146 protein-coding genes, 3 tRNA genes, 5 pseudogenes and 1 riboswitch are annotated in these 175920 nt (G+C 74.4%); of the genes and pseudogenes, 85 read left to right on the forward strand and 69 right to left on the reverse strand.

All coding sequences use genetic code 11. From position 1 onward, the window contains the following. Positions 1–677 precede the first annotated feature (677 nt). Positions 678–2451, reverse strand: a pseudogene (locus tag D7I43_RS21080) (beta-N-acetylhexosaminidase); the annotation flags it as partial. 271 nt (positions 2452–2722) lie between these two features. Here D7I43_RS21080 and ppdK point away from each other — a divergent pair. The 10 genes from ppdK to D7I43_RS21130 all read left to right on the forward strand — a co-directional run bounded on the left by ppdK (position 2723) and on the right by D7I43_RS21130 (position 14660). Then, positions 2723–5431, forward strand: coding sequence for a pyruvate, phosphate dikinase (ppdK, locus tag D7I43_RS21085; protein ID WP_120330279.1), 2709 nt, complete (start codon positions 2723–2725; stop codon positions 5429–5431). 223 nt (positions 5432–5654) lie between these two features. Then, complete coding sequence (locus D7I43_RS21090) at positions 5655–6005, forward strand: VOC family protein (protein ID WP_120330280.1); 351 nt, start codon at positions 5655–5657, stop codon at positions 6003–6005. 45 nt (positions 6006–6050) lie between these two features. Further along, positions 6051–7382, forward strand: a complete 1332-nt coding sequence (locus D7I43_RS21095) for a deoxyguanosinetriphosphate triphosphohydrolase (protein ID WP_120330401.1) — start codon at positions 6051–6053, stop codon at positions 7380–7382. 14 nt (positions 7383–7396) lie between these two features. Beyond that, positions 7397–8227: a siderophore-interacting protein gene (locus D7I43_RS21100; protein ID WP_120330281.1), complete on the forward strand. Its 831-nt coding sequence runs from the start codon at positions 7397–7399 to the stop codon at positions 8225–8227. Between the two features lie 89 nt (positions 8228–8316). After that, entirely contained in the window at positions 8317–9957 is a 1641-nt protein-coding gene (locus tag D7I43_RS21105; RefSeq protein WP_120330282.1) for a BCCT family transporter, read from the forward strand. Positions 9958–10049: 92 nt separating this feature from the next. After that, on the forward strand, positions 10050–11021 hold the full coding sequence (locus tag D7I43_RS21110) for an ABC transporter ATP-binding protein (protein WP_120330402.1): 972 nt from the start codon (positions 10050–10052) through the stop codon (positions 11019–11021). After that, positions 11018–11872 carry an ABC transporter permease gene (locus D7I43_RS21115; RefSeq protein WP_120330283.1) on the forward strand — a complete coding sequence of 285 codons (855 nt, stop codon included), beginning with the start codon at positions 11018–11020 and terminating at the stop codon, positions 11870–11872. Before D7I43_RS21110 ends, D7I43_RS21115 begins: the two co-directional genes overlap by 4 nt. A gap of 10 nt (positions 11873–11882) precedes the next feature. Next, positions 11883–12134, forward strand: coding sequence for a helix-turn-helix transcriptional regulator (locus tag D7I43_RS21120; protein WP_120330284.1), 252 nt, complete (start codon positions 11883–11885; stop codon positions 12132–12134). Positions 12135–12233: 99 nt separating this feature from the next. Further along, positions 12234–14126, forward strand: coding sequence for a DNA primase (gene dnaG / locus D7I43_RS21125; protein ID WP_120330285.1), 1893 nt, complete (start codon positions 12234–12236; stop codon positions 14124–14126). After that, complete coding sequence (locus tag D7I43_RS21130) at positions 14127–14660, forward strand: hypothetical protein (RefSeq protein ID WP_120330286.1); 534 nt, start codon at positions 14127–14129, stop codon at positions 14658–14660. It abuts the gene before it with no gap. Positions 14661–14723: 63 nt separating this feature from the next. Here D7I43_RS21130 and D7I43_RS21135 read toward each other — a convergent pair whose 3' ends face one another. Together D7I43_RS21135 and D7I43_RS21140 are read right to left on the reverse strand one after the other, a co-directional pair. Beyond that, positions 14724–15743, reverse strand: coding sequence for a TAXI family TRAP transporter solute-binding subunit (locus tag D7I43_RS21135; protein ID WP_120330287.1), 1020 nt, complete (start codon positions 15741–15743; stop codon positions 14724–14726). Beyond that, positions 15740–18034, reverse strand: a complete 2295-nt coding sequence (locus D7I43_RS21140) for a TRAP transporter permease (RefSeq protein ID WP_240033082.1) — start codon at positions 18032–18034, stop codon at positions 15740–15742. The genes D7I43_RS21135 and D7I43_RS21140 overlap by 4 nt, the downstream gene beginning before the upstream one ends. A 94-nt stretch (positions 18035–18128) precedes the next feature. Here D7I43_RS21140 and D7I43_RS21150 point away from each other — a divergent pair, with 94 nt between their 5' ends. From D7I43_RS21150 to D7I43_RS21245, 20 genes are all read left to right on the forward strand, one after another. Next, positions 18129–19061: an ABC transporter ATP-binding protein gene (locus tag D7I43_RS21150; protein ID WP_120330288.1), complete on the forward strand. Its 933-nt coding sequence runs from the start codon at positions 18129–18131 to the stop codon at positions 19059–19061. Positions 19062–19290: 229 nt separating this feature from the next. Beyond that, positions 19291–20091 (forward strand): ABC transporter permease, encoded by an 801-nt coding sequence (locus tag D7I43_RS21155; protein WP_120330404.1) that lies wholly within the window; start codon positions 19291–19293, stop codon positions 20089–20091. 11 nt (positions 20092–20102) lie between these two features. Continuing rightward, positions 20103–20912 (forward strand): ABC transporter permease, encoded by an 810-nt coding sequence (locus D7I43_RS21160; RefSeq protein WP_120330289.1) that lies wholly within the window; start codon positions 20103–20105, stop codon positions 20910–20912. Positions 20913–20976: 64 nt separating this feature from the next. After that, positions 20977–22023: a YihY/virulence factor BrkB family protein gene (locus D7I43_RS21165; RefSeq protein ID WP_120330290.1), complete on the forward strand. Its 1047-nt coding sequence runs from the start codon at positions 20977–20979 to the stop codon at positions 22021–22023. A gap of 206 nt (positions 22024–22229) precedes the next feature. Next, positions 22230–23408, forward strand: coding sequence for an ROK family protein (locus D7I43_RS21170; protein ID WP_120330291.1), 1179 nt, complete (start codon positions 22230–22232; stop codon positions 23406–23408). Between the two features lie 178 nt (positions 23409–23586). Next, positions 23587–25101, forward strand: a complete 1515-nt coding sequence (locus tag D7I43_RS21175; protein ID WP_192902230.1) for a sugar ABC transporter ATP-binding protein — start codon at positions 23587–23589, stop codon at positions 25099–25101. Between the two features lie 227 nt (positions 25102–25328). Then, the gene (locus D7I43_RS21180; protein ID WP_120330292.1) at positions 25329–26444 is read left to right on the forward strand and encodes an ABC transporter permease; all 1116 of its coding nucleotides are present in this window, start codon (positions 25329–25331) and stop codon (positions 26442–26444) included. A gap of 95 nt (positions 26445–26539) precedes the next feature. After that, complete coding sequence (locus D7I43_RS21185; protein WP_120330293.1) at positions 26540–27601, forward strand: substrate-binding domain-containing protein; 1062 nt, start codon at positions 26540–26542, stop codon at positions 27599–27601. Positions 27602–27638: 37 nt separating this feature from the next. Beyond that, positions 27639–28856, forward strand: coding sequence for a Gfo/Idh/MocA family protein (locus D7I43_RS21190; protein ID WP_192902231.1), 1218 nt, complete (start codon positions 27639–27641; stop codon positions 28854–28856). A 618-nt stretch (positions 28857–29474) separates the two neighbouring features. Then, positions 29475–30641 (forward strand): inositol-3-phosphate synthase, encoded by a 1167-nt coding sequence (locus D7I43_RS21195; RefSeq protein ID WP_120330295.1) that lies wholly within the window; start codon positions 29475–29477, stop codon positions 30639–30641. Further along, positions 30625–31578, forward strand: coding sequence for an SCO3242 family prenyltransferase (locus D7I43_RS21200; RefSeq protein WP_120330296.1), 954 nt, complete (start codon positions 30625–30627; stop codon positions 31576–31578). The genes D7I43_RS21195 and D7I43_RS21200 overlap by 17 nt, the downstream gene beginning before the upstream one ends. Beyond that, positions 31575–32606, forward strand: coding sequence for a sugar phosphate isomerase/epimerase family protein (locus D7I43_RS21205; RefSeq protein ID WP_120330297.1), 1032 nt, complete (start codon positions 31575–31577; stop codon positions 32604–32606). Before D7I43_RS21200 ends, D7I43_RS21205 begins: the two co-directional genes overlap by 4 nt. An 89-nt stretch (positions 32607–32695) precedes the next feature. Further along, positions 32696–33319, forward strand: coding sequence for an EboA domain-containing protein (locus tag D7I43_RS21210; RefSeq protein ID WP_120330298.1), 624 nt, complete (start codon positions 32696–32698; stop codon positions 33317–33319). Then, positions 33319–34185, forward strand: coding sequence for a TatD family hydrolase (locus D7I43_RS21215; protein ID WP_120330299.1), 867 nt, complete (start codon positions 33319–33321; stop codon positions 34183–34185). Before D7I43_RS21210 ends, D7I43_RS21215 begins: the two co-directional genes overlap by 1 nt. Continuing rightward, on the forward strand, positions 34185–35489 hold the full coding sequence (gene eboE / locus D7I43_RS21220; protein ID WP_120330300.1) for a metabolite traffic protein EboE: 1305 nt from the start codon (positions 34185–34187) through the stop codon (positions 35487–35489). Before D7I43_RS21215 ends, eboE begins: the two co-directional genes overlap by 1 nt. Continuing rightward, positions 35486–36895, forward strand: coding sequence for an alkaline phosphatase family protein (locus D7I43_RS21225; RefSeq protein ID WP_192902222.1), 1410 nt, complete (start codon positions 35486–35488; stop codon positions 36893–36895). Before eboE ends, D7I43_RS21225 begins: the two co-directional genes overlap by 4 nt. Continuing rightward, positions 36892–37959: a polyprenyl synthetase family protein gene (locus D7I43_RS21230; protein ID WP_120330301.1), complete on the forward strand. Its 1068-nt coding sequence runs from the start codon at positions 36892–36894 to the stop codon at positions 37957–37959. The genes D7I43_RS21225 and D7I43_RS21230 overlap by 4 nt, the downstream gene beginning before the upstream one ends. Before the next feature lie 367 nt (positions 37960–38326). Continuing rightward, positions 38327–41197: a ricin-type beta-trefoil lectin domain protein gene (locus D7I43_RS21235; protein ID WP_120330302.1), complete on the forward strand. Its 2871-nt coding sequence runs from the start codon at positions 38327–38329 to the stop codon at positions 41195–41197. 72 nt (positions 41198–41269) lie between these two features. Then, a complete protein-coding gene (locus D7I43_RS21240; RefSeq protein ID WP_120330303.1) occupies positions 41270–43387 on the forward strand; it encodes a lectin in 2118 nt (705 codons plus the stop codon). Between the two features lie 330 nt (positions 43388–43717). Continuing rightward, positions 43718–44725 carry a sugar phosphate isomerase/epimerase family protein gene (locus D7I43_RS21245; protein WP_120330304.1) on the forward strand — a complete coding sequence of 336 codons (1008 nt, stop codon included), beginning with the start codon at positions 43718–43720 and terminating at the stop codon, positions 44723–44725. Between the two features lie 114 nt (positions 44726–44839). On the opposite strand, the gene D7I43_RS21250 is transcribed toward D7I43_RS21245, so the two are convergent. The 4 genes from D7I43_RS21250 to D7I43_RS21270 all read right to left on the reverse strand — a co-directional run bounded on the left by D7I43_RS21250 (position 44840) and on the right by D7I43_RS21270 (position 51567). Continuing rightward, positions 44840–46024, reverse strand: a complete 1185-nt coding sequence (locus D7I43_RS21250; protein ID WP_120330407.1) for an ROK family transcriptional regulator — start codon at positions 46022–46024, stop codon at positions 44840–44842. Positions 46025–46128: 104 nt separating this feature from the next. Continuing rightward, the gene (locus tag D7I43_RS21255; protein WP_192902223.1) at positions 46129–47199 is read right to left on the reverse strand and encodes a sugar phosphate isomerase/epimerase family protein; all 1071 of its coding nucleotides are present in this window, start codon (positions 47197–47199) and stop codon (positions 46129–46131) included. Between the two features lie 86 nt (positions 47200–47285). Further along, on the reverse strand, positions 47286–50663 hold the full coding sequence (locus tag D7I43_RS21260; RefSeq protein ID WP_120330305.1) for a ThuA domain-containing protein: 3378 nt from the start codon (positions 50661–50663) through the stop codon (positions 47286–47288). 511 nt (positions 50664–51174) lie between these two features. Continuing rightward, positions 51175–51567, reverse strand: coding sequence for a hypothetical protein (locus D7I43_RS21270; protein ID WP_120330307.1), 393 nt, complete (start codon positions 51565–51567; stop codon positions 51175–51177). Between the two features lie 285 nt (positions 51568–51852). On the opposite strand from D7I43_RS21270, the gene D7I43_RS21275 reads away from it, so the two are divergent. The 4 genes from D7I43_RS21275 (at position 51853) to D7I43_RS21290 (ending at position 56467) form a co-directional block, all read left to right on the forward strand. Then, positions 51853–51925 (forward strand) — tRNA-Asn (locus tag D7I43_RS21275). A gap of 783 nt (positions 51926–52708) precedes the next feature. Then, on the forward strand, positions 52709–54829 hold the full coding sequence (locus D7I43_RS21280; RefSeq protein ID WP_120330308.1) for an MMPL family transporter: 2121 nt from the start codon (positions 52709–52711) through the stop codon (positions 54827–54829). Then, positions 54819–56081 carry an NAD(P)/FAD-dependent oxidoreductase gene (locus tag D7I43_RS21285; RefSeq protein ID WP_120330309.1) on the forward strand — a complete coding sequence of 421 codons (1263 nt, stop codon included), beginning with the start codon at positions 54819–54821 and terminating at the stop codon, positions 56079–56081. The genes D7I43_RS21280 and D7I43_RS21285 overlap by 11 nt, the downstream gene beginning before the upstream one ends. 309 nt (positions 56082–56390) lie before the next feature. Beyond that, positions 56391–56467, forward strand: a tRNA-Ile gene (locus D7I43_RS21290). A 198-nt stretch (positions 56468–56665) separates the two neighbouring features. Here D7I43_RS21290 and D7I43_RS21295 read toward each other — a convergent pair. Then, positions 56666–57601 carry an NAD-dependent epimerase/dehydratase family protein gene (locus D7I43_RS21295; RefSeq protein WP_120330310.1) on the reverse strand — a complete coding sequence of 312 codons (936 nt, stop codon included), beginning with the start codon at positions 57599–57601 and terminating at the stop codon, positions 56666–56668. Positions 57602–57687: 86 nt separating this feature from the next. Then, positions 57688–58629: an RNA polymerase sigma factor SigJ gene (gene sigJ / locus D7I43_RS21300; RefSeq protein ID WP_120330311.1), complete on the reverse strand. Its 942-nt coding sequence runs from the start codon at positions 58627–58629 to the stop codon at positions 57688–57690. 136 nt (positions 58630–58765) lie between these two features. Here sigJ and D7I43_RS21305 point away from each other — a divergent pair, with 136 nt between their 5' ends. The 3 genes from D7I43_RS21305 (at position 58766) to D7I43_RS21315 (ending at position 60969) form a co-directional block, all read left to right on the forward strand. Then, complete coding sequence (locus D7I43_RS21305) at positions 58766–59296, forward strand: VOC family protein (RefSeq protein WP_120330312.1); 531 nt, start codon at positions 58766–58768, stop codon at positions 59294–59296. Then, on the forward strand, positions 59289–60095 hold the full coding sequence (locus D7I43_RS21310) for a MerR family transcriptional regulator (protein ID WP_120330313.1): 807 nt from the start codon (positions 59289–59291) through the stop codon (positions 60093–60095). Before D7I43_RS21305 ends, D7I43_RS21310 begins: the two co-directional genes overlap by 8 nt. 202 nt (positions 60096–60297) lie before the next feature. Continuing rightward, positions 60298–60969 (forward strand): aldehyde dehydrogenase family protein, encoded by a 672-nt coding sequence (locus D7I43_RS21315; protein WP_120330314.1) that lies wholly within the window; start codon positions 60298–60300, stop codon positions 60967–60969. A gap of 64 nt (positions 60970–61033) precedes the next feature. On the opposite strand, the gene D7I43_RS21320 is transcribed toward D7I43_RS21315, so the two are convergent. The 6 genes from D7I43_RS21320 to D7I43_RS21345 all read right to left on the reverse strand — a co-directional run bounded on the left by D7I43_RS21320 (position 61034) and on the right by D7I43_RS21345 (position 67297). Continuing rightward, positions 61034–61531 carry an anthrone oxygenase family protein gene (locus tag D7I43_RS21320; protein ID WP_120330409.1) on the reverse strand — a complete coding sequence of 166 codons (498 nt, stop codon included), beginning with the start codon at positions 61529–61531 and terminating at the stop codon, positions 61034–61036. After that, the gene (locus D7I43_RS21325; RefSeq protein WP_120330315.1) at positions 61524–62543 is read right to left on the reverse strand and encodes a DNA-binding protein; all 1020 of its coding nucleotides are present in this window, start codon (positions 62541–62543) and stop codon (positions 61524–61526) included. The genes D7I43_RS21320 and D7I43_RS21325 overlap by 8 nt, the downstream gene beginning before the upstream one ends. 27 nt (positions 62544–62570) lie before the next feature. Then, a complete protein-coding gene (locus D7I43_RS21330) occupies positions 62571–64757 on the reverse strand; it encodes an MMPL family transporter (protein WP_120330316.1) in 2187 nt (728 codons plus the stop codon). 366 nt (positions 64758–65123) lie between these two features. Then, positions 65124–65663 carry a dihydrofolate reductase family protein gene (locus tag D7I43_RS21335; RefSeq protein WP_120330317.1) on the reverse strand — a complete coding sequence of 180 codons (540 nt, stop codon included), beginning with the start codon at positions 65661–65663 and terminating at the stop codon, positions 65124–65126. After that, positions 65660–66730, reverse strand: coding sequence for a sigma-70 family RNA polymerase sigma factor (locus D7I43_RS21340; RefSeq protein WP_435870854.1), 1071 nt, complete (start codon positions 66728–66730; stop codon positions 65660–65662). Before D7I43_RS21340 ends, D7I43_RS21335 begins: the two co-directional genes overlap by 4 nt. A 60-nt stretch (positions 66731–66790) precedes the next feature. Then, positions 66791–67297, reverse strand: coding sequence for an SRPBCC family protein (locus tag D7I43_RS21345; protein WP_158610130.1), 507 nt, complete (start codon positions 67295–67297; stop codon positions 66791–66793). Between the two features lie 120 nt (positions 67298–67417). On the opposite strand from D7I43_RS21345, the gene D7I43_RS21350 reads away from it, so the two are divergent. The 3 genes from D7I43_RS21350 to D7I43_RS21360 all read left to right on the forward strand — a co-directional run bounded on the left by D7I43_RS21350 (position 67418) and on the right by D7I43_RS21360 (position 69829). Beyond that, positions 67418–68212, forward strand: coding sequence for a class I SAM-dependent methyltransferase (locus D7I43_RS21350; protein WP_120330319.1), 795 nt, complete (start codon positions 67418–67420; stop codon positions 68210–68212). Between the two features lie 310 nt (positions 68213–68522). After that, complete coding sequence (locus D7I43_RS21355; protein ID WP_120330320.1) at positions 68523–68792, forward strand: hypothetical protein; 270 nt, start codon at positions 68523–68525, stop codon at positions 68790–68792. After that, a complete protein-coding gene (locus tag D7I43_RS21360) occupies positions 68792–69829 on the forward strand; it encodes a hypothetical protein (RefSeq protein WP_120330321.1) in 1038 nt (345 codons plus the stop codon). Before D7I43_RS21355 ends, D7I43_RS21360 begins: the two co-directional genes overlap by 1 nt. A 99-nt stretch (positions 69830–69928) precedes the next feature. On the opposite strand, the gene D7I43_RS21365 is transcribed toward D7I43_RS21360, so the two are convergent. Continuing rightward, positions 69929–71158: an acyl-CoA dehydrogenase family protein gene (locus D7I43_RS21365; RefSeq protein ID WP_240033084.1), complete on the reverse strand. Its 1230-nt coding sequence runs from the start codon at positions 71156–71158 to the stop codon at positions 69929–69931. A gap of 211 nt (positions 71159–71369) precedes the next feature. On the opposite strand from D7I43_RS21365, the gene D7I43_RS21370 reads away from it, so the two are divergent. The 6 genes from D7I43_RS21370 to D7I43_RS21400 all read left to right on the forward strand — a co-directional run bounded on the left by D7I43_RS21370 (position 71370) and on the right by D7I43_RS21400 (position 78312). Next, a complete protein-coding gene (locus D7I43_RS21370) occupies positions 71370–72059 on the forward strand; it encodes a hypothetical protein (protein ID WP_120330322.1) in 690 nt (229 codons plus the stop codon). Between the two features lie 25 nt (positions 72060–72084). After that, entirely contained in the window at positions 72085–74196 is a 2112-nt protein-coding gene (locus tag D7I43_RS21375) for a sensor histidine kinase (protein WP_120330323.1), read from the forward strand. Continuing rightward, positions 74193–74855 (forward strand): response regulator, encoded by a 663-nt coding sequence (locus D7I43_RS21380; RefSeq protein ID WP_240033085.1) that lies wholly within the window; start codon positions 74193–74195, stop codon positions 74853–74855. The genes D7I43_RS21375 and D7I43_RS21380 overlap by 4 nt, the downstream gene beginning before the upstream one ends. Positions 74856–74983: 128 nt before the next feature. Further along, complete coding sequence (locus tag D7I43_RS21385) at positions 74984–75913, forward strand: LLM class F420-dependent oxidoreductase (RefSeq protein WP_120330324.1); 930 nt, start codon at positions 74984–74986, stop codon at positions 75911–75913. Positions 75914–76078: 165 nt separating this feature from the next. Then, positions 76079–76933 (forward strand): hypothetical protein, encoded by an 855-nt coding sequence (locus D7I43_RS21395; protein ID WP_120330326.1) that lies wholly within the window; start codon positions 76079–76081, stop codon positions 76931–76933. 140 nt (positions 76934–77073) lie between these two features. After that, positions 77074–78312, forward strand: coding sequence for an FAD-binding protein (locus tag D7I43_RS21400; RefSeq protein ID WP_120330413.1), 1239 nt, complete (start codon positions 77074–77076; stop codon positions 78310–78312). 4 nt (positions 78313–78316) lie between these two features. Here D7I43_RS21400 and D7I43_RS21405 read toward each other — a convergent pair whose 3' ends face one another. The 3 genes from D7I43_RS21405 to D7I43_RS21415 form a co-directional block, all read right to left on the reverse strand. After that, positions 78317–79462, reverse strand: coding sequence for a site-2 protease family protein (locus D7I43_RS21405; protein ID WP_120330327.1), 1146 nt, complete (start codon positions 79460–79462; stop codon positions 78317–78319). A 57-nt stretch (positions 79463–79519) separates the two neighbouring features. Beyond that, on the reverse strand, positions 79520–80374 hold the full coding sequence (locus tag D7I43_RS21410) for an alpha/beta hydrolase (RefSeq protein ID WP_120330328.1): 855 nt from the start codon (positions 80372–80374) through the stop codon (positions 79520–79522). Positions 80375–80550: 176 nt separating this feature from the next. Beyond that, a complete protein-coding gene (locus tag D7I43_RS21415; protein WP_120330414.1) occupies positions 80551–81267 on the reverse strand; it encodes a TetR/AcrR family transcriptional regulator in 717 nt (238 codons plus the stop codon). Positions 81268–81378: 111 nt separating this feature from the next. Between D7I43_RS21415 and D7I43_RS21420 the strand changes: the two genes are divergently transcribed. The 5 genes from D7I43_RS21420 to D7I43_RS21440 all read left to right on the forward strand — a co-directional run bounded on the left by D7I43_RS21420 (position 81379) and on the right by D7I43_RS21440 (position 86436). Continuing rightward, entirely contained in the window at positions 81379–82845 is a 1467-nt protein-coding gene (locus D7I43_RS21420) for an MFS transporter (protein ID WP_192902224.1), read from the forward strand. 108 nt (positions 82846–82953) lie between these two features. Then, entirely contained in the window at positions 82954–83853 is a 900-nt protein-coding gene (locus tag D7I43_RS21425) for an ABC transporter ATP-binding protein (protein ID WP_120330329.1), read from the forward strand. 2 nt (positions 83854–83855) lie between these two features. Beyond that, positions 83856–84662: an ABC transporter permease gene (locus D7I43_RS21430; RefSeq protein WP_120330330.1), complete on the forward strand. Its 807-nt coding sequence runs from the start codon at positions 83856–83858 to the stop codon at positions 84660–84662. Between the two features lie 26 nt (positions 84663–84688). Beyond that, positions 84689–85816, forward strand: coding sequence for a sensor histidine kinase (locus tag D7I43_RS21435; RefSeq protein ID WP_147427277.1), 1128 nt, complete (start codon positions 84689–84691; stop codon positions 85814–85816). Then, the gene (locus D7I43_RS21440; RefSeq protein WP_120330332.1) at positions 85813–86436 is read left to right on the forward strand and encodes a response regulator transcription factor; all 624 of its coding nucleotides are present in this window, start codon (positions 85813–85815) and stop codon (positions 86434–86436) included. The genes D7I43_RS21435 and D7I43_RS21440 overlap by 4 nt, the downstream gene beginning before the upstream one ends. Before the next feature lie 60 nt (positions 86437–86496). Here D7I43_RS21440 and D7I43_RS21445 read toward each other — a convergent pair whose 3' ends face one another. Next, positions 86497–87414 (reverse strand): L,D-transpeptidase, encoded by a 918-nt coding sequence (locus D7I43_RS21445; RefSeq protein WP_120330333.1) that lies wholly within the window; start codon positions 87412–87414, stop codon positions 86497–86499. Positions 87415–87575: 161 nt separating this feature from the next. Further along, positions 87576–89021 (reverse strand): alpha-amylase, encoded by a 1446-nt coding sequence (locus D7I43_RS21450; protein WP_120330334.1) that lies wholly within the window; start codon positions 89019–89021, stop codon positions 87576–87578. A gap of 282 nt (positions 89022–89303) precedes the next feature. On the opposite strand from D7I43_RS21450, the gene D7I43_RS21455 reads away from it, so the two are divergent. Further along, positions 89304–91043 carry a CPBP family intramembrane glutamic endopeptidase gene (locus D7I43_RS21455; RefSeq protein WP_120330416.1) on the forward strand — a complete coding sequence of 580 codons (1740 nt, stop codon included), beginning with the start codon at positions 89304–89306 and terminating at the stop codon, positions 91041–91043. Continuing rightward, positions 91040–92506 carry an NADH-quinone oxidoreductase subunit NuoF family protein gene (locus D7I43_RS21460; protein ID WP_120330335.1) on the forward strand — a complete coding sequence of 489 codons (1467 nt, stop codon included), beginning with the start codon at positions 91040–91042 and terminating at the stop codon, positions 92504–92506. Before D7I43_RS21455 ends, D7I43_RS21460 begins: the two co-directional genes overlap by 4 nt. A gap of 150 nt (positions 92507–92656) precedes the next feature. Here the strand turns inward: D7I43_RS21460 and serS are convergent, their stop codons facing one another. The 3 genes from serS to D7I43_RS21475 form a co-directional block, all read right to left on the reverse strand. After that, positions 92657–93943, reverse strand: coding sequence for a serine--tRNA ligase (serS, locus tag D7I43_RS21465; RefSeq protein WP_120330336.1), 1287 nt, complete (start codon positions 93941–93943; stop codon positions 92657–92659). A gap of 82 nt (positions 93944–94025) precedes the next feature. Then, positions 94026–95102 (reverse strand): DNA polymerase III subunit beta family protein, encoded by a 1077-nt coding sequence (locus D7I43_RS21470; protein WP_120330417.1) that lies wholly within the window; start codon positions 95100–95102, stop codon positions 94026–94028. 70 nt (positions 95103–95172) lie between these two features. Then, entirely contained in the window at positions 95173–96366 is a 1194-nt protein-coding gene (locus tag D7I43_RS21475) for a saccharopine dehydrogenase family protein (RefSeq protein ID WP_120330337.1), read from the reverse strand. A gap of 174 nt (positions 96367–96540) precedes the next feature. Here D7I43_RS21475 and D7I43_RS21480 point away from each other — a divergent pair, with 174 nt between their 5' ends. Further along, positions 96541–99504, forward strand: a complete 2964-nt coding sequence (locus tag D7I43_RS21480) for a winged helix-turn-helix domain-containing protein (protein ID WP_120330418.1) — start codon at positions 96541–96543, stop codon at positions 99502–99504. 63 nt (positions 99505–99567) lie between these two features. Here D7I43_RS21480 and D7I43_RS21485 read toward each other — a convergent pair whose 3' ends face one another. From D7I43_RS21485 to D7I43_RS21495, 3 genes are read right to left on the reverse strand one after another with little or no spacing between them, the layout of a single operon-like run. Further along, the gene (locus D7I43_RS21485) at positions 99568–100116 is read right to left on the reverse strand and encodes a DsbA family protein (protein ID WP_120330338.1); all 549 of its coding nucleotides are present in this window, start codon (positions 100114–100116) and stop codon (positions 99568–99570) included. Then, entirely contained in the window at positions 100113–100610 is a 498-nt protein-coding gene (locus D7I43_RS21490; RefSeq protein WP_120330339.1) for a redoxin domain-containing protein, read from the reverse strand. Before D7I43_RS21490 ends, D7I43_RS21485 begins: the two co-directional genes overlap by 4 nt. Positions 100611–100664: 54 nt before the next feature. Continuing rightward, positions 100665–101351 carry a BON domain-containing protein gene (locus tag D7I43_RS21495; RefSeq protein WP_120330340.1) on the reverse strand — a complete coding sequence of 229 codons (687 nt, stop codon included), beginning with the start codon at positions 101349–101351 and terminating at the stop codon, positions 100665–100667. Between the two features lie 175 nt (positions 101352–101526). On the opposite strand from D7I43_RS21495, the gene D7I43_RS21500 reads away from it, so the two are divergent. Continuing rightward, on the forward strand, positions 101527–102165 hold the full coding sequence (locus tag D7I43_RS21500) for a maleylpyruvate isomerase N-terminal domain-containing protein (protein ID WP_120330341.1): 639 nt from the start codon (positions 101527–101529) through the stop codon (positions 102163–102165). Positions 102166–102354: 189 nt separating this feature from the next. Here D7I43_RS21500 and D7I43_RS21510 read toward each other — a convergent pair whose 3' ends face one another. Further along, positions 102355–102762 (reverse strand): hypothetical protein, encoded by a 408-nt coding sequence (locus tag D7I43_RS21510; RefSeq protein WP_120330342.1) that lies wholly within the window; start codon positions 102760–102762, stop codon positions 102355–102357. Between the two features lie 330 nt (positions 102763–103092). Beyond that, positions 103093–103230, reverse strand: a complete 138-nt coding sequence (locus tag D7I43_RS32785) for a hypothetical protein (RefSeq protein ID WP_158610131.1) — start codon at positions 103228–103230, stop codon at positions 103093–103095. A 351-nt stretch (positions 103231–103581) separates the two neighbouring features. On the opposite strand from D7I43_RS32785, the gene D7I43_RS21515 reads away from it, so the two are divergent. Continuing rightward, positions 103582–103944 carry an STAS domain-containing protein gene (locus D7I43_RS21515; protein ID WP_120330343.1) on the forward strand — a complete coding sequence of 121 codons (363 nt, stop codon included), beginning with the start codon at positions 103582–103584 and terminating at the stop codon, positions 103942–103944. A 197-nt stretch (positions 103945–104141) separates the two neighbouring features. Here D7I43_RS21515 and surE read toward each other — a convergent pair whose 3' ends face one another. Together surE and D7I43_RS21525 are read right to left on the reverse strand one after the other, a co-directional pair. Further along, on the reverse strand, positions 104142–104966 hold the full coding sequence (surE, locus tag D7I43_RS21520) for a 5'/3'-nucleotidase SurE (protein ID WP_120330344.1): 825 nt from the start codon (positions 104964–104966) through the stop codon (positions 104142–104144). Beyond that, positions 104963–105976, reverse strand: coding sequence for a PfkB family carbohydrate kinase (locus D7I43_RS21525; RefSeq protein ID WP_240033086.1), 1014 nt, complete (start codon positions 105974–105976; stop codon positions 104963–104965). The genes surE and D7I43_RS21525 overlap by 4 nt, the downstream gene beginning before the upstream one ends. Before the next feature lie 157 nt (positions 105977–106133). Between D7I43_RS21525 and D7I43_RS21530 the strand changes: the two genes are divergently transcribed. Then, positions 106134–106604, forward strand: coding sequence for an SRPBCC family protein (locus tag D7I43_RS21530; protein ID WP_120330345.1), 471 nt, complete (start codon positions 106134–106136; stop codon positions 106602–106604). Positions 106605–106608: 4 nt separating this feature from the next. On the opposite strand, the gene D7I43_RS21535 is transcribed toward D7I43_RS21530, so the two are convergent. The 6 genes and pseudogenes from D7I43_RS21535 to D7I43_RS21560 form a co-directional block, all read right to left on the reverse strand. Further along, positions 106609–107124 carry a hypothetical protein gene (locus D7I43_RS21535; protein ID WP_120330346.1) on the reverse strand — a complete coding sequence of 172 codons (516 nt, stop codon included), beginning with the start codon at positions 107122–107124 and terminating at the stop codon, positions 106609–106611. Between the two features lie 115 nt (positions 107125–107239). Continuing rightward, on the reverse strand, positions 107240–108292 hold the full coding sequence (locus tag D7I43_RS21540) for a VldE C-terminal domain-containing protein (protein WP_192902232.1): 1053 nt from the start codon (positions 108290–108292) through the stop codon (positions 107240–107242). A 13-nt stretch (positions 108293–108305) separates the two neighbouring features. Next, positions 108306–108438: riboswitch (cyclic di-AMP (ydaO/yuaA leader) on the reverse strand. 170 nt (positions 108439–108608) lie between these two features. Next, positions 108609–108758 (reverse strand): annotated as a pseudogene (locus tag D7I43_RS21545) (cation diffusion facilitator family transporter); the annotation flags it as partial. Between the two features lie 45 nt (positions 108759–108803). Beyond that, positions 108804–110915 carry a HelD family protein gene (locus D7I43_RS21550; RefSeq protein ID WP_120330348.1) on the reverse strand — a complete coding sequence of 704 codons (2112 nt, stop codon included), beginning with the start codon at positions 110913–110915 and terminating at the stop codon, positions 108804–108806. Positions 110916–111031: 116 nt separating this feature from the next. Continuing rightward, positions 111032–111970: an alpha/beta fold hydrolase gene (locus tag D7I43_RS21555; protein ID WP_120330420.1), complete on the reverse strand. Its 939-nt coding sequence runs from the start codon at positions 111968–111970 to the stop codon at positions 111032–111034. Between the two features lie 175 nt (positions 111971–112145). Beyond that, entirely contained in the window at positions 112146–112475 is a 330-nt protein-coding gene (locus tag D7I43_RS21560; protein ID WP_120330349.1) for a hypothetical protein, read from the reverse strand. Between the two features lie 321 nt (positions 112476–112796). Here D7I43_RS21560 and D7I43_RS21565 point away from each other — a divergent pair, with 321 nt between their 5' ends. Next, the gene (locus D7I43_RS21565) at positions 112797–113288 is read left to right on the forward strand and encodes a DUF3145 domain-containing protein (protein ID WP_120330350.1); all 492 of its coding nucleotides are present in this window, start codon (positions 112797–112799) and stop codon (positions 113286–113288) included. 75 nt (positions 113289–113363) lie between these two features. Beyond that, on the forward strand, positions 113364–115091 hold the full coding sequence (locus D7I43_RS21570) for a glycoside hydrolase family 3 protein (RefSeq protein WP_120330351.1): 1728 nt from the start codon (positions 113364–113366) through the stop codon (positions 115089–115091). 48 nt (positions 115092–115139) lie between these two features. On the opposite strand, the gene D7I43_RS21575 is transcribed toward D7I43_RS21570, so the two are convergent. Beyond that, on the reverse strand, positions 115140–116042 hold the full coding sequence (locus D7I43_RS21575; protein ID WP_120330352.1) for a helix-turn-helix domain-containing protein: 903 nt from the start codon (positions 116040–116042) through the stop codon (positions 115140–115142). A gap of 94 nt (positions 116043–116136) precedes the next feature. Here D7I43_RS21575 and D7I43_RS21580 point away from each other — a divergent pair, with 94 nt between their 5' ends. Then, complete coding sequence (locus D7I43_RS21580; protein ID WP_120330353.1) at positions 116137–116355, forward strand: hypothetical protein; 219 nt, start codon at positions 116137–116139, stop codon at positions 116353–116355. A gap of 118 nt (positions 116356–116473) precedes the next feature. On the opposite strand, the gene fabF is transcribed toward D7I43_RS21580, so the two are convergent. From fabF to D7I43_RS21615, 7 genes are all read right to left on the reverse strand, one after another. Then, entirely contained in the window at positions 116474–117700 is a 1227-nt protein-coding gene (gene fabF, locus D7I43_RS21585) for a beta-ketoacyl-ACP synthase II (protein WP_120330354.1), read from the reverse strand. A gap of 2 nt (positions 117701–117702) precedes the next feature. Beyond that, positions 117703–117942 (reverse strand): acyl carrier protein, encoded by a 240-nt coding sequence (locus D7I43_RS21590; RefSeq protein ID WP_007072348.1) that lies wholly within the window; start codon positions 117940–117942, stop codon positions 117703–117705. Between the two features lie 91 nt (positions 117943–118033). After that, positions 118034–118978, reverse strand: coding sequence for a beta-ketoacyl-ACP synthase III (locus D7I43_RS21595; RefSeq protein WP_120330355.1), 945 nt, complete (start codon positions 118976–118978; stop codon positions 118034–118036). Between the two features lie 136 nt (positions 118979–119114). Then, positions 119115–120284 (reverse strand): acyltransferase domain-containing protein, encoded by a 1170-nt coding sequence (locus D7I43_RS21600; RefSeq protein WP_120330356.1) that lies wholly within the window; start codon positions 120282–120284, stop codon positions 119115–119117. A 78-nt stretch (positions 120285–120362) separates the two neighbouring features. Then, positions 120363–121640, reverse strand: coding sequence for a PucR family transcriptional regulator (locus D7I43_RS21605; protein WP_120330357.1), 1278 nt, complete (start codon positions 121638–121640; stop codon positions 120363–120365). A gap of 113 nt (positions 121641–121753) precedes the next feature. Beyond that, positions 121754–122470: a response regulator gene (locus D7I43_RS21610; RefSeq protein ID WP_240033088.1), complete on the reverse strand. Its 717-nt coding sequence runs from the start codon at positions 122468–122470 to the stop codon at positions 121754–121756. Then, complete coding sequence (locus D7I43_RS21615; RefSeq protein ID WP_120330358.1) at positions 122467–123663, reverse strand: sensor histidine kinase; 1197 nt, start codon at positions 123661–123663, stop codon at positions 122467–122469. The genes D7I43_RS21610 and D7I43_RS21615 overlap by 4 nt, the downstream gene beginning before the upstream one ends. 210 nt (positions 123664–123873) lie before the next feature. Between D7I43_RS21615 and D7I43_RS21620 the strand changes: the two genes are divergently transcribed. Continuing rightward, positions 123874–124218, forward strand: a complete 345-nt coding sequence (locus D7I43_RS21620; RefSeq protein ID WP_120330359.1) for a hypothetical protein — start codon at positions 123874–123876, stop codon at positions 124216–124218. Between the two features lie 70 nt (positions 124219–124288). On the opposite strand, the gene D7I43_RS21625 is transcribed toward D7I43_RS21620, so the two are convergent. Beyond that, entirely contained in the window at positions 124289–124942 is a 654-nt protein-coding gene (locus D7I43_RS21625) for a hypothetical protein (protein WP_120330360.1), read from the reverse strand. A 246-nt stretch (positions 124943–125188) separates the two neighbouring features. Between D7I43_RS21625 and D7I43_RS21630 the strand changes: the two genes are divergently transcribed. Next, the gene (locus D7I43_RS21630; RefSeq protein WP_240033089.1) at positions 125189–125806 is read left to right on the forward strand and encodes a copper resistance CopC family protein; all 618 of its coding nucleotides are present in this window, start codon (positions 125189–125191) and stop codon (positions 125804–125806) included. An 85-nt stretch (positions 125807–125891) separates the two neighbouring features. Here the strand turns inward: D7I43_RS21630 and gltX are convergent, their stop codons facing one another. Genes gltX through D7I43_RS21645 form a run of 3 tightly spaced genes read right to left on the reverse strand, consistent with a single transcriptional unit; the run spans position 125892 to position 129972 of the window. Further along, positions 125892–127301, reverse strand: a complete 1410-nt coding sequence (gene gltX / locus D7I43_RS21635) for a glutamate--tRNA ligase (protein ID WP_120330362.1) — start codon at positions 127299–127301, stop codon at positions 125892–125894. A 47-nt stretch (positions 127302–127348) separates the two neighbouring features. Then, positions 127349–128626, reverse strand: coding sequence for an MFS transporter (locus D7I43_RS21640; protein ID WP_120330363.1), 1278 nt, complete (start codon positions 128624–128626; stop codon positions 127349–127351). After that, complete coding sequence (locus D7I43_RS21645) at positions 128623–129972, reverse strand: GH1 family beta-glucosidase (RefSeq protein WP_120330364.1); 1350 nt, start codon at positions 129970–129972, stop codon at positions 128623–128625. Before D7I43_RS21645 ends, D7I43_RS21640 begins: the two co-directional genes overlap by 4 nt. 187 nt (positions 129973–130159) lie before the next feature. On the opposite strand from D7I43_RS21645, the gene D7I43_RS21650 reads away from it, so the two are divergent. Then, positions 130160–130606 (forward strand): SRPBCC family protein, encoded by a 447-nt coding sequence (locus D7I43_RS21650; RefSeq protein WP_120330365.1) that lies wholly within the window; start codon positions 130160–130162, stop codon positions 130604–130606. A 220-nt stretch (positions 130607–130826) separates the two neighbouring features. Here the strand turns inward: D7I43_RS21650 and aceE are convergent, their stop codons facing one another. Then, positions 130827–133571 carry a pyruvate dehydrogenase (acetyl-transferring), homodimeric type gene (gene aceE, locus D7I43_RS21655; RefSeq protein ID WP_120330366.1) on the reverse strand — a complete coding sequence of 915 codons (2745 nt, stop codon included), beginning with the start codon at positions 133569–133571 and terminating at the stop codon, positions 130827–130829. Positions 133572–133760: 189 nt separating this feature from the next. Between aceE and D7I43_RS21660 the strand changes: the two genes are divergently transcribed. Next, a complete protein-coding gene (locus D7I43_RS21660) occupies positions 133761–134165 on the forward strand; it encodes a YjbQ family protein (protein ID WP_192902225.1) in 405 nt (134 codons plus the stop codon). Between the two features lie 68 nt (positions 134166–134233). On the opposite strand, the gene D7I43_RS21665 is transcribed toward D7I43_RS21660, so the two are convergent. Beyond that, complete coding sequence (locus D7I43_RS21665) at positions 134234–135889, reverse strand: alkaline phosphatase D family protein (RefSeq protein ID WP_120330368.1); 1656 nt, start codon at positions 135887–135889, stop codon at positions 134234–134236. Between the two features lie 118 nt (positions 135890–136007). Beyond that, the gene (locus tag D7I43_RS21670; RefSeq protein ID WP_120330422.1) at positions 136008–136787 is read right to left on the reverse strand and encodes an AraC family transcriptional regulator; all 780 of its coding nucleotides are present in this window, start codon (positions 136785–136787) and stop codon (positions 136008–136010) included. 88 nt (positions 136788–136875) lie between these two features. Here D7I43_RS21670 and D7I43_RS21675 point away from each other — a divergent pair, with 88 nt between their 5' ends. The 6 genes and pseudogenes from D7I43_RS21675 to D7I43_RS21700 all read left to right on the forward strand — a co-directional run bounded on the left by D7I43_RS21675 (position 136876) and on the right by D7I43_RS21700 (position 142884). Further along, a complete protein-coding gene (locus D7I43_RS21675; RefSeq protein WP_120330369.1) occupies positions 136876–138330 on the forward strand; it encodes an MFS transporter in 1455 nt (484 codons plus the stop codon). Positions 138331–138363: 33 nt separating this feature from the next. Continuing rightward, positions 138364–138843: a MarR family winged helix-turn-helix transcriptional regulator gene (locus D7I43_RS21680; protein WP_120330370.1), complete on the forward strand. Its 480-nt coding sequence runs from the start codon at positions 138364–138366 to the stop codon at positions 138841–138843. A 306-nt stretch (positions 138844–139149) separates the two neighbouring features. Next, positions 139150–141609, forward strand: a pseudogene (locus D7I43_RS21685) (thiamine pyrophosphate-dependent enzyme); the annotation flags it as partial. Positions 141610–141721: 112 nt separating this feature from the next. Next, entirely contained in the window at positions 141722–142159 is a 438-nt protein-coding gene (locus D7I43_RS21690) for a DUF3052 domain-containing protein (RefSeq protein ID WP_120330372.1), read from the forward strand. Positions 142160–142266: 107 nt separating this feature from the next. Then, the gene (locus D7I43_RS21695; protein ID WP_120330373.1) at positions 142267–142731 is read left to right on the forward strand and encodes a peroxiredoxin; all 465 of its coding nucleotides are present in this window, start codon (positions 142267–142269) and stop codon (positions 142729–142731) included. A gap of 81 nt (positions 142732–142812) precedes the next feature. Further along, positions 142813–142884, forward strand: a tRNA-Val gene (locus tag D7I43_RS21700). A gap of 174 nt (positions 142885–143058) precedes the next feature. Here D7I43_RS21700 and D7I43_RS21705 read toward each other — a convergent pair. The 6 genes from D7I43_RS21705 to D7I43_RS21725 all read right to left on the reverse strand — a co-directional run bounded on the left by D7I43_RS21705 (position 143059) and on the right by D7I43_RS21725 (position 147860). After that, positions 143059–144573, reverse strand: coding sequence for an FAD-dependent oxidoreductase (locus D7I43_RS21705; RefSeq protein ID WP_204985259.1), 1515 nt, complete (start codon positions 144571–144573; stop codon positions 143059–143061). A 45-nt stretch (positions 144574–144618) separates the two neighbouring features. Beyond that, the gene (locus D7I43_RS32790; protein ID WP_158610132.1) at positions 144619–144765 is read right to left on the reverse strand and encodes a hypothetical protein; all 147 of its coding nucleotides are present in this window, start codon (positions 144763–144765) and stop codon (positions 144619–144621) included. 149 nt (positions 144766–144914) lie between these two features. Beyond that, a complete protein-coding gene (locus tag D7I43_RS21710; RefSeq protein ID WP_120330375.1) occupies positions 144915–145331 on the reverse strand; it encodes an arsenate reductase ArsC in 417 nt (138 codons plus the stop codon). Then, complete coding sequence (locus D7I43_RS21715; protein ID WP_120330376.1) at positions 145328–146080, reverse strand: aquaporin; 753 nt, start codon at positions 146078–146080, stop codon at positions 145328–145330. Before D7I43_RS21715 ends, D7I43_RS21710 begins: the two co-directional genes overlap by 4 nt. A gap of 58 nt (positions 146081–146138) precedes the next feature. Next, positions 146139–146822, reverse strand: coding sequence for an arsenate reductase/protein-tyrosine-phosphatase family protein (locus tag D7I43_RS21720; protein ID WP_120330377.1), 684 nt, complete (start codon positions 146820–146822; stop codon positions 146139–146141). 99 nt (positions 146823–146921) lie between these two features. Beyond that, on the reverse strand, positions 146922–147860 hold the full coding sequence (locus tag D7I43_RS21725) for a helix-turn-helix domain-containing protein (RefSeq protein ID WP_120330378.1): 939 nt from the start codon (positions 147858–147860) through the stop codon (positions 146922–146924). 95 nt (positions 147861–147955) lie between these two features. On the opposite strand from D7I43_RS21725, the gene D7I43_RS21730 reads away from it, so the two are divergent. Then, on the forward strand, positions 147956–149011 hold the full coding sequence (locus tag D7I43_RS21730; protein WP_120330379.1) for a saccharopine dehydrogenase family protein: 1056 nt from the start codon (positions 147956–147958) through the stop codon (positions 149009–149011). 95 nt (positions 149012–149106) lie between these two features. Here D7I43_RS21730 and D7I43_RS21735 read toward each other — a convergent pair whose 3' ends face one another. From D7I43_RS21735 to D7I43_RS21750, 4 genes are all read right to left on the reverse strand, one after another. Continuing rightward, positions 149107–149637, reverse strand: a complete 531-nt coding sequence (locus tag D7I43_RS21735) for a DUF4396 domain-containing protein (protein ID WP_120330380.1) — start codon at positions 149635–149637, stop codon at positions 149107–149109. Between the two features lie 44 nt (positions 149638–149681). Further along, on the reverse strand, positions 149682–150908 hold the full coding sequence (locus D7I43_RS21740) for an epoxide hydrolase family protein (RefSeq protein WP_120330381.1): 1227 nt from the start codon (positions 150906–150908) through the stop codon (positions 149682–149684). Between the two features lie 234 nt (positions 150909–151142). Continuing rightward, the gene (locus tag D7I43_RS21745; RefSeq protein WP_120330382.1) at positions 151143–151946 is read right to left on the reverse strand and encodes an endonuclease/exonuclease/phosphatase family protein; all 804 of its coding nucleotides are present in this window, start codon (positions 151944–151946) and stop codon (positions 151143–151145) included. 57 nt (positions 151947–152003) lie between these two features. Beyond that, complete coding sequence (locus tag D7I43_RS21750) at positions 152004–153917, reverse strand: transketolase (RefSeq protein ID WP_120330383.1); 1914 nt, start codon at positions 153915–153917, stop codon at positions 152004–152006. 165 nt (positions 153918–154082) lie between these two features. Here D7I43_RS21750 and D7I43_RS21755 point away from each other — a divergent pair, with 165 nt between their 5' ends. Then, positions 154083–154874, forward strand: coding sequence for an alpha/beta fold hydrolase (locus tag D7I43_RS21755; RefSeq protein ID WP_120330384.1), 792 nt, complete (start codon positions 154083–154085; stop codon positions 154872–154874). A gap of 14 nt (positions 154875–154888) precedes the next feature. Here the strand turns inward: D7I43_RS21755 and D7I43_RS21760 are convergent, their stop codons facing one another. After that, positions 154889–155632: an SDR family oxidoreductase gene (locus D7I43_RS21760; RefSeq protein ID WP_120330385.1), complete on the reverse strand. Its 744-nt coding sequence runs from the start codon at positions 155630–155632 to the stop codon at positions 154889–154891. Positions 155633–155734: 102 nt separating this feature from the next. Then, positions 155735–156670 (reverse strand): phosphotransferase, encoded by a 936-nt coding sequence (locus tag D7I43_RS21765; protein ID WP_192902226.1) that lies wholly within the window; start codon positions 156668–156670, stop codon positions 155735–155737. A gap of 207 nt (positions 156671–156877) precedes the next feature. On the opposite strand from D7I43_RS21765, the gene D7I43_RS21770 reads away from it, so the two are divergent. Beyond that, a complete protein-coding gene (locus D7I43_RS21770) occupies positions 156878–158020 on the forward strand; it encodes a polysaccharide pyruvyl transferase family protein (RefSeq protein WP_120330386.1) in 1143 nt (380 codons plus the stop codon). A gap of 41 nt (positions 158021–158061) precedes the next feature. On the opposite strand, the gene D7I43_RS21775 is transcribed toward D7I43_RS21770, so the two are convergent. After that, the gene (locus D7I43_RS21775) at positions 158062–158268 is read right to left on the reverse strand and encodes a hypothetical protein (RefSeq protein WP_120330387.1); all 207 of its coding nucleotides are present in this window, start codon (positions 158266–158268) and stop codon (positions 158062–158064) included. 81 nt (positions 158269–158349) lie between these two features. Between D7I43_RS21775 and D7I43_RS21780 the strand changes: the two genes are divergently transcribed. After that, complete coding sequence (locus tag D7I43_RS21780; RefSeq protein ID WP_120330388.1) at positions 158350–158871, forward strand: DinB family protein; 522 nt, start codon at positions 158350–158352, stop codon at positions 158869–158871. A gap of 9 nt (positions 158872–158880) precedes the next feature. Here the strand turns inward: D7I43_RS21780 and D7I43_RS21785 are convergent, their stop codons facing one another. Further along, on the reverse strand, positions 158881–159753 hold the full coding sequence (locus D7I43_RS21785) for a carbohydrate kinase family protein (protein WP_120330389.1): 873 nt from the start codon (positions 159751–159753) through the stop codon (positions 158881–158883). Between the two features lie 63 nt (positions 159754–159816). On the opposite strand from D7I43_RS21785, the gene D7I43_RS21790 reads away from it, so the two are divergent. From D7I43_RS21790 to D7I43_RS34420, 3 genes and pseudogenes are all read left to right on the forward strand, one after another. Beyond that, on the forward strand, positions 159817–162954 hold the full coding sequence (locus D7I43_RS21790; RefSeq protein WP_192902227.1) for a DEAD/DEAH box helicase: 3138 nt from the start codon (positions 159817–159819) through the stop codon (positions 162952–162954). Continuing rightward, a pseudogene (locus D7I43_RS21795) lies at positions 162951–163548 on the forward strand (SWIM zinc finger family protein); the annotation flags it as partial. The gene D7I43_RS21790 and the pseudogene D7I43_RS21795, both read left to right, overlap by 4 nt. Positions 163549–163622: 74 nt before the next feature. Beyond that, positions 163623–163844, forward strand: a pseudogene (locus D7I43_RS34420) (SWIM zinc finger family protein); the annotation flags it as partial. 130 nt (positions 163845–163974) lie between these two features. Here the strand turns inward: D7I43_RS34420 and D7I43_RS21800 are convergent. Beyond that, entirely contained in the window at positions 163975–164232 is a 258-nt protein-coding gene (locus D7I43_RS21800) for a DUF3040 domain-containing protein (protein WP_120330391.1), read from the reverse strand. 1902 nt (positions 164233–166134) lie between these two features. Beyond that, complete coding sequence (locus D7I43_RS21810) at positions 166135–166815, reverse strand: bifunctional DNA primase/polymerase (protein WP_192902228.1); 681 nt, start codon at positions 166813–166815, stop codon at positions 166135–166137. 235 nt (positions 166816–167050) lie between these two features. On the opposite strand from D7I43_RS21810, the gene D7I43_RS21815 reads away from it, so the two are divergent. The 7 genes from D7I43_RS21815 (at position 167051) to mctP (ending at position 173859) form a co-directional block, all read left to right on the forward strand. Beyond that, the gene (locus D7I43_RS21815) at positions 167051–168280 is read left to right on the forward strand and encodes a helix-turn-helix domain-containing protein (RefSeq protein WP_120330393.1); all 1230 of its coding nucleotides are present in this window, start codon (positions 167051–167053) and stop codon (positions 168278–168280) included. Between the two features lie 16 nt (positions 168281–168296). After that, positions 168297–168869: a flavoprotein gene (locus D7I43_RS21820; protein WP_120330426.1), complete on the forward strand. Its 573-nt coding sequence runs from the start codon at positions 168297–168299 to the stop codon at positions 168867–168869. Between the two features lie 118 nt (positions 168870–168987). Next, on the forward strand, positions 168988–169824 hold the full coding sequence (locus tag D7I43_RS21825; protein WP_420870229.1) for a Nif3-like dinuclear metal center hexameric protein: 837 nt from the start codon (positions 168988–168990) through the stop codon (positions 169822–169824). Beyond that, positions 169814–170551 (forward strand): zinc ribbon domain-containing protein, encoded by a 738-nt coding sequence (locus tag D7I43_RS21830; protein ID WP_120330395.1) that lies wholly within the window; start codon positions 169814–169816, stop codon positions 170549–170551. The genes D7I43_RS21825 and D7I43_RS21830 overlap by 11 nt, the downstream gene beginning before the upstream one ends. 6 nt (positions 170552–170557) lie before the next feature. Beyond that, complete coding sequence (locus tag D7I43_RS21835; RefSeq protein WP_120330396.1) at positions 170558–171775, forward strand: bifunctional RNase H/acid phosphatase; 1218 nt, start codon at positions 170558–170560, stop codon at positions 171773–171775. Positions 171776–171967: 192 nt separating this feature from the next. Then, positions 171968–172210: a DUF3311 domain-containing protein gene (locus tag D7I43_RS21840; RefSeq protein ID WP_120330397.1), complete on the forward strand. Its 243-nt coding sequence runs from the start codon at positions 171968–171970 to the stop codon at positions 172208–172210. Beyond that, positions 172210–173859 carry a monocarboxylate uptake permease MctP gene (gene mctP / locus D7I43_RS21845; protein WP_120330398.1) on the forward strand — a complete coding sequence of 550 codons (1650 nt, stop codon included), beginning with the start codon at positions 172210–172212 and terminating at the stop codon, positions 173857–173859. Before D7I43_RS21840 ends, mctP begins: the two co-directional genes overlap by 1 nt. Positions 173860–174082: 223 nt before the next feature. Here the strand turns inward: mctP and D7I43_RS21850 are convergent, their stop codons facing one another. Next, entirely contained in the window at positions 174083–174550 is a 468-nt protein-coding gene (locus D7I43_RS21850) for a MarR family winged helix-turn-helix transcriptional regulator (RefSeq protein ID WP_120330399.1), read from the reverse strand. 53 nt (positions 174551–174603) lie between these two features. Between D7I43_RS21850 and D7I43_RS21855 the strand changes: the two genes are divergently transcribed. Then, complete coding sequence (locus D7I43_RS21855) at positions 174604–175836, forward strand: MFS transporter (protein ID WP_120330400.1); 1233 nt, start codon at positions 174604–174606, stop codon at positions 175834–175836. The last annotated feature ends 84 nt before the right edge of the window (positions 175837–175920 follow it).

Consider the following 175920-nt stretch of genomic DNA (forward strand, 5'->3'; position numbering starts at 1 on the left):
GCCCTTGACCTGACACCCCGAACAACCAACGGCGGGGAACTATCTGGCCGCCGTTGGGGAGAACTCCGCGGCCGTCAGCGGGGACAACTGCCGGCCGCCTACGGGGAGATCAAAGAGACCGTTGACACCCCGGCTGGGACGTCCGCACCCTCGTCCGCGTCGATCGGTGGACCTTGACTGCCGTTCGATCCGGGGCCCATAGGCCCGTGTTGCCGCTGAGGCCGTGGTGCCCCAGATATGGGGCAGGTCGACAGCGTCCACCCGACCGGTGTGCGCCCGGCTGGTTGGGCGCGCCTGGTCGACCTCGACGCCGGTGGCATGGCGGTGACCGGGTGACGGGGATACCGCCCGGCGGACAGCGGGTCGAACACGACGGCGCCGGCCAGGGATAGGACGGCGCTGGCCATGGATAGGCCGTGGCCTGCCGCGAGCTGGGTGCCCAGGGGCAGCTAGACCGGTTCGGCGGTGGTGTCCGGTGCCGGCTGGCCGGGAATCGGCTCGGCGGCTGCTGCCGAGGCTGCCATCAGCGGCTCCGTCGCAGCAATCACTGCTGCCGCCGGCTTCGTCACGGGGATCGCTGCCGCCGCCGGCTCCGTCACGGGGACCGCTGCTGCCGTCGGACCGGTCGCGGGGAGGGCTGCCGCGGGCTCCGTCGCAGAAGCTGCTGCTGCTGCTGCCGGTTCCGTCACGGGGGCCGCTGCTGCCGGAGCGGCTGCGGTGGTCTCGGTCGGCGGCCAGGGCACCTCCGGCGACGGGTGGAAGGTGATTCCGGCCGCCGCCCAGCGGGGGCCGTGCCCGGCCAGCCGTTCGCGGAAGCCGGCCCAGTCGTGGGCCGACCGCGGCGACCAGGCCAGCTCGGCCACGGCGGGCAGCCGGGGGAAGAGCATGAACTCGACCTCGGCGAGCGTCGCCACGGACTCGGTCCAGAGCGGCGCCTCCACGCCGAGCACCGCCTCGGCGGGCACGCCGGCGATGTGGGTGCCCGGATCCCAGTCGTACGCGCGGCGGACGTCGATCAGGCCCGCCCAGTCGTGGCCGATCGGGGTGTCCGGGGTGTACTTCATGTCCAGGTAGGCGTGGTTGGCGGGGGGAGAGGATCAGCCGGGCGCCGCGGCGTACGGCGTCGGCCGTCTCGGGGTCCTCGCCGTTGGTGCCCCACCACTGGAGGACCCGCCCGTCGGCGTGCGCGGCCGGGGCGAGCTGGTGCCAGCCGACCACGGTCTTCCCGGTCGCCGCCACCAGTCGCTGGGCCCGTTCGATGAAGCCCCGGTAGACGTCCGCCGGCACCTTGAACGCCTCGTCGCCGCCGATGTGCAGCCACGGCCCCGGCGTGAGCGCGGCCACCTCGCCGAGCACGTCGGCCACGAAGTCGTACGTCCGCTCGTCGGCCGGGTCGACGTAGCTGAAGCCGACCTCGGTGCCGGTGTACGGCGGCGGCGCGACCTTGCCGGGCGCCAGCTCCGGGTACGCGACCAGCGCGGCGTTCGTGTGCCCGGGCAGGTCGATCTCCGGCACCACGGTGACGTGGTGGCGGGCGGCGTACCGGACGATGCGGCGGTAGTCCTCCCCGCTGTACGAGCCGCCGGGCCCGCCGCCCACCTCGGTGACGCCACCGACCTCCGCGAGTCGCGGCCACGAGTCGACGGCGATCCGCCAGCCCTGGTCGTCGGTGAGGTGCAGGTGCAGGTGGTTGAGCTTGTAGCGCGCCAGGTGGTCGACGACGCGCAGCACGTCGGCAACCGGGAAGAAGTGGCGGGCCACGTCGAGCATCGCCCCGCGGTACGCGAAGCGGGGCCGGTCGACGATCGACCCGCCGGGCACCGTCCAGCGCTCGGTCACCGGCGTCCGGCTCTCGACCGCCGGCGGCAGCAGCTGGCGCAGGGTCTGCACGCCGTAGAAGAGCCCGGCCGGGGTGGCGGCGACGATCCGGATCCCGTGCGGCGCCACGTCGAGGCGGTAGCCCTCGTCGCCCAGCTCCCCACCGCCGGTCACCGCCGGCACGTTGACGTCCTGCCCAAGGGAGGCCGCCCCCGCCTCCAGCGGGTCGGTGGCGACGGTGAGGACCAGCGGGCCGTCGCCCTCGGTGCCGGCCGCGTCCGCGACGGGCAGCGGGAAGCCGGTGGCGGGCCGCAGCAGCGCCGCGAGCTCCTCGGCGACGTCCCGGCCCGCGGGGCTGACCCGGACCGCCGCGTCGGCGGTGAGCGTGAAGTCGGCCGCCGGGTCGGGCGCCACGAACTCGGGAGCGGGGACGACGTCACCCAGTCGGACGGGTGCGGGCGGGGCGAGCAGGTCGCCGGCGCGGTGGGCGGCGCTCCGGGCCAGCTCGGCGGCGGCCGGACGCCGGGTGGGCACGCCCAGCTCGTCGAGCGGGTCGGGGCCGGTCTCGGGCGGGGTGGCGGGGGTGGTCGTCACGGCGAGGGCTCCCGGGTGTATTCGGGCGGGATATGGCAAAGGTCAGGTTCAGCGAGAACCAGTGCCCTCAAGCGTACGGCGGCAGGGGCGATTGCGTGATCATGCGCGTGGAAGCGTTCCCAAAAACCGGTACGAACGCGGATAGTGGTGATGGCTGTGCCTATTGTCACCGAACGGTCCCAGGCCACCCGATGTTCGCTTAACCTTCGCCCACCGATCGTTGGACGACGCCGGATTACCGGTGGTCGCCCTCGGGGTATGTCCGAACTGAACCTTCGTTAAGTGTCAATGGCGCGCGTTGGAGGGTCTGGTGGCAGCGCAAGAGACGGTCGACCACAAGTACGTGTACGACTTCGCCGAGGGCAACAAGGATCTCAAGGACCTGCTCGGTGGCAAGGGGGCCAACCTGGCCGAGATGACCAACCTCGGCCTTCCGGTGCCGCCCGGTTTCACCATCACGACCGAGGCCTGCAAGGCGTACCTCGCGACCGGTGAGGAGCCGGCCGGTCTCGCCGACCAGATCGAGGCGCACCTGGAGTCGCTGGAGCGGGAGATGGGCCGCCGCCTCGGCGACCCGGACGACCCGCTGCTGGTCTCCGTACGCTCCGGCGCCAAGTTCTCGATGCCCGGGATGATGGAGACCGTCCTCAACGTCGGCCTCAACGACCGCAGCGTCATCGGGCTCAGCGCCCAGGCCGGCGGCAACGACCGGTTCGCCTGGGACTCGTACCGCCGCCTCATCCAGATGTTCGGCAAGACGGTCTGCGACGTGCCGGGCGAGGAGTTCGAGCAGGCGCTGGACGAGGCCAAGCGCGCCAAGGGCACCACCAGCGACCTCGACCTCGACGCCGACGACCTGCGCGCGCTCGTCGACGCGTACAAGAAGATCTTCGCCAAGCACACCGGGCGGGAGTTCCCGCAGGACCCGCGCGAACAGCTGGACCTCGCCATCCGGGCGGTGTTCGAGTCGTGGAACGCCGAGCGGGCGGTCGTCTACCGCCGGCAGGAGCGGATCCCCGCCGACCTCGGCACCGCCGTCAACGTGGTGACCATGGTCTTCGGCAACCTCGGCCCCGACTCCGGGACCGGTGTCGCCTTCACCCGCGACCCGGCCAGTGGCGCCCAGGGCATCTACGGCGACTACCTCGCCAACGCCCAGGGCGAGGACGTGGTGGCCGGCATCCGCAACACCGTGCCGTTGCAGGAACTGGAGCGGATCGACAAGAAGTCGTACGACGAGCTGCTCGGCTACATGGCCCGGCTCGAGGAGCACTACAAGGACCTCTGCGACATCGAGTTCACCATCGAGCGGGGCAAGCTCTGGATGCTCCAGACCCGGGTCGGCAAGCGGACGGCCGCCGCCGCGTTCGTCATCGCCGGGCAGCTCGTCGACGAGGGCCTCATCGACCTGGACGAGGCGCTGCACCGGGTCAACGGCGCGCAACTGGCCCAGCTGATGTTCCCCCGGTTCCGGCTCGACCACGACTTCGAGCCGGTGGCCAAGGGCGTCGGCGCCTCCCCGGGCGCCGCGTCCGGCAAGGCCGTCTTCAGCTCGGACCGGGCGGTCGAGATGGCCGCGCAGGGCGAGTCGGTGATCCTCGTCCGGCGGGAGACCAACCCCGACGACCTGAACGGCATGATCGCCGCCAAGGGCATCCTCACCTCCCGTGGCGGCAAGACCAGCCACGCGGCCGTCGTGGCCCGGGGCATGGGCAAGACGTGCGTGTCCGGCGCCGACGAACTCGACGTGGACATCCCGCAGCGGAGGTTCACCGTCGGCGGGCGGACGGTGAACGAGGGCGACGTCATCTCCATCGACGGCACCACGGGCAAGGTCTACCTCGGCGAGGTGCCGGTCACGCCGTCCGAGGTCGTGCAGTACTTCGAGGGCACCCTCGACCCGGAGCAGACCGACGACCCGCTCGTCCGCGCCGTACACCGGATCATGACCCACGCCGACCAGCGGCGGCGGCTCGCGGTGCGGACGAACGCCGACACCGCCGACGACGCGGCCCGTGCCCGGCGCTTCGGCGCCGAGGGCATCGGGCTGTGCCGCACCGAGCACATGTTCCTCGGCGACCGGCGGGAGCTGGTCGAGCGGCTCATCCTGGCCCGCACCGACGACGAGCGCGAGGCGGCCCTCGCCGCGCTGCTGCCGCTGCAACGGGCCGACTTCGTGGACATCTTCCGGGCGATGGACGGGATGCCGGTGACCGTCCGGCTGATCGACCCGCCGCTGCACGAGTTCCTGCCCCCGCTCGAACAGCTCGCCGTCAACGTGGCCGTCGCGCAGGAGCGGGGCGAGGACGTGGCCAAGGAGGAGGCGCTGCTCGCCGCCGTCCGGCGGATGCACGAGGAGAACCCGATGCTCGGGCTGCGCGGCGTACGGCTCGGACTGGTCATCCCGGGCCTGTTCGCCATGCAGGTCCGCGCGATCGCGGAGGCCGCCGTGGCCGTGGTGCGAGAGGGCGGCTCGGCCTGCCCGGAGATCATGGTCCCGCTGGTCGGCGCCGTGCAGGAGCTGGAGACGGTCCGCGCCGAGGCCGAGAAGATCATCTCGGAGGTGGTCGGTGACAGCGGGGTCGAGGTGCTGATCGGCACGATGATCGAGGTGCCGCGGGCCGCGCTGACCGCCGGCCAGATCGCCGAGGCCGCCGAGTTCTTCTCCTTCGGCACGAACGACCTCACCCAGATGGGCTGGGGCTTCTCCCGCGACGACGTCGAGGCGGCGTTCTTCTGGCGCTACCTGGAGCTGGGCATCTTCGGCATCTCGCCGTTCGAGTCGATCGACGCCGAGGGCATCGGCCGGCTCGTGCGCATCGCCGCCGAGGAGGGGCGGGCCGCCCGGCCCGGACTGAAGCTCGGCGTCTGCGGCGAGCACGGCGGCGACCCGGACTCGGTGCACTTCTTCCACTCGGTGGGCCTCGACTACGTCTCCTGCTCCCCGTTCCGGGTGCCGGTGGCGCGGCTCGAAGCGGGCCGTGCCGCCGTGGAGACCGCCGGCTCGGACAGCCGCTGATCGCCGACGTCCTGGTGGGGGCCCCTTGTCCACCCGTGGTGGCGCGGGGCCCCTCTCGACGGGCTGGCGTGCGGAGGGCGTCGGGGTCGCGGCTCGGCGTGGCAGGGTGCGATCGCCCGGCGCCCGCTCGGCGTGGCGCGGTGCGGTCGCCCGGCGCGCCGTACGGCTGCCGCGGGCGTAACCTTGGCTCGCTCGTACTCCGTGGATGCGGAAGGGTGGCTGCATGACCAGCGTCTGGGAGAGCCTGACCGTCGACGCCCACGATCCGCCGCGGCTTGCCCGCTGGTGGGCCGAGGCCCTCGGCTACCAGATCGTCACCGAGAAGCCGGACGCCGTGGAGATCCGCCCGTCGGCCGACCGCCTCCCGGGCATCGTCTTCGTGCCGGTCACGGAGGCCAAGGAGACCAAGAACCGCCTGCACATCGACCTGCGCCCGAGCGACCGGGAGGCCGAGGTCGAGCGGCTGGTCGACATGGGCGCCCGGCACGTCGACATCGGCCAGGGCGACGTCGGCTGGACGGTGCTCGCCGACCCGGAGGGCAACGAGTTCTGCGTGCTCCAGCAGCGGGGCTAGGCCGGTGACCGGTTGAGCGGGCAGCCGCCTCCGGGCGCCGGCACCGTGCCGGACGCCGGCCGGGAGCGGGACGGGCGTGCCGTACGGAACGCGGACGTTCCCGGCGCGCCGGACGCGGAACGCCGGGTGCCCGAGCCGCCCAAGGACACCGGCCACGGCCGGTCGCCGTACGAGCGGGACCGGGCCCGGGTGCTCCACTCGGCCGCGTTCCGCCGGCTCGCCGCCAAGACCCAGGTGCACACGGCCGGCACCGACGACTTCCTGCGTACGCGGCTGACCCACTCGCTGGAGGTCGCCCAGATCGCCCGGGAGATGGGTGCCCGGCTGGGCTGCGACCCGGACGTGGTGGACGTGGCCGGGCTGGCCCACGACCTCGGGCACCCGCCGTTCGGGCACAACGGGGAGGCCGCGCTCGACCTGCTGGCCGCCCCGTGCGGCGGCTTCGAGGGCAACGCGCAGACGCTGCGGGTGCTCACCCGGCTGGAGGCCAAGGTGCTCGCCCCGGACGGCTCCTCCGCCGGGCTGAACCTCACCCGCGCCTCGCTCGACGCGGTCGGCAAGTACCCCTGGCCGCGCCGGCCGGGGGAGCGCAAGTTCGGGGTGTACGCCGACGACGCCGACGTGTTCGCCTGGATCCGGGCGGGCGCGCCGCCGGGGGAGCGGCGCTGCCTGGAGGCGCAGGTGATGGACTGGGCCGACGACGTGGCGTACTCGGTGCACGACGTCGAGGACGGCATCCACGGCGGGTACGTGACGCTGCGCCCGCTGCTGGTCGACGCCGACGAGCGGGCCGCGCTCTGCGCCGACGTGGCGGCCACCTACTCCGGCGAGTCCCCGTCCGACCTCGCCGAGGTGCTGGTCGAACTGCTCGCCGACCCGGTCCTCGCGCCGCTGGCCGGCTACGACGGCAGCCACCGTGCCCAGGCCGCGCTCAAGACGACGACCAGTGTGCTGACCGGGCGTTTCGTCACGGCGGCCGTCGCGGCCACGGAGGAGCGGTTCGGCCCGGGCCCGCACCGCCGGTACGCCGCCGACCTCGTGGTGCCCCGACCGGTGCGGGCGCGCTGCGCGCTGCTCAAGGGGATCGCGCTGCGCTACGTGATGCGCCGCCCGGGTGCGCACGCCCGGTACGAGTGGCAGCGGGCGGTCCTGGCCGAGCTGGTGGCCGTCCTGGCCGACCGGGCGCCGGACGCGCTCGACCCGGTCTTCGCCCCGCTCTGGCGGGCCGCGCCGGACGACGCCGCCCGGCTGCGCGTGGTGGTCGACCAGGTGGCCTCGCTCACCGACCCGGCCGCGGTGGCCTGGCACGCCCGCCTGGTCGGCGAGGGCGGTCGAGCCGCCCGGACCGACCCCACGGCGGCCGGCCCGCGAAGTTAGGGTAGCCTAACCACATGTCGGAACGCCGTACGAAGGTCACGTCGGCCCGGGTCCTGCGCACCGAGCGGCCCGCCCCGCGCCTCATCCGCCTCGTCCTCGGCGGGGAGGAGCTGGCCGGGCTGCCCGTGGGAGAGTTCACCGACCACTACATCAAGGTGGTCTTCCCGCAGCCCGGTGTGGCGTACCCCGTGGCGTTCGACCTCGACGCGATCCGCCGCGAGCTGCCCCGCGCGTACTGGCCGCGGCTGCGGACGTACACCGTGCGGGCCTTCGACCCGTGGGCCGGGGAGCTCACCGTGGACGTCGTGTACCACGGCGACGAGGGGCTGGCCGGGCCGTGGGCGGCCCGCCTGCGCCCCGGTGACCCCGTGCGCTTCGTCGGCCCCGGCGGCGGGTACGCCCCGAGCCCGGACGCGGACTGGCACCTGATGGTGGGCGACGAGAGCGCGCTGCCGGCGATCGCCGCGGCGCTGGAGCGGCTGCCGGCCGGCGCGCCGGCGAAGGTGTTCCTGGAGGTCGACGGGCCGGCCGACGAGCTGGCGCTGCACAGCCGGGGCGCCGTCGAGCTGTGCTGGCTGCACCGGGGCGCCCGGCGGGTGGGCGACGCGCTCGTGGCGGCCGTGCGGGACCTCGACTTCCCGCCCGGTGCCGTGCACGCGTTCGTGCACGGCGAGGCGACGTTCGTGAAGGAGCTGCGCCGGCTGCTGCGGATCGAGCGCGGCGTGCCCCGGGAGATGCTCTCCATCTCCGGCTACTGGCGCCTCGGCATGGACGACGAGGGCTGGCGGGCCAGCAAGCCCGAGTGGAAGCGGCAGGTCGAGGCCGAGGAGGCGCTCGCCGCCTGACCCGCCCCGGCGGGTGTCGGTCGCCGACGCTTCGCCCGATATGCACCCTGTGACGCCCTCCCGCTGCCGAGGATGGGCAGGGGGTGCCCATGAGCGAGCAGGTGGAGGAGCCGGGGGCCGGCGCGAACCGACCGGTCGACCGGGTCGTGCTGGCGCTCAGCGCCGGCGGGGTGCTGGCCGTCGTGCTGTGGGGCGTCCTGGCCCGGGGATCCCTCGCCGTTGCCGGCCGGGAGGGGCTGGCCTGGGTCATCAGCACCTTCGGCTGGTTCTTCGTCGTGGCGGCCGACGCCTTCGTGGTGCTCTCGCTGGTGATCGCGGCGAGCCGCTTCGGCCGGATCCGCCTCGGCGCCGACGACGACGAGCCCGAGTTCAGCACGCTCGCGTGGGTGTCGATGATGTTCAGCACCGGGATGGGCATCGGGCTGGTCTTCTACGCGGTGGCCGAGCCGATCGAGCACTTCGCCGTCCCGCCCCCGGCCACCGGGGTCGCGCCGAACACCGGCGCGGCCGGCGCGGCGGCCATGCAGTACACGCTCTTCCACTGGACGCTGCACCCGTGGTCGATCTACGCGGTGGTGGCGCTGGCGCTCGCGTACTCGACCTTCCGGAAGGGCCGGGAGAACCGCCTCTCCGCCGCGTTCCGGCCGGTGCTCGGCGCCCGTGCCGACGGTGTGCTGGGCCGGGTGGTCGACCTGCTGGCGGTCTTCGCCACCGTCTTCGGCTCGGCCACCAGCCTCGGCCTCGGCGCGCTCCAGGTGGCCGCCGGGCTCGGCCTGGTCACCCGGGTGCCGGACACGGTGGCGGTCGAGCTCGTGGTGATCGCCGCGCTCACGCTGGCCTTCGTGGTCTCCGCCGTGTCCGGCCTGCACCGCGGCATCAAGTGGCTCTCCACCACGAACGTCGTCCTGGCCGTCGTACTGATGATCTTCGTGTTCGTGGTCGGGCCGACCGTCTACACGCTGGAGGTGCTCCCGGCCTCGGTCGGCGACTACCTGACCAACCTCGTGTTCATGTCGACCCGTACCGGCGCCTTCTCCGACCCGGCCTGGCTCGGCTCCTGGACCATCTTCTACTGGGCGTGGTGGATCTCGTGGGCGCCGTTCGTCGGGATCTTCATCGCCCGCATCTCCCGTGGCCGCACGGTCCGCCAGTTCGTCACCGGCGTGCTGCTGGTGCCGAGCGGGGCCAGCGTCGTCTGGTTCGCGATCATGGGCGGCAGCGCGCTGCGGACCCAGGCCACGGGCACCCGCGACCTGGTCGCCGACGTCCGCGCGGGCACCGAACGGGCGCTGTTCGGGCTGCTGGAGGCGCTGCCGCTGGCCGGGCTGACGTCGGTCCTGGCGATGGTGCTCGTGGCCCTCTTCTTCGTGACGGGCGCCGACTCGGCCGCGCTGGTGCTCGGCTCGCTGACCTCCCGGGGGACGTTGCGCCCGCGCCGCTGGCTCGTCGTGGTGTGGGGCGTGCTGATCGGCGCGGTGGCCGCCGTGCTGCTGCTCGCCGGCGGGCTGGACGCCCTGCAACAGGCGACGATCCTCGTGGCGCTGCCGTTCGTGCTCGTGATGCTCGTCCTCGCGGCGGCGCTGCTCCGGGACATGGCGCGGGATCCCGCCGTCAACCCGCCACCCCGGGTGCGCCGGTCCGGCCTGGCCGCCGCCGTGCGCGCCGCCCGGTCGTACGAGGAGGAGGATCCGCCGCCGGTGACCCGGTGGTTCCACCGGCGCCCGGGATGAGGTGTCGCTCCCCCGACCGAGAGCGGGTGTACCTCGAGATGTAGTAGGGGTGCTACATTTTGCCGCAGTGATTCGCCAACTGGGGGATGGTCATGACTGCGGTCGAGCTCCCGGGAGTCGCCTCGACTCCGCACCCACCCGACGAGGACGTGGTCCTCCACGTCCGCGACCTGCGCATGCGGTACGGCACCGTCGACGTGCTGCACGGCGTCGACCTCACCGCCCGGAGGGGTGAGGTCATCGCGCTGCTCGGGCCGAACGGCGCCGGCAAGACGACGACGATCGAGATCCTCGAAGGGTTCCGCATGCGATCGGCCGGTGACGTCCGCGTCCTCGGCGTCGATCCGGGGCGGGGCGACGAGCGCTGGCGCGCCCGGCTGGGCGTCGTGCTCCAGTCCTGGCGGGACCACGGCAAGTGGCGGGTCCGGGAGCTGCTGGCGCACCTCGGCGCGTTCTACGCCCCGTACTCCACCGACCGGATCCCCCGGCCCTGGCCGGTCGACGAGCTGCTGGACACCGTCGGCCTCACCGCCCACGCGGGCAAGCGGGTCAACCAGCTCTCCGGCGGGCAGCGCCGCCGGCTCGACGTGGCCGTCGGCATCGTGGGCCGCCCCGAGCTGCTGTTCCTCGACGAGCCGACGGTCGGCTTCGACCCGGCCGCCCGCCGGGAGTTCCACGAGCTGGTGCACCGGCTGGCCGACCTGGACGACACGACGATCCTGCTCACCACGCACGACCTGGACGAGGCGGAGAAGCTCGCCGACCGGATCCTCATCCTGGCCGGTGGCCGCATCATCGCCGAGGGCACGCCGGACGATCTGTCCCGCCGGGTGGCCGGCAACGCCGAGATCCGCTGGACCCGGGACGGCGAGCGGTTCGTGCACTCCGCGGCCGACGCCACCGCCTTCCTGCGGGAGCTGTTCCGGCAGTACGGCGACGGCGTGCAGGAGCTGGAGGTCCGCCGGGCCAGCCTGGAGGACGCGTACATCGCGCTCGTACACGAGCAGGAATCTGGCGGCCGGGCCGGCGCGGCGGCCGTGTGGAAGCAGGGGAGCGAGGCATGAACCCGACCAGAGCGGCCGTCCGGGCCGGTGTCCAGCGCGGCCTCACCGAGCTGCGCAACAGCTTCACGAACGCGCAGGACCTGTGGGGCTACGTCTTCCCGACCCTCATCCTGCTGGTCACCATCTTCTTCATGCGCGGGGCGACGGTGCCCGGCACCGGCTTCTCCCTCGGCACCCGCACGCTGCCCAGCATCCTCGGCATGGGGCTGGCGTTCGGCGGTCTGATCACGCTCGCCCAGCAGCTCGTCGTCGAACGCGAGGACGGGACGCTCCTGCGGGCCAAGGCCACGCCGAACGGGATGCTCGGCTACCTGGTCGGCAAGCTCACGTCGATCTCGACGGTCGCGCTGGTGAGCATGGTCATCCAGCTCGTGCCGGCGCTGTTCCTGGTGGACGGGCTCCGGCTGACCGAGGCGAGCGCCTGGTTCACCCTGCTCTGGGTCGTGGTCATCGGCCTGGTCGCCACGCTGCCCATCGGCGCGGTGATCGGCTCGCTGATCGAGAACCCGCGCAACCTCGGGCTCGTCATGCTGCCGATGATGGGTCTGATCGCGCTGTCGGGCATCTTCTATCCCATCAACGGCTACCCGGGGTGGGTCCAGGCCGTCGCCCAGGTGTTCCCGATCTACTGGCTAGGGTTGGGGATGCGCTCGGCGCTGCTGCCGGACAACCTGGCGGCGGTCGAGCTCGGCGGTTCGTGGCGGCACCTGGAGACGCTCGGTGTGCTCGGCGCGTGGGCGGTGCTCGGGCTGGTGCTCGCCCCCGTCGTGCTGCGGCGGATGGCGCGCCGGGAGTCCGGTTCCCGGGTCGCCGCCCGCCGTGAGCGGGCGATGCAGCAGGCCATCATGTGAGAGGGTGCCGATGAGCGAGACCGTGCACAACCGGATCGCGGTGCTGCGCGCCGAGCGGGGCATCTCCCGGCGCCAGCTCGCCGACGCGCTGGGTGTGCACTACCAGACGGTCGGCTACCTGGAGCGCGGCGAGTTCCGCCCCAGCCTGCACCTGGCGCTGCGGATCGCCGCGTACTTCGAGGTGCCGGTCGAGGTGGTCTTCTCGATCGAACCGTTCCCTCGGATCGGGGACACCGCCGCGGAGGCCGGCCGCACGGCGTGACCGCCACCCTCCGGGCGACCCTGCCCGGAGGGTGCCGCGTCGCGGTCGCCCGTCACACGCCACGCCCCCGGCGGCGGATCGTCGGTCCGGCAGGGCAGGATGTACGCCGAGGAGGTGGCGGACATGGCGGGGCGGATCCGGGACGAGGACATCGCGCTGGTCCGGGAGCGCACCTCGATCGCGGACATCATCTCCGAGACGGTGACCCTCCGGTCGGCCGGCGGCGGCAACCTCAAGGGGCTCTGCCCCTTCCACGACGAGAAGAGCCCGTCGTTCAACGTCTCGCCGGCGCGCAACGTCTGGTACTGCTTCGGCTGCGGCGCCGGCGGCGACGCCATCAAGTTCCTCATGGACGCCGACCACCTCAGCTTCGTCGAGGCCGTCGAGCGGCTCGCCGCCCGCGCCGGCATCCAGCTGCGGTACGTGGAGTCGGACTCGTCCGCGCCGCGGAGCCGCCCGCAGCAGGGGCAGCGTCAGCGCCTGGTGGCCGCGCACGCCGCCGCTGTCGAGTTCTACCGGTCGCAGCTCACCACGGCGCCCGCCCGGCCGGCCCGGGAGTTCCTGGCCGCGCGCGGGTTCGACCGGGCGGCGGCCGAGCGGTACGCGTGCGGGTTCGCCCCCGACGCCTGGGACCAGCTCACGAAGCACCTGCGCCAGCGCGGCTTCACCGCCGACGAGCTGGTCACCGCCGGGCTGTCCCGCCCGTCCCGGTCGGGCACGCTGATCGACCGGTTCCGCCGCCGCCTGATGTGGCCGATCCGCGACATCACCGGCGACGTGATCGGCTTCGGGGCGCGCAAGCTGTTCGACGACGACGACGGCCCGAAGTACCTGAACACCCCCGAGACCCCGATCTACAAGAAGTCGCACGTCCTCTACGGCATCGACCAGGCCAAGCGGGAGATCGCCAAGCAGGGCAAGGTGGTCGTGGTGGAGGGCTACACCGACGTGATGGCCTGCCACCTGGCCGACGTGCCCACGGCCGTGGCGACCTGCGGCACGGCGTTCGGCGCCGACCACATCTCGGTCCTGCGCCGGGTGCTCTTCGACAGCGACGAACGCGCCGGCGAGATCATCTTCACCTTCGACGGCGACGCCGCCGGGCAGAAGGCGGCGCTGCGGGCATTCGACGACGACCAGCGCTTCGTCGGGCGTACGTTCATCGCGGTCAGCCCCGACAACATGGACCCCTGCGAGCTGCGGCTGGCCAAGGGCGACCTCGCGGTGCGCGACCTCGTCGCCCGCCGGGAGCCGCTGGTCGACTTCGCGCTGCGCCACGTCATCAGCCGATTCGACCTCGACACCGTCGACGGCCGGGTGGAGGCGATGCGCCGGGCCGCGCCGCTGGTCGCGAAGATCAAGGACCGGGAGAAGCGCCCGGAGTACGTCCGCAAGCTCGCCGGCGACCTCGGCATGGAGATCGAGCCGGTGCAGCGTGCCGTGCAGGCGGCCCTGTCGACGGGCGCCGGCCGGGAGGCTCCCGCCCCGGCCACCCGCTCCGCGGCCCAGCCGGCGGTGGACAGCCCGCAGTCGATGGTCGAGCGGGAGGCGCTGAAGCTCGCCCTCCAGCAGCCGGTGCTCGCCGGGCCGATGTTCGACGCGGTGGAGGCCGCCGAGTACCGGCACCCCGTCCACGTGGCCGTCCGCGAGGCCATCGCGGCGGCCGGCGGGGTCGCGGCGGCCACCGGCGGCGCGGTGTGGATCGAGTCGGTGCGCGACGCCTGCACGGACCTCGCCGGGCAGGCCCTCGTGGCCGAACTCGCCGTCGAGCCGCTGCGCATCGACGGCGAGCCGGATCCGCGGTACGTCTCGGTGACGATGGCCCGGCTCCAGTGGGGGTCGGTCACCGGCCGGATCAAGGACCTGAAGTCCCGGATCCAGCGGATCAACCCGGTGAGCAACAAGGACGAGTACTTCGCGCTCTTCGGTGAGCTGCTCTCGCTGGAGCAGCACGCCCGGGCGTTGCGGGAGCAGGCCGCGGGAGGGCTGTAGATGGGACTGTTCAACCGCCGACCCAAGCTGCCCGCGGCCGACCGCCCGCCGCTGGGGCCCGACGAGCGGGTGCTGGCGTGGGCGGCGGCCGGAGACGGGACGGGCAACGGCGTCCTGGTGGCCACCAACCGCGGGCTCTGGCTGCCCGGCAACGAGCGGCTGGGCTGGCACGAACTGCTGAAGGCGGTCTGGTCCGGCCGGGAGCTGACGGTCACCCCGGCCGAGAACGTCGCCGAACGGGACGGCTACCTGGTGGTCGCCGACGCCGACCCGAAGACGTACCTGCTGCTCGATCCCGGTGACCTGCCGCACCAGGTGCGGGCCCGGGTCACCCGCTCGGTGGCGTACACCCAGCACCACCGGCTGCCCACGGGCGCCGGCCGGATCGCGGCCCGGCGCGTCCCCGGGGTGGACGGTCTGACGTGGACCGTCCGCTACGACCCGGGCACCCCGACCGACGACGCCGAGGTGGTCGCGGAGACCGACCGGCTGGTCGCCGCGGCCCGCGCCGCGACCGCCCCCGCCGACGTCTGACCGGCGGGACGGCCGCCGGCGTGAAATCGCCTCCCGGGCCGTCGGCGGGCGACGGTGCCGTGCTCAGCGGGCGCCCAGGTCCTGCAACGCCTTCTCCGCGCCGCGGTGCAGCGGCACCGGGTCCGTCCGGCGGGCGTTCTCCAGCGTGATGCCCTTCGCGGCCGGGTTCGCCTGGGCCAGCGCGTCCCGTCGCTCGAACACCGTCCGGGTGATGGCGCACGCGACGTTGGCGTCCAGGTCCTCGCGGACCAGCAGCACGTTCGGCACGACGATGGTGGGGGTGTCGGCCGCCGTGCCGTACGCGTCCCGGCCGATCGTGCCGGCCTGGTACGCGGGGTTCAGCTCGGCCATCTTCGGCAGCAGGGGGCTGATGTCGAGGAACCGGACCCGGTCGCGGGCCGTCGTGAACAGGTCGGTGAGGCCGCCGGTGGGCAGCCCGCCGGACCAGAAGAACCCGTCGATGCTGCCGTCCTTCATCCCCTCGACGGTCTTGGTGAGGTCGAGCCGCTGCGCCTGGACGTCCTTCGCCGGGTCGAGACCGGCCGCCTGGAGCAGCCGGTGGGCGATCACCTCGGTGCCGGACTTCGGCGAGCCCGTGGAGATGCGCTTGCCCCGCATGTCGGCCACCGAGGCGATGCCCGCGTCGCTGCGCACCACGACCTGCGTGTAGTTGTCGTAGATCCGGGTCAGCGCCCGCACCGGCTGGGCCGACGTGAAGCTCTCCCTGCCCTGCACCGCGTTGACGGCCGTGTCGAAGAGCGAGAAGGCCACGTCGTACTGGCCGGCGACGAGCTGCTCGATGTTCTGCACGGAGGCGCCCGTCTCGGCGGCCGTGCCGGTCAGTTTGCCGCCGGTGGCATCGGCGAGCTGCCCGGCGAGGGCGTTGCCGACCACGTAGTAGACGCCCGTCGCGTTGCCGGTCGCGATGCCGACCCGGGTGTCCCGGGTCACCTCGCAGGTGACCTCGCTGGCCGTGTCGTCCCGGGCCGCGCCGCCCTGCCGGCCGCCGCAGCCCACCGTCCCCGCGGCGACGACGGCGAGGACGCCCACGCCCGCGACGAGCCGGACCTTCTTCCCGCTCACTGTGCTACCTCCCTCAGCTCCGGTGTTCCGGTCGGCCCGCCGGACCGGCCGGCGGATCCACGTCGTACGAGCACGCCCGCGACCGCCACGACGGCCAGCCCGACGCCGACCGCCACCGGCACCGCCTCCAGCCGCAGCAGGAACACCCCGGCGAGCGCGGCCACCACCCGTTCCGGCACCCCGGCCGGCCCGACGCCGGGCAGCCAGCCGCCGGCCGCCACGGCGAGCACGGTCACGCTCACGGCGAGGACCACGGCTGCCACCGCGACCCGCCGTACGCCGCCGATGCCGAGCAGCCCGAGCCCGGCGGGCGTGATGACGAACGCGATCGGGATGAGGTACGCCGGCAGCGCGTACCGCAGGGCCTGCCACATGGTCGGCACCAGCCGGCCGCCGGTCACCGCGGACGCGGCGACGGCGGCGAGCGCCGTGGGCGGGGAGACCTCGGAGAGGACCGCGAAGTAGAAGACGAACATCGCGGCGGCCGGCGCCGCCACCCCCAGGTCGAGCAGCGCGGGGCCGATGATCACCCAGCCGATGACGAACGAGGCGGTGACCGGCACGGCGAGCCCCAGCAGGCTGAGCGCGACGGCCGCGAGCACCGCGGTGAGCACGAGGACGGCGGCCGGGTCGCTGGTGAGCATCCGGGCGCCGTCCACCAGCAGCGCCGCCGCCTGCGGGCCGAGCCCGGTCTTCGTCGTGGTCGCCGTGATGATCCCGGCGGCGGCGCAGACGGCGGTCACCGCCAGCACGCCGCGTACGCCGGCGACCAGGGAGCCCACGAGCCGGGCCGGGGTGAGCCGGTGGGACCGGTCCAGGAAGGACAGCACGGCGGCCAGCGCGGTGGCGAGCACCACGGCCCGGGTCGCCGACATGCCGAGCGCGAGCAGCACGACGATGACGACCAGCGAGGCGAAGTGGTAGCCGAACCGGGCGAGCAGCCGCCACGGCGACGCCGCGTCGATCGCCACCGGACGCACACCCGACCGGCGGGCGTCGATCTCCACGGCGAGGAGGATGCCGAGGTAGTACAGGATCGTCGGCACGGTGGCCCAGCCGAGCACCTGGAGGTAGGAGACGCCGAGGTACTCGGCGATGATGAACGCCGCCGCGCCCAGCGTCGGCGGGGACAGGATCGCGCCCACGCCGGCCGCGGCCAGCATGCCGCCGGCCCGCTCCGCCGGGTATCCGGCCCGCCGCAGGATCGGCCAGGTCACCGCCCCGATGCTCACCGTGGTGGCCGCCCCGGACCCGGAGACGGTGCCGAGCAGGAAACCGGAGGCGACGGCGGTGCGCCCGGCGGCCGTACGTGAGCGGCGGAACGCGGCCGTGGACAGCTCGACGAAGAACCGCCCGGCGCCGGAGTGGTCGAGTACGGCGCCGTAGATGGTGAACAGCACGATGTACGACGCGGCGACGTCCAGCGGGGTGCCGTAGAAGCCGCTGTCGGAGTTGTAGAAGGCGTCGACGAGCTGGCTGAAGTCGAGCCCGGCGTGGGCCACCGGCCACGACTGCGGCAGCAGCCCCCCGTAGTAGCCGTAGCCGAGGAACAGCAGGCAGACCGCCGGCAGGATCCAGCCGGTGGTCCGCCGGCACGCCTCCAGCAGCAGGAGGAGGAGCACGGTGCCCATCACGAGGTCCGCCGGGACGAGCAGCCCCTGCCGGTCGAGGAAGGCGTCGTACCCGCCCCCGCCGGACCCGATCGAGAACGGCAGGACCGGGTAGAGGCAGGCGGCCAGCGCCAGCGCGGCGAGGGCCCAGTCCGCCGGCGTGGGACGGGACCGGCCCGCGGCGGACGGTGGCGCGGCGGTGTCTCCGGGTGGCGTGTCGCTGTCATCGGGTGGCGCGGCGCTGTCTCGGGGTGGGGCGTGCTCGGATGGCGCGGCGCTGTCGTGCTCGGGCGGCGCGGCGTCGGCGGCGCGCTGGCGCGGCGGGACGCGCGCCGGGGTGTCGTGGCGGCGGGCGAGCCGACGCAGCCGGGGCCGCAGGCGCAGGTCGGCGGGGTAGGCGAGGAAGACCAGCGGCAGGACGCCCGCGAGGAAGATGATCAGGTAGTACTTGCTCCCCTGGGGCAGTGGCCGGAAGACCTGCCAGAGGGCGAGCGCGCCGACCACGAGCGCCACGGCGGCGACGAGCGCGCCGGTGCGGCCGGCGAGCACCCGGCCGGGCTTCTCGTCCTCGAACTGCGCCGCCAGCTCGGAGACCGCGCCCGGGTCGCGGGTGGACGCCGCCGGGGCTTCGCCGGCCTCGCGCGTCGGCGACGGACCGTCGGAGGAACGGATCGGCGACACAACAGGACGATACACGTCGATACGCGGCGGGCGGGGGCCGCGCGGAGCGGGTAAATCCGGTGGCGCTGTCGGACCCGGCCGTTAGGGTCGGGCGGTGACCACGGTTCAGCCACTCATCCGGGCCCGGGGGCTCGTGAAGCGGTTCGGTGACTTCACCGCGGTCGACGGCATCGACGTCGAGGTGCTTCCCGGTGAGGCGTTCGGCTTCCTCGGTCCCAACGGCGCCGGCAAGTCCTCCACCATGCGGATGATCGGCTGCATCTCCCCGCCGAGCGGCGGCGAGCTGCGCATCCTCGGCATGGATCCGGTGCGTGACGGGCCGGCGATCCGGGCCCGGCTCGGGGTGTGCCCGCAGCTCGACAACCTCGACCCCGAGCTGACCGTCCAGGAGAACCTGACCACCTACGCGCGCTACTTCGGCATCCCGCGCCGCGTCGCCCGGGAGCGGGCGCGCGAGCTGCTCGACTTCGTGCAGCTCACCGAGCGCGCCGACAGCAAGGTCGAGCCGCTCTCCGGCGGCATGAAGCGCCGGCTCACGATCGCCCGGGCGCTCGTCAACGAGCCGGAGATCGTGCTGCTCGACGAGCCGACCACGGGGCTCGACCCGCAGGCCCGGCACCTGGTGTGGGAGCGGCTGTTCCGGCTCAAGCAGCAGGGCGTGACGCTGGTGCTCACCACCCACTACATGGACGAGGCCGAGCAGCTCTGCGACCGGCTCGTCGTCATGGACGGCGGCCGGATCGTCGCCGAGGGCTCACCGCGCGCCCTCATCGAGCGCTACTCCACCCGTGAGGTGGTGGAGCTGCGCTTCGCCGCCGAGTCGCAGGAGGCGTTCGCCGGCAAGCTCGACGGATTGGGGGAGCGGGTCGAGGTGCTGCCCGACCGGGTCCTGCTCTACGTCGCCGACGGCGACGCGGCCGTGGCCGAGGTGCAGGCGCTCGGCCTCACCCCGGCCAACGTGCTGGTCCGGCGCAGCAGCCTGGAGGACGTGTTCCTGCACCTCACCGGCCGCACGCTGGTCGAGTGAGCCCGTCCGACGGGGCCCGCCACGATCGTTGGCGGCCCGGCCGGCATCTGGCGCGCGTGCCGGCCGGCTGACGATCACGGGAGAGTGCGCGTTGTCCAGTGGGAGCCATGGTCGGCGCCGTGCCCGAAACTGCCGCGACAGCACCGGCGGCCGGCCGTAGGGTGGCTCCGGCCTGTCGTACCCCCGGGGTAGGAAGGCCGTGGACGGCGAGTCGGGGGCGGTGATCGTGGTGGACGTGGCGTCATCGGCGCGGGCCCGGCCGACGCGGTCGCGGGTGCCGGCGTTCGCGGTGCTCCACTACTACCTGGTCGGCTACCGGCGCACCTGGCGGGCCGGGGTCTTCTCGTCGTTCCTGCTGCCGGTGCTCACCGTGCTGGGGTTCGGCCTCGGCGTCGGCGCCTACATCGACCAGGGCGTCGACGGGGTGCCCTACCTCGACTGGCTGGTGCCCGGGCTCATCGCGTCGACCGCGTTGCAGGTGGCGCTCGGCGACTCGACGTGGCCGGTGTTCAGCAACTTCCAGTGGGTCAAGACGTACTACGCGCAGAGCGCCGCCCCGCTGCGGGTCGGTGACATCCTCGCCGGGCACCTGCTCTACGTGCTGTTCCGGGTGCTTACCACCATCGCGGCGTTCCTGCTGGTCACCGGGTTGTTCGGGGCGCTGCGCTCGCCGTGGGCGCTGGCCACCCTGCCGGTCGTGGCGCTGCTCGGCCTGGCCGTCGCCGCGCCGACGTTCGCCTACAGCGCGTCCGTCTCCAGCGACAGCTGGCTGGCCATGCTGTTCCGCTTCGGCGTCATCCCGATGACCCTCTTCGCCGGGGTGTTCTTCCCCGTCGAGAGCCTGCCGGAGGGGCTGCGCCAACTGGCGTACGCGACGCCGCTCTGGCACGCGGTCGACCTCTGCCGAGCGGCGACCCTCGGCGTGGCTCCGCAGTGGTCGGTGGCCGGTCACCTGCTCTACCTCGCGGCCTGGGCGCTCGGCGGCGCGCTGCTGGCCCGCCGGGTGTTCCGCCGCACGCTCGTCGTCTAGGGAGGAGTGCCGTGGTCAGCCTGGTCCTGCCCCGGCTGGTCGACGTCTCCGCCGCGTCCCGGCGGTCGGCGTCGGTGGCCGAGCGCAACATCGCGGCGCTGAAGTCGGTCTACTGGCTGCTGCTCGTCTCCGGCTTCGTGGAGCCGCTGCTCTACCTGCTCTCCATCGGCGTGGGAGTCGGCGCGCTGGTCGGCGACCTCACGCTCCCCGGTGGCCAGGTGGTGACGTACGCGGCGTTCGTGGCCCCCGCGATGCTCGCGTCCTCCGCGATGACCGGCGCGCTCGCCGAGACCACCTTCAACTTCTTCGGGAAGATGAAGTACATGAAGCTGTACGACGGGGTGATCGCCACCCCGGTGCAGCCGTTCGAGATCGCGCTGGGTGAGCTGGGCTGGGCGATGCTGCGGGGCGGGGCGTACTCGGCCGCCTTCCTCGTGGTGATGGCCGCCATGGACCTCACCACCGTGGGTCGGGCCGCGGCCGCCTTCCCGGCCGCGGTGCTCGTCGGATTCGCGTTCGGCGCGCTCGGCATGGCGCTGGCCACGTTCATGCGGAGCTGGCAGGACTTCGACCTGATGGGCTCGGCGCAGTTCACCCTCTTCCTCTTCTCCGGCACGTTCGTCCCCGCGGAGGCCTACCCGGCGATCGTGCGGTGGCTCGTGGAGGTCACCCCGCTCTACCGGGCGGTGCACCTGATCCGGGGCGTCGCGCTCGGCACCGGCGGCTGGTCGTCGCTGCTCGACGTGCTCTACCTGGTCGCCGTGATGACCGTGGGTCTGCTGGTGGCGGCGCGCCGGATGGGCCGGTTGCTCTACAGGTAGGTGGTTATCACCGCCGTTGTCGGGGCATGTCCTTCGGGACTTTCGCGACGACGAGGAGGGGTGGATGACCGCCGACGAGTCTGCCGGCCGCGACCGCTACGCGGCGGCCGCGGGAGGGGCCGCCGACCGGCCCGACCCACCTCGGAACACCCGGCCCGTGGGCCCGGACGAGGGCCCGCAGAGCCCCGCCCAGATCCCCGGCCCGGGGTGGATGGCGACGCTGCGCCGGACGGTGCGGGAGTTCCAGGAGGACAAGCTCACCGACTGGGCCGCCGCACTGACCTACTACGGGGTGCTCTCCATCTTCCCCGGGCTGCTCGTGCTCGTCTCCATCCTCGGCCTGCTCGGGCCGGAGACCACCGAGACCGTCAAGAACACGGTCACCCAGGCGATCCCCGAGGGCAACATCCAGGGCATCCTGGAGCGGGCGATCGACCAGGCGAAGCAGTCCGGCGGCCTGGCCAGCCTCGCCGCGGTCCTCGGTCTGCTCGCCGCGTTCTGGTCCGCCTCCGGTTACATCGCGGCCTTCATGCGCGCCTCCAACGCCATCTACGACGTGCCGGAGGGGCGGCCGATCTGGAAGACGCTGCCGATCCGGGTCGGCGTGACCGCCGTGATCGGCGTGATGCTGCTGGTCAGCGCGGTGATCGTGGTCTTCACCGGCCGCCTCGCCGAGGCCGCCGGCAACGCCATCGGGCTCGGCTCCACGGCCGTGACGGTCTGGAACATCGCCAAGTGGCCGGTGCTGCTGATCCTCGTCAGCCTGATGTTCGCGATCCTCTACTGGGCCTCGCCGAACGCCCGGCACGGCGGCTTCCGCTGGGTCAGCCCCGGCGGGGTGCTGGCCGTCGTGATCTGGCTGGTCGTCTCGGGTCTGTTCGCCCTCTACGTGACCAACTTCGGCTCGTACAACAAGACGTACGGCACCCTGGCCGGCGTCATCATCTTCCTGATCTGGCTGTGGCTGACCAACATCGCCATCCTGCTCGGGGCGGAGTTCGACGCGGAGCTGGAACGCGGCCGGGCCATCTCGGCGGGGCACCCCGCGGACAAGGAGCCCTACGTGGAGCTGCGCGACGACCGCAAGCTCCGCAAGAAGCGTCAGCGCTGATCCGCCGTACGCACATCCGGGTGGCCGCTCGCACGGGCGGCCACCCGCTTTACTTGATCCACTATTAGCTTTTGTTCGTTCGGACAAAAGTTGGATCAAGATTGGCTGAAGCTCTGGACATGCGGCACGGAACCCTCCTACTGTGTCGGGCACAACACATTGCCGTTGCGTCGATGTGAACGACGCCGATGCGGAGGTGAGTCCCGGTGCGGACGGAGGACCCGCTGCACGTACGCCTCCTGCGGCTGCTGCGCGACGAGGGGGCGGTCTCCCGGGCCGAGCTCGGCGACCGGCTGCAGATGCCGCGCCCCCGGCTCCTGGCCGAGCTGGAGCGGCTGGTCAGCCTCGGCTACGTGGCCGAGGCCGGGCTCGCCGCGTCCCGGGGCGGACGGCGGTCCACCCTGGTGGAACTGAACCCGCGCCTGCGTTTCGCCGCCGTCGACCTGGGCGCCAGCTCGATCGACGTCGAGGTGGTCAACGGCCGGCTGGAGCCGGTGGCCGCGTACGCGGAGCCGGCCGACATCCGCTCCGGCCCGAAGGTCACCCTCCAGCGGGTCAACGAGCTGCTGCACAAGGCCAAGGTGGACGGCGCGTACGAGCGGCTCGACGCGGTCGGCATCGGCGTGCCGGGGCCGGTGAGCTTCCGCGACGGGGTGCCCGTGTCCCCGCCGATCATGCCCGGATGGGACCGGTTCCCCGTACGCGAGCTGCTCACCCGCGAGCACGGCTGCCCCGCCGTGGTCGACAACGACGTCAACATCATGGCGATCGGCGAGCGGCACGGCGGTGTCGCCCACTCGGTCGACGACTTCCTCTTCGTCAAGATCGGCACCGGGATCGGCTGCGGCATCTACCTCAGCGGCGAGGTCTACCGGGGCACCGACGGCTGCGCCGGCGACATCGGGCACATCCAGGTCGACTCGCACGGTCCCATGTGCTCGTGCGGCAACATCGGCTGCCTGGAGGCCCTCTTCAGCGGCGCCGCGCTCGCGAAGGACGCGACCGCCGCCGCCCGCAACGGGATCTCCCCGGCGCTGGCCGAGCGGCTGGCCGCCAACGGCGCGGTCACCGCGCTCGACGTCGCCGAGGGCGCCGTCGAGGGGGACGTGACCTGCATCCAGCTGATCCGCGACGGGGGACGGCGGGTCGGCGGGGTGCTGGCCGGGCTGGTGAGCTTCGCCAACCCGTCCATGATCGTGATCGGTGGCGGCCTCGCCCAGCTCGGCCACATCCTGCTCGCCGAGATCCGCAGCGTGGTCTACCGGCGGTCGCTGCCGCTGGCCACCGGCAACCTGCCCGTCGTCCTCTCCGAACTCGGCCCGCGGGCCGGTGTCGCGGGGGCGGCGGTGCTCGCCAGCGACGTGGCGTTCGGCGAGGCGTCATGAGCGCGGGGAGCGAGCCGGGTCGGCGAGCCCGGCGTTCGCGAACGGAGCAGGCACGGTGAGCGAACGGGAGGAGGGTGCGGTGACCGGAGGGCACGCGAGCCCGGCGGACGGCGGTGCGGAGGGTCCGGGCGTGGACGCTCCGCTGGTCGAGGCCCCGGCCGACGCCGTGGCCGGCGAGGTGGTGCTGCGCCTCACCGACGTGGTCAAGACGTTCCCGGGCGTACGCGCCCTGGACGGTGTGCAGCTGGAGGTCCGTGCCGGCGAGGTGCACTGCCTGCTCGGGCAGAACGGCGCCGGGAAGTCGACCCTCATCAAGGTGCTGTCCGGCGTGCACCGCCCGGACTCCGGCCAGGTCGAGTGGCGCGGGCAGCCGGTCACCTTCCCGAATCCGCAGGCCGCCATGCGGGCCGGCATCGCCACGATCTACCAGGAGCTCGACCTGGTGGAGGACCTCTCCGTCGCGGAGAACGCGTTCCTCGGCCACGAACCCCGCCGGTTCGGCTTCGTCCGTCGCGGGCACATGGCCCGGCGGACCCGGCAGATCCTCGGACGGCTGGGCCACGCCGAGATCCCGCCGAACCGGATGGTGCGCTCGCTGCCGGCGGCCGGCAAGCAGGTCGTCAGCATGGCCCGTGCGCTGTCGCACGAGGCCCGACTGATCATCATGGACGAGCCGAGCGCCGTGCTGGCCCACGACGAGGTCGGCAACCTGTTCCGCATCATCCGGGAGCTGACCGCCCAGGGCATCGCGGTCATCTACATCTCGCACCGGCTGGAGGAGATCCGCGAGATCGGCGACCGGGTCACCGTACTCAAGGACGGCCGGACCACGGCGGCGAACCTGCCGGCCCGCGACACCCCGACCCGCGACCTGGTCAGCCGGATGACCGGCCGCACCATCGAGTACGTCTTCCCGGAGCGGGCGGCCGCGGCGGAGCCGGCGGGGGCCGACCTGCTCGAGGTGCGGGGCCTGACCCGGTCCGGCGAGTTCGCCGACGTGTCGCTGCGCGTGCGGGCCGGGGAGATCGTGGGCATCGCCGGGCTGGTCGGCTCCGGCCGCTCGGAGCTGCTGGAGACCATCTACGGCGCGCGCCGGGCCGAGGCCGGGACGGTGCGGATGGGCGGCCGGGTGCTGCGCCCCGGCAGCGTCGGCGCGGCGGTCCGGGCCGGGATGGGCATGGCGCCGGAGGAGCGCAAGAGTCAGGCGCTGCTGCTCGGCGAGCCCATCTACCGTAACGTCACGCTGGCGACCTTCGCCCGGTACGCGCGAGCCGGCTTCACCGACGCCGGGCGGGAGCGCGCCGAGGCGGACCGGATCGCCGACAGCCTGGAGCTGCGCCCGCGCGACGTCCGCCGGCCGGTACGCACGCTCTCGGGCGGCAACCAGCAGAAGGTGGTGGTCGGGCGCTGGCTGCTCGGCGACACGAAGCTGCTGCTGCTCGACGAGCCCACCCGGGGCGTCGACGTCGGCGCCCGGGCCGAGCTGTACCAGGTCATCCGGTCCCTCGCCGAGCAGGGCGTGGGGGTGCTGCTGGTCTCCAGCGAGGTGCCGGAGGTGCTCGGTCTCGCCGACCGGGTCCTGGTGATGCGCGAGGGGCGGGTCGTCCGCGAGGCCCCCGCCGGCGAACTTGACGAGAACACCGTCCTCGACCTCGTCATGGCGGGGTCCCTGATGGAAGGCGCGGCGGCATGAGCGAGCGGATCGTCCATACAACGCGGCTGGGCGTCGGGCCGCTGTGGAGCGGAACCGAGGTGGCGGCGTGAGCGAGCGTAGCGAGCGAACCGTCAGGCACTGCGCGGATGAGCGTCACGGCGGCACCGACCGAAGGGAGGTGGCGGCGTGAGCGAGCGTAGCGAGCGAACCGTCAGGCACTGCGCGGATGAGCGTCACGGCGGCACCGACCGAAGGGAGGTGGCGGCGTGAGCGAGGTGACGGAGACCCCCGCCGCGGAGCGGGCGGCAAAGCTGCCGGCGCAGTCGCCGCCGGTGGACCCGGCCGAGACCGCGGCCGCGGGCCACGCGGCCACCGGCCGGCTCTCCTGGTGGCGCGGCGACGGTGGTGAGGGCGCCCGCCGCAACCTCGGGCTGATCGGGGTCCTGGTGGCCCTCATCGTGATCGGCATCGTCACCCGGCCCGACCTCTACGGCGACTCGAGCTGGGTGTGGAGCAACTTCCTGACCATCCTGAAGCTGGCGTCCGTGGTCGGCGTGGTGACCGTCGGCATGACCTTCGTGATCATCGGCGGTGGCATCGACCTCTCGGTCGGCGCGATCGTCGCACTGGCCGGGGTGTGGGCCACCACGGTGGCCACCCAGAGCTACGGCGCCGGCGGCATGATCTTCTGCGCGCTGACCGTGGGCCTCGGTGTCGGCCTCGTCAACGGCCTGCTCATCTCGTACGGCCGGCTGGTGCCGTTCATCGCCACGCTGGCGATGCTCGTGGCGGCGCGGGGTCTGGCGGCGGAGATCTCCAACAAGCAGACCCAGGTGTCGGACAACAACACGATCAACAGCATCGCCAGCACGAACCTGCTCGGCATCCCGCTGCTGGTCTACATCCTCGCGGCGGTCGTCATCGCCGGTTGGGTGCTGCTCAACCGCACCACCTTCGGCCGGCGGACGGTGGCGGTGGGCGGCAACCCGGAGGCGGCGCGGCTGGCCGGCATCAACGTCAAGCGGCACACGCTGCTGCTCTACGCGCTGTCCGGGCTCTGCTGCGGCATCGCCGCGATCATGCTCACGGCCCAGGCCACCTCGGCCCAGGCCGCGATGGCGAACCTGTACGAGCTGGACGCGATCGCCGCCGCGATCATCGGCGGCACGCTGCTCAGCGGCGGGCGGGGGACCATCATCGGCTCCCTCCTCGGGGTGATCATCTTCTCGACGATCACCAACCTCTTCGCGATCAACGGCCTCTCCACCGAGGCCCAGAACATGGTCAAGGGCGGCATCATCGTGGCGGCCGTCCTGGTCCAGCAGGTGCACTTCCGCAGCCTCACCCAGTTCCTCAGCCGCAACCGGCTCACCACCACCTGACCCCACCACCGCACATCCGGGCCACCGCGCAGGCGACGGTGGCCGGGCCTCGCACACCCTTTCCACTCCCACCACCGCGAATACAGGAGGTCGTCATGACCCAGCACAGTCGCGACCTGTCACGCCGCCGCCTGCTCTTCGGCGGGGCCGCCGTCGGCGCCGGCGTGCTGCTGGCCGGTTGCACCAGCAACGAGAGCCAGGAGCCGACCACGGCGCAGACCAAGGGCGCCGACGCCGCGGCCGGCGGCAACGCCGCGCCGGGCGAGCGGGTGACCATCGGCTTCTCCGCCCCGGCCGCCGACCACGGCTGGATCGCCGCGATCACCAACAACGCCAAGGCGCAGGCCGCCGCGTACTCCGACGTGGAGTTCAAGACGGTCGAGGCCGGCGCCGACGCGGCGGCCCAGCGGGCGGCGCTGTCCACGCTCCTGTCCCAGAAGCCGGACGTGATCGTGCTGCTGCCGCACGACGGCAAGGAACTCAACGCGTTCGGCCTGGAGGCCATGCAGGCCGGCGTCCCGGTGGTCAACCTGGACCGCGCCTTCCCCGACGCCAAGGCGTACCGGCTCCAGATCAAGGGCGACAACTACGGCATGGGCGTGGCCGCGGCGACGTACATCGCCGAGCAGCTCAAGGCCAAGGGGGTCAGCAACCCGGTGATCGGCGAGATCGCCGGCATCGACTCGCTGGAGCTGACGCAGGAGCGCTCGAAGGGCTTCGCGGACACCCTGGCCCAGCACGGGCTGAAGGTCGCCAACCGGCGGGCCGCCGAGTTCACCGCGGACTCCGGCCAGCAGGCGGCGACCGGCCTGCTCCAGGCGCTGCCGAAGATCGACGCGATCTGGAACCACGACGACGACCAGGGCATCGGCGTGCTGGCCGCGATCAACCAGGCCAACCGCAAGGAGTTCTTCATGGTCGGCGGCGCCGGCTCGAAGAAGGCGATGGAGGACATCCAGGCCGACAACACGGTGCTGAAGGCCACCGTCACCTACAGCCCGTCGATGGCGTCCTCGGCCATCTCGCTGGCCCGGCTGATCGCCCAGGGCAAGGGGATGTCGGACCTCGTCGAGCTCCAGGTGCCCAAGGAGATCATCCTCGCCTCCGAAACGATCACCAAGGAGAACGTGAGCAACTACCTCAAGCTCGGGTTCTGACACATCTGGGGGGAGACCCACCTTGTCCACTACAGACATGCAACTGCGGGTCGGCATGGTCGGCTACGCGTTCATGGGCGCCGCGCACTCGCAGGCCTGGCGCACCGTGAACCGGGTGTACGACCTGCCGGCGCGGGCCCGGATGGCGCTGATCTGCGGCCGGGACGCCGGGAACGTGGCGGAGGCCGCCGACCGGCTCGGCTGGGACGCGTACACCACGGACTGGCGTGACCTGGTCAGCCGGGACGACATCGACGTGGTCGACGTCTGCACACCGGGCGACAGCCACGCCGAGATCGCGCTCGCCGCGCTGGCCGCCGGCAAGCACGTCCTGTGCGAGAAGCCGCTGGCCAACACCGTGGAGGAGGCGAGGGCGATGGCCGCCGCGGCGGCCACGGCCCGGGCCTCCGGTGTGCGGTCGATGTGCGGCTTCAACTACCGCCGGGTGCCCGCGGTCGCGATGATGCGCAGACTGGTCGCCGACGGACGGCTCGGCGTGATCCGGCACGTCCGGGCGGCCTACCTGCAGGACTGGATCGTGGACCCGCAGTTCCCGCTGGTGTGGCGGCTGCAGAAGGACAGGGCGGGCTCCGGCGCGCTCGGCGACATCGGCGCGCACATCATCGACCTGACCCAGTACGTGACCGGCCAGCGGATCACCGGGGTGAGCGCCGTGACGGAGACGTTCGTCAAGGAGCGGCCGTTGCCGGCGGGGTCGAGCGGGCTGGCGGCCACGGTGGACGGCTCGGTGGACGGGCACGCCGACGGCGCGGGCCCGGCCACCGGTCCGGTCACCGTCGACGACGCCGCGCTGTTCGTGGCGCGGCTCGACGGCGGCGCGCTGGCCACGTACGAGGCGAGCCGCTTCGCCACGGGGCGCAAGAACGCCCTGCGTGTGGAGATCAACGGCTCGCTGGGCAGTGTGGTGTTCGATCTGGAGCGCCTCAACGAGCTGGAGTTCTACGACGCGACGCTGCCCACCGCCGAGCAGGGCTTCAGCCGCATCCTGGTGACCGAGGGCGACCACCCGTACATGTCGGCCTGGTGGCCGCCGGGGCACATCATCGGCTACGAGCACTCGTTCACGCACCAGATGCGTGACTTCATCGAGGCGATCGCCACCGGCACCGATCCGGAGCCGTCCTTCGCCGACGCCCTCCAGGTCCAGCTCGTGCTGGACGCCGTGGTCCGCTCGGCCGAGCTGGGCTCGTCGTGGACCGACGTGGAGCCGACCCTGACCGCGGTGGCGGTCTGACCGTCGGCCCGGCCGGGTCCGCCCGGCCGGGCCGGAGACCCTGTCCGCCCGCGGGGCGGTGACGACACCGCCCCGCCCGAGAACCTTTCCGGACCGACCGGCGAGGGCCGGCCGCGGTTGCGCCCCGCGGCCGGGACGAGGTCGGGTCCGAAAGGGCGTGCACCCGGGCGACGTGCCCGGTGGCACACGCAGGACGGCCGTCCGGTGTGGCCGGACCGGGATTCCCCGGCCGCACCGGAGGGCCGCCACCACCCACGACGATCCGGAGGAGCAGATGGCACCGCCCGCCTCCCGCGCGACCGTCACCGACCTGTCCCGCCCACCCGCCGCGGGCCGCGGCCGCTGAGACGTCCGGCCGGGGCGGCGGGCCACCGCCCCGACGCGGATACGGGGGAGGCAGGGTCGCGACGCCGACCGACCCTGCCTGCCAGCCCCGTCCGTCCGCACCCGCACCGGGTCGCCGGTCCGGCGCCGTCGCCGCCGACGTCGACGCCGGGCCGCTCCGGGGCGGACGGGCGGACGGGGCCCATCCGCTCACACCCATAGTTTTCCGGAGCAACTTCTGATATCAATATAATTCGATGCACAACGGTCCTCCTTGACCGGGGAAGGGGCGCCATGCGTACGGGTGTCTGGCTGGTGGGGGCGCGCGGCTCGGTCGCGACCACGAGCATCGTCGGAGGTCTCGCCCTGCGGGCCCACCTCGCGGGGCCGACCGGATGCGTCACCGAACTCCCCGAGCTGCGCGGCCCCGCGCTCCCGGCCTTCGCCGACCTGGTGTTCGGCGGCCACGACGTGGCCACGACCCCGCTGGCCAAGCGCGCCGAGACGCTGGCCGCCGCCGGTGTCCTGCCCGGCCGCCTGGTCGCCGCGCTCCCTGACGAACTGGCCGCCGTCGAGGAGGAGCTGCGCTGCGCGCCCGGCGGCGACACCCCGGCCGACCGGGTCGCCGCCGTCGTCCGCGACCTCACCGACTTCCGCGACCGGCACCGGCTGGACCGGGTGGTCGTGGTCAACGTGTCGTCCACCGAACCGGCGGCGCACCCGCACCCCGCGCACGCCGACCTGGCCGCGCTGCGCGACGCGCTGGCCGACACCCCCGACGTCCTGCCGGCCAGCTCGCTCTACGCGTACGCGGCGCTTCAGGCCGGCTGCCCCTACGTCGACTTCACCCCGTCCACGGGCGCCCGGCTGCCGGCGCTGCACGCGCTGGCCGTCGAGCGCGGCCTGCCGTACGCCGGCCACGACGGCAAGACCGGGGAGACCCTCGTCAAGTCGGTGCTGGCCCCGATGTTCGCGATGCGCCACCTGCGGGTGCGCTCCTGGTCCGGCCTGAACCTGCTGGGCGGCGGCGACGGCGCCAACCTGGCCGACCCGGCCGCCAACGCCGCCAAGGTGGAGAGCAAACAGCGCGTGCTCGGCGAGACGCTTGGCTACGTGCCGCAGGGCGAGACCCGCATCGACTACGTGGAGGACCTCGGCGACTTCAAGACCGCCTGGGACCTGGTCACGTTCACCGGCTTCCTCGACACCCGGATGCGCATGGAGTTCACCTGGCACGGCTGCGACTCGGCGCTCGCCGCGCCGCTCGTGCTCGACCTGGCCCGGCTCACCGCCGCCGCCCACGCGGCCGGCCGCGTGGGCCCGCTGACCGAGCTGGCGTTCTTCTTCAAGGACCCGCTCGGAGCGCCGACCCACTCGCTCGCCGAGCAGTGGGCGCGGCTCACGGAGTTCACCCGCGACCTGCACGCCGGGAAGGAGAACGCCGATGGCCACGCTGGCTGACCTGGCCGAGCTGGTCCGCGCGCCGGCCGCGCTCTCGGTCCCCGGTGACGTCGTCGCCGGCGCCGCGGCGGCTGGAGCACTCGACCGGCGCACGCCCGCCCTGGCCGGCGCCTCGGTGCTGCTGTACTGGGCCGGCATGGCCGCCAACGACTGGGCGGACCGCGACCTGGACGCCGTCGAGCGGCCCGAACGGCCGATCCCCAGCGGCCGGGTCCGCCCCGGCACGGCGGTCGGGCTGGCCGCCGGCCTCACCGCGGCCGGGCTGGCCCTCGCCACCGCCGCCGGGGGCCGGCGCGCCGCGGCGGTCGCGGTGCCCCTGGCCGCGGCCGTCTGGGGGTACGACCTGCGCGCGAAGAACACCGCCGCCGGCCCGGCCGTGATGGCCGCCTGCCGGGGGCTGGACGTGCTGCTCGGCGCCGCCACCGGCGGCCGGCCGGCCCGCGCCCTGCCGGCGGCGCTCACCGTGGCCGCGCACACCTGGACGGTCACCGCGCTCTCCCGCCGGGAGGTCACCGGCACCGACCCGACCCTGCCGCTCGGCACCCTCGCCGGCACCGCCGTCGTCGCGGCGACCGCGGCCCGGGCAGCACGCCGTACCCCCGCGACCGCCACCCCCGGTCCGGCCGACGCCTCCGCCGCGGCGGGGCGGCGCGGTGCCCGTACGCCGAGGGAGGCGTCGCGTCGCGGCGCGCTCGCCGCGCTCGTGCCGGCCGCGCTGGCCACCTGGTACGCCACGGGTTACGGCGCGGCGCAGGCCCGCGTGGTCGCCGAACCCACGGCCGGGCGGGTCCGGGCGGCGGTCGGCGCGGGCATCACCGGGCTGCCCGCGCTCCAGGGCGCGCTCACCGCCCGTGGCGGGGCCGGCCTGCTGGGGCTCGTGGTCGCCGCCGCGGCGCCGATCGGTCGGCGCCTGGCCCGGAAGGTCTCGCCGACATGAGCGCCCCACCCCCCGACCCGGCGCCCGCCACGTCGCCGGCCGATCCCGCCCCGCCGCGCTTCGGCTACGGCACCAACGGCTTCGCCAACCACCGGCTCGACGACGCGCTGGCCGTCATCGCGGACCTCGGGTACGAGGGGGTGGCGCTCACCCTGGACCACGACCACCTCGACCCGTTCGCGCCCGGTCTGGTGCGCCGGGTGGCCGCGCTGCGGCGCCGGCTGGACTCCCTCGACCTCGCCGTGGTGGTCGAGACGGGCGCCCGCTACCTGCTCGACCCGTGGCACAAGCACGCGCCCACACTGCTGCACGACGACCCGACGCGGCGGGTCGAGTTCCTGCGGCGCGCCGTCCGGGTCGGCGCCGACCTGGGGGCGGAGGCGGTCTCGTTCTGGGCCGGCGTACGCCCCGACCCGGTTCCGCCCCGCGCCGCCTGGGACCGGCTCGTGGCCGGATGCGCCACCGTGGCCGACGCGGCCGACCGGGCCGGGGTGCGGCTCGGCTTCGAACCGGAGCCCGGCATGCTGGTCGAGGACATCGCCGGGTGGTGGCGGCTGCGCGCCGCCCTCGACGACCCGCCCTGCTTCGGCATCACCCTCGACATCGGGCACTGCCGCTGCCTGGAGCCCCAACCGGTGCCCCACTGCGTGCACGAGGTGGGGGCGCACCTGGTCAACGTCCAGATCGACGACATGCGCCGCGGCGTCCACGAACACCTCGAGTTCGGCGAGGGTGAGATCGACTTCCCGCCCGTGCTGCGTGCCCTGGGCGACGCCGGCTACCGCGGCCTGATCGCGGTGGAACTGCCCCGGCACTCGCACGCCGCGCCCACCGTCGCCGCGCGGTCGCTGGAGTTCCTCCGGGCCGCCGCGGCCCGGGCCCGGACCCTGCCGCCCCGCACGGGCACGCGCGCCCACGCGGCGGTACCGGCGCAGGCCGCCGCGCCGGCCCCGGCGCACGCCTCCGCGCCCCTCAGCTCCGCACCCTCGGACGCACCGTCGAGCGGAACGGCCCCGGTGCGTATGTAGGGGCGGAGCAGAGGGGGTCCGGGCGACGCCCGGGCTCCCACGGCGAGACCGCGCAGGCGCCGGTCGGACCGGCGCCGAGGGGAGGCACGATGACACCGGAGCACCTCCGGACGGCCCTGCGGGGCGTACCGGATCCCGACTGGCTGGACACCGCGCTGCGGCAGGTGGCCGACGAGCCCGCGACGATCACCCGGTTCTTCCCGGCCGCCGGCCGGCGCTGCGGCCGGGCCGCCCTGCCCGACGCGCCCGGCTGGACCGCCGACGAGGCGGCCCGCGCGCTCCTGCTCGCCACGCTCCCCGGCGACCACGCCCGGTACGCCGACACCCTCTACCGCCAGGGCGACGCCGCCGAGAAGCGTGCCGTGCTCAAGGCGCTGCCGCTGCTGCCGATCGGCCCGGACGCGGTGCCCCTGCTGCACGACGCGATCCGGACCAACGACACCCGGCTGCTCGCGGCGGCCCTCGGCCCGTACGCCCGGCACCTGGACGCCGCCGCCTGGCGGCAGGCGGTGCTCAAGTGCGTCTTCACCGGCGTGCCGCTGGCCGTCGTGGCCGACCTCGACGCCCGCGCCGACGGGGAACTGGCCGCGATGCTCACCGGCCTGGCCGACGAACGGCACGCCGCCGGCCGCACCATGCCCGCCGACGCCACCGACCTGCTCGACCGACTCACCGCCGGCTCCGGCCGACCCACCGCCGCCCGGGAGGCGTGATGCGAATCTTCGACCCGCACATCCACATGACCTCGCGCACCACCGACGACTACGAGCGGATGGCCGCCGCGGGCGTCCGCGCCCTGGTGGAGCCCGCGTTCTGGCTCGGGCAGCCGCGCACCAGCCCCGCGTCGTTCACCGACTACTTCGACTCGCTCGTCGGCTGGGAGCCGTTCCGGGCGGGACAGTTCGGCATCCGGCACCACGCGACGATCGCGCTGAACCCGAAGGAGGCCAACGACCCGCGCTGCCGGCCCGTCCTCGACCTGCTGCCCCGCTACCTCGACAAGGACGGGGTCGTGGCGGTCGGCGAGATCGGCTACGACTCGATGACCCCGGAGGAGGACGAGGCGTTCGCCGCGCAGCTCGCCCTGGCCGTGGCGCACGACCTGCCGGCGCTGGTGCACACGCCGCACCGGGACAAGGCCCGGGGCGTCGAGCGCAGCCTCGCGGTGGTCCGCGAGTCCGGCATCGACCCGGGCCGGGTGGTGCTCGACCACCTCAACGAGGTGACCGTGAAGCTGGCCCGGGACACCGGCTGCTGGCTCGGCTTCTCCATCTACCCCGACACCAAGATGTCGCCGCCGCGGATGGTGGAGATCCTGCGGGAGCACGGCACCGAGCGGATGCTGGTGAACTCCGCCGCCGACTGGGGTCGCTCCGACCCGCTGCTCACCCGGGCCACCGGCGAGGCGATGCTCATGGCCGGCTTCAGCGACGACGACGTCGACCGGGTGCTCTGGCGCAACCCCGTGGAGTTCTACGGGCAGTCCGGGCGGCTCGACCTCGCCGAGCCGGACCTCGCCGACGCGGACGGGCCGGCCGGCACGTTCGCCGGCAACTCGATCCTGCGCGGGGGCAGCTGATGCGACTGCGACATTCCTCGGGCGAGACCGTCCACCTCGGCTACTGCACCAACGTGCACCCGGCCGAGGACCTCGCCGGCATCCGCGCCCAGCTCGACACGTACGCGGTGCCCGTCCGGGAGGCGCTCGACGCCGAGCTGCTGGGCCTGGGGCTGTGGCTCGCCGCCCCGGTCGCCGCCGAGCTGGCCGCCGACGCGTCCGCCCGACGGCGGCTCCGGGCCGACCTCACGGCACGGGGGCTGGAGGTGGTCACCCTCAACGGCTTCCCGTACGCGGCGTTCCAGGCCCCGGTGGTCAAGGGCGACGTCTACCACCCCGACTGGACCACGCCGCAGCGGCTCGCGTACACCCTCGACCTGGCCCGGGTGCTCGCCGACCTGCTCCCCGACGACGCGGCCCGCGGCTCGATCTCCACGCTGCCGCTGGCCTGGCGGCACCCGTGGGACGCGGCCCGCGCCGACGCGGCCCGGCGGCGGCTGGACGAGCTGGCCGCCGGCCTCGCCGACGTGGAGCGGGACACCGGGCGGCGGATCCGGGTCGCCTTCGAGCCGGAGCCCGGCTGCGTGGTCGAGAGCACGGGACAGGCCGCCGGCCTGCTGTCCGGTGTGGACACCGACCGTCTCGGTGTGTGCGTCGACCTCGCGCACCTCGCCTGCGCCTGGGAGCAGCCGGCCGAGGCGTTCGCCCGGCTGCGCGCCGCCGGCCTGCCCGTGGTGAAGGTGCAGGTCTCGGCGGCGTTGGAGGCGCCCGACCCGGGCGGCGCGGCCGACGCGCTGCGGCGGTGGGTCGAGCCCCGGTTCCTGCACCAGACCCGGGCCGCCGGGTGCGCGGGCGGCGCCGACCCGGCCGATCCCGCGTACGCGGCCGACGACCTGGACGCCGCGCTCGACGCGGAGCTGCCGGGGCCGTGGCGGGTGCACTACCACGTGCCGCTGCACGCCCCGCCCGAGGAGCCGCTCCGGTCCACCCTCCCGGTCCTGCGCGCCGCGCTGGCCGCGCTCTACGAGGGTCCGGGCGCGGGCTGCGACCACCTCGACGTCGAGACGTACACCTGGGGGGTGCTGCCGGAGGCGCGGCGCCCGCGCACCGACGCCGAGCTGGCCCGGGGGATCGCCGCCGAGCTGGCCTTCGCCCGCGCGGAGCTGGTCGCGCTCGGCCTCGCGCCGGGCGACCGGCGGGACGGCGCGGACGCGCAGGCGCGGGGCGGCGTCGGGCGGGACGGTACGGCGGCGCCGGGCGGCGTCGAGCGGGACGAGTCGGGTACGCCGCGCGGCGGCGTGGAGCGGAGCGAGGTGCCGGCATGAGTCGCCGACTGGTGGTGCTGGACGTGGTCGGGCTGACCCCGCGGCTGCTGGCGCACATGCCGCGCCTGCGCGCGGTGGCCGAGCGGGGTTTCCGGGCGGAGCTGGGCACCGTCCTGCCTGCGGTGACGTGCTCGGTGCAGTCGACGTTCCTGACCGGCGAGCCGCCCTCCGGGCACGGGATCGTGGGCAACGGCTGGTACTTCCGCGACCTCGGCGACGTGCTGCTGTGGCGGCAGCACAACGCGCTCGTCGGCGGTGAGAAGCTCTGGCAGGCGGCCCGGCGCGCCGAGCCCGGCTACACGGTGGCCAACGTGTGCTGGTGGTACGCCATGGGCGCGGACGTGGACTGGACCGTCACCCCACGGCCCGTCTACTACGCGGACGGGCGCAAGGAGCCCGACTGCTACACCGACCCGCCGCAGCTGCACGACGCGCTCACCGGCCGCCTCGGCACGTTCCCGCTGTTCAGCTACTGGGGGCCGGGCGCCGGCCTGGCCTCCTCGGCGTGGATCTGCCGGGCGGCCGAGCAGATCCTCGCCGACCACTCGCCGGACCTGACCCTCGTCTACGTGCCGCACCTCGACTACGACCTGCAACGGTACGGCCCGTCGTCGCCCCGGGCCGCCGCCGCGGCGGCCGAGCTGGACGGCGTGCTCGGCCCGCTGCTCGACGCCGCCGAGGCCCGGGACGCGACAGTGGTGGCGCTGTCGGAATACGGCATCACCGACGCCTCCCGACCGGTCGACGTCAACCGCCTGCTGCGCGCCGAGGGGCTGCTGCGGGTGCACACCCAGGCCGGGATGGAGTACCTCGACCCGTGGACGTCGCGGGCGTTCGCCGTGGCCGACCACCAGGTGGCGCACGTCTACGTCCGCGACCCGGCGGACGTGCCGGCGGTGGCGAAGCTCTGCGCCGGGCTGCCCGGCGTGGCCGAGGTGCTCGACGCCGAGGGCAAGGCGGCGCACGGGTTGGACCACCCGCGGGCCGGCGAGCTGGTGCTGGTGGCCGAACCGGACGCCTGGTTCACCTACTACTACTGGCTGGACGACGCGCGCGCGCCGGACTTCGCGCGGCTCGTGGAGATCCACCGCAAGCCCGGCTACGACCCGGCCGAGCTGTTCTTCGACCCGGCGGCCCCGGCCGCGGCCAAGCGCCGCGCCGCGGTGGCGCTGGCCCGCAAGAAGCTCGGCATGCGGTACCTGATGAACGTCGTGGGCCTCGACGCCGGCGCGCGGGCGGTCCGCGGCTCACACGGCCGGCTGCCGGCCCATCCGGCGGACGGCCCGGTGCTGCTCTGCTCGGACCGGTCCGCGGCCCGGGAACGGATCGCGGCCACCGAGGTCAAGGGGCTCCTGCTGGAGCTCGCCGGGCTCACCGCGTCCGGGACGCGGGGGGAGGCGCCGTGACGGTCACCGTGGCGCCGACCGACGCGAGCGGCCTGCGGGCACGGTTCGACGCCGAGCTCGCCGCGTTCCTGGAGCGGCAGGGGCCGGACTGGCCCGACGGGGCGCCGCGCGGGGTGTTCACCGCCCTGCAGCGCTTCGTGCTGGCCGGCGGCAAGCGGCTGCGCCCGCTCTTCTGCTACTGGGGCTGGCGGGGCGCCGGCGGCGAGGACGGCACGCCGATCGTGGTGGCCTCGGCCGCGCTGGAGCTGTTCCACGCGTTCGCGCTGATCCACGACGACATCCTGGACGGCAGCGACCGCCGCCGGGGCGAGCCGTCGGTGCACCGGCTCTTCGCCGACCTGCACGCGCGCTCGTCCTGGCGCGGCGACCCCGAGGCGTACGGCCGGAACACGGCGCTGCTCTGTGGTGACCTGTGCGCCGCCTGGTCGGACCAGATGTTCCACGAGTGCGGGCTGACCACCGAGCAGGTGCACCGGGGGTACGCGATGTTCGCGCTGATGCGTACCGAGGTGATCGCGGGGGAGTACCTGGACCTCGTGTCGGGGGTCGGGGACGGCTCGGTGGCCAGCGCGCTCACGGTGATCCGGATGAAGGCGGCCCGATACACGGTCACCCGGCCGTTGCAGATCGGCGCGACCCTGGCGGGCGGGCCGCCGGAGCTCGTCGACGCGCTCGCGGAGTTCGGCGACCCGCTGGGCGACGCGTTCCAGCTCCGCGACGACGTGCTGGGCGTCTTCGGCGACCCGGCGGTCACCGGGAAGTCGATCCTCGACGACCTGCGCGAGGGCAAGCCCACGGTGATGATGGCGCTGGCGCGCAGCGCCGCCGACCGGGTGCAGACGGCGCGGCTGCGCGAACTCTTCGGCAACCCGGACCTGGACGCCGACGGCGCCGCCGAGCTGCGCGCGATCATCGAGGCGACCGGCGCCCGCGACCGCATCGAGCAGATGATCCGCGTCCGCACCGACGCCGCCCTCGCGGCCCTGGAGCGCGCACCGGTCGGCGACGAGACCCGCGCGGCGCTCGTCGAACTGGCCGGGCTGGCCATCGACCGCCGCTCCTGAGGGACCCGGCCGGGCCGGGCCCCGGCGGGGTCCGCCGGTCGGCCCGCCGTCCGTTCCGGCGCGGCGCACACCCCCGCGACTTTCGACCGATCCAGCGAAAGTCAGGTCCGGATCGGCAGAAGGTATGGACATATTTAAGTACGTAATTTAAGGTCGTGCCCAGCATCCACTGTTTCGTCGAGGTGAACCGGCGGCGCGGTAACCCATCGACTGGTGACCTCCGAGCACGTGGCTCCACCGTGCGGAGTGCTCACGGCCGGCCGGGTCGGCACCCCGGCGGGCCCCCACCGCAACCCCCGCCACGGCACCCCGGCGCGTCGGCGCGCGCCCCGCCCTGGCGGTCAGTCGTCAGGAGGGACAGCTCACCATGTCCAACTCGGACAGATCGCACCACCGACCCCGACGATGGTTCCCCGCCGGTTCGGCGCTGCTGCTGGTCGCCGCGGCCGGCACGGTCGCCCTCGGCGCCGGTCCCGCCGCAATCGGCGGTCCCGCCCCGGCACAGGCCCACCCGATCAACGCCACCGACTTCCAGCAGGTCGAGCTGGCCCGTGGCGTCGCCGAGATGGGCGAGCCCATGTCGCTGGCCGTGCTGCCCGACCGCTCGGTGCTGCACACCGCCCGCAACGGCACGCTGCGCCGCACCGACGCGAACGGCACCACGACGGTGATCGGCACGATCCCCGTCTACACCCACGACGAGGAGGGGCTGCAGGGCGTCGGGGTGGCCCCGAACTTCGCCAGCAACCGCCACATCTTCCTGTACTACGCCCCGCCCTTGTCCACCCCCGCCGGGGACGCGCCGGCCACCGGGAGCGACTTCTCCGCCTGGCAGGGGGTCAACCGGCTGTCCCGGTTCACCCTGAACGCCGACTTCACCCTGAACCAGGCCAGCCGGGTCGACGTGCTCGACGTACCGGCCGACCGGGGCCTCTGCTGCCACGTCGGCGGCGACATCGACTTCGACGCCGCGGGCAACCTCTACCTCTCCACCGGCGACGACACGAACCCGTTCGACTCCGCCGGGTACGCCCCGATCGACGAACGCACGAACCGCAACCCCGGGTACGACGCGCAGCGCAGCGCCGGCAACACCAACGACCTGCGCGGCAAGATCCTGCGGATCAAGGTGAACGCGAACGGGACGTACTCGATCCCGGCCGGCAACCTCTTCCCGGCCGGCACGCCCGGCGCCCGCCCGGAGATCTACGCGATGGGCTTCCGCAACCCGTTCCGGATGAGCGTGGACAAGGCCACCGGCATCGTCTACGTCGGCGACTACGGGCCGGACGCCGGCTCGACCAGCGCCACCCGCGGGCCCGCCGGCCAGGTCGAGTTCAACCGGGTCACGGGGCCGGGCAACTACGGCTGGCCGTACTGCACCGGCACCAACACCAGCACCGAGACCTACAACGAGTGGGACTTCGCCACCAACACCAGCGGCCCGAAGTTCAACTGCGCCGGCGGGCCCACCAACAACTCGTTCCGCAACACCGGCCGGTCCACGCTGCCGCCCGCGCAGCCGGCCTGGATCCGGTACGGCGGCGACGCCGGCAGCCCGCCGGAGTTCGGCGGCGGGTCCGAGTCGCCGATGGGCGGCCCGGTCTACCGGTACGACGCCGCCAACCCCTCGGCCACGAAGTTCCCCCAGTCCTTCGACGGCCAGTTCTTCGCCACCGAGTTCGGCCGCGGCTGGATCAAGCCGATCCACGTCAACGCCGACGGCTCCCGGGGCACCATCGACAGCTTCCCCTGGACGGGCAAGCAGGTCATGGACTCGGCGTTCGGCCCGGACGGCGCGTACTACGTGCTCGACTACGGCACCGGGTACTTCAACGGGGACGCGAACTCCGCGCTCTACCGCTTCGACTACATCGGCGGCGGCAACCGGGCCCCGACCGCGGTGGCGACCGCCGACCGCACCTCCGGCGCGGCCCCGCTGACGGTGGCGTTCTCGTCGGCCGGCTCGTCCGACCCCGAGGGCGGTGCGCTGACGTACGCGTGGGCCTTCGGCGACGGCACCACCTCCACGGCGGCGAATCCGACGAAGACGTACACGGCCAACGGGACGTTCACGGCGACCCTGACCGTACGCGACCCGCAGGGCGCGACCGGCAGCGCGAGTGTGGTGGTCAGCGTGGGCAACACGGCGCCCACGGTGACCGTCAACAGCCCCGGCAACGGCAGCCTCTTCTCCTACGGCGACACCGTGCCGTTCAGCATCACCGTCACCGACCCGGAGGACGGCACGATCGACTGCGCCAAGGTGAAGATGACCTACGTGCTCGGGCACGACCAGCACGGGCACCAGATCACCTCGCAGAACGGGTGCACGGGCGCGATCACCATCCCGGTCGACGGCGAGCACGACGAGGCGGCGAACATCTTCGCGATCTTCGACGCGGAGTACACCGACGCGGGCGGCCTCACCACCCACACCCAGCACACGCTCCAGCCCCGGCACCGCCAGGCCGAGCACTTCAAGACCTCGTCGGGGATCAACACGTTCGACAAGGCCACCGCCGAGGGCGGGAAGACCGTCGGTGACATCCACAACGGCGACTGGATCGCGTTCCAGCCGTACCGGGTCGGCAACGTCACCTCGTTCACGGCCCGGGTCTCGTCGGCTGGCGCCGGCGGCACGCTCCAACTGCGCACCGGCTCGCCCACGGGCACCGTCATCGGCTCGGCCACCGTGCCGGTGACCGGCGCCTGGGACACCTTCACCACCGTCACGGGCACGGTCGGCAGCCCGCCGGCCGGCACCACGACGCTCTACCTGACGTTCGCGGGGTCGGGCACCGGCGCGCTCTACGACGTGGACGCGTTCACGCTCAACACCGGCGCGGGCAGCGGCGGCACCGGCCCGATCCGGGGCCTCGCCGGAAAGTGCCTGGACGTGCGGGGCGCCGGTACGGCCGACGGTACGCAGATCCAGATCTACACCTGCAACGGGAGCGCCGCGCAGACGTGGTCGGTGACGCCGAACTCGACGGTGCGGGCGTTGGGTAAGTGTCTCGACGTGTCCGGTGGTGGGTCGGCGGACGGTACGAAGATCCAGTTGTGGACGTGCAACGGTACGGGTGCGCAGAACTGGTCGGCGCAGGCCGACGGGACGTTGCGTAACCCGCAGTCGGGCAAGTGCCTGGACGTGTCGGGCAACAACTCGGCCGACAGCACACCGGTACACCTGTGGACGTGCACCGGCGCCGCGAACCAGAAGTGGATCCTGCCCTGATGTGCGCGGAGGGGCCCTTTCAACGGATAGCGTTGTCCCGGGGCCCCTCCTGTCAACCTGAGGAGAGCTGAGATGCGCAGACTCCTGCGATCCGTCCTCGGCGGGGCCACCGCCGCCCTCGCCGTCATCGCCTGCACGACCCCGGCCAACCCGGCGAACGCCGCCGACACCCCGTACGACGTGCTCGTCTTCTCCAAGACCGCCGGCTTCCGGCACGACTCGATAGCGGTCGGCACGCAGGCCATCCGCGACCTCGGAGCCGCGAACAACTTCACGGTGACCGCCACCGAGGACGCCGCGGCCTTCACCACCGGCAACCTCGCCCAGTACGAGGCCGTCGTCTTCCTCAACACCACCGGCGACGTGCTCAACGCCAGCCAGCAGAGCGCCTTCGAGTCGTACATCGGCGGCGGAGGCGGCTTCGTGGGGGTGCACGCGGCCGCCGACACCGAGTACGGCTGGTCGTTCTACGGCAACCTCGTCGGCGCGTACTTCGCCTCCCACCCGGCCATCCAGCAGGCGAACGTCAAGGTCGAGAACCGGGCCCACGCGGCGACGGCCCACCTGCCGCAGACGTGGACCCGCACCGACGAGTGGTACAACTACCAGACCAACGCCCGCTCGACCGCCCGGGTGCTCGCCACCCTCGACGAGTCGTCGTACTCCGGCGGCTCGATGGGCGGGGACCACCCGCACTCCTGGTGCAAGACGTACAACGGCGGCCGGGCCTTCTACACCGGCGGCGGCCACACCCAGGCGTCGTACGCCGAGCCGGCGTTCCGCGCGCACCTGCTCGGCGGCATCCGGTACGCGGCCGGCCGGGCCAAGGCCGACTGCCGCCCCGAGACCGGCTACACGACCCTCTACAACGGTTCCACCACCGGCTGGTCGCAGGCCGGGCCGGGCAGCTTCACGAACGCCGACGCCACCCTCACCTCCGTGGGCGGGATGGGTCTGTTCTGGTACAGCGCGAAGCAGTTCACCAACTACTCCCTCAAGCTGGACTGGCGGCTCGCGGGCGACGACAACTCGGGCGTGTTCATCGGCTTCCCGCCGTCGAGCGACCCCTGGTCGGCCGTGAACAACGGCTACGAGGTGCAGATCGACCCCACCGACGCCCCCGACCGGACCACCGGGGCCGTCTACACCTTCAAGTCGGCCGACCTGGCGGCCCGGGACGCGGCGCTCAACCCGGCGGGGGAGTGGAACACCTACGAACTGCTCGTCGAGGGTGAGCGGCTCCAGGTGTTCCTCAACGGAGTGAAGATCAACGACTTCACCAACACCGACCCGGCCCGCTCGCTCGCCGGGCACATCGGCCTGCAGAACCACGGCACCGGCGACGACGTCTCGTTCCGCAACGTCCGGATCAAGGAACTCGGGGGTACGCCGGGCGGCGGGAACACCACCGTCCAGGCCGAGGCGTTCAGCTCGGCGAGCGGGGTCACCCCGTTCGCCAAGGCCGGCGCGAACGGCGGCCAGACGCTCGGCTACATCGACCCGGGCGACTGGGCGGCGTACAACGGGGTCGACCTCACGGGCGTGACGTCGTTCCGGGCGCGGGTCGTCTCCGGTGGGCCGGGCGGCACCATCCAGGTGCGCACCGGCTCGACCAGCGGCCCGGTGCTCGGCTCGGTGGCCGTGCCCAACACGGGCAGCTGGACGACGTTCGCCGACGTCACGACCGCGCTGTCGAGCGTGCCGTCGGGTACGCAGAACCTCTATCTGACCTTCACCGGGTCCGGCGGTGGGCTCTTCGACGTCGACGACTTCACCCTCGTGCGGGGTGACGGCGGCGGGGGTACGCCCGGCACCGGGCCGATCCGGGGTCTCGCGGGCAAGTGTCTGGACGTGCGGGGCGGCGGTACGGCCGACGGTACGCAGATCCAGATCTACACCTGCAACGGGACCGCTGCGCAGACGTGGTCGGTGACGCCGAACTCGACGGTGCGGGCGTTGGGTAAGTGTCTCGACGTGTCCGGTGGTGGGTCGGCGGACGGTACGAAGATCCAGTTGTGGACGTGCAACGGTACGGGTGCGCAGAACTGGTCGGCGCAGGCCGACGGGACGTTGCGTAACCCGCAGTCGGGCAAGTGCCTGGACGTGTCGGGCAACAACTCGGCCGACAGCACGCCCGTGCACCTGTGGACGTGCACCGGCGCGGCAAACCAGAAGTGGACCCTGCCCTAGGCCCCTCCCCGCGACCCTCCCCGCGACCCTCCCCGCGATCTTGCACTTGGTGCCCCGGCATAGCTGGCAAAAGCCGCGAAACAGGGGCCGAAAGTGCAAGATCGCGGGGGTGGGGGCGGGGCTCGGGGGGTTTCCTGGCGCTCGTACGGCACCTAGAGTGGGGGCGGCGACCGTGCAGGGCGCCGGTGGCCCGTCGGGAGGCGCAACCCGGCGGGTTCGGGGTGCCACCCCGCCGGCGATCCGTCACGGCCCGCCGCACCGGTTCGACCGGTCACCCTCGCCCCGGTCCGCCCGCACGGAATCCCCATCACCACAGGGGAGAGAAGGACAATGGCGCGACCCATCACGCTCTTCACCGGCCAGTGGGCCGACCTTCCGTTCGACGAGGTGTGCCGGCTCGCCTCGGAGTGGGGCTACGACGGGCTCGAGATCGCCTGCTGGGGCGACCACTTCGAGGTCGACAAGGCGCTGGCCGACGACTCGTACGTCGAGCGCAAGCTGGAAACGCTCGCCAAGCACAACCTGAAGGTCTACGCGATCTCCAACCACCTCGTCGGCCAGGCGGTCTGCGACCACCCCATCGACGAGCGGCACCAGGACATCCTCCCGTCCCGCATCTGGGGCGACGGCGAGCCGGAGGGCGTACGCCAGCGAGCCGCCGAGGAGATCAAGAACACCGCCCGCGCGGCGGCGAAGCTCGGGGTGCGCACCGTCGTGGGCTTCACCGGCTCGTCGATCTGGCACACCGTGGCGATGTTCCCGCCGGTGCCGCCGTCGATGATCGAGCGCGGCTACCAGGACTTCGCCGACCGGTGGAACCCGATCCTCGACGTCTTCGACGAGGTCGGTGTGCGCTTCGCCCACGAGGTGCACCCCAGTGAGATCGCGTACGACTACTGGACGACGAAGCGGACGCTGGAGGCGATCGGCCACCGGCCCGCGTTCGGGCTGAACTGGGACCCGTCGCACTTCGTGTGGCAGGAGCTGGACCCGGTCAACTTCATCTTCGACTTCGCCGACCGGATCTACCACGTCGACTGCAAGGACGCGAAGGTACGCACCGGCGACGGGCGGCGCGGCCGGCTCTCCTCGCACCTGCCGTGGGCGGACCTGCGCCGCGGCTGGGACTTCGTCTCCACCGGCCACGGTGACGTGCCGTGGGAGGACTGCTTCCGCGCCCTGAACGCGATCGGCTACGACGGGCCGATCTCGATCGAGTGGGAGGACGCCGGCATGGACCGGCTGGTCGGCGCCCCGGAGGCGCTCCAGTTCGTCCGCCGGCTCGCCTTCGACGCCCCGGCGGCCGCGTTCGACGCGGCATTCAGCAGCAAGGGCTGAGCCGACGCTGGCCCGGGGGCCCGCCCGCGCGGCGGTGTCCCCGGGTCACCCGGCGGTCCGCACCGGCGGCGCTGGGGGCCGGTCGATGGTCCGACCGCCTGACGGCGTCCCGGGTCACGCGGCGGCGAACACGTGCTCGCTGGCGAGGCGCGCCGCGCCGACCAGACCGGCACGCTCGCCCAGGTCGGAGAGCACGACCGGCATGGTGCCGGTGGCCAGCGGTGCCGACCGGCGGTAGACCACGGCCCGGATCTCGGCGAGCAGGATGTGCCCGAGGCCGTCGGCCGCCCCGCCGATGACCACGATGCCCGGGTTGAAGAAGCTGACCAGGCCGACCAGTACCCGGCCGATCCGGCGGGCCGCGTCCCGGACCAGCGTCTGCGCCTCCGGGTCGCCGGCCGTGGCGGCCGCCGCCACGTCCCGTACCGTCAGCGAGCCCGCCGCCGCGAGCCGGTCGGCCAGCGCGGCGGACCGTCCCGACCGGGCCGCGTCCAGCGCCGACCGGACGAGCGCGGCGTCGCCGCAGTACGCCTCGAAGCAGCCCGTCTCGCCGCAGGCGCAGACCGGGCCGTCCTCGCCCAGCGGCAGGTGCGCGATGTCCCCCGCGCTGCTGGTCGCGCCCCGGTACAGCGCGCCGCCGAGCACGAGGCCGCTGCCGACCGCCGTGCCGAGCTTCAGGTAGAGGAAGTCGTCGAACGTCCGGCCGATGCCGGCGTGCTGCTCGCCGAGGGCCAGCAGGTTCGCGTCGTTGTCGACCAGCACGGGGCAGCGCAGCTCGGCGGTGAGCGCGTCCCGCACCGGGTACCGCTGCCAGCCGGGCAGCGCCGCGGGCGCCGCCGACGTGCCGGACTCGGTGTCCACGGGGCCGGGCAGGGCGACGCCGACGCCGGTCAGCTCGGCCGCCCCCACCTCGGCCCGTAGCTTCTCGACCAGGTCGACGACCCGGCCGATCACCGGCTCCGGCCCGTCGCCCACGTCGGACGGCTCGGTGGCCTCGGCCAGGACGTTCAGCTCGCCGTCCGTCACCGCCACGCGGATCCGGTCGGGTGCCACGACGACGCCCGCGAAGCGCATCCCGCCGGAGAGGCGCAGCAGCGAGGACCGGCGCCCGCCCCGGGAGGCCGCCGGCCCGGCGACCTCGACGAGGCCGTGCGCGACGAGCCGGTCCAGTTCGCTCGTCAACGTCGACCGGGACAGGCCCAGCGCGTCGCCCAGTTCGACGCGCGATCGCGGGCCGTCGTCGCGCAGCAACCGGACCAACCGCGCCTGGTGTGCGTTCTCCAGCCGGACGAGGGCCATCACCACCACCTCCGGACCCGAGTCTCGCAGGTCGGTGTTTCGGCCCTGTAGCGGCCAGGGGCCGCACCCGGCAGGTGCGGCCCCTGGCGTACGTGCCGGGTCGGTCAGCCCCGCAGACCCGACATGTGCTGGAAACTGACCTCGGCGTAACGCAGGGAGCGGCCCGGGTCGGCGGCGCCGCCCGGCGCGTTGTCCTGCTCCCACATCGGGTTGTGGTAGCCCTTCGCGCCCATGTTGGCGAAGAAGTGCCCGTAGTCGATGTCGCCCTGGCCGAGCGGCACCATGTCGTACCCGGCGCTGTTGGCCGGGTTGAACGCGCCGTCCTTGGCGTGGAACAGCGGGAACCGGATCGGCTGGGCGGCGACCACGGCCAGCGGGTCGAAGATGCTGGTCTGCGTCACCCCGTCCGGGTCGGTGTAGGTGCGGAAGCGGTGCTGCGCCACGTGCGCCCAGTAGATGTCCATCTCGAACCACACCCACTCCGGGTTGGTGCGGGCGATGAAGTACTCCAGCTTGCGGACGCCGGAGGACCGGGTCGGCCGGCCCTGCGCGTCCAGCGGGCCGCTGTCGAGCAGGAAGTTGTACGCGGCGTCGTGGTTGTGCGTGTACAGCTTCAGCCCGCGGGCGGCGGCCATCTCGCCGAAGGTGTTCCACCGGTCGACGGCGGCGTCCCAGTCGGCCTTGTAGTTGCTGCCGGTCGGGTCGCTCCCGGTGCCGATGTGGCTCATGCCGAGGATCTCGGCGGTGTCGAGCGTCTGCTCGAACTGGGCGATGGTGGTCGGGTTGACGGTGCTCGGGATCGAGGCGTGCGAGCCGTTGGCCCGCAGCCCGTTGTCGTCGAGGATCTTGCGGATCTCCTGCGGGGTGATCTGCCGGCCGAGGATCGAGGTGTGCTGGGTGTAGCCGGCGAACTCGACCTCCTTGTAGCCGATCTCGGCGAGGCGGGCGAGCACCCGCTCGAAGCCGTACGGCACTCCGGTGCCGTCCGGGGCGGCGCCGATCCGGTCCCGGACGCTGTAGAGGATGATGCCGCGCTTGCCGGCCGGGACGAGCAGGCCGTTGCCCGCGAACGCGGGGGAGCCCAGGGCGGCGCCGCCGACGGCGGCCGCGCCGGCGAGGCCGGCCAGGGCGCCGAGCATGCTGCGCCGGCTCAGGCCGTGCTGACTGTCGTTCATCTGCTGCTGCCTTTCTCGGGTGGTGCCGGGGGGACGGGGCGGGCGGTGGTCGCGGGTCCGCGCCGGCGGACCCGCGACCACGGACGTCACGGTGTGACGCCGATGCCCGGACCGGTGAACTCGACCCAGTTGAGGTTTCCGAAACCGCTGGTCGGGCCGCCGGGGACGGTGGTGAACACGAGGTACAGCCGGTGCGTGCCGCCCGGGTCGGTGATCGGCGCGGTGGTGCTGGCGTACGCGTTGTTGCCGCTGGTCGCGTTGACGACGGCGGTGGTCAGCAGCGGTCCGGTGGGGGAGTCCAGCCGGAACTGGACGCCGAACCGGGGCTGCCCGGCGGTGGCCGCGCTGCCGCCCGAGGTGCGCAGGGTGACCGACTGGATCTGGTGGAGGTTCACCGTGTTGTTGATGGCGATCCAGTCGCCCGGGTCGAGGCTGCCGCGCTGCTGGCCGCCACCGGTGTCGGCGGTGGTGCCGACCGTGGTGCCGGACTGGTCGGCCGCGAACTCGACCTCCTGCCGCTTGTCCTGGATGATCTGCTGGTCGACGGTGGTGAGGGCCGGTTGGCCGTTGGCGCCCCCGTCGGTGTAGGACGCGCTGACGACGCCGTAGATGTAGCCGCCGTGCGAGGCGTCGTCGGCGAGGGTGGGCAGGACGCCCGAGCAGCCGAACTGGTTGGCCTGCCCGTGCCCGTGGCTGTCGTGGCCGAGGACGAAGGTCACCTCGACCTTGGCGCAGTCGACCGGGCCGTCCTCCGGGTCGGTGACGGTCACCGACCACGGGATGCTGTCACCCCAGCGGAAGAAGCCGCCCTCCAGCGGGGTGTCGACGGTGACCGTCGGCGCGGTGTTGCCGACCGTGATGGTGGTGTTGGCCGACGCGGTCTTGCCGCTGGAGTCGGTCACCGTGAGCCGCGCCGTGTAGACGCCGTTGGCGGTGTAGGTGTACGTCGGGTTGGGGTCGACGGAGTCGGTGGTGCCGTTGCCGTCGAAGTCCCAGGCGAACGAGATGGAGTCGGCCGGGTCGGGGTCGCGCGACCCCTCGCTGCTGAACGCCACGGTGAGCGGCGCCGTGCCGTTGGTGCGGTCGGCCGACAGGGCGGCGATCGGCGCCCGCAGACCCTTGACGTAGCTGAACTTCAGCATCGCCGCGTCCGGGTTGACGTTGAAGAAGCCGTCCCCGTACGTCAGCAGGTAGAAGTTGCCGTCGGGGCCCCACTTCATGTCCATCGGGTTGTCGCAGAGGAACGGCCGCGACGGGGTGGTCGGCGCCTGCCCGCAGTTCAACACATTGTTGATCTTCAGGATGTCGCCCTGGCCGTCGAGGCGGATCTCCTTGAGCGTGTCCCGGGTGAACTCGCCGAAGAAGATCGACCCGTCGAAGTACGCGGGGAACTTCGTCTCCGACCTCAGCTCCGGGTCGTAGTCGTAGCGCGCCGCGCCGTGCGGTCCCACGCCGCCGGTGCCCAGCTCGGGGAAGAGCACGGGGCAGGTCTGCGTGGGGGTGGACAGGTAGGACTCCGGACACGGGGTCGGGGCCTGGAACGAGTACCACAGCTCCGACTTCTCCACCGGCGGCAGGTCCGTCAGGCCCGTGTTGTGCCGGGAGGTGTTGCGCGGCGCCGCGCAGTCGAACGGCGCGATCGGCGAGATCGGGTTGGTCCAGTTCATCTCGATGTACGGCAGGTTGGGCTGCACGCACATCGGCCAGCCGTAGTTGGAAGGCTTGTCGACCACCATCATCCGGCCGGTGCCCGCCGGTCCCCGGCCCACCGCCGCCGTCGACGAGTCCGGCGAGTAGTCCGTGACGTACGCGACGTCGTTCTTGTCGAGGGTGATCCGGAACGGGTTCCGGAAGCCCATCGCGTAGATCTCCGGCCGCGTCTTGTCACCCGGATCCTGCGCCTCGGGGAACAGGTTCCCGTCCGGCACCGTGTAGCTCCCGTCCGGCTGGACGGTGATCCGCAGGATCTTCCCGCGCAGGTCGTTGGTGTTGGCCGAGCTGCGCCGGGCGTCCACGAACGGCGCCTGGTAGACGCCGGTGGCGCTCACCGAGTCGTTGTGCGGGGAGAACCCGCCGGAGCCGCCGCCGCCGGCCGGCGTGTCGTCCCCGGTGACCAGCCAGAGGTTGTTGTGCGAGTCGAACGCGATGTCGCCGGCCACGTGGCAGCAGGCGCCACGGTCGACCGGGACCTGGAGGATCTTCTGCTCGCTCGCCAGGTCGAGGGTCGGGTTCTCGCCGTCGACGAACTTGAACCGGGACAGCTGGAAGTAGCCCTTCCATCGGTCCCAGGCCGCCGGGTCCGTGCTCGTGGTCGGGGCGCTGCCGGTCGGCGTGTCCAGCGGCGGGGCGTAGTACAGGTAGACCCACCTGTTCGTGGCGAAGTCCCGGTCGATCGCCGGGCCGTACATCCCGTCCTCGCTGTGGGTGTAGACCGGGATCTGCGCCAGCACGGTGGTCTCGTTGGTGTCCGGGTCGTGCAGGCGTACGCCGCCGCGGCGGTCGGTCTGGATCACCCGCCCGTCGGGCAGCACGTCGAAGCCGATCGGCTCGTTCACGTTGGGCTGCGCGCCGATCACCGTCATCTGGTAGTTGGCGAGCACGGTGGCGCCGCAGTCCCCGTCGGTGACGCCCGCCGCCCACTGGATCGCCCCGCCCAGGTGGGCGCGCAGGTCGGCGCTCCCGTAGCTCTCCGGGGTGGCACCCAGTCCGGTGTAGAACGACCGCCCGCCCTGGTAGTCCTTGCACCAGGTGATCGGGTGGTCGAAGCCCATGGCGCCGCCGGCGTACGTCTTCTCGTCCACCGTGGCCAGGACGTGCGAGACGCCCCGCACGTTCGCCGCGAAGTTGTACCACCGGTCGGTGGTGGTCCACCGCTCCGGCAGCGACGCGGACGCCGGGTGCACCCGGTCGGCGACGGTCACGGTGGCCGCGCTGGCCTCCGTGGGGGCGCCCGCCGCGCGGGTGCCGAGCACGTTGTCGAGGAAGGCCCAGCCGGGTTCCGCCTCGATGGCGGAGTGCACGCCGACGAAGCCGCCGCCGTCGCGGTAGTAGCGCTCGAAGGCGGCCTGCTGGGCGTCGTTCAGCACGTCGCCGGAGGTGTTCAGGAACACCACGGCGCGGAACTGCTTGAGGTGCGGCTCGTCGAACTTGCGGGCGTCGTCGGTCACCTCGACGGTGAACCGCCGGTCCTTGCCGAGTTGCCGGATCGCCTCGACGCCCGCCGTGGTGGCGGCGTGGCCGCCGTCGGCCGAGCGGGTGAAGACGAGGACCTTGTACTGGATGCCGTTGTCGTCCGGCACCGGCGCGGGGGCCGCCGGTACGGGGGCCGCCTGTAGGGGGGCTGCCTGTGCGGCGGCTGCCTGTGCCGACGCGGCCTGCTGCGGGCCGGTCGCCACGAGGGTCGCGCCGACGAGGGTGAGCAGGCTGAGGTGGGTCGCGGCTCTTCGGCCGATGGATCTGCGCATCGAACCTCGCTCTGGTCGGGCGGGTCCGCCCCAGCGGTCGGCACCGCTGAGGGGGTCCGGGGGAGTTCCGAGAGCCTGGCCAGGATCTACGCAGGACGATATTTGCGAGCGGCACTAAAGAGAAGAGGTAACCAGCAAAAGTTTCTGACCGTACGGCCGAGCTTTTGCTCCAAACCGGAGAAAGTCTCCCAGTGTTGTGGCGATAGATCGGCTTGCCCAGAGCGAAAGTGGTGCGGCGGGCCTGGCAAGCTGCCGTGGGGAGTGCGGTGGGCCGCGGCCCTGTCGTGTGTGGGGTGCGGGGCTTGGCGTGTGGGGTGCGGGGCTTGGCGTGTGGGGTGCGGGGCGTTGGCGGGCTTGTGGTGTGGGGTGCGGGGCTTGTCGCCGGGAGTGCGGGGGCTTGTGGTGTGACTGCGGGGGCTTGGTGGACCTGTCGTGAGGAACAGCGTCGGAGGGCCCGGAAACGCTACGGACCCGGCCGCCGAGATGGCGACCGGGCCCGTACGTGCGGCGACTAGCTGCCCGAGCCGGACGGCTTGGAACGCGGGGTGGCGGCGGTCGACGAGGTCGACCCGGAGGTCGAGCCACCGGCCGACGGGCTGCCACCGGTCTTCGCGCCGACGGTGGCCGGCGTGCCGGCGAACGCGTCGTCGGCGGCGGTCAGCGGCTGCTTGCTGCCGTTGCCGCTCAGCTTCTCGCCCAGCTTGGTCTGGCCGAGCTTGTCCTTGCCCTCGCTGTAGAGCCGGGTCGCCTGGGCCTGCGCGACGCCCGCCGCCTCCTGCACGGTGGGGTGGTCGAGCACCTTGCGGCCCCGCATGACCAGCTCCTCGTACTTCTCCCGGCCGGCACGGGCGCCCAGGACGAATCCCGCAGCCAGCCCGCCAAGAAACATGATCTTTCCGCGCATGGCGGCTCCTTCCGTACCTGACGCGCCGTCGCCCCGTCGGGGAGTACCCCGGCGGGTACGACCAAACTCGCGCCTGCGTCCTGTCGTCCGCAGCTAACTACCCATCCTGCTCCGCGCTCATGCCTCCTTGTGCCGTGATGGCGATTTGTCCGAAATGTTGAGTCTGTTGTCCGTGCTGCCGGTCCCGCCGCGCGCTCGGTAACCCCCTGGACCAACACCCCCGGGTGTCCTGTACTCTTGTCCCGTCGCACGGCGTCGGAGTGATCCGTCGACGTGTGGCTGCAGTCCCCTGTAGCTCAATTGGCAGAGCAGCCGGCTGTTAACCGGCAGGTTATTGGTTCGAGTCCAATCGGGGGAGCAACTCCACTTCACGCCCGCTGTGCCCGAGGCCAGCGGGCGTCCGCCGTTCTCGGCTCGCGCTCCACCCTCCCCCGCGCTCCGACCTCCCCGCACTCTCCGCGCCCCGCCCCTCCCCGCCCGCCCTGCTCCCCGCGATCTTGCACTTTCTGCCCTGGCAAAGGGGGCGATACGGGTCATTTCAGGGGCGCAAACTGCAAGATCGCGGGGCGGGGCGGGCGGGGCGAGAGCAGGGGTGCGAGACCGTGCGCTTTCGGTGCTCTCCGTGCCTCCGTGCCTCGTGCTTCCCGCGCCTCCGTGCTCGCCACGCCTCGCGCTGCCCGCGCCTCCGTGCTCGCCGTGCCTCGTGCTTCCGGCCCCTTAGCTCCGCGTACCCGGGATCCCGCGCCCGGGGGCTCCCGCGCCTGGGTCCCGCGTCCCGCGTCCGCGCTCCCCGCACCCCGTGCTACACGCGCAAACCCGTCCCCGCGGCGCCCACCCCTCTCCGCGATCTTGCACTTTCTGCCCGGATAGAAGGGGCAATAAGGGTCATTTCGAGGGCACAAACTGCAAGATCGACGGGAGCGGGGAGCGGGGAGCGGGCGCGGGCGCGGGCGTGGGGCTAGGACAGGGACAGGGCTCGGACAGGGACCGGGGCAGGGCGGGGTTGGGTTCGGGGTCTCCGTGGGGCGTTGGAGCGGGGAGCGGGGAAAGGGGTTTTTGCCCGGAAAGTTGTGGTCTGCGGCAGGATGGGGGCGTCGATTCGGGTTCAGCTTCGTCGATCGTGAATCACGGATGGGGGCGGATGTCCGCAGCGGTGGGCCGCGGCCGGGCCACGCTGATCGCGGCGGTCGTGGTGCTGGCCTGGCTGGCCGTCGGCGCGGTCGCCGGCCCGTACTCGGGGCGCCTCGGTGACGTGGCGACGAACGACAACGCCGCGTTCCTCCCCGCCGACGCCGAGGCCACCCGGGCGCAGGAGCTGTCCCGCGGTTTCGTCGCGCGGCAGACCACTCCCGCCCTCGTGGTCTACGAACGCCGCTCCGGGCTCACCGAGGCCGACCGGCAGAAGGCAGCCGCCGACGCCGCCCGTCTCGCCGAGGTGCCGGGGGTGGTCGGGCCGCTGCCACCGCCCATCCCCAGCGCGGACGGGCAGGCGCTCCAGCTGGTGGTGCCGATCGACGACGCCGAGGGGGAACGGATCGGCGACGTCGTGGAGCGGCTGCGCGCGATCACCGGCGGCGGGAGCGGCGGGCTGACCGTCGACGTGGCCGGGCCGGCGGGCCTGCTCGCCGACCTCATCGAGGTCTTCTCCGCCATCGACGGGACGCTGCTGCTGGTGACCCTCTGCGTGGTGCTGGTCATCCTGCTCGTCGTCTATCGCAGCCCGGTGCTCTGGGTCTTCCCGCTGCTGTCGGCCGGGATGTCGTACGCCCTCGCGTCGCTGCTCGTCTACCTGCTCGCCGACGCCGACCTGGTCACCCTTAACGGGCAGGCGCAGGGCATCCTCACGGTGCTGGTGTTCGGCGCCGGCACCGACTACGCGCTCCTGCTCGTCGCCCGCTACCGCGAGGAGCTGCACCGGCACGGCCGCCCGTGGGAGGCGATGCGGGCCGCGTGGCGCGGCGCCGCCCCCGCCATCGTCGCCTCCGGCGGCACCGTCATCCTCAGCCTGCTCTGCCTGCTGCTGTCCAGCCTGAACTCCAACCGGGCGCTCGGCCCGGTCGCCGCCGTCGGCATCGCGGCGACCCTGCTCGTGATGCTCACGTTCCTGCCCGCGCTGCTCGTGCTCGGGGGACGCTGGGCGTTCTGGCCACGCCGGCCCCGGTACGACCGGGCCGAACCGCAGGTCGAGCACGGTCTCTGGGCCCGGGTGGCGGGCTTCGTGGCCCGCCGTGCCCGGCTGCTCTGGGTGGTGACCGCCGTCGCGCTGGGCGTCCTCGCGCTCGGCCTCACCCAGCTCGGCACCACCACGCTGGGCCAGTCCGACCTGTTCACCACGCGTACGGAGTCGGTGGCGGGCCAGGAGGCGATCGCCCGGCACTACCCGGGCGGCACCGGCAGCCCGGCCACCGTCATCGCCAACGCTCAAGCGGCACGGCAGGTCACCGAGGCGGCCGGGGCCACGCCGGGCGTGGCGGCCGTACGCCCTCTCACGCGGGACCGGGCGGCGGGCGCCGGACCGGCCGGCCCGCCGCTGGTGGTGGACGGCAGGGTCCAGTTGGAGGTGACGCTCGCGGACCCGCCGGACAGCGACGCCGCCGAGCGGACCGTCCGGGAGCTGCGCGCCGCGGTGCACCGGGTACCCGACGCGGACGCCGTGGTCGGGGGCTTCACGGCGATCAACGTGGACACCGCCACGGCCGCCGAACGGGACCAGAACGTCATCATCCCGGTGGTGCTGGCGGTCATCGCCGTCATCCTGGCCCTGCTGCTGCGCGCGCTGGTCGCGCCCGTCCTGCTGATCGCGACCGTGCTGCTCTCCTTCGCGGCCACGCTCGGGCTCTGCGGCCTGCTGTTCCGGCACGTCTTCGACTTCCCGGGGGTGGACGCGGCGTTCCCGCTCTTCGCGTTCGTGTTCCTCGTCGCCCTCGGCATCGACTACAACATCTTCCTGATGAGCCGCGTCCGCGAGGAGGCGGTGCGGCGCGGCACCCGGGCCGGGGTGCTGGCCGGCCTCGCCGTGACCGGTGGGGTGATCACCTCGGCCGGCATCGTGCTGGCCGCGACGTTCTCGGCGCTCGCCGTACTCCCGCTCGTCGTGCTCGTGGAACTCGGCACGGCGGTCGCGGTGGGCGTCCTCATCGACACCATCGTCGTCCGCTCGCTGCTGGTGCCGGCGCTCGCGTACGACATCGGGCCGGTCGTCTGGTGGCCGGGCCGGCTGGCCCGGACGAACCATGTGGAGGTGGCGCGGAATGCTGGCTGACACGGACGTGGTCATCGTGGGCGGCGGCCTCGCCGGGCTCGCCGCCGCCCGCCGGCTGCACCGCGCCGGCGTGCCCTGGCGGCTCCTGGAGGCCGGCGGACGGCTCGGTGGCCGGATCGCCACCGACGCCGTCGACGGCTACCTGCTCGACCGCGGCTTCCAGGTGCTCAACACCGCCTACCCGCGGCTCGGCACCCTGCTCGACCTGGGCCGCCTGCGCCTCGGGCACTTCACCTCCGGCGTGCTGGTGCGCAAGGGGGACCGGTTGATCCGGCTGGTCAACCCGCTCCGGGAGCCGGCCGGCGCGCCCGGCACCGCGCTCGCCGACGTGGGCACGCTGCGCGACCGGCTCCGGCTGGCCGGGCTCGCCGCCGGCTGCGCCACCCTGCCCGCCGCCCGGCTGCTGGCCGCTCCGGAGACCACCACCGAGGTCGCGCTGCGCCGAGCCGGCCTCTCCGACGCGATCGTCGAGGAACTGCTCCGCCCGTTCCTCTCCGGCGTCCTCATCGACCGGGAGCTGGAAACCTCCAGCCATGTGTTCGCCATGGTGCTGCGCTCGTTCGCCCGCGGCCGGATCGGCCTGCCCGCCGACGGGATGGCGGCGCTGCCCCGGGCCATCGCCGAACCGCTGCCGACCGACCTCGTCGCCCTGGACACCCCGGTCGCCGAGGTCGCGCCCCGCCGGGTCCGCACCCAGGCCGGTGACATCCGGTGCCGCGCCGTCGTGGTCGCCGTCGACCCGCCGACGGCGGCCGCGCTCCTGCCGGCCCTTCCGGGCGTACGCATGCACAGCTACACGACCTACTACCACGCCACCGGGCGGCCTCCCCTGGACGAGCCGACCCTGCTGCTCGACGGTGACCGCCGCGAGCTGATCGCCAACACGGTGGTGGTGAGCAACGCGGCGCCCACGTACGCCCCGGCCGGGCGGCACCTGGTGGCCACCTCGGTGGTCGGTCCGACGCCGCCGCCCGAGCCGACCGTACGGGCCGAACTCACCCGGCTCTACGGCCGCTCCACGGCCGACTGGACGCACCTGACCACGGTCACCGTTCCCCACGCGCTGCCCGCCGCGCCCCCGCCACAGCGGCGGCTGCGCAAGCCGGTGGCGCTCGGCGACGGGATCTTCGTGGCCGGCGACCACCGCGACAGCCCGTCCATCCAGGGCGCGCTGGCCAGCGGGTGGCGGGCCGCCGGCGCGGTGCTCGCCGAGCTGCGGGCACAGGGACCGGACGGCTCGCCGGCCCGGTGAACGCGAGCGATGGCTCGCCGGCGCGGTGAGGCGACGGCTCGTGGCCAGGGCCTCGGGGGCTTGACCGGCCGGTCGCCACGACCCCGGGGCGTGAGCCGGGGCCTCGCGGCTGAACCGGCCGTCGCCAGGGCTCCGGGGCCTGAGCCGGCCGGTCGCCGCCAGCCGGTGCGGTGGCCCCGCCGCGCCGGCTGCGCGCTGTTATCCTCGCGTTGCCCATCGTGCTGCTGAGCCGGACGCCGATGAGCGACAGCGCCCGATTCGCCCCTGGTCCGTGATCGTTCGGCGGGTATAGGATCCGGCGCGGTGCTGGGGGCGGTAGCTCAGCCGGTTAGAGCAGGGGACTCATAATCCCTCGGTCGCGGGTTCGAGTCCCGCCCGCCCCACCACGAAAAACGGCTGGTCAGGCGTGCCGACGGCGACGCGGGAGCGCGTCAGGACCGACGCCCTCGGTCGGCACCGGGCACGGCAGCACGAGCTGCGGCAGGTCGAACGGTCGGAGGGCGGCCCTCCTCACCGGACCGCCCTCCCGACCGGCTCCCGAACTCCCCGAACACCTGCTGACGTGCAAGACGACGCTCAGCGAATCACGACGCCACCTGGAGGCCGCGGCGCCAGGTGGGGTGCTTCGGGTGCCAGCCCAGTTCGCGCTTGGCCTTGGCGTTGGACGCGCCGCGCAGTTCGGTCATGAGGACGACGCCGGCCTCTCCGGCGGCCAGCCGTCCGACGAACCGCGGCACGCGCAGCGGCTTCTTGGCGCCGAGCATCGCGGCCAGTTCCGGCAGCCACTCGGCGACCGGGGCGGGGTCGTCGTCGACGATGTTGTAGACACCGCGGCCGCCCTTCTCCACGGCCGCGACCGTGGCCTCGGCGGCGTCGGCGACGTGGACGAAGGACCACACCCCGCCGCCGTCGCCGACGATCGGGAACTTGCGCCTGCGGATCATCTCGAGCTGCTGTGAGCCCGGCGCCATGGAGGTGCCGGGACCGTAGAACGCCCCGTAGCGCAGGACGATCCCTTCGACCCAGGTGGCGCCCAGCACGGCCTTCTCCAGGTGCTCGACCGCGGCGATCATCGAGGCCATCTCGGCGACCGGCGAGCGGTCCAGCGGGTCCTGTTCGGTCTTGACCGGCCCGCCGGTCCGCGTGTAGGTGAACGCGCCGTTGCTCTGGGCGACGAACCGTCGTACTCCGGTGGCGCGTGCGGCCGCGAGCAGGTTGTCGGTGCCCTCGGTGCGCAGCCGGTCGGTGGCCGCGAAGCTGCGCGCGAAGTGCCGGGTGTCGATGTGCCCGATGGCGGTCAGCTGGTTGACGATCACCTCGGGGGCCGCCTGGCGCACGGCCGCCTCGACCTGGGCGCGGTCCAGCGCGTCGGCGACGACCGGTACGGCGCCCAGCTGCGATGCCCTGGCCTTGCTGGATTCGCTGCGGACCATGGCGAACACCTCGTGTCCCGCATCGACCAGCCGCGGCACCAGTTCCGTGCCCATCGCCCCGGTCGCTCCTGCCACCAGCACTCTCATCGTCGGCTCCCTTGCTGTCCGGTTCGGATCTGCCACTTGAACCGGATGGCCCGCCGATCCCTGACAGGAGGCGAGGGTGACGCGCGTCATAGCACGAGCAGGGGCTCCCCGTGGTGGGTCGCCGCCCACTGTGCGGTCGCGCGTTCGAGCTTGTCGGGGTTCGCCTGCGTACGGCAGGCAGTGATGCCCTCGGCGGTGACCTCCAGGCACATGATGGCGACGACCCGCCCTTCCACGACGGCCACGACGGCGGGTTCGCCGTTGGCGGCCCAGGCGTAGAGCTCGGGCGAGCCGCCGACGATGGCGCGCTTGGCCTGGGCGGGCGTGAACAGTGCGCGCACGAACGTCGCGACCGCGACGGCGCCCTCGAACGCCCTGGTGCGTGCCGGCACCTTCCCACCGCCGTCGCCGACGGAGATGGCGTCCTTGGTGAGCAGGCGCACGAGTTCGTCGGTCCGGCCACTGGTGGCGGCCGCGAGGAACTCCTCGACGATCCGCCGGGCGGCGGACTGGTCGATCTCGGTGCGGGCCTTGCCGTACGCGACGTGCTTCTTGGCGCGGTGGAAGATCTGCTGGCTGGCGGCCTCGGTGATGTCGAGGATCTCGGCGATCTCCCGGTGCGGGTAGTCGAAGGCCTCCCGCAGCACGTACACGGCCCGCTCGTTGGGGGACAGACGCTCCATGAGGGTGAGGACCGCGTACGACACGGATTCGCGCTGCTCGGCGGTGTCGGCCGGGCCGAGCATCGGGTCCCCCGCGAGCAGCGGCTCGGGGAGCCAGCGGCCGACGTAGGTCTCGCGGCGGGCCCGCGCGGAGGTGAGCTGGTTGAGGCACAGGTTGGTGAGTACCTTCGTGAGCCAGGCCTCGGGGACCTCGACGTGGTCGACGTCGGCGGCCTGCCAGCGCAGGAACGTCTCCTGCACCACGTCCTCCGCCTCGTCCGCGGACCCGAGGAGGCGGTAGGCGATGGCCTCCAGACGGCGCCTCGACAGCTCGAATCGGGCGACGTCGTCCGCGGTCAGAGGCATGACCTGATCCTATTTCCCGCAACGCCTCCCGCCCCAGGCGGAGACCCCCACGCCGGCGGTACCCGGCCCCGACGTCGGTCGCGGCACCGCACGCCGGCTTGACCCTCACGCCGCGTGAGGCAGGAGGGTGGGGCACATGAGCGACTACTACAACGCTTTCGAGATCAGCCCCGTGCCCACTCCCGGCCCGGACGCTGTCGCGCCGGAGCCGTTCCGGGGCATCTACGGAATGCCCGCGTTCGTGCGGATCCCCACCGCCGACCTGGCGGCGTCGGTGGAGTTCTGGACTCGCGGGCTCGGGTTCATCGAGCTGTTCGGCACCGACCAGGTGGTGCATCTGCGCCGGTGGGCGTTCCAGGACGTGCTCCTCGTCCCGGCGGCGAGCGTTCCGGAGCAGACGCCGGCGTTGAGCGTCAGTTTCTCCTGCGTGCTCAATCAGGTCGACGGCATCGTCGAGGCCTGTCGTGCGCTGCGCCCGAACTCGGTCGACGGCCCACGGGACACTCCCTGGAACACCCGGGACGTGGAAGTGATCACTCCGGAGAACGCGCGGATCGTCTTCACCGCGGCGAAGCCGTGGGATCCGGCCAGCCGGGAGGCGCGCGACCTCGCCGCCGTCGGGATCACCCACCCGGACGCCCGCGGCGACAATGGGGAGCATGCCTAATGCCGCTGACGCCGATGGCCTGACCGTCGGTCAGGTCTCGACGCGTCTGGGCGTGACGGTCCGCGCGCTGCACCACTGGGACGACATCGGTCTGGCACGGCCGTCGCTGCGTACGGCGGCCGGATACCGGCTCTACACCGCCGGCGACCTGGAACGCCTGCACCGCATCGTCGTCTACCGGGAGATCGGCCTCGGCCTGGAGAGGATCCGGGCCGTCCTGGACGACCCGACCGCAGACGTGCTCGGCGCCCTGCGCGCGCAGCGCACCCAGGTTGCCCAACGGATCGACCGCCTCCGGCAGCTCAGCGTCGGGCTGGACCGGATGATCGACGCCCACGAGCGCGGCCTGCTGCTGACCGCCGAGCAGCAGGCCGCGATCTTCGGCCCCGAGTGGAACGCGGACCAGCACGCGCAGGCCCGTCAGCGCTACGGAGACACGGCGCAGTGGCAGCAGTACGCCGAACGCTCCGCCTCGCGCAGTACCGAGGAATGGCAGGCCGTCGCCGACGCCGTTGCCGACCTCGACCGTGCCCTCGGGTACGCGGTCGACGCCGGTGTGACCCCTGGCAGCCCGGAAGCGGATCACCTCGTCGAGCGGCACCGCGAGCTGTTCAGTTCGTCGTACTTCCCCCTCACGAGGCAGATGCAGGTCTGTCTCGGCCGCATGTTCGAGGCCGATCCGGCCTTCGCCGCCCACTACGACGGCATCCGCGCCGGCCTTGCCACGTGGTTCCGTCGCAGCATCGACGCCAGCGCCCGCGCCCACGGCATCGACCCCGACACGGCCACCTGGCAGTAGAGCACCGGCCGGGCGCCGCCGACGAGGCGCGGCGCCGGGACGATCGCCGCCCACCCGCCCACCCGCCCCCGCCCCGCCCCGGCCCCGCCCCGGCCCCGCCCGCCCCGGCCCCGCCCGCCCCGTCGATCTTGCAGTTTGTGCCCTTGAAATGACCCATCTATCCCCTTTCGCCGGGGCAGGAAGTGCAAGATCGCGGGGAGGGTTGGGCGCGGGGAGGGGTGGGCGCGGACAGCGGCTCCGCCGAGGTCGGGCGGACCATGGGGTCGGATTCGTCAACAGCGGGCAGGCGTGCACCGCCGGCACCCGCATCCTCGTCCAGGAGAACCAGCTCGACGACGTCCTCGCGCTCATCGCCAGGAAGGTGGCGACCGACCACCCCGTCGGTGACCCGCGCGACCCGGCGATCCGCATCGGGCCGATGGTGAGCCAGCGGCAGTGGGAACGGGTCCAGTCCTACATCCACCGTGGCCTTGCGGAAGGCGCCCGCATCGTGGTGGGCGGACCCGGTCGTCCCGACGGACTCCCCGACGGCTACTACGTGCGGCCGACGGTGTTCGCCGACGTCACCAACGACATGACGATCGCCCGGGAGGAGATCTTCGGACCGGTCCTGTCGGTCATCACCTACCGCGACGAGGACCACGCCGTCGAGATCGCCAACGACACCACCTACGGCCTGCACGCCTACGTGTTCTCCGGCGACCCGGCGCGGGCACGCCGCGTCGCGTCCCGCCTGGAGGCGGGCCGGGTGTCGGTCAACGGCGGGTACGAGCCGCTGTCCCCGTTCGGAGGGTTCAAGCAGTCGGGCCTCGGGCGGGAGTACGGCAGCTTCGGCCTCGAAGGCTTCCTGGAGCCCCGGTCCGTGATGCGGTGACGGGCGCGGCCGGACCCCGTGGCTGGTGTGCGTCCGCACCTCCAGCACGGGGTCCCGGCCGCGCTCAGCGGACGGCGAGGCCCGTCCGCGGGCTGCCCGCCGGGCCCCGTCGTGCCGCGTTGACGAGGACGACCAGCAGGAGAAAGGCGGCGACGGCGGTAGTCGTACGGATGTCGTGGAAGACCTCCCAGCGCCGCAGGAGTTCGGCGTGATCGGGCGGGAGCGAAGCCGCCGACCACGTCTTGATCTTCCCGTTGATCGGGACGTTCCCGAAGCGGGTGACGAGCAGCGAGGTCAGCGCGAGCAGGCCGGCTCCGGCGGCGTACCACCGGGCCCTGGCCCGCATCGTGACGGCGAGCCAGAACGAGGTGAGCAGGCTCACCGCCATGAGCGCCTGCATGAAGATGCCGTTCATGCGCATGAGAGCCGTGCGGTACTGCAGGTGGACGTCCAGCGGGACCGCGTCGAAGGTCGGCACGACGGAGACGAGGGCATAGGCGAAGGCGCCGGCGAGCAGCCCGGTGGACAGCAGGGCGGAGCCCAGGGCGAGCCGGTCACGCATCCGCCGCTCCGGCGCCGCGCGCCGCGGCGAGGTCCGCCTCGACATGACCGACGGCGGTCATCGCGCCGTACGCGAGCAGGTAGACGGTGCAGTGGTCGGAGTACCGCGGGTCGGTGGCCCGCCAGGCGGCGACCTGCTCGTCGGTGAGGGCTTCGGGAGCGAGGCCGGCGAGGATGGCGACGCGCGCCCCCGTCTGGTCCCGCTCGGTCAGTGTCGCGAGCGGCGCGTCGAGTCGGTCGACGTCCGCCGTACGACGGCCTCGATGCGAAGCGACGACCTCCTGCACGACGTCGCGCGCCGCCTCGCTGAGCAGTCCGGCTCCCTGCCGGGAGACCGCGGCGAGGGTGGCGTACGCCCGGCCCACCGGTGCGTCACCCGCCCACTCCGGCACCCGTCCCCTGGGCAGGCCGGCCAGCAGGGACAGGCTGGCACCGGGGGTCCGAGCGCGCTCCCACCGTCGGAACACCGGGGCTCCCTCGAAGGCGGGCTCGTCGGCGGGGTCCAGGGTGCCGGGAGTGAGCCCCGGAGGGAGCATGGCGAGCACCATGCGGTTGATGAAGTGGCTGAACAGCGCCGTGCCGACGTACTCGGCCACCGGCTCGCCCGGCAGCGGCGCGGGCGCCCCGGCGGTGGCGGTCGACCGGGCCCAGCCCAGCAGCGCGTCGAGCCGGGCGTCGGCGAGCGGTTCGCCCTGTTCGATGGCGTCGGCCAGCTCCGGCCGACCGAGCAGCCGCAGGGCGCCCAGCCAGGCGAGGGTGTCGTAGTCGCAGCGGTTCGCCTGGGACACGCCGAGCGCCACCAGCGTCTTGTCGAGGACGGGAGCGGTGCCGACGAACTGCGCCTCGCGGTTGAGCACCCATCCGGCGGCCAGGATCTCCGGTGCGGGGGAGGTCATCCGGACCGCGGGACCGATGCTGCTCGCCTCGGCGTCGACCTGGTCGTAGACCCGGGCCACCAGGCCGCTGGCCTGCTCGGGAGCGACGGGGGTGACGTGCCGTACGTACGGTGACATGGTGTGTCCTCCAAGGGGTTACGGGAGCTACGGACGACCCGCGAGTTCGGCGCGGGTGTCGGTGGTCGGGGCCGCCGTGGCGGGAGGCCAGGGATCCGGCCGGGCCATCAGCACACGGGCCAGTGCTGCGGGGAACCACCAGCTGGCCCTGCCGAGCAGGGCGACGAGCGCGGGCGTCAGCAGCCCTCGTACGACGGTGGCGTCGATGATGATGCCCGCCGCGAGCGCCGTGGCGAAGATCCTCACATCCGTGATCGGGATGGTGGACAGGGCCGTGAAGGCCAGGAAGAGGATGAGCGCGGCGGAGGTCACCAGTCGGCCGGTGCGGCTGATGCCGGTGACCGTCGCGGCCGCCGTGCTGTCCCGCCCTCCCTGTCGGGTCAGGTCGAGGTGCGCCTCACGGATGCGGTGCAGGATGAACACCTCGTAGTCCATGGACAGGCCGAAGAGGAACGCGAAGACCGCCATCGGGACCCAGATGGTGATCGCGCCGGTGGCGGGTGTGTCGAAGAGCGCGTCGCTGCCGTACCCCTGCTGCCAGATGAGCACCACGGCGCCGTAGGCGGCGGCGGTGGACAGCCCGTTCAGGACCAGGGCCTTCAGCGGGAGCAGCACCGATCGCAGGGTGCGGGCGAGGACGAGGAAGGTGAGCAGCGCGACCACGGCGAGGATGAGCGGCAGGGAGCCGTAGACGGCGTCGACGAAGTCGGTGTCCAGCGGGGCGCCGCCGCCGGCGAGGGTGCCGGGTTGGGAACGTGCGCTCGCGATGACCTCGGCCACCGCGTCGCGTCCCGCGTCGTCGGCCGGATCGTGGACGGTCCAGACGTCGATCACGTGCATGTCCGCCGTCGACCAGTCCGCGGGCGCGGCCACTCCGGCGACGCCGTCGACGCTCCGCAGCCGGTTCGCCGTCGCCGCCGGGTCGGCCGTGGTCAGCACCTCCACCGGCCGGGCGATGCCCGCGCCGAATCCGGCCTCGACGAGCTGGGCGTACACGGCGGCGGGCCGACCGCCGTGGCCGAGGGTGCTGGTGTCCGGCTGACCCAGGCGGATGGTGAACGCCGGCGCGGCGAGGGCGAGCAGCAGTCCACCGCTCACCACGGCGGCGAGGACCGGGCGGCGGGTGGTGAGCCGGGCGATGCGCGTCCACAGCCGGCTGTCGGCGCGGTAGGCACGGCGTGGCCGGTCGAGCCATCCGCCGAGGGTGTGCAGCAGGACGGGCAGCAGGGTCAGGGCGACCGCGACGCTCACCAGCGGAATGAGCAGGCCGGCGTAGCCGACGCTGCGCAGGAACGGCACGGGCAGGACGACGAGTGCCGCCAGGGAGATCGCCACGGTGGCACCGCTCAGGGCGACCGCGTGCCCGGCGCTGGCGGCGGCGGCGACGATGGCGGCCCGGCGCTGCCCGGGGTCGGTCACATCGATCCGACTCCGTTCCTCACGCCAGCGGGTGACGACGAGCAGGGCGTAGTCGATGGCGATGCCCAGACCGATGAGCGCCACCAGGTACTGCACGATGAACGACACCTCGGTCACGCCGGTGAGCAGCCGGACCAGCAGGAACGTGGTGGGGATGGCGACCGCCGCGATGAGCAGCGGCACGACGGCCAGGCCGCTGGCGAACACCACCGCGAGGACGACCAGGGCGCCGACCGCGCCGATCAGCGTCTCGACGATCGGGCTGCGCGGTGCGCCACTGTCGCGGCCGGACAGCAGGGGCTGGCCGGTGAGTTCGACAGGCGCTCCGGCGATCCGCGCGCCTGCGATCGCCTGCCGGATCGCCGGCAGCGACTGGGCGTACGGAGCCGGGCCCGGGGCCGCGGGCGGATAGATCAGCGCGACGGTACTGCGCCCGTCGGGCGACAACAGGGACTGCCCTCCGCCGCTGTCGGCGTACGAGACGCTCCGTCCGCCGGCCGGGGTCGCCCGTTCGACCAGCTCGCCCCACTGCTCGCGGTACGGTGCGGCGTCCAGGCGTACGCCCTCGGGCGCCGTGACGGTCAGCAGCAGCGGCGCGTTCTTGCCGCCGGTGCCGGAGAAGTGCTCGTCGATCGCGTCGTTGGCGAGTTGGGCGGGTGCGTCCGGCAGCCGCGACTCGTTGCTCAGGCTGTCGATGGTGCCGCTCACCGTGGCGCCGCCCGCCACGGCGAGAACCACCCAGACGAGGGTCACCAGCAGGCGGTGGGACAGGACCCACCGGGTGAGTCCCCGCATCACGCGTCCTCGTCGCGTGCGCGGGCGTCGTCGGCCGGCGACGCGGTGACGGCGGCCGTCGCCCATCCTCGTTCCGCCACGCCCGGTGCGCGGCCCGGGCCGACGGCCCGGGATACGCCGCGTCCAGTCAGTTCAGGCACGTGAGTCCTCCCACGATCAGGCCGGTGTTCGCCGGTGACTTGATCGTGGTCGCGAAGCTGCCGCCGGGCGTCCCGCGGACGTGGACACTCGTGCCTACTGCCCACGTGGTACGTGCCTACTGTGCCCGCCGCACGGCGCGCCGCCCCCTACCACGTACGCGGTACGCCGCTCGGTGGCACGCCGGGCGTCCGCACCACCTGCCGGCGGTGCAGGCGCCCGCCGGCCTCACCGCCGGACCGACATCCAGAACGCCGGCACCGGCTCCGCCGCGACGGTGACCGGGTCCAGTCGTACGCGGGTGCCGCCGGGGTGGTCGAACAGCCGCACGCCGTCGCCGAGCAGCACGGGCGCGACGAACACGAGGATCTCGTCGAGCAGGCCCGCCGCCAGGCACTGCGCGGCGACGTTCGCCCCGATGACGTTGACGTACCGGTCACCGGCGGCGGCCCTGGCCGCGGTCACCGCACGCTCCAGGTCGTCGACGAAGGTGACCCCGGGCACGGGGTCGGCCGGCGGCCGGTGGGTGAGCACGAACTGGGGTCCCTTCCAGGCGCCGCCGAAGGCGCCCTCCTTGTCGGTGCCGCGGTTCGGGTCGTCGCCGTGGAAGCTGCGGGCGCCGACGAGCAGCGCGCCGATCCGGTCGAGGAGGTCGTCGGCCAGCGGGTTGGGGCCGCCGACGTGCTCGGTGAGCCAGGACATGTCGCCGCCGGGGCCGGCGATGAACCCGTCGAGCGACATGGTGGCGGAGTAGAGAACCTTGGTCATGTGTGTGGAGACGGTGGTTGCCGGAAAAGCTCATCGGTCCACGTGGGCGGCAGCGCGAACGCCGGGAACAGCGCCGGGTCGTGGAAGGCGACGATCTCCACGATCCGGCCCCCCTCGACGCTCACCACCCCGATCCCGAACGGCGTGTACGACGACTCCCCGGGTCGCCGCGCGTAGGTCGCGGCGGCGAGCTGGCCGTTGGCGTACGCCGGCACCATGCGCAACGTCCCCACGTACTCCGGGGAGCCGGCGTCCCAGCTCGTCGACAGCGCCGCGAGCACCGCGGCCCGTCCGGCGAACCACTGCGGGTACGGCGGCATCGACGTACGCACGTCCTCGGCCAGCAGATCGGCGATGGCGGCGAGGTCACCGCGCTCGACCGCGGCCATGTACCGGCGCAGCACCGCCCGCTGCTCCTCGGTGGGTGGCGCGGGCGGCGCCCAGTCGGCCCTGCCCGGCGGCAGGTGCTCCCGCAGCGTGGCGCGGGCCCGTTGCAGGGCGCTGGTGACCGACGCGACGCTGCTGCCCAGCACGTCGGCCGTGTCCCGGGCCGGCCAGCCCAGCACGTCGCGCAGGATCACCGCGGCCCGCTGCCGCGGCGGCAGGTGCTGGATCGCGGCGAGGAACGCCAGCTCCAGGGTCTCCCTGGCGACCACCGCCTCCGCCGGCCCGTCGGCGGGCGGCGCGGAGGGCTCCCGCAGACGGTCCGGGAACGGCTGCAACCACGGCACGTCGACGCCGTCGCGTGGCGGCTGGCGTCCGTCGAACGGCGGCCCGACGTGGTGCGGGAGGGCTCGCCGGGCCCGGCCGTCGAGCGCGTCGAGGCAGGCGTTGGTCGCGATCCGGTACAGCCAGGCGCGCACCGACGAGCGCCCCTGGAACCCGTCGAGGCCCTTCCACGCCCGCAGCAGCGTCTCCTGCACCAGGTCCTCGGCCTCGTCGAACGATCCGAGCATCCGGTAGCAGTGCACCCGCAGCTCACCCCGGTACCGCTCGGCGACCTCGGCGAAGGCGTCCCGGGCCAGGGCGCTCCCGGTGGTGGCCCCGTCGTCGCTCACGCCTCGCACGCTACCCCGCCGCCCGGCCGAACCCGTCGCGTCGACGCCGGCGGGGGAGGCCGGTCAGCGTCAGCGCTCCGGCGGGCGGCGGCCGAACTTGCCGGCGACCGCGTGGTCGGTGTCGGTCACCACGCCCGTCTCCAGGACCTGCTTCAACCGGCGCAGGTTCGCCGCCACCTCGGCGCCCGGTGGCTTGCCGACGAGGCGCAGCAGGGCGTGGCCCACCGCGCCGAGCGGCGTCGCCAGGACCTGGTGCACCTCCGTGCGCCCGGGGCCGGGCGTGAAGTGGACCGTCCAGCGGGCGCGCAGTCCGGGCGGGCCGGTCGTCTCGTAGCGGATCAGCTCGTCGGCGCGCGCCTCCGTGAGCCTGATCGTGGACCGCACCCGGACGCCGAGCGGGCCCACGACGGTCCAGCGGTAGGTCGCCGGCCCGGTCCGCCGGACCTCGGTGACGTCACCGAGGAAGCGGGGCAGGTTCTCCAGGTCGCGGTAGAAGCCGAAGACGTCGGCGACCGGGCGCTCCACGGTCACCCGCGCCTCGACCGCCGAGCCGTCCCGGCGTGGTGGGTGGCGCACGGCGACCTCCACAGGCTCGTCCGGCTCGTCGGTGGCGCTTGCCCGGGCACCCGCCCGTCAAACCTGCTCACGGAGGATCCGCCGATGGTCGGCCGGCCGGTCCGGGCGTAGGGTTCCGGCATGACGCGCGAGGTCTGGGCCGACGGGCAGGCGTACGAGGCGTACGTGGGCCGGTGGAGCCGTCTGGTCGCCGCCGAGTTCGTCCGCTGGCTGGCCCCGCCGTCGGGCCGCCGGTGGCTGGACGTGGGCTGCGGCACGGGCGCGCTGACCGCGGCCCTCCTCGACCGGGCCGAGCCGGCGCGGGTCACCGGCGTCGACGCGTCCCACGGGTTCGTGGCCCACGCGCGGGACCGGGTGGCCGACGCGCGCGCCGCCTTCCACGTCGGCGACGCCCGTGCGCTGCCGCTGCCGGACCGCAGCGTCGACGTCGTGGCCAGCGGGCTCACGCTCAACTTCGTCCCCGACCCGGCGGCCGCCGTCGCCGAGTTCGCCCGCGTCGTCCGGCCCGGCGGGACGGTCGCCGCGTACGTGTGGGACTACGCCGACGGCATGGCGTTGATGCGGCACTTCTGGGACGCCGCGGCGGAACTCGACCCGCTCGCGGCCGAGCTGGACGAGGCCGCCCGCTTCTCGATCTGCGCGCCGACGCCCCTCGGCACCCTCTGGGCGGACGCCGGTCTACGGTCCGTGACGGTGCGCCCCATCGAGGTGCCCACCGACTTCGCGGACTTCGACGACTACTGGCGGCCGTTCCTCGGCGGGCAGGGCGCGGCGCCCGCGTACCTGATGGCGCTGCCGGCGCCGCACCGCGACGCGTTGCGCGACCTGCTGGCCTCCCGGGTGCCGGCCGCCCCGGACGGCGCGATCCGCCTCACCGCCCGAGCGTGGGCCGTACGCGGCACCGTGCCGGCCTGACGCGCGACAACGCGGGCAGTTCTCGCGTACCGGCTGATCTGTCTGATAACGGACAGGACGCCGGGCGGCTTCACGTCGCACTGTTGTAGCAGGTCAGAGGCGCCCGAGCCACCGCCACCAGGACCGGCGCACCGCCGCGCCACCGGCCACCCGCCCGCACGAGCGGCCCCCGGCCGGCCGGAACCTGGCATCCCGGAGGAGCCGCGGCGGACCACGCCCCGGCAGCTCCGGTCGTTGCCGCAACCCACGACCACCGCCGGTCCGCCGGCCACGAGCCGGTCCGGCGCCGAGGAAGGAAGGAGGGGCCGGCATGGCCGCTCCCACCGCGACCGCGACCCTGAACGCGTCGACCTACTCATCCGGCGACCAGATGACCCTCACCGTCACCTACGGTGACGCCGACACGAGACCGCTGACCGTCACGATCGTGGTCACCGACGCCCAGGGCAACAGCAGCGCCCCCGTCCGCGTGGCCGCCGTCATCGACCCGCTCACCGTCACCGTCACCGACGACTCCGGCCGATCCTGGGCCCGGCTGTCCGACAACGGCGCGGTGGCCGTCTACCGGGCGGTGGCGTGATGCCCCGGGTGACGGTCACGGTGCGCGACTCCGGCGGGCGCACGGCCACGGCGACCGCCGACTACTCCATCGCGGCGCCGGTGCTGGGCGGTTACTACCTCTCCGGCGGCGCCGACCCGACGGCCGACATCGCGGGCGGCAACATCCGCTCGCTCACCCAGTACCGCAGCCTCGCCGACGGATACGTGTTCCCCGGCTACCAGAAACAGTGGCTCACGACGCTCGGCAGGTCGGGCGTCCAGGTCAACATGGTGCTGGAGCTGAAGCACTACGGCGCACCGAACGCCGGCCCGCAGACCTTCGCCGTGGACGGCACGTCGTACACCGTCCCGGCGCCCGCCATGACCATCCAGCAGCGCCCCGGGACGACCTGGCCCAAGGCGTACGGCTACGGCCAGGTGCTCGCCGGGCAGTGCGACGGCCTGCTGGCCCGCGCGCTGTCCCAGTACCGCGCCCTGGGCTTCCCGGTGAACATCCAGCTCGCCTCCGAGTTGGACACCGACCACGAGTTCGGCACGTCCGAGGCGGGCCGGGCGTACACCTGGGCGGAGTCGGACGCCCGGGCGGTGCAGGCCATGACGTACATCGTCAACTGGTTCCGGGCGCGCTCGCTGCCGGCCGGCACGACGTTCTCCGTCGGCGTCGGCGGCTTCGACCGCGCGTGCTTCCAGCGCACCCACCCCGAGTCGCTGATGTCGCGCCTGGACCACCTCCAGTGGAACGTCTACGCGACCGCCGCCAACCACACCGCCCTGGACCGCTTCCGGCGTACGAGGGACTGGGCCGTCGCCGACCTCGGCCCCGTCGCGCTCTCCCGACCGGTGATCATCGCCGAGTGGGGCGTCCGGGTGGCGGAGATCCCGAACCAGGCGGCCTGGATCGCCACCGTCCCGGCGGCCATCGCGAAGCTGAACGCCGAGCGGGGGCCGAGGATCGTCCGCACGAACTACTTCAACTCCGGCTGGGGCACGCTGTCGCCCAAGGCGCCGGGCCTCGCGGCGCTCAAGTCCGCGTACGCCACCCGCCCGTACGTCTGACCGCCACGACGGCGACGGCCGGCCGCCCGTGGTGCCCCGGGCGGCCGGCCGCGCCTTCCACCCGCTCGCGGGCAACCCCCCGGTGCCCGGAGCGGGAACTCAGTACGCCAGCTCCACCGGGCGACCCAGCAGGCGGGCGCCGTTGTTGCCCAGCCAGCCCTCGGCCGCCGCGGCGTGCTGGCTGAACGTGTGGATGTCCCGGAACCGGCGTTGCAGCGGTGCGCCGTCCCGGGACGCCCCGCCCCCGGCCGCCCGGTAACAGGTGTCCACCGCGGCCATCGCCCGCTCGGTCACCCACGGCAACGCGGCGGAGACCCGCGGGTGGAGCCCGGCCACCGCCGCGGGGTCGGTGGCGCAGGCCGCCCACAGGTCGTCGGCCAGCTCGCGCAGCAGCGTCCGCGCGGCCCGCACGTCCAGCTCCGCCCGACCGAGCTGGATCCGGAACGCCGGTGAGTCGGCCAGGGACTGGCGGGCGTAGAGCCGCTGCCTGCCGCCGTCGAGCATCGCCACCATGTCGTCCAGCGCTCCCTGCGCGATGCCGACCGCCACCGCGCCGAGGTGCAGCACGAAGTGGACCAGCGGCGCGACGAAGCCCGGCCCGGGCACGCAGGGCGTCCCGGTGAACAGGTCGAAGCTGTCGCTCGCGGCGCAGAACTCGTCCGACACCTCGATGTCGTGACTGCCGGTGCCGCGCAGGCCGAGCGCGTGCCAGGTGTCGTGCACGGTGACCCGGCCGGCCGGGAACAGCATCGAGCGCAGCTCCGGCGGTGCGCCCGAGGGCCCGGGCAGCGGCTCCCCGTCGCCGGTCAGCACGCAGTTGCCGAAGATCAGGTCGGCGTGCCGGCTGCCGCTCGCGTACGCCCAGCGCCCGGTCACCTGGAAACCGCCGTCGGCCAGCTCCGCCCGGCCCTGCGGGGCGAACCCGCCGGCCACCACCACGTCCGGGCCGTCGGCGTAGATCTTGTCGAACCGCTCCCTCGGCAGCATGGCCAGCAGGTGCGGCGTCTCCGAACCGATCATCACGGTCCACCCGGTGGAGCCGTCGGCCCGCGCGAGCGTCTCCAGCACCCGCAGCCCCGTCCGCAGGTCCGCCTCGTACCCGCCGTGGCTGCGCGGCACGAACATCCGGAAACAGCCCGCCGCCCGCAGCGCGTCGAGCAGATCGCCCGGGATGTCGCGGGCCGCCTCGATCTCGCCGGCGCGCCGCGACAGCTCCGGCGCGAGTTCCGTCACGGCCTCGACCAGCCGGTCCTGCTGCTCCATCGGCTCCTCCTCGCGCTCGTCGGCCCGCTCCGCCGCCCCCGGCGGGCGGGTTCCACCGTGGAGCACCGGGCGACCCGACCGCCAGGGACATCGGCACCGTCCGGCCGGGACGTCGAGGAGGATCCCGCGGACGTCCGAACGGCCGGAGTCCGGCGACGAGCGGAAGACGCCCGGGCGGTCGGGACACCGCGCACATGCGGCCGGGACACCGGGACGTGGACGCTCGCGGGCAGAGCGCGGCCGGCACGCGGCGGCGCACGTCCCGAGGAGGTACCGCATGTCCGTCTCCGTCGACACCGTCCCGACCCCGGCCGCCACGACCGCCGCGTCCCACGGACGCGGCTGGGCACTGGCCGGCACGGTGGGCGGTCTCACCGGGCTCGTCGGGCTCTTCGTCACGGTCGCGGCCACCGACGCCGACACCGCGCTGTTCGCGGACAACGCCCGCTACGTCGGCTCACTGGCCGGCAACGAGGCGTACGTCTGGGCGTACCAGATCGTGACGAGCCTGGCCGCCGGCTGCCTGGCCGTCTTCGCGGCGGGCCTGCGGCGCCGCCTGGCCGCGCGGGAACCCGCCGGCGGCCTGCTTCCCGACGTGGCCGCCGTGGGGCTGCTGCTGACCGCGGCGCTGCTGCTGGTCGGCGGCGGCGTCGCCACCGAGCTGTACTTCGGCCTGCTGCACCTCGACGAGACCGACCCGGACACCCTGGCCGGCCTCGCCGCCGGCTACAACACGTTCCCGTGGGTGTGGGCCGGTGTGGGGCTGACGGCGGCCGCCGTGGCGGTCGCCGGGCTGCGCCGCCGCGCCGTGAGCCGCTGGTTCGCGGTGTTCAGCCTGCTGGTCGCCCTGCTGGTGGCCGCCACCCAGCTGGTCCCGTTGCAGTACCTCGCGCTGGTGCCGGGCGGCCTGTGGGCGACTGTCGCCGGACTGACATTCGCGCTGGAGCGTCGGAGGATCGGCAACTGACCGCTCGGCTGCCAGGATTCCGGGCATGCCAGTTCAGCCGGGCGGACCGGACGCCGCGGACCGGGCGGCGGCCGGTGGCGACCGTCGCCACCCGGCCGCCGCGTGGTCGGTTCTCGTCGGGTGCGCGCTCCTCGTCGTCGCCACCGCGGTCTGCTGGGCGGCCGCCCGCCGGCCGTGGGGGCTGTCCCAGCTGTACTTCCTTGTCGACTTCACCGACTGCGCCGTCTACGGCGCGGTGGCCTGGCTGATCCTGCTGCGCCGCGGTCACCCGGTGGCGTGGCTGCTGGCCGCCACCGGGGTCGGCGGCGGGGTCAGCGCGCTCAGCGCCCAGTACGCCGACCTCCTCACCGTGCATCCGACCCTGCCCGACCCGGTGCTGCTCACCTCCGCGCAGTACTGGGCCTGGGCGCCCGGCATGCTCTCGCTCATCGTCGTCCTGCCCTGGCTGGTCCGGGAGGGACGGCTGCCGCGGCCCGCCCGGGCAGCGGTGCTCGCCGGCACGCTGGTCGTCGCCACCTTCGAGCTGTTCCAGCTCACGTGGCCCGGCCCGACCGCCGGTCCGGGCGCGCCGCTGCCGATCCGCAGCGCCGCCTGGGCGGACCTCATCGTGGCGGTCCAGCCGGTGGTGATGGCGGCCGTGCCGCTGCTCGGCCTGGTGGCCGCCGCCGGGGTGGCGTGGCGCTGGCGGGCCGGCCCGGCCACCGAGCGGGTCGGTCTGGGCTGGCTGGCCGTCGGCACGGTGCTGCTCGCCCTGAGTTTCGGTCCGGTGGCGCTGCCCGCCGGCCCGGCCGCGCACCTGGCCGACTGGCTGGCGCCCACGGCGATGCTCGCCTCACAGGCGTTCTTCCCCGCGGCCGTCCTCGCGGTGGTGCTGCGGCAACGGCTCTGGGGCATCGAGATCGCCGTCCGCCGCACCCTGGTCTGGTTCCTCATGACGTTCCTGCTGGTCGCCGCGTACGTGCTGGGAGTCTCGGCGCTCGACGCGCTGCTGCCGACCACCCCGGCCGTGCCCGGCGTGCTCGTCACCGCGCTCGTGGCGGCCGGCGTGCAGCCGGGCCGGATCCGGGTGCAGCGCTGGGTCGACCGGCTGATCCACGGCGCCGCGGCCGAGCCCCTCGGCGTCGTACGCCGCGTGGGCCACCGCATCAGCGCCGCCGAGGACCCCGCCGACGTGCTGACCGGGGTGGCGCAGAGCCTCACCGACCTGCTCCGCCTCGGCGCCTGCGGGATCGTCGTGGACGGACCGGAGCCGTGCACGGCCCACCACGCGTCCGCCGGACCGGTGGGGGAGCCCCTGGTCCTGCCGCTGCGTCGCGGTGACCGGGAGGTGGGCCGGCTCACCGCGTGGGCCCCGGCCGGCGAGCGGCTGGACGGGCGGACCAGGGCCGCTCTCGTGGACCTGGTGCCGGTGGTCTCCTCGGCGGCCAGCCTCGCCGCGACCAGCCGGGCGCTGGTCGCCTCCCGCGCGCGGCTGGCCGACGCGCGTGACTCCGAGCGCCGCAAGCTGCGCCGCGATCTCCACGACGGGCTCGGCCCCGCCCTCGCGGGCGTCGCGCTCGGCCTCCAGGCCGCCCGCAACCTGCTCACCACCGACCCGGCCGCGGCCGGCCACCTGCTCGAACGCCTGCGGGACGAGCTGGACCAGGGCGTCGAGCAGATCCGCGACCTGGCCCGCGACCTGCTCCCCCCGGTGCTCGGCGAGCGCGGTCTGGCGCCCGCGCTGCACGAGCTGGCCCAGCGGTACGAGCGGTCCGGTCTCACCGTGCGGGTGGCGGCGCCCGCCCTGCCGCTGCCGGAGCCCGTGGCCACCGCCGTCTACGGGATCGTCGCCGAGGCGATGGCCAACGCGTACCGGCACTCCGGCGCCCGTAACTGCGACATCAGCGTGGAGCGGGACGCCTCCGGCGTGACGGTCCGGGTCGGCGACGACGGCGGCGGCATCCCGTCCGGGGCGCCGACCGGCATCGGGATGCTGTCCATGCGGGAACGCGCCGAGGGGATCGGCGGCAGTTGCCGGATCGGCCCGGGCCCCGCCGGTGGCACCGTCGTGACCGTGCACGTCCCCGACGACCGGTGCGCCGTGGCCGGCGACCCGGACCCGGCGGCGGTCGCGCGTCCGGCGGCGGTGCCGTCGTGAGCGCGGGCGGCGCGGACGAGATCCGGGTGGCCGTCGTCGACGACCACCCGGTGTTCCGGCTGGGCATGACCGCGCTGCTGTCGTCCACGGCCGGGCTGCGGGTCGTCGGCGAGGCGGCGGACGCGGACGGCGCGCTGCGGGTCGCCGACACCGTACGCCCCGACGTGATGGTCATGGACCTGCACCTGGGCGGGCGCTCCGGCGTGGAGGCGACCCGGGAGATCGTCGGGCGGCACCCGGACATCGGCGTGCTCGTGGTCACCATGCTGGACGACGACGACTCGGTCTTCGCGGCACTGCGCGCCGGCGCCCGCGGCTACCTCCTCAAGGGCGCCGCGCCGGCCGAGGTGGAGCGCGCCGTGCGGGCGGTCGCCAACGGCGAGGTGCTGCTCGGCCCGGTGATCGCCAGCCGGGCGGTGGGCTTCCTGGCCGGGGCGCGCACGGCCGGCCCGGTGCCGTTCCCGGAACTCACCGACCGGGAACGCGAGGTGCTCGACCTGGTCGCCCAGGGCCTGAGCAACGTGGTCATCGCCCGCCGGCTCACGTTGAGCCCGAAGACCGTGCGCAACCACCTCTCCAACGTGCTCACCAAGCTCCAGGTCGCCGACCGAGGCCAGGCGATCCAGCGGGCCCGGCAGGCCGGGCTGGGCCAGGTCTGAGAGGTCGTCGACGGGCGGCCGGGGCTGTGCGCCGGTGTGCCGCCGGCCCCGCCGGTGGCGTGCCGTGGCGCCGGCCCGAGTGGCCGGTCGCCCGGGCGGCGCCCGGACCGGCTCCATATGCTCGGGGCATGGAACTGCGGATCTTCACCGAACCCCAGCAGGGCGCCACCTACGACGACCTGCTCGCCGTGGCCCGCTGCGCCGAGGACGCCGGCTACGGCGCGTTCTTCCGCTCCGACCACTACCTGAAGATGGGTGAGGTGAGCGGGGAGCCGGGCCCCACCGACGCGTGGACGACCCTCGCCGGCCTGGCCCGCGACACCAGCCGCATCCGGCTGGGCACCCTGATGACCGCCGCGACCTTCCGCCTCCCCGGCCCGCTGGCGATCACCGTGGCGCAGGTCGACCAGATGAGCGGCGGCCGGGTCGAGCTGGGCATCGGCACCGGCTGGTTCGCCGAGGAGCACACCGCGTACGGCATCCCCTTCCCGTCGCTGGCCGAGCGGTTCGACCGGCTGGAGGAGCAGCTGGCCGTCATCACCGGCCTCTGGGCGACGCCGCGCGGCGATACGTTCAGCTACGACGGGCGCTACTACCCGGTGGCGGACTCGCCGGCCCTGCCGAAGCCGGTGCAGTCCCCGCGCCCGCCGATCCTGCTCGGCGGCATGGGTCGCCGGCGCACCCCGCAGCTCACTGCCCGGTACGCCGACGAGTTCAACCTGCCGTTCGCCTCGGTGGCGGACTCGGCGGCCCAGTTCGACCGGGTCCGGGCGGCGTGCGCCGAGATCGGCCGTGACCCGGCCGAGCTGTGCTGGTCGAACGCGCTGGTGCTGTGCTGCGGGCGGGACGACGCCGAGGTGGCCCGCCGGGCCGCGGCCATCGGCCGGGAGCCGGACGAGCTGCGCGCCAACGGCCTCGCCGGCACGCCCGCGGAGATCGTCGACAAGATCGGCCAGTACGCGGCCGTCGGCAGCCAGCGCATCTACCTCCAGGTGCTCGACCTGAGCGACCTGGACCACATCGAGCTGGTCGCCGCCGAGGTGATGTCGAAGCTCTGACCGCCCGGACGGCGCTCCCGCCGGGGCGGCGGCGCGGGGGTCGGCACCGGCGTCGGGGCCGGCGGGGGCGCCGGCGTGGGCCGGGGCCCGGGCGACGACGCGTCCGGGAACCCCCCGGAACGTCGCGGGAGTCGGTGACTGCTCATGGGCGTAGGGTTCCCCCGGATGCCGGTGCCAACCGTGCCCGATCGGCGGGTGCCGCACCGGCCGGCCCGCCGGGAGGATGCGCACACCGACGACCACGGTCAGGACGGGGGTCAGGACGTGGAACTGCGCCGCAACCACGGTTCGCTGGTGCTGCCGGCGGTCTGCGTACTGGGCGGCGTGGTCCTGCTGGCCCTGCCGAGCGAGCGGTCGCTGCTGCGCAACCTCGTGGCGATCGGCGCCGTGGCCCTGGGCGGTGTGGTGCTGCTCGGCGCGCTGCGTCCGTTCCGGTTCGGCATCGGGCCGGACGGGATCACGGTACGGCGGCCGGGGCTGCGCCGGCTCATCCGGTGGACGGAGATCCAGGCGCTCGTGCTCGACGCGCCGCCGCCCGTCGCGGGCGTCCCGGCCCCGCCCCGCCTGCTGATGGTGCCCGCCCCGGGGGTGGCCCTCGACGCGCCGTCCACCGCGCGGCACCCCGTCGACGGCCGTCCCGCGGTGGAGCTGCTCGACCTCGGCCAGGTGCGGGAGAGGCCCGACGATGTGGCCGCCGCGCTGGCCCGGCACGGCGGGGAGCGGTTCGTCGACCTGCTCGCCCGCCGGCGGGCCGCCTTCCCGGTCGACGACCTCACGATGGGGCTGCGCGGCTACGAGACGAGCCCCGTCGACCGCCTCATCCGCCAGGGGCAGGAGGCTCTGGCCTGGGGTGGGGCGCCGGAACGCCAGGCGGCCCGCGCCGCCGTCGAGCAGGCCCGGGCGGCCGGTCTCACGGTCGCCGCCCGCGGCTACAGCACCGCACAGGTCGACGAGGCGCTGCGGTCGCTCAGCGCCGCCCTCGCCGACGACCGCACGACCGATCGGGAGCCGAGCACGTGACCCACGAACGCACCGACCCCGCCGTACCGCGTCAGGTGGAGGCCGTCGCACCGGACGCGCCCGTGCCGGCCGCGAGCGTGCCGGGCAGCGCGACAGCCGCCGGCGCCGTGACCGCCGACGGTGCCGCGACCGGCGGCGGTGTGCCCCGGCGGAACTGGGCCGGGAACGTGCGGTACTCGGCCCGGGCGTACCACCGGCCGACCAGCGTCGACGAGCTGCGGCGGCTGGTCGCCGGCAGCCGGCGGGTGCGGGCCGTGGGCAGCGGGCACTCCTTCAACCGGCTGGGGGACACCGACGGCGCCCTCGTCAGCCTGGCCGGGCTGCCGCCGGAGATCAGCATCGACCGGGAGCGGCGGCGCGTCACGGTGGCCGCCGCCCTGCGGTACGGGGACGTGGCCACCCACCTGCACGCCGAGGGGTGGGCACTGGCCAACCTCGCCTCGCTGCCGCACATCTCGGTGGCCGGCGCGGTCGCCACCGGCACGCACGGCTCGGGGGAGGGCAACGGCAACCTGGCGAGCGCCGTGGCGGGGCTCGAACTGGTCACCGCCGACGGCGACCTGCTGCGCGTCGACCGCGACGCCGACGGGGACACGTTCGCCGGCATGGTGGTCAACCTCGGCGCGCTCGGCGTCGTCACCCGGGTCACCCTCGACCTCGTGCCGGCCTTCGAGATCCGGCAGTACGTCCACCTCGACCTGCCCCGGGAGGAGCTGGACCCGGCGTTCGCCTCGGCGTACAGCGTCAGCCTCTTCACCGACTGGCGTACCCCCCGGATCAACCAGGTGTGGCGCAAGCAGCGGGCCGGCCAGCCGGCGCCGCCGGCCGGCTGGCTCGGTACGACGGCGGCCGGCGCGCCCCTGCACCCGGTGCCCGGCATGCCGGCGGAGAACTGCACCCCACAGCTGGGCGTGCCCGGGCCCTGGCACGAGCGGCTGCCGCACTTCCGGCTCGGCTTCACCCCGAGCAGCGGCGACGAGTTGCAGTCGGAGTACCACGTGCCGCGCGCCGCGGCCGCCGAGGTGCTCGCGGCGCTCGACCCGATCGCGCACCTCATCGCCCCGGTGCTGCAGATCTGCGAGCTGCGCGCGGTGGCGGCCGACCCGCTGTGGCTCAGCCCGAACCACGACCGCGACAGCCTCGCCGTCCACTTCACGTGGATCGACGACGCCGACGCCGTGCTGCCCGTGGTGGCGGCCGTCGAGGAGCGGCTGGCGCCGTGGCGGCCCCGACCGCACTGGGGCAAGGTCTTCGACATGGCCCCGGAACAGGTGGCCGCCGCCTACCCCCGGTACGCGGACTTCGCCGACCTGCTGCGCCGGATGGACCCGGAGGGCGTCTTCCGGACGGCGCTGCTCGACCGGTACTTCCCGCGCTGACCGATCAGCCCGGTCGGTCGGCCATCTGGTCGCGGAGGCTGCCGTGCTGCACCGCGCGGCTGATGTCGCTGGGGGAGACGATGCCGACGAGCCTGCCCTCGGTGACCACGAGGGCGCGCCCGTCGGCGCACTCGCTGAGCCGGGGCAGCAGCTCGTTCAGCGGCTCGTCGGGCGTCGCGAGCACGAGCTGTTCCTCCCGGCACGCCACCTCGGCCAGCGTGGTCGCCGGCCGGCGGTCGGCCGGGATGCCGCGTACCCGGTCGAGGGTCACGAGGCCGACGGGCCGGCCCCCGTCCTCGGTGAGCGGCAGGGCCGAGTGCCGGTACGCGAACAGGTAGTGGTCGACGAAGTCCGCGACGGTCATGTCCCCCGAGGCCGTCTGCGGCTGCGGGGTCATCACGTCGGCCACCCGGACACCCTGGAGGGCGCTGCCCATCCGGGCCTGCCGCTCCTCCATCCCGGCGGCGCCGATGAGGAACCAGCCGATCAGCGCCAGCCAGAGCCCGCCGAAGCCCCGGCCGGCGATGAACTGCCACAGGCCCACGACGATGAGCAGCGCGCCGAGCACCCAGCCGGCCCGCGCCGCCACCACCGACGCCTTCGTCCGGTCGCCGGTCCAGCGCCAGACCCCCGCCCGCAGCAGCCGGCCGCCGTCCAGCGGGGCCGCCGGCAGGACGTTGAACACGGCCAGCAGGATGTTGATGCCGGCCAGCCACGCCAGCACGCCGAGCAGCAGCCCGCGGTACCCGACCTGCGCCAGGATGATGGCGAACGCGCCGAAGACGACCCCGATGATGAGGCTCACCAGCGGGCCGATGCCGGCGATCCGCAGCTCCGCGCCGGGACTCTTCGCCTCGCCGCGCAGCTCGGCGACCCCGCCGAACAGCCAGAGGGTGATGCCGCCGACCTCCAGGCCGTTGTTCTTCGCCACGATGGCGTGGGACACCTCGTGCGCCAGCAGCCCGAGGAAGAAGACCACGGCCGCGACCAGCCCCGACAGGACGTACAGGATCACCGGACGGTCCGGGTAGGAACGGGGGAACTGGCTGGCGGACAGGCCCCACCAGATCAACGCGAAGATGACCAGGACGCTCCAGTTGACCCCGACGGGTACACCCGCGACCCGGCCGAGCCGGAAACTCGCCCTCATGGTCCGGTGGTACCCGGTGAGCGCCCCGCCATGCGGAGACGGGCGGTCCGGCTCCCGTCAGCGGCGGGGGTTCTCGCTGGAGATGGTGGCCTCGCGGGGCATGGCGGCCGCGTGCTGTGCCCAGTCGAGCGCGTAGTCCGCGACCTCCTCCCAGCCGTCCTGACCGACGGTGAAGTGGGACCGGCCGGGGAACGGGTGGTACGCGGTCAGCGCCCGGGACTTCGTGTACAGGGCCGCGTTGCTGCGCACCACACCCGGCGGGATCACGTGGTCGGCGCCGCCGGCGATCAGGAGCAGCGGGGCCCGGTCGTCGCGGCGGGTGTCGACCTCGGCCGCCGAGTTGGGGTCGAGGTTGGCGAAGACCGACTCGAAGAGCACGTGCCCGGCGCCGGGGACGGCGTAGCGCTCCCAGGCCCGGTCGGAGTCCGCCCGGCTCATGGTGTTGCCGAACGCGTAGTGGAAGTCGTCCTGGGTGAACGGCACGGCCCGGTGCCGGTTGGCCGGGTTGCGCAGGATCGAGAAGCCCGAGCGCAGGGTGCTCAGGGGCAGCTTGACGACGCCCTTGATCGGGGCCGGGTGGATGGCCACCCCGGCCGCGCCGAGCCCCTGGCCGACCAGGATCTGGGTGACGAGCCCGCCGAAGGAGTGGCCCATGATGATCGGCGGGCGCATGAGGCCGCGGATGGTACGGGCGTAGTGGTCGACGATCCGGCCGAGTCGTTGCCCGGCGATCGGGGTGGGATCCTCGCGCAGCTGCTCGACCTCGCCCTCCATGCCGGGCCAGGCGGGCGCGAGCACCCGCAGGCCACGGGCGGTGAAGCGGTCGACCCAGTGTTCCCAGCTGCGGGGAGTCATCCACAGCCCGTGGATCAGTACGACGGTGTCGGCGTCCCCCTGCGGCGCGCTGCCCATGAGCGTCCCCTCCCCGTGTCCGCGTGCGGACCGGCGGTTACCCGGCTCGCGCGGCGGGAATCCTGCCGGCCGGTCCGGTGCCGGTGGTGCGCGGCCGTCCCGCGGCGAGGACGCGCCCGGCGGCGCAGGGCCACGGCCGCGCCTGCCGCGGGTGGGAGCGCTCGTGCGCGGGGCGGTCAGGCGGGCTCGGCGTACCGGGCCACGCCCTGCACGAGCAGGTCGAGGCCGAACGCGAAGCGCTCGTCGCCGCCGCCGGCCATCAGGGCGTCCAGGTTCGCGAGGGTGTGCGGGAAGCGTTCGGCCGGCAGACTGAGGTAGTACTCGCGCAGTTGCGTGAGCATCCCCGTCCAGTACCCCTCGACGTCCTTGCCGGAGGCGCGGACCTTCTCGCCGAACAGTGCCCCCTCGTACGCGTCGCCGGCGATGTAGAGGAAGAGCCGGTCGAGGAACCACGCCGCCGGTTGGGGCGGCACGCCGCCGGCGAACAGGATGGCCAGCATCCCCTCGGTGACCCGCAGCGCGTTGGGGCCGGTGGGGATGGTGGCCAGGGAGGCCAGCGCGAGGTGGGTGTTGGCGGCGTACACGCGGTACGCCTGCCAGGCCACGTCCTTGATCTGCTCCGTCCAGCGCCGCGGGTCCGGTTCGGGGACGGTGATGGTGGCGCTCACCCGGTCCAGGAGCAGCTCCAGCAGCTCCTCCTTGCCGGAGACGTGCGCGTAGAGCGAGGCCGGGCCGGTGCCCAGCTCCTGGGCGACCCGCCGCATGCTCAGCCCGCCCAGACCCTCGCGGTCGAGGACGGCCAGCGCCGCGTCCACCACCGCCTCCTGGCTGAGCGGGCGGCGGGTGCGGCCGCGGGACGGGGTGCGCCAGGGCGGGTCGGGCAGTTCGCTCACGGGGACCTCCGGGTCGGGGACACGAACATCGTACTTGCCGACGAGCACTGTTCGTTGATAGAACAGTGTTCGTTAACGAACAGTGTTCGACTCTGGTTTCGAGGAGATCCCATGTCCCAGGCCGCCGTGGGGGAGACGGGCGTCGCCCCACCCACCGACACCACACCCGCGCCGTACCGCTGGCGGTGGCTCGCCCTCGCCGTCATCCTCGCCGCGGAGGCCATGGACCTCCTCGACGCTCTCGTCACCAACCTCGCCGGCCCGGCGATCCGCGCCGACCTGGGCGGCTCCGCCACCCTGATCCAGTGGCTCGGCGCCGGCTACACGCTCGCCATGGCCGTCGGCCTGGTCACCGGCGGCCGCCTCGGCGACCTCTACGGCCGCCGCCGCATGTTCCTCGTCGGGGTGCTCGGCTTCACGGCCGCCTCGGCGCTCTGCGCCCTCTCCGTCGCCCCCGGCATGCTTGTCGCGTCCCGGGTGGCGCAGGGCCTGTTCGGCGCGGTGCTCATCCCGCAGGGCCTCGGCATCATCAAGGAGGTCTTCCCGCCCCGGGAGATGGCCGCCGCCTTCGGGGCGTTCGGCCCGGTCATGGGGATCTCCGCGGTGGGCGGCCCCATCCTCGCCGGCTGGCTGGTCGACGCCGACATCGCGGGCACCGGCTGGCGCGCGATCTTCCTGATCAACCTGCCGATCGGGCTGCTCGCGACGCTCGGGGCGCTGCGCTTCCTGCCCGAGTCGCGCTCGACGCACGCCTCGCGGCTCGACCTGCCCGGCGTCGGGCTGGTCGCGGTCGGCGCCGTGCTGCTCGTCTACCCGCTCGTGCAGGGCCGGGAGCAGGGCTGGCCGGGCTGGATGTTCGCCATGCTCGCCGCCGCGGCCGTCGTCTTCGCGATCTTCGCCCGCTACGAGGTACGCCGCCAGCGCGCCGGCCGCGACCCGCTCGTCGTGCCGACGCTGTTCCGGCGCCGGGCGTTCACCGGCGGCCTCGTGGCCGGGCTGGCGTTCTTCACCGCCCTCACCGGCTTCTCCCTGGTGTTCAGCCTCTACCTCCAGCTCGGCCTCGGGTACTCGCCGCTGCACGCCGGCCTGGCCGGAGTGCCGCAGGCGCTCGGCATGGTGATCGCCTTCGTGATCGCCGGCGCCGGCCTGGCCCGCCGGCTCGGCCGTACGCTCATCCACGCCGGCCTGCTCGTCGTGCTCGCCGGCGTCGGCGGGATGCTGCTGACCCTGCGGCTGGCCGGCCCGGACGTCACGCCGTGGCGGCTGGTCCCGGCGCTGCTCGTGGTCGGGTTCGGGATGGGCCTCGTGATGGCCCCGTTCTTCGACATCGTGCTCTCCGGGGTGGAACCGGCCGAGACCGGCTCGGCCTCCGGCACCCTCACCGCCGTGCAGCAGCTCGGCGGCGCGCTGGGCGTGGCGCTGCTCGGCACCGTCTTCTTCGCCCGCCTGCCCGACGACGGCGCGGGCAGCGCGGTCCGGGCCACGCTCTGGGTGGAGGCCGCGCTGCTCGCGGTCACGGTGGCGGCGGCGTTCCTGCTGCCCAGGCAGGCCCGGGAGCCGGAACCGGGCCAGCACTGACCCGACGGGCGGGGGCGGCCGAGGTCGCCCCCGCCCTGACAAATGTCATGGCCGGAACGTGACGGCCGCTCGGGGCGCGGGCACCGGGCCCGCCGGAGCATGGCTGCCATGACCAGTACGCACGCGGCCGTCGAGCTGAGCGGCCTCACCAAGACCTTCGGCGCCGTCACCGCCGTCGACGGGCTGAGCCTGCGGGTCGAGCCCGGCGAGGTGGTCGCCTTCCTCGGCCCGAACGGCGCCGGCAAGACCACCACCATCGACATGCTGCTCGGCCTGGCCCGCCCGGACGCCGGGTCGGCGCGGATCCTCGGCGGCAGCCCGGCGGACGCGATCGCCCGCGGCCGGGTCGCCGCGGTGCTCCAGACCGGCGGGCTGCTCAAGGACCTGACCGTCGGTGAGACCGTGCGGCTGACCGCCAACTTCTACCGGCACAGCCGTTCCGCCGAGGAGGTGCTCGAGCGGGCCGGGATCACCGACATCGCCGACCGGGTCGTCGGGCGCTGCTCCGGCGGCCAGCAGCAGCGGCTGCGCTTCGCGCTCGCCCTGCTGCCGGACCCGGACCTCATGGTGCTCGACGAGCCGACCACCGGCATGGACGTCGAGGGGCGGCGCGAGTTCTGGCAGGCGCTGCGGCACGACGCCCGGTCCGGGCGGACCGTCATCTTCGCCACCCACTACCTCGACGAGGCCGACGCGTACGCCGACCGGATCGTGCTCGTCCGGCAGGGGCGGATCGTCGCCGACGGCACCACCGCCGAGATCAAGAACCTGGCCGCCGGGCGGCTCGTCCGGGCCACCCTCCCCGGCGCCGACCAGGCCGCGCTCGCCGCGCTGCCCGGCGTCGACGCCGTCGAGGTACGCGGCGACAGCGTGCTCGTGCACACCTCCGACTCCGACCGGATCGCCCGGCACCTGCTCACGCGGACCGAGGCGCGGGACGTCGAGATCACCTCCCGCAACCTCGAGGACGCCTTCCTCGCCCTCACGACCGACCAGACCGGAGCCTGACGATGACCACCGCCCTGCCCACTACCGCCACCGACCGCGGCGTCCAGGCCGACCGGCGGCCGCCCGCCCTCGGCGGGTTCTCCCCGGCCGCGCTCCGCATCGAGCTGCGCCGGGTGCTGCGCAACCGCCGCACGCTCGCGTTCACGCTCATCATGCCGGCCGTCTTCTTCCTCATCTTCGGCCTGCCGCAGCGCGGGCAGCAGCTCGACAGCGGCAACTCGGTGATCGCGTACATCATGGTCAGCCTGGCCGTGTACGCGGCCATGGTGGCCACCACCAGCATCGGCGCCGCGGTCGCCACCGAGCGGGCACTGGGCTGGAGCCGGCAGTTGCGGCTCACGCCGCTGCGCCCGACCGCGTACGTCGCCATGAAGGTGGTCACCGCGATGGCCCTCGGCCTCATCGCCGTCTGCGTCGAGTTCGCCGTGGGCGCCGCCGCCGGCGTACGCCTGTCCGCCGACGTGTGGCTGCTCACCGGCCTCGGCGCCTGGCTCGGCTCGCTCGTCTTCGCCGCCTTCGGCCTCTTCGTCGGCTACCTGTTCCCGGCGGAGAACGTCATGCAGTTCATCGGCCCGATCCTGGCCGTGCTGGCCATGTTCGGCGGGCTCTTCGTCCCGCTCGAGGTGCTGCCCGACGTGCTCCAGCACGTCGCGCGGTTCACCCCGGTCTACGGCGTCGGTGAACTCGCCCGCGCCCCGCTGACCGGCGACGGGGTGAGCACGGGGGCGATCGCCAACCTGGCCGTGTGGACGGTCGTCTTCGCGGTCGGCGCCGCCCGGCTGTTCCGCCGGGACACCGCGCGGGTGTGACCGCGCCGACCGCTAGCGTGGACGCGATGACGACGGGCCCGTACCAGCCGGTGGGCCGCAAGTGGCGGCTCCTCGGCTGGTTGCTGGCCGCCGTCTGGCTGTTCTTCCTCAACGTGCCGCTGGCCACCGCCCTGCGCCAGGACGAGATCTGGCGCAGGGCGCTCGGCGTGGGCACGCTGATCGCCTTCGGCGTGGCGTACGTGCTGCTGTTCGAGTGGGCCCGCTCGCATCGGCAGCGGAACCGGCCGATCCCGCCGGCGCCGGCCGTGGCGGGCCTGCTGGGGCTGCTCGCCCTCGGCGTGCTCGGCATCCCGGGCACCGACGGGGACTGGATGACCACGCTGGTCTTCGTCGCCGCGGCCGCGGTGTTCCTGCTGCCCCGGGTGTGGGCGCTGGTCGTCGTGGTGCTGGCCGTGCTGGTGCCGGTCGTGCTGAGTTACCTGGTGCCCGCCTGGGCGACGGAGAGCACCATCGTCTTCGCGGTCCTGCTCGCCTCGTTCGCCATGTTCGGGGTGTCCGCCCTGGCCCAGCGCAACGGCGAACTGCGCGCGGCGCAACAGGAGATCCGCCGGCTGGCGGTCGCCGAGGAACGGGCCCGGACGGCGCGGGACCTGCACGACATCCTGGGCCACTCGCTCACGGTGGTGGCGATCAAGGCCGAGCTGGCGGGACGGCTCGTGGAGGTGGACCCGGCCCGGGCGGCCACGGAGATCGCCGAGGTCGAGCAGCTCGCCCGCGCGGCGCTGGCCGACGTACGGCGGACCGTCGGGGCGTACCGCGACGTGCGGCTGGTCGAGGAGCTGGCCGGCGCCCGTACCGCGCTGGCCGCCGCGGGCATCGCCGCCGACCTGCCGGCCGAGCTGCCGGCGCTGCCGCCGGAGCGGGACCAACTGTTCGCGTGGGCGGTACGGGAAGGGGTGACCAACGTGGTCCGGCACAGCGGAGCACGGCGTTGCACGGTCCGGGTGCGCCCGGACGCCGTGGAGGTCAGCGACGACGGGCGGGGCCCGACGGCGGAGGCCGCGACGGCCGGACACGGCCTGGTCGGCCTGCGCGAGCGGGCGCAGCGGCTCGACGCCACGGTGACCGTCGGCCGGCGCCCGGACGGGCCCGGCTTCGTGCTGCGGGTCGGCCTGCCGGCGGGTGCCCGGTGAGCGAGCCGATCCGGGTGCTGCTCGCCGACGACCAGGCGCTGGTCCGCGGCGCGCTGGCCGCGCTGCTCTCCCTCGAACCGGACCTCACGGTGGTGGCGGAGGTGGGCCGGGGCGACGAGGTGGTGCCCGAGGCGCGGCGGACCGCGCCGGACGTGGCGCTGCTCGACGTGGAGATGCCGGGGCTCGACGGGATCGCCGCCACCGCCGCCCTGCGCGCGGCGCTGCCGACCTGCCGTGTGCTGGTGGTGACGACGTTCGGCCGCCCCGGCTACCTGCGGCGCGCCATGGAGGCTGGCGCCAACGGGTTCGTGGTGAAGGACACCCCGGCCCGGCAGCTCGCCGAGGCGGTGCGCCGGGTGCACGCCGGGCTCCGGGTGGTCGACCCGACGCTGGCGGCGGAGACGCTGGCCACGGGCGCGAGCCCGCTCACCGAGCGGGAGACCGACGTGCTGCGCGCGGCCCGCCACGGGGGTACGGTCGCCGACCTGGCCGCCGCGCTGCACCTGTCGGAGGGGACGGTGCGCAACCACCTGTCGGCGGCCATCGGCAAGACCGGCGCCCGGAACCGGGCCGAGGCCGTGCGGATCGCCGAGCAGAACGGCTGGCTGCTGGGCGACTGAACCCGCCCGCCGGCGCTGTGGTCCCGGTCCTTCGCGCCGGACGGAGCGGGGGCGGGGCGCTCAGGCCGTGGGGGGTGGTTCGGGCAGCTCCTCGACCACCACGACGCTGCTGCCGGGGCGTACCTCGGCGAGCAGCTCCCGCTGCCCGCTGCGGGTCAGCCGGATGCAGCCGTTCGTGGTGTTCTCGCCCAACTCGCCGTCGTGGTACCAGGTGTGCAGGCCGATGTGCGCCCCGCGCAGGCCGGTCGGCACCGCGTCCGGGTCGTCGGGCACCGAGCCGAGGGCGAAGATGTCCACCCCGCCGTACACGTCCTGCGGCGGCGGGGTGCGGCCCAGGATGAAGGTGCGGCCCAGCGGCGTCTCCTGCCCGCGCTGGCCGAGGCTCACCTCCCACGACCGCACCGCCCGCCCGGCCCGGTACCAGGTGAGCCGGTGGCGGCGGCGCTCCACGACGATCTGGTCGCGCAGCGGCACCGTCGTGAACCCGCCGGGCGGGAGCCAGGCGAGCCGGCGGTTGGCCGAGGGGAGCAGCACGGCCGTCCATCCGGCGCGGCGCTCGGCGATCGGCACGGTGAGGTCGACGCCGCTGATGGTCGGGGCGAGGTACGCCACCGGCCGCCCGCCCGGCGCGTCGTACGCCGCGATCTTCCGGCTGGGTCGCAGCCCCTCCGTCAGCGGGGTGGTGTCCATCGTGGCGGGATCGGCCGGGAAGCCGGCGGGCGCGGGATCGTACGTGACCACCGGCAGCCCGGGCGGCGCCGGCGCGGCGGGCGGCACGGTCTCCTCGGCGCCCTGGTCGACGTCGCTCGGCTCGGGCCCGGGCACGGACGTGGCCGGTGCGGCCTGCCGGGCCACCGGCTCCGCCCGGGGCGTCAGGGCCAGGCCGGTGAGCAGCGCGGTCACGAGCAGCGCCGGTACGCCGAGGCCGGCGGCGACCCAGCCCCGACGGCCCCGAGGGCTCATTCGGTCAAACGACACAAAGGCACTGTACGAGGTATCAACGCCCCGAACAGGCCGATGCCGCGAAACGCGCCGTGCGGACCGGCGCGCGCACCGGCCGGGCGTGGCACGGCCCGGGCGGGCCGGGGTGGCCGGGCGGTCCGGCCGGCGCGTGGGCCGGTGGACCGCCCGGTCCGGTGCTACAGGCGGGCGCCGACGTGGATGGCGACCGCGTCGTGCGCCGGGATGTCGGCGGCGAACCATCCGTTGCCGTCCACGGTGATCACCGGCCCGCTGCAGGAGCCGTTGCTCCAGGTGCCGTGGATGACGTCGCAGTAGCGGCCCGCGGGCAACCCGGCGTGGTAGGAGCGCCCGGTGATGGCGTGGTCCTCGTCGTTGATGGTGATGTAGCCCTTGCCGGCCCGGCTGAACGCGATGTGGTTGTTGCCGTTGTCGTACCAGTTGGCGACGCCGGCCCCCTCGGTGGCGTTGCGGAAGCCGACCATGTTGGCGATCACCGGCCAGCGGTGCTCGCACTCCCAGCCGGAGTAGCAGGTGGTGTTCAGCGTGCGGCCGGCGCCGTCCGAGGGCGGCCCCTGGTCGCGGTTGCCGAAGGTGTAGCTCGACATCACCGTCGGGGAGCCGTACGGCCACGCCAGCATGAAGGCGTTGGCCAGCGCGTAGATGCCCCGGTCGCGGTAGGTGAGCACCCCGCCGTCGCGCTGGGTGTCGTGGTTGTCGACGAACACCGCCGCCGAGCCGCTGGGCAGGTGGCCCCAGCCTTCGCCGAAGTTGCGCAGGTAGGCCAGCCGCTCCGACCGGAAGACCCGGGCCAGGTCCCGGCCGTAGCGGAACTCGTGCACGTCGCCGTTTCCGGTGTACTCCTCGGGCTGGATCGGCTCGCCCGCGCCGTGGATGACCTCCTGCACGAGGTACGCGGGGCGGGAGAGCCGCGCCCTGAGCGCCGCGATGTCCGCCGCGGGCATGTGCTTGCTGGCGTCCATCCGGAAGCCGTCGACACCGAGGGAGAGCAGGTCGTTGAGGTACGCGGCGAGCCGGTCGCGGACGTACGTCGACTCGGTCCTCAGGTCGGCGAGGTTCACCAGCTCGCAGTTCTGCACCTCGTAGCGGTCCTGGTAGTTCACGATGTCGTCGTTGCCGTTGCGGCCACAGTGGTGGAAGTCCTGCGTCTGGTAGATGCCCGGGTAGTCGTAGTGGCCGTACGACGAGCCGGCCCACCCGGTGCCGCCGGCGTCCTGCCCGGACATGTGGTTGACCACGGCGTCCACGATCACCTTGACGCCGGCCGCGTGGCACGCGTTCACCATGGCCTGGAACTGGGCCCGGGTGCCCTTGCGGGACTCGATGCGGTAGCTGACGGGTTGGTACGCCACCCACCACTGGGAGCCGCGGACGTGCTCCTGGGGTGGGGAGACCTGGACGAAGCCGTAGCCCTTCGGGCCGAGGGTGCTCTGGCACTCGGCGGCGACCGAGGGCCAGTTCCACTCGAAGAGCTGGACGATCACCTTCTTGTTGCCGGTGGGGGCTGCGGCGGCCGGGGGCGCCGTCACGGCGGTGGGGACGAGCAGGCTGGCGAGCATGCCGGCGGCGAGGATCGCCGAGCGGCATCGACGGCGATGCGTCATCGGTGACTCCTGGGGGACGGGGGCGGGGCAGCGGGGGCTGCTGCCGGAATCTTGCAGCAGGAGCTGAAATTTTCGGAAAGGTTACAAGCGTGTTGCAGCGACTGTCAATGGATGTTCGTCTATCGACGGCGCTCGGGTGCCGCTACACGCGCGAGGACACCGCGCGGTTCGATCCCGCGGGAAACTTCCCCGGCCCCGGTGATCCGTCCACGGGCCCGCTCCGTACTGACGGGGGGAGCGGAGTCGGCCGGCGGTCCGCCGCCGTGGACGATCGAGGAGCAGATGGCCCGGGTCAGGGAGAACCAGAAGGCGACGGCGGTCCGGACCAGCACCAGCAGCCGGGGGGTACGGGCGCCGTCCCGGTCCGCCGTGGGCGTGCTGATCGTGTCCACGCTCGCCGCGCTGTGGGCCGCCGTCATGCTGACCGGTGCCGGTCAGCGGGCGTACGCGTACGGCTTCTTCTTCACCGAGTTCTTCGCCGGGGTGGTGACCCTGGTCGCGCTCAGCCTCACGGTCATGCTCGGCCTGCTCGCCACCGACCGGCTCGTGCTGCTGATCCGGCACCGGGTGCTGCTCCAGTCGGCGCACCGGGCCACCGGCGTCCTCGGTGTCGTCGGGCTCGGGTTCCACGTGCTCACCAAGATCGCCACGGGCCGGGCGGCGAGCACCGACGCCGTGGTGCCGTTCGTCTCCGGCGCCGGGCTCTACGTCGGACTCGGCACGGTGGCCGCCCTGCTGATGGTGAGCGTGCTCTGGACCGGGGTCGTCCGGGCCCGGTTCGCCGGCGTCGGCCCGAGGTGGCTGTGGCGGGCGCTGCACTCGACGGCGTACGTCTCCTGGCCGTTCGCCCTCGTCCACGGCCTCAACGCCGGGCGGCCCGCCAGCTCCTGGGTGGTGCTGAGCTACCTGGCCTGCGTGGTGCTGGTCGTGCTGGCGCTGCTGGTCCGCCTCTCGGTCACGCTCGGCCGGCGCAGCCGCGAGCAGCAGCAGGCCGCCGCCATGAACACGGCGCTCGCCGGGCGACCGGCCGAGGACGGCCGCGGCCGGTCGGTCCTGGCCGGGTGGGGCCGTCGGGGCGCGGCCCGGGCCGCCGAGATCGCCCGGCGGCGGCGCGAGGCCGAGTGGGCGCAGGCCACCGCCGAGCTGTCCGTGCCGGCGAACGGCCGGCGGCGGGACGCCGACCGGTTCACGGTTCCCGTGGTTCCCGAGCCGGGCAGCCTCCGCGAGCCCGGTGGCCGGCGTGGGCGGGCCGAGGTGGTGGCCGAGTCGGGTGGTCGGCGTGGGCGGGCCGAGGTGGCGGCCGACTCCGGTGGTCGGCGTGGGCGGGCCGAGGTGGCGGCCGAGCCCGGCGGCCGGCGCGGGCGGGCCGACGATGCGGCCGGTCGCGGCCGGCGTTCGCGGGACGCGCGGCCGGCCGCCCGGTACCGCGAGGAGGAGTACGAGCCCGCCCCGCCGCGGGACGACGAGTTCGCCCCGGTGGCGGGAGGCGCCGACGAGTCGCCGGCGCGGCGGTCGCGGCGACGCCGTGCCGAGGAGCCCGAACCGACCCGGCGCGGCCGGGGCGCGGCACCGGCGGCCCGCCGGCGCGCCGAGGACCGCGGCGAGGCCGACGACGCCTGGTACGCGACGCTCGGCGCCGACCGGCCGGAGGAGCCGTGGACCAGCCCGCGTCGCTGGGAGACCGAACCGGTGTCGGCCGAACCGGTGACGGCGGCACCGATCTCGGTCGGGCCGATCTCGGCGGGGCCGGTATCGGCCGAGCCGATCTCCGCGATGCCGCGCAGCGGCGGCGGCCGGCACAGCGCCGAGGACGACGTGCCGGAGGAGCCGGACTACTGGCGCCCGCCGGCCCGGTACGTGCCCGAGGAGGTGCCGGCCGACGACACCCCGACGCTCGTGGACCTGGCGTCCCGGCGGGCGCGGCGGGCCGCCGGCGAGGGCCGTTCGGCGCGCCGGCGCCGGGCCAACGCCGAGGCGGTGGACGGGGCGTACTGGGCCGGGCTGCGGGGTGAGGCGAAGTGAAGCGGACCACCGTGCCCCCGGTGGCCTGCGTGGGCGAGCCCCGGCTGACCGCCGGCTTCGCCGAGTTCGGCCGGCTGGACCTGGCCGCGCACGAGGAGGTGCACGGGCCCGTCCGGCCGCTGGAGCCCGCCGGCCTGCTCCGGCTCGCCGAGGGGATCCAGCTCAAGGGCAAGGGCGGCGCGGGCTTCCCGTTCGCCCGGAAGGTGCGGGCGGTGCTGGAGTCCTGCGAGCGGCAGGACCTGGGCGCCGTGGTGGTCGTCAACGCCACCGAGGGGGAGCCGGCGAGCTGGAAGGACAAGGTGCTGCTCACCCGGGCGCCCCACCTCGTCCTCGACGGCGCGGCCCTGGCCGCGTACGCCCTGGACGCGGAGGAGATCGTGATCGGCGTCGCCGACGACGGCGTGGGGCGCGACTCGCTCCTGGAGGCGCTGGCGGAGCGACGGATGCCGGTGCCGGCGAGCGTGGTCACCGTCCCGCACCGGTTCATCTCCGGGGAGGGCGGGGCGCTGGTCAACGGCATCAACGGGTTGCCGCACATCCCGCCCGGCACCAAGAAGCGCTCCAGCGACTCCGGCGTGAGCGGCCTGCCCACACTGCTCTCCAACGCGGAGACGTACGCCCAGCTCGCGGTCGCCGCGCGGCTCGGCGCGTACGAGTACGCGGCGCTCGGCACGGACGACGAACCCGGCACCGTCCTGCTGACCGTCACCGGCGCGGCCGGCCGGCCCGCCGTGGTCGAGTGCGCGGCCGGCACCCCGCTGCGGGACATCCTCGACCTCTGCGAGGTGCCCGAGGGGCCCGGCATCCTCACCGGCGGCTACCACGGCAAGTGGATCACGGCGGAGGCGGCGGACCGGGCCGAGATCTCCCGCAAGGGGATGGCCGCGGTCGGCGGCACCCTCGGCGCCGGCATCATCGTGCCGCTCGCCGCCGACACCTGCCCGCTCGGGGAGGCGGCGCAGGTGGTGCGCTACCTGGCCGGCGAGTCCGCGGGACAGTGCGGGCCGTGCAAGCGGGGCCTGCCCGACCTCGCCCGGGCCGTGGACCTCGCGGTCGCCGGCAGCCAGCCCGCCGACATCGTCCGCGCCGCCGCCGGCGAGGTGAAGGGGCGCGGGGCGTGCAGCCACCCCGACGGCACGGCGCGGTTCGCGCTGTCCGCCATCGAGGTCTTCGCCGACGACCTGCGCCTGCACTCCACCGGCGACGGGTGCGGCCGGCGGGTGAAGGGCGTCATGGGGCTGCCCGGCGCCCCCGACCCCAACCCGCAGAAGCTGACCCTCGACTGGTCCCGCTGTGACGGGCACGGGCTGTGCGCGCACGTCGTGCCGGACTTCATCCGACTCGACCCCAACGGCTATCCGGCCTTCCCCCCGACTCCGGTGCCGACGTGGCTGCGCGAGGGCGCCCGCAAGGCCGTCAAGGTCTGCCCCGAGCTAGCCCTACGCCTAACCAAGGCCGAGTAGCCCCAAGCCCCCCGCGCCCGCGCCCCCGCCCCCTGCTCCCGTCGATCTTGCAGTTTCCGCCCCGGCAAAAGCCGCGATTCACCACGAATCAAGGGCCGAAAGTGCAAGATCGGCGGGGCGGGGGGGCCGGGGGGCGGGGGGGCGGGGGGGTCAGCGGGCTGGGGTTAGGCGGTCGGTGCCGAGCCGGTCGCGGAGCACCTCGGGCACCAGCACCGAGCCGTCGGGCTGCTGGAACTGTTCGAGGACGGCCGGCAGGAGCCGGCTGGTGGCCAGCGCCGAGCCGTTGAGCGTGTGCACGAAGCGGGTCTGCTTGCCGCCCGGCTCCCGGTAGCGGATCGCCGCCCGGCGCGCCTGGTAGTCACCGGCCCAGGAGACCGACGACACCTCCTTGTACTTGCCCATGCTCGGCATCCACACCTCGATGTCGAGGGTCTTGCGCATGGACGCGCTGGCGTCGCCGGCCGACAGCAGGCTGCGCTGGTAGTGCAGCCCCAGCTTCTCCACCAGGCTCTCGGCGTGGCGGACCATCTCCTCCAGCGCCGCGTCCGCCTGCTCGGGCAACGTGAACTGGAAGATCTCCACCTTGTTGAACTGGTGGCCCCGCACCGTGCCGCGCTCGTCGGAGTGCGCGCCGGCCGCCTCTCGGCGGTAGCACGGCGTGTACGCGAACCGCTTCAGCGGCAGCGCGGCCCGGTCGAGGATCTCGTCCTGGTACGCGCCGAGGATGGCCGTCTCGGCCGTGGGCAGCAGGAACTGCCCGCGCGGCGCCGACTCCCGGTCGAGGTGGTAGACGTCGTCGTAGAACTTCGGGAACTGGCCGGCCGCGTACCCGGCGGTGTCGAGCAGCAGGTGCGGCGGCAGCAGGAACTCGTAGCCGGCCCGGACGTTCTCGTCGACGAAGAAGTTCAGCAGCGCCCACTCCAGCCGGGCGCCCATCCCCGTGTACATCCAGAAGCCGGAGCCGCCGAGCTTCACGCCCCGCTCGTGGTCGACGAGACCCAGCAGCCGGGACAGCTCGACGTGGTCGCGGACCTTCTCGATGGTCGGCTGCTCGCCGAAGGTCCTGACGACCCGGTTGGCCTCCTTGCCCCCGGCCACCACGTCGTCGGCGGGCAGGTTGGGCAGCTCGCTCATGGCGGTACGCAGCCGGCCCTGCACCTCGTCCAGCTCGGACTCCAGCTCGGAGAGCTGCTTGCGGCCCGTCTCGGACGCGACGACCTCCGGCTCACGGCCGGCGCGCTTCGCCTCCGCGTACGCCCGCGCCTCCGCCTTGCGGCGCTGCCGCTCGGCGTCGATCTCGCCGATCAGGGCACGGCGCTCCTGGTCGAGCCGCTGAATCTCGTCCAGCGCCCGGTTGACCTCGGCGGGATCCAGACGCTTCGCCAGCGCGGTCGCCACCGCCTCGCGATCCTTCCGGATCAACTCCATGTCGAGCATGCTGCTCCGTACGCCTCCGTCCGGCAGTCGGGTGGACCACCAGATGCTACCGTCGCGCCCCGTCCCGGCCCGGGCCGGCCGGTCAGAGCCGGATCGGCATGAGGATCGAGAAGGACTCCTCGTCGTCGGGGCGGCGTACGGCCAGCGGGGCGATGGGGCCGTCCAGCTCCAGCACGAGCTGCGTCCCGCCCGCCGCGTCCAGCGCGTCGAGCAGGTAGTCGCCGTTCACGCCGATCCGCAGCCCGCCGTCGGGACCGCCCTCGCCCGGGTCGAGCAGCCGCAGCCCGCCCCGGTCGTCGAGGCCGAGCACGGTCACCGCGACCGGTACGCCGTCGTGGTCGCGGGCCACGGTCGGGGCGTCGGGGCGGCGCAGCGCGGCCCGCAGCGCCGCCGCGTCGACCGGGATGCGGTGCGCCGGACCGTCGCCGGTGGCGGCCCGGACGAGCCGGCGGTAGTCCGGGAAGTCGTACGGCAGGGCCGTCGCGCTCGCGGACCGGCCGGCGACCGACACCGCGACCCGGGTGCCCTCCACCGTCAGGTGGGCCTCCGGGGTGCTCCCGGCGCCGGTGTCCAGCAGGGCCCGGACCTCGTCGACGAAGCCGGCCGGGACGAGGACCCGGACCGCCGGCCCCTCCGTCCGGGCGGCGTCGGCCCGGGCCAGCGCCAGCCGGTGCCGGTCGGTGGCGACCAGCCGGACGGCGTCGGGCTCGACGTCGAGGAGGACACCGGTGAGCACCGGCAGCTCCGGGTCGGTGCCGACGGCGAACCGTACGGCGTCCACGGCCCGCGCCAGGTCGGTGCGGGACAGCATCAGGCGGGTGGCCACGGCGGGCTCCTCGGGGCCGACGAGCGTACGGATGCGGGAGAGCTCCCGGCGGGCGTCGGCGAGACCGTCCTCCAGCCGGCGCAGGTGCGCGTCCAGCAGGCGGTGCACGGCGGCCGGCTCGGACCGGACGGCGGCGGCGATCTCGGGGACCGGCATGCCGACGCGGCGCAGGCCGGCCACCAGGCGGGCCGGGGCCACCTGGTCGTCGGTGTACCAGCGGTAGCCGGTCACCGGGTCGACCAGCGCCGGGACGAGCACCCCGGCCGAGTCGTAGAACCGTAGGGCGCTGACCGTGAGGCCACTGGCCCGGGCCAGCTCGCCGATGCTGCGCAGTCCGCTCTCCACGGCGACCGATCCTGCCCTCTCAACCTGGTCGAGGGTCAACCCACGAGCTGTGGACACGTCACGACGGCGTCCCGGCGGGCGGGTCGATCACCCGGAACGTGATCCCCGCCCGGGTGAGCCGGTCGAGCAGCGCCTCGCCCATGGCGGTGACCGGCGTGAGCTGACCGGCGGCCGGGGGCAGGTCGTCGAGGGCGAGGCAGAGCGCCGACTCGGCGAGCATCTTCGCGGTCTCCTCGTAGCCGGGATCGCCGCCGGCCACCTCGGTGCGGACCTGCCGGCCGCCGCCCGTACCGACGAAGCGGACCCGGAACCACGAGCGCGCCCGCTGCTCCGGCGTGGGCCCCTGCCCGGAGGCGAGCCGGCCGAGCAGCCAGCGCCGGCTCGGCCCCAGCCGCATGAGCCCGGCGGCGCCGCCGAGCGCCACGGCGGCGGCCAGCACGGTGGGCAGCCGCTTCACCGCGGCGAAGTGCCGGTAGCGGAAGTCCGGACCGTACTCCGGGCGGGCGGCGGCCGACCGGCGGACCACCTGCGGGTCGATGGTGGGCAGCGGCACCGCCCACATGCCCAGCTCGGGGGAGCGGGAGAACCGGCCCGGGACCGCGCGGACCCGCCGCCCCCGCGGCCGGGGCTCGACCGCCCGTCGCTCGCGGGCCACCCGGCTCGCCTCCGACGTGCGGGAGAAGGAGATGAGCGCCGAATGGTACGTCCCGGCGGAGAACCGCCCGCCCGCGCGGACGAACCCGTCCACGGCGATCGGCACGTCGGCGGGGAGCTGCCGGACGGTGAACCAGGCGCCCAGGTCGTGCGGGATCGAGTCGAAGCCGCAGGCGTGCACGAGCCGCGCCCCGGTACGCACCGCCTCGGCGTGGTGCCGCAGGTACATGAGGTCGACGAACTCGGGCTCGCCCGTGATGTCCACGTAGTCGGTGCCCGCCCGGGCGCACGCGGCTACCAGCGGTTCCCCGTGCCGGATGAAGGGGCCCACGGTGCTGGCGACCACCCGGGTGCGCTCCGCCAGGGCCCGCACCGAGTCGGGGTCGGACGCGTCGGCCGTCAGCATCGGCAGCCCGGCCAGCGCCGGGTCGACGGCGGCGAGGCGGTCGCGGACCGCGCGGAGCTTGTCCGGATCACGCCCGGCCAACGCCCACCGCAGCCCGGGCGGCGCGTGGCGGGCCAGGTACTCGGCGGTCAGGCCGCCGGTGAACCCGCTCGCCCCGAACAGCACCATGTCGTACGTCCGCTCCCCGGCCATCCCGCGAGTCTGCCACCGGTCCGCCTCGCACGCCGTCCGCGTCCGGATCGTCCCCGGGCGTCCGTCCCACGCGACGCGGCGGGCTCCCGCCGCTCGCCCCGAAGGGGTGAACCGCCCCGCGCCGGGTAACCGCCCGCCGACCGGGGGTGGAACGCGTCCGTGGGGGTGGGCCGGATGCCGGAGCAGGCAAGTGACGTACGGGTGGAGGCCACGCGCCGGCTCGGTCCGCCGCTGCTCGCGTCCCGGCTGTCGCCGCCCGCGCCGCCCGAGCCGGTGGTGGCCCGGCCCCGGCTGCTGCGCCGGCTCGACGCGGGCGCCGCCGGACCGGTCACGCTGGTCAGCGCGCCGGCGGGCTGGGGGAAGACCACGCTGCTCGCCGCCTGGACCCGCCTGGCCGGCGCCAGCGCGGGCGAGGGCGCCGACGTACGCGGGGACGGCAGCGTCGCCGACAGCGACCGTCCCGCACCGGCGTGGCTGTCCGTCGAGGCGGGCGACGACGGCGACCGCCTCTGGTCGTACCTCGCGGCGGCCCTGCGCGCCGGCGCGGGTCCGGCGCACGACGACGCTCCCGTCCCGGACCGGCCACCCCGCCCCGACCAGCTGGAACTGCTCGCCGCCGCGCTCGCCGCCCGCGAGCGGCCGGTGCTGCTCGTCCTCGACGACCTGCACCGGGTGACCGACCCGGCGGCGCTCTCCGGCCTGGACTTCCTGCTCCGCCACACGGAGCAGCGGCTGCGCCTGGTCATCGGGGCGCGGGCCGGGCTGCCGCTGCCGGTGCACCGCCTGCGGCTGTCCGGGGAGCTGACCGAGATCGGCCCCGACGATCTCGCGTTCACCGACGACGAGGTGGCCGACCTGCTGGCCGCGCACGGCGTGACGCTGCCGGGGGAGTCCCTGCGCCGGCTGCGGACGCGGTCCGGTGGGTGGCCGGCGGCGCTCCGCTTCGCCGCGCTGGCGCTGCGCCGGCAGCCCGACCCGGCCCGCTGGGTCGAGCAGTTCGGCGGGGACCAGCCCGACATCGCCGGGTACCTGCACGAGGAGGTGCTCGCGGCCGTCGACCCGGCCGCCCGCGACCTGCTGCGCCGCACCGCGCTGGCCGAGACCGTCTGCGCCGACCTGGCCGACGCCCTCACCGGCGGGTCCGACGCCGAGCGGGTCCTGGCCGGCCTGGCCGGCGACGGCGGGCTGCTCAGCCGCGACGAGAGCCGACCGCCGTGGTACCGGTGCCACCCGCTGCTGGCCGACCTGCTCCGGGCCGAGCTGGCCCGGCTGCCCGACGAGGAGGTGCGGGAGCTGCACCTGCGGGCCGCCGGCTGGTACGCCGACAACGGGCGGCCCGCCGAGGGGCTGCGGCACGCGCTCGCCGCCGGCCACTGGGACCGGGCGACCGAACTCTTCGTCGCGCGGTGGCCCGAGCTGGCCCCGTACGACGGGGGCGAACCGGCCGGTCCCGCCCCGACGCCCCCGCCGCCCGAGGCCGTACGCCGCGACCCGGAACTCGCCCTCGCCTGCGCGGCCGAGCGGGCGAACGCCGGTGACGGGGCGGCGGCCGCCGCGCACCTGCGGGCCGCCGCGGCGTACGCTGGCACGCTGCCCACGCCCCGCCGGGACCGGTTCCTCCGGCTCGCGACCGCCGTGGAACTCACCCTGGCCCGGCTCGCCGGCGACCACCACGAGGTACGTGCCGCGGCCGCCCGCCTGATCCGCGCCCGGGGCGCCCCGCCGCCGTCCCCCGCCCCCGGAGCCGTGGGCGAGGTTGCCGCGCGCGGCGGGGTGGCGCGCCCGGAGGTCTCTCCCCGTACCGGCGAGGCAGCCGAGCCGCGGACGCCGCCGCCCGGGACCGGGGTGGCCGGGGCACGGACGTCGACCGCCAACGAGGTCCCGGAGGCGCTGGCGCCGAGCACGGCGGGACCCCGGGGCGGCGCCACCGAGGACGCCGACCTGCGCGCGTTCGCCGGCACGGCGCTCGGCCTCGTCGAGCTGGCCGAGGGGCAGCTGCCCGCCGCGCGCTTCGCCCGGGCCCTGCACGCGGCGCGGGAGGCCGGACGGCCCCGCACCGAACTGGTCTGCCTCAGCCGGTCCGCGCTGCTGCAGGCGATGCGCGGGGAGTTGCGCGCGGCGGAGACGTCGGCGCGGGCGGCCCTCGCGATGCCGCCCTGCCACGGCTGGGCGTGCCGGCTCGACTGCGCGTACGCCCACCTGGCCCTGGCCCTCGTGGCGCTGCACCGCGACCGGCCCGAGGAGGCCGCGGCGGACCTGGCGCTCGCCGGGCCGGCGACCGGCGGCGAGCCCGGTGCGGCGCCGGGACCCGGGGAGGCGGAGACGGCCGCCGCCGCGGTGGGGGCGCTCTGCCGGGCGCTGCTGCTGCACGACCGCAACGAACCCGCCGCCGGCCACCGGATCCTCGCCGAGGCCCGGCAGCGGCTCGCCGGCCGGCCGCAGGCGGCGGAGCTGACACACCGGCTGCTCGCCGCGGACGCCGACCTGCTCGGCGCGCGCGGCGACCTCGACGCCGCGCGCGACCTGCTCGCCGGGCCGGTCCACGAGCGGGTGGAGCCGGTGGCGCCGCTCGCGGTGGCACTGGCCCGCGTCGAGCTGCGCGCCGGCGATCCCCGGGCCGCCGGGCGGGTGCTGCCGGACTGGGAGGGGACCGACGCGGCCGGCTGGCCGTTGCCCGTACGCCTCGAGGCCGGCCTGCTGCACGCGGCCCTCGCCGGTCGGGACGGGGACGCACGCCGCGCGGGCCGGCTCCTCGAACAGGTGCTCGACCTGGCCGCCCCGGACGGCTTCCGCCGGGTCTTCACCCGTGCCGACCCGGCGGTGCGGGACCTGCTCGCCGCCCACCTCGACAGCGGCACCGCCCACTGGTCGATGGTGAGCGACCTGGTCCGGGTCGCCGACGAACCGGCCGAGCGGGGCGCGGCCGAGCCGGGCCCCACGCTGGAGGAGCCGCTCACCGAGCGGGAACTCACGATCCTGCGCTACCTGCAGAGCATCCTCTCCAACGTGGAGATCGCCAGCGAGCTGTCACTGTCGGTCAACACGGTGAAGACGCACGTGCGCAACATCTACCGCAAGCTCGACGCGACCCGCCGGCGCGAGGCGGTGCGCCGGGCACGCGAGCTGCGGCTGATCTGAGCACGCGCCGCCCGCGACCCTGGCGGGCCGCGGGCGGCGACGTCGGGTGCCGGGCCTGCACGGTCACGTGTCCGCGGCGGCGTCGACCGCGGCGAGCAGTTCGGGCAGCGCGTAGCCCCCGTCGTGACGGACGTCGTTGACGAAGAGCGTGGGCGTGCCGTTCACGCCGCTGCGGATCCCGCCCACGAAGTCCCGCCGCACCCGGTCGGCGTGCGCCTGCTTGTCCACCTCGGCGGCGATCTCGTCGGGTGGCAGGCCGAGCTGCTCGACGCCGAGCGACAGGTGCACGGGGTCGAGCTGGTCCTGGTGCTCGTAGAGCCAGTCGTGCATGTCCCAGAACCGGCCCCGGACCCCGGCCGCCTCGGCGGCCTCCGCGGCACGCTCGGCGTACGGGTGCACGTTGGCGATCGGGAAGTAGCGGTAGACGAGGCGTACCGTTCCCTCCCGCTGCCGGAGCAGCTCGGTCAGGTTCGGGTACGCCGCACCGCAGTACTGGCACTGGAAGTCGCCGTACTCGACGACGGTCACCGGGGCGTCGGCCGCGCCCCGGACGTGGTCGGCTCCGGTCACCGGCGTCCGGAGACGGGCGGTGACCTGCAGGGGGGTCGTCATCCGGCCATCACCTCCCGGCCGCTGCGCAGCCGTTCCAGTGCGTCGAGGATGCCGTCCGCGCCCGGGTTCACCTCCGGCGGCGAGATGTGGCTCCAGGCAACCGTGCCGTCCGGGTCGAGCACCACCAGCGCCCGGGCGGCTTCGCCACGCGGGGTGTAGGCGCCGTACGCGCGGGCCACCGCGCCCTTGGGCTCGAAGTCCGCCAGCAGCGGGAACTCGATCCCCTGGCTCTGCGCGAACGCCCGGTGCGACCAGAGACTGTCGACCGAGATGCCCAGCACCGCCGCCCCGTACCGGTCGAACTCCGGCTTGGCGGCCTGGTAGAGCACCATCTGGTCACCGCAGACGGGGCTCCAGTCGGCCGGGTAGAACGCGAGGACCACCGGCCGGCCGCGGTACTGCGCCGGTCCGGTGTGCCGCCCGTCCGGGGTGGCGGGCAGGGAGAAGTCGGGCGCCCGCCGCCCCGGTTCGATCAGCCCGTTCGAATCAGTCATGACTCCCACGCTCGCGCGCGACGGGGTGAGGGCGGCTCACCCCGGCCGGGTGGTTCAGCGCAGCACCGGGGCGACGGCGAGGCGGTTCTGCACCTCCCGGATCCCCGGGGCGGACCACGCCACCCGCTCCACCTCGGCGCGCTCGGGCATCGAGTGCACCAGCCCGGTGAGCACCACCGTGTCGCCATGCACCCGCACCGTGACCCGTTCGGCCTCGGTGGCCCGGTTGCGGGCCAGGGCGTCGACGATCCGTTCGGTCAGTTCACGCCCGTCGGGGCGGACCGAGGGGCGGACGGTGATCCCGTTGCTCACCCCGCGTACGCCGGCCAGCCGGCTCACGGCCCGTTCGGCGGCCCGCCGCTGGTACTCCCACTCGACCTCGCCGTGCAGGGTGACCCAGCCGCCCGACACGGTGACCTGCACCTGCTCGATCGGCACGAACGCGTCCCACTCCAGCGCGTGCCCGACCGCGGCGGCGACCTCCGGGTCGGCCCGCTCCGCACCGCCGGGCAGCTGGACGGTGACGTCGTTGGCGACCGCGCGTACCCGCGGCACGCGGTGCGCCGCGCGTTCGGCGGCCCACTTCTTCGCGTAGCTGTCCACACGCCCGGTGAGCGTCACCACGCCCTCGGACACGGTCACCCCGATCTCGTGCGGTCGGACCCGCGGTTCCCAGGTCAGCTCGTCGAGGACGTCGGACTGGATGTCCTGGTCCGTACGGGTGGTCGTCTCGGTGGCCATCTCTCCCTCCTCCGGTCGGGTGGGGCGGCTCCGGCACGCACCCTCGCCTGCAGCGATGCTGCCGCCGGTCCGGGTGAGCCGCCCTCGCCCGGGTCGGGTGACCTCCCCGGCCGGCGAGCCGCCGATCATGGAGGGTCATAGGCTCGTCGGATCCCACCCCTTGAGGAGGTACGCCATGACGGCGATCCGGACGTCATACCTCACCGCCGCGCGGTCAGCCGTACGGCTGCTGGCCGACCCGGCCGTCGCCGCGCGCTGGGACACACCGAGCGCGCTGGCCGAGTTCCGCGTCGCCGGTCTCGCCGGGCACCTCTCCTCGCAGGTCTTCCAGGTCGAGACCATGCTCGCCGCGCCGGTGCCGCCGGGCGAACCCATCGGCCTGCTCGACCACTACGCGCGGGGCACCTGGGCCGGGGCCGGCGTCGACCACGAGGTGAACGTCGGCATCCGCCGGGTGGGGGAGGAGATCGCCGAGGATGGCGCCGCCGCCCTCGTCACGCGGACCGAGGCGGCGGTGGAACGGTTGGCCGGCGCGCTGCCCGGCGAACCGGCCGACCGGGTGGTGCACCTGGCCCGGGGGCCGTGGTCGCTCACCCTCGACGACTTCCTGACCACCCGGCTCATGGAACTGGCGGTGCACTCCGACGACCTGGCGGTCAGCGTCGGCGTACCCACGCCGGAGCTGCCCGAGGAGGTGATCGAGCCGGTGCTGTCCCTGCTCGCCCGGCTCGCCGTACGCCGGCACGGCCAGCCCGCCGTCCTGCGCGCCCTGACCCGAGCCGAGCGCGCCCCAACCTTGATCAACGCCTTCTGACCCGCCCCCCGGCCCGCCCGGCCCGCCCGGCCCGCCCGGCCCCACCGGTCCTCCCGCGGCCCCGCCCGGCCCCGTCCGCGGTGATCATGAGGTTATTGCCGGCCGACACGGCGTGTCGCGGCAATAACCTCATGATCGACTCCGGTGGGCGGGGCGGCGGGGGCGGGGTGGGTAGGGCGGAGGGTGGGGTCAGGTGTCGAGGTTGACGGGGGAGTTGGGGCGGTCGACGTCCACGAACTCGATGTCCTCCACGGCGTGGTCCTCCCGGCTGCCCGCCGCCCGGGCGGCCGTGCCGACGGCCCAGCCGATCGCGACGCCGGCGAGGGCGACGCCGACCAGCAGGGTCCACGGCAGCGCCGGCCGCCGGCCGGCGAGCGCGTCGAAGGCGAGGACGGCCCGGCGGCGTGCCTCCTCGGCGGCGGAGCCGACCAGCTCGCCGGCGCCGTCACCGAGCCGGTTGCCGCCGCGCCGGGCGGAGCGGGCGGTGTCGCGGACGCTGTCCCCGGCGGCGTTCACGGCGGAGAGCAGGTTCTGCCACGCCTGGTCCGCGATCCGTTCCGGTCTGCTGCGGCGGTCCAGCAGGGTGCTTCCGAACATCGGGGTTACCTCCTCGGGGTGCCGGACGCGGCGGCAGCCGCCGCGTCCGGCGCGTCGCGGGTTGGCCTACCCGCCAGTGCCCCGCCCGTCGACGCCGCAAACGCTCCCCACGTGTCGGCCGCGTCGGCGGTCGGTACGCGACGGCCGGCCGCAGACGCCTCGCCACGCATCGACGCCCCGGAGGCTCCCTCACGAGCCGGCCGCACCGACGCTCGCCGCGCCCCGATGCTGCCCGCGCCAGAGGCTCCCGGGCGCTGCCCGCGCTCCCGACGCGTCGCAGGCGACGCCGGCGTTGCCTCTCACGGACGCCGACGGGCGCCGGTGGTCACGTCAGCGGACCAGGACCACCACCGGGCCGCGGGCGAAGTCGTCGTCGTCATCGTCGTCGTCCCCGCCGCCGAAGCCGCAGGCCAGTACGAGGGCGAGCAGCGCGGTGACACCGGCCAGCCCGGCGAGTTTCTTGATCATTGATCGTCCTCTCCGTCGTGGGCTCCCGGCCGATGCTAGGTAGCCCGGGCAACCGCCGGCCCGGGCGTGCTGCCCGGATCGTCCCGTTCCGGGGCGTGGTGGACGCGCCCGGGACGCGCCGTTTCGACCCCCCTGGCCGCCACCGGTTACTCTGGGTCCGCGACCGCCGGTCCTGGCGAACCGGTGAACGAAGTGACGAACAGAAGAGTCCGGACAAGGGTGACGAGTCGTGCCCTGATCCGCGAATTGCTCATCCCCCGGGGTGGCGACCGAGGCCGTCGGAGGAATACGCTCGGTCGCGGCCCGCGTACTGACGAGGCGCCCGGGGGACGGGCGGGTGGAGGTGCTCGCGTGAGCCTGTCGATCGTGAAGTCGGTTCTGTCCGGTGGTGTGGTGGAGATCGCCCCGCGGGGCGAGATCGATGTCGACACTGCCTACGAGGTGCGCGAGGCGATCGCCGAGGTCCTGGCCAAGGGCCGCCCGACCCGCATCGAGCTCAACATGCGACTGGTCACGTTCATCGACTCCGTCGGTATCAGCGCGATGGTCGCCGGCTTCCAGACCGCCGAGGTCAGCGGCGTCAAGCTGGTGGTCACCGAGCCCAGCCGGTTCGTGCACCGGCAGCTCTGGGTGACCGGCCTGCTCGGGCTCTTCGGCGCACCGGAGCCCTACTACGCGGGCACCGCGCAGCCCGAGGTGCTCCCGGGCGCCTGACCCGCGCCACTGACGCCCGCGCTCCCGTCTGAAGGCCGCGCCGCCGCGGGACGCCCGCCTCACGCCCGCGCTCTCGTCTGACGCCCGCCGCCGTCTGACGCCCGCCGCCGTCTGACGCCCGCCTCACGCCCGCCGTCATGGGACGGCCGGGACAGCGCCCCGGGCCGGCACTCCACGGCGCCGCCGCTCGGGCGTGGTCAGCGCCCGTCCAGGTCGGACAGGTCGACGTCGGTAACCTCGGTGACCGCCCGGATGGCCGTCACCGAGGCGTACCCCTGGGCGAGCAGCGCCACGTCCGTCCGGGCCTGCGCCGCCTGCCCGGGCTCCTCCAGGGAGGTACGGACGAAGCCGTGCCCGGCCTCGGCCACCGTCATCTGCACCTGGCCGAAGGTGGCGAGCGCGGCCCGGCGTACCCCGCGCAGCCGTTCGTGCGGCAGGTCGGGCGCGTTGACGTTGAGCACGCTCTCCACCGGGGCGGCGGTGAGCCGGGGCAGCAGGTCGAGGGCGACCCGGGCGGCGGTCGACCAGTGCCGGTCGGTGTCGCGTACCCGCGCGGCGGCGGTCACGGCCGCGCCTCCGCTCGCCGCGGTGGCCTCCCCTGCGGACAGGACGTCGAGCGAGACGGCCATCGCCCGGCAGCCGTTCGCGGCGGCCGTGAAGGCGGCGCCGACGGTGCCGGAGTGCAGGACGGCGCGCCCCGCGTTGGCGCCCCGGTTGACGCCGGACAGCACGGCCGACGGCGGCGGCCCGAACGCGCCGTGCATCGCGATGAGCGCGATGAAGCCCGGCGAGCCGCCGACCCCGTACGCGGGGACGCCCGGCAGCTCGACCAGCGGATGGTCGCGGACGACGACGTGTCCCTCCTGCTCCACCGCGGTCATCGCGGCGCTCATGCCGCTCGCCTCCTCGAGCGGGGCGGCGACCACGACGTCCAGGCCACGGTCCACGGCCTCCCGCGCCAGCGCCAGGATGCCGGGCGCGCCGATCCCGTCGTCGTTGGTGACGAGCACCCGCAGCGTCATCGCTCGGCCGCCCGGTCGGCCAGTTCGTCCGGGGTGGTGCGCTCCTGCGGCCGGGCGACGGCCGGGACCAGCCGCACCCGGTCGACGAGGCCGCTGATCGAGTCGAGCCGTCCGGTGCCGAGCCCGTGCCGGGTGACGTTCAGGGCTCCCGCGGCCGCGCCCGTGCGGATGGCCGTGCGCAGGTCGCCCCCGCCGGCCACCACGGCGGCCACCCCGGCGGTCATCGAGTCGCCCGCGCCGCGCGGGTCCGCCGCCTGGAGGCGCGGCATCTCCACCTCGAACACCTCGCCGTCGACCAGCGCCAGCGCCGGCCGGTCGGCCCGGCTGACCACGACGCTCTCGGCCCCGGCGGCGTGCAGGTCGTACATGGCGCGGGCGAGCTGGTCCTCGTCGTCGCCGGCGGAGCGGCCGTCCCGGATCAGCTCCTCGTGGCTCACCTTCAGGAAGAAGACCCCGCTGTCCAGCACGGCGGTGAGGTGCTCGCCGGACAGGTCGACCACGACCCGTCCGCCGTTGGCGCCCAGGTCGGCGGCGAACCGCCGGTACAGCTCCGGCGGGACGAGCGTGGGGTCGTTGGGGCCGCTCAGCACGCTGACGGCGGCCCGCAGGCCCTCCCCGAGCGCCAGGTTGTAGAGCTCGTCCAGCTCGTGCCGGCCGAGCGGCTGGCCGGGCACGTCGACGATCTCCCGCCGGGTGCCGCCGCGCCGGTCGTGCACGTACCCGCCGCTGCCCGAGTCGCGCACGACCACCTTGAGGTCCACCCCCTCGCTCACCAGCAGGGGCTCCAGCACCTGGCCGATCTCGCCGCCGAGGGCCGTGCAGAGCACCACCTCGCCGCCCAGCGACATGATCATCCGGGCCTGCCAGACCCCCTGCCCGCCCGGGTGCAGGTGGATCTCCGGCTGGCCGGCCGGCTGGTCCACGGTCACCGTCAGCAGGGGAGTGGGCGCGAAGACCATGACGTGCCCGTTCGTGCCCGTGCCCGCGCGCTCGCCCGCCGTACCGTCCATGCGCCCCTCCGTCGGCCCGTGACGTCGCAGTTCCCCGCCTGGTGACCGTCATGCGACCGGTATCCGAAGGCGCGGCATCCGCGCCGCGCTCCCCGCGTTGTTGCCAGCCCCGCCGCCGTGGGTGAGGATCGGCCGAGCGACGTCGGCGGGAGACGGGGTGCTCAGGCGGGATTCGTTCAGTTACACCGTCCAGGCGCGGTGCGCGCTCGCCGACGCCACGGCGCTGCTCGGTGACCTCACGCGGCAGGGCGAGTTGCATCCGCTGATCGTCCGGGTCCGCCGGGTGCCGCCCCGGCCGGGCGCGCTGGCCAGCTACGCCGTCACCGACCGGCTCGCGGCCGGGCCGCTGCGGTTCCCGGTCACCTACCAGGCCGACGTCCTGACCAGCGGGGACGACGAGATCGTGACGGTGGCCCGGCAGTGGCCCGCCACCACGGTGCGCAACCACACCCGCCTGCACACCGAGCCGGGTGGCCTGGTGCGGATCGACGTGGAGATCACCCTCGCGGCGCCGGCGCCGCTGTTCCCGTACGCCTTCCGGCAGGCCCGCGCCGCCCACCTCGCGCTGGCGACGCGGCTCGGCGCGGCGCTCGACCGCGAGGCGGGCGGCCCGACCCCGGCGGCCTGAGCGGTCAGCCGCCGGTGCGCCCGGTCACCGTGGCGCGCCGGCGCGGCGGGGGCGTGGCCCGCCGCAGCCGCCCCCACGGCTTGTACGTGGAGAGCACTGTCGCGACGACCATGAGGCTGGTCGACACGGTGGGCGCGATCACCAGGTCGGCCCGGTCGCCGGGCGGCAGGGCGGCGCCGAGTTCGCCGGCGGCGCGCAGGTTCGGCGTGAGCAGGAACAGCACCAGCAGCACCATGACCGTGGTGATCAGCAGCTTGACGAGCACCCAGCGGTGCCGGAGCAGTCCCCACGGCGTCAGCAGGGCGCTGAGCACACCGACGACCCACACCACGACGCTGAGCGGGGCGAACAGCGCCGTGCCGACCAGCGCGGCGACCGGGTAGACGACGTCGGGGTCGGCGCCGCGCAGCACGGCGACGCCGAGGGTCAGCAGCACCAGGTCGGCGCCGAGCCACCCCAGCGAGGTGACGAGGTGCAGGGTGAGCAGGGCCTTGCGGGCGGTGCGCGGTGTCCGGGTCATGTCAGCGATGCTGCCCGCGCCGGCCCGCCCGGGCGTCCGGCGAGGGACGACACCGCTCCTACGCTCCGGGACGTAGTGCGGGTGGCCCGGCACGGGGACGGGCCACCCGCCGCGGTCAGTACACCGACAGGTGCACGTGGTTGGTGTGGTCGCTGGAGGGGTCCCCGCCCGCCCCGCTGTACGACTTCCATCCGCTGCTGGGCAGCCAGATCTGGCGGTACCAGATCACGTAGAGCACGGCGAGTCGGTCGGAGTTGCGGATGAAGTACGCCGACAGGTTGTTGCCGTACGTCTTGTCGCCGCCGGTGGCGTCGCCGCCGAAGCCGTTCTTCTGTGCGGCGAAGTCGCAGGCCCGGCCCTTGGGATGCTCGCCGGAGCCGCCGCTGCGGTAGCAGGAGACGTAGCGGGTGAAGCCGGCGGCCTTGGCCTGGTTGAGCGCGTGCAGCATGCGCGGGGTGATGCACCCGTTCGCGGGGGTGGGGTCGTTGACGCTGCACGACTCCTTCGGCCAGGAGCCGTCGGAGTTGCGCGGGGCCGGTGCGGCGTTCGCCGTGGAGGTGCCGCGGTTGGAGCTGTCGGTGGTGCGCGCGGCCTTGGCGTTGGCCACCTCGAGCGCGCGTTCGGCCTGTTCCTTGCGCTTGGCCATCACGGCGACCTGCTTGCGTTCCTCGCGGATCTCGCCGTCGAGCGCCGCCCGGGTGCGGGTCATCTGGTCGCGGGTCTCCATGAGGTCGCGCAGGGCGCGGTCCTCGTTGGCGGCGACGGCCTCGAGGGCCGCCGCGCGGTCCAGGAAACCCTCCGGGGTGTTGCTGTTGAGCAGCGCCGACACGGGCCCGAGGCGGCCGGTGCGGTACGCGACCCCGGCGATCTCACCGACCTTGCCGCTGCGCTGGGCGAGTTCCGCCTCGGTCGTCTTGAGCTGCGCCGTGAGCTCCTGCTGCCGTTTGACGGAGCGGGCGAGGGCGGCCTTGGCGTCGAGCCAGCCCTTGCTGGCCGCGTCGAGCTGCGCCCGCAGGGAGGGGGTGCCACCTTCCGGGTCCTGACCGGGTGCGGCGGCGCGGGCCACCGGGGCGGCCTCGGCGGTGCCGGGGGCGATCGCGACGCCGAGGGCGAGCGTCGCGGCGATCAGGGCCGCCATCCGGGCGGCATGTCGTCGTACGGGTGCCACTACTGGCATGCACATGTCCTTCCGTCAGCCGCCGACCGGGTTAGCTGACGGGTTCGGGACGGAAGATCCCTACCGCTGGCGCGGATGCACCCCACGAACATGGTTCCCCGGCTCGCCGCGTCGCGGCGATTAGGCGACGGCCGCCGCCGGCGCCGGTGGGCGCCGCCTGGCGGAGGCCGGGACCGAGCCTACCGGGGCCAGTGTGGTTGATGCAGCAGATGTGACTCTGTGTGTCTACCCAGACACGGAAAAATGGCGCAAAAGCGGGCTAGACGGGCGTGTGCTCGTCACCACTCCACCGCGCCGCAGGCGCCCGGCGCCGCGCGGTGCGGCCGAGGCGCCAGGTGCGGGGGAGGATGAGAACGCCGATCGCCACCGCCACCACCGGGTCGGCCCACCACCAGCCGGTCGCCGCGATGAGCGCCGCCACGGCGATCACGCCGAGTAGGTCGCCCGGCACCTCCAGGGCAGTTGTCGGGGAAGACGCGACCCGGCCCGTCCGACGTTCGCCTCAGGCGGTCGGCTCGATCGTGGTGAGCCGCTGGGTCGCCCGGGACAGCGCCACGTAGAGCGTCCGGACGCCGGCATCGGCGCGGATCTCGCCCGGCGCCACCAGCACCACCCCGTCGTACTCCATACCCTTCGCCTCCAGGCTGGTCACCACCTGGAGGCGGGGCGCGCCGAGGCCGCCCAGCCAGCCGGCCACCTCGTCCCGGCGGGACACCGGGGTGATCACCCCGACCGTCCCCTCCACCTCGGCGAGCAGGCCCGTCACCGCCGCCACCGTGGTGGTCTCCAGCTCGCCCGCCGGCACCGTCAGCTCGACCGGCTCGACGCCGGTGGAGCGGACGGCGGTGGGCAGCGGCAGGTCCGGGTCGAGGCGGCGGATCTCGGCGGCCGCCACCGCGAAGATCTCCGCCGAGTTGCGGTAGTTGGTGGTGAGCGTGAAGTGGTGCCGGCGGCGGCGCCCCAGCGCCTGGTCCCGGGCGCGGGTCAGCTCCGCCGGGTCACCCGTCCAGGCCGTCTGGGCGGGATCGCCCACCACCGTCCAGGACGCCAGCCGGCCGCGCCGGCCGATCATCCGCCACTGCATCGGCGAGACGTCCTGCGCCTCGTCCACCACGACGTGCGCGTACTCCCGGTAGTCCGCCGGGCGCTCCCGCGCCGCCTCCCGCGCGGCGCGCTGCCGGTCGGCGTGCGTGCTCAGCTCCCGCACCCCGCCGGCGAGCTGGAACGGGTCACGCCTCGGCCGGCGCGGCTGCACCGGCTTGCCGAGCAGCGCGTCCAGCTCGTCCAGGAGGGCGATGTCGGCGACCGTCAGCCCCTCGGTGTCCAGGCTCCGGTACGCCTCGGTCAGCAGCCGGATCTCCGCCCCGGAGAGGACGCCGCCGGCGTACCGGCGCAGCCGCTCCGGTCGGGCCAGCCAGCCCAGCACGTGGCGCGGGTGCAGCCGGGGCCACCAGGCCTTGAGGAACTCCCGGAACTCCGGCCGGTCGGCGATCTCGTCCTCGAAGGCCCGCTGCTCGGGCAGGCGGGCGATGTCGAGCCGCCGCGCCTGCGCCCACAGCGCGGCGAAGACGCCGTCGAAGCCGGCTCGGCGCACCTCGTTGCGGCGGGCGCCCCGAGGCAGCGCGCGTTCCCGGATCCCGTCCAGCTCCTTGCGGTCCAGCCGCAGCAGCGCACCCCGGTAGAGCAGGCGCAGCTCGGTGGGGCCGTCGGGCACCGCGTCCCGGGCCGCGCGTTCCAGCACGCGGCGCATCCGCAGCGACCCCTTCACGGCCGCCACCTCCGGCGGATCGGTGCGGGTGGCGCTCATGCCCGGGAAGAGCGTGCCGAGCGAGTGCAGGGTGGCGGTCTCCTCACCGAGGGAGGGCAGCACCGAGGCGATGTACTCCACGAAGACGGAGGAGGGCCCGACCACGAGGATGCCGCCGCCGGCGTACCGGCTGCGGTCGGTGTAGAGCAGGTACGCGGCCCGGTGCAGGGCCACCGCCGTCTTGCCGGTGCCCGGCCCGCCGGAGACGATCGTCACGCCGGAGCCGGGGGAGCGGATGGCCTCGTCCTGCTCCCGCTGGATGGTGGCCACGATGTCGCGCATGCCCCGCCCCGTGGCCCGGGAGAGCGTCGCCAGGAGCGCGCCGTCGCCGACCACTGCCAGGTCCGGCGGGGCGGCGGCCGGGTCGAGCAGGTCGTCCTCGATCCGGACGACCCGCTCGCCGCTGGACTGGATGGTCCGGCGGCGCACCACGCCGAGCGGCTGCGCCGGGGTGGCCCGGTAGAAGGCGGCGGCGGCCGGGGCCCGCCAGTCCACCACGAGGCTCGCCGCGTTCTCGTCCCGGATGCCGAGCCGGCCGATGTGCAGCACCTGGCCGTCGCGCAGGTCGAGGCGGCCGAAGACGAGCCCCTCGTGCTCGGCGTCCAGGACGTGCCGTCGCTGCGCCGCGTGGAACACCATGGCGTCGCGCTCGACGAGCGCACCGAGGTTGCCGACCCGGGCGAGCCGGTAGCCGTCCCGCTCGGCGCGGACCGCCGCCCGCCGCAGCTCGGCGAGTCGGGCGTACACCCGGTCGAGATGCCGCTGCTCGACGGCGATCTCCTGCTCCAGGGTGGTCTGGTCGGTCACACACGCTCCTGATCCCCGTCGGCGCGGGCCCGCGGCTCGCGGGCCGCGCGCCGGGCCAACCGAACGAGGGTACGCCCCGGCCGGTCGTACCGCGTCCGAGGTGCGCCGCCGTCGGCTCAGGCCCCGATGGCGGGGGCGGACCGCCCGTCCCGAGCGGGCCGGCCGAGCACCTCACGGAGCACCCCGAGCAGGGCGGCGTTCACCTCGTCGGGCCGTTCCATCATGAGCATGTGGCCCGCGCCGGGGCAGACGGTCAGCTCGGTGGCGGGCAGCGCGGCGGCGATCGACTCGGCGCACGGCGGCGGCGTGAGCCGGTCCCGGTCGCCGACGAGCGCGGCGGCCGGCAGGTGCGCGAGGTCCGCCAGTGTCTCCAGCCGGTGCTGCGCCCCGATGGAGGCGCGGAACCCGCCGATGGAGCGGAGCGAGGCCCGGGCCACCGCCGAGGTGACCAGGCGGATGTCGGCGGGATCGCAGCGGTCGCCGAAGAGCAGCCACCGGATGCTGGGCCGCAGGGCGCGCAGCAGCGCCCGGGGTGGCCGCCACGACCCGCAGCGGGCCAGGACGCCCGCGCCGGTGGTCTCGGCGAGCCGGATCAGCCGGGCGATGCGCGGGGAGAGCCCGTAGACGGTGTGGGTGTGCCCCTCGGCGGTGGTCGACACGAAGGCGAGCCCGGCCACCCGTTCGGTGAAGTGCGCGGCGTGCCGGTGCGCGTACTCCATGATCGTCATGCCGCCCATCGAGTGCCCGATCAGCACCACCCGGCCGGTCGGGGCGACCGCGTCGACCACCGCGGCGAGGTCGTCGCCGAGCTGGGCCAGGGTCGCCGTCCGCAGCGGCATGCAGCTCGACCGGCCGTGGCCCCGGGCGTCGTACGCGACCACCCGCACCGCCGAGCCGAGCGCCTCGTCCAGCGCGGCGCGCTGGCGGTGCCAGCTACGCCCGTCCAGCGTCCAGCCGTGCAGCAGGATCGCTGTGACCTCCGCGTCCGCCGGCCCGGACGCCTCGACGTGCAGGCGTACGCCGTCGGGCAGGTGCACCTCCGACTGCTCCGGCATCGCCACCTCCCCGGGCCGCCCGATCCGTCACCGCCGGGGAAACCCGGCGGTAACACCGGCTACCCGCCATGACAGCACGCCAACCACGACGCGGGAAAGATCCGCCGCCAGACGCGGAACCGCCCGCCGGGTGTTCCCGACGGGCGGTTCTCGGAAGGTGCGGTGAGCGCGAGGCTCAGGCCTCGAAGACGCCGGCCTCGACCAGGCGCTTCTCGGTGGCGTCCCAGCCGTCGCCGGGGTGCGTCTCGGCCAGGGTGTTGATCTCGGCCCGGATCTTGGCGGCGTGGCCCGCGGTGGCCAGCGTCCGGATCTCCTCGATGAAGGCCTCGGAGTCGGTGCGCAGGTGCGCGGTCTTGCCGTTGGTCAGGTTCCGCACGTAGGCGTGCTTGCCGCCGTTGAGCGGGATGAGGTACTTGAACTCGCCCAGCACGCTGAGGGCGCCACCCTGGCCAGCCTGGCCGGCCCGGACGGACGCGCGCGCGGTCTTAGAGGTGTTGCTCGCCACGGAGGTACTCCTTGCAAGACGTACGGGAGGACTGGACGTCCGGGGGCTGTGCGGACGACACCGGATGGATGGGCCCGCGAAAGACGTGCGCGGCACAAGCCGCCGATGGAACTGTACACGACCACGATGTCTTGCTGGTCATCGCGGCGTCGAGGGTTCCAACGGCGACCACCCGTCCGGCTATTTCCACCCCGAATCGGGCCGGCGAATTTTCCGATTCTCTGGCGCACCATCCGCCCCACCAGTCATCATGTGTTGCAGGAGCCACTCGGGTGGTCGAGGTCGTAGGGGAAGACGCACCTCGCTCTCCGGGAGGTCTCCGTGCCAACGCGTGGCGTCGTATACGTCCACTCGACCCCGCTCGCCGTGTGCTCGCACGTCGAGTGGGCGATCGCGCGCGTCCTTGCCGCGCCGGTCAACCTCGAGTGGACCGCACAGCCCGTCGACCCCGGCGCGCGTCGGGCCGAGTGCGGCTGGACCGGCCGCCCGGGGACGGGCGCCGAGCTGGCCGCTGCCCTCCGGCAGTGGCCGATGATCCGTTTCGAGGTGACCGAGGAGCCGAGTCCCGGCGCCGACGGCGAGCGCTTCATGCACGTCCCGGGCCGGGGCCTCTTCCGCGCCACGGTCGGCGCCGCCGGTGACATCCAGCTCGGCGAGGACCGGCTGCGCAGCATCCTGGCGACCGCGCGCGCCCCGGAGGCGATCGCGCACGCCCTCGACAAGGCGCTCGGCACGGCCTGGGACGCCGAGCTGGAGCCCTACCGGTACGCCGGGGACGGCGCTCCCGTGACGCTGCTCACCCGGGTCGGCTGACCGGGGACGTCCCGGCCCGGGCGCCGTCGCGGCGAGCGAAGGTCAAGTTGCCCCGATACGGGGTGAACTGGTGGGATGGGCGGCGTGTCGTTCCGCCGCCACGCCGCCGCCCTCGTCACCCTGACCGCCCTTCTCCTCGCCGGCTGCTCGGACGCCCCGCGCCGCCCGGACCCGGCGCCGTCCGCGTCGACCGCGCCGCCGGCACCGACACCGAGCGCCGCGCCGGCCGACGACCCGGCGTCACGGGCCGCCGCGCTGGTGGCCACGCTCGCCGACGAGGACCTCGTCGGCCAGGTGCTGATGCCGTACGCCTACGGCAGCTCCGCGACCCGCGTCTCGCCCGGGTCGGCCGCCGGCAACCGGGCGCTCGCGGGGGTGGACACCCCGGCGGAGATGATCGCCCGGTACCGGCTCGGCGGCCTCATCCTCGTCGGCTTCAGCGCCGACGACCCCACGCAGGGCAACCAGGAGACCACCAACGTGGACAGCCCGGCCCAGGTCCGGGAGCTGACCACCGGGCTGCGCGAGGCCGCCGCGAAGCTGCCCACCGGCGCCGCGCCGTTCCTCGTCGGCACCGACCAGGAGTACGGGGTGGTGACCCGCATCACCGACGGGGTGACCACGCTGCCCAGCGCGCTGGCCGCCGGCGCCGCCGGTGACCCGGCGCTGACCGAGGCCGCCTGGCGGGCCGCCGGTGCGGAGCTGGCCGCCATGGGGATCAACCTGGACTTCGCGCCCGTCGCCGACGTGCTCGCCACCCGCAGCGCCGTCATCGGGTCGCGGTCGTTCGGCGCCGACCCGAAGCGCGTGTCGCCGCAGGTCGGCGCCGCCGTACGGGGTTTGCAGAGCGCCGGCGTGGCGGCCACCCTCAAGCACTTCCCGGGGCACGGGCACAGCGCCGACGACTCCCACGAGGAGCTGCCGGCGCTCACCCAGTCCCGGGCGGCCCTGGAGGCCGGGGCGTGGCCGTCGTTCAAGGCCGGCATCGACGCCGGCACCCTGGCCGTGATGTCCGCGCACCTCGACGTGCGGTCGGTCGACCCGGGCACCCCGGCGACGTTCTCCCGCAAGCTCCTCACCGACGTGCTCCGCGGCCAGCTCGGCTTCGAGGGCGTCGTGATCACCGACGGGATGAACATGGCGCCGGCGAAGCGCTGGTCGCCGGGGGAGGCCGCGGTGCGGGCGCTCAACGCCGGCAACGACCTGATCCTCATGACCCCCAACGTCGGCCAGGCGTACGACGGCCTGCTCGCCGCGCTCCGCGACGGCTCGCTGCCCCGGGCCCGGCTGGTCGACGCGGCGACCCGGGTGCTGACCATGAAGTTCCGGCTGGCCGGCCCGGCGGCGCCCCCGATGTCGACCCTGAACGACCCGGCGCACCGGAAGGCGGCCGACGCGCTCGCCGCCGCCGCCGTCACGGTGCTGCGCGGCTCCTGCGGCACCGCCGGGGTGCGGGGACCGGTGACGGTCACCTCCTCCGGCGGCCGGGACCGCACGCGGGCGCTGCTCACCGACGCCCTGACCGCCGCGGGGGTGCGCGTGGTGCCCCGGGGCGGGACGGTGGTGCACCTGGTCGGCTACGGCGACGGCGCCGGCGACCTGCGCGCCGACGCCGCCGTGACCGTCGCCATGGACACCCCGTACGTGCTGTCGGCCGCGAAGTCGCCGACGCTCCTGGCCACCTACTCGTCGAGCCCCGCCTCGATGACGGCCCTCGCGAAGGTGCTGGCCGGCAAGGCCCGCCCGGGCGGCCGGTCCCCGGTCACGGTGCCGGGCCTGCCCGCCAGCACCTGCGACAGCTGACCGCCGGCCGCGGCCACCCCCGGCGGGCGTGGCCGCGGCCGTACCCGGTCACCGGGCGGCGCGCAGCGCCGCGATCAGCCACTCCGCCGCCGGCACGGCCGGCGGGAAGGGCTCGCGGCGGTTGAGCACCCCGATCAGCTGCCAGTACCGCTCCACCCGGCGGTCGGTGAACGCGGCGATCTCGTCGGCGAGCTTCCGCCGCTCCTCGGGCGTGAGCGCCGGGTCGACCATCTCGTCCACCACCGCGCGGGCCTCGTCGGAGTCGGGTGCGACACCGGCGGCCAGCGCGGCCCGGGCCGAGTCGATCCGCAGCATCGGTCCCGGCGGCGGGGTGTCGCCGCCCGCCGACCCGGCGACCGCCATCTCGCGTACCCGGCGGCGGAAGTCCGGGTCGGCGACCAGTTCGGCCAGCTCCAGCCATGCGTCCACCTCCTCGTCGGTGGGTTCGTCCGGCAGCTCCGCCGGCATCGTGCGCATGGCCTGCGCGAGGCCGGCCCCGGGGCTGCCGTCCAGGCCGGCGAAGACCTCCGTGACGAAGTCGTCGATGATCCGTTGCCGCTCCTGCGCGGAGAGGCGGGCCAGGTCGTGCATGAGTCTCCACTCCTCGGTCGTGCTGTCCCGTCGGGTGATCGACCGCAGCACCGCCCGACGCAGCCGCAGCGTCCGGATCTCGGCCTCCAGCGCCCGCACGTGCGCCCGGGCCACGTCCCGGACGCTCGCCTGCCGGTCCAGGATCCGGCGGGCGTCGTCCAGGCCGATGCCCAGCTCGCGCAGGCTCTGCAGCAGCTCCAGGCGGGCCACCGCGGCCGCGTCGTACAGCCGGTAGCCACCGGCCGACCGGGCGGTCGGCGGCAGCAGGCCGAGGTCCGACCAGAAACGGATGGTCCGGACGGTGAGTCCCGTCCGGCGGGCGAGCTGCCCGATGCTGAACAGGTCGGTGCGGTCGTTCACGCGGTTCAGCCTCCCGTCTCCAGCCGCTGGAGAGTCAACTCGCCGCCGGAAACCGCGTCGCGCCGGTCGAGCCGCCCCTGGCATCCTCGCCCCCATGGGTGCAGCGCAGGGATTCCGGTACACCGAACGCGCCGACGGCAGCGTGCTGATCACACACCACGGGCAGGTGGCGGCCACCCTGCGCGGTGGGCGTGCCGCGCGCTTCCTCGCCGAGGTCGACGAGGACCCGCAGCTCGTGATGGCGCGCTGGACCGGCAACTACCGCCGGGGCAACGAACGGACCGCCCGGCGGCACCCGCGTAACCAGGGGTGAGCGACGCGGAAGGGGCCCGCGCTCGTCGAGCGCGGGCCCCTTCGGAGTACGAGGGCCGGGGCGGGATGTCGCCGCCGCGCGGGCGGCGGACGGACGCGGTCGGTGTCCCGCCGAAGGCTCAGGCCCTCGCGAAGACGAGAGCCACGTTGTGGCCGCCGAAGCCGAACGCGTTGTTCAACGCGGCGGGGATCTCCATGGGCCGCGCCTTGTGGGCGGCCACGTCCAGGGTGAGGTCCTCGTCGGGGTCGTCGAGGTTGATCGTCGGAGGAACCACACCGTCCCGGATGGCGAGGATCGTGGCGATCGACTCCAGGGCGCCGGCCGCGCCGAGCAGGTGCCCGGTCATCGACTTGGTCGCGGCGAGCACCGGGTGGTCACCGAGCGCCTTGTGCAGCGCGCCGATCTCCAGCATGTCGCCGATCGGGGTCGACGTGGCGTGCGCGTTGACGTGGACGATGTCCCGCTTGGCCACGTCCGCGTCGGCGATCGCCTTCGAGATGGCCCGGATGGCGCCCTCACCCTCGTTGTGCGGCTGCACGATGTCGTACGCGTCCGAGGTGATGCCGGCGCCGGCGAGGCGCGCGTACACCCGGGCCCCCCGTGCGGCCGCGTGGTCGGCCCGCTCCAGGACGACGACGCCCGCGCCCTCGCCGAGGACGAAGCCGTCGCGCCCCTTGTCCCACGGACGCGAGGCCTTCTCCGGCTCGTCGTTGCGGGTGGACATGGCCCGCATCGAGGCGAAACCGGCGATCGGCAGCGGGTGGATGACGGCCTCGGTGCCACCGGCCACCACCACGTCGGCGCGGCCGGACCGGATGATGTCCAGGCCGAGCGCGATCGCCTCCGCACCGGTCGCGCACGCGCTGGCCACCGAGTGGACGCCGGCCTTGGCGCCCAGCTCCAGCCCGACCCAGGCGGCCGGGCCGTTCGGCATGAGCATCGGCACCGTGTGCGGGGAGACCCGGCGCGGCCCGGACGCCTCGAGGATGTCGTCCTGGGCGAGCAGGGTCGTGGCGCCGCCGATGCCGGAGCCCACGCTGACGGCCAGCCGCTCCGGGTCCAGCCCGGAGTCGGCCAGTCCGGCGTCCGCCCAGGCCTGCCGGGCCGCGACGATGGCGATCGCCTCGGAGCGGTCCAGCCGGCGCAGCTTCACCCGGTCGAGGACCTCCGACGGCTCGACGGCGAGCTGCGCGGCGATCCGTACCGGCAGTTCCGCCGCCCACTCCTGGGTGAGGGCACTCACCCCGGAGCGGCCGGCGACCATGGCGTCCCAGGTCGACGCGACGTCCCCGCCGAGGGGGGTCGTCGCGCCGAGCCCGGTGACGACGACGTCGGGGCGGGTCATGATCAGGACTGCGCCTCGATGTAGCTGACCGCGTCCCCGACGGTCTTGAGGTTCTGCACCTCGTTGTCCGGGATCTTGACGCCGAACTTCTCCTCGGCCGCCACCACGACCTCCACCATGGAGAGCGAGTCGACGTCCAGGTCGTCGGTGAAGGACTTCCCCTCGGCCACGTCGTCCGGGTTCACCCCGGCAACCTCTTCGAGGATCTCGGCGAGGCCGGCGGTGATCTCGTCACGGGTCATTGTCGGATGATTCCTCTCATCGGGGGTTTGATCACACCCGGCCGGCCTCGCCGACCGGGGTTCGCCTCGACGCTACGCGCCGAGTCGCGACTCAGGGACAGCGGACCACCTGGCCGGCGTAGGTCAGGCCGCCGCCGAAGCCGAACAGCAGCACCGGCGCCCCCGAGGGCACCTCGCGCCGCTCGACCATCTTGGACAGGGCCAGCGGCACGCTCGCCGCCGAGGTGTTGCCGGACTCGACGATGTCCTTCGCGATGATCGCGTCGGGGATGTCGAGCCGCTTGGCGATGCCGTCGATGATGCGCGCGTTCGCCTGGTGCGGCACGAACGCGGCGAGCTCGGAGGGGGCCACGCCGGCCCGCTCGCACGCCTGCAGCGCCAGCGGGGCGAGCGCCGTGGTGGCCCAGCGGAACACCGCCTGGCCCTCCTGCTGGACGTACGGCCGCCAGCCCTCGATCCGCACCGCCTCGCTCTTCTCCGGCACCGAGCCCCACAGCACCGGGCCGACCCCGGCCGGCTCGTCCTCGCCGGCGGCGGTGACCACCGCGGCGCCCGCGCCGTCGCCGAAGATGATGCAGGTGGAGCGGTCCGTCCAGTCGGTGAAGTCGGAGAGCTTCTCGGCGCCGATGACGATCGCGTTGCGCGACGCGCCGGCCCGGATGGCGTGGTCGACCGTGCCGAGCGCGTACGAGAAGCCCGAGCAGGCGGTGTTGATGTCGTACGCGCCCGGCGCGTTGATGCCGAGCTTGGCCGCCACCCGGCAGGCCACGTTGGGGCTGCGGTCCACCGACGTGCAGGTGGCCACCACGACCAGGTCGATGTCGGCGGCGGTGAGGCCGGAGGCGGCCAGCGCCTTGCCGGCGGCGGCGGCCGCCATGTCGGCCACGGTCTCGTTGTCGGCGATCCGTCGGGTGACGATGCCGACCCGGTCCCGGATCCACTCGTCGCTCGTGTCGACCATGCGGGCGAGGTCGTCGTTGGTGACCACCCGCGAGGGCTGGTAGTGCCCGAGGGCGACGATCCGGCTTCCGGCCATCAGTTCATGCCTTTCGTTCGCGACCGCGGGGCCCGCGGGCCCGGCTCGTTGGTCGCACTCACAGCGATGTCGTGTGTGCGTGACCGCGCGGCTCGCGGCTGCGGGGCTCGTGGACCCGGCTCGCTCGTCGCGGCGTTCACAGATGCCCGCCGATGCGGGCGAGCGGCTGGCCCGGCGCGACCGGGTCGTCGGTGCCGGCGAGCCACTCGGTGAGGACGCCGTCGCCGTGGGCGGTCACCTCGACCGGCCCCTGTCGGGTGGCGACGTGGCCGATGACCTGGCCGACCCGGACCGTCGTACCCTCGGCGAGGCCCTCGGTCCGGCCGAAGGTGCCGGCCGACGGGGCGACCGCCACCCGGAACGACGGGGCCGGCTCGTGGCGCGGCCGCGCGCCGTGCCGCGCGATGAGGTCCCGCGCGGCAGGCAGGTCGTCCGGGGTGTTCAGGGTGACGATCTCGGGGGCGTCGGGGCCCTTGAGCTCCCGCTTCACCAGCCCGGCCAGGGTGCCGGCCGGGGGCAGTTCGATCACACCGGTCACGCCGAGGTCGGCGAGCGTCCGCATGCACAGGTCCCAGCGGACCGGCGCGGTGACCTGGCGGACGAGGCGCTGCAGCATCTCACGGCCGTGGGCGACGGCGGCGCCGTCGCGGTTGGACAGCAGGATCCGGGCCGGGTCGGCGGTGACGATGCCGCCGGCCACGGCCGCGAGCGCCGCCTCGGCGGGCGCCATGTACGGGGTGTGGAAGGCGCCGGCCACCTGGAGCCGGATGATCCGGGTCTTCGCCGGCGGCTCGGCGGCGAGCTTGTCGAGGTTGTCCCGCGCGCCGGCGGCGACGATCTGGCCGGCGCCGTTGCGGTTGGCCGGGTGCAACCCGTGCGCCTCGATGGCGGCGAGCACCTCGTCGGGGTCCCCGCCGAGCACGGCGGCCATCCCGGTGGGCTCCAGCGCGCAGGCGGCCGCCATCTCCCGGCCGCGTACGCCGGCCAGCGTGATCGCGGACTCGGCGGTGAGCACCCCGGCCAGGGCGGCGGCGCCCAGTTCACCGACGCTGTGCCCGGCGGTGGCCGTGACGTCGTGCAGGGGCAGGTGCTCGGCGGCGAGCAGCGCGGCCGCGACCAGCAGCGGCTGCGTGCGGGCGGTGTCCTTGATCTCCTCGGCGTCGGCCACGGTGCCGAGGTGCACGAGATCGACCCCGGCCAGGGCGGACCACCAGCGCAGCCGCGCCTCGGCGCCGGCCAGGTCGAGCCAGGGGGTCAGGAAGCCGGGCTTCTGGGAACCCTGCCCGGGCGAAAGTACGGCGAGCACGTCTATGACTCTCCCGGATACGCGTGGGTAGCGCTGTGCCGCCCTCGACCAAACCGCACTAGCTGGTTTGGGGGGATCCTACAAAGATCGGCGGCGATCGTCACTTGTCTGTGATGTTTTGCTCGCAGCTGGGCTCATTGTCTGGCTCGGGACCACCGGGGCCACTGGGTCGAGCCGGCCGACCGTCAGGGCCACCTGGAGCGCGAACGCGTCCCGCGGGCTGAGCGGCGAGAACCCGGTCACCTCGGCGATCCGCCGCAGCCGGTAACGCACCGTGTTCGGGTGGACGAACAGGGACCGGGCCGCGCTCTCCAGCGTGCCCCCGGCCGCGAAGAAGGCGTCCAGCGTCTCCAGCAGCTCGCCGCCGACGCGCAGCAGCACCCCGTACACGTCGTGGCGCAGCCGCCGGCGGGCCTCCGCGTCCCCCGCCAGCGTCCGCTCGGGCAGCAGGTCGGAGGCGGGCACCGGCCGGGGCGCGTCCGGCCAGGCGGGCGCCGCGCGGAACCCGGCCAGCGCCGCCCGGGCCGACTCGGTGGCCGTGTCGAGGCTCGGCACCGCCGGCCCGACCACCACCGGTCCGTCGCCGAACGCGCCGAGCAGCTTCCCGGTGGCGGCGACCGGGTCGGGCGCGCCACCGAGCACGATCACGAGCCGGTCGCCGTGCACGCCGCCGATCACCTCGACGCCGATCCGCCGCGCCTGCCGGTAGACGGTGTGCAGCACGGCGGAGACCTCCCCGCCCGGCGAGCGCCCGACCGCCACCGCGACGGGCGGGGCGTCCGCCCAGCCCAGCGCCGCCGCCCGGCTGGCCAGTACGTCCGGGGAGTCGCCGCGCAGCAGCGCGTCCACGAGCAGCGCCTGGAGCCGGGCGTCCCACGCGCCGCGCGACTCGGCGGCCCGCGCGTACACCCGGGCGGCCGCGAAGGCGATCTCCCGGGAGAAGCGCAGCACGGCGTCGCGCAGCCGTTGCTCCTCGCCGTCGGCGGCCAGGTGGGGGACCTGCTCCTCGACCACGTCGATGGTCACCTTGATGAGCGCGACCGTCTGCTGGAGCGTGATCGACCGGGCCAGCGCCTGCGGCGCGGCCGCGAAGACCTCGTCGGAGACCTCCTGCGTGCTGTCGGCGCTGCCGCCACCGGAACCCAGCCACTGGACGAGCGACCGGACGCCGGCCTGGGCCACCAGCATGACCCAGGAACGCTGGTCGGCCGGGAGAGCGCGGAACCAGGGCAGCGTCTCGTCCATCCGGGCCACGCTCGCGGTGGCCAGCGTGCCGGCCGCCCGCTCGATGCGGCGCAGCGTCGCGCTCAGCTCCCCGTCGCCCGGTCCGTTCTCCACGGCACCAGCCTGACACATGCCCTGACCAGCACCACCAGGCACGTCGCCACCGGCGGGTGCGCGGCCGCCGGGCGGCAGGGCCGGCGGCGCCGCTCAGGCCGGCGGGGGCCGCTCAGGCCGGCGGGGGCCGCTCAGGCCGGCGGGGGAGCGGGCAGGCCCAGCTCCTGGGCCAGGATCGCCGCCTGCACCCGGCTGCGCAGCTCCAGCTTGCCGAGGATCCGGCTGACGTGGGTCTTCGTGGTGCTCTCCGCCATCGCGAGCCGGTCGGCGATCTGCTGGTTGGACAGGCCGAGTCCGAGGCAGGCCAGCACGTCCCGCTCCCGCGGCGTGAGCGCGTCCACACCCGCCCCCGGCACGCCCGGACCGGCCGGCGCGGTGGCCGCGAACGCCCGGATGAGCCGGCGGGTCACCGCGGGGGCGATCATCCCCTCGCCCCGGGCCACCGCCCGCACCGCGGCGAGCAGACCGTCCGCGTCGGTGTCCTTGAGCAGGAAGCCGGCGGCGCCCGCGCGCAGCGCCCCGAACACGTACTCGTCCAGGTCGAAGGTGGTGAGCACCAGCACGTCGGCGAGGCCCTCGGCGACGATCTCCCGGGTGGCCGCGACCCCGTCCCGGCGGGGCATCCGCACGTCGAGTACGGCGACGTCCGGGCACAGCTCGCGGCAGAGGCGTACCGCCTCGTCGCCGTCGCCGGCCTCGCCGACCACCTCGACGTCCGGTGCGGCGTCGAGGATCAGTCCCAGCCCGGCGCGGACGGCCGGCTGGTCGTCGGCCAGCACGACGCGGATCGTGCCGGCGCCGGCAATCGTCGCGTCCCCGTCCGGCGGGGAGACCGGCGGGGCGCTCACGACGGCTGCCGGGCGGTCGGCAGGGCGGCCCGGACGCGCCAACGACCGTCCTGCGGGCCGGCGGTGAACCGGCCGTCGAGGAGCACCGCGCGTTCCCGCATGCCGATCAGGCCTGCGCCCGCGCCGGGCAGCGGAGCCCGGCCCGCGCAGAGCGGGTTCTCGACGGTGACGACCACCTCCGCCGGCCGGTACGCGATGTCCACGTCGGCCTCGCCGCCGCCGTGCTTGAGGGCGTTCGTCAGTGACTCCTGCACGATCCGGTAGGCGGCGAGGTCGACGCCCACGGGCAGCCCGTCCGGCTCCCCGTCGGTGCTGACCCGGACGGCGAGCCCGGCGGCCCGCGCCCGCTGCACCAGTCGGTCCAGTTCGGCGAGCCGGGCCGGCACGGCGCCGTCGGGATCGTCACCCCCGGACCCGGCCGGCTCGGCCGGCGCGCGCAGCACGCCGATCATCTGCCGCATCTCGGCCAGGCCCTGCACGCTGTTCTCGCGGATGACCCGCAGCGCCGCCTCGACCTGCGCCCGTTCCAGCCCGGGGACGGACAGGGCGGCGGTGGCGTGGATGGCCACGGCGCTGAGGTGGTTGGCGATCACGTCGTGCAGCTCCCGGGCCATGCGGGCGCGTTCCGCGCCGACCGCCTGCCGCCGGTCCAGCTCCGCGAGGCGTGCCGTCTGCTCGGCGCGGGCCCGCTCGGCCGCCGCCTGGTCGCGGTACTGCCGCACGCTGATCCCGGTGAGCACCGGCATCACCCCGGCCAGCACCACCGGAGCGCCCATCCCCACTCCGCGCCAGCTTCCGACGACGAACACGCCGACCAGGATGGCCACCGCGCTCAACGTCACGGTGACCGCCAGCAGGCGCCGCCAGGTGCGGGGCGAACCGTAGACGCACGCGTCGTACAGGACCTGGGTGTAGACCAGCACGGTGCCGAGCGAGGCGCCGAGCAGCAGGTCGGCCACGACCGCGACGGTGCCGACGGTGAGGCTGGCGCGGCTGGCCAACCGCCGCAGACCCACGGCCACGCTCGCGGCGAGCAGCGGCGGCAGGAACAGCGCCTCCGGCAGGTCCGGGCGCCAGGACAACTGCGGTTGGACGCCGAGACCGAACAGGACCAGCCCGCCGACGAGCGACGCGCCGGCGAGGGCGAGGTCCCGGCCCCGGGTGCCGGAACGGAGCCACGGGGGCAGTCGCATGGCCCGATCTCACCACACCGGCGGCCGGTCACCCTCCGCCCACGGGCGGAGGCTCCGCGCGGTGGGCTCCACCGAAGGAGGTACGCGCCGGAGCCGTCCCGCCGCGTGCCCGACCCGGGTACGCCTGCGCGGGCCGTCGGAGCCGGCCAGTACGGTGGCAGGGCACGTCGGCGGGAGCCGACGGGTGATGGCGAGTGTGAGGAGACCGGGATGGCGCAGGGGGAGGCCGAACACGGCTGCGCCCAGGGGGAGCCCTGCCGGCCGGGCCACAACGACCAGCAGGCGGCCGCGAAGCACCGTCGCCCGGTGGGCGGGCTGCCGTCGTTCCCGCCGGACCCGGCCGGGGGTTGGCCGGGGGAGCGGGTCGACGAGGACGCCCCGGTGCCGCGCCAGCGCGCCGGGGAGCCGGCCCTGCCGGTCGACGCGGAACCGGTCCGGTCCGGCTCGGCCTGCCGCAGCGACCTGCCGGGCTGGGCCGGTGCGCACCGGCACGGCGCGGTCCGGCCTCCGCACCGTGGCGGCCGCCGCGAACGCCCACCGGGCCGGTGGTGCTGACGCCCGGCCGCTGACGGTCAGTGGATCACCGCGGCCGGCGGCGGGTGGGTGTGCCGCCGGCGACCGACGGTCAGCGGGTGCGGCGGCGGACGAGCAGCGCGATCCCGGCCAGCCCCGACGTGATGACGAGCACCACGGCCACGTTGAGCAGCAGCAGCCGCTGAAGCTCGCCCAGCGCCTCGTCGATGTCCCGGGCCGGGTTCAGCGAGTCCTCCGGGATGACCCGCTCGCCGCCGCCGATGCCGCCGCCCACGGCGTCGTACTCGCGCTCCAGCGGCACGCCGGCGGTGCGCAGCGTCTCGGACATCGACAGCCGGCCGAGGAACCAGCCGGCCTTCGTCTTGCGGGAGTCCGGCTGCTTGGCGGGCCGGAAGATGCGCGGGCCGCCGACGGCCTTCGGGTACAGGTCGTACGTCTGCTTCGGCGTCTCGCCGGCCAGCACGACGATCGTGTACTTCGGACCCAGGTCGGCGGGCTTCGGCCCGCTGGCCGCGCCGGTGCGGCCGAGGAAGCTGACCTGGTCGATCACGGCGTTCACGTGCTGCGGCTGCGTGTCCGCGCGCAGTCGCAGCGGCTCCGACAGCCCGGCCCCGGTGATGTCCACGCCGGCCGGCGGCGGAGGCGGTTTCGGCGCGGCGTGCCCCGGGCCGGCGAGGCCGAGGGACAGCGCCCCCGCCACCGTGGCGGCCAGTACGGCGACCAGTCGTCTCACCCGTCGGACCATCGCCGCCTCCTCGCCCCGTTCGATGGATGGCTCTGTCGTGCCCGTGCCCCGTGCCCCTACCAGCGACGACGACCCGGCCGGTGCGCCGGGCGTCCACTGAAAGACTCCGTGGAACGTCTCGCGGTTGCAGCTCGTGGAACAGTAATTGGAACTATCTGCGATCTCGGCGCGACCAATTGAGCAGCCGTTGATCAGCGGGCGGATCGTACCTTTGCGGAGGGGTTCATGGGGTGCAGGGTCGCACGTGTGGCGCGCCTCGTGCTAGCCGTGTCCGGCGTGGCGCTCGGTGCGTCGTTGGCGCTGCCGGCGTCGCCGGCGGCCGCCCACAACTCGTTGACCGGCAGTGATCCCCGCGACGGGGCGCGGATCGCCACCGCCCCGGTCCGGATCGAACTGCGGTTCCTGTCCCGGCTGGACCCCGCCACGACCACCGTCACCGTGACCGGTCCGGACAATGTGGCCGCCGCGGGCGGGGAGCCGCGCTTCTCCGGCAGCCGGGTGAGCGTGCCGTTCAAGCCGGGGAAGGCCGGGCTCTACACCGTCGGCTACCGGGTGGCCTCCGGCGACGGGCACCCGGTGACCGGCGAGGTCCGCTTCACCCTCACCACCGGCACGCCGGCCGACCCGTCGGCGTCGGCGACCACCGGCGCGGCGCCGACGCCGTCGTCCCCGGCCGCCACGCCCACGAGCACGCCGCCACCGGCCACGGCCGGCCCGGACGCCGCCAGCCCGAGCGGCGCGGTGGTGCCCACCGCGGACGAACGCGACGAGGTCAGCGGCTGGCTGTGGGCGCTCGGCGCCCTGGTGCTGCTCGCCGCCCTGGCGGCCGGGCTCCTGCTCCGCCGCCGCGCCGCCCGCCGCTGAGCGCGCACGACCGGGCCGGCGGCGTAGGCAGGCCCGATCCGTGGACCGGCACCCGCCGGAGCGCCCGGCCCGGGCGGGCGAGCCGTCAGACGAGGCGGACGCGGGCGGCGCGCAGCCGGGTGAGCGTGCGCTCCCGGCCGAGCACCTGCAACGACTCGAACAGCGGCAGGCCCACCGTCCGGCCGGTGACCGCGACCCGGACCGGCGCCTGCGCCTTGCCGAGCTTGAGCCCGCGCTCGGCGCCGACCGCCTCCAGCGTCGACTTCAGCGACTCGGCGTCCCACGACTCCAGGGCGTCGAAGGCGGCGATGGCGGCGTCCAGCAGCTCCGCCGAGCCCTCCTTCATGGCCTTTGTCCAGGCCGCCTCGTCGATGAGCGGGTCGGCCAGGAACAGGAAGTCGACGTTCGGCACGATCTCGCTGAGCACCGCGATGCGGGTCTGGGCCAGCGGCGCCACCGCGGCGAACGCGGCCGGGTCGAACTCCTCCGGCTGCCACGGCGGCGGGGCGATCGTGTCGGTGCCGGTCAGCCACGGCTCGCACGCGGCGATGAACTCCTCGACCGGCAGCGCCCGGATGTACTCCCCGTTGAAGGCCCGCAGCTTCTTCTCGTCGAAGAACGCCGGCGAAGGGTTGACGTCCTCGAGCCGGTACTCCTCCTCGATGACCGACCACGGGACGATCTCCCGGTCGCCGGAGGGTGCCCACCCGAGCAGCATCAGGTAGTTGCGCATGGCGTCGGCGAGGTAGCCCTCGTCCCGGTACGCCTCGAGGGCGACCTTGTCCCGCCGCTTGGAGAGCTTCTGCCGCTTCTCGTTGACGACCACCGGCACGTGGGCCCAGACGGGCGGCTTGACGCCCAGGGCGTCCCAGAGCAGCTGCTGCTTCGGCGTGTTCGGCAGGTGCTCCTCGGCCCGGATCACGTGGGTGATCCCCATGGTCATGTCGTCGACCACGTTGGCCAGCAGGAACACCGGGGAGCCGTCGCCGCGGGCGATGACGAAGTCCTCGATCAGCTTGTTCTCGAAGGTCGGCTCGCCCCGGATGAGGTCGACCACCACGGTCTCGCCCTCGTCCGGCGTACGGAAGCGCAGCGCCCGGCCCTCGCCCGGGCCGAGACCCCGGTCGCGGCAGTAGCCGTCGTAGCCGGCGTACTGGGATCCGGTGCGGGCCTGCACGTCCTCCCGCGTGCAGTCGCAGTAGTACGCCCGGCCCGACTCGTAGAGCCGCTGCGCGGCGGCGCGGTGCTCGCCCGCGTACGACGACTGGAAGTACGGGCCCTCGTAGCTGCCCCGGGCGATGCCGATCCACTCCAGCGCGGAGAGGATGCCCTCGGTCCACTCGGGCTTGTTACGGGCCGCGTCGGTGTCCTCGATGCGGAGCACGAACACCCCGCCCTGCTGCTTGGCGAAGATCCAGTTCTGCAGGGCCGAGCGGGCGCCGCCGACGTGGAACATACCGGTCGGAGAGGGGGCGAAGCGTACACGTACCGTCACGCCTCCAGCCTACGGCGCGGCGCCAGCGTATTCGGCCAGGGGGCCGGTCAGGGGACCGAGCGGATCTTCACGACCAACGCGCTGCCGAGCAGGGTGACGGCGGCGGTCACCGCGTAGAGGGTCGGGTAACCGCCCAGGTGGACCACGATGGGCGCGGAGAGTGCCGGGCCGAGCACCTGGGGCGCCGAGTTCGCGATGTTGATCACGCCGAGATCCTTGGCCCGGTCGGTGGCGCGCGGCAGCACCTGGGTGATGAGGGCCGCGTCGACGGAGAGGTAGACCCCGTAGCCGGCGCCGAGCAGCACGGCGGCGACCACGGCCATCGGCCAGACCGGGGCGACGGCGAGCAGCGTGGCCGCCACCGCCATCACGAGCCCGGAGACGACCACGAAGACCTTCCGGCGGCCGGAACGGTCGGAGATGCGGCCGGCGACGACCGCCGTGAGCATCATGCCGAGCGTGTAGAGCAGGATCAGTACCAGCAGGGCGCCCTCCGGGTCGGCCACCCGCACGCCGTCGGTGAGGAAGTAGAGCAGGTAGAGGGTGCCCAGGGCGTTGCCCGTCTGCACGAGGAACCGGGTGAACCACGCCCACGCGAAGTCCGGGTGCCGGCGGGGGCTCACCCACATCGACGCGAGCAGGGCGCGCGGCCGCAGCGCCGGCCGGTGCGCCCGCGGCAGCGGATCGTCCGGGGTGAGCAGGGCGAACGGCAGTGCCAGCACGAGCACGGCGAGCGCGACCGCCCGGTAGCCGGCGGCGTTGCCGGTCACCACGGCGGTGACCAGCACCGCGCCGGCCACCAGCCCGAGCGCCTGCGGGATGCCCACCCAGCCGGAGACGCCGCCGCGCTGGGCCACCGGCACCCGGTCGGGGATCGCCGCCGTGAGGCTGGCCAGCATCGCGTTGAAGCAGACCTGCGCCGCGACCCAGGCGAGCGTCACGCCGAGCACGGTGCGCTGCTGGGCGAGCAGCACGAGGGCCGCCGCGCCGAGCACCGCCCCGCCCGCGGTCCAGACGTGCCGGCGGCCGAGTTCGCGGCCGGCCAGCCGCAGGCAGGTCCGGTCGGACAGCGCGCCCGCGAGCGGGTTGGCGACCACCGCGGCGAGCGCGCCGAGCCCGGTGACCACGGCCAGCATCTCCTCCTTGTCGCCCGGGGCGATGCCCTCGATCTGCTGCGGCAGCAGCACCTGGATGGGGGTGAAGAAGGCCATCCACACCCCGAGGTTCGCCGCGAAGACCAACGCGATCCAGCCGCGCCGGACCGGCGCCGTCGGCTCGGCGAGCGCCGCCGGCGGCGCGGCCGACGCCGGGTCGACGGTGGTCACCGCGCCGGCTCCCCGCGCGTGGCCGCGATCGTGTCGCGCAGCCAGGCGTACGAGGACTTCGGGGTGCGCGCCTGCGTGGCGTAGTCGACGTGCACCAGGCCGAAGCGCTTCGTGAAGCCCTCGGCCCACTCCCAGTTGTCCAGCAGGGACCAGACGAAGTAGCCGCGCACGTCGACGCCGTCGTCGAGCGCCGCCCGCACCGCGCGCAGGTGCCCGTCCAGGTACGCGATCCGTTCCGGGTCGTGCACCCGCCCGTCCGGTCCGGGCCGGTCGTCGTACGCGCAGCCGCTCTCGGTGATCTCGACGGGCGGCAGCGCGTCGCCGTACGTGCCGCGCAGCCAGCCGAGCAGCTCGCGCAACCCGTCCGGGGCCACCGGCCAGTCGAACGCGGTCCGCGGGTACCCCTCGACCGGCGCCAGTTCGAAGGGCAGCGGCGAGCCCTCCGCGGGCGCGCGTACGCCCGTGGGGTTGTAGTAGTTGACCCCGAGCACGTCGATCGGGGCGGCGATGGTCGCGAGGTCGCCGTCGCGGACCACGGACGGGTCGGCGAGCGTGCCGTCCGGGTAGCCGCGTCCGAGCAGCGGATCGGTGAAGAGCCGGTTGTGCAGCGCCTCGTACGCGGCGCCGGCCGCCCGGTCCGCGTCGGTGTCGCCGAGCACCCGCACCGGCGAGTAGTTGTTGGCGATGGCGACCGGGCCGGCGGTGCGGGCCCGCAGCGCGGCGACCGCCAGGCCGTGCCCGAGCAGTTGGTGGTGGGCCACCGGGAACGCGTCGAAGAGCAGTGTCCGGCCGGGCGCGTGCTCGCCCGTGCCGTAGCCGAGGCTCATGTGGACGAACGGTTCGTTCAGCGTGATCCACAGCTTCACGCGGTCGCCGAGCCGGGCGGCGACCAGGTCGGCGTACGCCGCGAAGCGCTCCGCGGCGTCGCGCGCCAGCCAGCCCCCGGCGTCCTCCAGCGGCTGCGGCAGGTCCCAGTGGTAGAGGGTGGCCACCGGGTCGACGCCGGCGGCGAGCAGGTCGTCCACGAGCCGGTCGTAGAAGTCGAGCCCGGCGGGGTTGGCCGGCCCGGTCCCGGCCGGCTGGATCCTCGGCCAGGCGACGGAGAAGCGGTACGCCGTCACGCCCAGCCCGGCCAGCAGCGCGACGTCCTCACGGTGGCGGTGGTAGTGGTCGCAGGCCACGTCGCCGGTGCTGCCGTCGGCGACGCGGCCGGGGGAGTGGGCGAAGGTGTCCCAGATGGACGTTCCCCGGCCGTCCTCGGCGACCGCCCCCTCGATCTGGTACGCGGAGGTCGAGACGCCCCAGCGGAAGCCGGCGGGGAACTGCGGCGGCGGTGCGGTCGGCATGGCGCCCTCCCGAACAACGTGAAACGTGCTCGGGACTCTAGGGTGCGGCCGGCGATTGCGCCATAGGCCGTCATGGCTGCCTGCGCAATGGTTTTCGGCGTGTCTTTTTCCAAACCCGTCCAGGTACGTCCAATTTTGCGCATAGAGTGCGGAATATCGCGGATGTCCTCACTGGAGGAAGACGGAAATGATCCTCGTGGAACGCAGTGCGCACGTGGCGGCGCCGGTGGAAGCGGTCTGGGACGTCGTGCAGCGGGCCGAGCAACTGCCGGCCTGGCTGGCGGGGGTCCGCGCGGCCGAGGTGCTCTCGGGAGAGGGCTTCGGGCGGCGGCAGCTGGTCCAGGCCGGGCGTGGCGCGGCGCACGAGGCCGAGGTGATCGCCTATCAGGAGCCGACCCTCATCGGGTGGCGCGAGCGCGCCAAGGGCGCCGGCGCCCGGGCGGAGGCGCGCACCGAGATCTACGTCCAACTCACTCCCGACGAGGAGGAGGGTGGCACGATCGTGCGGCTGATCGTCGTACGCTGGCCGGCCGGTCCGGTCAAGGCCGCCCTGCTCCGGCTCGGTCTGCGCCGGGTCGGCGCCGACCTGGAGGAGTCGTTGGCCCGGCTCACCGACCTGGCCGCCGTCGGCTGACCGGGCCCGTCCCAGGCGTCGCCCGCGATGGTGATGGTCCGGCGTCCCCGCCAGGGACGCCGGACCATCGTCGACTCCGGCACAGGTCGCCGGCGCGCGTCCGCGCGCGCCGCGTCCACGCTGACCGTCGCGTGAGCGCGCCCCCGGGACCCGGGTGACCCCGCGAGACGACGAAGGGGCCCGGCGCCACCGGCGCCGGGCCCCTCTCACGCCGAACGGGTCAGCTGTCGCCGCCGGTCTCGCCGACCGGGGCCGCGTTGACGTCGTCGATCGCGTACTTCTTGGCCGCCTCGGCCGGCACGTTGGCCGGCACCGCGCCGCGGAGCGCGAGCTGCCGCAGCGTGGCCACCACCACCGACTCGGCGTCGACGTGGAAGTGCCGGCGCAGCGCGTGCCGGGTGTCCGACAGGCCGAACCCGTCGGTGCCGAGCGAGGTGAAGTCCCCCGGTACCCAGCGGGAGATCAGGTCCGGTACCGCGCGCATGAAGTCGCTGACCGCGATCTTCGGCCCGTCGGCGTCGGCGAGCTTCCGCGTCACGTACGGCACCCGCTGCTCGGTGCCCGGGTTGAGCAGGTTGTACTCCTCGCACTGCACCGCGTCGCGGCGCAGCTCGGTCCACGAGGTCACCGACCAGACGTCGGCGGCGACCCCCCAGTCCTGGGCGAGGAGCTGCTGCGCCCGCAGGGCCCACTGCATCCCGGTGCCGGAGGCCAGCAGGTTGGCCCTGGGCGCGTCCCCGCCCACCGACGGCGCCGGCGCGTAGCGGTAGATGCCCTTGAGCAGGCCCTCCACGTCCACCCCGGCCGGCTCGGCGGGCTGCACGATCGGCTCGTTGTAGACCGTCAGGTAGTAGAAGACGTTCTCCTGGCCCTCGCCGTACATCCGGTGCAGGCCGTCCTCGACGATGTGCGCGATCTCGAACGCGAACGCCGGGTCGTACGCGACCACCGCCGGGTTCGTGGCGGCGATCAGGTGCGAGTGGCCGTCCTCGTGCTGAAGACCCTCACCGTTGAGCGTGGTCCGCCCGGCCGTGGCGCCGAGCAGGAAGCCCCGGGCCATCTGGTCGGCGGCCGCCCAGAGCCCGTCGGCGGTGCGCTGGAACCCGAACATCGAGTAGAAGATGTACATCGGGATCATCGGCTCGTCGTGCGTGGCGTACGACGAACCCGCCGCGGTGAACGAGGCGACCGATCCGGCCTCGTTGATGCCCTCGTGGAGGATCTGACCGACGGTCGCCTCCTTGTACGACAGGAACAGCTCCCGGTCCACCGATGTGTACCGCTGGCCGTGCGGCGAGTAGATCTTCGCCGTCGGGAAGAGCGAGTCCATGCCGAAGGTGCGGGCCTCGTCCGGGATGATCGGCACCCAGCGCTTGCCGAACTCCTTGTCCTTCATCAGGTCCTTGAGCAGACGGACGAAGGCCATGGTCGTGGCGACCTTCTGCTTGCCCGAGCCGCGCTTGACGTCGGCGAAGCGCTCCGGGCCGGGGATGGTCAGCTTCTTGGCGCTCGTGCGCCGCGTCGGCAGGTAGCCGCCGAGCTGCGCCCGCCGCTCCTTGAGGTACTGGATCTCGTCGGACTTCTCGCCCGGGTGGTAGTACGGCGGCAGGTACGGGTTCTCCTCCAGCGCCGAGTCCGGGATGTCGAGGAAGAGCCGGTCGCGGAAGGTCTTCAGGTCCTCCAGCGTCAGCTTCTTCATCTGGTGGGTGGCGTTGCGGGCCTCGAAGTGCGACCCGAGCGTCCAGCCCTTGATCGTCTTGGCGAGGATCACGGTCGGCTGGCCGGTGTGCTCCAGCGCCGCCTTGTAGGCCGCGTAGAGCTTCCGGTAGTCGTGGCCGCCCCGCTTGAGGTTCCAGATCTCGTCGTCGCTGAGGTGCTCGACCATCTTGCGGGTCCGCGGGTCGCGGCCGAAGAAGTGCTCCCGGACGTACGCGCCGGACTCCGCCTTGTAGGTCTGGTAGTCGCCGTCGGGCGTGGTGTTCATGAGGTTCACCAGCGCGCCGTCGGTGTCCGCGGCGAGCAGCGGATCCCACTCGCGGCCCCACACCACCTTGATGACGTTCCAGCCGGCGCCCCGGAAGAACGCCTCCAGCTCCTGGATCACCTTGCCGTTGCCGCGGACCGGGCCGTCCAACCGCTGGAGGTTGCAGTTGATCACGAAGGTGAGGTTGTCCAGCTCCTCGCGGGCGGCCACGCCGATCGCGCCGAGGGTCTCCGGCTCGTCCATCTCACCGTCGCCGAGGAACGCCCAGACGTGCTGGTCGGACGTGTCCTTGATGCCGCGGTGGTGCAGGTAGCGGTTGAACCGGGCCTGGTAGATCGCGTTCAGGCCACCGAGCCCCATGGAGACGGTCGGGAACTCCCAGAAGTCCGGCATGAGGCGCGGGTGCGGGTACGACGGCAGCCCGCCACCGGGGTGCGACAGCTCCTGCCGGAACCCGTCGAGCTGGTCCTCGGTGAGCCGCCCCTCGAGGAACGCGCGGGCGTACATGCCGGGGGACGCGTGGCCCTGGTAGAAGATGTGGTCCCCGCCACCGGGGTGGTTCTTGCCACGGAAGAAGTGGTTGAAACCCACCTCGTAGAGCGACGCCGAGCTGGCGAACGTGGAGATGTGCCCGCCGACGCCGATCTCGGGGCGCTGCGCCCGGTGCACGAGCATGGCGGCGTTCCACCGGATGTAGGCCCGGATCCGCCGCTCCACGTGCTCGTCACCCGGGAACCACGGCTCGCGCTCCGGCGGGATGGTGTTGATGTAGTCGGTGGTGGTCAGGGACGGCACCCCGACCTGGCGCTCCCGGGCCCGCTCCAGCAGGCGCAGCATGACGTAGCGGGCGCGCTTGGTTCCGCGCTCGTCGATGACCCCGTCGAGCGACTCGACCCATTCGCTGGTCTCTTCTGGGTCGATGTCCGGAAGCTGGCTCGGCAGGCCGGCGGTGATCACCGGGCGCTTGCGTTCCGTAGCCACAGGCGGTCCCTCGGTTGTGTGTGGGATAGGTCTCTAGCGCCATCCTGCCCCCTGGTGGCACCCGGCGTCACGCCTAGGTGCCCCGGACGCGACGCTCAACACAGGTACCCGCCGGTAACTTTGTGCGACGACCGCCCCCGGACGACGGTAGCGCCGGGCGCGGCGGGCCGCTGCGGCAGAATGCGCCGTATGCGTAGTGACGTGATCACCGTCCAGACCGGCTCCCGTCCCGCCGTGCGCGACATCACGGCCGAGGCGCAGAGCTTCGTGTCCGGCCAGGGCGACGGGCTGCTGCACGTCTTCGTGCCCCACGCCACCGCCGGCCTGGCGATCATCGAGACCGGCTCCGGCTCCGACGACGACCTGCTCACCGCGCTGGACGCGCTGCTGCCCGCCGACGACCGCTGGCGGCACCGGCACGGGTCGCGCGGGCACGGCCGGGACCACGTGCTGCCCGCCCTCCTCCCGCCGTACGCCACCCTGCCGGTGCTCGACGGCCGGCTCGCCCTCGGCACCTGGCAGTCGCTCTGCCTGGTCGACACCAACGGCGACAACCCCACCCGCCAGGTCCGCTTCTCCTTCCTCGCCGGCTGAGACCCGTCCCGCGACGTGGCCGGCCCGGGCCGGCCGGCCACGTCGTCGTGGGCGAGCGGTGACCCGCGTCAGGGACGCACGGTCTCCTGTTCCACCGTGCGGCGGCCCTCGTCAGCCGTGACCTGCGGTGCGGTGGTCCGGGCGGCCGAGGGCAGCGGGTTGTCGGCGGTCAGGTGCAGGCCGGGCACCCGGTCCTCGATCACGAACGTGGCCCGCGTGTGCGCCGGCGCGCCCGGCCGGCTCACGTACGGCAGCACGTCGAAGTCGGCCGCCAGCTGCTTCGGCGTGATGGTCGTGCGCACGTAGCCGCGCAGGTTGTTCTGGAACCGCAGGTGCGGGTTGAACGCCAGCCACGGGTGCGACCCGGACGGCGAGTCCGCGCCGTCCCCGCCCGAGGTGATCGAGGAGCACACCAGCTCGGTGCCGACGGTCCGGGACGTCGGGTCGGCGTAGTCCAGCTTGAGGTCGCTGGCCCAGTGGGCGTGCACGTCGCCGGTGAGCACCACCGGGTTGCGGACCCCGGCGGCCAGCCAGCCGCGGGTGATCCGGTCGCGGGAGGCGACGTAGCCGTCCCAGGCGTCCATGCTCGTCACGGTGAGCGGGCCGGAGTTGTTGTCCCGCTGCGCGAAGAAGACCTGCTGCCCGAGGATGTCCCAGCGGGCGTCGGAGCGGCGGAAGCCGTCCAGCAGCCAGGCCTCCTGCTCGGCGCCGGTGATCGACCGGTTCGGGTCGTACGCCGCCGCGCAGTCCTTGTAGCCGTCGCCGCAGGCCTGGTCGTCGCGGTACTGCCGGGTGTCGAGCATGTGGAACGTGGCCAGCCGGCCCCACCGCACCCGCCGGTAGAGCTGCATGTCGACGCCGCGCGGGATGGAGGTGCGGCGCAGCGGCATGTTCTCGTAGTAAGCCTGGAACGCCGCGGCCCGCCGGGCCGGGAAGTCCGGGTCCGGCGCCTCCGGCGTCTCACCGGCCCAGTTGTTCTCGACCTCGTGGTCGTCGAACACCACCACCCACGGCGCGACCGCGTGGGCGGCCTGGAGGTCGGCGTCGGTCTTGTACTGGGCGTGCCGCTGCCGGTAGTTCGCCAGCGTCCGGGTCTCCGGGCCCTCGTGGTCGCGCGGGTTGCCGCCCGGCGCGACGTACGCGCCCTTGACGTACTCGTACTGGTAGTCGCCGAGGTGCAGGATCAGCTCCGGCTCGGTCTCGGCGAGCCGCCGGTACGCGGTGAAGTAGCCGTGCTCGTACTGCGAGCAGGACACGAAGCCCATGGCGAGCGCGGCCGGCATCGTCCACGGCGCCGGGGCGGTGCGGGTGCGACCGACCGGCGAGACGTGCCGCTCGGCCCGGAACCGGTAGAAGTACTCCCGGCCGGGCAGCAGCCCGTCCAGCTCGACGTGGACGCTGTGCGCCGACTCCGGCCGGGCCACCGCCACCCCGCGCCGTACGACGTGCCGGAACCGCTCGTCGGCGGCCAGTTCCCACTCCACGGCGACGGGCCGGGTGGGCATCCCGCCGAGGCCGTCCTCGGCCAGCGGTTGCGGGGCCAGCCGGGTCCAGAGCACGAACCCGTCGTGGTCGGGGTCGCCGGAGGCCACCCCGAGGGTGAACGGGTAGGCCAGCCGGCGGCCGGTGGTGGTCGCGGCGGCCACGCCGGGCAGGGTGGTGAGGGCGCCGGCGGCGCCCGCCGCCGCGCCGGTCAGCAGGATGGTCCGTCGGGACAGTGACACGAAATCCTCCCCAGAGTCCGGTTGTGCCGACCGGGGAAGCGTCGCGACCACGGGTGACCGGAAGGTGGCCGACGGGCTCCCTGCCGTCGACTTCTGTCCGACAAGGACGCCGGGGCCGTCAGGCGGGCCGCAGCAGGCGGCGCAGTTCGCCCGGGGTGTGCCCGACGTGGGCGCGGACCGTCCGGGTCAGGTGCGCCTGGTCGGCGAAACCCAGCTCCGCCGCCACGGCGGCCGGGCCCGCTCCCGCCGCCAGCAGGTCCAGCGCCCGGCCCACGCGCAGCCGGTTGCGGTAGCGGGTCAGCGGCACCCCGAGCAGGGCCTGGAACGACCGGCTCAACCGGTACGGCGACACGCCCAGCGCGCGGGCCAGCGGGAGCAGGCCGCCCGCCTCCGGGCCGCCGTCGTGCAGCGCCGCGCGGGCCGCCTCGACCAGCCGGCGATCGCGATCCGGCGCGCCCGGCGCCGGGGCGGCGGCCACCCCGACCAGGCGGACCAGCCGCTCGGCGGCGGCGAAGTCCGGGTCGGGGCGGGCGGCCGCGGCCAGCAGCAGCCGGTGCGCCAGGTCGATCCGGGCGTCCAGGTGCACGACGGCCGGCGCCGGCCGCTGCGCGAACAGGTCCCGCCACAGCCGGGCCGACAGGTGTACGGAGGTGCACTCGTCACCGCCGGCGGGGTGGGCGAACCGCTGCTCCTCACCGGGCACCGCCAGGTAGCCGAGCGTCGGGTCGACGAACTCCGCGCCACCGCGACCGAGCCGGCGGAAGCCGCCGCGCCGGGGGAGCACCATCTCGTACGTCCGGCTCGGCTCGGGTGCCGACCAGCCGGTGTGGTCGTCGCGGCAGCTGACCGCCTGGACCCGGAAGTCCGGGTGGCGGGCGAGGATGACGGCCGTCCGCATGACCGCCAGCGTAGGCGGCGACGCGCCGCCGGGCCGGCCGCAAGGATCGTCAAGACCGGAGCGGCGGCGCGGCGGCAGGGTGGCGGCCATGAGCGAACCGAACCGGCGGGCGGCGCTGCTCGCCGTCGTACTGGCCGGCCAGGCGATGGCCTCCATGGACACGTCGATCGCGGCGGTGGCCGCCCCGGCCGTCCGGGCCGACCTGGCCGGGCCTCCAGCGCTGGCCCAGCTCGTGCTCGCCGCCTACACGCTCTCCTTCGCCGTGCTCGTGGTGACCGGCGCGCGGCTGGGCGCCCGCCACGGCTACGGGCGGGTCTTCCTCGTCGGCCTCGCCGGATTCACGGCCGCGTCGCTGGCGTGCGGCCTCGCCCCCGGCCCGTACGCCCTGGTGCTGGCCCGGATCGCGCAGGGCGCGGCCGGCGCGCTCATGGTGCCGCAGGTGCTCTCCCTCATCCAGTCGCGGCTCACCGGCGCGGCCCGGGCCCGCGCGCTCGGCGCGTACGCCATGGTGCTGGCCCTCGGCGTGGCCGCCGGGCAGGTGGCCGGCGGCCTGCTCGTGACCCTCGACCTCGCCGGGCTCACGTGGCGTACGGCGTTCCTCGTCAACGTGCCGGTCGGGCTGGTGCTGCTGCCGGTCGGCCGGCGGGTGCTGGCCGGCGGAGCGCCGGCCGCCCGGGAGCGGGAGCGGCTCGACCTGGCCGGCGTGGCGTTGCTGTCGGCGGCGATGCTGGCCCTCGTGCTGCCGCTGGTGCTCGGCCGGGACCTGGCCTGGCCGCTCGGGTGGCGGGTGGTGCCGGCCGCCGCGGGCGCCGCCGGGCTCGCCCTCTTCCTGCGGTACGAGGGGCGGCTGGCCCGGCGGGGCGGCGCACCCCTGCTCGACGTGACGGTGCTCGCCCGCCCGGGGGTGCCCACCGGGCTGCTGGCGGCCTGCGTCGTGATGGGGTGCTACGCCGGCTTCCTGTTCACCCTCACGCTGCGGCTCCAGGACGGCCTCGGGTTCAGCGCGCTGGCCGCCGGGCTGGCCTTCCTGCCGTACGCGGTCGGGTTCGCCCTCTGCGGCCTGGTCGTGCCGCGCCTGCCGGTGCGCCTGCGGGACGCGCTGCCGCTCGCCGGCCCCCCGGTGCTCGCGGCGGTGGTCGCGGGGACCGCGCTGCTCTGGTCGCACCGCTGGCCCGCCCTGCCCGGCGGCGCGCTGCTGCTGGTGGGCGGGGCGGCGCACGCGGCGTCGTTCAGCCCGCTGGTCACGCGCCTGGCCGCCACGGTGCCGGCGGCCTCCGCGGCCGCCCTCTCCGCGCTGGTCTCCACCGGCACGCTGCTGGCCTCGGTGCTCGGTGTGGCGGGCCTCGGCGGGCTCCACCTGAGCCTCCCGCTGGCGGTGGCGCCCGCCGCGACCGTCCTCGTGCTCCTCGCCGGCGCCGGCGCCGCCGCGGCCTCCCGCCGGGCGTCCCCGCCGGCCGGGATCCCACCGGCTGGCCGACCGTCGGTGCCGAGGCCGCCCGATCGTCCGGGCCGGTCGTCGCGGGCGGTCCGTCCGGGAAGGTGATCAACTCACTCTTTCCGCACGTAGACTCGACGCATGAGCCCGTACGCCCCACCGGCCGTCGAACCCCCGCCGGACGACCGCCCGGGGCTCGCGGGTGACGCCATACGCCGGCTCGTGCACGTCGCCTCCGCCATCCGCCACGAGCAGGACGTCGAGATCGCCGATCTGGGCCTCACCCCGGCCGTCGCCCGCGCGCTGCACGAGCTCGACCCGGACCGGCCGCTGCCGGCCCGCGACCTCGCGGAGCAGTTGCGGTGCGACCGGTCCAACGTGACGGCGCTCGTCGACAAGCTGGAGCAGGCCGGCCTGGTGCAGCGCCGGGTCGACCCCACCGACCGCCGGCAGAAGACCCTGGTGGTCACCGAGGCCGGTCGCCGGATGCGGCAGCGGGTCCACGAGGTGATGTCCGACTCCCGGCTGCTCGACCGGCTCACGACCGGCGAGCTGGCCGTGCTGCGCGAGCTGGTGTGGAAGGTCTCCGACGGCGGCCACCCGCAGGACTGCGGGGCGTAGGGGCACCGCCCGGGCGGTGTGTGTCCGGGTGGGCGTTGCGGGCGTGCGTCGGTAATGCTGTCGGACGTGACCACCCCGCACGATCTCGACGACCGGTTCCGGGAGACCCTCGCTGCCCTGGGCGCGCCGCGGCGACGCCGTGACCCGGCCGGCCCGGTCACCGACGGCGCGGCGCTGACCGGCGCGCAGGCCCTCGACCTCTTCGACGCGCAGGTCACCAGCCGGCAGCTGGACCTCGCGGCGCGGTGGCTGCGCAGCTTCGGCGAGGGCTTCTACACCATCGGCTCCGCCGGCCACGAGAGCAACGCCCTGGTGGCCGCCGTCCTGCGACCCACCGATCCGGCCCTGCTGCACTACCGCTCCGGCGCGTTCTACTGCGTCCGCTCGGCGCAGGCGGCCGGGTTCGTTCCCGGTGGCGGCGTCGCACCGGCCGGCGAGGCGGGGGGACCGGTCGCCGAGCGCGCCGCCGGACCGGTCGCCGAGCCTGTCGAGGGACCGGTTGCCCATGGCGCCGCCGGACCGGCCATCCAGGCGGAGGGAGCCGATCGGGCCGTCGCCCCGGCCGGTGACGGTGCCGAGGGGCCGGTCGCCGATGGTGCCGACGGGCCGGACGGTGATGGTGCCGAGGGGGTGGCCGTCCCGGACCGCGACGCCGCCCCGGCCACCCCGGGCGAGGACGCCCCGGTCCAGGCGACCCCCGACGGGCCGGGCCCGTCCGACGCCGGCGCCTCCGATGCCGCAGCCGCCGGCGCCTCCGACGACGCTTCCGACGACGTGGCCGTGGCGGTCCAGCGCCCCTGGCCGTACGCCGAGGCCGCCCGGGACGTCCTGCGCGGCGTGGTCGCATCGTCCCGCGAGCCGATCGCCGGGGGGCGGCACAAGGTCTTCGGCCACCCCGACCTGGCCGTCGTGCCGACCACCTCCACCATCGCCTCGCACCTGCCCCGGGCCGTCGGCATGGGGCTCGCCATCGAGGGGCGGCGCCGGCTGGAGACCCGCCGGGCCGGGGGTGGGGTGCGGCTCGGCGAGGGTGACCTGCCGGCCGCCCCCTGGCCGCCGGACTCGATCGTGGTCTGCTCGTTCGGCGACGCCTCGATCAACCACGCGAGCGCCACCGCCGCGCTCAACACGGCCGGCTGGTACGACCACACGGGCCTGCGCATCCCGGCGCTGTTCGTCTGCGAGGACAACGGCCTCGGCATCAGCGTCCGCTCGCCGCAGGGCTGGGTGGAGACGGCCCTGCGGTCCAGGCCGGGGATCCGCTACTTCGCCGCCGACGGCAGCGATCCGGCGCAGGCGTACGCGGTGGCCGGCGAGGCGGCCGAGTGGGTGCGCCGGCACCGCCGCCCGGCGGTGCTGCACCTGCGTACGGTCCGGCTGATGGGGCACGCGGGCGCGGACGCCGAGACGGCGTACCGCAGCCCCGCCGAGATCGGCGCGGACCTGGAGCGGGACCCGGTGGCCGCCACCGCCCGGCTGCTGGTCGAGGCGGGCGTGGCGAGCGGTGAGGAGCTGGTGGCCCGGTACGACGACATCGGCTGGCGGGTGCGCCAGGTGGCCGAGGAGGTCATCGGGGAGCCGAAGCTCGCCGACGCGGCCGAGGTGGTCGCGCCGCTGGCGCCCCGCCGGCCGGTACGCGTCGCCCGGGCGGTGGCCGAGGCGGGCGCCCGCGCGGCCGGTCCCGGTGCCGCGGCGCGGGCCGAGGCGTTCGGCGGCAAGCCGCCGGAGCTGGCCGGCCCGCTCACCCTGGCGCAGAGCATCAACGCCGCGCTCACCGACGGGATGCTCGACCACCCCGAGATGGCGGTGTTCGGCGAGGACGTGGCCGCCAAGGGCGGCGTGTACGGGGTGACGAAGGGGCTGCGGGACCGGTTCGGGCCGGCCCGGGTCTTCGACACGCTGCTCGACGAGACGTCGGTGCTCGGGCTCGGGCTGGGAGCCGGGCTGGCCGGGATGCTCCCGGTGCCGGAGATCCAGTACCTGGCGTACCTGCACAACGCCGAGGACCAGTTGCGCGGCGAGGCGGCCACGATGCGGTTCTTCTCGCAGGGGGCGTACCGGAACCCCATGGTGGTGCGCATCGCCGGCCTCGCGTACCAGGAGGGCTTCGGCGGGCACTTCCACAACGACAACTCGGTGGCCGTGCTCCGCGACGTTCCCGGCCTGGTCATCGCGGTGCCGGCGCGGCCGGACGACGCCGCGCCGATGCTGCGGACCTGCCTGGCCAGCGCCGCCGTGGACGGCAGCGTCTGCGTGTTCCTGGAGCCGATCGCGCTCTACCACACCCGCGACCTGTACGCCGACGGCGACGGCGAGTGGTCGGCCCCCTACGCCGAGCCGGGGGCGTGGGCGAGCGCCCACGTGCCGATCGGTCGCGCCCGGGTCTACGGGGTGGGCTCGGCCGAGGACCTCACGATCATCACCTTTGGTAACGGCGTACGCCTGTCGCTGCGGGCGGCGGCCGCGCTCGCCGACGAGGGCGTCGGCACCCGCGTGGTGGACCTGCGCTGGCTCGCGCCCCTGCCCGTGGCGGACATCATCCGGGAGGCGTCGGCGACCGGCCGGGTGCTGGTGGTGGACGAGACCCGCCGGTCCGGCGGGGTGGGCGAGGGCGTGATCGCCGCACTGGTCGATGCCGGATATGTCGGTGCGGCGCGGCGGGTTGCCGGAGTTGACTCGTTTGTACCATTAGGTCCGGCCGCGCGTCAGGTTCTGGTCTCGGAGGATGCCATTACCCAGGGTGCCCGTACGCTCCTGGCACGGTAAATTCCGTTCCACCCGGTGCGCCACTTGCGCGGGGGGCCACAACTGTGTGGACTTTGCCTGACGGCGTCGAGCAGGCGCCGCGAGCAGGGACGAGATGAGGAGGCACGCGACAGTGAGCGCGACCGCAGGTCAGGCCGCCGACGGGGTACGCAGCCTGGCGGACCGGTTCGGGATCGAACCGGGGATGGTCGTCATGGAGATGGGGTACGACGACGACGTCGACCACGACCTCCGCGACGCCCTGACTGACCGCTGTGGGGAGCTGGTCGAGGAGGACACCGACGAGGTGGTCGACGCGGTGCTGGTCTGGTACCGCGACGGCGACGGTGACCTCTTCGAACTCCTCGTCGACGCCCTCGGCCCGCTGGCCGACAACGGGGTCGTGTGGCTGCTGACGCCCAAGGCGGGGCGTGAGGGGCACGTGGAGCCCAGCGAGATCGCCGAGTCGGCCCCGACCGCCGGGCTCCAGCAGACCTCGACGGTCAACGCCGGCCGGGACTGGAGCGCGGCCCGCCTCGTCCTGCGCCGCGGGGCCAAGAGCAAGAAGTAGGCCGGCCGCCGCACCCGTCGTGGGCGGCAGCCGTCCGCTCGCCCAGCGGACGCCACCGCCGGGCGGGCACGGTGGCGCCGTCCCGACCCCCTTCGAGGAGTTTCCGCATGCCCATCGAGGTTGGCGCGCAGGCGCCGGACTTCGTGCTGAAGGACCAGAACAACCAGGAGGTCCGCCTCTCGGACTTCCGGGGCAGGCGGAACGTGCTGCTGGTGTTCTACCCGCTCGCCTTCACCGGCGTCTGCCAGGGCGAGCTGAGCGACATCCGGGACAACCTCGACGAGTACGCCAACGACCGCGTCCAGGTGCTCACGGTCAGCGTCGACTCGGTCTACAGCCACAAGGTGTGGGCCGACCGCGAGGGCTACCGGTTCCCGATGCTCGCCGACTTCTGGCCGCACGGCGCGGTCGCCCAGGCGTACGGCGTCTTCAACGAGGCCGCCGGTGTCGCGAACCGCGGCACGTTCGTGATCGACAAGGGCGGTGTCGTCCGGTACGCCGAGATGAACCTGCCGGGGGAGGCCCGCGACCAGCTGGCCTGGCGAAAGGCGCTCGCCGAGCTGGCCGACTGATCCCCACCGGGCACGCCGTGCCACCGGGCCGGCGGCCAGCAGGTAAGCTTGCCAGCCACCGGCCCGCCGCACGGGCGTTCCGGGCGCGTAGCTCAGTGGGAGAGCACTCGCCTTACAAGCGAGGGGTCGCAGGTTCGAAACCTGCCGCGCCCACAAAACCAGCCCTCACCTGCGGAAACGCCGCTGCCAGCCAGGACGTTCCGGTGCTTGGCCGCTCGCCGAGCACTCGCCTGTGCGATGCGGTCACGGCGGACCCCGGCGATCGCGCCGCGGGTCCTCTCCCCGGCGCTGCTCCGGGTCGGTGCGAGTGCCCCCGGGGTGTTGATCTCAGCCGCAGCAGTTGCCGCCGGCGGTGGGCAGGGTGACCAGCCGGAGACGTGAGCCGTCGGCGGTGGCCGGCGGGGCGTCGAACTGGTCGCCGGCGAGTGCGGCCAGTTGGAGAGCGACGCCCGGGTCGATGCCGAGCTCCTCCGCCGCGGCGCGGGTCGCGTCGGCGACGGATCCCGCGACGGGGAGGTGTCGCAGCGCGGAGGAGATGAGCTGGGCGGGCACCTCGGCGGGCAGGCCGAAGCGGGCGGCGGCCTCGTCGAACAGGGACTTGGCGCCGAGGGTAGCGCTGCACACCCCGGTCTCGGGAAGGTCGAGCTGGACGTCGCGGGCGGCGCTCCAGTCGCCGGCCAGGGCGGCAACGATCGAGCGGACCTGTTCGTAGCCGGTGGCCATGAGGAACGTCGGGGCGCGCCCGTAGCTCTTCATGCCGACCGCGTAGTAGCCGGGCTCCGGCTGGGTCAGCTCGTCGATCCCGTGTGGTCGGACCGTTCCGCAGGAGTGCTCGTTCGGGTCGATCAGCGGCGCCAGGGCACGCGTGCAGCCGAGCACCGGGTCCAGGTCGAGGCGTAGTTCGCTGGCGATGGTGTGGTCGGGGCGGAAGCCGGTGGCCGAGACGACGCGATCGGCGGTCACGGTGCGGCCGTCACCGGCGACCAGCTCCACGGTGCCGGCCCCGGGCCGTACGGCGGTGACGGCGAATCCCGTGAGCAGGGTGACCTGCCCGGTGCCGACGAGCAGCTTGAGACCCGTCCCGAGGGCGCCGCGGGCCGGCAGGGCGTCGGCCTCACCGCCGCCCAGGGCCCGGTCGATCGCGCTACCGCGCACCACCCAGGTGACCCGGGTGCCCGGTGCCTGCTCGACGAGTTGGGCGAGGGCGAGCAGCGTGTTGGCGGCGGAGTGGCCGGCACCCACCACGACGGTGTGCCGGCCGGCGTAGGCGTCGCGGTCGGTGCCCAGGACGTCGGGCAGGGCGTGGTCGACGAAGGCGGCGGCCTGGTCCTCACCGTGGGCGGGCAGGCCGTTCGCGCCCAACACGTTCGGCGTCCGCCAGGTGCCGGAGGCGTCGATGACGGCGCGCGCGAGGATCTCCTCGCCACCGGCGAGCCGGGCGACGAACGGCGCCTGCTCGCGGCCGGCGGTGCGGACCCGGTCGACGCCGACGCGGCCCAGCGCGGTGACCCGCGCGCCGTAGCGCACACGCGGGGCCAGGGCGGGCAGCTCCGTGAGCGGTCGAAGGTAGCCCTCGACCAGCTCGGCGCCCGTGGGAAGCTGCTCGTCGTCCGGGGCGGGCCAGCCGGCGGCGTCCAGCAGGCGGCGGGCGGCGGCGTCGACGTTGTAGCGCCAGGGGGAGAACAGCCGGATGTGGCCCCACTGGCCGACGGACGCGCCCGCCTGCTCGCCGGCCTCCACGACGGTGAAGGGCAGTCCGCGCTCGTGCAGGTGGGCGGCGGCGGCGAGGCCCACCGGCCCGGCGCCGATGACGAGTACGGGCAGCTCGTCGACGGAAGTCAGCTCGTCCATGGTCGATCTCTCTCCTCGCGGGCGACGTGTCACGGATCAGCGGATGAACGACGTGGCGGCGAGCACGCTCGTGCGGGCGCGCTCGCGTCGGGCGTCAGCGCGGCACTGGCTGGTGCAGACCTCGCCGCAGCGGTCGGAGAAGGAGACGGTGGGCCGGGAGGGCCGGCGCAGGCGGGCGAACACTCAGATCACCTCTGTCTAGACAGATATCTAACCAGGCACAAGCCTGCCCTCTGATTCGACAGACGTCAAGTTAGATGCACGTCGAGGCAGGAGGTGATCCCTGACACGCACAGCGGCGGAGAGTCGGCGCGGGCGGCGGGCGCCTCGCGTCAGTGGGCGCGGTCCGCGGGCAGGAGGTCGTCGACGAGGCGCTGCACCCGGTCGCGGATCTCGTCCCGGATCGGCCGTACCGCTTCGACGCTCTTGCCGGCCGGGTCGTCCAGCTTCCAGTCCTCGTACCGCCTGCCGGGGAAGACGGGGCAGGCGTCACCGCAGCCCATGGTGACGATGACGTCCGAGGATTTCGCCGTCTCGTACTCCAGCAGCTCCGGCCGCTGGTTGCCGATGTCGATGCCGACCTCGCGCATGGCCTCGACGGCGGCGGGATTGACCTGGTCGCCGGGTGCGGAGCCGGCGGAGCGGACCTCGACGGCGTCGCCGGCGAGGTGACGCAGCCAGCCGGCGGCCATCTGGGAGCGGCCGGCGTTGTGGACGCAGACGAACAGGACGCTGGGCTTGTCGCTCATGATGCGCCTTCCGGGTTGTCCAGGCAATGGGGACGGTCGGCGGGTACGACCACCTGGTCCGCGGCCTCGCCGGCGTCGGGGTAGAGCGCGGCGAGCAGGCTCGCGCCGGCGGCGAGGCCGACGAGCTGCGCCAGGACGAAGCCGGGCACCGAGCCGGGGGCGATGCCGGCGAAGGTGTCGGTGAACGCCCGGCCGATCGTGACGGCCGGGTTGGCGAACGACGTGGACGAGGTGAACCAGTAGGCAGCCCCGATGTAGGCGCCGACGGCGGCGGGCGCGACCAGGGCCCGGCCGGAACGGGCGAGGGCGAAGACCAGCAGGATCAGACCGGTGGTGGCGACGACCTCGCCGAGCCACAGGTGCCCCGCCGACCGGTCCGTGCGTGAGAGGTCCACAGCGGGAAGGTCGAACATCAGGTTCGCCAGCACCGACCCGGCGACCGCGCCCAGGACCTGGGCGGCGACGTATCCGCCCAGGTCGCGGAGGGTCAGGCCGGTGCCGGCGCGGCGGCCGAGGAGCCAGTCGGCGGCGGAGACGACGGGGTTGAGGTGGGCGCCGGAGACCGGGCCGAAGATCAGGATCAGCGCGCCGAGGGCGAACGCGGTGGCGACGGAGTTCGCCAGCAGTTGCAGACCGACGTCGCCGGGGGAGAGGGTCGCGGCCATGATGCCGGAGCCGACCACGGCGGTGACCAGCAGCGCGGTACCGGTGAACTCGGCCAGCAGGCGCCGCCGGAGTGCGACCCTCATCAGCTCGTCCTCTCCCGGTGCCCGAGAGGCCCCATGGCACCCACACGATCCGGGGCGCTCATCGGGCGCCTCCCACCGTGGCGGGAGCGAGGCGGTCGACGCGCTCGGCGAGGTCGGCGTAGGCCGCCTCGAACGCATCGTCGGTGCCGACGCGCACCGGGTCCGGCACGGACCAGTGCAGGCGGGGTCGGACCGGTCCGGTCAGTTCCTCGTGGGCGTTGTCGCAGACGGCGATGACGAGGTCGTCGTCGTGGACGACGTCCTCGACGTGGGCGGTGCCGGTCGGGTCGAGGTGGAGCCCGTGACGGCGGGCCACGGCGAGAGCGCGGGGATGGACCCGTGGGGCCGGCTTCGTTCCGGCCGAGGCGGCGTCGCCCCTCGTACGCCGTCGCCACAGCGCCGCGGCCAGTTGTGAGCGGGCGGAGTTGTGGGTGCAGACGAAGACCACCCGACCCGCGCGGGCCGGTGGCGGCGGCGTGAGGGTGGCCAGTGCGGCCGGCCGGAGGCGGAGGTAGGTGCGCCGCCGGTCGCCCTCGGACCGGCGGCGCAGGACGAGGCCGGCTTCGGTGAGCACCTTGACGTGGTGGGCGGCCAGGTTCGTCGGCATGTCGAGGGTCTGCGCGATCTCTCCCGGCGAGGCGTCGCCCAGGGTCAGCGCGTCCACGATCGCCAGGCGCGCGGGGTCGCCGAGCGCGGCGTGGATCCGGGCACGCGCGGCGAGGGGAGAAAGATCAGCCGTCATTGACTCAACTATCGTTGAGCTAACGTGACCTGTCAAACACGGCCGGTCGGGTCGCGGCTCCCACGCGTCGGCCGGCCGCCGGCCACGACCTGGCGAGGGTCAGGCGCTGCGGAAGGTGCGGCGGTAGGCGTCCGGGGGTACGCCGACCGTGCGGTTGAAGTGTCGGCGCAGCGTCGTGGCGGTCCCCATACCGGCCGCCTGCGCGATGGCGTCGATGCTGTCGTCGGTGTTCTCCAGCAGCTCCTGCGCCCGGCGGATCCGTTGGGTCGACAACCACTGCAGCGGTGTCGTGCCGGTCACCGACCTGAAGTGGCGGGCCAGGTTGCGCGAGCTCATGTTCGCCTGGCGGGCCAGGTCCTCCACGGTCAGCGGCCGGTCGAGCCGTTCCATGACCCAGGGGAACAGGTCGGCGAGGGGATGGTCGTCGCGGGCGGGCACCGGGGTGGAGACGAACTGGGCCTGGCCACCGGCGCGGTGCGGTGGCACCACCAGTCGGCGGGCGACGGCGTTGGCGACCGTCGAGCCGTGGTCGCGGCGGATCAGGTGCAGGCACAGGTCGAGCGCGGCGGCCTTGCCGGCCGACGCGAGGACGTTGCCGTTGTCGACGTAGAGCACGTCCGCGTCGACCGTCACCCGGGGATAGCGGGCGGCCAGCGCCTCGGTGTGGGCCCAGTGCGTGGTCGCGCGCAGCCCGTCCAGCACGCCGGCGGCGGCCAGCACGAACGCGCCGGTGCACAGCGAGACCATCCGGGCGCCCGCCTCGTGGGCCGCGCGGACGGCGTCGAGCAGGTCGGCGGGCACGTCCGCGTCGATGTCCTCGACGGACGGGACGATCACGGTGTCGGCGCGCGCGAGCCGGTCCAACCCGTCGTCGGGCTCGACGGCGAACCTGCCGACCCGGACCGGACCCGGGCCGCAGACCACGAGGTCGTACCAGGGGTCCGCCAGGCCGGAGGGGTCCCGGACGAAGACCTCGCAGGCCATGGCGAGCTCGAAGTGCAGCATCCCATCGGTGGCGGCGAGCGCGACAGTGGCCATGTCCGAAACTGTACGGGACATGGCGTTCCCGACACTGGCCCCGTCCTGCCGTCGCTGGGAGGCTCTCCTCAGTCGATCTTTCGAGAGGAACTCAGATGGAATCGGGTCAGGTCGTGGCGGTGTTCGGCGCGTACGGACACACCGGGCGGTTCGTGGTCACGGAGTTGCGCGACCGCGGGTTCGTCCCGCTCCTCGTCGGCCGCGACGCCGGCAAGCTCCGGGCGCTGGCGGCGTCGCATCCGGGGCTCGAACACCGGGTGGCGTCGGTCGACGACCCGGCCTCGCTCGACGAGGCGTTGCGGGGCGCCGCGGCCGTCGTCAACTGCGCCGGCCCGTTCGCCTCGACCGCGGCCCCCGTGATCGAGGCCGCCCTGCGCGCCCGGATTCCGTACGTCGACGTGGCGGCCGAGATCGAGGCCAACGTCGACACGTTCCGGCACTTCACCGACCGCGCCCGGTCCGCGGGCGTCGCGGTGGTCCCGGCGATGGCCTTCTACGGCGGGCTCGGCGACCTGCTGGTCACCACGGCGATGGGCGACTGGACGTCGGCCGACGAGGCGCACGTCGCGTACGGGTTGAGCAGCTGGCACCCCACGGCCGGGACCCTCGCCTCCGGCACCGTCTCCCGGGACCGGCGCGACGGCCGGCGGGTCCGCTACACCGGTGGCCGGCTGGAGTACTACGACGACGAGGGCGGCCTGCCGACGCTGGACTGGGACTTCCCCGCTCCGCTGGGCCGCCGGACGGTCCTCGCCGAGTTCACGATGGCCGACGTCGTGACCGTCCCCAGCCACCTGTCCATCCCCCAGGTGCGCACGTACATGACCACCGACGCCGCCCGGGACCTGGCCGCCGCGGACGCACCCGCGCCGGTCGACGAGCGCGGGCGCTCGGCGCAGACGTTCGTCGTCGACGTCGTCGTGCGCTCCGGCGACACGCGACGACGCGTCGTCGCGAGCGGCCAGGACATCTACGCCGTCAGCGCGCCGCTGGTGGTGGAGGCGGTGCATCGCATTCTCACCGGCCGGACGAGGACGAGCGGGGTCGCCTCCGCCGGCGAGATCTTCGACGCGCCGGACTTCCTCCGCGCCCTGTCCGCGCACCTCTCGGTCACACCCCGCCACGAGTCCCGCGTGCCGCAGGCCGTCTGACCAGCGGCAGGGGCGGCCCGGACCGGCGCCGGACGAGGCTGGCGCGAGTCCGGCGCGAGTCGGGCCCGGCGCGAGTCGAGCGGGGGTGACGCCGGTCAGTGGTGGTGGCGATGGGCCACGGCGTGACCCTTGCCGCGGCGGATCATCGCCCGGTTGACCGGCACGGCCACCACGAACGCCACCGCCAGGGCCACGGCCAGCGACACCCAGAACAGCCACGAGGTCAGGCCGGCGTCCATCGCCCCCGGGATGACCAGCACGATCAGGTTGTCGACGATCTCCATGACGGCGATGGAGACGGTGTCGGCGGCGAGCGCGATGCCGACGGCCGCACCGATCGCCAGGCCGGAGCGGAGCACCGGGATGATCGTCAGGCTGTACCCGAACACGAACGCCAACGCGATGGCGATCACGATGGTGGGCAGGTTCGACCAGCCCAGCGCGGTGCCGATGACCAGGCCGAGGATCTCGCCGGCGGCGCAGCCGGTCAGGCAGTGCGTCGTCGCGGAGACGGCGAGCCGGTTCAGCTCACCTCGGCCCTGCGGGCTGCCCGGGTCGACGTCGTGCCGGCCGTGTCCCTGATGCTCGGCACGGCCCTCGGTGTGGTGAGCGGTGTGATCGTCCATGCGCTGGCCGGGGCGCGGCTCCGGTGCGGGTTGACGGGACGCCCCTAGCGGAGCGACCGGAAGCCGGCCCGGACCTCCTCGCAGAAGAGTTGCGGCTGCTCCCAGGCCGCGAAGTGGCCGCCGCGGTCGAGCCGGTTGTAGTGGATGAGGTTCGGGTACGCCCGCTCCGCCCAGCTGCGCGGGGCCTGGTAGAGCTCGTCGGGGAAGACGCTCACGGCGACCGGGACGGAGACGCCCTTCACGACCAGGAAGGAGTACGCGTTCGCGGCGTAGAGGCGCGCCGCCGAGATCGCGGTGTTCGTCAGCCAGTAGAGCGTGATGTTGTCGAGGACGTCGTCCCTCGTGAGCCCCATGGGTCGTCCCGCGAAGGTCTCGGAGATCAGCTTCAGACTGGCCGCGTCATGGTCGATCATGAACGCCGCCAGGCCGACCGGTGAGTCCGTGAGCCCGGTCAGCGTCTGCGGGCGGGTGCCCATGATGAGGGCGTAGGCGGCGTGCTTCCAGAAGAAGTCGAGCTGCTCGCAGGCCCGCCGTTCCTCGCCGGAGAGGTCCGGGGGCAGCGAGCCGAGAGCATTGTTCACGCCGGTGATGTCGGACTGGACGAGGTTGTCGATCTCGGGCGGCACCGTGCCGGGCATGTTCGTGTGGATGCCGAGCAGCTCGGGAGGCGCCTGCACGCCCATCAGCTCCGTGACGAGCGCGCCCCAGTCGCCGCCCTGCGCCACGAACCGCGTGTACCCCAGGCGCGTCATCAGCTCCGTCCACGCGCGGGCGATGCGGTCCGGGCCCCAGTCGGCCGTGGACGGCTTGCCGGAGAAGCCGTAACCGGGCAGGGACGGGATCACCAGGTGGAAGGCGTCCGAGGCGTCCGCACCGTGTGCCGTGGGATCCGTGAGCGGTCCGATGATCTTCATCTGTTCGATCACCGAGCCGGGCCACCCGTGCGTGACGATGAGCGGCAGCGCGTCCTCGTGCCGGGACCGGACGTGGAGGAAGTGGATGTCCAGCCCGTCGATCTCGGTGACGAACTGCGGCAGGGCGTTCAGCCTCGCCTCGACGGCGCGCCAGTCGTACTCCTGCTCCCAGTAGCGGGCGAGCGCCTGGATCGTGGCGAGCGGGACGCCCTGCGACTGGTCGGCGACGGTCTCCTTCTCGGGCCACCGGGTGGCCGCGACGCGTGCGCGCAGCGCCTCCAGGTCCGCCTCCGGGATCTCCACGGTGAACGGCCGGATGTCGGCCACGCGCGGCCGCGCTTGCGTCCTGACAGCCACGGTGGGCCACCCTTCCTGCCTGGTGAGGGCATCTTCACGGTGCCGCCGGACGGGTGCCGGTCGGCGGAACGACGGGGCCCTGTGCCGAGCGTAGAACGCGCCACCGGGGGTCGCGGCCCATACGGAGAATCCCTCACGGCCGGTGATCGACTGGGCCCGCCGCCCGGTCGTCGGGCCACCGCCGGGGCCCGGCGGGCCGACCCCGTCACCCGTCGGCCGCGCGGCGCGCCCGTCTCACGGCTCCAGTTCGGCCACCACCGCGAAGTGGTCGGACGGGTACCGCCCGCCGACGGGGTGGTCACCGGCCAGGTACGCCCGCCGTACGGTGACGGCGCCGCCGGGACGGCCGGGGCGGGCCAGGACGTGGTCGATGCGGCGGTCGATCTGCTTCGTCGCCTCCAGGGGCGCCTCGGGTACGGCGGAGCTGAGCGTGACGGCGGCCGGGTCACCGCCGCCCGCGGTCCACGTATCGACCATGACGTCGCGCAGCGGCCGCAGGTCCGGCTGGTCGAACGCGGCGTTGAGGTCGCCGACCAGCAGCACCGGGAGGTCCCCGTCCAGCCGCGGATCGGCGGCGAGCGCCGCGAGGGCGGTGCTCTGGGCCAGCTGGTCGGCCGCGAACGCGGGCTCCCACTCGATGCACGCCACGACGACCCGCAGCGGCCCGGCCGGGTGGTCGAGCGTGGCCAGCAGCGCGGTCGGCGGCGGGCCACCCCGCTGCGGGTGGGGCAGCTCGTGCACCTCGGTGGCCACGATGGGCCACCGGCTCAGCAGGCCGATCCCCACCTCGATGCCGGCCTGGGACGGCTCCTCGGGCGGGTCGGGCGCCGGTGGCAGCGAGGTCGGCGCGAACGCGGCGGCCATGCCGCCGAGCCGGTCGGCCAGCAGGTGCGCCTGCGTCGTGCCGTCGCCGGCCCACACCTCCACCAGCCCGGCGACGTCCGGCCGGACCCGTTCGAGCGTCGCCACGATGCCGGCCTCGCGCTCGCGCCACGCGCCGCCGAACCGCCACCACAGGTTCCAGGTCATCACGCGCATGACCGACCCTAAGCGGGTCCGCGGCGCGCCGCCCGGTGGCGAGCGGCCCGGCGCTCGTCAGCCGCGGACGAGCTGCCGCGCGGCCGACGCGATGTGGTCGGCGTCGATGCCCGCCCAGGCGAGCAGCTCCTTGCTCGACCCGGAGCCCGGCATCCCGCGTACGGCGAGGTGGACCAGCGACGGCGTGGCCCGGCCGCCGGCGATGAGGCTGTCCTTCACGGCGGAGCCGAGGCCGCCCTCGGGATGGTGGTCCTCGGCCACCACGATCCGCCCGGTGGCGGCGGCCGCGTCGGCGATCGTGGCGTCGTCGATCGGCTTGACCGAGTAGCAGTCGATGACCCGCGCCCGGATCCCCTCGCCCGCGAGGGCGTCCGCCGCCGCGAGGCACGCGTGCAGGGTGACGCCCGCGCCGATCAGCGTCACCGCGTCCTCGTCGGAGGAGCGCAGCACCTTGCAGCCGCCGACGGGGAAGCTCTCGCCGTCGGCGTAGAGCACCGGGTACTTGCCGCGGGTGGTGCGCAGGTAGCTGATCCCGGGCAGCGTGGCCATGGCGTCGGTGAGGGCCACGGTGCTGGTGGCGTCGCTCGGGTACAGCACCGTCGAGCCGTGCACGGCACGCATCATGGCCAGGTCCTCGAGACCCATCTGGGACGGGCCGTCGGGGCCGATCTCGACGCCCGCGTGGGAGCCGACCAGGCACAGGTCCACCCCGGACACGGCGCCCATCCGGATGAAGTCGTACGCCCGGGTGAGGAACGCCGCGAACGTCGACGCGAACGGGCGGTAGCCGCGTACCGCCAGGCCGGTCGCCGCGGCGACCATCTGCTGCTCGGCGATGAACATCTCGAAGTACCGGTCGGGGTGGGCGCGGGCGAACTCGAAGGCGTACGTCGAGTTGCTGACCTCGCCGTCGAGCGCCACCACGCGCGGGTTCCGCGCGCCGAGGACGACCAGCGCGTCCCCGTACGCCTTGCGGGTGGGCACGGCGGCGCCCAGGTCGTACCGGGCGGGGGTGGGCGGCTCGGTCGGTTCCGTGGTGACGGGGCGGGCCGCCACGTCGCTCGTGGGACGGGAGCCGTCGATGGGGGCGGCCGTGGGCCGCGGCCCCCGTACGGTGAGGTGCCGCTCGCCGCCCAGCTCGCGGACGGCCCGCTCGGCCATGTCCGGCGGGAACGGTTTGCCGTGCCAGTCGTTGCTGTCCTCGACCTCGCGGAAGCCGCGCCCCTTCACGGTGCGGGCCAGGATCACCGTGGGCCGCTCGTCGGCCGGGTCCTGCGCGGCGGCCATGGCGTCGTCCACGGCGGCCAGGTCGTGACCGTCGACGACCAGCGCGCGGGCGCCGAACGCCTCGGCCCGCCGGGCGTACGCGTCGACGTCCCAGCCCAGGTCGGTGGGGCCGCGCTGGCCGAGCCGGTTCACGTCGACGAGCGTGACGAGGTTGGCCAGCCGGTAGTAGGAGGCCTTGTCGAGCGCCTCCCAGATCGAGCCCTCGGCGAGTTCGCTGTCGCCGCAGAGCACCCACACCCGGTAGGGCAGCTTGTCGAGGTACTTCCCGGCCAGGGCGATTCCGACGCCGTCGGGCAGCCCCTGGCCGAGGGAGCCGGTGGCGACGTCGACCCAGGGCAGCGCCGGTGTCGGGTGGCCCTGGAGGCGCTGCCCGAGCCGCCGGTAGCCGTGCATCAGCTCGTCGTCGGAGATCACGCCGACCGCCTTGAACAGCGCGTACAGCAGCGGGGAGGCGTGCCCCTTGGACAGGATGAGGTGGTCGTTCGCGGGCGAGCGCGGGTCGTCCCAGTCGTAGCGCAGGTGCCGGGTCACCAGCACCGCGAACAGGTCGGCCGCGGACATGCCGGACGTCGGGTGGCCGGACCCGGCGCTGGTGCTGGACCGGACCGAGTCCACCCGGAGCTGTGCGGCCACCTCGGCGGCGGTGTCGAGGCCGATGGCGGCGGTGGGCGCGGTGAGGGTCACGGTGCCTCCTGTGACTGCGCGGGCCGGATGCTGCCGCCGCGCTTACCCCGGACGACCCGGATCAGACCTCGCCCGCCGAGCGTCCGGGACGCGGGCTCGCCATCCTCGCCGAGCCGGCGGCGCGCCCCGCCGGGCCGGTGTTGGATCGGGGCTGGGGGGAGGCGCATGGGCTACGCCGACGTGGGGTCGCGGCTGTGGTACGAGTCGCACGGGTCCGGCCGGCCGCTGGTGCTGCTGCACGGCGCCTTCGGGGCCGCGGAGACGTTCGCGCCGCTCCTGCCGGCGCTGACCGCGCGGCACCGCGTGATCGGGGTCGACCTGCCGGGACACGGCCACACCGCCGACACCGGCCGGCCGTTGCGCTACGAGTCGATGGCCGACGACGTTGCCGCGCTGCTGCGCCACCTCGACCTGCCGGGCGCCGACCTGCTCGGCTACTCGCTCGGCGGCGGTGTGGCGCTGCGGGTCGCGATCCAGCATCCGGGGCTGGTCCGCCGGCTGGTGGTGGTCTCGGCGCCCTGCCGGCGCGGCGGCTGGTACCCGGAGGTGCTGGCCGCCATGGCCGGTCACGACGAGCGGACCGCCGAGCGGATGCGGGGCAGCCCGCCGCACCGGCTCTACACCCGGCTCGCGCCCCGGCCCGAGGACTGGCCGCGGCTCTGGGCCCGGTCGGGCGAACTGCTGCGCCACGACTACGACTGGTCGGCCGAGGTCGCGAGGCTGACCGTGCCGACCCTGCTGGTCTTCGCCGACGCCGACTCGGTCCCCACCTCCCACGTGGCCGAGTTCTTCGGGCTGCTCGGCGGCGGCCACCGGGACGCCGGCGGAAACGGTTCCCGTCCGGCGTCCCGACTGGCCGTGCTGCCGGGGCTCACCCATCACGACATCCTGGGCTCCCCGGCCCTGCCGGCCGTGGTGCTTCCGTTCCTCGACCACCCCGTCCCCGGCCCGGGTTGACCCCGCCGGCGGGGTCAGCTCGTGAAGCCGCCGTCCACGTTCACCACGGCGCCGGTCACGTACGCCGCCTCGGGCGCGGCGAGGTGCGCGACGGTCGCCGCGATGTCGGCGGGCCGGGCGTAGCGGCCCAGGGCGGTGAAGCCGGCGATGGCCCCGGCGTTCGGGCCGTGGGCCGGGTTCGCGTCCGTGTCCGTCGGGCCCGGGTTGACCAGGTTCACGGTGATGCCGCGCGGCCCCAGCTCGCGGGCCAGGCCACGGGTGAGCCCGGCCAGGGCCGTCTTGCTCATCGCGTACAGCGCCAGCCCGGGGAACACGGCCCGCTCGCCGACGTTGCTGCCGATGCTGATGATCCGCCCGCCGTCGCCGAGGTGCCGCGCCGCCGCCTGCGCGGCGACGTACGGGCCCCGGACGTTGACGGCGATCGTCCGGTCCCGCTCGTCCGCGTCCACCTCGTCGAGCGCGCCGACCGGGAACACCGCCGCGTTGTTCACGAGGATGTCGAGCCGCCCCAGCTCGGCGGCGGTCCGGTCGACCGCCTCCCGCAGGGCGTCCGGGTCGGCGCTGTCCGCCGGGACCGCGAGGGCCCTCCGGCCCAGCGCCTCGATCTCCTTGACCACCGCCGCGGCCCGGTCGGCGCTGCGCAGGTAGGTGATCGCCACGTCGGCGCCGTCGGTGGCGAGGCGCAGCGCGATGCCCGCCCCGATGCCCCGCGCACCACCGGTGACCAGGGCGACCTTTCCGTCCAGTGTCGTTGTCATGTGTCGATCATGGAAGCGGCGGCCCCGGCCCGTCTGGCGGCGATCGGACGCCGCGTCCCCCACCGAGTGCCAGGTCCGATTCCCGCCGGTCGCGCCGCGCGGTCAGCGCAGGCGCGCGGCCACCCAGGGGAGCAGGGCGTCGGCCTGGGCCTGCTGGAACGCGCGCACGGTGGGGATCCCCGCGGGCGCGGGGCGCCGGGCCGCGTCGGTGAAGAAGCCGGCCAGACCGGCGTACGCGCCGGTGAGCGCGTCCGGGTCGACGTCCGCGGTGAGCGGCAGCCGGCGCAGCAGCGCCTCCGTGTCGTGCCCGCCGTGCAACCGCACGTTGACCAGCAGCAGCGCGGTGTCCAACCAGGCCGGTCCCCGGCACGCCCACGGCCAGTCGACCACGGTGACCGCGCCGGTGGCGTCGACGAGCAGGTTGTCGGCCCGGATGTCCACGTGGCAGAGCGTGTCGCCGGTCAGGGCGGCGATCCCGTACGCGGCGGCGGCCCGCAGCTCGTCCAGGTGCGCCGCGACCCACGGGTCGAGCCGGGCGGGCGGGTCGGCGGCGATCCGCTCCCAGCCGGCGAAGTCGTACCCGAGCGTCTCGGCCGCGGCCGGCGCGTCCGCCACCGGGCTCGGTGTGAGCGCGCCGGCCATCGTCTCGAGGGCCGACAGCACCGCCGCCAGTTCGTCGTCACGCCACGGCGTGACCGGGTGCCGGCCGTCCACGTCGTCGAAGACCAGCGCGACCCAGTCCCCGTCGTCGTGGCAGCCCAGCAGCCGGGGCGCCGGCGCGGACGCCGGAAGGGCCGCGGAGATCCGCGCCTCGGCGCGGTGGAACCGGGGGCTGTCCGGGTTCTGCGCGGGGCTGACGGCCTTCACGAACGCGCGCCGGCCGGTGGCCGTGCGGACGCGGTCGGCGGACCCGGGGGAGTAGCCGCCCGACTGGGACACCGCCTCGACCACCCGGTCGCCGAGGACGCGCTCCACGGCGGAACGGACGTGGTCGGGCAGGTCGGTCCAGCCGATCCGTTGCCTGGTCAGCGTGCTCACGCGACCACGGTGCGCCGTGTCGGCGCGGCCGGGCAACCCGATTACCGCCCGTCCCGTCCGCCTGTCCCGTGGGCTGCCCGTCTGTCCGGGCGGCTGGCCGCCTGTCCCGCCCGGCCGCTGGCGCCGAGGGGCGCTGGGCGGGGCGTCAGGAGTGTTCACCCGTCCAGTGGGAAAACCGCGCCCGACGCACCCGGGGAGGAGCGACGGATGAGGCATGGCGCCGGACTGACCATCGGTGTGCTGGGCTCGTACGGCGGTCGGAACCTCGGTGACGAGGCGATCCTCACCGGTCTTCTGACCGATCTGCGGCAACAGGAGCCGAACGCCCGGATCATCGTCTTCTCCCGCAACCCGGAACACACCCGACGCGCGCACCCGGACGTCGAGGCGGTGCCCTGGGAGGGGGTCAGCCGCACCGACTCCGCGCTCGTGCTGGCCCAGCTCGACCTGCTCATCCTCGGCGGCGGGGGCATCCTCTACGACCGCGAGGCGCGCCGCTACCTGCGGGTCGTCCGGGTCGCCCAGGAGCGCGGCCTGCCGCTCATCACGTACGCGGTGGGTGTCGGGCCGCTCAGCGACGGGGTGGACACCGGCATGGTCCGCGAGACCCTGGCCGGCGCCACGCAGGTGACCGTCCGGGACCAGGAGTCCCGGATGGTGCTGGAGGAGGCCGGACTGGTCAACCCGATCACGGTCACGGCCGACCCGGCGTTCCTGCTGGAGCCGGAGGAGTTCCCCGCCTCCCTGCTGCGGGAGGAGGGGGTCCCGGCCGGCAAGCGCCTCGTGGGGATGAGCGTCCGCGAGCCGGGCCGTGCCGCCGAGCGCCTCGACGTCGACGGCTACCACCGGCTGCTGGCCCAGATCGGCGACTTCCTGGTGCACCGGATCGACGCGTACGTCCTCTTCGTGCCCATGGAGCGCGACGACATCCGGCACTCGCACGGCGTGCTGTCCCACATGATCGCCGCGGAGCGGGGCCGGATCCTGCACGGCACGTACTCGCCCCAGCAGGTGCTCGGCCTCATGCGCCACTTCGACCTGGCGGTCGGCATGCGGCTGCACTTCCTGATCTTCGCCGCGATGGTGGGTACGCCGTTCCTTCCGCTGCCGTACGCCGGCAAGGTCTTCGACCTGGCCCAGCGGCTGGGCGTGCCGGCGCTGCGCGGCGTGGAGCGGGAGGTGGAGGGCCCGCTGCTGTCCGAGGTCGACCGGCTCTGGGACGAGCGGGAGGAGCGCGCCGAGGCCACCGCCCGCCGGGTCGCGCAGGTCTGCGACGAGGCCCGCGGCACGTCCCACGTCACGCGGGCGGTGCTGGAGAGCCTGCGGACCCGCGCGCTCGTCCGCGCCTGACCGGCACGGCGGGCTGAGGCGCCGCCGCCGGCCTCCGCCGGTCAGACGGCCGAGCCGCGCCAGCGGTAGCGCCAGTCGGCGGTCCCGTCGCCGGTGTTCTCCAGCTCGTAGATCTGCGCCTCGACCAGCCCCTGCGGACCGAGGTGGTGGTGGGTGAGCGGCGGGCGGCCGTTGACGTCCAGCTCGACGGTGACGCGCTGCCCGTCGGCCGGGCCGTCCACGAGGGGGATCTCTACCGTTGAGGCCATGGGCCCATCCTGCCCGCCCGGACGGGGCCGCGCAGGGGATAGCGGGCAGCAGCAGGCCGCCCCGCCGACTAGGGTCGGAGGATGGCGACCATCTCGATCGATCCCACTCTCGGGCCCGTGCTGGCGCGTACGGGGGACGAGCGCGCGGTGCTCGACGCCTTCCTCGACTTCCACCGCGCCGTGGTGCTGCGCAAGCTGCGCGGGCTCTCCGACGCCGACGCGGCCCGGCGGCTGGTGCCCTCGGCCACGACGGTCGCCGGCCTGGTCAAGCACCTCACGATGGTGGAGGACAACTGGTTCCCCTGCCTGCTGGCGCCCGGCCCCGGCGACGTCTACCGCACCGACGAGGAGGACGCGGCCGCGAGCTTCGCCCTCGCCGAGGACGACACCGTCGACAGCCTCGCCGCCGGCTACGAGCGGGCGTGCGCGCGCTCCCGGGCGACCGCCGCGCGGTTCGACCTCGACCATGTGGTGCCGCACCCGCAGCTCGGCGAGGTCTCCCTGCGCTGGATCCTGGTGCACATGATCGAGGAGACGGCCCGGCACGCCGGCCACGCCGACATCCTGCGCGAGCTGACGGACGGCAGCACCGGGGCTCTCTGACCGGGCCGCTCAGGCGGTGGGGAGCAGCCCCGGCGGGTACTCCATGCCGTCGTGCGTGCAGGCGGCCGCCGCGACCCGCGCCGCGTACGCCGCCGCGTCGGTGAGCGCGGCGCCGCGCAGCCGGGCGGCGATGAGGCCCGCGGCGAACGCGTCGCCCGCCCCGTTGGTGTCGACGACCGGCGCGGCCGGCACGGCGGCGGGCACCCGGACGGGCGCGCCGCCGGCGGGGTGCAGCTCGGCGCCGTCGGCGCCCCGGGTCACCACGACGTCGCGGGGCGCGAGCCCGGCGGCGACCGCCGCCGCGGCCGGCCCGAGGCGTACGCCGCTGACGAGGACGAGGTCGGCGACGGCGGCGAACGGCCGGTGGTAGGGGTTGTGGCCGTCCCAGTCGTGCAGGTCGGTGCTGACCCGTGCGCCGTCGGCGAGGCCGTCCCGCAGGGTGGGCAGCAGGCCGAGCGTCCAGTCCATGATCGAGAGGTGCACGTGCGCCGCCTCGCGGACCAGCGCGGCCAGGTCCGACGCGCAGAGCGGCGGTGGGCCCTGCCAGGGGCGCGGGTCGTAGAGGGACATCCGCGCCCCGGACGGGTCCACGAGGCTCACGGAGCGGCGGGTGCCCGCCGGGTCGGTCACGAGCACCGGACGCACGCCGGTGCGGGCCAGCGCCGCCCGCACCACGTCGCCGGCCGGGTCGGCGCCGAGCACGTCCACCAGGGCGACCCGCAGCCCGAGCGCGTGGGCCGCGAGAGCCACTCCGGCGCCGGTGTTGCCGATGCGCAGCTCCACGGGGTCGACGGTGAGGGAGTCGGCGGCGGGGAGGGGCAGCGCGGGCACCCGGACGCGGACGTCCACCCCGAGACCGCCGATCACGAGTAGGTCGACCATGGCGACGACGGTAGCCGGCCGGGGCCGCCTATCCTGGGCCCGGGCGTCGACGAGGGGGAGCACGTGCTGGTCATCCACGGGTTGTGGCTGTCCGGCGACCCCGGCGAGCCGGCGCTCGCGGTGTGGGGTGAGCGAGGCACGCTGCCGGCCGAGGCGCCGCGGCGCGCGGGCCGCCCGCCCCGGGAACGTCCGCACCCGTTCGCGGCCGACCACGCCACGCTGGCCGACGCGCTCGCCGAGGCCGCCGAACCCACCGGGCTCGACACCGCCCTGCTCACGCTGCCGACCCGCGGCGGCGTACCCGCCGACTCGCCGGAACTGGTCCGGACCGCCGTCGCGGTCCCGCCCCGCGGGCGGGTCACGCTCGGCGGGTGGCGGGTCCCCGTCCTGCGGTACGCGCCGGACGCCGCCCTGCCTCTGCTGCGCGCCCTGGACGACCTCCCGGCCGTGCCCGGTGCGACCCTGCGCCACCTCGCCGAACTGGCCGACTTCGCCGCCGACCTGGTCGCCCGCGGCCGGGTCCTGCCCGGCGTGGCCGACGCCGTCGCGGGTGACCCGGCGTCCGGCGCGCGGGCCGTGTGGCGACCGCTGCTCACCGGCGCCGACGCCGGCTGGGCGCGGTCGCTCGCCCTCGCCCTGCCACCGGCCGCCCGCGCCGCCGCGCCCGAGGCGCCTCCCGGCGTACTGCTGGCCGACGCCCTGGACGCCCTGACCGATGCCGCCGCCCGGGCCGCGCTGGCCGACACCGCACTGGCACGCGGCATGCGTCCGGGCGGGCCGGTGCCGGCCTGGCTGCGCGCGCTCACCGGGCCGCACCGGGAGTTCACCGCCGAGCCGGCGGCGCTGGCGCTGCTCCGGGCCGAGCTGGACGCGTGGCAGCGCGACGCCGCTGGCGGCGCGGTGCGAGCGAGCTTCCGCCTGACCGAGCCCCCCGCCGACCCAACCCTCGACGATCTTGCACTTTCTGCCCGGATATCCGGGACGAAAGACGCGATCCAGGGGCCGGAAGTGCAAGATCGCGGGGAGGTCGTGGGGGCGGGGGACCGCTGGCGGCTGGAGTTCGGGCTCCAGGCCGCCGACGAGCCCAGCCTGCACGTCGACGCGGCACGGGTCTGGCGGGACGCGGCGGCGACGGCCGCGCTGGCCGGCCGGTCGGGCAACCCGCAGGAGACGCTCCTCGCCGAGCTGGGCCGGGCCAGCCGGCTCTGGCCCGACCTGGACGCGGCGCTGCGCACCGCCGCCCCGGAGGTGCTGGAGCTGGACGTCGAGGGCGCCCACCGGTTCCTGCGGGAGGGCGCGCCGGTGCTGCACGCCGCCGGGTTCGGCGTACTGCTCCCGTCCTGGTGGCACCGCCCGTCGTCCCGGCTCGGCGCCCGGTTGCGCGCCCGGTCGCGGACGGCGCCGGGAACCGTGGCCGGCGCGGCCGGCGGGGTGGGCCTCGACGCCCTCGTCGACTACCGCTGGGAGGTGTCCCTCGGCGACGAGCCGCTCACCGCCGACGAGCTGGCGGCGCTCGCCGCGCTGAAGACACCGCTGGTGCGGCTGCGGGGCCGCTGGGTCGAGCTGGACCCGAAGCGGCTCGCCGCCGGTCTGCGCCTGCTCCGCTCGGCCGGCGAGCTGACCGTCGCCGACCTGCTGCGGCTCGGGCTCACCGCCGGCGACGACGGGGCGGCGCTGCCGGTGCTGGAGGTGACCGCCGATGGGGCGCTCGGCGATCTGCTCGCCGGGGCCGTGGAGCGCCGGCTCACGCCGCTGGACCCGCCCGCGACGTTCCGTGGCACGCTGCGCCCGTACCAGCGGCGAGGGCTGGCCTGGCTGGCCTTCCTCCAGTCGCTCGGCCTCGGTGGCGTGCTCGCCGACGACATGGGCCTGGGCAAGACGGTGCAACTGCTCGCGCTGCTCGCCGGGGACCCGCCGGACGCCGGGCCGACCCTGCTGGTCTGCCCGATGTCGCTGGTCGGGAACTGGCAGCGGGAGGCGGCCCGGTTCGCGCCGCGGTTGCGCGTACACGTGCACCACGGGGCCGACCGGGCCCGGGGCGCGGCGTTCGTCGAGACCGTGCACGCCGCGGACCTGGTCCTCACCACCTACTCGGTGGCGGCCCGCGACGCGGTGGCGCTCGCCGGCATCGACTGGCACCGGGTCGTGGTGGACGAGGCGCAGGCCATCAAGAACGCCTCCACCCGTCAGGCCGAGGCCGTGCGCGCGCTGCCAGCCCGGCACCGGGTGGCCGTCACCGGTACGCCCGTGGAGAACCGCCTCGCCGACCTCTGGTCCATCATGCAGTTCGCCAACCCCGGGCTGCTCGGCCCGGCGGCCACGTTCAAGAAACGGTACGCCGAGCCGATCGAGCGCCACGGCGACACCGAGGCGGCCGAGCGCCTGCGGCGGATCACCGGGCCGTTCGTGCTGCGCCGCCTCAAGACCGACGCCTCGATCATCTCGGACCTGCCCGAGAAGCTGGAGATGGAGGTCGTCTGCAACCTGACGGCCGAGCAGGCCTCGCTCTACCGGGCGGTGGTCGACGACATGCTCGACAAGATCGAGTCCAGTGAGGGCATCGAACGGCGCGGGCTCGTGCTGGCCACCATGACCCGCCTCAAGCAGGTGTGCAACCACCCCGCCCAGCTGCTGCGCGACGGCTCGCCGCTCCCCGGCCGCTCCGGCAAGCTGGCCCGCCTCGAGGAGATCCTGGAGGAGGTGCTGGCGGCGGGGGAGAAGGCCCTGCTCTTCACCCAGTACGCCGAGTTCGGCGGCATGCTCCGCGGCCACCTCTCCGCGCGTTTCGGCAGGGAGGTGCTGTTCCTGCACGGCGGCGTCGGCAAGGCCGACCGCGACGCGATGGTCACCCGGTTCCAGTCTCCCGACGGCCCGTCGGTGTTCGTGCTGTCGTTGAAGGCCGGCGGCACCGGGCTCACCCTCACGGCGGCGAACCACGTCGTGCACGTCGACCGCTGGTGGAACCCGGCGGTCGAGGACCAGGCCACCGACCGCGCGTTCCGCATCGGGCAGCGGCGGCGGGTGCAGGTACGCAAGTTCGTCTGCGCCGGAACGGTCGAGGAGAAGGTGGCGGCGCTCATCGCCGACAAGCGCAGCCTCGCGGCCCGCGTCGTCGGCACCGGCGAGCAGTGGGTCACCGAGCTGTCGACCGCGCAGCTGCGCGACCTGTTCGCGCTGGAGGCCGGGGCGGTGGCCGAGTGAGCCAGAGCGCGACGGGCCGGTTCGCCGACTACGGCCGTCCCCGCCGGGTGGAGGGTGGGCTGAAGGCGCGCAGCACCCGCGGTGCGATCGGCCGTTCCTGGTGGTCGCGGCGCTTCCTGGAGGTGCTCGAGTCGTTCGCGCTCGGCACCCGGCTCACCCGCGGCCGGTCGTACGCGCGGGCCGGCCAGGTGGTGCGGCTGGACATCGCGCCGGGCGCGGTCACCGCCGTGGTGCAGGGCTCCCGACCCCGACCGTACGACGTCCACATCGGACTGTCCCCGTTCCCGGCGGAGCTGTGGGACCGGGTCGAGGCGGAGCTGGCGGCGCAGGCGTTCTTCAGCGCCCGGCTGCTCGCCGGTGACCTGCCCGCCGAGTTGGAGGAGCTGTTCGCCGCGGCGGGTGCGCCGCTGTTCCCGGCGGCCGTCGACGAGTTGACGCAGCGGTGCAGCTGCCCGGACTTCGCCGTGCCGTGCAAGCACCTGGCGGCCACGTTCTACCTGCTCGCCGAGGCGTTCGACGCCGACCCGTTCGCGCTGCTGCACTGGCGCGGGCGCGCCCGGGTTGAGCTGCTGGACCGGCTGCGGTCCCTCCGGGCCGCCGCCACCGGCGTCACGCCGGCGTTCGCGACCGAGGACGCGGCGACCGACGCCGACGCGGCGGACCTGACGCCCGTCGGGGCCGCGCGCGTGCTGGCCGCCCTGCCACAAGCGCCGCTGGCCGAGGCGGTCGACCGGTTCTGGCTGCCGCCGGTGCCGCTGCCGGACCGGCCGCCGAGCCTGGCCACCGGGCCGGACCTGCTGCTGCGGCAGCTCGGCCCGCCGGCACCCGCGATCGGCGGGCCCGGCCTGCTCGAACGACTCCGCCGGGCGTACCGCGCCTTCGGCGGCTGAGGCCGGCGAGCCGGCCGCGGTGCCCGCGCCGGACCGGCGTCCACACCGGACCTTCCCGCTCGCACCCCGTCGCCGATCGCCATCGCCGGCGACCGGCGGGTACGGGGCCGGCCCGGCCGGCGACGGGCGGTCATAGCCAGCGGCGGCGGAAGCGCCACATGAGAACCGCGTTGGCCACCAGGACCACCGCGCAGATCGCGCCGGCCATCCGTCCGGCGAGCACGGTCATCGCCGGCAGGGCGGCCCACAGCAGGATGGTCAGCAGCATCAGATAGCGGCCGCGGCGACCGCGTGCCCGGTTGTCCAGCCGGGCGAAGAACGCCGGGTCGCTCTCCCGTAGCTGCCGAGTGATCTGTTCGAACCTGCGCTGATCCTCTTTGCTGAGCATGGCGGTGCCTTCCCCTCACGCGTTCAGCGGTTCGGCGGCTTACCCGTTGCGGCGGCGGCTCACGCCGCCTGTCGCCGGTCCTTTTCCCCGTTGCGGCCCGGCCATGGGCGCAGCGGGCCGGGCATCGCGCGGCGATTGCGGAGTACGGCGTGCGGGGCGGCGGGGTGCCCCGTGCGGAGCACTCCGGCACCGGCCCATCCGGGCCTCGACGCGGCCGGCGGCGGCCAGAGGCGCCCAGATTGCCGGAGACGGCGGAAACGCCCCATCGACGCCGTCGGGGCGCGCGCACGGCAGGTACCCCGCGCGGGGCGGGGGCGGCCGGGTGATGGGGCCACCGTCCCCGCGCCATGCCGGCAAAGAGGGAGCGTGCCATGCGGCGAGGGAGCGTGCCATGCGGCGACGGAGCGTGCCATGCGGCGAGGGAGCGTGCCATGCGGCAGCGGACGGTGCCATGCGGCAACGGCCCGCGCCATACGTCGCCCTCACCCAGACGCACGTGCAGCCGTCCAACGGCGCCGACCACGTCACGTCCCGGGCCGGGACCGCACTCGCCCAACCGATGCTGTCGACCTGCCCCATATCTGGGGCAATCGCGATCGCAGTCGCCCAGGCGATGCTGTCGACCTGCCCCATATCCGGGGCAATCGCGATCGCACTCGCCCAACCGATGCTGTCGACCTGCCCCATATCTGGGGCAATCGCGATCGCAGTCGCCCAGGCGATGCTGTCGACCTGCCCCATATCCGGGGCAATCGCGATCGCACTCGCCCAACCGATACTGTCGACCTGCCCCATATCTGGGGCAACCGGGACCGCAGTCGGCCCGGCGATGCTGTCGACCTGCCCCATATCCGGGGCAACCGCGATCGCAGTCGGCCCGGCGATGCTGTCGACCTGCCCCATATCTGGGGCAACCGGGACCGCAGTCGGCCCGGCGATGCTGTCGACCTGCCCCATATCTGGGGCAACCGCGATCGCAGTCGGCCCGGCGATGCTGTCGACCTGCCCCATATCTGGGGCAACCGCCTCCCGACGGCCGACACTGACCCGACGGCCGACACTGACCGACGGCCGACACTGGCCCGACGGCCGAGACGGGTGGGACGGCACCCGGGTCGCGTCAGGGGCGCATGCCCCATATCTGGGGCAGCTCGACAGGACACGTGTCTGCTGTGAACCGGCGACCGCCGGGCGCGCCGAGGCCACAACATCGAGGAAGTGGTGGCCTCGATCGCTCCTCGATGCGACAACATCCAGGAAGTTGCGCGATCTTGGCGAGTGACCCGCACGCGGAGGGCGTCGTGCGATTCGCCCGCTGGATGGCCCTGGCGGTCGACGAATTCGTGCAATCGGGACCGGCATCCGACGAGCAGCGCGACCACGCCGACCGGAACGAGCCGGCGGCGCGGGTGTGGGCCGACGCGGGCGTGATTCGCCAGCGGGCGGGCTCGGCACCCTCGCGGTGTCGGCGGGCCTCGGTCGCGTCGGCGGTGTCGGGCGACCTCAGGGTGTCCGGCGACCTCAGCGGTGTCGGGCGATCTCAGCGGTGTCGGGCGACCTCAGCGTTGTCCGGCCACCTCAGCGTTGTCCGGCCACCTCAGCGTGTCCGGCGACCTCAGCGGTGTCGGCCGTCTGGACGGTGCCGGCGGGCTTGGCGGTCAGCGGGCCGGGCGGTGGGTGCCGGCCGGGCGGGAGCCCATCGGCCGGGGGCGGCCGGGGCGCGAACCCGAGGGACGGGTGCCGGCCCAGCGCCGGCGTGGGCGGCTGCGGTAGGGCGGCTCGGTGCCGCCCGGGTACGGCGCGGTGTCGTCCGTGGACATGGTTTCCCCGCTCCCGGCGCGGGTCCGCGCCGTCGCCGTGCTCAACGAGGACGGACGCCCGGACGTCGCTGCCGGGTTCGGGTCACATGCCGCGACGGGGGAGCGGGAGGTGGCCGGGGAGCAGGTCCGAGGTGAGCGTGACGCCGGACGCCCGGAGGGCGTCGATGAGCGTGTTCTGCACCAGGTAGGAGTCGGGCAGCCGCCAGCGGGCCTGCTCGGGCGCGACCGCCCAGCGTACGGCGCCCTCCGGCAGCCGGGTCGGCGGCGCCGGGATCCACGAGCCGATCCCGTGCCGGACCACGTGGAAGCAGTGCTCCAGCTCCGGCCGGAGCGGGTCACCGGGGCGTACCAGGAACATCCAGCGGCCGGTGGGGGTCACCAGCACCGGCCCGCGTACGCCGGCGCCGGCCGGGTGGGTCTGCACCGCGTCGAGCACCCGGCGGCCCAGGTGGGCGGGGACCTCCAGCACGTCGAACGCCCGCCCGGTGGGCAGGAGGACACCGTGCGGGCGCGTCCGCCACCAGGTCGCCACCCGGGCCGGGTCGGCGCTGGCCGCGTGCTCCCAGTTCTCCAGTGCGGGGTGGCAGCCGATCGTCGGGCAGCCGGCCCGTCCACAGACGAAGCGGCTGCGGGCCAGGCACGCCCCCGGGGTCACCTCCCAGCCGTGGACGGCGTAGCGCACGGCGACCCGGCGCAGCCGTACCCGTTCCAGTGGCGACAGTTGCGCGACCCGCGGGCCGACATTCCCCCACATCGGTGCCATCTCCCCTCGTCGGGCCCGACCGCTCCGCGTTCTCACGTCGAGCGCCGTCACTGCCGTAACCCACGATCGTTGAGTTGACGAACGGCTGATGCAACTTGCACGAAAACTACGAGGACTGGCTCAACGGCTGACGCACTGGCTGTGCGACCAGCGAAAACCTGAAGACGACGAGCGCCGCTTCCACGGCCGCCGCCCGGCACACCGGCGACCACACCACACAGGGGAGGGATGGGAGATGGAGGAGCTACCCATAGGTCGTCGGGTGGCGTACTGGCGAGGCCGGCGCAAGATGTCGCAGCAGGTCTTCGCCGACCGGCTGGGCAAGTCGAAGAGCTGGGTGGACAAGGTCGAGCGCGGCGTGCGCCGGCTGGACAAGTTCTCGGTCCTCTACGAGATAGCCGACATCCTCCAGGTCGACGTGCAGCTGCTGCTCGGCAAGGACCCGGAGCGGCGGACCGACGCGCTGAACTGCATCGACCAGGTCGAGGTCGAGGAGATCCGGGCGGCCCTCGAACGGTACGACTCGATGAGCGCCTACTTCGACGCCGCCCCGTACCCGCCGCCGCTGGCCGACATGCGCAAGGCGGTCAACCACGCCTGGCTCACGTACCAGTACGGCCGCTACGGGATGCTGACCCGGGCGCTGCCGAAGCTGCTGCGCGACGCCCAGGCCGCCGACGCCGGCTACGGCGGCGACGACGCCCGGGAGGCCGCCCACCTGCTCGGGCAGGTCTACCAGATCGCCTCCTCGGTGCTGCGCAAGCTCGGCGAGTGCGACCTGGCCTGGCTCGCCGCCGACCGGTCGATGGCGGTCGCCCAGCGGGCCGACGACCCGCTGCTGGCCGGGATCGCCACGACCCGGGTCTGCAACGCGCTGGTCGCCATGGGACGCCCCCGCCCCGCGCTGGAGCTCAACGTCACGATCGCCAACCGGCTGGCGCCCGGCGGCGCGAACGACGCCTCGCCGGAGCGGCTCAGCGTCTACGGGATGCTGCTGCTCCAGGGCGCGATGGCCGCCGCGCGGATCGGTGACTCGGCCACCGTCGACGACCTGATCAACGGCGCGCGCGAGGCCGCCACCCTGCTCGGCAGCGACCAGAACCACTACTGGACGTCGTTCGGCCCCACGAACCTCGAACTGCACCGGGCCGCCGCGGCCGTCGAGCTGGGTGACGGCGGCCGGGCGGTCGAGGTGCACCAGCTCCACATCCAGGAGCCCGCGTTCAACGCCCTGCTGCCCGAACGGCGGGCCCACCACCTGCTCGACATCGCCCGCGGCTTCGCCCAGATGGGCGACGTCGCCAACGCCGGCGAGATGCTGTTGCGCGGCGACCGGCTCGCGCCGTCGGAGATCCGGTGCCGGCCGATCGCGCACGAGGTGATGTCGGACATCCTGCGTCGCACACGTGGTGCGCCGCCTTCTCCGATTGCGGAGTTGGCTGAGCACATGGGAGTAGGAGTATGAGCACGGAGCCGGCATGATGTCCGGCCCGCAATCCGTCGACGGGCGCCGCGAGGTGCTCTACGTCATCGCCTGCGGCTCGCCGCTGGCCCGGCACGTCGGACGGCTGGTCGACCTGGCCCAGCAGGACGGCTGGGACGTGTGTGTGATCACGACCCCGGACGGCGCGAAGTTCGTCGACCGGCCCGCCCTGGTCCGGCAGACCGGCCACCCCGTCCGGACGCACTACAAGCAGCCGGGCGACCCGGACCTGCTGCCGCCGGCGAACGCCATGATCGTCTGCCCGGCCACGGTCAACACGGTCAACAAGTGGGCCGCCGGGATCACCGACACCCTTGCGCTCGGGTTGCTCGTGGAGGCGCAGGGCCTCGGCGTACCCATCGTGGCCGTGCCCTTCACGAACGCGGCGATGGCCGCCCACCCGGCGTTCCGGGCCGGCCTCGCCCGGCTCGACGAGTGGGGGGTCACGGTGCTCTTCGGCGACCACGTCTTCCCGCTGCACGCACCCGGGACCGGAGAGCGGCACCTGCACGCGTTCCCCTGGGGGATCGGCCTCACCGCGCTGCGGGCCCGGCTCTGCCCGCTGGTCTGAGCGCGCGGTACGCGCAGCCTGATCGGCCCGGTCCGGCGGGGGAGGCGGCCGGGCACCGCCCGCGCCGGTAAGCTGGCCCGCCGTGAGCACAACCGCATCCGGACCGACGGTGACCGACGTGGTGGCCGAGCTGGAGCGGCGCTACCCGCCCGTCTGGGCCGAGGACTGGGACCGGGTCGGTCTGGTGCTCGGTGAGCCGTCCGCCCCGGTTCGCCGGGTTCTGTGCGTGGTGGACGTGGTGCCCGAGACCGTCGCCGAGGCGCTCGACGCCGGCGTGGACCTGATCGTCGCCCACCACCCGCTGCTGCTCCGCGGGGTCTCCTCGGTCGCGCCGACCACGTACAAGGGGCGGATCGTCCACCGGCTGATCCGGGCCGGGATGGCGCTCTACGTGGCGCACACCAACGCCGACGTGGCCGCCCCCGGGGTGTCCGACGCGCTCGCCGCCCGGTTCGGGCTGACCGACCTGAGGCCGCTGCGTCCGCCCGCGCCCGGCGCGCCCGCGTACGGCCCCGGGCGCGGTTTCGGCCGGATCGGTGAACTGCCCCGCCCCATGACCCTCGCCGAGCTGACCCGGCACGCCGCCGCCGTGCTGCCCGCCACCGCCTGGGGCGTACGCGCCGCCGGGGACCCGGATCGGACGGTGCGTACGCTCGCGGTCAGCGGCGGCTCCGGCGACTCCTTCCTCACCGACGCGACCGCCGCCGGCGTGGACGCGTTCCTCACCGCCGACCTGCGGCACCACCCGGCCGGGGAGCACCTCGCCGACGAGGGGCCCGCCCTGCTCGACGCCGCCCACTGGGCGACCGAGCGGCCGTGGCTGGACGACCTGGCCGCGCTCCTGCGGGAGGCGCCGGGGGTCGAGACCCTGGTGTCCGACCTGGACACCGACCCGTGGACCGTGCATGCTTGCGCACCCGCTGTGGACGACAAGGAGCCCCGACGTGAAGGCTGACCCGCAGGTCCAGCGCCGCCTGCTCGACCTCCAGGCGATCGACACCGCACTCGCCCAGCTCGCCCACCGGCGCCGCACGCTGCCCGAGCGGGCCGAGCTGGAGGCGCTGGCCCGGGAGCTGTCCGCGCTGGAGGACGAGCGGGTACGCGCCCAGGTGGCAGTCGACGACCTGGACCGGGACATCGCCCGGCTGGAGAAGGACATCGACCAGGTCCGGGCCCGCAAGGAGAAGGACGAGGCGCGGCTCGCCGCCGGCAGCGGCCCGGCCCGCGAGCTGGAGGCGCTCCAGCACGAACTGGTGTCGCTGAACCGCCGGCAGAGCGACCTGGAGGACGCCGAGCTGGAGCTCATGGAGCAGCGGGAGACCGCCCAGGGCGTCCTCGACGGCGTGGAGCAGCGGCTCGCCGAGGCGCGGGAGAAGCGGGCGGCCACCGAGCAGCGCCGCGACGAGAGCCTCGCCGAGATCGCCAAGGAGGAGGAGTTCAGGCGGTCGGCGCGGGCGCCGCTCGCCGCGGACCTCCCGTCCGACCTGGTGGCGCTCTACGACCGGATCCGCGAGGACACCGGGCTCGGCGCCGCGCTGCTCACCGCGGGCCGCTGCGGCGGCTGCCGGTTGGAGCTGGCCGGCGCCGACCTGGCCCGAATCCGCGCGGCGGCCCCGGACGACGTGGTCCGCTGCGAGGAGTGCCGGCGGATCATGGTGCGGACGAACGAGTCGGGTCTGTAGGCGGCGATGGCGTCACGGGTGGTCCTGGTCGAGGCGGACGGCGGGTCCCGGGGCAACCCCGGCCCGGCCGGGTACGGCGCGGTGGTCCGCGACGCGGACACCGGCGAGGTGCTCGCCGAACGGTCCGGGTCGATCGGGGTGACCACCAACAACGTGGCCGAGTACCGGGGCCTGATCGCCGGGCTGGAGGCCGCCGCCGACCTCGGCGCCACGGAGGTCGAGGCCCGGATGGACTCGAAGCTCGTGGTGGAGCAGATGTGCGGCCGCTGGCAGATCAAGAACGCCGGGCTGCGGCCGCTCGCCGCGCAGGCCGCGGAACTGGTCAGCCGCTTCGCCGCGGTGCGCTTCACGTGGGTTCCCCGGGAGCGCAACCGCCACGCGGACGCGCTGGCCAACGCCGCCATGGACGAGGCGGCCGGCGCGCCGGCCCGGCCGGTGGTCGACCGGCCCCGCATCGTCGAGCCCCCACGTGAGGTCGGCGGCGCCGACCCGGCGGCCCGGGATGCGGCCCGCGAGGTCGCCGCCCACGCCGCCACGGCGCGGACGACCGGCAGCGACGCGACCACGGCACCCGCCTCCTGGGAGCCCCGCCCCAGCCTCACGGCGACCCGGCTGCTGCTGGTGCGCCACGGCGAGACCGAGTACACCGAGCAGCGGCGCTACTCCGGCCGCGGTGACGTCGCGCTCTCCGCCCGGGGGCGGGAGCAGGCGCGGGCCACGGGCGCCCGGGTGGCCGCGCTGGCGCCCGGTGCGGTCGCCGTGGTCACCTCACCGCTGTCCCGCTGCACGGCGACCGCCGAGGCCATCGCCGCGGCGCTCGGCGGTGTGCCGGTACGCCGCGACGACGACCTCATCGAGTGCGACTTCGGCGCCTGGGAGGGGCGGACGTTCGCCGAGGTGCGCGAGGGCTGGCCGGGCGAACTGGACGCCTGGCTCGCCTCGACGGCGGTGGCGCCGCCGCAGGGGGAGTCGTTCGTGCAGGTCGCCGAGCGGGCGACACGGGCCGTGGCCGCGCTGTGCGCCGCGTACCCCCGGGAGACCGTCGTGGTGGTCTCCCACGTCTCGCCGATCAAGCTGATCCTCCGCGACGCCCTCGCGGCCGGCGACGCCTTCCTGCACCGGCTCTACCTCGACGCCGCCGGCATCTCCGTGCTGGACCTGTGGCCCGACGGCGGCGTCGCGGTCCGGTCCGTCAACGACACCGCCCACCTGGCGAGCGTCTGAGTCAGCCGGCCAGGAACCTGGCCGGCATCGGGGCATCGCGCCAGATCCAGTCGGCAACCTGTGGCCCACCATTCGGCGCAGCGGATCCGCCGTTCGGCGCAGCACCACCGGAACGGGAAGCGTGACGCCCGTCACACAGTCGTAGCCTCCGGCCGTCACAACGCGAGTCATGACTTCCCGGAGGTGTGTCACATGGCTGCACCGGACCCGGAGGCGCCGCTCACGGCGTCGTCCAGGGCGAAGGACAAGAGTCCCTGGAACTGGCTGCTGCTCGTCCCGATCGTGGTGCCGCTCGTGCCCGCGTTCTTCAACGGCGACTCGCCACGCCTGTTCGGCTTCCCCCGCTTCTACTGGCTCCAGCTCGCCTACATCGTCCTCGGCGTGGCGACCACCACCGTGGTGTACCAGCTCACGAAGAGGCGGGGTGACCGCTGATGTGGCGCGACCACCTCACCGAGATCATCATCTTCACGCTGCTGTTCCTGCTGGTCAGCGCGATGGGCTTCGTGGCCGCGCGGTGGCGGGCCCCGAGGGACATGGCCCACCTCGACGAGTGGGGGCTGGGCGGGCGCAACTTCGGCGGCTGGATCACCTGGTTCCTCGTCGGCGGTGACCTCTACACGGCGTACACGTTCGTGGCCGTGCCGGCGCTCGTCTTCGGCGCGGGCGCGATGGGCTTCTTCGCCGTGCCGTACACCATCGTCATCTACCCGCTGGTGTTCCTGGTGCTGGTCCGCCTCTGGTCGGTGTCGCACCGGCACGGCTTCGTCACCCCGGCCGACTTCGTCCGCAGCCGGTTCGACTCGCCCGTGCTGGCGCTGCTGATCGCGATCACCGGCATCGTCGCCACCATGCCGTACATCGCCCTGCAACTGGTCGGCATCGAGTCGGTGCTCAAGGCCATGGGAGTCACCGGCGAGAGCACCATCGCCCGGCACCTGCCGATCATCGTGGCGTTCGCCATCCTGGCCGCGTACACCTACCAGTCCGGGTTGCGGGCGCCCGCGCTCATCGCGTTCGTCAAGGACTCGCTCATCTACATCGTGATCCTCGTGGCGATCTTCTGGCTGCCGTACAAGCTCGGCGGCTGGGACGACATCTTCGCCGCGGCGGACGCGAAGTTCGACGCCTCACCGGCGCCGGGCGACGGGGTGCTGCTCAACGCCAACAACCAGCTCCAGTACGTGACGCTCGCGTTCGGTTCGGCGCTCGCGCTCTTCCTCTACCCACACAGCCTCACCGGTGTGCTCGCCAGCCGGAACCGGGACGTCATCAAGCGGAACATGTCCGCCCTGCCCGCGTACAGCCTGCTGCTCGGGCTCATCGCGCTGCTCGGTTACATGGCGATCGCGGCCGACGTGACGCCGTTGCCCGGTGCGAAGGAGGGCACCACCGACAGCAACACGATCGTGCCGCTGCTGTTCGACCAGCAGTTCCCGGACTGGTTCGCCGGCGTCGCGTACGCGGCCATCGGCATCGGCGCCCTCGTGCCGGCGGCGATCATGTCGATCGCGGCGGCGAACCTGTTCACCCGCAACATCTACAAGGAGTACCTGCGGCGCGACGCCACCCCGGCGCAGGAGGCGAACGTCTCGAAGATCACCTCGCTCGTCGTGAAGATCGGCGCGGTGGCCTGCATCGTCTTCCTCGACCCGCAGTTCTCCATCGACCTGCAGCTCATCGGCGGCGTGATCATCCTCCAGACGCTGCCGGCCGTGGCCCTCGGCCTCTACACCCGCTGGTTCCACCGCGGCGCGCTGGTCGCGGGCTGGGTGGCCGGCATGGGGCTCGGGATGTGGATGCTCTACCAGATCTCCAGCCCGACCCGGAAGCACTTCGCCGGCTCGGCCTTCCCGCTGGAGAAGTTCGGCTTCGACACCCAGAAGACGATCTACGTGGGGATCGTGGCCGTCCTGGTCAACCTGCTCGTCGCGGCGCTCGTGACGCTGCTGCTGCGGGCGGTGAAGGTCCGCGACGGCGTCGACGGCACCCAGCCGGACGACTACTTCGCCGACGAGGGCGACCCGCGTGTGACCCCCGGCGACCGCCGGGACGCCGACGCCGCCCCCGAACCGGTGGCCTGACGGAATCCGGCCCCCGCACGAGCGCCCGGCGCCGTGCGGGGGCCTGCCGGTCGTGCGGGCGGTGGTCGGCCGGACCTGTGGCCGGCGCCGTCCTGCGGTCGGCGTCGCCGCTGGCTGGTCCTGCGCGCCGACGGCCCGTTCCCGGCCAGCCGGTCCTGTTGGCCGGGAACGGGCCAGGCTGGCCGGTTGTGCGGGCGGCCTGGCGGTCCGCTTCCCGGTCGGCTCAGCGACGGGGGCGGCGTTCGAGGGACTGGTTGAGCCGGTACAGCATCTCGGCGAGGGTGTCCCGGTCCTCCGGCGCCCAGTCGGCGAGGATCTCGCCGTAGAGCCGCGTGCGGGCCGCCTGCACGGCGGCCATGCGCTGCAGGCCGGCCGGAGTGGGGGAGACCACCATCCCGCGCCCGTCGTGCGGGTCGGGCTCGCGGGTGATGAGGCCGTCCCGCTGCATCGCCGAGACCTGCCGGGTCACGGTCGAGCCGTCCAGGTCGAGTCGGGCGGCGAGCGCCGAGACGTTCTGCGGGCCGGCGTCGGCCAGGTGCCGCAGGATGACGTACGCCGCGCGGTCGAGCACGCGGTGCTCGGCGCTGGTGCGCCGCCGGGTGGCCTCGCCGAGCCGCATCAGCATCGCCACCTCGGTCTCGATCCGGCCCAGAGTGACGTCGCCGGCTTCCGTGGAGATGTCCTCGCCCATAGCTGTATGATACAGGAGAATTACCTGTACGATACAGCTACTTGGGAGGCGGAGTGGATCGGCGCGCCGAACCGAACCGCAGTGCCATCTACGCCACCACGCTGGTGGCGTTCCTCGCCATCGCCGGCATCGCCGTGGTGGACCCGATCCTGCCGGCCATCGGCGAGGCGATCGGTGTCACCGCCTGGCAGGTCGAGCTCCTCTTCACCGCGTACATCGCGGTCATGGCCGTCGGCATGATCCCGGCGACCCTCGCCAGCGGCCGCTTCGGGTTCAAACCGGTGCTGATCACCGGCGTGTCCGTGGTCGGGCTCGCGGCCATCCTGGCGTCGTTCAGCAACAACATCGTCCAGCTCAGCGTGCTGCGCGGGGTCTGGGGCCTCGGCAACGCGATGTTCTTCGCCACCGCCATGGTGGTGCTCGTCAACCTGGCCGTCGACCGGGAGTGGGTGGTCGGCCTCTTCGAGACCGCGCTCGGGCTCGGCTTCGCCGTCGGCCCGCTGCTCGGCGGCCTGCTCGGCGAGGTGAGCTGGCGGCTGCCGTTCTTCGTCTGCGGCGTGTTCATGGTGCTCGCCCTCGCGGTGGCCGCCCGCAAGCTGCGCGAGCCGACCAACCGGCAGGCGCCGGTGCGCGTCGGGCAGATCTTCGCCACGTACCGGCGGCCCGCGTTCGTCGCGCTCTGCGCCGTCACCGCGGCGTACAACTTCGTGTTCTTCGTCGTCCTCGGCTACACGCCGCTGTTCCTCGGCCTGGACGTCGTGCCACTCGGGCTGGCCTTCACCGGCTGGGGTCTCGGCCTGGCGGCCGGCATCCTGGTGATCGGCCACCGGCTCGCCCACCGGATCGGGGCGGTGCAGACGGTCGGTGTGGCCGTCGCCGGGCTCCTGGTCTGCATGGTGCTCTTCGCCACCTCGTCCGGCACCACCGAGTCGCTGGTCGTGCTGGTGCTCTCCGGGCTCTGCATGGGCCTGGCCAACGCCAACCTCACCGACCTGGCGCTCGGCCTCGGCTCCCGCGACCGCCGGCTCGCCACCGGGGCGTTCAACCTGGTGCGCTGGGGCGCCGCCGCGCCGGCCCCGATCATCGCCGGGAAGCTCGCCGAGCGCTCCCTGGCGCTGCCGTACTGGGTCGGCTTCGCGGTGCTCGCCGCGGGCGTGCTGGTCTACCTCGCCACCGCCCACGTGATGGCCGCCGGCTACGGGGAGCGGGTGCTCTGGTCCCGCTGGAACCGCGCCGCCGCCCGCGCCGAGGGCGCCCCAGAGGAGCCGGTCGGCGAGGCGTACTGACCCCCCCCCCCCCCCCCCCCCCCCCCCCCCCCCCCCCCCCCCCCCCCCCCCCCCGCCAGACGCCCCCTCTGAACTCCCCTCCCC

The organism is Micromonospora globbae (assembly GCF_003610785.1).
Taxonomy (GTDB): domain Bacteria; phylum Actinomycetota; class Actinomycetes; order Mycobacteriales; family Micromonosporaceae; genus Micromonospora; species Micromonospora globbae.

What these genes read in the sequence shown, in the direction of transcription:
- D7I43_RS21090 (WP_120330280.1), top strand. Translation starts at nt 5,655, where the DNA reads ATGACCAGCGTCTGGGAGAGCCTGACCGTCGACGCCCACGATCCGCCG.
- D7I43_RS21100 (WP_120330281.1), top strand. Translation starts at nt 7,397, where the DNA reads ATGTCGGAACGCCGTACGAAGGTCACGTCGGCCCGGGTCCTGCGCACC.
- D7I43_RS21105 (WP_120330282.1), top strand. Translation starts at nt 8,317, where the DNA reads ATGAGCGAGCAGGTGGAGGAGCCGGGGGCCGGCGCGAACCGACCGGTC.
- D7I43_RS21110 (WP_120330402.1), top strand. Translation starts at nt 10,050, where the DNA reads ATGACTGCGGTCGAGCTCCCGGGAGTCGCCTCGACTCCGCACCCACCC.
- D7I43_RS21115 (WP_120330283.1), top strand. Translation starts at nt 11,018, where the DNA reads ATGAACCCGACCAGAGCGGCCGTCCGGGCCGGTGTCCAGCGCGGCCTC.
- D7I43_RS21120 (WP_120330284.1), top strand. Translation starts at nt 11,883, where the DNA reads ATGAGCGAGACCGTGCACAACCGGATCGCGGTGCTGCGCGCCGAGCGG.
- dnaG (WP_120330285.1), top strand. Translation starts at nt 12,234, where the DNA reads ATGTACGCCGAGGAGGTGGCGGACATGGCGGGGCGGATCCGGGACGAG.
- D7I43_RS21130 (WP_120330286.1), top strand. Translation starts at nt 14,127, where the DNA reads ATGGGACTGTTCAACCGCCGACCCAAGCTGCCCGCGGCCGACCGCCCG.
- D7I43_RS21165 (WP_120330290.1), top strand. Translation starts at nt 20,977, where the DNA reads ATGACCGCCGACGAGTCTGCCGGCCGCGACCGCTACGCGGCGGCCGCG.
- D7I43_RS21185 (WP_120330293.1), top strand. Translation starts at nt 26,540, where the DNA reads ATGACCCAGCACAGTCGCGACCTGTCACGCCGCCGCCTGCTCTTCGGC.
- D7I43_RS21190 (WP_192902231.1), top strand. Translation starts at nt 27,639, where the DNA reads ATGCAACTGCGGGTCGGCATGGTCGGCTACGCGTTCATGGGCGCCGCG.
- D7I43_RS21195 (WP_120330295.1), top strand. Translation starts at nt 29,475, where the DNA reads ATGCGTACGGGTGTCTGGCTGGTGGGGGCGCGCGGCTCGGTCGCGACC.
- D7I43_RS21200 (WP_120330296.1), top strand. Translation starts at nt 30,625, where the DNA reads ATGGCCACGCTGGCTGACCTGGCCGAGCTGGTCCGCGCGCCGGCCGCG.
- D7I43_RS21205 (WP_120330297.1), top strand. Translation starts at nt 31,575, where the DNA reads ATGAGCGCCCCACCCCCCGACCCGGCGCCCGCCACGTCGCCGGCCGAT.
- D7I43_RS21210 (WP_120330298.1), top strand. Translation starts at nt 32,696, where the DNA reads ATGACACCGGAGCACCTCCGGACGGCCCTGCGGGGCGTACCGGATCCC.
- D7I43_RS21215 (WP_120330299.1), top strand. Translation starts at nt 33,319, where the DNA reads ATGCGAATCTTCGACCCGCACATCCACATGACCTCGCGCACCACCGAC.
- eboE (WP_120330300.1), top strand. Translation starts at nt 34,185, where the DNA reads ATGCGACTGCGACATTCCTCGGGCGAGACCGTCCACCTCGGCTACTGC.
- D7I43_RS21225 (WP_192902222.1), top strand. Translation starts at nt 35,486, where the DNA reads ATGAGTCGCCGACTGGTGGTGCTGGACGTGGTCGGGCTGACCCCGCGG.
- D7I43_RS21235 (WP_120330302.1), top strand. Translation starts at nt 38,327, where the DNA reads ATGTCCAACTCGGACAGATCGCACCACCGACCCCGACGATGGTTCCCC.
- D7I43_RS21240 (WP_120330303.1), top strand. Translation starts at nt 41,270, where the DNA reads ATGCGCAGACTCCTGCGATCCGTCCTCGGCGGGGCCACCGCCGCCCTC.
- D7I43_RS21245 (WP_120330304.1), top strand. Translation starts at nt 43,718, where the DNA reads ATGGCGCGACCCATCACGCTCTTCACCGGCCAGTGGGCCGACCTTCCG.
- D7I43_RS21250 (WP_120330407.1), bottom strand. Translation starts at nt 46,024, where the DNA reads ATGGCCCTCGTCCGGCTGGAGAACGCACACCAGGCGCGGTTGGTCCGG.
- D7I43_RS21255 (WP_192902223.1), bottom strand. Translation starts at nt 47,199, where the DNA reads ATGAACGACAGTCAGCACGGCCTGAGCCGGCGCAGCATGCTCGGCGCC.
- D7I43_RS21260 (WP_120330305.1), bottom strand. Translation starts at nt 50,663, where the DNA reads ATGCGCAGATCCATCGGCCGAAGAGCCGCGACCCACCTCAGCCTGCTC.
- D7I43_RS21270 (WP_120330307.1), bottom strand. Translation starts at nt 51,567, where the DNA reads ATGCGCGGAAAGATCATGTTTCTTGGCGGGCTGGCTGCGGGATTCGTC.
- D7I43_RS21280 (WP_120330308.1), top strand. Translation starts at nt 52,709, where the DNA reads ATGTCCGCAGCGGTGGGCCGCGGCCGGGCCACGCTGATCGCGGCGGTC.
- D7I43_RS21285 (WP_120330309.1), top strand. Translation starts at nt 54,819, where the DNA reads ATGCTGGCTGACACGGACGTGGTCATCGTGGGCGGCGGCCTCGCCGGG.
- D7I43_RS21295 (WP_120330310.1), bottom strand. Translation starts at nt 57,601, where the DNA reads ATGAGAGTGCTGGTGGCAGGAGCGACCGGGGCGATGGGCACGGAACTG.
- sigJ (WP_120330311.1), bottom strand. Translation starts at nt 58,629, where the DNA reads ATGCCTCTGACCGCGGACGACGTCGCCCGATTCGAGCTGTCGAGGCGC.
- D7I43_RS21305 (WP_120330312.1), top strand. Translation starts at nt 58,766, where the DNA reads ATGAGCGACTACTACAACGCTTTCGAGATCAGCCCCGTGCCCACTCCC.
- D7I43_RS21310 (WP_120330313.1), top strand. Translation starts at nt 59,289, where the DNA reads ATGCCTAATGCCGCTGACGCCGATGGCCTGACCGTCGGTCAGGTCTCG.
- D7I43_RS21320 (WP_120330409.1), bottom strand. Translation starts at nt 61,531, where the DNA reads ATGCGTGACCGGCTCGCCCTGGGCTCCGCCCTGCTGTCCACCGGGCTG.
- D7I43_RS21325 (WP_120330315.1), bottom strand. Translation starts at nt 62,543, where the DNA reads ATGTCACCGTACGTACGGCACGTCACCCCCGTCGCTCCCGAGCAGGCC.
- D7I43_RS21330 (WP_120330316.1), bottom strand. Translation starts at nt 64,757, where the DNA reads ATGCGGGGACTCACCCGGTGGGTCCTGTCCCACCGCCTGCTGGTGACC.
- D7I43_RS21335 (WP_120330317.1), bottom strand. Translation starts at nt 65,663, where the DNA reads ATGACCAAGGTTCTCTACTCCGCCACCATGTCGCTCGACGGGTTCATC.
- D7I43_RS21350 (WP_120330319.1), top strand. Translation starts at nt 67,418, where the DNA reads ATGACGCGCGAGGTCTGGGCCGACGGGCAGGCGTACGAGGCGTACGTG.
- D7I43_RS21355 (WP_120330320.1), top strand. Translation starts at nt 68,523, where the DNA reads ATGGCCGCTCCCACCGCGACCGCGACCCTGAACGCGTCGACCTACTCA.
- D7I43_RS21360 (WP_120330321.1), top strand. Translation starts at nt 68,792, where the DNA reads ATGCCCCGGGTGACGGTCACGGTGCGCGACTCCGGCGGGCGCACGGCC.
- D7I43_RS21370 (WP_120330322.1), top strand. Translation starts at nt 71,370, where the DNA reads ATGTCCGTCTCCGTCGACACCGTCCCGACCCCGGCCGCCACGACCGCC.
- D7I43_RS21375 (WP_120330323.1), top strand. Translation starts at nt 72,085, where the DNA reads ATGCCAGTTCAGCCGGGCGGACCGGACGCCGCGGACCGGGCGGCGGCC.
- D7I43_RS21385 (WP_120330324.1), top strand. Translation starts at nt 74,984, where the DNA reads ATGGAACTGCGGATCTTCACCGAACCCCAGCAGGGCGCCACCTACGAC.
- D7I43_RS21395 (WP_120330326.1), top strand. Translation starts at nt 76,079, where the DNA reads ATGCCGGTGCCAACCGTGCCCGATCGGCGGGTGCCGCACCGGCCGGCC.
- D7I43_RS21405 (WP_120330327.1), bottom strand. Translation starts at nt 79,462, where the DNA reads ATGAGGGCGAGTTTCCGGCTCGGCCGGGTCGCGGGTGTACCCGTCGGG.
- D7I43_RS21410 (WP_120330328.1), bottom strand. Translation starts at nt 80,374, where the DNA reads ATGGGCAGCGCGCCGCAGGGGGACGCCGACACCGTCGTACTGATCCAC.
- D7I43_RS21420 (WP_192902224.1), top strand. Translation starts at nt 81,379, where the DNA reads ATGTCCCAGGCCGCCGTGGGGGAGACGGGCGTCGCCCCACCCACCGAC.
- D7I43_RS21425 (WP_120330329.1), top strand. Translation starts at nt 82,954, where the DNA reads ATGACCAGTACGCACGCGGCCGTCGAGCTGAGCGGCCTCACCAAGACC.
- D7I43_RS21430 (WP_120330330.1), top strand. Translation starts at nt 83,856, where the DNA reads ATGACCACCGCCCTGCCCACTACCGCCACCGACCGCGGCGTCCAGGCC.
- D7I43_RS21435 (WP_147427277.1), top strand. Translation starts at nt 84,689, where the DNA reads ATGACGACGGGCCCGTACCAGCCGGTGGGCCGCAAGTGGCGGCTCCTC.
- D7I43_RS21450 (WP_120330334.1), bottom strand. Translation starts at nt 89,021, where the DNA reads ATGACGCATCGCCGTCGATGCCGCTCGGCGATCCTCGCCGCCGGCATG.
- D7I43_RS21455 (WP_120330416.1), top strand. Translation starts at nt 89,304, where the DNA reads ATGGCCCGGGTCAGGGAGAACCAGAAGGCGACGGCGGTCCGGACCAGC.
- serS (WP_120330336.1), bottom strand. Translation starts at nt 93,943, where the DNA reads ATGCTCGACATGGAGTTGATCCGGAAGGATCGCGAGGCGGTGGCGACC.
- D7I43_RS21475 (WP_120330337.1), bottom strand. Translation starts at nt 96,366, where the DNA reads ATGGCCGGGGAGCGGACGTACGACATGGTGCTGTTCGGGGCGAGCGGG.
- D7I43_RS21480 (WP_120330418.1), top strand. Translation starts at nt 96,541, where the DNA reads ATGCCGGAGCAGGCAAGTGACGTACGGGTGGAGGCCACGCGCCGGCTC.
- D7I43_RS21485 (WP_120330338.1), bottom strand. Translation starts at nt 100,116, where the DNA reads ATGACGACCCCCCTGCAGGTCACCGCCCGTCTCCGGACGCCGGTGACC.
- D7I43_RS21490 (WP_120330339.1), bottom strand. Translation starts at nt 100,610, where the DNA reads ATGACTGATTCGAACGGGCTGATCGAACCGGGGCGGCGGGCGCCCGAC.
- D7I43_RS21495 (WP_120330340.1), bottom strand. Translation starts at nt 101,351, where the DNA reads ATGGCCACCGAGACGACCACCCGTACGGACCAGGACATCCAGTCCGAC.
- D7I43_RS21500 (WP_120330341.1), top strand. Translation starts at nt 101,527, where the DNA reads ATGACGGCGATCCGGACGTCATACCTCACCGCCGCGCGGTCAGCCGTA.
- D7I43_RS21510 (WP_120330342.1), bottom strand. Translation starts at nt 102,762, where the DNA reads ATGTTCGGAAGCACCCTGCTGGACCGCCGCAGCAGACCGGAACGGATC.
- D7I43_RS32785 (WP_158610131.1), bottom strand. Translation starts at nt 103,230, where the DNA reads ATGATCAAGAAACTCGCCGGGCTGGCCGGTGTCACCGCGCTGCTCGCC.
- surE (WP_120330344.1), bottom strand. Translation starts at nt 104,966, where the DNA reads ATGACGCTGCGGGTGCTCGTCACCAACGACGACGGGATCGGCGCGCCC.
- D7I43_RS21525 (WP_240033086.1), bottom strand. Translation starts at nt 105,976, where the DNA reads ATGGACGGTACGGCGGGCGAGCGCGCGGGCACGGGCACGAACGGGCAC.
- D7I43_RS21535 (WP_120330346.1), bottom strand. Translation starts at nt 107,124, where the DNA reads ATGACCCGGACACCGCGCACCGCCCGCAAGGCCCTGCTCACCCTGCAC.
- D7I43_RS21555 (WP_120330420.1), bottom strand. Translation starts at nt 111,970, where the DNA reads ATGCCGGAGCAGTCGGAGGTGCACCTGCCCGACGGCGTACGCCTGCAC.
- D7I43_RS21570 (WP_120330351.1), top strand. Translation starts at nt 113,364, where the DNA reads ATGGGCGGCGTGTCGTTCCGCCGCCACGCCGCCGCCCTCGTCACCCTG.
- D7I43_RS21580 (WP_120330353.1), top strand. Translation starts at nt 116,137, where the DNA reads ATGGGTGCAGCGCAGGGATTCCGGTACACCGAACGCGCCGACGGCAGC.
- fabF (WP_120330354.1), bottom strand. Translation starts at nt 117,700, where the DNA reads ATGACCCGCCCCGACGTCGTCGTCACCGGGCTCGGCGCGACGACCCCC.
- D7I43_RS21590 (WP_007072348.1), bottom strand. Translation starts at nt 117,942, where the DNA reads ATGACCCGTGACGAGATCACCGCCGGCCTCGCCGAGATCCTCGAAGAG.
- D7I43_RS21595 (WP_120330355.1), bottom strand. Translation starts at nt 118,978, where the DNA reads ATGGCCGGAAGCCGGATCGTCGCCCTCGGGCACTACCAGCCCTCGCGG.
- D7I43_RS21605 (WP_120330357.1), bottom strand. Translation starts at nt 121,640, where the DNA reads ATGTGTCAGGCTGGTGCCGTGGAGAACGGACCGGGCGACGGGGAGCTG.
- D7I43_RS21615 (WP_120330358.1), bottom strand. Translation starts at nt 123,663, where the DNA reads ATGCGACTGCCCCCGTGGCTCCGTTCCGGCACCCGGGGCCGGGACCTC.
- D7I43_RS21620 (WP_120330359.1), top strand. Translation starts at nt 123,874, where the DNA reads ATGGCGCAGGGGGAGGCCGAACACGGCTGCGCCCAGGGGGAGCCCTGC.
- D7I43_RS21625 (WP_120330360.1), bottom strand. Translation starts at nt 124,942, where the DNA reads ATGGTCCGACGGGTGAGACGACTGGTCGCCGTACTGGCCGCCACGGTG.
- D7I43_RS21645 (WP_120330364.1), bottom strand. Translation starts at nt 129,972, where the DNA reads ATGCCGACCGCACCGCCGCCGCAGTTCCCCGCCGGCTTCCGCTGGGGC.
- D7I43_RS21650 (WP_120330365.1), top strand. Translation starts at nt 130,160, where the DNA reads ATGATCCTCGTGGAACGCAGTGCGCACGTGGCGGCGCCGGTGGAAGCG.
- D7I43_RS21660 (WP_192902225.1), top strand. Translation starts at nt 133,761, where the DNA reads ATGCGTAGTGACGTGATCACCGTCCAGACCGGCTCCCGTCCCGCCGTG.
- D7I43_RS21670 (WP_120330422.1), bottom strand. Translation starts at nt 136,787, where the DNA reads ATGCGGACGGCCGTCATCCTCGCCCGCCACCCGGACTTCCGGGTCCAG.
- D7I43_RS21675 (WP_120330369.1), top strand. Translation starts at nt 136,876, where the DNA reads ATGAGCGAACCGAACCGGCGGGCGGCGCTGCTCGCCGTCGTACTGGCC.
- D7I43_RS21680 (WP_120330370.1), top strand. Translation starts at nt 138,364, where the DNA reads ATGAGCCCGTACGCCCCACCGGCCGTCGAACCCCCGCCGGACGACCGC.
- D7I43_RS21695 (WP_120330373.1), top strand. Translation starts at nt 142,267, where the DNA reads ATGCCCATCGAGGTTGGCGCGCAGGCGCCGGACTTCGTGCTGAAGGAC.
- D7I43_RS21710 (WP_120330375.1), bottom strand. Translation starts at nt 145,331, where the DNA reads ATGAGCGACAAGCCCAGCGTCCTGTTCGTCTGCGTCCACAACGCCGGC.
- D7I43_RS21715 (WP_120330376.1), bottom strand. Translation starts at nt 146,080, where the DNA reads ATGAGGGTCGCACTCCGGCGGCGCCTGCTGGCCGAGTTCACCGGTACC.
- D7I43_RS21720 (WP_120330377.1), bottom strand. Translation starts at nt 146,822, where the DNA reads ATGACGGCTGATCTTTCTCCCCTCGCCGCGCGTGCCCGGATCCACGCC.
- D7I43_RS21725 (WP_120330378.1), bottom strand. Translation starts at nt 147,860, where the DNA reads ATGGCCACTGTCGCGCTCGCCGCCACCGATGGGATGCTGCACTTCGAG.
- D7I43_RS21730 (WP_120330379.1), top strand. Translation starts at nt 147,956, where the DNA reads ATGGAATCGGGTCAGGTCGTGGCGGTGTTCGGCGCGTACGGACACACC.
- D7I43_RS21735 (WP_120330380.1), bottom strand. Translation starts at nt 149,637, where the DNA reads ATGGACGATCACACCGCTCACCACACCGAGGGCCGTGCCGAGCATCAG.
- D7I43_RS21745 (WP_120330382.1), bottom strand. Translation starts at nt 151,946, where the DNA reads ATGCGCGTGATGACCTGGAACCTGTGGTGGCGGTTCGGCGGCGCGTGG.
- D7I43_RS21755 (WP_120330384.1), top strand. Translation starts at nt 154,083, where the DNA reads ATGGGCTACGCCGACGTGGGGTCGCGGCTGTGGTACGAGTCGCACGGG.
- D7I43_RS21760 (WP_120330385.1), bottom strand. Translation starts at nt 155,632, where the DNA reads ATGACAACGACACTGGACGGAAAGGTCGCCCTGGTCACCGGTGGTGCG.
- D7I43_RS21770 (WP_120330386.1), top strand. Translation starts at nt 156,878, where the DNA reads ATGAGGCATGGCGCCGGACTGACCATCGGTGTGCTGGGCTCGTACGGC.
- D7I43_RS21775 (WP_120330387.1), bottom strand. Translation starts at nt 158,268, where the DNA reads ATGGCCTCAACGGTAGAGATCCCCCTCGTGGACGGCCCGGCCGACGGG.
- D7I43_RS21780 (WP_120330388.1), top strand. Translation starts at nt 158,350, where the DNA reads ATGGCGACCATCTCGATCGATCCCACTCTCGGGCCCGTGCTGGCGCGT.
- D7I43_RS21785 (WP_120330389.1), bottom strand. Translation starts at nt 159,753, where the DNA reads ATGGTCGACCTACTCGTGATCGGCGGTCTCGGGGTGGACGTCCGCGTC.
- D7I43_RS21800 (WP_120330391.1), bottom strand. Translation starts at nt 164,232, where the DNA reads ATGCTCAGCAAAGAGGATCAGCGCAGGTTCGAACAGATCACTCGGCAG.
- D7I43_RS21810 (WP_192902228.1), bottom strand. Translation starts at nt 166,815, where the DNA reads ATGGCACCGATGTGGGGGAATGTCGGCCCGCGGGTCGCGCAACTGTCG.
- D7I43_RS21815 (WP_120330393.1), top strand. Translation starts at nt 167,051, where the DNA reads ATGGAGGAGCTACCCATAGGTCGTCGGGTGGCGTACTGGCGAGGCCGG.
- D7I43_RS21820 (WP_120330426.1), top strand. Translation starts at nt 168,297, where the DNA reads ATGTCCGGCCCGCAATCCGTCGACGGGCGCCGCGAGGTGCTCTACGTC.
- D7I43_RS21835 (WP_120330396.1), top strand. Translation starts at nt 170,558, where the DNA reads ATGGCGTCACGGGTGGTCCTGGTCGAGGCGGACGGCGGGTCCCGGGGC.
- D7I43_RS21840 (WP_120330397.1), top strand. Translation starts at nt 171,968, where the DNA reads ATGGCTGCACCGGACCCGGAGGCGCCGCTCACGGCGTCGTCCAGGGCG.
- mctP (WP_120330398.1), top strand. Translation starts at nt 172,210, where the DNA reads ATGTGGCGCGACCACCTCACCGAGATCATCATCTTCACGCTGCTGTTC.
- D7I43_RS21850 (WP_120330399.1), bottom strand. Translation starts at nt 174,550, where the DNA reads ATGGGCGAGGACATCTCCACGGAAGCCGGCGACGTCACTCTGGGCCGG.